The following is a 229041-nucleotide window of genomic DNA, read 5'->3' on the forward strand; positions in this document are numbered from 1 at the left end:
CGGTGACAACGAAGCCGAGTTCGTCGAGGCGGCAGAAGGCAGTCAGGTCGGGGCTGGCGAACGCATCAGCGCGCCCGCCGACGGTAGCGTCGTGCACGTCGAGGTCTTTCGGGCTGAGTGTGTAGGAGCTCTCATCCTCGGGAGACCTCGACCTCTATCCGGCCACCGACGCGCCGGCCCGCCGCGCGACGTGCGCTACACCCTCATCTGGGAAGAGCCCATGAACATCTTCACCGTCGCGTATTGACCGCGCACGCTGCTCTGGGCACGACCGCTCATCGGACCGAGCAGGACTCACAGCGTCGCCCTCATCGAGGCTGCCTTAAGCCTGGGGCCCCAGAACGTCCGCTTCTGCCGCGCGGTCCGCGGACCCTAGCCTGCGGGTCGGCCGCGCACTGATGCCGCAGGCAGGATCCAGCTGACGTAGCCAGGGCCCCTCGGAAGTGCTCGGCTACTAGACCTGATCCCTGTCGAGGCTGTCCTCCTCGAAGGTCCACGACGTGGTTACCCCCTCGATACCGCTGCTCTCAACCCAATGGAACTGTGCGTGGCCGAAGTAGTCGCGTGCCGCAGCCAGAGCCCTCGCCCGCGCTCCGTCTCCGTGAAGCCTGAAAGACACTCGCGTATCCCGAGCGTTGATGAACTCGACGACAGCGGGCGGCATTGCGAATCCCTCGGGGCCGTCTGACAGTGAAGGCCACCAAGCCGCAACGCTGTGCTGGCCTGCCCGAGCCAGAGACACATGGGTCTCCTGATCCATCAAGTGCCGCGCACTGTTCGCAATCCGCCGTGCCTGGGCTCGCTGATGGAGGGACAGTCCTTCCCACCATGCTGCGATGTCGGGGGTGTCTTCGCTCATATGTCCATGATGCCTGAACCTCAGGCACCCCCGACGTTTGAAAGCCAGGCGCTCGCGTGCCGCGCTGTGCGGGGACGCTGCCCTGAGGGTCAGCCGCGCGCTCAGCCGCGCTAGGCACGTTCTCCGACGCTTACACGCCCGACCAGCCCCGGAAACCATCGGGCCTAGAATGACCGCATGTCCCCATCGATGCGAATCACTAGCTTCATCGGAGAACAGGAGGTTCGCGCCAGCGTCCACATCGCATTCCCGTCGAATCACGAGACGGTGCGGTTCACGATCACGTCGGTGTGCGATGCCATAGCTCCGGAGCAGTGGCACGGCGAGGTGAGTTTCGCTGGAACCGTGGTCTTGAAGACGCAGTCAACCGACAGCTACGAGCGAGCGGGACGGCTGGCAGAAGCAGCGCTTGTTGCTCGCGTCGTGCGGCTGCTGGCAGAGTGACTCGGGGATTCATAAAGCGCGCTCCAATCGCCCTGATGTACCGCGACCATCGCGGCGGATCGCAGCCTTGCGCCAGTACATCCCGGGGTTGGGACCCGGCCCGAACCGTGGGAAGATCGTCGTACCCGGCGGACCGCGGTCAACGTGGGCCCAGCTAGCCGGTCGCGAGGCGGCGCCAACCTGACGCAACCCAAGGCTCGCAGGCTCGGCGCGCGAACCGGCTGTCCTTCTGTCGAGCAGGTGATGGCTTCGCGCACAGCGAGAGCCACTGCTGGACAGAATGGAACCATGAGTTCCACTCTGCTGACTGATGAGGTGGGGGCCGCTATTGCCGGGTTCTTCTTCGCCGGCGATGGCCCTCGCCATATGACACTGACGAGGTGCTTTACGAGTTGTGGCCTGTCCGACGTAGACCCGTACAACCCCGCCGAGGGAGTGCCTAACAAGGAGCAACGAGTCCTCACAGTGTGCCGCGCCGCGCGAGGGCGGCCTGGCGACGTGGGCGACACGCTGCTAGATCAGCTACTTACCGCACTACGGGTCCACGGCACGTTCACCGACACATCGCCGCAGGTCATTGAACGCGTGCAGACGTTGCGCAGGGCGCTCATGGCGCAGTCGGCGACGCTGGACGATGAGGGACGCCTCCTACGGAGCAACCCGATTGACCTGGGCACCGGGGGGCGTCCCGCCCTAGATGAACAGCTATCGCGGCTTCGGCACAACGTCGAGGACTCAAGTGTCCTGCTCGGCGGGGCGAAGGAGCTACTGGAGTCGATCTGCAAGTTGGTGTTGGAGGAGCAGTCAATGCTTCCCGATCGGCGGGCTGACTTCGACGAGTTGCTGGCACTGGCTCTTGACCGGCTTCAACTTCAGCCGCATCTCGTGGATGTAACAATCCCGGGCGGGAAGCAGGTTCGCGCGATCTACCAGTCCGCGAAGACCACCGCGTCCACCATCAACGAGTTGCGGAACTTGCAGGGCACCGGGCACGGGCGCACACTGCCCCCTGGCATCAGTCGAGAGACCGGGCGGTATGTCATCCGAGAAGCGACCCACGTTGCCGAGTTGCTGCTGTCCACTCACGACCGCCAGATGGGTCGGTCTACCTAACGCTCCGATCCCAGGGAAATCCATGGCGCTCAATCAGCTGCTCGATCATCAGCGTAATCTAGCCGCGGTGCGCAGGTGACCCGGGCCTCTGCGCGGCTGTGGGCTCGTTAGGGGCGTCTCCATTCGCCGCAGCCCTCGGCATGGAAGCTGTAGTCGGACGGCCAGATCCGGACCTCGACTCGGGTTCCTTCGTGGATGAGGTTGTTGGCCAAGATGTTGCCCTTGCGGTCGAGCCGTTCCCAGTAACAGTCGTCAGCGGTCTTCGGGATGAAGTAGGTGCCCGGCTTGATCTGCTTGACGACCCGGTAGGTGCCGTCGAAGAACCGCACGCCGTCACGGATCTCCCGATCCACCTTGGTGCTGTAGCCCAGGTTGGCGCGTACCTGCTTGGCCTTCGGGAAGTCCGGGCAAACCATCAGCATGGCGGCGGCCTCTTTGGCCTGCTCCGCGGACAGCGCGTTGTTCTTCTTCGTGTAGTAGCCCTCCACCTCAGCGCATAGCGAATAGAGCGCACCCACATCGGTGATGTCCGGCTCGTCCTCGTCGCCGAAGTCGTCGTCTTCGTCGAGCTGGTCGTAGCCGGCGCGTTTCCAGGCGGCTTCCTGCATGGCGGTGGGTTCGCCGCCGTTGTTGTCGACGTCCTCGCACAGGGAAAGGTCGAGCTCCTTCGTCAGGGACCAAAACTCGTGGTAGTCGTCCGGCTCGGTTCCGTCGCACTCGACGGTGAAGGTGAGCGGCTGGGCTGTCTCGGCGGGGGACGGGGTGGAGCTGGCCGACGGGGTTGCGGAGGTCGTCCGCGCCGACACGGTCGTCGGGGCCTCTGCGGCCGATGGCGCCGGCGATGGTGAGGAGCGGCCGACCAGCAGGACTGCAGCGGACAGTGCGGCCCCGAACACCCTCGACGGTTGGCCCGATGCGGTTTGCGTGCCACGGTGGCGCAAGTTCATGACGGACACTCTCCTCCTTCGGGCCCGCTGCCGGCAGCAGCTCGGCCAGGTTCGTTCACCGGCCGCCGACCCGTCCCCAGCTCGCGCCTCAGGCCCTCGAAACAGACAAGGTCGCAGGGTCTCCTCGGTCTCTACAGGACACCGAACCCCCTGGGTCCGCACACCCACCACCGAGCAGACCCGGCAGCCGCCAAGACCGCGATCGAGACCGTCCCAGGACGATGTCACCAGTCACCCACGGAACACCCCGAAATCCGCCGACTAGAAGTACCACACACCTCTGGCATGCACTTCGTCATTTCGTTAGAATGAAATGCAACACTCCTCCCACTAAGAGCTTCGCATGCGAGAGGTGATCCGCGATCCCGCGAAGACGTTCAGGTGCCCGCGGTGCGGCGCGCCGGTGACGTACAAGGGGCGCGGCCGGCGTCCGGTGTGGTGCTCGGCACGGTGCCGGGTCGAGGCGTCCATTGAGCGCCGCGGGAACGCGATCGTCGGGGTCAAACCCGAGGTCGTGAAGGTCGTTTCACCGACCGCTCGACTCAGCGATTGGGAGAAGGAACGGCGCCAGGAGATCGAGCGAAACCTTGATCGCGACGCGGTCGTCGACATGGTCGCGAGCCGGCCCGAATTGCTCATGGACGTGCTCGCCCGCGTCAAAGAACAACGGTTGAGCGCCGACGCTCGAGACCGCCAGATCCTCTCGGACGCGATGATGCGGACGGCACACACAGTCTCCCCCGAGATCGTGGAGCAGGCCGTCACGTCGCCACGCCCCTCGCACAAACGGGACGTCTCTGAGTGGGTCACCCTCCTCAACGAGCTGACCATGCAGCTCGCCACCGGATTGCTCTACAACCGCGATCTGCCGACCATCGACGATCCCATGCGGAACCTGGTCGACCACTACCTCCAGCGCGTGGACAGCTCGAAGCACTGAGCGCGCTCCCCCAACGCGAGTCGCTCAGTTGCCACCGAAGCGCTGCTGCGCCGCCTGACGGGTCGTGTCCAGCGCGGACGCGATCACCGTCCATGAGTCGCCGGCATCCCGCGCGGCCTTCACCGCGTCGCGCAACTCCTGCTCCCCAGCCGCGATTCCCCGAAGTGCCGCGAGGATGCGTCGGAAGTGCTCGGCATCGCGCGCCGGATTCACCGCCGGGTCGAGCTGATCAAGCCCGGTGACGTGAGATTGGTCTCTATCCATCCGCAGCCTCAGCTCTGAGCAGAGCTTTCGCCGAGCGCTTCGAGTTGGGTTACCGGCCTCGAACCACGCGATCGACTTCTCGGCATCGCCGGCGAACGCGGCGTCCGCCTCGGCAAGCTCATCCAGGGGCTCCTTGTCGGGGATCTCGGCCTCGAGCGCAGCCCAGAACTCGGCCTTGCGCCGGTGGTCGAGCATCTCCTCGATGAGCTGGCCATCCGTCAGGTGTGCCGCTTTGGCGGCATCGCGCAGGCGATCACGGACCACGCGGGGAACCCTGATCGTCGCCATCTCAGTCATGTCCGGACGATAACTCGGAGGAGCGAACCAGGGGTCGCCTGTCAGCTGAGCCAGAACGGACGCAGCATCGCGTCGACGTCCTCGGGACGGACGCGCAGGATGCGCCGTCCACTGGAGAAGACCGGTAGCTGGCCGGACGCGATCCGGCGTCGCAGGGTCTTCCGGCTGATCCCCGTCCGCTCCGCCGCGTGGGCCAGGGACTCGTAGCGCTGCAGTTCCATCGTGATCTCCTTCCGCAGCCTTAAGCCTCAGAAGGGGCCCGATCCGGACACCCGGGGACCAGGCGATGTGAAGATCTGCCACCTCGTGCCGCCTACTCGGGGCCGGATGCCCTGGCTTCAACCAAGGCCCGCATCCTGCATTATCCGGGTGATATACTCCGCTTTATGAAGGTTTCCGCGCCGGCGCTGCTACCCCTGCTGCGGTCCCAGGCTCAGGGCGAGATCCTCGCCTGGGTCTTCCTCACCCCCGGCGAGCACAGCATCGTCGACATCGCCCGAGCCATCAACATCCCCGAAACCACTGTGCTTCGCGAGATCGACCGGCTCACCGCCACCGGCTTCGTCCTCGAACGCCGCCAAGGCCGGTCACGACTCATCACACCAAACCCCGACAACCCCGCCACCCAGCCACTCACAGCGCTTCTGGCCATCACCTTCGGACCGGCACACGTGCTGCGTCAACACCTGGCGACTCTCGACGGCGTGGACTACGCCGCGATCTACGGCTCCTGGGCCGCGCGGGCCACCGGCGCACCCGGGCAACCCCCCGCCGACATCGACCTCCTCGTGGTCGGGGAACCGTCCCGCACGGACCTCTACGAACTCGCCGAAGACGCCTCGACAACCCTGCGCCGGCCGGTCAACGCCACTGTGGTCGACCGCGCAACCTGGCTCGCTGGCACCGATCCCTTCGTCGCCACCGTCCGGGAACGTCCCCTCATCACGCTCATCGACAACCTCCACCAAGCCAGAGGAGCCTGACCCATGTCCGTCACCCGATGGGAGCAAGGCCGCGCCGACATCGATCGGCTCATCACGCAAGGCCGGCTCGAACGCGTCGCCCCCAACCAGCAGCATGCCCAAGTCCTTCTCGAACAAGCGCGAAAGGCCGTCCAGTCCGCCGCCGTCCTGGCGACAACTGACGACACCATCACCGCGTTCACCGCCGCCTACGACGCCGCCCGCAAGGCCCTCACCGCCATCCTGGTCAATCAGGGGCTGCGGCCGGGCAGCGGTGAAGGCGGCCACGCTGTGCTCCGGGAGGCGGTCCTCGCCCAACTCGAGCCACCGAACCAACCCGCCGTACGCGCCTTCGGCTGGATGCGGCAGATCCGCAACAGCTCCGCCTACCCCGAACCGGACGGAGCAACCGCCACCGGTCGCGAAGTCAGCGACGCCATCGAGGCAGCGCAAGCGATCATCCAGGTCGCCGCGAAGGTCATCCCCGTCATGCCTGTCTACGGACGTTGATGGGCCGAGCGTAGTGTCCGCGGTGCCATCTACGGTCGCCAAGGCCACCTGGTGAATCGAGGAGTCACATGGACCTGAATGAGTTTCGCCGGAACTCCGCCGAGCCGGTGCGACGCGCCGAGGCCGGGGAGGAGTTCACCATCACGGTCTCGGGACGGCCGAGCGCGCGTCTGCTGCCGGCGGGATCCACCCATTGGAGGCGCTGGGACGAGATCGCCGATCTGTTCAGTGGCCCTACCGATCCGGACTGGCAGCACGACCGCGAACGGATCGGGGACGACCTGCGCGACCCGTCGGACGTGCAATAGGCCTCAGATCTCGGCGAGCTTGCTCATGTTCTCGGCTAGCCGCGACCGGGACGCCCGCGTGGCGTGCTGATAGCGCTCGACCATCCCGGCGGTGGCGTGGCCCATCATCGCCTTCAGTTCGGCGGTCGTGGCGCCGGTCATGCCGGCCAGGGACGCCGCGGAGTGGCGCATGTCGTGGAAGGTCAGATCCTCCCGGCCGATGACCTTGCGGGCCTTGCCGTACGCGTAGCGCAGCGCCTTCTCCGACATCGGCGAGACGCCGTCGCCGCCAGGGAAGAGGAAGCCGTCACGCGCGGCCACCGGGAGCGCGGCCACGTACTTCGCCAGGTACGGGATCAGGTGCGGCGGAATGCCCACGTCCCGCGTGCCGGCCGCCGTCTTCGGGGCCCCTACGTGCACCTGGCCCTTCGTCCGCGTCACCGCCTGTCGGACGCGCACCACGCCCTCGGTCAGGTCGAGGTCGCGACGCCGCAGCCCGCGCACCTCCCCCGATCTCAAACTGCACCAACCGGCCAGCACCACCGGCAGCCCTTGCTTTGGCGGCAGCTCCAGCAGCTTGTTGAGTTCGGCGGGCGTGGCCGGCTCGATGTCGCGCGTGCGGCGCACCTTGCCGGCGTTGCGGACGCGGCACGGGTTGCGGTCGATCAGCCCCTCGTCCTCGGCCTCGCGCAGGATCGAGCGCAGCAGCGAGTAGGCGTGCTTGCGCTGCACTGGACGGTCCGCCGAGAGCACAGTGGAGTACCAGCGCCGGATGCGATCGGGCTCGAGGTGCTTGAGCTGGATCATCCCGAGCGTCGGCGCGATCAGCTTCTCCAGCAGCCGGCCGTACTCCTCACGCGTCCGCGGCGTCAGCTCGCGCTCGGCCAGGCAGTGCCGCGCGTAGCCGGCCAGGGTGTCCAGGTCGTCCGGCCTACCCTTCACCTTCACCGGCGGACGCCACTCCTGCCGCTCGATCGAGCGGTGCACCTCGCCCAGCCAGAACTCGGCGTCGATCCGCTCCGAGAGCAGGTGTGGCGCGTCGTAGCGCTGCCGATCCGGGCCGACGTAACGCGGACGGAAGTACCCACTCCGGCGTTCGATGCTGCCGAAGGCCCGGCTCCCCTGACCCATGGGGGACCTCCTGATCGGCAGGAATCCCGAAATGCAGAATATCGCTCTGACTAGGATTTTCGCTTGCCCCAAGTTTGCCCCAATTGGGGCTTAGCTGGGGCGCCAGAGGTCTTGGCATGGCCTCTTCGGGGTGCAGGTCGCCTGTCGCCCCTGCGGCGTTTTGCCTAGTCAGCCAGGCATAATGCCTAGTCGGGGTGGGGGGGCACAAATGGTCGGGGCGACAGGACTCGAACCTGCGGTCTCCTGCTCCCAAAGCAGGCGCGCTAGCCACTACGCTACGCCCCGGTGACCGAAGGGATTCTACGGGCTGCAGGGTGTCCGCGGCCAACTCGGTGATTTTGCGGTGTGCCGCAGGGAGGGCTGACGTGGGGGATCGTGTGCAGGTGGGCGTCGATCTTGACGCCGCCGACGGTGCCCGTGTGCGGCTGTGGGTGCGGCAACTCGGCGGTGATCCGGTGCCTGGCGTGGAGGCCCGGGAGCGTGGTCTCCCGATGGTGCCCCAGCATCCCGGCGTGCAGCGTGCGGAGGTGGCCGCGTTCGTCCATTCGCTGAGGGGCGTCGCCGGTTCGCGTGGTGAACGTTTCGACGATCACGGTTCGGGTCAGAGTTGGCCCCGCGGCAGCTACTAACCCCCGCGGCAGCCATGGGGCGGGCCCGGGCCTGAGTTGCCCCGCGACAGCCGCTCAAGGGGGCAGAGCTAGCCCGAGGTGGTCGTGAGAGGTTGACGCCGTGGATCAGGGGTGCTGGGTGCGGGCGGTGTGTTGAGCCAAGACGGTGGGCAGGAACTGTTGGCGATCGCTGAAGGCGGCCTGCACGTGGGCCAGCATGTCTGCAATGACTTCGGGGGGCTCGGTCATTCCCTGGGTCACCCACTCCATGACTACTGCTGATGTGCCACCGCTTTGATAGGCGATCACCACGTCGCCGTGCTCCGATTCGCCCTCTTTGCGCGCATACCCCTGCAGCCGCGTCTGATAGGCCCACAGGGCCCCGAAGAGCCGGGGGCGCAGCCGTTCGCTGGCGAAGCCCAACAGTTCTGCGCGGTGATGGTGCAAGGTCCGAAACAGCGCCAGGTAAGGGCTGAGCCCTTGCGCTGGATCGAGTTCGCTCGCAGCGTCCTCAAACTCGTCGAAGATGCGCTCGAAGTAGGCCTCGGTGAGGGCGTCGAGGTCGCCGAAGTGTCGGTAGAAGCTCTGACGAGACACTTCCGCGGCATCGCTCACCTGGGCGACGGTGATCGCATCGAACGCCGTGCTCGCCAAGAGCTGAGCGAACGCATCTAGGAGGGATCGTCGGGTCCGATCGACCTGGCGCGACGGTCGGGGCATGGCCTGTCCTCCTCGGGTTGTCCTGATCACGCTACTCGTCCCCAATCCATCAATGTGACACATGTCATGGATGGAACACATGTAACATTTGGGAGGCGTCGCGTCCGACACCGCGACCCCAGACGAAGGGGTCCCGGGCGCGACGAACATCGCAGGGGGCAAGGATGAAGATCGAATGTGACGGCCGGGTACTCGCAGCGGCCGCCATCGCGGCGCCGGTCGGCGTGGTGGCTGCGTTCAACCGGTACCAAAAGCAGTACGTGATCCCAGAAAGTGAGGTTCACGAGCCGTTCCCCGGCGACGACCTGGTCACCGAGGAGGGGGCGTCCACGACGACCATGGCCATCGAGATCGATGCGCCGCCCAGTGCCGTGTGGCCCCATCTCAACCAACTCGGCCAGGACAAGGCGGGCTTCTACAGTTTCTCGATCTTCGAGCGCGCCGTGCACTTCCTGATCCACAACACCTACGTGCCGCAAGCCCGTTGGCAGCACACGAAGGTGGGGGACTGGTGCTTCTACGGGCAGCAAGGCATCGGGCACGAGATCGTCATGCACGAACCCGGTCGCTACATCGTCGGGGTCTCCGATTCCCGCAAGCCGCCGACACAGGAAGGTGCCATCGCGTGGGTGCCTGCAGGCATGAGCGACTTCGCCTGGTCGTGGGGTTGGTCCTCTGGGGTCATGCAGACCCGGCTCCTGCAAGTCATCAAGGCCTGCGCCGAAGGGCGCTGGTTCCTCAAGCTCTGATCGCCCTACCACTCGCAAGGAGAAGAACATGACATCATCGCGACCCGTTGGGTACGCCTGCACCGCAACATCCAGGGGGCACCCCTCGTGTTCGGGCGTCCGCGGCGGTGGGGACGCCGTCCCGCGCTAATCTGTCAGGGAAGCGTGCCGTGGTTCGCACATCGTGCTGCTAGGCTGGATCGGCGTTGCGCGGATGTAGCTCAATGGTAGAGCCCCAGTCTTCCAAACTGGCTACGCGGGTTCGATTCCCGTCATCCGCTCCGAGGTTCGACCAGACCATCGATCAACAGGAGTAACCCAGTGCCCAGCACCGTCGAGAAGCTCGGCCCCACTCGGGCCAAGCTGACCATCGAAATCCCCTTCGCAGACCTCAAGCCTCACCTGGACAAGGCCTACGCCGACATCGCCGGTCAGGTGAACATTCCCGGGTTCCGCAAGGGCAAGGTGCCGGCCGCCATCATCGACCAGCGCTTCGGGCGCGGCGCCGTCCTGCAGGAGGCCATCAACGCGGCCCTGCCGACCGCCTACTCCGCCGCTGTCACCGAGAGCGACATCGTCCCGCTGGGCCAGCCCGAGATCGAGGTGACCAAGCTCGAAGACGGCGACGTCGTCGAGTTCACCGCCGAGCTTGATGTGCGCCCCGACTTCGACCTGCCCGCCTTCGCCGAACTGGTGGGGGAGGTCGCGCCCGTTTCCGAGGATCAGACCGAGGTCGACCAGCGCATCGAACTCATGCGTCAGCGCTTCGCGACCCGCGAGGACAAGGACGGGGCCGCCGAAGACGGCGACGTCGTCACCATTGACCTGGAGGCCTCCCAAGACGGCAAGCCCGTGCTGGAAGGCTCCGCGACCGGGCTGGCCTACAAGGTGGGTTCCGGCGGCATGATCGAGGGCCTCGACGCCGCTGTCACCGGTCTCAAGGCCGGCGAGAAGGCCGACTTCACCGCCGAACTGCTGGGCGGGCCCGCCAAGGGCGAGAACGCCGACGTCACCGTGACCGTCGAGAAGGTGCAGACCGAGACGCTGCCCGAGGTCGATGACGAGTTCGCGCAGATGATCTCCGAGTTCGACACCGTCGAGGAGATGCGTGCCGACCTCGCCGACGCCGTCGTGCGCATGGCCCGCGTCGATCAGCTCAACGCAGCCCGGGACGCCGTCGTCGCCGACCTGGTCTCCAAGACCCCGTTCGACCTCCCCGAGGCCATGCTGAACGCAGAGATCGAGGGCCGCAAGCAGCAGATCACCGAGCAGTTGGCGCGCGCTGGCTACTCCGTTGAGGATTACCTCGCCGAGTCCGAAGACGAGACCGCCACCACCGAGGAAGAGTTCTGGGCCCAGGTCGCCGAGAACGCCGAAACCTCGCTGAAGGCGCAGATCATCCTGGACCGCCTCGCCGACGAGCAGGAAGTTGGCGTCGAGCAGGCTGAGCTGACCGAGATGCTGTTCCGTCGCGCGCAGCAGTCCGGCTCCTCCCCGGAGCAGGAAATGCAGCACATGATCGAGCACAACCACGCTCCTGAGTGGATGGCTGAGATTCGCCGCAGCAAGGTCCTGGGTTCCATCGTCTCCGAGGCGACGGTGACCGACACCGACGGCAACGTCGTCGACGTGACCGCGATCCGCCCCGACGGCACGCTGGCCGAGCCGGAAGCCGAGACCGAGGAGGCCGCCGAGGCTCCTGCCGAGAAGCCCAAGAAGGCCCCGGCGAAGAAGCCCGCCGCTAAGGACGCCGACGCCCCGGCCAAGAAGCCGGCTGCGAAGAAGCCCGCCGCCAAGAAGGCTCCCGCAGCTAAGGACGCCGACGCCGCGGAGTGATCCTCGACGCACCAACCTGACGACGCCCCGGCCACACGGCCGGGGCGTCGTCGCGTCTCCGCCGTCAGCGAACAGGGGCGTGGAACGCTCCGAAATGTCCCCCGATCCAGGTAGTTTCAAGGATGTGAACGAGAAACTTCCTGGCCTGCAGGCCGCCGTCGGTGCCGGTGGCGTCGGCATGAGCGACTCCGTCTACCAGGCCCTTTTGGCCAACCGCATCGTGTTCCTCGGATCGGAGGTGCGCGACGACAACGCAAACGCGATTTGTGCGCAACTCCTGCTGCTGAACGCCGAGGATCCGCACAAGGACATCTACCTCTACATCAACTCCCCGGGTGGCTCGGTGACCGCCGGCATGGCGATCTTCGACACCATGCAGTGGATCAGCAACGACGTGGCTACCGTCGCGATGGGGCTGGCGGCGTCCATGGGGCAGTTCCTGCTCAGTGCGGGCACCAAGGGCAAGCGCTACGCCCTCCCGCACACCCGCATCATGATGCACCAGCCTTCCGGCGGCCTCGGCGGTACCGCCTCCGACATCAAGATCTTGGCCGAGCAGATCCTCGCGACCAAGAAGGAGATGGCCGAGTTGATCGCGCAACACACCGGCCGTTCGGTCGAGCAGATCGAATCCGACTCCGACCGTGACCGCTGGTTCACCGCAGCCGAAGCGCTCGAGTACGGGTTCATCGACCACGTGTACGAGAACGCCGCCCAGATCACCAGCGACAACGCTCCGAACCAGTGAGGACTCCCATGGACTTCAATGCGATGCCCGGCGGGGTTGCCCCGCGAGGTGCTTCGATGGACTACTACATTCCGCAGTGGGAGGAACGCACCAGCTACGGCGTCCGGCGCGTCGACCCCTACACGAAGCTGTTCGAGGACCGCATCATCTTCCTCGGCACCCCCATCAGCGACGACATCGCCAACGCGGTCATGGCGCAACTGTTGTGCCTGCAGTCGATGGACCCGGAGCGTCCCATCAGCATGTACATCAACTCGCCCGGCGGCTCCTTCACGGCGCTGACGGCGATCTACGACACGATCCAGTACATCAAGCCGGACGTGTCCACCGTGTGTCTGGGGCAGGCCGCCTCGGCCGCCGCCGTCCTGCTGGCGTCCGGCACGAAGGGCAAGCGGTTCGCCCTGCCCAACAGCCGGATCCTGATCCACCAGCCGGCCACCGAGGGCGGCTACGGGCAGGGTTCCGACCTGGAAATCCAGGCGCGGGAGATCCTGCGGATCCGGTCGCTGATGGAGCACATGCTGGCCAAGGACACCGGCCAGGACGTCGAGCGCATCAGCCGCGACATCGAGCGGGACAAGTTCCTGACCGCCGAAGAGGCCAAGGAGTACGGCATCATCGACGAGATCTTCACCTCGCTCAAGGACGTCGCCTGACGCGTCAGCGTCAGGAGAAACAGAAGGGGAGTGGCATGGCTCGCATCGGTGAGACCTCCGACCTGCTGAAGTGCTCGTTTTGTGGCAAGAGCCAAAAGCAGGTGAAGAAGCTCATCGCTGGTCCAGGTGTCTATATCTGCGACGAGTGCATCGAGTTGTGCAACGAAATCATTGAGGAGGAGTTCTCCGAGGGGACCGATGTGGGCCTCTTGGAGGACCTCCCCAAGCCCCGCGACATCGTCGCGCACCTCGACCAGTACGTCATCGGTCAGGAGACCGCCAAGAAGGCCCTCGCCGTGGCGGTCTACAACCACTACAAGCGGGTGCAGGCGCAAGCCAACAGCCCTCGGCGAGCCGCCGAGGACGAACTGGTCGAACTGGGCAAGTCCAACATCTTGCTGATCGGCCCCACCGGCTGCGGGAAGACCTACCTCGCCCAGACCCTCGCGCGCATGCTGAACGTCCCGTTCGCGATGGCCGATGCGACGGCGCTGACCGAGGCGGGCTACGTTGGCGAAGACGTCGAGAACATTTTGTTGAAGCTCCTGCAGGCAGCCGACTTCGATGTGAAGAAGGCCGAGACGGGCATCATCTACATCGACGAGATCGACAAGGTGGCCCGCAAGTCGGAGAACCCCTCCATCACCCGCGATGTCTCCGGTGAGGGCGTCCAGCAGGCCCTGTTGAAGATCCTGGAGGGGACGACGGCGTCGGTTCCCCCGCAGGGCGGGCGCAAGCATCCGCACCAAGAGTTCATCCAGATCGACACCACGAACATCTTGTTCATCGTGGGCGGCGCGTTCGCGGGCCTGGAAGACATCATCAACGCCCGCGTCGGGAAGCGCCCCCTGGGCTTCAATAACGACATGGGCGTGCGGCGAGCCCAGGATCGCAACCCGTTCGAAGAGGTGCGTCCCGAGGATCTGCACCTGTTCGGGCTCATCCCCGAGTTCATCGGCCGCCTGCCGATGATCTCCACGGTCAAGCCGCTCGACCTGTCGGCCATGGTGCGGATCCTCGTCCAGCCGCGTAATGCGCTCACCAAACAGTTCCGCAAACTGTTCGAATTGGACGGCGTCGATCTGGACTTCACCGACGACGCGATCACCGCGATCGCCGAACTTGCGCTCGAGCGGGGGATCGGTGCCCGAGGGTTGCGTTCGATCCTGGAAGAGATCCTGCTCAACGTGATGTACCACGTGCCCTCTGATGACACGATCGGTCAGGTCGTCGTGACCGCCGAGACCGTGCGCGAAGGGGCCGAGCCACGGATCCTGCCGCGTGCGCCCCGCAACTCCCGGCGTTCACGCTCCGCCTAGGACGCTCCTGGCTCGCCTACGCCACGCCGTTTCACCATGAAGCCCGCCCCTCGTCAGATGACGGGGGCGGGCTTCATGTGGCTGATACCAGGGTGGTTACTTCTTTGTGCCCTTCAGCGATCCGACGACGTCGTTGCTGGAGGCCCCTACCAGGCAGGTGATGGTGCGGTCGTTCAGCGAGGTCCACGTGTCCTTAGTGGGGTAGAGGTACTGCAAGTCCATGTCTGAGGTGTCGTAATCGACCCCCATGAACCCTTCGAACTCACCCGCGCAGTAGTCGCCAGCTTCCTTCTCGACCGCCGATACGCCGGGGAACGCCGCGTCGAGGGGATAGTCCTTCTCCGCGTAGGCCTCCCAGCCGTGGGGCTGGGCGCAGTCCGTCTTGGGGATGGACGTCACTTGGCTTCCCTGCTCGCCCTCGGGCATATCCAGGTTGGTGCACTCGCCCAGCGCGATCGAGGGGAGCATGGCTTTGCCCGCCTGCTGCTTGACCTCCTCGACCCGCTGGAGGGCATCCGTGGCGGAACAACCCGCGAGAAGGAGTGCGGCGGCCAGGGCAAGGCCAGCCGTACGGATAGTGATCATGCATTCTCCTGAAGAGGCTCGACGACGGCGGTTACCGTCAAGTGGTCTCCACCGGGAACCCAGTTGGTCGCCGACGCGATCCGGCCCACAGCGCGAAGGTCGTCCTCCGCGGTGCGCAGCCGCGCGATCTGGTCGGCAGGGCCTTCCACGGTGACCGAAGCCAGCGGGGTCTTCATAGACACCTTGGCGGCGGACTTGGCGCCACGCAGACCGATGAGCATCGCCGAGATGTCCTCCAGCAGGGCTGCATCACCACCGGTGGGCAGGGAGGAGGCGAGCGGCCAGGCAGCATGATGCACCGACGTGGAATGCCCCCACGACCACACCTCCTCGGTGACGAACGGCATGAAGGGTGCGAACAGGCGCAACTGGACGTCCAGCGCAGTCAGCAGGGCGGCTCGCGCCGAGGCTGCGGAGGCGTCCCCTTGGGCACCGTAGGCGCGTTCCTTCACCAGTTCGAGGTAGTCGTCGCAGAACGTCCAAAAGAACTTCTCGGCGGCTTCCAGGGCGGTGGTGTAATCGAAGCTCTCGAATGCGGCGGTGGCGCGGTCCACGACCTGAGCCAAGGAGGCCAGCATCGCCAGGTCGACAGGCTGGTCGATCTGGGCGGCGTCCGGGACGGCCCCACCCTCGGCGGCAATTCCCAAGACGAACTTGGACGCGTTGAGGATCTTCATGGCCAGGCGTCGGCCGACCTTCATCTGGGTCTCATCGAACGGCGAGTCCAGCCCGGGGCGCGCCATCGCGGCACGCCAGCGCACCGCGTCGGCGCCGAACTTGTCCAGGATCTCGGTCGGCACGACCACATTGCCCTTGGACTTCGACATCTTCTTGCGGTCGGGATCGACCACGAAGCCGGAGATGGCGGCACGACGCCACGGCAGGGAGTGGCTTTCCAACTGCGCCCGCACCACACGGCTGAACAGCCACGTGCGGATGATGTCGTGGGCCTGAGGAGCCAGGTCCATCGGGAAGGTCAGGTTCCACAAGGCCTCGTCGCGCTCCCAGCCGCAGGCAATCTGGGGGGTGAGCGACGAGGTCGCCCACGTGTCCATGACGTCCGGGTCGCCCACGAAGCCGCCCGGCACGCCGCGCTGAGCTTCCTCGTAACCGGGGGCAGCCTGGGACGCAGGATCCACGGGCAGCGATGCGGGGTCGGCCACGATCGGGTGGGCGTGGTCAGGCTCGCCTTCGGCGTCGAGCGGGTACCAAACCGGGAACGGGACGCCGAAGAAGCGCTGGCGGCTGATCAGCCAATCGCCGTTAAGGCCGTCGACCCAGTTCGTGTAGCGGTGCCGCATGTACTCCGGCACCCACTCCAGTTCGTTGCCGCGCTCCAGCAACGTGGCGCGCAGGCTCGCGTCGCGGCCGCCGTTGCTGAGATACCACTGGCGTGTGGACACGATCTCGAGCGGCTTGTCGCCCTTCTCGTAGAAGTTCGCCATGCGCTGCGTGGGGCGCGGCTCACCGTCCAGGTCACCGGAGGAGCGCAGCAGACCGACCATCGCTTCGCGGGCACTGAAGGTGGTCTTGTTGGCCAGTTCGGCGTACGGCTCGGCGTTCACCAGCCAGTCAGGGGCGTCGGCCTGCAGGCGGCCGTTGCGTTGCAGGACCACACGGGTGGGCAGTCGCAGTTCGCGCCACCAGATGACGTCGGTGAGGTCACCGAACGTGCAGCACATCGCGATGCCCGCGCCCTTGTCCTTCTCTGCGGCGGGGTGAGCCAAGACGGGGATTTCGACGCCGAAGACGGGCGAGGTGACGGTCGTCCCGAACAGGTGGGCGTAGCGCTCGTCGTCGGGGTGGGCGATGAGCGCGCACACGCTCGGCAAGAGTTCTGGGCGCGTCGTCTCGATGTAGACGGGGCCTTGTGCGCCGTGGAAGGCCACACGGTAGTAGTTGCCCGGGTACTCCCGGGCCTCCAGTTCGGCCTGAGCGACCGCCGTTTGGAACGTGACATCCCACATGGTCGGAGCCTCGGAAAGGTACGCCTCGCCGCGCTCCAAGTTACGCAGGAAGGCGAGCTGCGCGACGCGCTGGGCCTCATCGGAAATCGTGGTGTAGAGGGCGTTCCAGTCCACCGACAACCCCAGGCGGCGCCACAGATCCTCGAAGACCTGCTCGTCCACCTGGGTGAGTTCGTGGCACAACTCGATGAAGTTGCGACGGCTGATCGCCACCTGACGCTTGGGATCCGGCTTGGCCGGCGGCACGAAGTCAGGGTCATAGGGGATCGACGGATCGCAGCGGACGCCGTAGTAGTTCTGAACGCGCCGCTCGGTGGGCAGGCCATTGTCGTCCCAGCCCATCGGGTAAAACACCTGCTTGCCTTGCATGCGCTGGTACCGCGCCACCAGGTCGGTGTGGGTGTAGCTGAACACGTGACCCACGTGCAACGAGCCCGAGACGGTGGGCGGCGGGGTGTCGATGCTGAACACCTGCTCGCGGCGCTCGGGTCGGTGGAACGTGTATGTCCCCTCCTCGCGCCAGCTGGCCGACCAGCGACCCTCCAAGCCCTCCAAGGCCGGACGCTCCGGTACGGCCCACGATGATGGGGCGGCGGCAGAGGCATCACCAGGATTTGTGCGCATGATTCCGATCATAGAGTGATTTCCAGTGGAGCGGCTCGGCTAGATCACCTCATGGCAAAGGCCTTGTTGCCGTCCATGGACGCGTAGTGGTCGGACCGTGGCAGAGCAGGTCGCCGCGGTGGCCGACCGCGTTGCGGAGATCCGCATCCATGAAGGTCATCGTCTTGGGGACCAGGGTCCACGTGCCCGCGGACGCCTCACGCTGGAGCATGTCCCGCGTAGGTGTGCTCAAACTGGCGGCACAGCGGGCATCAGGGCTCCTCGTCGCAGGGGGTGAGCCCGTGACTCAGGTGGGGTGGTCGGCCGGGTGCGCTGGGGGCTTAGGCCGACGCGAGGATCAACGACTTCAGCTGGGCTGCCGAGGAGATCTTGCTGAGGTCGACATCCTTGCCGTTCACGCGCAAGGTCGGGGTGCCGGTGACACCGTCGGTGTAGGCGCCCTTGTCCACGGCAGCCACAAAATCCTTCGTCGCGCGGCCGTCGTAGCAGGCCTGGAACTGGGTGAGTTGGTCGGGGGTGAACCCGAGCTTGGTGGGGATGGTGACACGCAGCAGTTCGTCCGTGAAGCCGACGGAACCACGGACTTCCTGAGCGGCCTGGTTGTTGTAGATCTCCAGACCGTAGTCGGCGTAGTGGCCGACAGTGGCGGCGCAGGAGGCAGCGAGGGCGGCGCGAGTGGAGGCGGTGTTGTTCAGGTTGGAGTCCATGAAGGTCATGGTCTTGTTGACCAGGGTCCACGTGCCTGCTTGCGCCTCTTGATCCAGCATCTGACCGAAGTTCATCTCAAAGATGCGGCAGTTGGGGCACTGGTAGTCCAGGTAGAGGGTGACGGTGGGGGATCCTGCGGCGCCTTGGGCGACGACGAGACCGTTCTTGTCGGCGTTGGCGTTCGGGGGAACGATCTGGGCCATGGCTGGGGTGGCGTCGGGCTTGTTTTGTTGTGACGTCACTAAGACGGCGGCGAAGACGCCGATCAAGACCAGAGCCAGGACGCCTGCGATGACGCCCACGATCCGTGTGGTGCGGCGCTGCTTGGCGGCGGCTTCTTGTTGCCGACGCAACTGCTCGCGACGGTTCGTGGCGTTGGTAGGCATTCAGGACTCCTCGTGGTCGTTCAAGTCGGGCTCAAGTAGTGCGTCCTGTGACGCGGTGGCGTGCGAAGCGCCGAAAATCCAGGTGTCGAGGGCGAAAGCGGTGCGAGGGAAGATCGCCAACCAGATGCCGCAGGCCATCAGCCCCAGATCACGCGCGATCTCCCAGGGGTAGGCGGCGAAAGCCTCTTCCGCGGAGATTACGCCACCGCCGCCGAAGCAGCCGCAATCCAGCGTCAGGCCGCGCGCCCAGGCGCTGCCGATCGCAATCGTGAAGGCGAGCATGAGGAGGGCGCCGAGGATGCCAGTGATCCGGGTGAAGACGCCTGCCATGATCAGGAGCCCCAAGATGATCTCGCCGAAGGGCAGGAGGGTCCCCACCACGCTGGTCAGTTCGTAGGGCAGGAGGCGGTACGCGCGGACGGCGAGAATCGACTCGCCGATCGTGCCGACCTTGAGGGCACCAGCAACGAAGATCACCCCGCCCAAGATGAGTCGGGCGGCCAAGCCCACCCACGCGGTCCACGGTCGACCTGCCCAGAGGCGACGGGCCGAGGCATGCGCAGCGGTCATGGGGACAGGATACAAGGCGTTCAAGTCTTCAATTGCCCCGGCGGGCGTATTGAGGGGGGCCGCGGCTAGGCTGGTGCGATCATGAGCACGCATGCCGAGATCGTCGCCTCTCTTCAAAGCCGCTGGCCCGAACATCGCGTCGCGCCTAGCCTCGCGCGGGTCGCCGCGTTGACCGAACTGCTGGGCGATCCGCAGCGGGCCTACCCCGTGATTCAGATCGCCGGGACCAACGGCAAGGGCAGCACCGCGATCATGATCGAGTCGCTGCTGTTGGCCCTCGGGCTGCGGGTGGGGCGCATCAGTTCACCGCACCTCAGCGACGTCACCGAACGCGTCAGCATCGACGGCGTCCCCATCGGGATCGATGCCTTCGACGAGCTTGTGTCCGACGTGGCACCCCTGGTGGCCATGGTGGACGACCAACTCCTCGACGGGGTGCCGATGACCTTCTTCGAGGTGATCACCGCCTTGTCGTTCGAGGCGTTCGCGCAGGCGCCAGTGGATGTCGCCGTCGTGGAGGTGGGCCTGGGCGGCACCTGGGATGCCACCTCGGTGGCGGACGCCCAGGTCGCCGTGATCGCACCGATTGACCTCGACCACACGCACCTGTTGGGTGACACCGTCGCGCAGATCGCCACGGAGAAGGCTGGGATCATCAAGGAGGGCGCCGTGGCCGTCATGGCCGAGCAGCACCCCGATGCTGCGCGCGTCCTCGCTGAGCGCTGCCGCGAGGTGGGCGCCCAGATGGTTCGCGAGGGCGTCGAGTTTGGGCTGATCGGCCGGGTCCCCGCGGTGGGCGGTCAAGTGATTCGGCTCGAAACGTCCGGGGGGCCCTCGGAGGAGGTGCTGCTCCCCGCGTTCGGTGAACATATGGCGCACAACGCGGCGCTGGCGGTGGCTGCCGTGGAGGCATTCCTGGGAGGCAAGCCGCTGCCTGCTGACGTTGTGCGCGACGGCTTGGGGGCCGTTCGGCTCCCCGCGCGGCTCGAGGTCGTGCGCTCGGGGCCCACGCTCATCCTGGACACCGCGCACAACGTGCACGGGGTGACAGCCACCATGGCCGGGGTTCAGGAGGCGTTCGGCTTCCAACCGCTGATCGCGGTCGTGGGCATGATGCGCGACAAGGACGTCGAGGGCGTCCTGCGGATCTTGGAGGAGAGCGTCGCCACCATCGTGTGCACGCAGGTCGCCTCCACCGACCGGGGCATGCCTGCCGATGAACTCGGAGAACTGGCCGCAGACATTTTCGGTCCCGATCGCGTCGAGGTGCGTGCCCTGCTGCCGGACGCACTGGAAACGGCCGTCACGCTCGCCGACGGGGCAGGGCTTGGCGCTGGCATCCTCGTGGTCGGCTCGGTGATCCTCGCCGGGGAGGCCCGCACGCTCCTCGTCTCCGCGCACGAGGAGGAGCAGGAGGATTCCTCGCAGGACGCCGAGGTGTGGTCCGTGGGGGAGGAGAGCTGATGCTGCGCCAAGGCAACCCGATGATCAAGACGGTTTCCCTCACGCTGATCTTCGAGGTCATCGTGTGCATCCTGGCCATGCCGGGCATGATCCAGGTCAGCGATGTCGCTATCCCCTTGGCGCTTGGAGCGGGCGGAGTGGCCGCCTTGCTGCCTCTCATCGCCGCAGCGACCCTGCGCACACCGCTGGGCTGGGTGCTGGCCTGGGTTTCTCAGATCGCCTGCCTTGCCCTGGGGCTCCTGACGCCCTGGATGTACGTCGTGGGCGGCGCGTTCGCAGCTCTGTTCGTCGTCGAGTTCGTTCTTGGACGCCGGATCGAATCCGATACTGCGGCACGGTAACGCCGCACCGCTAGGGTGACGGGCATGACGCAACGCACCCTCGTCCTGCTCAAGCCGGACGCCGTCGCCCGGGGTTTGGTCGGGACCATCCTGGCTCGTTATGAGGCCAAGGGGCTCTCCTTCGCCGCCGTGGACCTGCGGACGATCGATGGCGAACTGGCCGATCAGCACTACGCGGAACACCGCGAACAGCCCTTCTATCCTGGCCTGCGGGCCTTCATTACCTCCGGGCCGCTGCTCGCCGTGGTGGTTGAGGGCGAGTCGGCGATCGCGGCCGTGCGGGCACTCAACGGCGCCACGGACGGCATCAAGGCCGCACCGGGAACGATCCGTGGGGACCTGACCACGTCGGGGTCGCGCAATCTCGTGCACGCGTCCGACTCACCCCAGTCAGCCGCCCGCGAGATCGCCTTGTGGTTCCCAGAGCTTGCCTAGGATCCCTTCATGACCAGCAACGCACAGCCACCTCAGGCGGGCCTTCCCGGGCAGGCCGCCTCGTCCGGCGTTCCCGCGGGGGCGATGCCTGCCTGGACGCTCGATATGGCGTCCCTCCCGGCCCACCTCCGACCGGCACTGCCGGTCATGGAGCGTGACTACTTCGCGTTCTGGCGTGCGCCCCGGTTCCGGTGGTGGAAATCGCTCCTGGCCATCGTGCTGGGGGGTGTGGTGTTCCTCTTCCTCAGCGGCATCCTCGGCACCATCGGGATGCTGATGGATGGGACCGATCCGCTCGCGGTCGTGCAGGGACGCTCAGGCATCGGGCCCGCGTTCTTTATCGCGAACAACATCAGCTTGGCCCTGTGCGTCCCGCTGGCCATGGTCACCGCCTGGGTGTGCGTGCAGCAGCGACCCCGCTGGCTCACGTCTGTCGCGGGTCGGATGCGCTGGCGTTGGTTCTTCGTGGTCGTAGCGGCGATCCTGCCGTTGTGGATCTTGCTCATCGGGATCGGCCTGCTGGTGGCGCCACCGTCAGGGGTGGGTCTGTGGCCCCACACCACGCTCATGGTTGTCGGCATCCTGCTGACGACCCCTTTGCAGGCCGCGGGGGAGGAGTACCTCGTTCGGGGGCTGCTCGGACGCGCCGTGGCCGCCTGGCTGCCCAACCCCGTCGTCGGTTTCGGTCTGTCCACCATCGTCACTGCCGGGGTATTCATGCTTCTGCATGGAGCCGGTGATCCCTGGCTGAACGTCTTCTACGTCGCTTTCGGGGTGGTGGGGAGTTGGCTGACCTGGCGCACCGGGGGCCTGGAGGCCGCCGTGGCCATCCACGTCGTCAACAACATGCTCAGCGAAGCGATCCTGCCGTTCGTCGACATGTCCGGCATGTTCAACCGGACCGCAGGTGCGGGTGACCCGTCCATCCTGATCAACATCGGTGTCTTGGTTCTCGCTGCCCTGATCGTCGAGTTCCTGGCCCGCCGGGCTGATTTGGTCACGCGAGCCAGACCGGGTGCTTTCGAACTGGAAGCGACCCTGACAAGCATGGCCGGGTACGGCCTCCCGCCCGGAGGGCCTGCTGCCGGATACGGGCCCCCACCCGGAGGGACTGCCCGGGCTTGATAGACTGACCCGACCTTGTAAGCCACGACCCTGGAAGGGGTAACCGCGTGCTGATCGGCCTCATCGCTCTTCACTTCGTTGTGGGAGCGATGGCGTCCTTATGGGCACGCTGGCTTGGTCGCAACGCTTTCCTCCTGGCGGCACTCCTGCCGTTGGGTGGTCTGGTGGGGCTCGTCGTGGAGGCAGGCCCCATCCTCGCCGGGGCCACCTACGTCGAAACGTTCTCCTGGATCCCAGCGCTGGGAGTTTCCCTCACGTTCCGTATCGGCCTACTGCAGTGGCTTCTGGGCTTGCTGGTAACGGGGATCGGCACCATCGTGCTGATCTACTGCCGGTGGTACTTTTCACGACCGCCCGCCAGAACACTCGGCCTTCTCGTCGCGTTCGCCGGCGCCATGCTGGGGCTCGTGAGCGCCGACGACTTGGTCGTTCTCTACGTTTTTTGGGAGCTGACCACGGTCTTCTCCTACCTCATGATCGGCCACGACTCCTCGCGGCGGGCCAACCGTGCGGCGGCGACCACAGCCCTCATCGTGACCACGACCGGCGGCCTGGCGATGCTGGTCGGCATCGTGACCTTCGGCATCCTGGCGGGCACCTACAGTCTCAGTGGGATCCTCGCCGCACCGCCCCATGGCCTAGCGGCCACTGCTGCAGCGCTCCTCATGCTCGCGGGGGCCTTGAGCAAGTCAGCGCTGGCGCCGTTCCACTTCTGGCTTCCCGGTGCGATGGCCGCCCCCACCCCCGTGTCTGCCTACCTGCACGCGGCGACGATGGTGAAGGCCGGCGTCTACCTCGCCGCAGCGATGGCACCCGCGTTCGCGTCCGTGCCGCTGTGGCGCCCCGTGATCGCGATCCTGGGCGCCGCCACCATGATCCTCGGTGGCTGGCGGGCGCTGCGCCAAGACGATCTGAAGCTATTGCTGGCCTACGGCACGGTCAGCCAACTCGGCTTCATCATGCTGCTCGTCGGGCTCGGCACCCAGGCCGCTGCCCAGGCGGGGCTGGCGATGCTTCTTGCGCACGCGCTGTTCAAAGCCACGCTGTTCCTCAGCGTCGGGGTGATCGATCACTCCACCGGGACGCGCGACCTCACCAAGCTGTCCGGTCTGGCCAGGCGGATGCCCGTTCTGGCGGTGATCGCGGGTCTGGCCGCTGCCTCGATGGCGGGCATCCCGCCGCTGTTCGGTTTCTTGTCGAAGGAAGCCGCGCTGGACACCTTGATCAAGCTCATCGGCTCCGGCGGTGACGGAACCGGGTTCCTCCCGGCCGCCGCAGTGCTCCTCGTGGCGGCCGTCGTGGTCGGATCCATGCTCACCGTCGCCTATTCGCTGCGCTGGTGGTGGGGAGCTTTCGGGACCCGTCGACGCGTCGAACCGACGCCGGTGGCGCACACGCCCACGGTCGGGTTCTTGGCGGGGCCAGCCCTGCTGGGGCTCGGCTGCCTCGTGATGGGGTTCTCGGGGGCGCCACTCACCGACGCCCTGAGCGCCTACGTCGCTACCGTCCACACGGGGGAGCACCCCCACGCGCTGGCCTTGTGGCACGGCTTCACCCCACCGCTGGCCCTCTCGGCGCTGGCGCTGCTGGGCGGTGCCGTTTTGTTCTGGCAGCGCGATGGCGTAGCCCGCGTGCAGGGAACCTTCCCGCACATGCCTGCCGCCAACGACTTCTACCGCACCACGATGCGCCTCCTCGACGCCGTCGCCGTCGAGGTCACCGCCCGTGTCCAGCGGGGCTCCTTGGCGTCCTCGATCGGCATGATCCTGAGCGTGTTCATCGTCCTGGTTGGCGGCACCTTGATACTGATGCCGACCTGGCCTGTCCTTCCCGTCGCCTACGACAACCTCGCCCAAGTCGCCGTCGCGGTCGTTACCTGCCTGGCCGCCATCAGCCTGGTCACGGTGCGTGGCCGCATCCGGGCGATCTTGACGGTCGGTGTCACCGGCTACGGGACTGCGCTGCTGTTCCTGCTGCACGGCGCCCCCGATCTGGCGCTGACTCAGGTCCTCATCGAGACCGCGAGCCTGCTGGTGTTCCTGATGGTGATGCGGACCCTCCCCAAGTACTTCACCGACCGCCCGCTGCACAGTTCCCGCTGGTGGCGGATGCTCTTGGCCATCGGCGTCGGCGTCACCGTCACGGCGTCCATCCTGGTCAGCGCGGGCTCCCGGGAGGCCACGCCCGCCTCGGCCGGGCTGGAGACCGCCGCCTACGAGTTCGGCTACGGCAAGAACATCGTCAACGTGATCCTCGTTGACACCCGGGCGTGGGACACCCTCGGCGAGATCTCCGTTCTGGTCATCGCCGCGACAGGCGTGGCGAGCCTCATCTTCCTGCGGTCACGTGTCCCCGGACGCCGTCCGACGCGGGCCACGACGACGAACCAAAGCAACGGTGCCTGGCTGCGGGCCAGTCAAAGCCTCCACCCGGCGGCCCGCTCGTTGATCTTCGAGGTCGTGACCCGCCTGCTCTTCGGAGTCATGATCCTCGTGTCGATCTACCTGCTCATTGCAGGCCACAACCTGCCTGGTGGCGGGTTCGCTGGGGGGCTGGTTGCGGGCCTCGCACTGGTGGTGCGTTACCTGGCCGCGGGCGCCAAAGAACTCGACGAGGCCGCGCCGATCGATGCCGGACGAGTCCTGGGCATCGGCCTGTTCATCGGGGCGGGGAGTGCGATGCTGCCCTGGGCCTTCGGCGGACGGATCTTCCAGAGCTTCGACATCCACCTGAGCATCCCCGCACTCACCGCGGTCGAGACGCCCTGGGGTGTGGTGAACCTCTTCGGTGATCTCCACCTGGTGAGCTCAACGGTGTTCGACATCGGCGTGTATCTGGTGGTGCTCGGGATGATGCTCGACCTGGTGCGCAGCCTGGGGGCGGGGATCGACCAGCAGGCCGAAGAGGAACGCACACCGATGCCACGCCCCGAATCCACCACAGCGCTGCCCGCTACCGCACGACGATCAGGAGGTGCCCGATGACCGGAAACGTCACGCTCGCGATCGTCGCAGGCGTCCTGATCGCAGCCGGGGTCTACCTCCTCACCGAGCGGTCACTGACGCGCATCTTGGTCGGCGTTCTCGTGATGAGCAACGGCGTCAACATCTTGTTCCTGATCGCGGCGGGCCGCGCGGGGGATCCCCCCTTGCTGGGCTTGTTCAACCCGGACACCATGGCCGACCCGCTCCCCATGGCCATGGTGCTGACCGCGATCGTCATCACCATGGCGGTGTCGGCCTTCGTCGTCACCGTCGCCTATCGCAGCTTCCAACTCAACGGACATGACGAGGTCTCCGACGACATCGAAGATCGCCGCATCCGCGAACTCGCCGAACGCGACGACGTGTCGGACTCCTTCGAAGACATCAGCTTCAGCGACACGGGCGAGGATCGGGTGAGCGAATGAACAACCTGCTCCCCGTTCCCGTGCTGCTCCCGATGCTGGGGGCGGCCCTCACGCTCATCCTGGGTCGCCGCCCCCGGGTGCAGCGACTCGTCTCCATCGGCGTCCTCGCAGGAGTCGTGGCGGTAGCGGCGACCCTGGCGCTCCAAGCCAACGCTTTTGGACCCCAGACGCTGTGGGTGGGTGCCTGGCCGCGCGGGTTCGGCATCGTGTTGGTGGCGGATCGGTTGTCAGGGCTCATGCTGACAGTCGCCGCCTTGGTGACACTCGCGGTCTTGCTGTACTCGGCTGGACAAGAAGACGACGAGGTGAAGAAGGAGACCCCCGTCTCGATCTTCCACCCCACCTTCCTGCTGATGTGCGCGGGTGTGTCCAACGCCTTCTTGGCAGGTGATCTGTTCAACCTCTTCGTGGGGTTCGAGATCTTGCTGTTCGCGTCGTATGTCTTGTTGACGATGGGCGGCACCGGATCGCGTATCCGGGCTGGCTCCATCTACGTCGTGGTGAACCTGCTGAGTTCAAGCCTGTTCCTCATCGCCTTGGCCAACGTGTACGCCGCAGTAGGAACGGTGAACCTCGCACAGATCGCCCAACGGATCCCTGCCCTGCCCGAGGCGACGCAGACGCAACTCCAGTTCATGCTGCTGGTGGTCTTCGCCATCAAGGCCGCCGTGTTCCCGCTGTCGGCCTGGCTCCCCGACTCCTACCCGACGGCTCCGGCCCCGGTGACGGCGGTGTTCGCCGGTTTGCTCACCAAGGTAGGGGTGTATGCGATCTTGCGAACGCAGACGCTGCTGTTCCCGCACCGCCCCCTCACCGAACTGTTGTTGTGCGTGGCGGGGGCGACCATGGTCGTCGGCATCCTGGGCGCCATCGCGCAGTCGGAGATCAAGCGCATGCTGTCCTTCACCTTGGTGAGCCACATCGGCTACATGGTGATGGGGATCGCGTTGGCCACGGAGGCAGGTATCGCGGGGGCCATCTTCTATACCGCCCACCACATCACGATTCAGGCGACGCTCTTCTTGGTGGTGGGCTTGATCCAGCGGGTCGGCGGGAGTAGTTCGTTGGATCGGTTGTCCGGGCTGCTCGTGACGTCACCGCTGCTGGCTGTGCTGTTCATCATCCCCGGGATGAACCTGGCCGGAATCCCGCCGCTGTCGGGCTTCATCGGCAAGTTGGGGCTCCTGGAGGCTGGCGTCCAGGTGGGGACGCCCCTGGCGTTCGTCCTCGTCGCAACCAGCGTGATCACCAGCCTGCTCACCCTGTACGCGATCGCGAAAGTCTGGAACCGTGCGTTCTGGGGGACCCCGGTCGCCTACACCAAGCCGACCCCCGAAGACGAGGACGAACTCCCCATCAATCCCTCCGGGGGCCCCATGCCGCGGATCATGGTCGCGGCTACCTTCGCCCTCATTGGTTTGAGTATCGCCTTGACCGTCTTCGCTGGCCCCCTGTACGAGTACGCCACACAAGCGGCGCGAGCCCTCCTCAACGCCGACTATGTCACCGCCGTTTTGGGAGAGGTGGCGCCATGAGCGAGCAAGCACCGACGCGGGATCACGAGACGAAGGCTGGCAAGAAGGAACGACGCAGGGTGCCGTTCCAGCCCCGCCAGATCCTGATGCTGGCCCTCATCTGGCTGGTGCTCGTGGGAGAGGTGAACGTTGTCACTGTCGTGGGTGGGCTGCTGTTGGGTTGGCTGATCATGCTGGTCTTCCCGTTGCCGCCGGTCGACCATTCCGGGCGCATCCATCCCTGGCGCCTCCTCGTCTTGGTGACCCATCTGGTGCGCGACCTGGCCGTGTCCTCGGTGCGCCTCATGATCTATGCGTTCAGCACCCGCGTGCCGCATCCTGGCATCGTCCGGGTCCCGCTTCACGCCAAAGCAGACCTCTACGAGGTCAACACTGCCGAGTTGGCGTCCGTGGTTCCGGGCACCATCGCCGTGGACGTCCGCCGCAAGCCGCGACTGCTGTACTTGCACGTCTTCGATCTACCCGATCCCGCCACTCGCCAGGAGACGATCGACGACACCTGGGCCCTGGAACGGCGCGTGGTCGCCGCGTTCGGGAGCGCCAAAGAACTCGCCGATCTGGACGCCGCGCAGGTTCCGAGCGCCAGGCCGTCTGGCACCGACACCCCGAAGGGGGACGCATGACACCGAGCCAGGTCATTGTGGCCATCGCCGCTGTCATTCTTGTGATTGCGGCCGTCTTGGCGTTCGTTCGCCTGGCCAAAGGGCCGACCGGGTTGGATCGTGGCATCGCCTCCGACGTGTTGATCGCGGTGCTGATCGCCTCCATCTGCGCCCACGCGGTGTGGTTCCGCACCTCGGTCGCCCTCATCATCATCTTGGTGCTGTCCCTGGTGGGGTTCACGACGGCGGTGGGGTTGGCCCGCCTCATCACGGGTGCCACCGCCCGCGAGCGCAGCTTCTTGGAAGCGGAGGCCCGCGCAGCCTACGAACGACACGGAGGCGCGCAGTCCCCGGTCGGGGAGCCAACCCCGCCCCCTGGCGGGCCCGGCAAGGGGGGAGCAGGCCATGACTAACGAGATCTTGGATATCGTGGGGGCGCTGTTCCTGCTGGCCGGGTCGATCTTCTGCCTGGCAGCAGCACTGGGGGTGCTGCGCTTCCATGACGTCATGACGCGCCTCCATGCCGCCACCAAGACCCAAGTGTTCGGGCTGCTGCTCATCCTCACGGGCGTCGCGGTCACGTTGCGCACCTGGCATGTGGTGTTGTTGGCCCTGCTGACCATCGTGTTGCAAATCATGACGGCACCCGTCTCCGGTCACATGCTCGCGCGGACGGCTTACCGCACCGATCAGTGGGACGACGAACACGCCACCATCGACGAGTTGGGTGAGGACCTCGAGGCGGCCGGTTTCCGGAACCGTACCGACGAGACGGTGCCCGGACGCACCCGGGGACCACTGGGGTAGGCGTCTGGGCGTCGGTTAGCATGGGCGACCTATGACTGCCGAAACTCACGCGCCGCACGATTCGGTGTTCGACCGGTTGGAGCCGTTGCTCGCCCGGGTCGCCAAGCCCATCCAGTACGTGGGTGGGGAGGTCAACTCCGTCTCCAAGGCCTGGGAGACCACCGAGGTGCGTTGGGCGCTCATGTACCCCGACGCCTACGAGGTCGGGCAACCCAACCAGGGTTTGGCGATCTTGTATGAACTCCTCAATGAGCGGGACTGGATCCTCGCCGAACGCACCTATGCGGTGTGGCCTGACCTGGCCGAACTCATGCGAGGCGCGGGGATCGGTCAGTTCACGTTGGACAACCATCGCCCCGTTGCGGCCTTCGACGTCTTGGGCATCAGCTTCTCCACCGAGTTGTGTTACACCAACATGCTCGGTGCGATCGACCTTGCGGGCATCGCCCTTCATGCGGGTGACCGCGCCGAGACCGATCCCCTCGTGGTGGTGGGCGGACACGCCGCCTTCAACCCGGAACCCATCGCCGACTTCATCGATGCGGCGATCGTGGGCGACGGCGAGGAAGCCTCGCTGCATCTGAGCGAACTCATCCGCGCCTGGAAGGCTGAGGGGCAGCCCGGTGGCCGTGAAGGCCTCCTGGTCCGCATCGCCGTCAGCGGGGTCGCGTATGTGCCGCGCTTCTACGACGTCGCCTACGAGCCCGATGGGGGGATCGCCGCGGTCACCCCGACGCGGCCTGAGATCCCTGCACGGGTGGCCAAGCACACCTTGATGGATCTGGACGCCTGGCCGTATCCGAAGGCGCCCATCGTTCCTATCGCGGAAACCGTCCACGAGCGCTATTCCGTGGAGATCTTCCGCGGCTGCACGCGGGGCTGCCGGTTCTGTCAGGCAGGCATGATCACCCGCCCGGTCCGGGAGCGGTCCATTGAGACGATCGGCGCGATGGTCGAGGCGGGCCTCCAGGCGACCGGGCTCGAAGAGGTGGGGCTGCTGTCGTTGTCCAGCGCCGACCACACCGAGATCGGCGATGTCACCCGAGAACTGGCCGACCGTTACGAGGGCACCAACGTCTCCTTGTCGTTGCCCAGTACGCGGGTGGACGCGTTCAACATCGACCTGGCCAACGAACTGTCGCGCAACGGACGCCGCAGCGGGCTGACGTTCGCCCCCGAGGGCGGCTCGGAGCGGATGCGTAAGGTGATCAACAAGATGGTCACCGAGGACGACCTGATCGACACCGTGGCGACGGCCTTCGGCAATGGATGGCGCACGGTCAAGCTGTATTTCATGTGCGGGCTCCCTACCGAGACCGACGAGGATGTCCTCGCCATCGCCGACATGGCGGCGCGCGTCATCGAAACCGGGCGTCAGGCGGCGGGAACGCGTGACATCCGCTGCACGGTTTCGATTGGCGGGTTCGTGCCCAAGGCGCACACCCCGTTCCAGTGGGCGGCTCAGGCGTCCGCCGACACGATTGATCACCGACTGCAGGCGCTCCGGGAGAAGATTCGGGCCGATAAGAAGTACGGTCGCGCGATCGGCATGCGCTACCACGACGGCCGCCCCGGCATCATCGAAGGGTTGCTGTCGCGCGGCGATCGGCGTGTGGGTGCCGTCATCGAGGCGTGCTGGCGTGCCGGAGGCATGTTCGATGGCTGGAGCGAGCACTTCGACTACGACCGTTGGGTGAGCGCCTGTGAGACGGGCCTGGCCGGAACGGGTGTCGACCTGGACTGGTACACCACGCGTGAGCGTCCCCGCGATGAAGTGTTGCCGTGGGATCACCTCGACGCTGGGCTGGATCGCGACTGGCTGTGGGAAGACTGGCAAGAGGCGCTCGATGAGCGTCCGGTTGAGGATTGCCGCTGGACGCCGTGCTACGACTGCGGCGTGTGCCCGCAACTCGGTACCGAGACACAGATTGGTCCGACCGGGCGACACCTGCTCCCGATCACCCCCGTGGGGCGCTGACGTCGGGCAGGATGCCGGGCATGGCGAAGAACTTTTGGAAGACCGACCCCCGCGACGCGTTGAAGGCGGGGCTCACGTTTGATCTCAGCACGCTGGATCGCAATGGCCGTCCGGGGTGGGCCGGTAACAAGTCCCGTGGCGAGGCGTACATGGCGGCCCGCGGTGAGGAGCTTTCCGACCTGCAGGAGAAGCTGTTCGCTGAGGGCCGCAGCGGCGGCGAGCGCTCGGTTTTGTTGGTCCTGCAGGGCCTCGATACCGCAGGCAAGGGTGGCATCGTGCGTCACGTGATGGGCATGGTGGATCCTCAAGGCGTCAAGCTGGCGAGCTTCGGTGTGCCGACGGCGGAAGAGCGTGCTCACCACTACCTATGGCGTATCGAGAAGCAGTTGCCTCCCGCAGGCCGCATCGGGGTGTTCGATCGCAGCCACTACGAAGATGTGCTGGTCGTCCGGGTTGATGAGCTGGTGCCGGAGGCCGAATGGCAGGGGCGCTACGACGAAATCAACGCGTGGGAAGAGAAGCTGATTGCGGGCGGGACCACGATCGTGAAGGTGGCGCTCATGGTCTCCTACGACGAGCAGGGCGCCCGACTCGCCGAACGGCTGGATCGGCCTGACAAGTACTGGAAGTTCAGCCCGAGCGACATCACCACGCGCAGCAAGTGGCCCGCCTACCAGCAGGCGTATGCGGATGTGTTCGCCAGGACCAGCACCGAGAAGGCGCCGTGGTACGTGGTTCCCGCGGATCGCAAGTGGTACGCACGCCTCGCCGTCACGGAGATCCTCACCCAGACGCTGGAGTCGTTGGATCTGGGGTGGCCTGCCGCGACGTTCGATGTGGCTGAGATGCAGGCGGCGCTGGCCAAGACGAACCAGGCAAGCGTCTAGCGGCCTAGGAGGGGCCCAGGCTCCGGGCGCTCATCCGGGCCCAGGCAGGGCCCACTTCTGGGCCCGCCGACCCTGGGGGTAGGCCCCGCACGGGTGACAAGATCGTGATCGCCAAGGAAACCTACCCCAAGGAGACCCCCGAGGTGCTCATCAGGAGCTCGCCCTCCCGAGCGGACCGTCACCGTCCGCAGCGAGAGACCTCGGGTCCCCGGCCGGATCGCTTCGTGCGATCCGGCCGGGGAGAACGCACCCTCCGGTTCGGTAGTGGCACGGTGGCGGTGAGTCTCGTCGCGGCGATGCTTGCGGGGTGCACGGTCGATCCGCGTACACGAACCGACGGCAGCAGCGTCGCAGCCGAACGCCGCGAAGGCATCACCCGCAGCACAGTCGTCTTGTCGCCCTTTGAGGGGGTGGGTTCCGTGGTCGCCGCCCGACGCTCTGACTGGTGCGATGCAGGCCAACGACAGTCCCCTTGGGATCCAGGGCGCCTCCTGTGTGCGGTGGAACGCCGAGTCCTCATCGACCCCAACTCCGACGATCTGCCAAGCGCGGCGGCGGCCATGCGCCGGGCGCTGGACGAACGCGACTGCGCGGGCGCCCCGCTCAGCGACGACCAACTCGCCCGCGATGTATCCACCGCCGGGGGAGGCGTCTTCAGTTCCAGCGGATGCTCCGGTGTGACCGTCACGGTGCGCTGGTACTCCGATCCGGCCGCGGCTCAAAAGCTCAACGCGGACATCCCCTTCTCCGACTCCGGATTCTGGCTGCGCGAGGGAGACTTCGACGCCTCAGATCTGGGCCGGGCGGCCACGTCGAAGCCCTTCGTGTGGTGGGTGGACGCCGAGTACACCTACCTCAAAGAGCGGGCCTGATCCATGGCGTGGGCGCGAGGATCGGGTGTAGACCTCGGGCAGCGGTCCGGCTGCTCGGGTCGCCGGAGCTTCGTGCGGGGGACCGGGCGCGTATCACTGTCGGCGGCACAGCGGCGATGGTCTGTCCCCGCGCTCGCGACGGCGCTGGTGATGCTGGCTGGCTGTTCAGCCGAGCACACCAAAACCCCGCCCACACCGGATCCGCAGGCTCAGTCGCTCCAGCATGCCGCCGTACCCATCGGGCTGCGTCGGGTCAGCGGTGCAGGCTTTTCTCTTGGCGTCCCGGGATCCTATGAGGAATCCCTGGCCACCTATCCCGAGGGTGTCACGGTCAGCCAATGGAGCGAGCCGCACCCCCAAGCGCCCCTCTCCACCGCGATCACCGTCGTGCGGGAGGATGCGCCGAAGCAGAGGCTCCCAGAGCAGGCGAACCTTCTGGAGGAGCGACTCCGCGACGACGGGATCACGCCGGTCCGGGAGGGACTCACCTGGCCGGGCTCTCGGGCCGCGCAGGTGATCAGGTGGGGCGAGCGTCGAGGTGGTGAGACCGACGTGCGTTACATTGCTCAGCTCATGGTCGAGACCTCGCGAGGGACGATCTTCAGTGTGGTCACGTTCGGACCGTTATCGACCGCAGAACCTGAGGCGCTACCCCGTCTCATGTCGACGTTCACGGTGGAGGAGTGAGGCGCATGGCGCGAGAGGGCGGCGCTGCGGCGCTCCAGGCCGTGGGGGTGGTGATCGTCGCCGCAGGGCTCATCGTGGGAGTCCTGGCCGCCGTCTCGGAAGGCCGCATCGGCGCCTCGATCGCTTATGCCAGTTGCTCCGTCACGGGCGGCTCCTGCGTCGACCCTCACGTGCTGGTCGGCCTGGGGACCCACAGCGAAGGGTGCGCTGTGCCCCCCGCGGGCCCGGCCGGAGCCACGAGGCTCGCCTACCGGGTTGACGTGGGTGCCGGCGAACCGGTGAACGTGGAAGAGTCCGCCGGTGGCGCGTTCACCGTGACGCGTTCAGCCGGACGCGACTCGACCGTCGGGTTCCACGGACGCTCCTGGTCGCAGGACGCCGCCGCGGTCCTTTACACCGCCGGTTCCCCAGCTCAACTCGGCGGCGTCCTCACCGGGCTACGAAGGCAGCAACGCCAAGAGTCGTGGTTCGGCTCCGGAGGATCGGTCGTCGCCGACGCGTGGGCGGGAGTGGGCGCAGGCGTCTTCACCGCAGCAGGCGAGCCCTCGGCCCCCGAGCCGAGCGGACGCTACACCCCCACGGGGGTGGGGCTGGCGCCGTCCGCGCACGCCTACGAGTTGGCGAACGCCATGGGTGAGGCTGGAGGGGCCGTGCCGATAGGGACCGCACGCTGGCAAGGCGGGGGAACGACGGAGGCCTTTGCAGGGGGAACGGCCACGACGCCGCTGGGTCTGGAGATCGATCGTGACGCCGCCAGCTACATCACCCAGGTGCGAACCACGGTTCCCGCCGGGCGCGGCACCCGGGTCTCTGCCCTGCGGGTCGACTCCGTGGCGCAGGCAAGCCAGGCCGGAGGCCTATTCCGCGGGTTGGGTGTGACGTCGGCACGTCGCTACGCCCAGGCGGTGCAGTCCGCGCCGGAACCATCCACGAGGGACGTCATCGGTGCCTTCACCGAAGCGGCATCGCGGAGCGGCTACGTGTCGCGCTCCACCGCCGACCCCACGGCGGGCCTCCCGGCAGTCGTCCCGCTGGACGACCTGGCGGCAGAGATGGAGCGTGCCCGCGTCCGCACGCCCGCCGCGGAGCACTGGGACGGCTCGTCGTGGCAGGCGTGGACACCATGCCGGTGATCTGGGCGCCCCTGCCGGGGGGCCTCGTGGTCGGGCTCATCGCGGCGGTGACGGCGACGCGTTGGCTGCGGCGCCGGTCCTACCGCTATGAGGATGAGGCGGATGCGCCCGTACGCGATCCGCGCTGGCTGTGGGGCGTCCTCCCGGTCGCGATGGGCCTCGTCGCTGTCGGCTGGTGGCCGTCCTCGCCATCCCTGGCCGTGCTCTGGGGAGTCATGACGATCGGGCTGGGCGTCCTCTCGGCCATCGACCTGGACGTGCATCGGTTGCCCGACCGGCTCACCTTTCCCCTGGCGGGGGTCGTCGTGGCCGGCGTCGTCGTGGTGGGGCTCATCGACGGCACCCCCCACGCCATCGTCCGGGCGCTGGCTGGTGGCGCAGCCCTGGGCGCCTTCTACCTCCTCCAAGTGATCATCGGCGGGGCGCGCGGCATGGGCCTAGGAGACGCGAAACTGGCGGTCAGCCTCGGGATGATCCTGGGCTTCTCGTCCTGGTGGCACGTCTTTGTGGCGACGCTGGCCGCCTACCTCATCGCGCTGGTGTGGGGGATCGGGCTCATCCTGTTCCGGGGAGCGGGGCGCCGAACCGAGATCGCGTTTGGGCCGCACATGGCACTGGGGGCCGTCCTGGTTGCCGCCGCGCCCGGGGTCGTTGCGCTGGTGGGGCTGCTGTGAGCGCCCTAGCGACGGCTTCCGCGGGCGCGCGGGTTGACCAGGAGACCCACACCGAGGCATCCGACGCCGCCGATCACGACCGACAGGGGAGTCGAAGACGTGGAGGGAAGCGTCGGGAGCAACCACACCTCGCGGTTGGCCAGGTAGGCGCCCGTACACGTGATCTCCGCGCCTGGCCCGGTGGGGCCCACGACGACGACGGGGACGACCGATGAGCCGGCTTGCACGCGTGACCCCAACTGATCGGCGTCCGCCCGCTGCTGCAGCGGCCGTTCCTGGGTGCCCTCACGCACGGTGCAATCCAGGCGTTCCGGCTGCGGAATACTCCCATCCGGGAGGGGAATGGTGAAGATCGTCGCGCCCGGATCGAACCATGGTGTGGCTTGCACAGAATGTTCCACGCCCCGTTGTAACAACACCGGTGATTGCCGGGGTGAAGCCCACGCGATCGTCCCGATTGCCACCAGCATGACACCGCTTACCGCCAAGAAGGCTGACGCAGTATTCTGTGCTCGGCGAACGACGCGGTGGTCACGACGCGGTCGTCGCCTGGGGGATTTTCGCGCACGCACGGGCACTATGTTCTCACGCGGCAAGCGCTGCGGTGAGACCGCTGGTGCGTTGGTGAATGGCCCGCGCGAAACAACGCAACGGCTGCCCCGGCAGCGCGTTCTGTCCCCGCGTGAAGGTAACGTGACCTGCACCCCCGTCCACCCCCTGACAGGAGCTCGCCCGTGAAATTCGCCGTCGCCTGGGTGGATCCTGGCCTCGACGCGGACGCCGTGACGCCTTGGCCCGCGGACGCGTCCGAGACGGCGACCCTGGCTGTCGGCTTCCACGCTGGTCCCGGTTTGCTTCGCTGGCTGGCCCAGGCCCGGATCGGCTCGCTCCTGCTCGTGGCACGTCCTGCCCACCACCGGGCGTTGGGCTATGTCGCCAACGTCGTGACGGGTGCGCGGCGCGAGGTGCTGGTGGCCACTCGGACCACCTCGTCCGGTGCCGTCGCAGCGCTCACCCATGGCGTCCTGTTGGCAGGCTTGGACGCCGAGCCGTCGACGAAGATCGCCGTGTTCGATGCGATGATGGCGGCCCCGTGGTCCGGGGCATGGCTCCGTTCGGTGACGGCCGTGGATCGTCCCGCTCCGCGGATGCGCCAGTACCTGCGGTCGCTGTTTCCTGGTGGGCCGCGCTTCCTCGTCCTCAACGGGCCCGAGCCTGCCATCCATGCGGCAGGGGCCCCCGCGCCTGGGGCGCCAACTCGGGGCGACCTCCTCGTCGCCTGTGATGATCCGGAGGTGCCGGAACCGCTGACGGCTGCCTTCCCGGGGCTTCAGGTGGTGAGGCTTCCTGTTCCTGCGCCCATCAAGCCCATCTATGGTTCGCACGGCTACGAATTCGTCATTGTGGATCGTTCTTTGCCGGCTCCTCCGCCCGCTGGGATGGCATGCCGGGTTTGTGGGCAGCCGCGCTATCACCGAGCTTGCCCCTTTTGTCATGTCGTGTCCCCAAGGAGTGATCTGCAGTGAATCCGCGTCAACGCCGAGGGCTGCTCTTCATGGCCGTCGCACTTTTGGTCGCCGTGGGCACGTTCGTGGCCGTGTCGACGTTTGTGGCGAATGTGAACAGCCAGGTCGGTCAGCGCGTGACCGTTTATCAGGCACGCCAACCGATCGATCCCTATACCCCGTTGTCGGCCGACGTTGTGGAGCCCGTGGAGGTGCCTCGGCGATGGGTTTCGGAGTCGTCCATCCTGGCGCTGAGCGAACTGAATGGTCGGCGGATCGGCTTTCGTGTCAACGCGGGAACCACCATTAGTTCCGACATGCTGATTCCCAACTCGTCGCTCTCCTCGACCGAGCGCGAACTGGCCATCAACGTCAACCCGGTGACCGGTGTGGCGGGCCGGGTCCGGCCCGGCGATCGGGTGGATGTGTACGCGGTCTTCGGTGATGTCCCCGGACTGCCCAAGCAGGTCAGGATCCTGCAACGCAACGTCCGTATCGTGTCGATCGCCGGACAGCAAACGGTGACCCAGCAGAACGCGCAGGGGACCCGGGAGAGCGAAGTGATCCCCGTCACGCTCGCGGTGGAGCCTGAAGCGGCCCTCTCCATCACCTACGCCTCGGCCTTCGCACAGGAGGTGCGGCTGGTGGCGCTGCCCTCCGATGTCGGGGTGAACCGCACGAACGAATCCGACACTTTCGATGCCAGCAAACTGGGTGGCCAGGCGATCCCGGAGGGACGACGATGAGCAAAGTCGTGATCGGGATGGCGAACGAGAACCTGGAGTCAGATCTCCGCTCGCTGTTGGAGGAACTCACCGGATTCGACGTCGAGGCCGTGGCAACCGACACCGCTCGCCTGGTGGAGTACGTCTCCCGCTTCGAGCCGGACGTGGTGCTTTTGCACGACGCCCTGGGGCCTGAGCCCGCCGTCGCCGTGATCAGGGACCTGACAGGTCGGTTCCCGGCGGCGGCCGTCGTCCAGATCTCCCCGGAGCGTTCCACGAGCACGGTGATCCGCGCCTTGGAGGCCGGGGCTCGCGGGGTGGTCGCGTTCCCGTTCGCGTTCGAGGACTTCTCCTCGCGCATCCAAGACGCCGTCGATTGGTCGCGTCAGATGCGCCGCATTCTCGAGGGCGCCGCTCAGGCCGCGCAGCGCGATCGGGGCCACGTGGTCGCTTTCGTTGGTGCGAAGGGGGGAGTGGGCACCACGACGCTCGCTGTGCATCTGGCCATCGATCACCACAGCAGGCACCCGGAGGAGCGGGTGTGCGTCGTCGACCTCGACGTCGAGAAGGGCGACGTGAGTGCTCTGTTGGACGTGCGGCAGTCGGTCTCGGTGGCGGATCTGGCCAAGGTGTATCAGGATCTGTCCGCGACGACGGTGAGCGACGCCGTGATCGAGCACGAGAGCGGCATCTCCTTGTTGTTGGCGCCCATCGACGTCCGACAGTCCGAGTCCGTCACCCCGGAGGCGCTGCGGGCGATCATTGCCTTGCTGCGCCGGGAGTTCGACCTGATCGTCTTGGACGCGGGCGGCTACGTGTCGCCCGCCCAGGGGGCGGCCATCGAACTCTCAGACGAGACCGTGGTGGTCACCACCCCCGATGTGTTGACGCTGCGGGCCATGCGCAAACGCATCCTTGCCTGGGAGTCGCTGGGCGTGCGCCACGAGGCAGACCTGCGGGTTTTGGTGAACAAGGTGGACCGCAGTTCGATCTTTCCCGCCGACGCCGTCCCGAAGCTCACGACGGCCACGGTCTTGGCCACTTCGGTCCCGTTGTCGACCCGCGTTCTCGAACCCGCCGTCAACGAACGGGATCCCCAAGCCGTCACCGACACGAACTGGTGGAAGCTCATGGCGTCATTGAGCGAAGAACTCAGCAAGATCGGTTCTCGGCCCGCCCGCCGGGCCTTGACCGAGCCCGTGACCTCCGATGTAGGAGAGCGCCGACGGCGGCGATGGTGGCCACGCGGGCGCGAGCGGGGCGCGACTGCCCTGGAGAACGTCGGGATCCTGCCGTTGGCCCTCGGATTGGGCCTGGTGATGTGGCACGTGGCCGTCTTGGGGCTGGGGTGGGCGTTTCTTGGGCAGGCCACGAGTGAGGCGGCTCGTGAATATGCGATCACCGGCAACGCAAACAAGGCGCAGGTCGCGGCCCGAGCCACCCTGCCGGAGGCCTTCGCGAAAGGCATCGTGGTGACCGGAAAGGACGGCGTCGTGCGGGTCAGCCTGGACCTCCCCGCCGGGACATCCCTCATCCCCCAGATCAGTTCCAGCGTAAACGTCGTGGAGGAACCATCATGAGCAGGTCGTCCAAGCGTGAACGTGGCACCGCAGCCCTGGAGTTCGTGGGGGCGTTCCCCTGCCTGCTGCTGGCGGGCATGATCGCCCTGCAGTTCGGGCTCGTGGGCTGGGCGACCGTGTCCACCAACGATGCTGCCAAGGCAGCGGCACGCGCAGCATCGCTGGGCCGAAACCCCACCACCGCGGCCAAGGAGGCTCTCCCGGGCAGCCTGGCACCGCTGTCGGTGACGGGGAGCAAGCTCTCGGGGGGCTACTCCTACACGGTGGAAGTCAAGGTTCCCTCGGTTCTTCCGATGATCGATTTTGGTTCGATTCGACGCACCGTCGACATGCCCACCGCGCCATGAGCACGCGGAGCTATGCCTCCTTCGTCGGGGCGGGGCCAGGGCTCACGCCCGTCCAGCCCGAGGACGACAGCCTGATCATGACCTTCCGGCGGTTGCTGCTGGAAGAAGTCGACCTGAACGAACTCAGCAAGCTCGACGCCAATCAGCGGCGTGCCCGCCTGGAACGCGTCATCGCGCACCTTGTCTCACGCGAGGGCGTCATCTTGTCCACGGCCGAGCGTAATCAGTTGATCCGCCGGGTCGTTGACGAGGCGGTCGGGCTCGGCGTGCTGGAACCCATTCTCGCCGACCCCACCGTCAGCGAGATCATGATCAACGGCTATCAGACGATCTACGTCGAACGAGCGGGGGTCCTGGAGCGCTGGCATGGTGCGTTCAGCAGCGAGGAACAACTCATGCAGACGATCGATCGCATCGTGTCGACCGTCAACCGCCGCGTGGACGAGTCAAGCCCGATGGCCGATGCCCGCCTGCCCGCCGACGCGCGCATGCCTCGGGGTGCCCGCGTCAACGTGGTGCTTCCCCCGCTGGCGCTGGATGGGCCGAGCGTCACGATCCGACTCTTCCCTCAAGACATTTCGCTGGCCAAACTCATCGAATGGGGCAGCATCACCGAGCAGGTTGCGGCGCTTCTGCGGGTCTGCGTGGAGTGCCGTTTCAACATCGTGGTCTCCGGCGGGACGGGCTCGGGGAAGACGACCATGCTGAATGCCTTGTCCTCGTTCATTGGGGTGGGGGAGCGGATCGTCACCATTGAGGACGCCGCCGAGTTGAGTCTCGCTCAACCCCACACCGTGCGGCTCGAAACGCGCCCCCCGAACGCCGAAGGGCGCGGGCAGGTGACGATCCGCGATCTGGTGCGCAACGCGTTGCGCATGCGCCCGGATCGGATCGTGGTGGGGGAATGCCGCGGGGGTGAGGCGCTCGACATGCTGCAGGCGATGAACACAGGGCATGAGGGATCCCTCACCACGGTGCACGCCAACAGCGCTGAGGACGCCTTGAGCCGGCTGGAGACGCTGGCGACGATGTCGGATGTTCAGATCCCCTTCCAAGCGGTGCGCGATCAGGTCAACTCCGCGGTCGATCTCATCGTCCAACTCGGACGCGGTGCGGATGGGTCGCGTCGCGTGACCGAAGTGGCCTTCGTCGCCTCGCGTCGGCATGAGGCATTTCGGCTGGAGTCGGTCGCCACGTGGCGAAGCTCGCATCGGGGTTCGGGTGCGTTCGTGCACCACCCCTTGCCCGCCGACCTCGCCGCGCGTCTGGCCGAGGTGCTCCCCGAGTTGCCGGAGTGGACGGTGTGAGGTGAACGTCTGGTCCCTGATCCCGCTCGCAGCAGGCGCGGCGGTGCTGTTGCTCTTGGTGGGGGCGCGCGAGTTGCTTGCCCTGGCCAATGACCGCCGCAGATTCGTCGCGGGCGCGGAGATGGAGAGCGGGAGCGGGCCTGCCGCGTCCACTGTCAAGGCGTGGGATGCGCGGTTTCGCCATACGCGGATGGGGCGCTGGTTCGGCCGGGAACTCGACCTGGCTGGCATGTCTTTGTCCCCCCTCGCGGTAGCGCTCGGGACACTGCTCACCGGCGTCGCCGCGACCTGGATCATCTGGGTTTACCTCTCCCCGATCCTGGCGGCCTTGGGGCTGGTCCTGGCCTTCTTCGTGATGCGTGCTTATCTGCAGCAGGCGCAGCAGCGCAGGCAAGAAGCTATCGTCGCGCAGATGCCTGAACTGGCACGCGTGCTCGCCAACGCGTCCTATGCCGGGCTCTCCCTCCCCACAGCGCTGGGGGTCGCAAGCCGTGAACTGACCGAACCGGTGCGAACCGAACTGGTCCGCATCAACGACCGGCTCCGCTTCGGCGCCTCGGTGGAGGCTGCGTTGCAGGAGTTCCGCGGTCGCGTCCGTTCCCGCGAAGCGGGCGTGTTGATCTCGACGCTGGTCGTGTCGACCCGCAGCGGAGGATCGTTGGTGACCGCGTTGCGAGGCATCGCCGAGAGCCTGGAACAGCGCAAGGAAACGCGCCGTCAGATTCAGACGACGCTCAGCGGTCCCATGGTCACGGCCAATGCGATCCTCATCATCGGCTTCGGCCTTCTCTTCCTCCTCAACGCCATCCAGCCGGGCACGGTGGATGCGATGACCCGCTCACCCTTAGGTATCGCGGCGCTGATTGTGGCGGGAGTGCTCTTTGGAGGCGGCTATCTCGCTATCCGGGCGATCGCGCGGGTAGAGCCATGATCAATCTCCTCATCGGGGCGATCCCCGGGTTCGTCGCAGGCTTGGCCGTGTGGTTGGCCGCGGTCGGCATCCGCGCCTGGCGCTACGACCCCGTCCAGGACGTCAACCCACAAGAACTGGTGGACGCCTCGGAACTGGAACCCACCCCTCACAAGAAGGCCAGCATCATCTCCCGGCTTGGGGTGCGGTTCGTCCCGCTGATCAAGGGATCCTTGCCCGCATCGTTCCCGCGGCGCTTACAGCGGCAGATTGACCTCGCGGGCCGTCCGCCCGGGATGACCGTCGACGGGGTGATGGCGCAGCAAGCCGGGTTGTTGATTGTGGCGATCCCGGTCAGCTTCTTGTATATCCGGTCGGGGTTCGTTTTCTGGATCATCCCGTTGGCCGGGCTCGCCATCATGTGGCCGTTGATCCGGCTCACGACGCTCGCGCGCCGACGCCGTGAGCGCATCGACAGAGATCTGCCGGACTTCTTGGATGTGCTCGCGGTGACCGTGAGCGCCGGTACGGGTTTCCGTGCGGCGCTGGCGACCGTGGCGCGCCGCTTCGGCGGGCCCTTAGGCGATGAGGTCACGACCTCGCTGCGTCAGATTGAGAACGGTGCGAGCTTGCGCTCGGCCTTCAAGAATCTGCGTGAACGCTGCGGTTCCGAGGCGATGAATGAGTTCGTGACGGCGTATCTGCAAGCCGAAGAACTCGGGGCGCCCTTGGTGGCAACGCTCAATCAGATCGCGCTTGACATGCGGCGCTCCGCTGCGCAGCGGGCGGTGCAGCGCGCTGTGCGGGTAACGCCGCGGATCACGCTCATCACCACCATGGCGATGGTTCCTGCCACGTTGATCCTCGTGGTGGTGGGCCTGATCCTGGGCACGGGAGTGGATTTCGGGGCGATCCTCGGTGGCTAAGGGAACCTCCGGAGGGGTCGCTTTGCAGGTGACCCGCGTGGCGCTCGTGGTCCGGTTGGTGTCGTTGCTGCTGGTCGTGTTGACGCTGACCGTCATTTCCCCGGCGGCCCTCATTGGTCAGATCGTGATCGCCGTCTCGGCTTGGTGGTTGTTGGTCTCCCGGCGCGGGGAGGATCTGGTCGCGCGTCGTCCATGGCTGGTGTTCATGGACACTTTGATCTTGACCGTTGTCACCGTCTTGTCCGGCGGGGACAGTCCGTTCGTCTTGACGTTCATGACGTCGGCCCTGCTGGTGGGGCTCTGGGCGCCGGCCTGGGTCGGATTCAGCACCGTCGCAGTGTTGGTGTTGCTCCATCAGGTGTTTTGGGCGACAACCTCAAGCGTCACCAGCCTCGCCGTCCCGTTCGGGTTCGTCGTGTTGTGGTGGCTGGGCTTTGCGATCTCAGAGGCGGCGCGCTCCGAGGAGCGGGCGCGGGATGCTTTGCAGCAGGCGGTGACCGTGGCCGCCGCAGGAGAAGAGCGGACGCGCCTGGCCCGCGACATGCACGACACGGTGGCCAAGTCGTTGCAGGCCGTCCATCTGTCCGCCGCGGCGCTGCCGATCATGGTGGAGAGAGATCCGGGTGCGGCCGCGCAATGCGCGCGAGAGATCCGCGAACTCAGCGCCCAGGCGATTGAAGATGTCCGCGCCCTGATGTCCCATCTGCGCCGTGAGCCAGAAGGAGACTCACTCCCGGAGATGCTCACGCAGTTGTGTCTTCGCTGGGAGGCGTCCGCGGATGTCTCGGTCGTCACTGAGGTGGATGAGAACACCGAGGTGACCGACGTTCTGGTGCGCTACGAGATCTTGATGGCGATGGGGGAGGCCTTGGAGAACGTGCGGCGGCATGCCCGCGCCTCCTTGGTCCGCGTGACGCTGAAGGGGACAGAGGACTGGGTGGTGGTGTCGGTGATCGACGACGGAGTCGGCATCGATGAGGACCGGCTTCGTGAGGCCGAAGAGGGCGGCCACTACGGACGCCGCGGCATGGTCGAGCGGATGGCCAAGGTCGGGGGCCGGGCGGAGTTCCGAAGCACACCCGGGAGGGGATCCACGGTGCAACTGGTGGCTCCCCGCCATGGGTTGATCGAGGTGGATTGAGGAGGAAGTGATGGGCGACATGATCAAAGCGCTGATCGTGGACGACAGTGCCATCGTGCGTCGCGGTGTGAGGACCTTGCTGGAGTTGGACGGGTGCATCGAGATCGTGGGTGAGGCCGGCGACGGTGACGAAGGCCTGCGGCTGGCTCGGGAGACGGCACCCGACATCGTCTTGCTGGACGTGCGCATGCCCAAGCGTGACGGACTGTCGATTGTGGGCGAGCTGGCGCGTGGGTCACGGGTGTTGATGCTCACGTTTTCGGACGAGTCCCGCGTCGTCCGGGAGGCCATGGCTGCCGGGGCGACGGGATACCTGGTGCACGGCACGTTCGACGCTGACTCCTTGGCGGCGACGGTGCGGAGTGCCGCCGCCGGGATGGCGGCACTGAGCGGCCCGGCCCTCACCGCCATGATGGGCAGCGCCACTCCTGCCCCGCTGACGGCGCACGAGAAGGGGCCGCAGTGGGGGTTGAGCTTGCGTCAGGCCGAAGTGATGGAGCTGATCTCTCAGGGCCGTTCCAATCGCGAAATCGCCAAGGAGTTGTTCCTGACCGAGAAGACCGTCAAGAACCACATCAATCAGATCTTCACCAAGCTGGACGCGAGTAACCGCGGCCAGGCCATCGCTGCGTGGTTGGGAACTGCGCCCACATCGACCCCGTGAGGTTCGGGTCCGGGGATAGGCCCGGACTGGGCCCCTCGGCCCTACGGATCCCCCAGCGATCCCCGTAGGTTTTTGGTTATCAACAAACGGGCACCCCGCCCGCAAGACTTGAAGGAGACTCACATGTCGAACCTCATGCTCGCTTCCGCGGTCAAGGCGGAGCTCGCTGTCAACGCTCTGCGGAGCACCCTCGTCGCCCGCCGTGAGCGCGGCGCTGACGCCCTGGAGTACGTCGGCATGGTGGTGCTGGCCGCTTTGATCGTCGTGGGCATCGTCGGTGCGCTGAACGTGGATTCCCTGAAGCAGGCGGTCGAGAAGGCCGTCACCGACATCACCAGCTCCAAGGGCTGATCCTTCGCGGAGGGGGCGGACGCGGTTCGCGTCGCCCCCTCCGCATCGATAGAGATCGTAGGTCGGCACCAGGAGGGAAGGTCTGGCGATGAGGGGTCTATGGCGAAGCCGCGAGGCTGGGGCCGCGACAACGGCGATCGTGATCGCTGTCAGCGTGCTGCTGCTAGGGGTCGCGTTTTTCTACACCCAACGCGTGGCCAAGGCGGAGGATCAGGGCAGCACGCTCCAGGTCGGGGCGGATGCCGCTGCCCTCGCCGGCGCCTATCAGACCATCGACAATGCGCCAGGCTGGTTGGCCGATCTCGTCAATGGCGGCGCCCTGCCAGCCGGGGGGTCCGGGCAAGGCGCCGCCAGTGACTTCGCCATCCGCAACGGAGGCTCCCTGGTCGGCTACCACTATGCGGCGAGTGTGGATCGCATCGAGGTCCAGGTGAAGAGCAAGGGCGTGTTGGAGTCGGGATCGCGCGAAGTCTCCGTGGCGGCGGCCCGCATCGGCAAGCGGGTGGCGGCGTGTGTGCTTCCCGCCAATCCTGCTCCTGCTTCCACCTCGACGTCGCAGCCGGGCGAGGAGGCCGCACCGACGAAGGCACCTAGCGTGACCGGGGTAGCCACCTGCGGCGAGGTGAAGGTCCCCGTCAAGGTCGACCCAGACAGCGGCAAGGTCACGATCACCCTGACCGATACGCAGATTCGGGCGCTGTTCACCGCCTCATTGGCGGCCTAAAGGCCCGGTCGAGCGTGTGTAGGGTGGTGAACACCCCACCGACCCCCGAAGGAGCGTCGTGATTCAGCGGCCCCCGATCCTGCTAGCGATCCTCATGGCTGTGGTGCTGTCGGCCTGTAGTACCCCTGCCCCTTCTCCTGACTCCGCACCTTCGGGCGCCCCGACGCCAGCTTCGGCCAGCGAGGCGGCGTCCGCACTCGTGCGTGCCGGAGCGGCCGAGCCTGTTCCCGTTGCCGCCGCCCCGATCACGACGGGTGAGCTGGCGGGCGGGACATTCCACGTCTTTTCGGTCAGGACGACGGACTCGTCCACGCGGCTCGAATATGCGGTGACCCATCCGACGCTGACGGGGCGCCCCGCGCAGTTGTATAGCGACCAGGGGCGAGAGAACTTGCCGGTGCTGTCGGCTGGGGGACAGGAATACCGCACCGTTGAACACACCATCTTGACGGGCATCTGGGGGCGCCCGGTAGCGGCGCCGATCACCTCGGTCGTCTCGAATCCGCACCCGACCTTCGCGGTGTACGCGCCCGTGCCAGCTGACGTGAGTGAGGTGGAGGTTTCCACGCCGCTCATCGCATCCCCGCTCACGGTGAGGGTCGACCGGGGGGCTGCGCCGGTTCCCGCCGGATCGGCCGAGGTGCCCATTTTGGGGCGTGCGGTGTCGGGCGACAAGAGCGACCGCCAGCACGACCAGAGCTTGATTGTGACGATCCACGGCGTCCGTCGCGCCGACAACGCCACCGTTGTCTACTATTCGGCGGCTTTCCCGCAGGGCGTGCCGCCGGTTCGGTTCGCGAGTTGGGGTGGGGAGGGTGGCTCGTTAAGCAAGAATTCCTCCTACTTGGGTTTCCTTACCGCCACCGTCGAAGCGATCGATTGGTCGTCCATGCAGGGCATCCAACTTCTGGGAGGTGGCGGCCCTCACTTGAAGGAGTCGTGCGATCGGTTCGCCTTCACCGACGGCAAGAACCCCAACGCTCTTGTGTGCTGGGGTGTCCTGCCACCGGTGAAGGCATCCACCACGAAGGTGGATGTGATCGTCGCCAATCAGCTCATTCAAGATGTGCCGGTCACCGACGGGCTCATGACGCCGCAGTCGGATCAGCAGATCCCCGAACTGGGGACGGGGTGGCCCACCATCCCGGCTGAGTCGCTGGCCGCAGCCACGCCTGACAACGTCGATCGCAACACCGTCGACCTGCGCTACGTGGTGAAGAAAGGGGCGATCACCACCTCAGGGGAGCAACTCGATCTGGACTCCACGGTGCTGTTCGATTACAACCAGGCGACGCTGACCGCCGCGGCCCACGATGTGCTGCTGACGGCGGCGCAACAGCTGACGGCCACGGGGCGGCGCGGTACGGTGAGCGTGACGGGCCACACCGATGCCGATGGTCCCGATGCGGCCAACCTGACCCTGTCCAAGCGGCGGGCCCAAGCCGTCGCGGACGCGCTGGGTCCCTTACTCGGGCCGGGTTATTCGTTCACGGTCGAGGGCAAGGGCGAAACCGAACCGGTGGCCTCCAACGACACCGACGCGGGCAAGGCGGCTAACCGCCGCGTGACCATTCTTCCGCCCTCCTAAGAAAGGCCGCCGCGCGAGGCTTCGGCCTGATCGAAAAGTGGTGCGGACGCCGCGTCGTTGTGGTTGCATGGAGTCATGTCAGCCGTGACGTCAACCTCAGCCCCCTCCGCTCCTCAGCCTTCACGCCGGGCCAGGCGTGCCTTGGGTCACGCCCCGACGCCGCCCGCACCGGACGCGCTGGGCCCTGAGGTCCTGACGGCAGCCGAGGATCCCTTGGTGCCGCAGTTGCGACAGATTTTGGATGCTGACGACGTTCTCACGTCCACTACCGATCTGGTGCGCTACTCCTCCGATGCCAGCCCGTACCGGATGCTGCCGCGCGTCGTGGTGCGTCCGCAGAACACGCAGCAGCTCATCGCCGTGTTGGCCGCGGTGAAGGCGGCCGGGCGAGGGGTCACCTTCCGTGCCGGCGGTACGAGCTTGAACGGGCAGTCCCAAGGCGACGACGTGATGATCGACATGCGGGAGCACTTCCGCGACATCGAGGTTCTCGAGGAGGGCGCCCGGCTTCGGTCAGAGCCCGGGGTGATCCTGTTCCGCGCCAACGCCTTGTTGGCGCCGAAGGGGCGCGTTCTTGGGCCGGACCCGGCGAGCGGTTCCGCGGCCACCATCGGCGGCGTGTTCGCCAACAACGCGTCGGGAATGACGGCCGGGACGCGCTACAACAGCTACACCACGATCGATTCCGTCACGGCGGTGCTGGCCTCGGGGACCGTGGTCGACACGGCGGCCCCCGATGCGGACGATCGCCTGCGCGCGGCCGAGCCGGACCTGTATGCCGCGTTGGAGGCCATCCGCGACGACGTGCGCGCCGACGCCGACCTCACCGCGCTCATCCGCCGCAAGTTCTCCATCAAGAACACCTCCGGCTACCGGCTCGACGCTTTCCTGGACGCCGACCGGCCGGTCGACATCCTGCCGCTGCTGCTGGTCGGGTCCGAGGGCACGCTGGCTGCGGTCGTCGAGACGGTGTGGCGGACGCTGGAAACGGGCCCGCGTCGCTCTACCGCGTTCCTGCGGTTCCCGGATGTGACGTCGGCCGCGGCCGTCGTGGCCCCGCTCAACGCAGTGGAGGCGCAAGCCGTGGAACTGATGGACACTGCGTCCTTGCGTTCGCTGCAGGGCCGCGCGGGGACGCCTCAGTGGATCAACGACCTGGCCCCCGACGCCACCGATGCGGCGATCCTGACCGAGCGCCGCGCCGCCGATACGGCGACGCTGGACCAGTTTGAAGCCGACGTGGCCCGCATCGTCGGGCCGACCGTCGTCGACATGGGGGAGTCCCTCACCACTCGGGAAGCCGGGCGGGCGGCGCTGTACTGGCGCCTGCGGTCGGGCATGCTCCCCTCCATTGGTGCGTCGCGCCCAGCCGGGACCGCGTTGATCACCGAGGACGTGGTGGTTCCCCCGGAGCGGTTGCCTCAGGCGGTGGCCGAACTGCAAGCCCTCCTGGTCAAGCACGGCTTCCTGGGAGCGGTCAACGGCCACGCCTCGGCGGGCAACATGCACTTCTACCTGTACCTGGATGCGACCGACGATGAGCGACTCGGCGCTTACCGCGCCTTCATGGAGGAACTGGTCGACCTCATCGTGGACCGCTACGACGGCTCCCTGAAGGGCGAGCACGGCACCGGCCGCAACATGGCGCCGTTCATCACGCGTGAGTGGGGGGAAGCCGCGGTCGCGATGATGTGGCGGGTGAAGCGCGCCATGGATCCGGCGGGCCTGCTCGGGCCGGGGGTGTTCCTCAACGACGATCCGGAGGCGGCTTTCGACGGCTTGAAGTCGATGCCCGCGATCCACCCGCACCTCAATCCCTGCATTGAGTGCGGGTTCTGCGAGCCGGTGTGCCCGTCGCGTCACCTGACCGCGACACCACGCCAGCGCATCGTGCTGCAACGCGAACTGGCTCGCCAAGGCCATACCGGCCCCGTGGCCGAGCGCATCATTGACGAGTACGCCTACGAGGCCGTCGACACGTGCGCGGGCGATTCGTCGTGTTCGATCGCTTGCCCCGTCGACATCGACACGGGGCGGGTCATGAAGGAGCTGCGCCGCGACGGTGCCCCCGCGCTCGCTCAGCGCGTCGGCGTCACCTTGGCCAAGCATTGGGGCATTGCGGAGATCGCCGGACGCACTGCGCTGTTCGCCGCGAAGGCGATCCGCCCGGTCATCGGGGATCGTGGCCTGTCGGCGATCACGTCGCTGGGGCGCAAGATCGGGGGCGAGGAACTGGTTCCGAGTTGGATCGCCGAACTCCCCGGCCCTGCCCCTGCCTTGCCGCCCACCGAGCGTGCCGGGGCCGAGGCCGTTTTCTTCGCCGCGTGCATCAACCGGATCTTTGGTGCATCTCGGGCGGCGGCCGAACCCACGACGGTCTCTGAGGCTTTCGTGGCGCTCGCGGCCCGCGCGGGGCACGCGATCTGGATCCCCGACGATCTCGCGTCGATGTGCTGTGGCACGGTGTGGCACTCCAAGGGCCTCGAAGAGGGCAACGTCATCATGGCCGCGGAAGTGCTGGACCGCATGTGGCGATGGAGTGACGCTGGCCGTCTGCCCATCATCGTGGACGCCTCGAGTTGCACGCTCGGCCTAGCCCACGACATTGCCGAACTGCTGGATCCGGAGCGTCTAGCCAAGCACCGCAAGCTCCAGATCATCGACGTGATGAAGTACACCCGTGAGGTGCTCCTTCCTGACCTGCCGCAGGCGCAGAAGCTGGGCCTGACGGTGCTGCACCCGACGTGTTCGATGAACATGCTCGGCATCACCGATGACCTCAAGACGCTGGCCGGGGCGGTGTCGCAGGAGGTCTTCGTGCCGATCAGCGCCACCTGCTGCGCGTTCGCCGGTGACCGGGGCATGCTGCACCCGGAACTGACGGCGACCGCGACGGAAGAGGAGGTTGCTCAGGTGAAGGCGCGCCTCGCCGAGCCGGTCGAGGGTCCGGTCGGTTTCGCGTCCGGGAACCGGACGTGCGAACTGGGCATGGAGCACGCAACCGGCCAGCCGTACGAGTCCATCATCGTCACCCTGGAGCGACAGACTCGCTGACGGCTCCTGGGGCGGTCGCACGCGGCCCGGCATCCCTGGTGGGTGCCGGGCAGTGACGCGTCAGCGTCCTTCGGCGATGCGGGCGACGTGGAGGGCCAGGTAGGAGACCTCATCGGCGGTCAGCTCATCGCCCAGGCGCAGTTCGATGATGCCCGCCAGGCGCTCGGCGACAATCGTCGCGTCGGGGTAGGTGGAGCGGATCGCGTCGCTGATGGGCGAACTCTCCGAGACGAGTTGCTGATGCTGGCTGACCCGGACGAAGAGATAGCGCAGGTGCGTGATGAAGCGTCCGACGCTGACCGAGTCGTGACCAAGATCAAGCCCGTACTCGGCCTCGATGACGGAGACGAGTTGATGGATGACTCCGGTCATGCGGTAGGTGAATGTCAGGTCCCCGCTGGCCATACCCGCGTTCACCAGGTGCAACGCCAGGGCCACCTCTTCAGAGTCGGGCAGCGGCTGTTCCAGATGCTGGTTAACGGCGCTCAGCAGCGCGCGCGCCTGACGAAGCTCATCGGGGTACAGGTGGGAGACCTCGGCGCGCAGGGGGTATTCGACTGTCAGGCCGCGTGCCGCCCGATGGGTGGCGAAGTTCAAGTGGTCGGCGAGCGCGATCACCAGGGTGGCGCTGTGGGACACCTGCTCGGCGTCGTCGAGTTCGGGCAGCGTGCGCGAGACGAGTTGAATCATCTCCGGGGGGACGCCAGCCAGGAGCTGGGCGAGGTGGTCGGGGTCGCGTCCGTCGCTGGGCACGAAGACCCGGATGACTTTCGACGGGTCAACCGGCGAACCGGCCTTGGCCTGAAAGCCGAGACCGCGGCCGGTGAGGATCACTTCGTCGCCGCTGGCGTCGCGTGCCAAAACCACATTGTTGTTGAAGACGCGCAGCACGGTCATGTCTGGCGTCTCACTGGGCACACGTTCGGAAATGCTCAGCTCACCTCGTTTGGGGGATCGTGGGAGTGGGGACCGTCATCGGCGACGGTGACCACGGTAATGGGCGTGCGGGGGGTGTGTCGAAGGAACGGCGTCATGCGTGAGGGGCCCGCCCCGATGGAGGCGGGCCCCTCACGCCGTGATTCAGCGCGTGACGTCGATGATGGGGGCGCCCACCGCGACGCTGTCGCCCGTGATCGGCGTGACGTCCGTCATCGACTTGGTATTGGTGACGGTCACCACCGTGGTGGTGTCGAACCCGGCCGCCCTCACCTTGTCGAAATCGACGGTGGCGAGCAGGTCGCCCTTGTTCACCTTCTGGCCCTTGGCGACGGCGACCTCGAACCCGTCGCCCTTCATCTGGACCGTGTCGATACCGACGTGCACCAGGACCTCAACGCCAGTGTCGGTCTTGATCCCGAACGCGTGCCCGGTCTTGGTCACCGTGGCGATCGTGCCTGCCACGGGGGAGTACACCTGGTTCTCGGTGGGCTTGATGCCCACGCCGTCGCCCAGCGTCTTGGAGGCGAAGACCTTGTCCTCGACCTCGGTGACGGGGATCACCGTCCCGGCGAGCGGTGACCCGATGACCACCTGGACTCCGGTGAGGTTCTCAGCCGGAGCAGCCGATGCCACCGACGTGGTGACGGCGGCCGCGGGGGCGGACTCTGCGGCCGCAGCGGCGGGAACCGGATCCTTGTAGCCGGAGACGATGACCAGAGCCATCGCGACGAAGAAGGCGGCCGCGACGGCGATGGCGTAGATCCACATCGGAGAGAAGACCGGGATCGTCAGCAGCGAAGTGAAGGCGAACACGGACGTCTTCACGCCGCCGACGGTGGCACCCAGGATACCGATGATCAGACCGCCGGTCAGACACCCGACGAGCATGCGCGGGTAGATCCGCTTGAAGCGCAGGTGGATGCCATACAGCGACGGCTCCGAGATGCCGCCGAACAGGCCAGCGAGCAAGGCGCCGGTGGCCGTCTGACGCATCTGGGTGTCCTTGTCACGCATCGACAAGACCAGCACGCCCGCGGTGGCGCCGAAGCAGGCGAAGTTCCATGCGCCCATCGGGCCCTGGATGAAGTCATAGCCCAGCGTGTTGATGTTGACGAGCATGAGCGCATTCAGCGGCCAGTGCAGGCCCAGGGGCACCAGGAACGGGTAGATCAGCGGGATGATGATCGCGAACACGATGGGAGCGTTCGTGTTGAGCCAGGCCAGCCCGCCGCCCAGGCCGTTGCCGAGCCAGATGCCCAACGGGCCGAGCAGGAACGCGGTGACCGGGATCATGATCGCCATCGACAGGAACGGGACGAACACCATCTGAACGTTCTCGGGGAAGATCTTCTTCAGCAGGCGATACAGGGGCGCCAGCAGGGCAACCATGATCAGGGGGACGAAGACCTGGCCGCCATAGTCGTTGAGCTGCATGGGCAGACCGAAGACGCTGGCCACGCACTCGTTGGTGCCCAACGTCGCATTGACGTGGCAGACCACGCCGGGGATGCCGCTGTCCTTGGCGCTGAGGCTCATGAAGTTCGGCGTCATGAGCGCACCCATGATGGTCGCGCCAACCCAGGGGTCGACGTTGAGCTTCTTCGCCGCGTTGTAGGCGACCATGATCGGCAGGAAGTAGAACACGGCCCGCCACATGGCATCGACGAACACCCAGGTCGCCGGCTTGTCGGCGGCGCGGAAGTCGACGATGCCCAAAGCGTCGAGGACCGCGGCAAACGCGATGATCAGCGAGGCGCCCAACAGCACCCCCAGCAGGGGACGGAAAGAGTCGGAGAGGTACTCGAAGAAGGCGTCGATCCACCAGATCTTGCCGCGCGCCTTGGAGCGGGCGGCCGCCTTGATGTCGGCATCGCTGGGGGCCTGCGCGCCACCGGACATGCTGGGCAGGTTCATGATGTCGGAGTAGACGCTTTGTACTCCGCCACCAATGACGACCTGGTAGCGATCACCGCTTTGGGGGACCGCCCCCATCACGCCCGGGATCTGGTCGACCTTGGCGGAATCGACCTTGGATGCGTCGCGCAACTGGAACCGCAGTCGCGTGGCGCAGTGGGTCAGGCTCTCGATGTTCTCGGGGCCCCCCACCTCGTCGACGATCGCCTGTGCGGCTGATCGCGTGGTGTTGGTTGTCATGCCTGTGTCCTGTCCTTGTGTTTCCGTTCCCGACCCCGAACGCAAAAAAGACCTGAGACGCCGCACGGACAGTGCAGTGACTCAGGTCTTGCCCCGGGATCGGGTAGCAACCCTGCTGAGCGGAAGCTCAAGTACGACTATAGCACGACGTGAGGCGCGGTGAAAGTGGCCTTCGGTCGTACGCGCCCCACATAGCGAGGCCTGGAAAAGGTGGCGGTGCCGGGGTTTGGAAGAATGCGTAAGGCACGCGCGGCGTTTCGTTAGGGTGACGCCATGACAACGACGGAGTCGGCGATCCTGTGCGTCGGAGAAGCGCTCATCGATGTGGTGCGACGCCCGGGCTGTGAGGCGTCCGAGCATGTTGGCGGGAGCCTGCTGAACGTGGCTGCCGGGATGGCCGCCCTAGGCGTCCCCACTCATCTGGCGTCCTGGTGGGGCCAGGATGCTCGGGGGGAGAGGCTGGCGGCGTTCGCGCGCGCGGCCGGTGTAGCGATCGTTCCCGGCACCGCCGGTGCGAAGGCCACGCCGATCGCCCAGGCCGACCTGGATGCCGATGGGCAGGCGCGCTACACGTTCGACCTGACCTGGGAACTCCCCACGCTGCCCACCGAGGGGATCGAGCACATCCACACCGGAAGCCTCGCGGCCACCGTCGAGCCTGGCGGCAGTGCTGTCGCTGCCGAGATGGCTCGGCTCCGGTCGTCGGCGACCATCTCTTACGACCCGAATGCCCGCCCCGCGATCATGGGTTCCCCTGCAGCGGTGGTGGAACGCGTCGAGGCGCTGGTGGCTCTCAGCGACGTCGTCAAGGCTAGCGACGAGGATTTGATGTGGCTGTACCCCGACGTGCCGCCCGCCACGACGCTGGAGCGCTGGGGGACGCTGGGGCCCACGCTGGTGGTGATGACCCGGGGCGCGCGGGGAGCCTTGGCGCGGCTGGCTCATGTGGACACCAGCTTGGAGGTGGCCGCCCCGTCGGTGCAGGTAGGCGACACGGTCGGCGCCGGTGACTCCTTCATGGCCGGATTGTTGGCCGGATTGCGTCAGGCGGGCCTGCTGGGTGGGCCCGCAGCGCGGGAACGGTTGCGTCGGGCCCGCTGGGAAGACCTCGCCGTCCCGCTACGGCAGGCAGCGCTGACCAGTGCGGTCACCGTGGGTCGTGCGGGCGCCTACGCCCCTGGGCCTGACGAGGTCGCCGCCCTGAATGCGGCCGACACCGCTTCCTCAGTAGCGGCGCTTGAGGCTCACGATCACCGCTGACCCCGCGCGGGCCCTCGACGGTTCCGTGCGGGGCCAGCGTCTGCCTAGAAGCCGGTGAGGCTGTAGGGCGGCACCGCAGTGCGGAACAACCGGGCGAGTGCATCGATGCCGTTGGCGGGCCCCTCGATGAGCCCTGCCACGGCCAGCGTGGACGCGTCGACCAGCCCCATGTAGAGCGAGGCCAAGGCCGTCACATCGACCCGCACCGCTGCCGCGTCGAGAGGCGTCACGTCGGCTGTGTGGTCGGCGACGGTCACACGCCAGGCGCCTTCGGCGAAGCCCATCGGGTCGGTCACGCTGAACTCGACCGAACCGTCGGCCTCCCACCCGCGCGCGGTCAACGCGGCGGGGACATCCAGCACGCGCAACCAGGTGAAGTCCTCCACCCCCGTTGTGGTGACCCGTCGCGGGTCGGTCAACGCCCACTCCAACGGGCTGGTGGGGCTCAGGTTGCGCCAGATGACCTTCTTGACCAAGTCGATCGAGCCGAGGAACTGCCACAAGGCCAGTTCGGCCTCGGCGTCGACCGCTAGCAGGTCCCTCACCTGGACGGATTCGTCCGCCTCGTTCATCACGTAGCTCACGACGCCATCGGGCGCCCCCTCGGCGTCGGTGTGAACGGCCACGCGCAACCCGGCGACCGGCGCCTCCTTGTCGTCATCCCACGCTCCCGACAAGAACGTCGTGTACGTGTGGGGGCGCAGGTGCGAGCCGCGCGTCGAGGCATGGATGCGCGCGAACACTTCGTCACGGATCGTCAGCGCGTCGGCGGGGGAGACCAGTGCCATGCGGGGTTCTACCTCGCGGTGCCAGGCAGGAGCCGGGAGGGTGGTGAGGGTGACACCGCGCCGTCGGGTCGCGATGCCGAATCCGAAGCGGCCATAAATGGTGGCCTCGGACGCCGTGAGGGCCGCCAGGGGGATGCCGTCGCGATGGGCGCGCGTCAGGGCATCGGTCATGAGCCGCTTGAGCACGCCCCGGCGCCGATGCGTGGTCCGCACCGTGACGTCGAACACGTAGAGAGCAGGCACCGGTGCAGCTCCGGCGTTGATGCTGAGGCAGGCCGAGCCGAAGGTGCCGACCGGGGCGTCCCATTCCGCCGTCACGCCCGGAAGGGCCGAGGTCGCATAGGCGGCGTCCAGTCTCATGTCGATGGCGCTGATGTCGCGCACCCAGTGGGTGAGCGCATCATCGGATGCATCAGCCATGCCGAAACCCAGTCGCGTGGCGTCCTGCCAGGCCCGCATGGCAGGACTGGCCGGGTCGACGACAGGGACAGAGTCGAAACGGACGTCACTCATGCTCGCGACACTAACGCATCGCTGAAGCCCTCAGGCGGTCGCGGCTAGGCTGTCGACCCGTGACGAAAGCCGCGCGACGCCAGCCCGAGCAGCAAGCACCCCCCGTGCAAAAGCTCCAGATCCGCTACGCCAAGCGAGGGCGGGCCCGGTTCACCTCCCATCGGGACTTCGCCCGCGCCTTCGAGCGAGCGTTGCGTCGTGCCGGTGTGCCGATGGCATACAGCTCTGGTTTCAATCCGCACCCGCGTATCTCGTTCGCGAACGCCTCGCCGACCGGGGCGGCGACTGAGGCGGAGTACCTGGAGATCGGGTTGACGCGTCGGGTGGATCCACAGGCCGTCGTGGCATCGTTGGACGCCGCCTTGCCGCACGGCCTTGACGTCCTCGCTGCGGTGGAGGCCACGGGCCCGCTCGCGGACCAACTCGCTGTTTCCGCATGGCGCATCTCGGTGCCCGGCGCGGATGTGGAAGCCCTAGCCGAAGCGGTCTCTGCCCTGTGGGCAAGCGAACAAACAGAAGTTCAGCGGATGACCAAGGCGGGGCTGCGCTCCTTTGATGCCCGCGCAGCGATCATCGCGATGCATGTCGAGGGCAAGGAAGTGGAGGTCGTCCTCGCCCACGGGACGCCACTGGTGCGCCCCGATGACGTGGTGAAGGCGCTGGTTGCCGTCGGGCCTGGATTCGTCCTGGGGGATCCCCCCATCCTCACGCGACTGGCTCAAGGACGCTGGGTCGAGGGTCGGGTGCTGGGCCCCTTCGAGGGTGCCCCCGGCGCGTAAGGCTGGGGTTTGGGGCGCTCGTATGGAAGGATGGGATCCGGTCGGACGCCTTTGGTGATCGACCGGGTGCCAGGCCGCGACGAGATCGTCGACCGCGGCGGGTCGCCCCAGAAACGCTAGCTTCGTCGCGCCACGGTGCCTCTGCCCGGCGCGCGACCTACTGTACGGCGGGCTTGCCCGCCGCGTGAGGAGAGCACATGCTCGATTCGGATGCACCCTCGGGTGCCACCTCTGAATCCCCCGAGAACGCCCCCGCCCCGCGTCGTCGTCGGCGCGCCGCGACCCGCCCCGCGGGTCCGCCGGCCCCCGTCGCGCCGCCCGTCGCGATCGTGGTGACCAAGGCCAAGGCGGTCGACTCCGCTCCCGTGGAGCCCCCGGCTGAGCCTGCGCCTGTCGCGGAGCCCACCCCGGAGGAGGCCGTCGTCGAGGACGCGGCTGCCGCGGGAGAGACCCCAGAAGAGTTGGCCGCGCAGGCCGAGCCCGCCGACGTTCTTGTTCCCGAGCCCGCCGTTGACGACCAGGGCGTCACCGCGCAACCAGAACAGTCCACACCGGTCGCCGAGGTCGCCGGGCCCGAGGAGGCGTCCGCCGAGGTCGCCGCCGCTGCCCAGGAGCCTGCCGAACCGCAGCCCCGCAAGCGCGCCGCATCCCGCGGGACGCGCAGCCGCCGCAGCCGCAAGAAGGTTGAGCCCGAGGCCGACGCCGAGGCCGAAGAGTGCGCCACCTCAGCCGACGTGAGCGCCAGCCTGGCCGAACTCACGGCTGCCCGCGAACAACACGGCCACCCCGAGGAGGAGCGCGACATCGCCGAGGTGACCGCGGCGCTCGACGATTTGGCCGCCGCGATCAGCGGCGAGGCGAGCGACGTCGCCGACGCCGATACCGCCGACGCTGAGGAAGCCGAAGCCGACGCCACCGAGACCGACGACGATGATGCTGCACCGCGTCGCCGCCGTCGCCGTCGGGGTGGTCGCCGTCGTCGTCGTGGCGCCGATCAAGACGACTCCGAGGATGAGGAGAGCGAGTCCGAGGACTCCTCCGAGGACGAAGCAGACCAGACGTCCTCCGAGGACACCACCGAAGGCGACGAATCCGAGGATTCCGGGGATTCCCCATCGACCTCCTCACGTCGTCGCCGTCGTCGCCGTCGCCGCGGTGAGGACACCGGTGCGGCCGAGGAGGACGGCGTCGATGTCGTCATCAAGGTCCGCGAACCGCGCCGCGCCAAGTCCGGCAACGACGAGATCACCGGCATTGAGGGCTCCACGCGCATGGAGGCCAAGCGTCAGCGCCGCCGTGAAGGGCGTGCCGCCGGTCGCCGCCGGTCGCCGATCTTGTCCGAGGCGGAGTTCCTGGCGCGTCGGGAGGCCCTGGATCGGCAGATGCTGATTCGCCAGGCCGAGGACTACACCCAGATCGCCGTCTTGGAGGACGGGATCCTCGTCGAGCACTACGTCGACCGTGACAGTTCTGCTTCGCTGATCGGGAACATCTACCTGGGCCGCGTCCAAAACGTGCTGCCCAGCATGGAAGCCGCCTTCGTTGACATCGGCCGTGGCCGCAACGCGGTCATTTACGCCGGTGAGGTCGACTGGGACGCCTACGGTGTGACGGGCGAAGACCGGCGCATCGAGAAGGTGCTCAAGTCGGGGCAGACGATCCTGGTGCAGGTCACCAAGGACCCGATCGGCGCCAAGGGTGCCCGCTTGACGGGCCACATCTCCATTCCGGGCCGCTACGTCGTGTACTGCCCCGGCGGTCAGCTGTCCGGCATTTCCCGCAAGCTTCCTGAGCCTGAGCGGCTCCGCCTGAAGGGCATCTTGGACGCCGCCGTCGAGGAAAATGCGTCCGTCATTGTGCGCACGGCAGCCGAGGGGGCCAGCCAAGAGGAACTCGAGCGCGACGTCCACCGCCTGCAGGCGCAGTGGGACGTCATTGAGAAGAAGGTCAAGGCCGGGTCTGCGCCGCAGCAGTTGTACGCGGAGCCGGACCTCACGGTGCGGATCGTCCGGGACCTGTTCACCGAGGACTTCTCCGCGCTGGTCGTGGAGGGCAACGGCCAAGGCGAGGACGCCTGGGACACGGTCGAAGGGTATGTGACGCACGTCGCGCCGCACCTGGGCGAGCGGCTGCGCCGCTGGGATCGCGAGACCGAAGGGGATCTGTTCGACAAGTTCCGCGTCCACGAGCAGGTCGCCAAGGCGCTGGAGCGCAAGGTGCACCTGCCCTCGGGCGGGTCTCTCATCATCGACCGCACCGAAGCCATGACCGTCATCGACGTCAACACCGGCAAGTTCACCGGCACCCAGGGCAACCTGGAGGCGACCGTCACCTCCAACAACTTGGAGGCGGCCGAAGAGATCGTGCGCCAGCTTCGGCTGCGCGACATCGGCGGCATCATCGTGATCGACTTCATCGACATGGTGCTGCCCGCCAACCGTGAGTTGCTGCTGCGTCGACTCGTGGAGTCGCTGGGCCGTGACCGGACGCGCCATCAGGTCGCCGAGGTGACCTCCCTGGGACTGGTGCAAATGACGCGTAAGCGCATCGGTACCGGGCTGGCCGAGGCCTTCACCGTGCAATGCGAGACGTGCAAGGGGCGTGGCTACCACGTCCATGATGCTCCGGTCGCCTCGCAAGCCCCCGCCGACGGTGGTGATCGCGACCACGGACGCCGCGGAGGACGCTCCCGTTCGGGGCGCTCCCGCAAGAACGACGCCAAGGGCGCTGAGACGCATGAATCCGGCCACGAGTCGGACCACGGCGGCAATGATGCTGCGCCCCATGAGGCCGCCGAGAACTGACCGATGACGATCCCGTCCCCGTCTCGCGCCACCGCCTGGGCGGGGACGGTCGTTTCTGCCGTCCGCCAGGAGTACCCGTGGGCCGCGCAGCACACGGTCACCGGGCCGCACGACGTCGACGTCACACCGACGCGTCTGCATCCCGCGTTTTATGGCAGCTTCGATTGGCACAGTTGCGTTCACATGCTGTGGTCGGCAGTGACGCTGCTCGACCTGCCGGGGGAACCCGTCGAGGCGTCGAGCGCGGAGGCCTTGACCTCCCTGCTGGATGAGCGGCTCACCCCAAAGAACCTGGCCGTCGAGGTCGAGATGCTACGGCGGCGTCCCACCTTCGAGCGCCCCTACGGATGGGCTTGGGCACTCCAGTTGGTGGCCGCCGCGTCTTCCTCGCCACGGGCACGCGAGCGGGGATGGGCGGAAGCGCTGGAACCCCTGGGAGCCGTGCTACAGGAGAGGTTTCTGCACTGGTTGCCTGGCATGGTCGCGCCGGTACGTGCCGGGGTCCACAGCAACACGGCGTTCGCGTTGGGGCTCGCACGCGATGCCGCCGTCGCGTTGGAGTGGCCCGACCTGACCGGGCTGATCGACGCGCGCGCCCGTGACTGGTTCGGTGCCGACCGGGACTACCCGATCGGCTGGGAGCCCGACGGGCACGATTTCCTCTCTGGGGCGCTCAGCGAGGCAGCCCTGATGAAGCGCGTCCTGGGACCTGCTCGGGCTGCCGCGTGGCTCGCTGCTTTCCTCCCGGGCCTGGCCCGCGAACATGATCCCGTCTTCGAGGTTCCCGAGGCAGGCGACGCGAGTGATGGCCAACTCGCACACCTTCTGGGGCTGGCCTTGTCGCGGGCTTGGCACCTGCGCGAACTCGCCCCCCTCCTCGCGCCCGATGCGGCCCAGCGGATCGGCCGAACCACGCCAGCCCAGGTCGATCGCGTCGCAGATGCGATTACCGCCGGTGATTTCATGGCCACGCACTGGTTGGTCAGCTTCGCGCTGAAGGCTGAACTCGCCGCCTAGCGGGCGTGGGCTGCTGCCGGGTTCGTCTCCGGCCGTGGAGGAACCACAGGAGACCGCGTCGCAGCGATCGGCACGGTGATGGGCACAGTGCACATCCGCGGCCCATAGTGGGGCGGTCTGCACATAGTCGCCGTTGTGGATGGCGCCTTATCGTCAGGGCACTTGCACGCTTCGCAGCCACCACGAAGGACCTTCCGATGGCCACACAATCCCTCGACGACTACGCACTCTCCCGCGTCCCGCAGGACGCCCGCAAGCACTGGTTCGGCATCGCCGTTCAACGGTTCGGGCAGGTGTCGGCCCTGTCGCAGTTCCTCCTCGGCGCCACGATCGGCTACTCCATGACCTTCGGGGAGGCCGTCCTCGCCTTCCTGTTCGGATCGATCATCCTCGAAGTCATCATGTGCATCGTCGGCATCATCGGACAGCGTGAGGGGCTGAGCACGTCGTTGCTGGCCCGCTGGACCGGGTTCGGCGAAGTCGGCTCCTCGTTGGTCGGTCTGGCCATCGGGATCAGCCTGATCGGCTGGTTCGGCATCCAAAGTGGCATCTCGGCGGAGTCGCTGGAGGCGCTCATACCCGGCGTGTTGCCGGTGTGGGTCTGGAGCCTGCTGTTCGGCTTCGCGGTCACGGCCATCGTGGCCGTCGGTTTCGTGGGCATGCAATGGCTGGCCAACATCACCGTCCCGCTCTTCCTCATCCTGGTCGGCTGGTCGATCACCTCGGAACTGTCGCGCCATTCGCTGGCCGACCTGATCTCGTCCCCGGCACCCGGCCCCACGATGAGCATCTGGGCCGGGACCGGCATCGTCGCGGGTGGCCTCATCGTCGGCGCGATCATCACCTCCGACATGACGCGGTACAACCGCTCGGGGGCTGACGTCGTGAAGCAGACCGTCGTCGGTGTCAGCCTCGGCGAGTTCGTCATCGGCCTGGCCGGGGTGCTGCTGGCGCATGCTGCCCAGTCGGCCAGCATCGTGGCGATCGTGACCTCGTCGATTGGGCTGGCGGGGCTGGTCATCGTCATCACGGGCACCCTCAAGATCAACGACTGGAACCTCTATTCCTCGACTCTTGGTCTGGTGAACTTCGCCTCGACCGCCTTCGGGAAAAACCTGCACCGCGTCACGACGACGGTCGTCTTGGGCGTGGTCGGGTCCATCCTGGCCGCGGCGGGCATCCTTGGGCAGTTCACGGGGTTCCTGACGCTCCTCTCGGTCGTCTTTCCCCCGATCGCGGGCATCATGGTCGCCGAGTATTTCCTCGTGAAGAAGTGGCGACCAGAACTGGACGCCTCACGGGAAAGCGGCAACTTGCCCGATGCGGCGCCACGGTGGGTGCCTGCCACGTTGATCGTTTGGGCGATCTCCGCAGTGGTCGGCCATCTGGTCACGTGGGGTATCCCCTCGCTGTGGTCGTTGCTGCTGTCCATCGTGCTCTACACCGTGGCCGGACGCCTCGGCCTGGTTACCGGTGTGGGGACCTCCCGCACCACCGCTACCGCCGTCACGACGGCCTGAGAGGGACGCGCTATGCACATCGGAATCGACGTTGGGGGCACCAACACGGACGCCGTCCTCATGCAGGGGCGTACCCCCTTGGCGGGGGTGAAGCAGTCCACCAGCGCTGACGTCACCAGCGGCATCGTCTCGGCCTTGGCCGCGCTGGCACAGGAGCACTCCTTCGAGGGTGACCAGATCGAGGCGGTGATGATCGGGACGACCCACTTCATCAACGCCCTGATCGAGGCACGACGCCTGGCTCCCACGGCGGCCGTCAGGCTGGGGCTGCCCGCCACTCGGGCGCTTCCGCCGCTCGTGGATTGGCCGCAGACACTGCTCGAGGCGATCGATGGTCACAGCTACCTCGCTCACGGGGGATACGAGTTCGACGGACGCCCCATCGCGCCGTTGGATCCCGAGGAACTACGCGGCATCGCGGCCCAGATCGCGGCCAGTGGGGCCAGGTCCGTGGGGGTGTCGTCGGTGTTCAGCCCGGTCAACCACGACCTGGAAGTCGAAGCCGGACGCATCCTGGCCGAGGAACTCGGGGACGGGGTAGCCATCTCCCTGTCCCACGAGATCGGACGCATCGGCCTGCTGGAGCGCGAGAACGCCACGATCATCAACGCGGCCCTGCGCGAGTTGGCAGCCGAGATCGTGGACGGACTGGCGGCGGCCGTGCGGGCCCAAGGCATCGAAGCCCCCATCTTCTTGAGCCAAAACGACGGCACCCTCATGGACGAGGCGTTCGTCCGCGCCTACCCCGTGGCGACGTTCGCGTCGGGGCCCACGAACTCGATGCGCGGCGCAGCCCTGACCTCGGGGCTGAGCACCTGCGCGGTGGTGGACATTGGCGGCACCACGACCGACATCGGCCTGCTGGTTGGCGGGTTCCCCCGCGAGAGCGCCGGTGAGGTGACCGTGGCCGGAGTCCGGACGAACTTCCGGATGCCGGACGTGCTCTCCATCGGGATCGGGGGCGGCTCCCTCGTCGATCCGGTCACCGGGGAGGTGGGGCCCGCGTCGGTCGGTTACCGGCTCACCACCGAGGCGCTGGTTTTCGGCGGATCAACACTGACAGCAACGGACGTGGCCGTGGCCGCCGGACGTGCTCAGGTGGGGGATCCTGCTGCCGTGGCGCACCTGGATCCGGAGTTTGTCACGCGGGTGCTGGGGCGTATCGCGGACAGGGTCGCCGAGGCTGTGGACCAGATGCGTACGTCGGCGGATCCGATCGCGATCGTCGCGGTCGGGGGCGGCTCGATCTTGCTGCCTGATGAACTTCCCATGTTCGGGGCCGTCAACCGTCCCGGCAACTACGCGGTCGCCAACGCGATCGGCGCGTCCATCGCCCAGGTGGGCGGTGAGATCGACAAGGTGTACGCCGTCACGCCCGGAGAGCGGGGCGCGCTGATCGCCGCCGTGCGGGCTGAGGCCGTGGATAAGGCCATCGCCGCCGGTGCCGTTCCGGGGTCCGTGGAGATCATCGACTTCGACGAGGTGCCCATCCCGTACCTGCCGGGCAACGCGTCCCGCATTCGGGTGAAGGCCGTGGGTGACCTGATGGAGGCGCAGCGATGAGTTGGACGCTGAGGGCCGACATGGTGGATGACCTGGCGCGCGGTGCTGCGGTGCTGGGCACCGGGGGAGGTGGAGATCCCTACATCGGGGCGCTGTTGGCCAAGCAAGCACTCGCCGCGCATGGCCCCGTCGAGGTCGTCACCCTGGACGAGATTCCCGCTGACGCGCAGACGCTGACAGTGGCCATGATGGGTGCTCCCACCGTCATGGTGGAGAAACTGCCCAGCCTGGACGAGGTCACCGCCCCGGTCACCGCGCTGGGAACGTTCTTGGGGCGTCCCATCACGCACATCACGTGCGCCGAGGTAGGCGGAGTGAACTCGACCATCCCCGTGGCTGCCGCGGCAGTTCTGGGCCTGCCGCTCGTCGATGGCGATGGCATGGGCCGGGCCTTCCCCGAACTGCAGATGGTGTTGCCCACCCTGTACTCGGTCTCCGCCTCGCCGTTGGGCTTCGCCGACGAGAAGGGGAATGCCGGGGTGCTGAACACCACCACGAGCCATTGGGCTGAGCGCATCGCCCGGGTGGCGTGCGTGGAGATGGGGTGTTCGATCATGATCGCGGGGTTCGGGATGGACGGCGCTACCGCAGCGCGGGCCCTGGTACCCGGCTCCCTGCGTCACAGCATCGAGATTTCGGCCGCCATCACCGCCGCACGAGCCGCGAAAACGGACCCGGTGGCCGCCGCCGCTGCCCAGTTGAGAGGCCGCGTGATTGCCACAGGCAAGGTCGTGGACGTCGAGCGGGGCACCACGGGGGGATTCGCGCGAGGCCAGGCGCGGATCGAGAACAGCGACGGCACGACGACGCTGCTGTTCCAAAATGAGCACCTGATCGCGCGGCGCGAAGACGCGATCTTGACCACCACCCCGGATCTGATCATCGTGGTGGACTCCGAATCCTCCGAACCCATCACCACCGAGGCGTTGCGCTACGGCCAGCGGGTCAGCGTCCTGTCGGCGCCGAGCGATCCGCGATGGCACCAGCCCGAGGCGTTGTCGATGGTCGGGCCGCGGTACTTCGGCTACGACGTCGACTCGTGCCGCTTCGATGGCACGCCCGAGCCCCGGGAACTCCAGTGAGCTGGGTTCTGCGGGCCGAGGATCTGCCCGATCTGGCGAGGGGTGCCACGCTGCTGGGGACCGGTGGCGGGGGCGATCCGCACATCGGCACGCTGCTGGTCAGGCAGGTGCTGGGAGATGGGGCGATCACGATCCTCGACCCGGACGACCTGGCCGACGATGCGTTCGTCATCCCCACCGCCCAGATGGGTGCCCCGACCGTGATGCTGGAGAAGATCCCGGCGGGGATCGAACCCACCTTGGCGCTACGCACTCTGGAGGAACACCTGGGGCGTCGAGCGGACGCGACCATGCCGATCGAGTGCGGTGGGATCAACTCCATGATTCCGTTGGTGGTCGCAGCCGAGACGCGCCTGCCCGTGGTCGACGCCGACGGGATGGGACGCGCCTTTCCCGAACTGTCGATGGAGACCTTCGCCGTCTACGGCGTGCAAGGATCCCCGCTCGCCCTGGCCGGGGAGCGGGGGGAGCGAGTCATCATCGACACGGGGGCCGACAACCGGCAGATGGAGTGGCTTGCTCGCGGCGTGACCGTCAGGCTGGGCGGGGTCGGGCACATCGCCGAGTACGCGATGACCGGCGAGCAGGTGCGCCGCACCGCCGTACCGCGCACGATCTCGATGGCCCTGCGTTTGGGCCGGGCGATCGCGCAGGCGCGGGCTGGCCATGCTGACCCCTTTGACGCCATCGCCGAGACGCTGGCCAGCACGCTGTATCCCCACATGGTGACGCTGTTTCGCGGAAAGGTCGCCGATGTCGAACGCCGAACCGAGCACGGCTTCGCTTCTGGCCGAGCGCGGATCGTCGATGGCACTCACACGCTGGAGATCGAGTTCCACAACGAGAACCTGCTGGCCCGCAGGAACGGTTCCCTGGTGGCGATCGTGCCGGACCTGATCTGCGTGACGGCCTCCGACACTGCCGAACCGATCACCACCGAGGGGCTGCGTTATGGCCAACGTGTCACGGTCGTGGGCATCTCGACACCCGACATGATGCGCACGCCAGCGGCCTTGGACACCTTCGGACCAGCCGCCTTCGGGCTCCATGAGACGTTTGCGCCCGTGGAGCGCCTGGCTCCTTACGCTTGATCCATGCCGGCGACATTGGGGGTCGACGACCTCGCTGCCTTGGCGCGAGGTTTCTCATTGCTGGGATCCGGCGGTGGCGGACGGACCGCGATTCTGGAAAGCGTGGTGCGCCGGACAGTGTCGTGGCCGGTCGCGCTGCACGAGAGCGAGGGGCTCGACCCGAGCACACCGTGCGTTGCCGTCGGCATCGCTGGATCGACCTACCTCCTCGCCGAGCGTTTGCCACGGGTTGAGGCGTTCGAGCGTCTGCTGGCGGCTGCCCACCGCTGGACCGGGACGGCGCCCGGGGCAGTCTGTGCGATCGAGGGTGCCGGGCTGAATGGTCTGACGCCCCTGTTGCTGACCGGGGGCCTGCGGTTCGTCGATGCCGACTTCATGGGACGCGCACTGCCGGGCCTTGACCAGATGAGCCTCATCGTTGACGCCGTTCCCGGCGTGGTGTGCGCGGCATCCACGGGTGATCAAGGCATCACGCTGGTCGAGAGTCCTGTGCGGGGGGACGTGGAACAGATCGTCCGCTCGGCCTTGGTGCAGGCGGGCGGCGCCAACGAGGTTCTGGTAGCCGGGTTCACGGTGGGTGACCTGCGCGAGCACGCCATCGGCGGGACCGTCTCCCGAGCCCTGAGCCTGGGGCGTGCCTTCGAAGCTACGGGCCCCGGGGCGGCCTCGCGGCTCGCGCACGATCTGGGTGTGAGTCTCCTCGGCGTCGGGCGCGTCGTGGACGTCGCGGAGCGCTCGGCCACCTCCGCGTCCTCGATCGAGGTCGCCGGGGACGACGGGGCGATCCTGCGCCTGGTCGCCGGATCAGAGTTCGTGATGCTGCTGCGTGATGGAGCCGTGATCGCTGAGGTGCCCGACATCATCGTCGCCGTGGATTCCATCTCACGAGACATCCTGGAGGTCGATGCGTTGACGCCACCTCGGCACGTCACCCTCCTGGGGATTCCCGCCCCAGCCTGGTGGCGAGCGCGTGAGGCGCGACTCAGGGCCGTAGACACCCGGGCATTCGGGTTGACCGAGCCGAGGCGTGCATGAATCTGCTGACGCTTGCCGGTTTGCTCGCGCTGCCCGACAACGGGGGACTGGCGGTGGTGCGGCCCCGTGAGGCCGAACCGGATCAGTTGCCCAGCGTGTGGGACGGCATCGTCTGGTCTCTCGATGCGCGCGACCTCACCGCGGTACCGGGAGGGCTGGCGATCCTGGGCGTCGAACCACCGAGCGAGCCCTGGCAGCAGGATGCGCTCATCCGTCGAGTCCATGACCTGGGATTCACCGGGTTGGCGCTGCCGCGAGGGCACCGGCTGGGGGAGGGGACGCGCCGGTTGGGTCAACGCTTGGGGCTCCAACTGATGGCTGTCGAGGATTCGCTGACGCTAGCCCGGGCCTGCTGGCACCTCAGCGAAGGCAAGGACGCCCTCACCTTGGACTATGTGCGCAAGGTGGCCCGTTCGATCGCCTACCCGGCCGACAACCTGGCCGATTTGCTCCGGCACCTGAGCTCAGGTCTGGGACACGGGGTAGCGCTGGTGGATGCCGAGGGGGTGCTGGCGTCGGCAGGTGGCTATGTCGCACCTGAACTGTTGCGTGCCATGGACTTCGCACCATGGCTGGATTTCGTGACCGATCCCCCTTTCACGGCAGCATCGGTCCGGGTCGACAGCGCGAGCCGGACCGGGTTGAGGTTTGTCATCTTCGGGCAGGGGATGGAACGCGCCCACCTCGCGGCCCTGGGCGTGGCGGCGGAGGTGGCCATGCCAGCGGTGGCGGCCCGGCTCCTCATCGATGAGGTGGCAGACGTCAACGATGTCGCTGTCGCCTCGGGGCTGTTGCGGGAGTTCCTGGAGTCCCCCGGCCGCATCGAGGATGACCTCTCCCGGCGCATGATCGAGCGCGGGTGGCGCACCGGAGGGGTCCACCTGGGATTCCGCATTATCGGTCGCGGCCGCATCGATGCCTTGGCCCTGCTGCGGGTGGTGAAAGCCGAACTGTCAGGACTGGCCATCGACTCGCACGCGACGACGAGCGGAGGCGGGGTCAGCGGCTGGCTCACCTTTGGCGCCGAGCCCCCACCCCCGGAACTCGAACGCTGGGTCGCGGCCCTGCGTGGCCTCCACGCAATCCTCCAGTGCCGTTTCAACATCGCGACCGGCGTCGGAACCCTCGAAAGCGGCGGCGTCGGGCTGGCCGCCACGATTGACGAGGCGGGCGATGCCGCGCGCATCGCAGTCAACCGCTCCGCGACCGGACACTTTGTGAGGGTCGACACCCTGGGTCTGGAGCAACTACTGCTCGCATGGTCGGAAGCTGACACCTTCATTCCTGCGGCCCGGGCGCTTCTGGCTCCCCTCCTGGAGCCCGGCTCCGAACTCCTGGCCACCGTCTCGGCGTACCTCAATCACGAGTCAGCCGTCGCCCCGACCGCTCACGCGCTTGGGCTGCATCGCAACACGGTCGCGCAACGGATCGCTCGGGCCCAGGAACTCTTGGGCTTGGACCTCGCGAACCCGGAGACGAGGCTGGCGGTCCAACTCGCGTGCCGGGCCCTTTCGACTCGTGCGGAAGGAAAGGAATGAAGGCGTTGCAGTACACATCCTTTGGTGGACAGGTCGAAGTCGTCGACCTGCCACGCCCCGTTCCTGGCCCCGGCGAAGCGGTGATCGCGGTCGCCGCCTCAGGGCTGTGTCGCAGTGATTGGCACGCGTGGGCTGGGCACGACGACAGCGTCCATGTGCCGCAGGTGCCCGGTCACGAATGTGCGGGTCTCGTGGCCGCCGTCGGGCCTGGCGTTGAGTGCTGGCGCGAGGGCGACCGCGTCACGGCGCCGTTCGTGCACGGCTGCGGCACCTGTGCCTGGTGCCGGGCGGGCCAGGCCCAGGTGTGCCCTCACCAGACCCAGCCGGGGTTCACCGACCCAGGGACGCATGCGCAGTTCGTGACGGTGCGCGCTGCAGACACTAACCTCGTGGGGCTGCCCGACACCGTGAGTTTCGCCGCTGCAGCCAGCCTGGGGTGCCGATTTGCTACCGCCCACCGGGCGTTGACGCAGCGGGCCCACCTCGCCCGCGGTGAGTGGGTGGTCGTCGTGGGGGCTGGCGGCGTCGGCCTGAGTGCGGTGATGATCGCCGCTGCTCTGGGGGCTCAGCCGGTCGTGGTGGATCGCAGCGCGGACGCATTGGCTCTCGCCGGACGCCTCGGTGCACAGGTGCTCGTCGAAGCCGGCCCCGGAGCGCTGGAGGAGATCCTCCAGGTGACGGGTGGGGCACACGTGGCTCTTGACGCGGTGGGTTCAGCAGACACTGCGGCGTTGGCCATCCTGAGCTTGCGTCGGCAGGGGCGTCACGTTCAGGTGGGGCTGGTGACCGAGGATCCACCCTTGCCGCTGTCGCGGGTGATCGGCTGGGAGTTGTCGATCCTGGGCAGCCATGGCATGGCGGCGGTGGACTATCCCGCCCTGTTTGCGCTGATCGACCAGGGCCTGGATCCTGCACTGCTGGTGACGCGCGTGGTTGGTCGCCAGGAGGCGGCACGACTGATGCAGGAACCAAGTGGTGCTCTTGGGCCTGGCATTGTCGTGCTCGACCCGGGGCAAGGCTGAGGACGGAAAAGCCCGCGCGTCCCCAGCCAGCAGCTCAACTGAGAAGCTGGGTCAGGCCGTGGATGATCAGTCCCACCAATGCGCCCACCACCGTGCCGTTGATACGAATGAACTGCAGGTCGCGCCCGACATAGAGCTCGATGCGGTTCGCCGCATCGCGGCCATCCCATTGGCGGATCGTATGGCTGATGACCGAGCTCAGTTCGCGGCCATAGGTCGCGACGAGGTACCCGGCGGCGTCCGCCGCCAACTGGTCGACCCGTGCCTGTTGGGCGCCGTCCTCGGTGAGGCTCAAACCCCAGGACTTCACGGCGCTGATCACGCGCGCCCGCAGGGTCGAGCTCGGTTCATCCAAGGCGTCGTTGAGGCTGACCTGCAGGCTGCGCCACAACGAGAGCACCGTCTCACCGGTCTGCGGATGGGTGAGGAGTTTGACCTTGAGGGCCTCAGCTCGTGCCTGCACGCCCTCGTCGTGCCCCAGATCGTCGGCGATTCGTAGCAACAGGGCGTCCAGGGCTTGTCGCGTGGGATGGTCGGGATCATCGCGGAGGGCAGCCACCCAATCCAGGGCCTGCCAGTACAGCGCCGAGACGATGCGCTGATTGACGAAGTGGGGTGACCAGCGGGGGGCCCGGTCGTGCAGGGCGGTGGTGAAGTACTGCGGGTTCTTGCTCAGCCAGGCGTGCAGTTCGCGCGCCGACAGATCCACGAGGCCGGTGTGCGCCTTGTCTTCGATAATCGCTTCCAGCAAGGCCCCCGTCATGGGCGCGATGCGCTCCTTGGCTAGGCGCGGGAGCAGCACATCGTTCGCGATCGCGATCACGTCTTCGTCCTTGACCTTGCCCACCGCGCTCTTCATCAGCCGCGCTGCCTCACTGACCAGGCGTGTCGCATGGGCGTCGTCTTGAAGCCACACGCCCAACCTGCGTGCCAGGTGTGCGCTGGCCAGGCGCTCGCGCACGACGGACTCGGTGAGGAAGTTGTCGGTGAAGAAGGACTGGAGCGAGCCCGCGAGCTCATCCTTCTTGCGGGGGATGATCGCGGTGTGGGGGATCGGGATGCCCAGGGGGTGCCGGAAAAGCGCCGTGACGGCGAACCAGTCCGCCATCGCGCCGACCATGGCCGCCTCGGCCGCGGTGTTGACGTAGCCCCACACACCGGAATGATCCAGACGCAGCGTCATCACATAGATGACGGCAGCCATACCCAAGAGGGCAAGAGCAACGGACTTCATGCGCCGCAACCGGCTCAGCCGCTGGGCATCTCCTGGGGACATCGTCATGAAACCCACCGTCGTAGTTTTCCATGCGGTGGCAGGGCACCCAAGCTGGGCGTCCCTGGTCCAGCCCCCAAACGGTGTCCCGGACGGGCAGGGGAGAGCGATGTCGGCCCCCGGCGTTATAGTTCGGACGTCCAACCAGCGAAAGTAGGAGCCATGACTGACGGCGACCGTCCCCCCGCCAGCAACGACCCTGGGCCGTCGAGCTACACCAACCCCCTCGTCTCTGGGGAACCGCCGTTCCCGCAGGTGTCGAGCCCCTACGAGGAGCAACTGATGTCGGGGGCTTCCTCCCTGCCCGCCTACGACGATGGGGCCGCACCCGCCGCTGGGCCGTTCTCGCCCTATGGGCAAGGCCAGCCGGGTGCGGGGGAGCAGGAGCCCGGCAGCGCACAGCAGCCGTACAGCCCGCAGCAGTCCTACGGGGAGCAGTCCTCCTTCGGTACGTCGCAGCCTTATGCCCCCCAGCCGCCGTACTCGGCACCGCAGCCGCCCTATGGGCAACCGTTGGGGTCAACGGGCAATCAATACCCGACGCCTTCGGGTGGTTCCTACGGGTACCAGGCTCCGGGGTACGGGCTGGCCGTCGGATCGTCCTATGGGGTGGATCCGGTGAGTGGGTTGCCCTACTCCGACAAGAGCAAAATCGTCGCCGGATTGCTGGGCATCTTCCTGGGATCCCTAGGCGTGGGCCGTTTTTACATGGGCAACATCGGGATGGGGGTGATGCAGATCCTCGTGACGATCCTCACCTTCGGCGTCGGTGGGTTGTGGGGCTTCATCGACGGGATCGTCATCTTGGCCGGTAACCCGCGCGACTCCTACGGTCGGCCGCTGCGTCCCTGATCCCTGGGGCCCGCGTCCACGCTGACGCGGGCCGTTTGGGCAGGTGCCTTGGTGATGGCACAGTTGCGGGCGTGTCAACGCTCGTGTTCGTGCATGCCCATCCCGACGATGAGGCCAGCCAGACCTCCGGAACCATCGCTCGCGCTGTCGCGCGCGGCGACCGTGTGGTGATCGTTTACGCCACCGACGGTAACCAAGGCACGCTGCCCGAAGGGCAGGCGGGATCCTTGGCCGACCTGCGCCACCGCGAGGCTGAAGCGTCCGCGGAGATCACCGGGGCACAACGTCTGGTGTGGCTGCCGTACCACGACTCGGGAATGCGCGGGTGGGAGTGCAACACCGCCGAGGGTGCCTTCATGCAGGCCGACGTCGACGTGGTGGCCCGCCAGATCGCTGACGTGCTGGACGCCGAGAACGCGGACGCCGTGATCGGGTACGACTGGCACGGCGGCTACGGGCACCCCGACCACATTCAGGTTCACCGCGTGACGCGGCGGGCTGCCGATCTGGCGGCCCGGACCCCGAGGTACCTCGAAGTCAGCATGAACCGCGACCGGATGCGCAGCTTCGCTGCCGCGGCGGCTGCGGCGGGCTTCGAGGAGTGGGATGTTGACGCGCCGATGGACGATGGCAACCCCGTCGGCACGCCGCAGGCGCACCTCAATTGGGCGGTCGACATCAGCGACGAACTGCCGATCAAACGGGCAGCGTTGGCCGCCCACGCCAGCCAGCCCGATGCGGCCGGCATGCTGCAACTGCCGCCCGAGGCCTTTTCGGCGATGCTGGGCGTCGAGCACTACCTCGAACCGACCCGCGAGCCCGGCATGGTCGAGGCCTGGCCCTTCGACTGACGCCGCTACTGCGCGGCGCGGCTCTCAGCCGGAGAGCACCCCGCGGTGGACCAGCTCACGTCGCAGCCCCTCGGCATCGAGGAAGTGGTGAGTGACATACCCCACCTGCGCGGCCGCCTCGATGTTGGCCTGTGAGTCGTCCACGAAAAGGGTGGACGCAGGGGCCAGCCCGAACCGGGTCGCCGCCAACTGGAAGATCGCCGGGTCAGGCTTCGCGAGGCCGACCTCGCCGGAGACGATCACGTCGTGCAAGCGGTCGATCACGGGGGCCATAGCTCGGGGCACGGTGAAGTTCTCCGCCCACCAGTTCGACAGACCGTACACGGGCAGTCCCGCAGCCTGGAGTTCGCCAATCACTTCCGTGGTGCCAGGCATGGGGCCCGGAACGCAGCGGGCGAAGTTGCGCACATACGTGTCGAAGGCGGTGCGAACCTCCGGCATCTCCGCGTCGATCCGGACGCGCATGTCGGCGATCCGCAGCCCCGCGTCGGCCTCGGCGTTCAACGCCCAGAACCGGTCGTGGTGAGCGAAGGCGTCGACCGCTTGCTTGTCGAGTTCTCCCTGAAGGGGAAGGCGTGGATCCCACTGCACGATCACCTGGGCCACGTCGAAGATGACCGCTCGAATCGGCTGTGTCACGGGACGTTCCTTTCCAGATCATCGAGCCACAGCCGGGCGGAGGCGTCCGAGGGCATGCGCCAGTCACCGCGTGGCGACAACGAGCCACCGCGCACCACCTTCGGGCCGTTGGGCAGCGCGGAGCGCTTGAACTGGGCAAAGCCGAAGAAGCGGCTGCAAAAAACGCCGAGCCACTTCTTGATCGTGGGCAGGTCGTAGGAGACCTGCTCGCTGGCCGGGAACCCAGCCGGCCAAGCGCCGAGGGTCGCATCACCCCACGCATGCTCGGCGAGGAACGCGATCTTGCTGGGCGTCATGCCATGGCGCAAGACGTAGTACAGCGTGAAGTCCTGCAAGTTGTACGGCCCGATCGAATCCTGGGTCGACTGCGGCTTGGCGCCCTCGACCGTGGGGACCAGTTCGGGCGTGATCTCGGTGTTGAGGATCGACGTGAGGACCGCGTCGGCGCGGTCGCCGAACAGGTCCGAGGCGATCACCCAACGGATCAAGTGCTGCATCAGGGTCTTCGGCACGCCGCCGTTGACGTTGTAGTGGCTCATCTGATCCCCGACCCCGTAGGTGCACCACCCCAGGGCCAATTCCGACAGGTCCCCGGTGCCCAGCACGATGCCGCCGCGCTGGTTCGCGATCCGGAACAAGAAGTCGGTGCGCATGCCCGCTTGAACGTTCTCGAAGGTGACGTCATAGACGGGCTGACCGTCGGCGAACGGGTGCCCGATCTCCTCCAACAAGGCGCGGCAGGCGCCGGTGATATCGAGGGTTTCAAAGCTGACGCCGAGGGCTTGTGCGAGTTCGGTGGCGTTGGTGCGGGTGTGGTCGCTGGTGGCGAACCCGGGCATCGTGAACGCGAGGACGTCGGTGCGCGGACGTCCGAGGCGGTCCATCACCTGGGCGGCCACGAGCAGGGCGTGGGTCGAGTCCAACCCCCCGGACACGCCGATGACGACCTTCGGCTGGCCGATCGATCGCAGCCGCTGCTCCAGCCCGGCGACCTGAATGCTGTACGCCTCGTAGCAGTCTTGTGCCAGCCGCTGCGGGTCGGCGGGGACGAAGGGGAAGCGGGCAACGGGGCGTCGCAATCCCAGGTCGCCGCTGGGGGGCTGGAGGGCGAACTCGACCGTCCGGTAGCTGCCGGTTCGTTCACCGTGGACGCGGCGGTTGTCGTCGAAAGTGCCTTGACGCAGCCGCTCCTGACCCAAAGTGCCCAGGTCGACGTCGGCGACGGACGCGCGCGGTCCGCGCGGGAACCGCTCGGACTCGGCCAGTAGAGTCCCGCTTTCGTAGATCATCGTCTGGCCGTCCCACGCCAGGTCGGTGCTCGACTCGCCTTCCCCGCCGGCCGCGTACAGGTAGGCGGCCAGGTAGCGCGCCGATCCGGACGCACACAGCAGGTGCCGGTCGACCGATTTGGCCACGGTGATGGGCGAGCCGGAGATGTTGGCGATGACGGTGGCCCCGGCGAGGGCCGCCTCTGCGGCAGGGGGGACCGGCACCCACATGTCTTCGCAGATTTCGACGGCCAAGACGAAGCCGGGCACATCGACCGCCGAAAACAGCAGGTCGGGGCCGAAGGGGGCGTCCTGACCGGCCACGGCGATCTCTCCGGTGACGTCCTCGCCAGAGGCGAGCGTGCGGGCCTCGTAGAACTCTCGGTAGGTAGGCAAGTAGACCTTGGGCACGACCCCCAGCACCTGGCCGCGATGGATGACGACCGCGCAGTTGTAGACACGATTGAGGCTGCGCAGCGGCGCCCCGACGACGAGCACCGGGCCGAGATCGAGGGACGCGGCGACGAGGTCGGCCAACGCGGCCTGGACTCCGTCCAGTACCGCATCCTGCAAGACGAGGTCGTCGATCGAGTAGCCGACCATGCACATCTCGGGGAACACCACCAGGCGCGCACCGTCGGCGTCCAGCCGCGTCGCTTCGGCCAGCACCGCTGCCCCGTTCGCGGCGGGCTCCACGAGCTTCAATGGGAACGTCGCGGCGGCGACGCGCACGAAACCGTGGGCGTAGAGGTTGCGGAAATCCATGGCTTCAGCATGGCATGTCGGCGCTCGCGTCCGGGCGGGCGGGGTCAGTCGTTGCGGCGGACCTGCTGGAGCACGGCGCGTCGCCGGAGCGGACGCGTGGCCTCAGCTGCCAAGAGGGTGAGAACCACGGCGGCCACGACTGTGGCGAGCAGAATGATGCCGCTGGACGTGCTCCACATGAACAGGTCGGGCTTGGTGGTCAGCGCGGGCAGACCGACCAGCACTCCGAGGGTGAGCGAGATCAGTAAGGTCCCCAGGAGGGGCACAAGCACTTGATGCCTGCGGGCAGCAGCATCCACCCCCGGCTCGACACCCATGCGGTCCAGGGCAACGAGTTCGTCGCTGCGATCGACCACATCGGAGGCCTGCGCCAGGGCGGTTGAGGTGGCACCGACGAGGAGCGCGATCACCAAGGTGAGCAGGGCGCCATTGCGGATGTCGAGCATCACCATGGCGTTCACCTCGCTCATGCCCTGGAACTGGCTGCCGTCGGTCGGCACAACCGCGACGGCGCCAGCGATGATGCCGATCAAGGCGATGGAGGACACGTTGCGCCACGCCGCGCGTGGGTCCGCGACGATGCGACGCATCGCGATGAGCCGGGCCGGGTTGCCCGTGACGACGCCCATCCGGGCCAAGGTCTGCAGCAACCAGGGCGCGAACAGGTTCAACAGCCCGATTCCCAGCGCGAGGACGCCGAACAGGATCGCGCCGACCACCATCGCGCCAACCGGAATCCGGATCACGAAGGAGAGGACACCGACGGCCACGACGGCCCCCAGCAAGGCGAGGACGCGGCTGCGCGACAGGGGCGGAGCTGTGGTCTGGCGTGCTACGCCGAGAGGGGAGATGCTCACCCGGGTGAGCCCGAAGGCCGTCGAGAGCGCCGCTAACCCCAGCAACACGACCACGACGGCGAGCCACAGCCACCAGGGCATGAGGAGTTCCACGGCACCGATGTGTTGGTTCTGGAAGGACAACAGCATCAGGGCGGGGATGGTGGCCACCCAGGCCAGGGCCCCGAGCACGATCCCGGCGAGTGCCTGGACCAGGCTCTCCACGACGGACATGCCGACGATCTCTCCGCTGGTCATCCCGATGAGGCGCAGGGACGCCAAGCGCCGGGCGCGTCCGCGGGCGCCCAGCCGCGCCGCCGCGCCGCCCAGGGTCAAGATCGGGACGATGAGCAGGGCGCAGGCAACCAGCGCCAAGATCACGTAGGTGGATCCGAACATGTCGGCGAAGGAGGGCATGGTGGCGGAGCCGGTCTTTTGTGCGGCCAGCCATGCGGAGGGGAACTCGAGGCGTCGGAAGAACATCCACGTCCCCGAAGCGACGACGAAGGCCAACCAGGACGCCACCCCGTAGGCGACCAAGGCGAAGGCGTCCAGGGCGCCGGTGCCCTTGGGGTCGCGCAGCCGTGCCGTGGCGAGCCTGGTGGATAAGGCGAGCGTGTTCGCCATGGCTCAGGCCTCCTGACGCGTGTCGGAATGCACGAGGGCGTCGCGGATCTCGATCAGGCGACCGCACCAGTGCGCGACGTGCACGTCATGGGTGACGACGACCAGCGTCGAGCCCGTCGAACGTGCCGTGGTCGTGAGCACTTGCATGACCTCGTGCCCGGTGGCCTGGTCGAGCGCGCCGGTGGGTTCGTCGGCGAAGATGACCGCCGGATTATGGACCAACGCCCGGGCGATGGCCACACGCTGGGCCTGTCCGCCGGAGAGTTCCCCTGGGCGACGACCCACCATCGATTCCAGACCGAGCCGTGCGAGCCATTCGTCGGCGCGGCGTAGCGCCTCGGCCCGCGGGACGTTGTCGAGCAGGAGCGGCAACGCCACGTTCTCGCGGGCCGGCAGTTCCCCGATCAACTGACCGTCTTGGAACACGAAACCGAAGCGGTCGCGGCGCAGACGTGAGCGTTGCGCGTCCGAGAGTTGCGAGACGGGCAGATGACCCAGGGTGACCTCCCCTTCGTCGGGGGGAAGGATCCCAGACAGGCAGTGCAGCAGCGTCGACTTGCCCGACCCCGAGGGCCCCATGATCGCGACGCTCTCGCCGGGCTGCAGATCGAGCGTGACGCCCCCCAAGGCCACAACGGAGCCATAGCGCTTAACGAGGTTGCGGGCACTCAGGGTGCCGGTGACGGGAGTGACGCTGGTGGTGTTCATAGCCTCAACCCTGCCCGGACCAGTCGTCGCCCACCATGGGGCTAGAGCCCGTCGCGGGGGTGGAGTTAGCTCTACCCCCATCGGGCATCCGCAGCGCCACGCTGGCAAGATGAAAGCGTGTTCAGGCGTCGACGAGAGACCGTGGAGGAGGGGCCCGGCTATGCGGAGGCCGTGGAGCAACTCACGGCGTCACGGCGCACGATCGTGGAGGCCTTCGAGATCGAACGTGCGCGGATCGAGCGCGATCTGCACGACGGCGCTCAGCAGTTCATTGTCGCGTCGTCGATGAAGGTCGGTGAGGCGCTGTTGATGCTGGATGCGGCGCGTGCCAGCGGTGACTCGCCCGCACTGGCGGCCGTGGAGTCGCTCCTGGTTGAGGCTCAGCGCGACACCTCGGGGGCCTTGCGGACGCTGCGGGAGACCGTCCGAGGGGTGCATTCGCGGACGCTGACCGAGCGCGGTCTGGAAGCCGCCGTGCGGGAGTTAGGGGAGCGATTCTCCGGCTCGTCTGATCCGGTCGACGTGCGGGTTCCTTTTCCGCTTCCGCCGCTGCCCGACGGCGTGGTGAGCAGCGCGTGGTTCTTCGCGTCGGAGGCGCTGACCAATGCCGCCAAGCACGCGCCGGGCGCCCATGTGAGCATCCTGGTCGTGGCCGACACCGCCCTTCATGTGAGCGTCGTCGATGATGGACCTGGTGGGGCCCTCTTGACCGGTGGACATGGGCTGGTCGGGATTCGGGAGCGGCTGCGGACCTTTGGGGGCGACCTGACGCTGAGCAGCCCGGTCGGCGGACCCACGTCGGTGGTGGCGCGGATCCCGCTGCTGCTGCGGCATGGCGAGTCCGGGGTCACACCGCTGCAACCCGGGAAGGACAACCGATGAAGGTCATTGTGGCCGACGACTCCGCCCTGCTGCGCGAGGGGATCGCGGGGCTGCTGGAACGCCAAGGCCATGAGGTCGTGGGGCGGGCCAGCGATGCAGATGACCTCCTCGCCCAGGTGGAGATGCATCACGCGGACGTCAACGTCGTCATCACCGACGTGCGGATGCCGCCCACCCTCACGGACGACGGCCTGCGTGCAGCGCTCAGGATCCGCGCCACCCATCCCGAGATCGCTCTGCTGCTGGTCAGCCAATACGTGGCGCCCGAGTATGCCCGCGAATTGTTCGATCATGACCGGGGTGGCCTTCCGGATGCGGGCGCAGGCCTGGGCTACCTGTTGAAGGATCGCGTCGCTGAGGTCGCCGACTTCCTCCGTTCCCTGGCCGTGGTGGCGGCCGGTGGCGTCGTGGTGGATCCGGACGTGGCGGCCCGTCTGATGCATCGCACGCCCTCGCGGCTGGGGTCGTTGACGCCGCGTGAGTTGGAGGTCCTGGAACTCATGGCGCGGGGCAACTCCAACACGCGGATTGGCGAGGCCTTGTTCCTGTCTGCCGGTGCGGTCAGCAAACATGTGGCCAACATCTTCACCAAGCTGAATCTGGGACCGGGCCAGGACAACCGACGCGTCCGCGCGGTCTTGGCATTCCTGTCCGCCGGGGAGTAAGGGGAACCAGTGGCGCTTCGATTCAGGGGCGCCCGATTGTCCGAGGGACAATGGAAGGCGACGGGTGAATCGCGGGTAGCGCTGCCCGAGGAAAGGTGTTTATAGTGAAGCGGGCCTCCCTTCTGTGAGGCCCGTCCTATCTACCCCCCCCCCTCTCCATCACCCCTCGCAACCCCGTTGCGGATGGAAAGCGAAAGGACCACCCCATGAAGAAGCTTCGCCATGCCCTCGCCCATGAAGAAGCTTCGCCATGCCCTCGCGGCCGGAATCGCGACCGTCGCGTTGATCGGTAGCGCCGTCGTCACCGCACCGGCCGTGCAGGCCCAAATGATCGGCGACGGCGTCACCGCCCCCACGCACGACACAACCTTGGCGGTCATCCCGCTGTGCAGCCCCCTGAGCGCCCTGCGCTGGCTGAATGCCAACTTCCGGGATCACGGGCGAGACATCGCCCACTACCGGGTGACGCTGCGTACCCCCTTCGATGTCATCGAGTACGCGTATGCCGACGGGGCCTTCCATCTGCCCGCCACGGTTCGCACGCTGAGCGGGTTCACCCAGTTCCGGACCTATTGCACGCTCAGCTACAGCCCTCGCTGATCGTCATGAATCGGCGCTGAATTGCGTCGATGTCTCATGAATGGTGGGCTCGCGGGCCTTCGCGGCCGCGAGCCCACCATTGGCTTTCCCTTGCTTCCTGGCATGGGGACGCGGAGAAGCGCAAACAAGGTGATGCAGAGAATGAGGAGATTGTGACGAAAAGCGATGCACCCCACTTTTCCCGTCGCGCCGCTGTGGGTCTTGGGCTCGCCGCTGCGGCCTGGGTTCAGGTCGGGACGATCACGCGAGCGGAGGCCTCACCCGGGGAGGTGCCGCGAGGTTTCCCTGCCGCGGTCGACCTCCACCGGGCCGTCTTCGAGAACTGGGACAAGACCATCTCCACCGATCGGCTGTGGACCTCCACCGTCCGCAGTCCCGACGAGGTGGCACAGATCGCCAACTGGGCGGCCGGGGCCGGGTATCGCCTGCGCCCGCGGGGCTGCGGCCACAACTGGTCGCCCCTGGTGGCGGAGGACGACACGTCGGCATCCGCGAAGGTGGTCCTGATCGACACCAGCCAGTTGAACGCCATGCGGATGGATTCCCCGGAGCGTGTCCGGGTTCAAGGCGGCGCTCAGATGGAGGCGCTGTTGCGCTACCTGGCGCGGCAGGGGCGATCACTGATCGGGGCGCCGGCGCCGGGCGACGTGACGGTAGCAGGCGTCCTCGCTGTCAACGGTCACGGCACGAACCTGCCTCGCCGCGGAGAGGCGGTCCCCGAAGGCGCGACCTGTGGGACGCTCAGCAACACGGTGGTCGAGATCACTGCAGTGGTCTGGAACCCCGCCTCCCGGGCCTACGAGCTCAGGACGTTTCAGCGATCTGAGGCGGACGCGGGAGCCCTGCTGGTGAGCCTGGGGCGGACGGTGGTGACGGAAGTCGTCCTCCAGACCGTGCCGAACTATCACCTGCGCTGCCGCAATATCACCTCGATCCATCAAGAAGTCCTGTTCGCGGCGCCACAGGAGGCGGGGGAGCAGTCGTTGAGCGCCCTGGTGGACAAACATGGACGCGTCGGGCTCATCTGGTTCGCGATGACGTCCTACTCGTGGATCCAGGCGTGGGATGTGGAGCCGAAGCGCCCCCGCGGGAGTCGTCCGGTGTTCGGCCCCTACAACTATCCGTTCGCCGACAACCTCCCGGACACGGTCGCCTCGATCATCGCGCGGATGACGCGAGGGTCTTGGTCGTTAACCCCTACGGCCAAGGCGACCCAGTTCTCCGTTGCTGCGGCCGGACTCACGGCGTCGGGAGCGCGCGACATGTGGGGTGAGGCGCGGTGCTTCTTGAACTTCGTGAAGCCGACCACGCTGAAAGTCTCGGCGGGCAGTCACGTCGTGCTCACGTCGCGCGCCCAGGTCCAACGGGTCGTGCACGAGTTCACCCGCCACTATCTCCGCTTGATCGAGCAGTTCAAAGGCGAGGGCTTCTACCCGGCGAACAACACATGTGAGATCCGGATCACGGGCCTCGACCATCCCCAGGACACGGGGATTCCGGGCGCCCAGCAGGCCCTGTTGTCCGCGGCGGCCCCGGTTCCAGGGCGGCCCGAACTGGATACGGCGGTGTGGTTGGACGTGCTGAATCTGCCCGGCAGCCCTCGCACGGACGCCTTGTTTGCCGGATTGGAGCGGTGGTTCACCACGCTGCCCGCTGAGTGGGGTGTGGCGCGTCCGGAGTGGGCCAAGCGCTTCGCCACCTCGGCGCAGGGCCCTTGGACCGACGCGGCGACCCTGAGCACGTGGATTCCTCAACAGGTACCGGGATTCCGGCGTGCCGCCGCGACGTTCGATCGGCTCGACCCTCACGGGATCTTCCGGGCCCCGCTGCACGACCGCTTGATGCCCAAGGCCTCACCTGGCCGGTGACAGCTCGTTGGGGCGTCGAGGGCCGTGCACCTGCGACCCTCGACGCCCACCCGGACGGGGAACCGCGGCAAGAGCAAGGCCTCGGGTTTGACCCTGCCGGAGGTGCCGAGTAATCTTGATTCCCGGTGCCTGCGCGGGCGAACCCTGTGTGGTCTCTTCAGTGGGAGTTGCCTCCGGCACCAAACGGACCCGGGCCCGAGCCCGATGTTCGACCAGACGACAGATTTTCGTAGGAAAGCAGGTCAGGCGTGTACGCGATCGTGCGCAGCGGCGGACGCCAGCACAAGGTGGCTGTCGGCGATGTCCTCACCGTCGACAGGATCGTCGACGCCGAGATCGGCTCCAGCGTGCCGCTTACGCCGCTGATGCTGGTCGACGGCGACGCCGTGACCACCGAGGCTGGCAAGCTCGCCAAGGTGTCGGTGACGGCCGAGGTGCTCGCCGAGCACAAGGGCCCCAAGATCCACATCCTGAAGTACAAGAACAAGACCGGGTACAAGAAGCGCCAGGGCCATCGCCAGCGCTACACCCGCGTCAAGATCACCGGCATCGACGCCTGAGGAGGCTCCGAACATGGCACATAAGAAGGGCGCCTCTAGCTCTCGTAACGGGCGCGATTCCAATGCTCAGCGTCTTGGCGTGAAGCGCTTCGGCGGCGAGGTCGTCGGCGCGGGCGAGATCATCGTTCGCCAGCGCGGCACGCACTTCCACCCCGGCGACAACGTCGGCCGTGGCAAGGACGACACGCTGTTCGCGCTGAAGCCCGGCACGGTCGAGTTCGGCACGCGTCGCGGCCGCCGCGTCATCAACGTGGCACTGGCCGAGCAGCAGGCCTGATCTAGCTTTCCAGCGAGGGCGTCCCCATTGAGGGGGCGCCCTCGCTGCGTTATACCCGGGCTAGGTTGCGCCGGGGCCGTGGCGGGTACGCCGAGGCCCTGCGGGCCTCGGTTGTCTCGGTGCACCGCCGCATCACGCGGGTTTACACTCACGCCCAAGATCTCACCGTGACGAGAGGGGCGAGGATGGCCCGATTGGATGCATGGTTGTGGTCGGTGCGGTTGTTCAAGACCCGCTCCGCGGCCACGGCTGCCTGCCGTGGCGGTCACATCCGCGTCAACGATGCTCCCGCCAAGGCGGCGCAACTCGTCGCGACCGGCGACACCGTCCGCGTCCGGCGCTCGGGGGAGGAGACCATCGTGGAGGTGCTCAACCCGACGCTGAGCAAGCGGGTCGGAGCGCCGGTGGCCCAGCAGGCCTACCTCGATCACACACCGACCCAACCGCCCCCCATCGCCGCGATGGTGAGCAAGGTTGCGGTCCGTGACCGGGGTGCGGGGCGCCCAACGAAGAAGCAACGGCGCGACATGGACGCCTTCCTGGGGCGGGGGTGAGGAGATGACCCCTACCGTGGTGTGTGCCCCCGACTCCTTCAAACATGCCCTCTCAGCACGCCGAGCCGCCGCAGCCATGGCGGCGGGCGTGCGTGAGGCGTGGCCTGACGCGGTGACGGTCGAGCTTCCCCTCTCCGACGGCGGCGAAGGTTTCACCGACGCCCTGGCTGGCGCCCTGCAGGCGCGGCTGATCCCCGTGCCGCTCGTCGATGCCCTGGGGCGCGACGCGGTGGGGCGCATCGCCGTGGCGGGCGAACTGGCGATCATCGAGGTGGCCAGCGCCGTCGGCTTGGAGGCAGTAGCCGATGAGGAGCGCGCGATCTGGGACGCGGACACGCGCGGCGTGGGGCAGCTCATGGCGGCCGCCCTTGATGCCGGAGCCACAGATCTGCTGGTGGGCCTGGGCGGTTCAGCTACCAACGACGGCGGCGCGGGAATGCTCGCGAGCCTCGGGGTGCGGTTCCTGGACGCTCAGGGCGCCGAGGTTCCCACCACGCCACGCGGCCTCGCGCGAGTGGAACGGGTGGACGTGTCGGGGCTGGATCCTCGGCTCGGGGACGTCCGCGTGCGCGCCGCCTGCGACGTCGACACCCCGCTCACCGGGCCGCGCGGCGCCTCGGCCGTCTTCGGCCCCCAAAAGGGGGCCACGCCGCACGATGTCCCGCAACTCGACGCCGTCTTGGCGCGGCTCGCCGAGACCTGCGGGTACGAGGACCGGGCCGCATGGGCGGGCGCCGGGGCGGCGGGCGGGTTGGGGTTCGCCCTGCTCGCATTCCTGGGCGCAACGTTGGCCCCCGGGATCGCATTGGTCGCTGACCTCCTCGATCTGGACGCCCACGTCGCGGGTGCGACGGTCGTCCTCACAGGGGAGGGAGCGGTGGACGCTCAGACGCTGGCGGGCAAGGCGCCCGCAGGCGTGGTGGCCGCCGCGCGCAGGCACCACGTCCCTGTGATCATTTTCGGTGGGCGCGTCGAGCCTGAGGCCGAAGCATTGCTGGCCGACGGGGCCGTCGAGGCGCTGGTGGCCGTCTCACCCGAGGGGCAGCCGCTCGCCGAGGTGCTGGCTGCGGCGGAGCCGAACCTCCGCTCAGCCGTGGCGTCCTACCTCTCCCAGCGGGGCGACGCCGCCTAGGGGCTGGGGCGACCGGTAGAATCCGTTGCCATGGCCATTCCCTCATTCGTTGACCGCGCCACGCTGCGCGTCCAAGGCGGCAACGGCGGCCACGGCTGCACGTCGGTGCACCGAGAGAAGTTCAAGCCGCTCGGTGGCCCCGATGGCGGCAATGGCGGGCATGGCGGTTCGGTGATCGTCCGTGTCGATCCGGGCCTGACGACGCTGGTCGACTACCACCGGCAGTCGCAGCGTCGAGCCACCAACGGTCAACCCGGCGAGGGCGACCACAAGGCGGGGGCCAACGGGGCCGACGTGGTGTTGGCCGTTCCTGACGGCACGGTCATCGCCGACGCCGACACGGGAGAGATCATCGCGGACCTGATCGGCGACGGAGCCGAGGCTGTGATCGCTGCCGGAGGCCGTGGCGGGTTGGGTAACGCCGCGCTGGCCACCTCCGCGCGCAAGGCGCCCGGCTTCGCCCTGCTGGGCGAGGAGGGCGAGCAGCGGTCGGTCACCTTGGAACTCAAGGTGCTGGCCGACATCGGCCTGGTCGGCTTTCCCAGTGCAGGCAAGTCCAGCCTGATCGCAGCGATCAGCCGAGCCCGGCCCAAGATCGCCGACTACCCCTTCACGACGCTGATCCCGAACCTCGGCGTCGTGGTGGCGGGGGAGACCACCTACACCGTCGCGGACGTCCCGGGTCTGATCGAGGGAGCCTCCCTGGGTCGTGGCCTGGGGCATGAGTTCCTGCGCCACATTGAGCGCTGCCTGGCTGTGGCGCACGTCATCGACTGCGCGACCTATGAGCCCGGCCGCGATCCCCTGACCGACCTCGACATCATCGAGGGGGAGCTTGCCGCCTACGGGGGCCTGGAGGATCGCCCGCGACTCATCGTGCTGAACAAGATCGACATCCCCGATGCGCGCGACCTGGCTGAACTGGTCACCCCCGAACTCGCCGAGCGCGGCTGGCCGGTCTTTGCCGTGTCCACCAAGACAGGGGAGGGCCTGCCCGCGTTGACGTACGCGATGGCAGATCTAGTGCGCCAGCGCCGCGCTGAGATGCCCGCTCCTGCGCCGCGCGTCGTCCTGCGTCCCGAGCCGGTCGCCTCCAGCGCTCCAGCGTTCACCGTCAAGCAGATGGGCGACGGCGAAGGCGGCTTCGTGTGGCGCGTCCGTGGCGAGAAGCCGGAGCGCTGGGTGAAGCAAACCGACTTCGCCAACCCCGAGGCCGTGGGCTACCTCGCCGACCGGTTCACTCGCCTGGGGATCGAGGAGCGACTGCTGGAGTTGGGCGCCCGCGAGGGCGACGCCGTGGCCATCGGTGCAGGCGATGACCCCGTCGTGTTCGACTTTGCTCCCCAGATCTCCTCGGGGGCGGAAATCCTCGCCCGACGCGGGGACGACCAGCGCCTGCACGATCAGCGGGCCTCCGTTCGTCGACGCCGCGAACTGGACGCCGAATACCACGCGGCGAAGGCGGCCGCAGAAGGCCTGCCGCGCGATCCCAAGCAGAGCTGGCGTGTGGACGGAGATGACCTGGCGTGAGCGCGGCTATTCGGCGATCCATCGCGCAGGCGCGGCGGATCGTCATCAAGGTGGGTAGTTCCTCGATCACCGACCGGCAGGGCCGGATCGACATGCCTCAGCTGAATGCCCTCGTGGACGCGATCGCCGCAGCCCGCGCGGGAGGCACCGACGTGGTCGTGGTGTCCTCGGGCGCCGTCGCGGCGGGGCTGGAACCGCTGGGGATGCACCGGCGTCCCCGCGATCTGGCCACGCGGCAGGCGGCCGCCTCGGTCGGTCAGGGCCTCCTGCTGGCCCGCTACACCTCGCTGTTCGCCGCCCACGGTCTCACGGTCGGGCAGGTGCTGATGACCGTGGAGGACGTGACACGCCAGGCGAGCTACGCCAACGCGCAGCGCACCTTTATGCGGCTGCTGGAACTGGGCGCAGTGCCGATCGTGAACGAGAACGACACCGTCGCCACCAACGAGTTGCGCTTCGGCGACAACGACCGGCTCGCGGCGCTGGTGGCCCATCTCGTCGGCGCCGAGGTGCTGTTCCTGCTGTCGGACGTGGATGCGCTCTACACCGACCATCCCTCGCGTCCGGGAGCCAGCAAGATCACGGATGTGTCCGAGGTGGAGGATCTGGACGTCGACACCAGCCGTCACGGCTCTGCGGTGGGGACCGGCGGCATGACCACGAAGCTGGAGGCGGCCCGGATCGCGACGCATGCCGGTGTCAACACGGTGCTCGCGTCAGCCACGGCGGTGCGGGCAGCCTTGGCCGGTGAGCCGGTCGGCACCCTGTTTCGGGCCTCGGATCGGCGTCGGTCCCGCAAGATGCTGTGGTTGGCCTACGCGTCCAAGGTGGAGGGCGTTCTCACCCTCGATGAGGGCGCGGTGCGGGCCGTGGTGGAACGCAAGGCGTCCCTTCTGCCGGCCGGGGTGACGGCGTTTACGGGGAGCTTCCATGCCGGGGATCCGGTGCGGCTTGTCGGCCCCGACGGTGCTCTGGTCGGGCATGGCCTGGTCAACTACGGCGCCGAGGATCTCCCCGAGATGCTGGGGCATTCCACCCGCGAGTTGGCCGCCGCGCTGGGTGAGGGCTTCGACCGGGAGTTGGTTCACCGGGACGCGTTGATCCTGCGCAAGCGCTACCGAGGTGCTCGTCGCGCGACCGCCGACGCCTAGACTGAACGACCATGACGACCTTCACCGATCAGGCATCCGACGCGCGTCTCGCCGCCCGCGTGCTGGCGACCGCCGCCCGAGCCGAGAAGGACACGGCGTTGCACGCCATGGCCGCTGCCGTGCTGGCCGACACGGCCACCATCATGGCCGCCAATGCTGAGGATGTGGCTCGTGCGGAGGCCGCCGGTACCGACGCGCCGCTCATCGACCGCCTCCGCCTGACCCCGGAGCGGATCGAGGCCATGGCGGCCGGTCTCGTCGACCTGGCGGGGCTAGCAGACCCGGTCGGTGACGTCGTCCGCGGGTGGACGAATCCGAACGGCGTGCAGGTACGTCAGGTCCGTGTCCCGTTCGGTGTCGTCGGCATCATCTTCGAGGCCCGCCCGAATGTGACGGCCGACGCCGCCGGGATCGCTGTGAAGTCGGGCAACGCGGCACTGTTGCGGGGCTCAAGCTCGGCGCTGCATTCGAACCAGGCGATCATGGCTGCTCTACGGCTCGGGGTGGCCGAGGCGGGGCTGCCGGTGGATGCGGTGCAGTTGGTGGAGGGGGGCCGCGAGGTCACCGGCGAGATGATGACCGCGCGAGGCCTGGTCGACGTCCTCATTCCGCGCGGTGGCGCAGGCCTGATCAACGCGGTCGTCCAGGGTGCCACCGTGCCCGTCATCGAGACCGGCACCGGCAACTGTCACCTCTTCGTGGACGCGTCGGCCGACATCGAGATGGCACTCGCCATCATGCTGAACGCCAAGGTTCAGCGCCCCAGCGTGTGCAACGCCCTGGAAACCCTGCTGGTGCACGCCGATATCGCCTCCCGGTTCCTGCCGCGCGCTCTCGAGGCGCTGGCGGAGGCGGGCGTGACGGTTCATGGGACCCCCGACGTCGCGGCCTACTCCGCTGCGGTCGTTCCGGCAGGTCCGCACGAGTTCGATGCCGAGTACCTGACCCTCGACCTGGCCGCTCGCACGGTGAAGGATCTCGACGAGGCGTTGGCGCACATCGCGGCACACAGCACCGGGCACTCGGAGACGATCGTCACCGCAGATCTGGCCTCTGCCGAACGTTTCGTCGCCGAGGTGGACGCCGCCGCCGTGCTGGTCAACGCGTCCAGCCGGTTCGTCGACGGCGGGGAGTTCGGCTTCGGGTCCGAGATCGGCATCTCGACGCAGAAGCTCCACGCGCGCGGGCCGATGGCGCTTCCGGAGATGACCTCGACCAAGTACGTGCTGACCGGCCGCGGACAGACGCGTGCCTGAGGGCGCGCAGGTTAGCTAAGCTGCCGCGCATGACCGTTCTGCTCGAGGCTGCCGGAGACCACGTCGCGTCCGCGGTGGCCACCGGTGTGTCCGTGTTCTTGATCCTCATGGTGATTTTGGCGATCCTGGTCGGCTTCGGCTCCGGGCGTCCGCACACGCGTTCCGAATGAGCTCGACGGGCCTGGCCCTCAGCGGGAGCGAGAGCGGGCGTAGCTGGCGCTTGGGCGTCATGGGTGGCACGTTTGACCCCATCCATCACGGTCACCTGGTGGCCGCGAGCGAGGTGGCGGCACGGTTCGATCTTGACGAGGTGGTCTTCGTCCCGACCGGGCAGCCGTGGCAGAAGGCCGATCAGCAGGTCTCCCCGGCCGAGGACCGCTACCTCATGACCGTCATCGCGACGGCGTCCAATCCGCGGTTTTCGGTGAGTCGCGTCGATATTGACCGTCCCGGTGACACCTACACCGTGGACACGCTGCGCGACGTGAGCGCCGAGCGCGGTCCCGATACCGAACTGTTCTTCATTACCGGTGCGGACGCGCTGAGCCAGATCCTTACCTGGCGTGGCGTCGATGAACTGTTCGACTTGGCGCACTTCGTGGGGGTGTCGCGTCCTGGGGTGAACCTTCAGCCCAAGGACATCTCCCACCTTCCCGCGGACAAGGTGACCTTGCTGGAGATCCCGGCCATGGCGATCAGTTCCACGGACTGTCGGCGGCGCACCGCTGGCGGGCTCCCCATCTGGTACCTCGTCCCGGACGGTATCGTGCAGTACATCAGCAAGCGCGGGCTCTACGAGAAAGGTCCGCACGACAAGGAGTCTCATGGCGGCGAGTGAGCGAGCCATCCATCTCACACAGGTCGCGGCTCAGGCCGCGGCAGACAAACAGGCCACCGATCTGGTGGCCTTCGATGTGTCGGAGCGCCTCGCGCTGACCGACATCTTCTTGATCGCAACAGGAAGCAACGAACGCTTGATCGGCGCCGTCGTCGACGCGATCGAGGAAGCCCTGTTCGCGGAGGGCGCCACGGCGCTGCGGCGCGAGGGCGACCGCGAAGCGCGCTGGGTCCTGATCGACTTTGGCGACATCGTCGTCCACGTGCAACACCCCGAAGAGCGCCAGTTGTACTCGCTGGAACGGCTGTGGCGTGACACGCCCGCCGTCCCGCTGGCGACGGTGCAGGAGGCGACGGCGTGACCCCGCAGCCCACGCCGGGCACCGTGACCCGGCTCCTGTTGGTGCGTCACGGGGAGACCGATGCGAACGCCTCGGGGATCTTCCAGGGCCAGGCCGACATCCCTCTCAACGACACGGGCCGGGCGCAGGCACAGGCAGCCGCACAGCGCCTGGCGACGTTTTCTCCCGACCGCATCGTTGCCTCAGATCTGAGCCGGGCGCAGACGACGGCGCGCATCATCGCGGACGCCTCGGGCGCGCCGGTGTTCACTGACCCGCTCCTGCGGGAGATCAACATCGGCACCTGGGAGGGAAAGACGCCCGCCCAGGTCGCGATCGAGTTCCCCTGGTATCCCGAGGCGCTGCGTTCGGGGGAGGACTTCCGTCGGTCCCCGGCCGGGGAAACAGCGCAGGAGGCGGGGGCGCGGATCAAGACATCCCTGGAGCGGATCGCCGCCGAGTACGCCGGTGAGACCGTGATCGTCGTCGGGCACGGTTTGGCCCTGCGTGCGGGCCTGTGCCAGGCCATCGGCCTGGGCATGGAGGGCACGCAGTTGCTGGGCGGGTTGTGGAACTGCTCGTGGACCGAGGTGGAGGTCGCCAACCGTTGGCGGGTGATGTCCTACAACACGGTGGCCGGGTTGCGCCCCACCATGTCTGCCATCATGGCGCCCTGAGGGACACCCCCAGAGCACGCATGAGGGCCCCGGACGCGCACCGCACCGCGTCCGGGGCCCTCGTGCGTCAGCGTGTCAAGCCAGCAGGGCGGCCGCGCCGACCTTCACCGAGGTGGCGTACAGCGTCTCCCGCTCCTGCGCGGTCATGTCGTTGCTGCCATCGACCAGATGGTCGCTCACCGTGAGCACGGTCAGCGCCTCGGCGCCTTCCTGTGCCGCTGCGGCGTACAGTCCGGCAGCCTCCATCTCCACACCCAAGGTGCCGAGGGCCGTCAGCCCCTGCACGATGTCGGCGCGCCCCAGGTAGAACAGATCCGAGGAGTAGACCGGGCCCGCGTGAACCGGGGCGTCGGTGAGGGCCTGTGCGGCATCCATGGCGCCGCGCAACATCGGGTAGGACGCCGCCCAGGACAGATTGACCCCGGGGACCAGCAGCGTCGACAGCGACGCATTGGTGTGGGCACACGTGCCGATCACCGTGTCGCCCACCTTGACGCTGGACGCCATGCCACCGCAGGTGCCCACGCGCACGATCCGACGGACCCCGTAGAAGCGGTACAACTCGGTGGCGTAGATGGAGATGGACGGAATGCCCATGCCTGAACCCATGACGCTCATCGGCGTGCCCTCATAGGTGCCCGTCCACACGGTGATGCCGCGGACCTGCGACACCTGCTGGGCGTCAGCCAGGTAGTCCTTGGCGATGCGGTCGGCGCGTCGAGGGTCTCCCGGCATCATCACCAGCGGGGCGATCTGACCAGGTTCGGCGGCGATGTGCGGTGTGGCCATGCGGGACTCCTTGACGTGAGGTCGATGCGCGACGGCACGCCGAGGCGCGGGGAATCGAAGCTACCACGGGCACGGCTGGTTCGGGGTTGACGTGGGGGGCAGGATCGAAGCGGGGCGGTTGCCTCCTCGACGACTCCTTCGGAGGTGCCTGTGCTGGAGATGCTGGTGTGGGGCGTGGCCCTGTTCGCCCTGGTCGCGGCGGCGGGGGTGCTCGGCCCGCGCATCGGCGTGGCTGACCCCTTGCTCCTGGTGATGGCGGGCCTGCTCATTGGTGTGCTTCCGATGGTGCCCGACGTCGTCGTCCAACCCGACCTCGTCTTGGAGGTCCTCCTGCCCCCGCTGTTGTACGCAGCGGCCGTCTCGCTGCCGCCGATGGGGTTGCGACGTGAGTTCACCGCCATTTCGGGGCTATCCGTGGCGCTCGTCGTGGGGACTGCGCTGGTGCTCGGCCTCGTGTTCGCCTGGCTCATCCCGGGGGTGGGTTTCGCCTGGGGTGCGGCGTTGGGCGCCATCATCAGCCCCACCGACGCCGCAGCGACAGCGATCGTGAAGAAGGCAGGCGTCCCGCAGCGCGCGATCGTCATCTTGGAGGGTGAGGCGCTCCTCAACGACGCGACGGCCCTGGTGTTGTTGCGCACGGCGGTGGCCGCCGCGTTAGGGACGTTTTCCCTCGGCGCCGCCATCGGCACTTTCGCCTACGCGGTGGTGGTGGCCATCGTGATCGGCGGCGTCGTGGGCGTGGTGACAGTGTGGTTGCGCGCACGCATCGAAGAACCCGCACTGGCCACCATCGTGTCCTTCACCGTCCCGTTCGTCGCCTCAGTGCCCGCCGAGGCCTTGCACGCGTCCGGGCTGGTTGCTGCCGTCGTCGCCGGTCTGGTGACGAGCCTGCGGGGCGCAGGACGCCTCCCACCGTTGCACCGGTTGTCGGATCGACAGAACTGGGCGAGCGTCCAGCGGGTGCTGGAGGGGCTGGTCTTCTTGACGATGGGCCTCCAACTTCCCTCAGTGATCGGCGACGTTGCCGCGGGAGACTTCGGCGTCCGGTTCGCCTTGGCCGTTTCACTGCTCGCCTTGGCGATCGCGCTCGGCGTGCGCGCCGCCTACGTGCTGCCCCTGTTGTGGCGGCTGCAGTACCGGGTGCGCCGCGATCAGCAGCGCGCGGCGAAATTGGATCGGATCCGCGACAAGGTCGAGGTGGCCAAGGAGTCGGGCGAACCGTTGATCCTGACCCGCCACGATCGCGCGGATCCTCCTCGACGCCGACCCCGCCGCTCCGCCGCCCCAACCCAGGTGGACGGGGCAGGTCAACGTCCAGGCGGACGGGAACACCCCGGGGAACGGAGCCGACGACTGGTAGGAAAGGAAATCGCGCTCTTGGGGCGTCGTGTCCGCAGAGCCATGGCGGACCTGGACTACTTCGTGCGCCAGCCATTGGGACGCCGCGAAGGGCTCGTTGTCGTGTGGGCGGGCATGCGCGGAGCGGTCACCGTCGCCACGGCTCAGACGCTGCCCGTCGACACCCCGCATCGTCCCCTTCTGGTCTTCATCGCCTTCGCGGTTGCGACGATCTCTTTGCTGGGGCAAGGCCTCACCGTGGGCCCTCTCGCCTCCCGGCTGTACCGTGACCCGCAGGCCGAGCCGGATAGGGAAGACCAGGCCGCTGAGCGAAACGAGGTCGCTCAGGTGCTGCGCGCCGCGGCGGACGCCCATGCCGGTGAACCCGCGGTCGACATCGTGATCGCGCAACGAGCCGCCCTCCTGCGGGCCCGCAGCGAACTCGCCGTCGATGGCGACGTGCTCGATACCGCTTTACGCCGACTGGATGCGGCACAGATCGAATGGGAGGTGCGCCGCGGCAAGTCGGTGTGAGGTTCGCCCCCTGGTGCGGGCTCACCGACCTAGGCTGGGCGAACAGTGCAACGAAGGGAACGACCATGAACCGCGCACCTGCCGTGACTGCCGGAGGCAGCCTCACGGTGCCCGCCATCGGTTTTGGCACCTACGGGCTCAACGGGCTGCCCGCACTCGACGTCATCCGTCAAGCCGTCGCGTCGGGGTACCGCCTGTTCGACTCGGCATTCAACTATGAGAACGAGGGAGCCGTAGGGGCCGCCCTGCGGTCCGCCTCTGTGCCTCGTGAGGAACTGCTGATCACCTCCAAGCTCCCTGGGCGCCACCACGCCCACGACGAGGCCATCGCGACGATCGAGGAAAGCCTGCTGCGGACCGGCCTGGAGTACCTCGACCTGTACCTGATCCACTGGCCCAACCCGGGGGTGGGGCTCTACGTCGAGGCCTGGCAGGCGCTGATCGAGGCGCGGGAACGAGGGCTGGTCCGTCACATCGGAGTCAGCAACTTCCTGCCCGACCACCTCACCGCGCTCATGGAGGCGACCGGCGTCACCCCGGAGGTGAACCAGATCGAACTGCACCCCTACTTCCAGCAGGAGACCCAACGCGCCTTTGACCGCGAGCACGGAATCATCACCGAGGCCTGGAGCCCGCTGGGCCGCGCGACCGACATCCTCCAGGATCCGGTGCTCACCGGCATCGCCCACAAGCACCAGATCACCGTCCCCCAGGTGGTGCTGCGCTGGCACACCCTCATCGGCTCCGTCCCACTGCCCAAGTCCGCCGACCCGCAGCGTCAAGTGCAGAACCTCACAGTGGCTGGCATCTCCCTCGATGAGGATGACCTCGCCGCGATCGCCGCCCTGGACCGCCCTGCGGGCCGCATCTGGGATCAAGACCCGGCAACCTACGAGGAGTTCTGATCCGCGTCGCCTCAGCCCGGTAGGGCTTGACGTAGAAGACCCGTGAGGGAATCCCCTCAACCCGTATGGGTTCCGTAAGGAACCTGTACGCCGGGCCCGCCGAAGACATTGAATCCCAATGTGCGCTGAATCGCAGCGCGAAGTCGAGGGGTGATCGACCCCCTCACTGAGGGAGTGTGCAGTGTTCGATGTGGTCTACGTCGTCGGCGTCATCGCCCTCTTCGCGCTGATCGGCGCGATCGCCAAAGGGGTGGAGGGGTTGTGATCGTCTTCTCGTTACTGGCAGGCGGGCTCGGCATTGCCGCGCTGGTCTACCTGCTGGTCGCCTTGCTCCGTCCGGAGAAGTTCTGATGGCCGGATGGTACGCGGCCGCGGCCGTGCTGAGCGTGGCCGTCGTGATCGCGGCGCTGTACCGCGTCGTGGGCGACTACCTCGCATGGGTATACACCTCCCCCCGCGACGGACGCGTGGAGCGCGTCCTGTACCGGGTCATCGGGGTGGACCCGCAGGCCGAGCAGACCTGGCAGGCCTACCTGCGCGCAGTGCTTGCCTTCTCTCTTGTCTCGGTGCTCGCCCTTGATGCGCTGCAACGGCTGCAGGGGTTCCTTCCCGGATCCCTGGGGCTCCCGGCGCCCGGAGAGGCGCTGGCCTTCAACACCGCGATCTCCTACGTGACGAACACGAACTGGCAGTCCTTCTCGCCTGAGGCGACGGTGGGCTACACCGTGCAGGCTGCGGGACTGGGAGTGCAGAACTTTCTGTCCGCAGCGGTCGGGATGGCCGTCGCCATCGCCTTGGTGCGTGGCTTCGCCCGCCGGTCCTGCACCACGATCGGGCAACTTCTGGGTCGACCTCGTCCGGGGAACCATCCGCATCCTGCTGCCCCTGGCCGTGCTGGTCGCGCTCGTGCTGATCGCGGGAGGCGTCATTCAAAACTTGGCCGGTCCCACCCCGGTCACGACGCTGGCCGGTGGCTCGGCGCTCCTTCCCGGAGGGCCCGTGGCGTCCCAGGAGGCCATCAAGCTCATCGGCACCAACGGTGGCGGATTCTTCGCCGCCAACTCCGCCCATCCCTTCGAAAACCCGACGGCCTGGACGAATCTCGTCGAGATCATCGCCATGCTCCTCATTCCGTTCGCGCTCCCGCGGGCGTTGGGGCGGATCGTCGGGGACAACCGGCGGGGCTACGCGATCGCGGCCGTGATGGGCGCCCTCTTCCTGGCCTGCGTGACCGCGCTCACGGCCTGGGAACTCGCCGGAAGCGGAACCGCCCCCTCCCTGGCCGGCGCAGCCCTGGAAGGGAAAGAGACCCGCTTCGGCGTCGTCGGCTCTGCGCTGTTCGGCGCGACGGGCACCCTGACGTCCACCGGTGCGGTCGACGCGATGCACGACTCGTTCACCGCACTGGGCGGCATGATGACGATGCTGAACATGATGCTGGGAGAGATCGCGCCCGGCGGGGTCGGGGCTCTACGGCATCCTCGTCATCGCGATCATTGCGGTGTTCATCGCCGGGCTGCTGGTGGGCCGTACGCCCGAATACCTGGGTAAGAAGATTCGGCCCCGCGAGATCAAACTCGCCAGCCTCATCATCCTGGTCACCCCTGCACTGGTGCTGTTGGGTGTAGGCGCCTCCTTGGCACTGCCCGGTATCCGGGAGGACGTCACGCACGTGTCGATCCTCAACCCCGGCCCGCACGGGTTCTCCGAAGTGCTGTACGCGTTCGTGTCAGCGGCCCACAACAACGGTTCCGCCTTCGCGGGGCTCAACGCCGACACGGTGTGGCTGAACACGGCGTTGGGCGTCGTGATGCTCCTGGGCCGGTTCCTGCCCATCGTGTTCGTTCTCGCCCTGGCCGGTTCGCTGGCCCAGCAGGACGCCGTCCCCTCCACGTCGGGAACGCTTCCCACACACCGGCCGATGTTCCTTGGCCTGTTGATCGGCACGATCCTCATCGTTGCTGCGCTCACCTATGTGCCCGTTCTCGCGCTAGGCCCCCTGGCGGAAGGACTGAAGTAGCCATGTCCACCCTCCTTGAGCGTCCGGTACGCTCCAGCGCCGCCAAGGGTCGCGCCCGCAGCTTCAGCGCGGCTCAACTCCTGGCCGCCCTCCCCGGGGCCGTGCGTAAGCTCCACCCCCGCGACCAGTGGCACAACCCGGTCATGTTCCTGGTATGGGTGGGCGCGCTGTTCACCACCCTGCTCGCCCTCGCCGAACCCTTCCTGGGTGGGCCCTCGGATTCCGGCGGCGTCCCCGCCCCGCATCCTTCACTCCGCTGATCGCGGGCTGGCTCTGGCTCACCGTCCTGTTCGCCAATCTCGCCGAGTCGGTCGCCGAAGGCCGCGGCAAGGCGCAGGCCGAGACGCTGCGTAAGACACGCACTAGCACCACCGCCCATCGCGTCCTGGACTACGACGCCGACCGCGATCCCGGGGCACAGACGACCGAGACCCGCGACATTCCCTCCTCGGACCTCACGCCGGGCGACCATGTCGTTGTCGCGGCGGGGGAGCCCATCCCCGGCGATGGCGACATCGTCTGGGGGATCGCCTCCGTCGATGAATCCGCCATCACCGGCGAGTCCGCCCCCGTCATCCGGGAATCGGGCGGTGACCGGTGCGCGGTGACCGGCGGGACGCGCGTCCTCTCGGATCGGATCGTGGTGCGCATCACCTCCCAGCCCGGGGAGACCTTCGTCGATCGCATGATCGCGCTCGTCGAGGGGGCCGCCCGGCAGCGGACCCCCAACGAGATCGCGCTCAACATCTTGTTGTCGAGCTTGGCCAGGGGAGGTGACCGTCGACTTGGCCACCCACACGGTGACCCGGGGGCGCTTCGGAGAACGCGACACCATTCGCCTGACACCCACCGAATGGCATGTCTTGGAACTCCTCATCCGCAACCCGGGAAAGCTCGTGACCCGCCAAACGATGCTGACCGACATCTGGGGCTCCGACCATGTCGCCGACACCGGCTACCTGCGGCTCTACATCGCCCAGTTGCGCAAGAAACTCGAGCCCGAGCCCGGAGAGCCCCGCTACCTCCTCACCGAGGCGGGGATGGGATACCGGCTGTGCCCTGATCCTCCCCCTGACAACGCGACCGACAGCGTGTGAGAATCCCCCTATGAGTACGCCTGTTCCGGCCAGTGAGGCCGGCATCGACGCGACCGCGAAGGCCCGCCTGATCGAGACCAACGGCATCGACATCATTGAGGAATCGGAACGCACAGCGAAACCCCGCGACCTGTTTTGGCCGTGGTTCGCGGCGAACGTCTCCGTGTTCGGCATGAGCTATGCGGCGTTCGTCTACGGGTTCGGGGTCTCCTTCGGGCAGGCGGTGTTCGTCGCGCTCGTCGGCATCGTCGTCTCCTTCTTGCTGTGCGGCATCATCGCGATCGCGGGCAAGCGCGGCTCCGTTCCGACCATGGTGTTGTCGCGGGCCGCGTTCGGGGTACAGGGGCAGAAGTTGCCCGGGGTGGTGAGTTGGCTGCTCTCCATCGGCTGGGAGACCTTCTTGTCGATCATGGCCGTGATGGCTACGGCAACGGTGTTCTCCGCACTGGGGTGGGCCTCGGGGACGCCGACCAAGGTGATCGCCACCCTCGGTATTGCAGCCTTGATCGTCGTGGCGTCCGTGCTGGGCTATCACACGATTATGCGGCTGCAGTCGATCCTCACCTGGATCACGGGCGCCATCACGGTGGTCTACATGGCGCTCACGCTCCCTCGCGTGAACTGGTCCGCGGTGGCGGGCATCCCTGCGGGTGACATCGGCTCGGTGATCGGGGCGCTCACCATGGTGATGACTGGCTTTGGCCTGGGTTGGATCAACATCGCCGCTGACTGGTCGCGCTACCAGCGCCGCGACGCCTCTAACGCTCAGATCGTGTTGTGGAACACCCTTGGTGGTTCCGTCGCGCCAGTCATCCTTGTCGTCTATGGGCTCCTGCTGGCGGGCTCAGATCCGGCCCTGGTGGCGGGCATCACCGGGGATCCGATCGGCACCCTGGCGAGCATCCTTCCCTTGTGGGTGCTGATCCCGTTTTGGTTGACGGCTGTCCTCGCGCTGGTCTCGGGGGCCGTCTTGGGGATCTACTCCTCGGGGCTCACTCTGCTGAGCCTCGGCATCGCCATCCCGCGCCCGGCAGCCGCCGCCGTCGATGGGGTCATCCTCACGGCCGGGACGATCTTCGTCGTGTTCTTCGCTCAGGACTTCCTGGGTCCGTTCCAGAGTTTCCTGCTGATCCTGGGCGTGCCGATGGCCGCTTGGGCAGGCATCCTGATCGCCGACATCACTTCACGCCAACGCCCCTATGACGAGGCCGCGCTGTTCGATGCGGCCGGCCGGTACGGGGCCATCGACTGGGTGTCGGTGGGCACGCTCATCGGCGCCACCGTGCTGGGGTGGGGGTTGGTGATCAACCAGTTTGCCGGTGACGCGGCGTGGGCCAACTGGCAGGGCTACCTGCTGGAGCCGCTGGGGCTGGGGACTCGCACCGTGGTGGACGGCGTGGAGCAGTGGCAGGGCACCTGGCCGGGAGCCAACCTGGGCGTCCTGCTCGCCTTGGTCCTCGGCTTCGTGGTGACCTGGGTGGGACGCCGCAGGACCATCGCCCGGCAAGAGGGCCGCGCATGAGCGAGCCTTGGCTGGTCGTCATTGACGCCCAGCGCATCTTTGCCGACCCGAGCAGCGCCTGGGCCTCCCCGCAGTGGCCGGACGCCGCGCAGAGGATCGCCTCATTGCTCCCCGCCTTCGCGGGACGCACGATCGTGACGCGCTGGATTCCACCGCGCCCCACGCAGCGAGAGGGCTCGTGGGCCGCCTACATGGCGGCGTGGCCGTTCGCCGATCGTGACCCCGATGATCCGATGTTCGACCTCGTCGAAGCGGTCCGGCCCGCCGTGACGGCGGGGGCCTTCGTGGTGGACGCCCCCACGTTCGGCAAATGGGAAGCCATCGCTGCAGTGACAGGCCCCGCCCCCACGCTCGTCGTGGCCGGGGTGGCGACCGATTGCTGCGTCATCTCCACGGTGCTCCCGGCCGCCGACGCGGGCGCGACGATCACCGTGGTGGCGGACGCGTGCGCTGGCTCCAGCGCGGAACACCACGCTGCAGCCGTGACGGTCATGGGCCTCTACCCTCCCCAGGTGCTCGTCTCCTCCTCGGCGGAGGCGTTGACGCGCTAAGCACCACCCGAAATTCCTTGTCGCAACACAGAGGTGTTCCGGCAAGGCGTGTTTATTTCACGGGTGGGCGTGATGATGAAACAAAGAGTCACGCAGGGGAGTCGAGGTGTGGCTCCCTGAGTCGGCGCGCCGACATGGGAACGTGATTCGATCCACTGTCGATCGTGGGTTAATGTGGTTGCTGTCATGACTCGTCCGCTGGGACCGGGCGAAACAGCAATCGATATAGGTGATGTGCCCTGATGAATACCACCCCCCTCACGCTCGCCCCTCACGCGCGCCCCCTCCGCAGGCTTCCCCGCTCCGGCATTCCTGCCGGGACGGTCCTCAATCTTGGGGCGGCCTTGGTCGTCGCGTGGCTGCTGCCACTCGCGGCCGTCGGACGCCTCCCGATCAGCGTGAGCGACCTGGGCTGGCTGAGCGGAGCAGGGGCCGTGAGCCTCGCCCTCCTGTTTAGTCGATGGTTCCAGCCACACATCGACGACCGGGATCTCGACGTCATCCTCACGGTCCTCGTGGGGGTTGCAGGCCTGTGGCTGGTGGGCACGCGCGGCATCGATCTTCGAGGAGCCCACCTGATCGGGGGCCTCCTGCTGTCTGCTGGGTGGCTGTTTGCGACCATGGGGACGCGGGCGACAATGAGGTTGTGGCCAGCGGCCTGGTGGGTGGTCGCCTGCCTGGTGCCGGGTCTGGAATCGGTGGCGATCGCAGGGGTAGGCGCACTCAGTGGCCTGGTCATCGCGGTATTGCTTCTGATTCGGCGGGGTTGGGCCACTCCTGGGCAGTTGGTGCCAGCTGCCCGGACGCGCCGACTCATGGGTCTGGTCTATCTGGTTCTTGTCGTCGGAATCGCCCGGGTCCTCGCGTGAATCGGGCACCCAGGCCCAGGAACGACATCGTGACGCGCGACGAGGTTGTGGTGCCCGCATTGCCTCGCAGCGCAGCGGCCCTGGATGCCTGCGCCCGCGCCGACGTGGCAGCCAACGGTCTGGCCGAGTCTGCGCCGACCTTGTCCGCCAAGCGGGTGACGAGCCGAGGGCAGCGGATCATCCTCGTCGCGGCGCTGGGGGTTGTCCTGGCTGTGGCGGTGATCGCCCCGCTGGGGACGATCACCGCGCTGATCGGCCTGGTCACCTTCATCTACCTGGCCGCCCTGATCTACCGTGGCCTCTTGTTTTACCAGGGAATGCGTGGCGGGCGCGTCATCCGGGTCAGTGACGAGCAGGCCCATTCGCTCAGCGATGAAGAGTTGCCCGTCTATACGGTGCTCATTCCCGTCCTTCACGAGCCTTTGATCGAGACGTTGGTGGGGAATCTTCAGCGCCTGGATTATCCGGTCGACAAGTTGGATATTCGGCTGCTTATCGAGGCTGACGACGAGGTGACATGGTCAGCGCTGGAGAAGCTCGACCTGGACGCATGTTTCACCGTCGTCGCTATTGCCCCTCGTCAGCCCCGCACCAAACCGAAGGCGTGCAACGTCGGCCTGCTGGATTCGCGGGGCGATCTGGTCACGATCTACGACGCTGAGGATCGCCCCGAACCTTTGCAGTTGCGCAGGGCCGCCTACGCCCTGCTGCATGCCGACCCTCAGGTGGCCTGCATCCAGGCGCAACTGTCGTTCTACAACTCGCGGCAGAATCTGCTGACGCGCTGGTTTGCGCTCGACTATGGCGCCTGGTTCCACTATCTGCTGCCCGGGCTCGAAGCGCTCAAGTCGCCGATCCCGCTGGGGGGAACCAGCAACCACTTTCGGGCCGAGGTGCTGTACCGGATCGGGGCGTGGGATCCGTGGAACGTCACCGAGGACGCCGACCTGGGTTTGCGGCTCCATCGCCTCGGGTATCAGGTGGAGGTGCTGGAGTCGGTCACGCTGGAGGAGGCCAACTCCGATGGGATCAACTGGATCCGACAGCGTTCGCGCTGGTACAAGGGCTACCTTCAGACGTTGTTGGTCCATCTCCGCAGGGGAGGCCCGGTCGCCCAGCGTGGGGATCTCGCCACCTGGGCGGGGCTGCTGCTGTTCGTCGGAGGAACGCCGCTTCTCGCGGCACTGAACGGGTTCCAATGGTGCTTGACGCTCGCGTGGGCGCTGACGCGTAGCGATCTCATCGCAGGCTGGTTTCCCCCGGGGGTCTACTACGTCGCCATGATCAGTGCCGTCTTGGGTAACGGACTGGTCATCTACTTCAATGTGCTCACCGCACGCGCCATGGGCCGTCCCGACCTCGTGTGGGCGGCCGTGCTGAGCCCCGGCTACTGGTTCCTCATGTGGCTGGCGGCCTTGAAAGCGGCGGCGCAACTGGTCTTCAACCCCTCCTACTGGGAAAAAACCACGCACGGACTCGATGAGGGGGGCCAGCATGAGTGAGGGGGCAACCTCGACGCGACGACGGGGGGAACCATGGGTCTGGTTCGTCGTGTGCTCGATCGTTTACGGCGGCATCGGCTGGTGGCTGTTGTCGCGCGATCTGATCTTTCCCGATGCGATGTCGCGCGTCGCCAACGCCTACTACGTGCTGTTCTCCCGGGATCCGCACCTGGCGGCGATCGGCTTCGTCTGGAACCCGCTGCCGTCGCTGGCGACGCTCCCGCTGCTGGTGTTCTCGCCGTGGTTCCCCGCGCTGGCCAGCCTTGGAGCGGCAGGGACCATCGTGTCGGCGCTGTGCGGGGGCGGCTGCGTCGCGGTGATGGCGGTGATGCTGCGCGACCTAGGGGTCACCTCCGCCTGGACGCGTAACGTGCTGACCGGCCTCTTCGCGATCCAGGCGTTGGTGGTGCTGTCGTCTGCGGTGGGGGCCAGCGAGGCGATGCTCATGCTCACGTGTTCCTATACCGCCTTGTTCCTACTGCGCTGGTTGCAGCAGCGCGATCCGTGGTTCTTGGTGCATGTGGGCACAGGGCTGGGGTTGGCCTACCTCACCCGCTACGAGGCCGGGGCGTCTGCCGTCGCTGTGGTGCTGCTCGTCTTCGTGGTCGGCGTCGTCCGAGCCCCGCGGCAGCGGTGGGCATACGGGGTCAATGACGCCGCGTTAGCGGGGCTTCCCTTCGCCGCGGCAGCGCTCGGCTGGGCGGTGACGTCCAAGGTGATCGTGGGCACGTGGTTCGCCACGTTCACCTCCCAATACGGCAACTCTGCGCAGGTGACGTCAGGCCAGGCCTCCATCGAATCGGTGACCGGATCGGGCCTGGATCATCGACTCCTCTACCTGGCAGAGCAACTGGTCCACGTAGCACCCCTTGCCGTGCCGCTGACGTTGGTCACCTTGGCCATCGCGCTGGTGCGCCGCGACACGGCCCCGCTGGCGGGGGTGGCCGTCTTCGGAGCGGTCCTCGCCTTTGACGATCTGACTTTTGCCTTGGGTTCGTCGTTTGGGTGGATTCGTCTCCAGATGGCCGCCATTCCCCTGGGGCTCTTGGCGATGGGATACCTGATCGGGGTAGCGCGGCGCCGATGGTGGGCGGTGCTTCTGGTGGTTGCGCTGGCGGCCACGACCCCGCTGGGGTGGCAGGCCGAGGCCACTCCTCGTTGGGGGCGGGAGGAAGCGTTGGCCCGCGAAGTGGCGCAGGCAGGCCAGTACGCCATGCAACGCAGGGTTGCAGCCGATCTCGATGCGCTGAGCCCCACAGACGGCTCGATCATCACCGACGTCGCCTACTCGTTTCCAGTCTTCCTCGCCAGCAGTCACCCCCACAGCTACGTCGTTACGACCGATCGCGACTTTGCCGCAGCGCTGGCTGACCCGCACGCGGCCGGGGTGACCTATGCGCTCTTGGCGTCGCCCCAGAACGCACCCTCGGACGCGGTCGAGCAGGCGTATCCGGGCTTGTTCGAGAATGGCGGCGGCGTCGCCACGCTGGCGGGGCAGTGGCAGGACGCTCGCGGCACGACGTGGCGGCTCTACCGGTTCACCTAGGCGAGGAAAGGTCGGGCAGGTCAGCCAGGATGGCGTCGCGCACCTGCTTGCGCAGCACCTTGCCCAGCATGGAGGTCGGTAGTTCCTTCACCACGAAGACCCGACGCGGCACCTTGTAGGCGGCGAGACGTTCCCGGGCGGCGGCACGGACGGCGTCCGGGTCGAGGGTCACTCCCGGTGCAGCCACGACGGCCGCGACGACCTCTTCGCCCGAATGCGAGGATGGGAGCCCGACGACGGCGGCATCGGCGATCCCGTCTTCGGCGCGCAGGGCCTGCTCCACTTCGGTGGGGGAGACGTTGAAGCCCCCGGTGATGATGAGTTCTTTGAGCCGGTCCACGATCGTGGTGAAGCCGTCCGCATCGACGGTGACCAGGTCGCCTGTCCGCAGCCAGCCCCCCTCCAGCAGGCTGGCCGCCGTGTCGTCGGGATTGTGCCAGTAGCCGCTGAAGACCTGGGGGCCGTGCAGCAGCAGTTCGCCGATCTCGCCTTGGGCGACTTCGCGGGTGGGGTCCTCGGGGTCGACGACCTTCATCAGCGTGCTCGGGAACGGGACGCCGACCGTGCCGGTGCGGCGCGTGGGCCAAAACGGGTTCCCCAGGGCGACAGGCGAGCATTCAGTCAGGCCGTACCCTTCCACCAGGAGACCGCCGGAGACGGACTCCCACAAGGTGACGACCTCATCGGTGAGCGCCATCGCCCCGGAGATGCAAAAGCGAGCCGACCGCAGCGAGATGCCACGCTCTTGAGCGCGTTGCGCAGTGCGCTGATAGATCGGCGGAACCGCGCAGTACACGGTGGGCGGACGCTTCGTCGCGACATCCAAAATCATGTCGATGTCGACGTTGGGGAACAGCACGATACGGGCACGTTTGAGCACACCGAAGGTGAGGTACAGCGTCATCCCGAACGCATGGAACATGGGCAAAACCGCGTAGATGACCTCCTTGCCGTCCTCGGCGTCCTTCATCCAGGCAGCCCCCTGGAGGGCGTTGGCAAACAGGTTGCGGTGGCTGAGCATCGCACCCTTCACGCTGCCGGTGGTGCCGGAGGTGTATTGGATGACCGCCAGATCCTCGGATGCGGGTGAGGGATGGTCTTCGGCGAGGCGAGGCCCCTTCAAGACGTCACGCCAGGCATCCGCTCCGGGCATGGGCTGGTGAAGCTTGTCGCGGGTGGCGCGCAGGGAAGGAAGGGGGAGGTTCAGCGCGAGACGCTTCACCGTCGGGAAGGCGTCGAGGAGGTTGACCGCGATGAGGTGCTTCAGGCCAGCATCGGCGATCTTCGGCGCGGCGACGTCCCAGGCGATCGCGACGGTGGCGCCATGATCGGCGAACATGGCGCCCAGTTCGCTGGCCGTGTAGAGCGGATTGTGTTCGACGACGACCGCGCCGATCCGCAGTACCGCATAGAAGGCGATCACGTGCTGGGGTGAGTTTGGCAGCAGGAGCGCGACGCGGTCTCCGGGCCGGACGCCGTAGCGGTGGCGCAGTGCCTGCGCCAGCCGCGAGACCTGATCGTCGAGGGAGCGCCAACTCGTCGTGGCTCCAAAGAACTCCAGCGCGACCTCGTCGCCGCCCGCCGCGGTCGCGCGGGCCAGCAGGGCGCCCAGGGGTTCGTCGGGTACCTCGATGGTCGCCGGGACGCCGGGTTGGTACTGGGCGACCCAGGCGGGCGCGGGCTCGGACGGGCTAGTCACAGAAGAGGTCACCGGGTCATTATCGTCGGTGGCCGTCTCGATGACCATTGGACAAGGCCCTTAGAGGTCGTCGTCCCCGCCGGTGTCAGGCAGCGTGGTGGGCCGGTTGGCTTCCGCGGCCTCATCGCCGGGGCGACGGCGCAGTGGGCTGTGCTCCGGGTCGGACGGCCCTTGCGTCTCGGACACATTCTCCGCCGAGTCGTGGGCGCGGACGCCGTAGTGGCCGGCGGCGGCCCCCGTGAGATTGCCGATCAGGTCGGCCCAGGGTCCACTGTTGCTGTCGCTTGTCATGCGATCCTCCTTCTTGCTCATTGTTCCGCGTCGGAAGCCAACCGTGGCCGCCGTTAGACTTCGGGCATGACCGAAGCCGAAGCAGAGCAGGCGCTCCATCCTCCCGTACTGGTGGTCGATTTCGGTGCCCAGTACGCACAGTTGATCGCGCGCCGTGTGCGCGAGGCGAAGGTGTATTCCGAGGTGGTGCCGCACACCATGCCGGTATCCGAGATGGCGGCCAAGCAGCCAGCGGCGATCATCCTCTCGGGTGGTCCTCAGTCGGTGTACGCCCCGGGCGCCCCGCAGGTGGATCCGGCCCTCTTCGCGCTCGGCGTCCCGGTGTTCGGGATCTGCTACGGCTTCCAGGCGATGGCGGTCGCGTTGGGCGGGCGCGTGGCGCGGACCGGCCAGTCCGAGTATGGACGCACCCCCACCTCGCTGGATCAGCGTGGTGTGTTGCTGGAGAACCTTCCCGAATCCTTCTCTTGCTGGATGAGCCACGGTGATCTGGTCACCGATGCTCCGCAGGGGTTTACGACCTTGGCGCACACAGCCGCGACGCCGGTGGCGGCGTTCGAGGACACCGGGCGTCGCCTGGCGGGCGTCCAGTGGCACCCGGAGGTGCTGCATTCTGAGCACGGGCAGCAGGTTTTGGCCCAGTTCCTCTATGACATTGCTGGGCTGGCACCAGATTGGACCCCAGCCAACATCGTGGAGGAGTCGGTGGCGGCGATCCGCGAGCAGGTCGGGGACAAGCAGGTGCTGTGCGCCCTGTCCGGCGGCGTCGACTCCGCCGTGGCCGCCGCTCTCGTGCACCGCGCGATCGGAGACCAGCTCACCTGTGCCTTCGTGGATCATGGCCTGCTCCGTAAGGGGGAGCGGGAGCAAGTGAAGGACGACTTCGTCGCCATCACCGGCATCAAACTCGTGGTCGCCGACGCGGAGGAGCAGTTCCTCACCGCGTTGGCCGGGGTCAGCGAGCCGGAAGCCAAGCGCAAGATCATCGGCCGTGAGTTCATTCGAGTCTTCGAGCAGACGGTGCGTGACATTGCCGACGACGCGGACATCGAGTTCCTCGTGCAGGGGACGCTGTACCCCGACGTGGTGGAGTCCGGCGGCGGTGAGGGAGCCGCCAACATCAAGAGCCACCACAACGTCGGAGGGCTCCCCGACGACCTCCAGTTCACGCTGATCGAACCCCTGCGCTCCCTGTTCAAGGACGAGGTGCGTGCCGTGGGTGAGGAACTCGGGCTCCCGCACGAGATGGTGTGGCGTCAACCGTTCCCTGGCCCCGGGCTGGGTATCCGCATCATCGGCGCGGTGACCCGCGAACGCCTCGACCTGCTGCGTGAGGCGGACGCCATTGCCCGCGAGGAACTGGCCGCCTCCGGCTTGGAGAAAGACGTGTGGCAGTTCCCGGTGGTGCTGCTGGCCGACGTCCGTAGCGTCGGCGTCCAAGGTGATGGGCGCACGTACGGGCATCCGATCGTGCTGCGCCCGGTGACCAGTGAGGACGCCATGACCGCAGACTGGTCGCGCCTGCCGTATGACCTCATCGAACGCATCAGCACGCGCATCACCAACGAGGTGCCGGAGGTGAACCGCGTCGTCGTGGACGTGACCTCCAAGCCGCCGGGCACGATCGAGTGGGAGTGAGTCCCCGCAGCCTGAGCTGAGGGAAACTCGCGCCACGTGTGACCGCTGCTGGAGCGATCTCACGTGGCGCGAGGCTGCCGTGTCGTGCGGCAGCGTGTCGGGCTCGAAGCGGGCGGCGCAGAAGGGAAGCCCACCTCCGAGGGGCCGCCGTGGGCCGCTTAGTTCGCCCCGCCGTTGCCGGAGAACTGGCGCTTGAGGCTTTCCAGGCCCGTGGGGCCGTTGTCGCTGGGCAGGAACAGCCACAAGGCCAGGTAGATCACCCACCCGACCTGAGTGAAGAGCAGCAAGACGAAGACAACGCGGATGAGGTTGGCGTCGAGGCCAAACTGGCGCGCGAGGCCGCCGCAAACGCCCGCGACCACCTTGTCGGTGCTGCTGCGTCGTAGGTTGAGGTCAGACATGTCGGTTCCTTTCGTGGGGTACTTCAAATCCGGTGACGGGAGGCGAGGAGGCCCAGCACGCCGATGGCGACCAGGCACAGCGGTACGGCGAGGCCGACGCTGGCCCACGACACCGTCCCCCAGGCGGCCCAGAGGCCCAGGGCGGCGAGCAGCAGGCTCAACAGCCCGATGACCAGGGCAACAACGTCGGCGCGTGGCTTCATGGCTGGACCACCGTGATCTCTCCCGCCCGAAGACGGAGGTGGATCGTGAGGGTGGGTTGGGTCGGGTCGTCGATACGGCGCCACGTCTCGCTCAGGTGCATGCCTTCGTGGTCGCGGATGAGGCCGTTGATGTTCCCGGCGTCCACGGTCGAGGTCACCACCACGTTCCCGGTGCGCGGGACACGCAGGGTGATCTCTCCAGCCAGCATGTCGTAGGTCACCTCGGAGTCGGCCTCGATGGGGGTGTCGGTGAAGTCGAGTGTGTGCTCCCCGAGGGACAGATCCGTCAACCCCGAGGTCACCGCAGGTGCTGGCCCCGTGGACACCTGTGCCTTGGCGCCCCAGGCTTGGGAAGCGACGTCACTCACCAAGAGACTCGCTGTCATGAGTGCAGTGAGGACGGTGACGGTGGCCAACAGCGGGGGGCGTCCGAGCGCGGCACGCGCGGGGCGGGCCGAGTTCACCAGGGCGATGGCGAGGACTGCGAGTGTGCCGCTCGTCCACGCCAGGACAGGGACCTCTACCCCGAGCATCGTCAGGCCCGTGCACGCGAACCACACCAGGCCCACACCGATGAGGACGCCGAACCAACTGCGGCGCCCGACCCGCCGGTGCACCGGACTCCCCACCACATCGGCAGGGAGAGAAACGCTGAGGGAGGATGCGGTCGCGTCTGGATCCCATTCGGCGGGAAGGCCGGAATCCACATTGGTGAGGCGCTGGTCCCAATCCAACGACAAGCGCTCGAAAGGTGTGCGGGGTTCGGGGCGCGGTACGGGCGCTGAGGCAGTGCGGCGATAGCCGCTGCCTCGAAGCAAGGTGATGACCAATAGCACCACGATGATCGTGCCGACACCCGAGCCGGTCAGGATGCTACCGAGGATGAGGCAGGCACCCAGCACGCTCGCCACGAGCGCAAACGGTGACCACGTGCGCGTGAAGGGGAGCCACCGGCGCAAGGGGACGAGCCCGTCGGTCCTGGAGGGGGTAAGGCCCCACAGGGCGAGATAGCCGAAAACGCCCACGCCGCCAGTGAACAGGGCCAGCAAGACGAAACCGATCCGCACCAGTTGCGGATCCAGACCTGCGGAGCGGGCGACCGCTCCAGACACCCCTCCGATCACAGCGCGATCGCGATCGCGCACGAGCGGCTCCAAGGTCATGTCTTCATCCTGCCTGCTGTCAGCGGCGTCGCCGTCAGGGAAGCCCCTCGCACCACCCCGGAGAGCAGGGGAGCGCTGAGGCCTCGTCCCCTAGGCTGGGCAGCATGACCACGCAGGGCGAGCAGGGGGCGACGCCTCCCGTGGCCGCCCCGCGTCGCCTGGTGCGACCCCTGGAGCGGGCGAACGTGGCAGGCGTTGCCGCGGGACTGGCTGAGCACACAGGTGTATCCGTGTGGGTGATCCGCGGCGTCTTCGTGCTCCTGGGTGCGTGGCAACTGGTCGGTCTCGCGGCCTACCTGGCGTTGTGGCTGGTGATTCCGCCGGCGACCACCGGCCATGCGGCGCCAGGGGTGGACGCGGCCTCGCGACGGGGGATGCGGCAGGTCACCAACGCCTCGTCGGGCGTCCGGCGAGACCTGGGGCAACTGGCCGCCTTCGCCTTGGTCTGGGCGGGGCTGTTATGGCTGGTCCAACTGCTCGGGCGGGGCCTGGCGCCGCAGACCCTGGCCATCGCCTTGCTGTTGGCCACGGGGCTGGGGCTGGTGTGGTGGCAGGCCGACCGCGCGGGAGGAAGCGTGCGCGAAGCCGCGGATGGCCTGCGCGGCTGGACCCGCTCCCTGGCGCGCCACTGGTCGACGGTTGCTGCACATGGGGTCGCCGCCTGTTGCTTGGCCGGTGCCGTCGCGCTCGTCGTGTTGGAGGGGCCATCCTCGCCGCCCACGCTCTTGGGCGGGCTCGCGTTGCTCTTGGGCGGGCTTGTCCTGATGGCAGTTCCGTGGGTGCTCCGCGCGCAGCGTGCCCTCGCCCAGGTCCGTGAGGAGAAACTCCTCTCGGACGCGCGCGCCGACCTGGCCGCCCACCTCCATGACTCGGTGCTGCAGACGCTGGCTCTGATCCAGCGTCAGGCGGACCACCCGCGCGAGGTCGTCCGGCTCGCCCGCCGTCAAGAGCGTGAGCTTCGCGCATGGCTGTACGGCTCCGACGAGCAGGCGGCCACACTGCGGGCCGCACTCCAGGAGGCCGCCTCCGATGTCGAAGATCGTTTCCCGGTCAGCGTGGAGAGCGTGACCGTGGGAGACGATCCTGCGTTGACCCCGGCGCTAGGGGAACTCGTGAAGGCGGCGCGCGAAGCGATGACCAATGCGGCCAAGCACTCGGGGGCGTCGGTCATCGACGTCTACGCTGAGGTCAACGAGGATGTCGTCGAGGTGTTCGTGCGCGATCGCGGACGCGGATTCGACCTCGATAGTGTTCCCGAGGACCGCCACGGTCTGCGAGGCAGCATCGTGGAACGGATGGGTCGGCACCACGGCACGGCCCGTATCACCTCGGATCCTGACCGTGGCACAGAAGTGAGCTTGGAGATGAAGCGATGAGTGATCAGCCCACCGACGCGCCCGACGCGCCGGAATCGTCCCACCGGCAGCGCCGGGTGGTGGTCGTCGACGATCATGCGATGTTCCGCAGCGGGGTCAAGCATGACATCGGCCCCTATGTGACGATCGTGGGGGAGGGTGAGGACGTTGCGAGCGCCGTTGCTGCCATCACCCGAAGCACTCCCGATGTTGTCCTGCTCGACGTTCACCTGCCCGGGGGTGGGGGCATGGAAGTCATCAAGCAGGTGCATGCCACCCAGCCCGACGTGAAGTTCTTGGCTGTGTCGGTTTCGGATGCGGCTGAAGACGTCATCGGTGTGATCCGTGCGGGGGCTCGTGGCTACGTCACGAAGTCCATTTCGGCGCCCGAACTTGTCGAGGCCATTGGCCGTGTCGCCGACGGCGATGCCGTCTTCAGCCCGCGGCTGGCCGGTTTCGTTCTGGACGCCTTCTCGGGGGCTATCGACATCGCGTCGATCGATGAGGACCTCGACCGGCTGAGCCAGCGCGAACGCGAGGTCTTGCGCCTCATCGCTCGCGGCTACGCCTACAAGGAGGTGGCCAAGGAGTTGTTCATCTCCATCAAGACGGTGGAAACGCACGTCAGCAGCGTGCTGCGCAAGCTCCAGCTCTCCAACCGACACCAACTCACCCGGTGGGCGACCGACCGCAAACTGGTGTGATCGTGACACAGCGAAGCCCGGCCCCCGCTCAGGCGCGGGCCGGGCTTCGTCGTTGAGGGTTAGGAGCGACGCTTGGCCACAAAACCCCACACGGCCAAGACGATCAAGGCGCCGATGATGGAGGTGATCAGCCCCTGGAAGGAGAAGATCGAGTTGTAGCTGACGCCCAAGAGCGCGCCGCCGAGGAAGCCGCCCACGAGGGCGCCCAGGATTCCCAGCACCATGGTGGCCAGCCAGCCGCCACCCTGTTCGCCGGGCATGATGGCCTTGGCGATCGCGCCGCCCAGAAGGCCGATGACGATGTAAGCGATGATTGTTCCCATGTGCCCGATCATAGGAGCGCGGGCCTTTGGCCCGCTAGCCACGTAGCGGGAGTGGGGGGACTAATCAGTGGCCTGTCCGCCAAGACCAGGGAGAAACCGGGGGTTGCCCCGCAGCGTCGGCGGGCCCAGCCGCGCAGGGCGAAAGCCGTGACGCGAGGCTGAACGCTCCCCGTCACAGAATGTGACGCAGCGGAGACAAGATCGCCTCGCTCAGCTTCATCGCCAGCGAGCGCGACTGCCACTGTTGCAGCGTCAACTCGACGCAATTGGAGGCGTCCATCAAGAAGATGCCCTCCATCTCACGGGCCACATCGGCGTCGAGAACCTCGGCGTTGATCTCGTAGTTGCCCGTCAGGCTCAACCGATCCAGGTTCGCAGTACCGATGGTGGACCATTGGCCGTCCGCGGTGGCGGTCTTGGCGTGGACCATGGCGTCCTTGTAGAGGAAGAGCCGCACCCCGCGGCGCAGGAACGTCGCATAGAAGCCGCGCGAGAGCCAGTCGGCCACGATGTGGTTCGACTCGGCCGGCACGATGATGCGGACGTCGACGCCGCGGTCGGCCGCCTCCAGCAGCGCGAAGATCAGATCGTCATCGGGGATCAGGTATGCGTGCGTCAGCCAGATGCGCTCCTGAGCGCGATCGATCGCCTCAAGATAGGTGTAGCGGATCGGATAGACCCCAATGCTGGGGACGTTGCGCGTGACGCGCACCGGGGACTCCCAAGGCCGGTTGGTGGGCTGAGGCAGGGCGCGCTGGCCCCGCCTGGCCATGTTCCAGTAGTCCACGAAAGCGTTGGCAACATCCAGTGCCGCCGTGCCTCGGATACGCAGGTGGGTGTCGCGCCAGCGCGTCGCATACAGCGAGCCGATGTTGTATCCCCCCACGAAGGCGGTGATGCCATCGACCACGAGGAGCTTGCGATGGTTGAGACCTGGGCTGCGGAAAGAGAGCGGGCCACGCGCCCCCGTCCAGGGCCAATGCCGCAACACGTGGATGCGCGGATCGAACCGGAAGAACGTCTGAGGCACGACCAGGTTGGCGAACACGTCATAGACCACATGCACCTGCACCCCACGCTCTGCCGCGTCGGCGAGGGCCTGCTTGAAACGGCGTCCGACCCGGTCGCCCTTCCAGATGTAGGTCTCCAAGAAGATGGTGTGCTGGGCCGCGTCGATCGTCGCGATCATGTCGTCGAACAGATCCCGGCCCCGCGTGTAGACCGTCAGCTCGTCCTCGCCCGCCCACAGGGGGGCAGGCCGCTTGCTGGGGAACTTCACGTGCCCGCGCTGTCGTTTGCGGCGGCGATCCACGACCATCAGCGCGCCGATCGTTGCCACCTGCGCCAGGGCTAGGGCGCCCGCGCCGACCTTCACGGCGGTCTGCACCCGTCCCCACACCATGACGCCACTGTAGGGGATGGGGTGTCACGGGGGGCTGGGCCAGCAGACAATGAGGCGGGGAGGGTAACCTTGGGCGGTCATGACTGAGCTGCCCAACCTGTTCACGTTCGATGCACAACCCCCGCGTCACACGCCCGTACCGACCGCTGCCCAGGAGGGGGAGCGGCCGCGCCGCAGCGAAGGCTCCGCTCGTCGAGCGAGCCCCGAGGAACTACTCGAAGGGCTCAACCCGCCCCAGCGCGAGGCCGTCCAACACGAGGGGGCGCCGCTGCTGGTGGTCGCGGGGGCCGGCTCGGGCAAAACGCGGGTCCTGACGCGTCGCATCGCGTGGCTCATCGGTCAGCGTGGCGTCCACCCGGGATCGATCCTGGCCATCACGTTCACCAACAAGGCCGCGGCCGAAATGCGGCACCGGGTCGAGGAACTCGTCGGGAACCGGGCGCGGCTGATGTGGGTCTCCACCTTCCACTCGGCCTGTGCACGCATCCTGCGCACCGACATCGACCGGTTCGGCCTGTCCAAGACGTTCTCGATCTACGACGACACCGATTCCAAACGCCTCATGTCGCTGGTCCACCGCGACCTGGGTCTGGATTCGAAGCGCTACCCAGTGCGGGCCGTGATGAACGCGGTTTCAGACTGGAAGAACGATTTGGTCGACTACGAGACGGCTGCCCGCGAGGCCGCCGGGGTGGACGCGGTTCACGCTGAGGCGTATGCCGAATACCAGCGCCGCCTGGTGGCCGCGAACGCGCTGGACTTCGACGACCTCATCATGACCACGGTGCACCTCCTGCAGGCGTTCCCCGACATCCGGGAAAAGTACCGGCGGCGCTTCCGCCAAGTGCTGGTGGACGAGTACCAAGACACCAACCACGCCCAATACGCCCTCATCCGAGAACTCTGCGGAGATGGCCCACGCGAAGAGGGCCAGGTTGAGCCACCGGAGCTGATGGTGGTCGGCGACTCCGACCAGTCCATCTACGCGTTCCGTGGGGCGACGATCCGCAACATTCTCGACTTCGAGGCCGACTTCCCCGGCGCGGCGACCATTCTTCTGGAGCAGAACTACCGCTCCACCCAGACCATCCTGACCGCGGCCAACGCCGTCATCGAGCGCAACGAGGGGCGTCCGGCGAAGCGGCTATGGTCGGACGCGGGCGACGGCGAACTCATCGTCGGTTACGTGGCCGACACCGAGCACGAGGAAGCCCAGTTCGTCGCCTCGGAGATCGACCGGTTGGTGGACGCAGGAATGCGGTACTCCGACATGGCGGTCTTCTACCGCACCAACGCGCAGTCGCGAGCGTTCGAAGACGTGTTCATCCGCGTGGGCCTGCCCTACAAGGTGGTGGGCGGCGTCCGATTCTACGAGCGCAAGGAGATCCGTGACGCGATCGCCTACCTCCGCGCGATCGCCAACCCAGCCGACGATGTCAGCGTCCGGCGCATCCTCAACGTTCCCAAGCGTGGCATCGGCGATCGCGCCGAGTCGCTGGTGGACTCCTTCGCGGCCGCCGAACGTATCCCCTTCGGTGCCGCGCTGGATCGCATCGACGAGATCGCCGGCCTGGCACCCCGATCAGCCAAGCAACTGCGGGCCTTCGCCACGATGATGGCCGGGCACCGGGAGATGGTGGCGGAGGGGGTGAGCGCGGACCAGGTGCTCGCCTCGATCCTCAACGAATCGGGCTACCTCGATGAGTTGACCGACTCAAAGGATCCGCAGGACCAGACGCGCCTGGAAAACCTCATCGAGTTCGTCAGCGTCGCCGGTGAGTTCGTGGCCGCCGCGCACACCGAGGACATCGAACCCGGAACGTCAGGCCTGTTGCCCCCGGAGGAAAACCTCGATGAGGAGGCTGACGGCAGTGCTTTGGCGTCCGGGCTCCCCGAACCTGATGACTCGCTGGCTGCCTTCCTGGAGCGCATCGCGCTGGTCGCCGACTCCGATCAAATCCCCGAAGCCGACCAGGAGGATCGCGGGGTGGTGACGCTGATGACGCTCCACACCGCCAAAGGTCTGGAGTTCCCCGTCGTGTTCCTCACGGGGTTCGAAGACGGCATCTTCCCGCACATGCGCGCCATGACCGATCCGGCGGAACTCTCCGAAGAGCGACGGCTCGCCTACGTGGGCATTACGCGGGCCCGCGAACGCTTGTACCTCACCCGCGCGACCGTTCGCGTCATGTGGGGACAACCGCAATACAACCCGGAGAGCCGATTCGTGGGGGAGATTCCCACGCGCCTGCTGGACTGGCGCCGCGTCGGGACGCGCGTGGATTCTTGGTCCAGCCAAGCTCGTCGGCGGACGGATCAAGCGTGGAAGTCGACCGTCGGGTTCGGGTCGTCAACGCCCGCGCCGAAGGTGGTCGCCGCGCTCAGTGTGGGGGATCGCGTGCTGCACACCACCTTCGGGATGGGCACGGTCACCGAAACAGCCGGGGCGGGGGACAACCTGAAGGTCGTCGTCGATTTCGGGTCGGCCGGGACCAAGAAGCTCTCGGTCAAGCACGCACCGATGGAGAAGCTGTAGGTCAGCGGCCCTTCGCGAGCCATGGGGCGGGATCGACGTTCTCGCCATTGTCGTACACCGAGAAGTGCAGGTGGGGGGCGGTGGAAAGGCCGGTGCTCCCGACGGTTCCGATGCGCTGGCCCTTCTTGACCTTCTGGCCAACCGCCACGTCGATCGAGTTCATGTGCAGGTAGGTGGTCTCGAGATTGGTGCCGTCCAGCACGCCGTGATCGATACGCACGTTGTTGCCCGAACCGCCGTTGTAGCCGCTCGCCGCCTTGGTGACGACACCGTCGGCCACGGCATAGATCGGAGCCCCCGTGTTGCCGCCGATGTCGGCACCACCGTGCAAGCGCATGTAGTGCAGGATCGGGTGCATCCGCATGCCCCACGGCGAAACGATGCTGCCCTCGGTGGGCCAGAAAAAGACCTGCGACTTGATGCGGACGTTCTCCGCATCGATCTTGGTCGTCGTGCTGCTCAGAGACTGGCTGCGGACCTGCGCTGCCGCCTCGGTCTGCGTCTTGGCGACCTTCTCGCCGACCAACTCCATCGAGGTGGCCCGCTCAGCAACGGCGGAGGCCGTGTCGTCTCGTACCGCGCTGCGGTCAACACTCGATTCGCGTGCCTCGAAGGCGTCCAGGGTGCCCGCGCGGTCGGCGTTTCGCACCGAGGCCCCGTCCGTCGTCGTGGTCGCGTTGTTGGCGGCGATGGCGCTCGTAGCGACCCCCGGCGTCACGATGGCCAGCAAGCCGACGACGCTCGCCGCGCCGACGGCGATGCCGCCGCGCAGGAAGCGATTCGGTGCCGCTTTGCGGCGGGGGAGGGAAGCGTTGTCGAGGAAGGCTGCGTCGGGATCTTCGACGGCGCAACGCGGCTGATAAGGGCCGGGGAGCGATCGTGCCACGCGTGGTGCCTTTCCTGAGGATTTCGACGTTCCCCTGCGGGGGACATGCCCGCGGGACAACACACACCAAGGTAGCAGTTCTTGAAGGTTTCTCAGAAATCCTCTCAGGCGTTGCCTGGGGTTGTTCCCAGCACATCACCGTGGGATCGGGCAGGCCGTCCTCCGGGGAGGGGCGCGGCGGCAGCGGCATCCGGCCCTACGTCTGGCAAACCGGGCCCGGTCGGGCCGTTGGCCGCGCGGCGTAGGACCGGTAACCTCCGAACGTGCCGCAATGACGCCGCACGCTGTCAAGGACGGAGAGCATGGATCTTTACGAATACCAGGCGCGCGACCTGTTTGAGGCGCATGGGGTGCCCGTGCTCGGCGGCATCGTCGCTCGAACGCCCGCTGAAGCCAGCGCTGCTGCGCACGAGTTGGGCGGCGGTCTCGTCGTGGTCAAAGCCCAGGTCAAAGTGGGAGGACGAGGCAAGGCCGGTGGGGTCAAGCTGGCCCGAACCCCACAAGAAGCGGCTGATGCAGCCAGCCAGATCCTCGGCATGGACATCAAAGGTCACACCGTCGAGGCGGTGATGGTGGCCCAGGGTGCCGACATCGAGCAGGAGTTCTACTTCTCGATGCTGCTCGATCGCGCCCAGCGCACCTACCTGGCGCTGTGCAGCGTCGAGGGAGGCATGGAGATCGAACAACTGGCCGAGGAGCGCCCTGAAGTGCTGGTGCGTCGCACGCTCGATCCGCGCACCGGCCTCGATGCGGAGGCTGCCGCGGCCATTGTCGCCGAGGCCGGGTTCCCGGAGGACATCGCCGACGAGGTCGCTGGAGTGCTCGTCCTGCTGGGTGGTGTCTACGCCGCCGAGGATGCCACCTTGGTCGAGGTGAACCCCCTCGTGAAGACTCGGCAGGGGCGCATCGTTGCCCTGGACGGCAAAGTCTCCTTGGACGAGAACGCCGACTTCCGACACCCCTCGTGGGGGGCGCTGCGCGATGACAGCAAGGCCGACCCGCTCGAACTGCGTGCCCGCGCCAAAGGCCTCAACTACGTCAAACTCGATGGCCAGGTCGGGATCATCGGCAATGGTGCGGGTCTGGTGATGAGCACCCTCGACGTCGTCGCCTACGCGGGCGAGGACGTCCCTGGGCGTCCGCGTCCGGCGAACTTCCTCGACATTGGGGGCGGCGCCTCGGCGCAGGTGATGGCCGACGGCCTCGACATCATCTTGTCCGACCCGCAGGTCAGCGTCGTGTTCGTCAACGTCTTCGGTGGGATCACCGCCTGCTCCGAGGTCGCCAAGGGCATCCGCGAGGCGCTCACCCAATTGGGCAACCGGGCGTCCAAGCCCATCGTGGTGCGCCTGGACGGCAACGCCGTCGATGTCGGACGCGCGATCCTGGCGGAGTATGCGCACCCACTCGTGACGCAGGTGGCGACCATGGACGAAGCGGCCGCTGCGGCCGCGCAGTTGGCCAGTGCGGCCATGGAAGGAAAGTGAGTCATGGCTATCTGGCTGGACCATCGCAGCAAGGTCATCGTGCAGGGCATGACCGGGACCGAAGGGCGTAAACACACCAACCGCATGCTGATGTTCGGTACCCGGATCGTGGCCGGGGTCACGCCCGGTAAGGGCGGGCAATCGGTGACCTTCGAGGAAGACCCGATCCCCGTCTTCAACACCGTCGCCGAAGCCGCTCATGCCACCGGGGCCAACGTGTCCGTCATCTTCGTGCCACCGCCGCACGCGAAGGCTGCCGTGCTGGACGCCATCGCGGCGGGCATCGAACTCATCGTGGTGATCACCGAAGGGATCCCCGTCGCCGACACCGCACGGTCCTACGCCGCGGCGCAGGAGGCGGGCGTCCGGCTGTTGGGGCCGAACTGCCCCGGCATCATCTCTCCGGGACGGTCGAACGTCGGCATCATTCCCCCCAGCATCGCGCGGTCGGGCCACATCGGCCTGGTCTCCAAGTCGGGAACGCTGACCTACCAGATGATGTTCGAGTTGGGGGATCTGGGGTTCAGCACTGCCGTCGGCATCGGCGGCGACCCGATCATCGGGACGACCCACATCGACTGCCTCAAGGCATTCGAGGAGGATCCCGAGACCGACTGCATCGTCATGATCGGTGAGATCGGCGGGGACGCGGAGGAACGCGCCGCCGACTACATCCGCGATCACGTGACCAAGCCGGTGGTGGCCTACGTCGCAGGGTTCACCGCCCCGGAGGGGAAGACCATGGGGCACGCAGGAGCGATCGTCTCGGGTAGTTCCGGCACTGCGGAAGCCAAGAAGGCGGCCCTGGAAAAGGCCGGCGTGAAGGTCGGTCGGACCCCCAGTGGGACAGCGCAACTCGTCCGTGAGGTCATGGCCACTCGACGCTGAACGCGACACAGAACGGCCCGCCCTCGAAAACCGAGGCGGGCCGTTGTGTGTTTTCGCGCTGAACGCTAGGGCGCCTGCTGCACCCGCTGGCTGGCACGGATCGTGAGCGCATGCCAGGCGTCGTCGCTGAAGTCGAAGGTGTCGCTCGGGTTGGCGACCAGGTAAATGAGTCGGGTTCCGGACACCACGGCTGCGCTGCGGAACTTCGCCGTGGCTGACTGCTGGTCCACGCGCTGAACGACCACCCATGACGCTGCGGCGCCGGATCCACTGGGATCACGGGTCCGCGTCACCTGGGCGGTAGCCGCGCGGGCGGCGCAGCCGTCCATGTTGCCGCTCAAGGTCGCCAGCGCTGCGGCTGCCTCATCGGGCTTGGCGAAGGTGTAGACGGCCTCATCGACGCCGAAACTTTGAGGGGCGGCGGTGTCGTCGCGCAGCAGATAGGTGCGTTGCTGTCGCGTGGTCGCCGACGGGAAGTTCCCCAGGTCTACGGCCTCACACTTGGTGCCGGGGGTGGTGACCGAATCGGCGACATCGGTTGCGCGCCAGGCCCCGGAACCTGGGCTGATGCGCGGCAGGTCGATCGTTCCCAACCAGCCCGCAGGGGTCGTCACCAGGGGAATCGTCTGGCTCGCAGTGGGGGAAGCCGGGCACGTGCCACCGTCGGTGCACTGCCGCTGCCCGACCGTGGCGAGCGTGGCGACGACGGCCTCGCCCGCCACCGCGGACTTGGCCTGGGTCGCGTCCAACACCGAGACACGCGTCCCGACCCGGGTCAACGCGATGGTGTGGTACTCGTTGGTCGCATCTTGGACCTCGAGCACCTGGCCGGTGGCCTCATCTCCCAGCCCCTGAACGGCGAGGCCCTGCTTGGCCAGGGCCGTGGTGCGATCACAGTTGGCCAGTTGCGTGACGAAGGCGGCATACGCGGTATGCGCGCTTTCGTTCGTCTCGTAATGGTTGACCTGGAAGAAGGCTGCTCCCGGGGCGGAGGCGCCTGCGGAGAACGTACGCACCACGGTGTCCTTGGGCCGCTCGGCGCCCTCGGTGGCGGTGGTGAGGCACTTGGCTTGGGGGGTGGTCGCGTCGAGGGTGCTCGACGCGGTGGCGATCTGCCACTGCGCCTGCGCGTTGAGAGAACTCAGATCTTCCGGCGCGGCGACGAAGCGGGCGGCGTCCGGGCTGGGGGTGGAACTCGAGGAGGCCGCGTCGAACACTCCCAGTCGCTGGGCACCCCAGGCACCACCAAAGACCAGGGCCAAGGCGACGGCCGTGACGATTCCCAGCCGCAGACGCCGACGCCCCCAGCCTGTCGCCTCAGGGCTCGGGCCCGAGGCGGGGGCGTCGTTGGTGTCGGCAAATCGCCGACCTCGCCCCCCGCCAGCCGCGACGCCGCCCGCAGGGGAAACCGGCGCTGACTCGGCGCGTTGGCCACGTGAAGCGGCCACACCGCGACGCCCCACCGAAGCGGGGGGAGCGGTGGGGGCATCCGCGGGGTTGTCGTCGCGCGGGGGCAAAGCCCGCCGCGCTCGTTTCTCGCCCTGCTCGCTCATCGTCCTCCAGACGTTGTTGATGCAGTGAACGACTTTACCAACCGAGGCGTGTCCCGACGATTGTTACCCCTCTCAAGGGGGACCATGGGACACACCATGCGTACGCCCGGAGAACCCAGCACCGACGTCAGCTTGACCGTGGCGAGGGCCGAGGAGGCCGCGGCCCTGCGGCCTAAGCCTCGGTGGACGTACCTTCCTTGGCCCGTCGCCGCGCTGGTGTGGACGCTGGCCGCAGCGGCCGCCGTGTGGATCATCAGCGCCGCGCTCCCGGTGGCTGCCTGGGTGGCCGCTGCGCGGACGCCAGCCATGGCTGTGGTGGACGCGACTGGTCAGATGTGGCTCGCCGCCCATGGCGCGACCGCGCAGTTAGGGGGCGTCATGATCGGCCTCCCTCCGCTGGGCATGACGCTCCTCGCGATCGCCGCCTGTGGGGCGGCGGCACGGCACGCCGCCGAGCAGGTCGTCGCGCCCCCCGACATCGCGCTGACCCTTCGCTGGCGCTCTGCGGCCGCCGTCGTCGGCGTCTGCGTGGCGACGTACACGGTGGCCGCCGTGATCGCGTCACCTATCGTCGGGACGTCGGAGCAGGCGGTGGCTGCCGTCGCGGGTGCCTTCGCAGTGTCACTGCTTGGCTCTGTCATCGGGGCCATGGTGGGTCTGGAACTGGATCCGTGGCAGTTGACCCCCGCCTGGCTGGCTCGCCTGCCGCGCGCGGTGGGCGCCGGGACGGCGATGCTCGCAGCCGGAGCAACCCTCGCCCTGATCATGGCGTTCGTCTCTCACTGGACACAGGTCCAGCACCTTCACGACAGCCTCGGCGCCAACGGGGTCGGTGCCGCCGTGTTGATCGCGGTGCAACTGGCCTACGCGCCGACCGCCGTGTTGTGGGCGGGGTCCTTCGTGCTCGGCGCTGGCATTCGGCTCGGCCCGGATGGGCTGCTGGCCCCCGGACGCGCCACGGTCGGGACGTTGCCCGCGATCCCCGCGTTCGGCGCGCTCCCCACCACCTCAGGGCCTCAGGACTGGGCGTGGCTGACAGTGGGCGTCCTTGCCGGGCTCGCAGCCGGGGCGGTGATGGTGCGGCGGACGACACCGACTCTCCTGCAGGCGGCCTGGCGTGGTGCGTCGAGTGGCCTGGCTGCGGGGGCACTGTGGGCGGTGGCGTCGTGGTTCGCCACCGGAGACCTGGGCGCCCGAGCCCTGGTCGGGTTGGGTCCGCGCTTTCCTGACCTGTGGTGGTTGGCCACTCTGCCACTGGCTGCGGCCGGGGCCTGCGGCGGACTGATCGTGGTGGCGTGGCGTCGAGTACGGGCAGCGCGCGAGGGTGACGGGCAGGCTGGATAGTCTGGGTCCCATGACCTACCGGATCCTCGTCCTGGCATCGGGCTCGGGGACGCTGCTGCAATCCCTCCTGGACGCCCAGGTGACGGGTTCCCTCGATGGTCGCGTCGTCGCCGTCGGGGCGGACCGGCCCGGCATCCCCGCCCTGGAGCGGGCCGCGCACGCGGGCGTCCCGACCTTCGTCGTACGCCTACCTGACTATCGAGACGCCGACGGGGTGATCGACCGGGCAGCGTGGGACGCGGCGCTGGCCGACGCCTGCGCGGGTTACGAGCCGGACCTGATCGTCAGCGCCGGGTTCATGAAGCTGGTCGGCGAGGGATTCCTGAAGCGGTTCGGCGGACGCATGATCAACACGCACCCGGCCCTGCTGCCAAGTTTTCCGGGCGCGCATGGTGTGGCCGATGCGCTGGCGCACGGCGTCGCGGTGACCGGATGCACGGTGTTCGAGGTCGATGCCGGCGTCGACACGGGGCGGATTCTCGATCAGGCGGCGGTACGCGTCGAGCCCGGCGACACCGAAGAGAGTTTGCACGAGCGGATCAAGGTCGCCGAACGGCGGCTACTGGTGGACACCCTCAACACCCTTGCTGCTGCGGCGCAGGGGCCCGGTGCCCAAGACAACTAGGAGGAGACAACGCATGGATCGCACACCCATCAAGCGCGCCTTGATTTCGGTCTACGACAAGACGGGCCTGGTCGATCTCGGCAAGACCTTGGTCGACGCCGGGGTCAGCCTCGTTTCGACGGGCGGGTCCTACGCCGCGCTCGCGCAGGCGGGCCTTCCCGTCACGGAGGTCGCCGACCTCACGGGATTCCCCGAGTGCCTCGATGGGCGGGTCAAGACGTTGCACCCCCGCGTCCACGCAGGGATCCTCGCCGACCGGCGCAAGGCGTCCCATGTGGCGCAGTTGGCCGAACTCGGCGTCGAGCCGTTCGATCTGGTGGTCAGCAACCTGTACCCCTTTACCCAGACGGTCGCCTCGGGTGCCGACTTTGATGCCTGCATTGAGCAGATCGACATCGGCGGTCCGTCCATGGTGCGGGCGGCCGCCAAGAACCATCCCAGCGTCGCGATCATCACCTCCCCGGCCCAGTACCCGGCTTTGGAAGAGGCGCTGGTGGCGGGCGGGTTCACCGAGGCGGAGCGGCGAGTGCTGGCCGCGGAAGCCTTCCAGCACACGGCCTCCTACGACACCGCCGTGGCGAGTTGGCTGACCGAGCAGACCGATCAGGAGACCTTCCCCGTATGGCTGGGTCGTGACTGGGAGCGCGTTGGCACGCTGCGCTATGGCGAGAACAGCCATCAGCCTGCCGCGCTGTACGCCGACGCGGGGGGCGCCTCCGGCATCACCGGGGCCCAGCAACTGCACGGCAAGGAGATGAGCTACAACAACTACACCGACGCTGACGCCGCCTACCGGGCCGCCTACGACTTCGAGCAGCCCTGCGTCGCCATCATCAAGCACGCCAACCCGTGCGGCATCGCCGTGGGGGACGACATCGCCCAGGCCCACCGCCTCGCCCATGCCTGCGACCCGGTGAGCGCGTTCGGCGGGGTGATCGCCACCAACCGGCCCGTCAGCCTGGAGATGGCCCAGCAGGTCGCCGAGATCTTCACCGAGGTGATTGTGGCTCCCGGATACGAGGACGGGGCGCTGGAACTGCTGGAGCGCAAGAAGAACGTGCGCATCCTGGTGGCGCCCGCGTACACGCATGAGGCGATCGCCCTGCGACCGATCTCGGGTGGAGTGCTGGCCATGGTTCCCGACCGGGTCGACGCCGAGGGTGATGATCCGTCGACGTGGACGCTGGCCGCAGGAGAGGCCGTGGACGCCGCCACGCTGGCCGATCTCGCCTTTGCCTGGACGGCGTGCCGTTCGGTCAAGAGCAACGCGATCCTGCTGGCTCATGACGGTGCCTCGGTCGGTATCGGCATGGGTCAGGTGAACCGGGTGGACTCGTGCCGCCTCGCCGTGGACCGCGCGGGGGACCGTGCCGCCGGAAGCGTGGCCGCCTCGGACGCCTTCTTCCCCTTCGCCGATGGCCCCCAGATCCTGCTGGACGGCGGGGTTCGTGCGATCGTCGAACCGGGCGGCTCGATCCGCGACGACGAGACGATCGAGGCCTGCAAGCAGGCGGGCGTCGCGTTGTACTTCACCGGCACGCGTCACTTCTTCCACTAGGGGCTCTCATGACGGCACAACGACTCGACGGCAAGGTCGCGGCGGCGGCGATCAAATCCGAACTCGCGGCCCGCGTCGCGGCGCTGCGCGACCGTGGCGTCGTCCCTGGTTTGGCGACAGTCCTGGTGGGGGAGGATCCGGCCTCGCAGAACTACGTGCGCATGAAGCACCGGGACTGCGAGGAGGTGGGCATCGCCTCGCTCCGGGTCGACCTGCCCGCGGACGCGGACGCGGCGACCCTCCAGGCCGCCATCACCGACCTGAACGCCGACGAGGCCTGCACGGGCTACATCGTGCAGCTTCCCTTGCCACGGCACCTTGACGAGAACTGGGCGTTGAGCCTGGTCGACCCCGACAAGGACGCCGACGGGCTGCATCCCATCAATTTGGGACGCCTCGTGCTGAATGAGCCCGGGACGCTGCCCTGCACCCCGCGCGGCATCGTGGAGTTGCTGCGACGCCACGGTGTGGATCTGGCCGGAGCCGAGGTGTGTGTGGTGGGCCGGGGCATCACGGTCGGGCGCCCGCTGGGCCTCATCTTGACCCGGCGCAGCGAGAACGCGACCGTCACGCTGTGTCACACGGGGACGCGAGACCTCGCCGACCACACGCGCCGGGCCGACATCGTGGTAGCTGCTGCCGGGGTGCCCGGAATGATCACCGCCGACATGATCGCGCCCGGTGCGGTGCTGGTCGATGTGGGCGTGAGCCGGGTGGACGGCAAGACCGTCGGCGACCTGGCCCCGGACGTGTGGGAGAAGGCGTCCTGGGTGACGCCGAACCCGGGCGGGGTGGGACCCATGACGCGCGCCATGCTCTTGTCGAATGTGGTCGATCGCGCCGAGGCGTTGGCGGCGTCCCGGTCGTGACCGGGCCGACGTCAGGGTGGAGCCCCGAACAGGGGCCCCGCCCGCCACGCCCGTGGTGGGCTCAGATCGTCGGTCAGTGGCCGCTTGCCCTCGTGCTGGTGGGCGTGGCCTCCGGCGTCCTCTGGGCGGGCTTGGGGCACTGGAAGCGCGGCACCTTCGTCATCGGCGCCGCGTTTGCCCTCGGCACGGTGCTGCGCGCGGTCCTGCCGAACGAACGGGTTGGGCTGCTGGGCGTGCGCACGCGCCTGGTCGATGTTGCCTGCCTGGGCGTGCTGGCGCTCGGGATCATCATTTTGGTGCTGGTGGTGCCGCCCCAGGTGTGAAGCGCGCCCGCGACGGCACTGACCTCAGCGGAAGTCGCGGTAGAAGTACTGCCCTTGCGTGTTCCCTGTGGCGACCCGCTCGGCCTCGTCGGCGCGCAGTTCGACCCGCCGGATCTTGCTGCTCACCGTCTTGGGTAATTCCTCGGTGAACTCCACGATGCGCACCAGTTGGTAGCCGTTGAGGTGCTCTCGGCAGTGCGCGAACACGGAGCGGGCAACCTCGGGGCTCGGGTCGACACCGGCCCGGAGCACGACGTAGGCCTTCGGTACGGCGCCTCGGACGGGATCGGGGGAGGGCACGACCGCGCATTCGGCGACGGCATCGTGCAGCATCAAAGCGCTTTCGAGTTCGAACGGGGAGATCTTGTAGTCGGACGCCTTGAACACGTCGTCGGCGCGGCCCACGTAGGTGAGGTAGCCCTCCTCGTCGCGGGAGGCAATGTCGCCGGTGTGGTAGTAGCCGCCCCGGCAAGCATGCTCGGTCAACGCGGGCGCGTCGTAGTAACCGCCCATCAAGCCCGCGTTATCGGCCGATAGGTCCAGGCAGATCTCTCCCTCGCCGGGACCCTCGATCAGGCTCCCGGAAACGGGATCCAGCAACGCCACCGCATAGCCGGGCATGGGACGCCCCATAGCGCCCAGCCGGACCGGCTGGCCGGGGGAGTTCCCCACGCAACAGGTCATCTCCGTTTGGCCGAAACCATCGCGGATCGTGTTGTTCCAGGCGGCCCTGACCTTGTTGATCACCTCGGGATTGAGGGCCTCTCCGGCCCCGACGACCTCGCGGGGTGGAGTGGTCAACTGGGTGAGGTCGGCCTGAATCAGCATGCGCCACACGGTGGGCGGTGCGCAGAAGCTGGACACCTTGTGGTGCTCCATGATGTCCAGCAGGGCCCGGGCATCGAAGCGCTCGTAGTTGACGATGAAGACGGTCGCCTCGGCGAGGAAGGGCGCGAAGAAGTTGCTCCACGCGTGCTTGCCCCAGCCGGGCGAGGAGATGTTCAGGTGGACATCACCAGGGCGCACGCCTAACCAGTACATCGTGGAGAGATGCCCGATCGGGTAGCTCACCTGCGTATGACGAACGAGCTTGGGGTGAGCGGTGGTCCCGGAGGTGAAGTACAGCAGCGAGGTCGCCTCGGCGGGGGTCGCCGCGTCCGGCTCGAACGTGGCGGAGGCGGCATGGCGCTCCGACCAACCGATCCAGCCGGCGGGCACGTCATGCCCCACCCCGATCACGGTGGTCTCCGGGCGCACCAGGGCGAATCGCTCGGCGAGGGCGGTCGGCGCGATGGCCCAGCCCGCGGAAACGGTGTCGATCCGCCAAGCCAGGTCGGTCTCGCTCAGCAGCGTGGAGGTGGGGATCGCCACAGCACCGACCTTCAACAGACCCAGCAGGATCTCCCACAGATCGATGGTGTTGTTCAGCATGACGACCATCAGGTCGCCTGGGCGAACGCCGAGGTCGCGCAGCCACGACGCGACCTGATCGGAGCGCTGTGACAGTTCGCCGTACGTCCAGGAGGCGGCCTCATGGCCGGGTTCGGCAATGGTGACCGCGGGACGGTCGGGGTGCTCGGCCGCGACGACATCGAACCACTCCAAGGCGAAGTTGAAGCTCTCCGGGTGGGGCCAGCGGAACCCGGCGACGGCGGCGTCATAGTCGTGAGGATGTGCCAGCAGGAAGTCTCGAGCGGCCCGCACCGCGTGCGTCGTGGGGGTCGCCTGGCGGCCGGGGTGCGTCATGGGAGTTACCCTACGCCCCTTGGCTACGGATGCGTAGGTAGTGTCCCAGTGTGTGACGAAACGAGGCTGGCCCTCGCGATCTGGGGCGATCGCGAGGGCCAGCCTCACAAGCAAGGGTGGGTCAGATGAGGCCGAGTTCCGTCACGGCCTTCTTCTCATCGACCAGTTCGGCGACCGAGGCGTCGATCTTGGCGCGGGAGAAGTCGTTGATCGACAGGCCCTGGACGATGGAGTACACGCCCTCGGCGGACACGGTGCAGGGGAACGAGGAGATGACGCCCTCGGGAACTCCGTAGGAGCCATCCGACGGAACCGCCATCGAGACCCAGTCGCCCTCCGGCGTGCCCAGAGCCCAATCGTGCATGTGCTCGATCGTGGCGTTGGCCGCCGACGCGGCCGAGGAGGAGCCGCGCGCCGCGATGATGGCCGCACCGCGCTTGGCGACCGTCGGGATGAAGTCGTTCTCGATCCAGGCTTCATCGTTGACGGCCGCTGCCGCGTTCTTGCCGTTCACTTCGGCGTTGAACAGGTCGGGGTACTGGGTGGCGGAGTGGTTGCCCCAGATCGTCAGCTTCTTGACCTCGGTCACCGGGACGCCCAGCTTGTTCGCCACCTGCGAGATGGCGCGGTTGTGGTCCAGTCGGGTCAGCGCGTTGAAGCGCTCGGCGGGGATGTCGGGGGCATTGCTCTGCGCGATCAGTGCGTTCGTGTTGGCGGGGTTGCCGGTCACCAGCACCTTGATGTCATCGGCGGCGACCGCGTTGAGGGCCTTGCCCTGGGCGGTGAAGATCGCACCGTTGGCCGAGAGCAGATCACCGCGCTCCATGCCTGCGGTACGCGGACGCGCGCCCACCAGCATGGCCAGGTTCACACCGTCGAACACCTTGGTCGCGTCGTCGCCGATCTCGACCTTGCTCAGGAGCGGGAAGGCGCAGTCGTCGAGTTCCATGACGACGCCCTCCAGCGCCTTCAGGGCCGGCGTGATCTCGAGCAGGCGAAGCTCGATGGGCTGATCGGGCCCGAGGAGTTCGCCGCTGGCGATGCGGAACAGCAGGCTGTAGCCGATCTGCCCGGCTGCGCCGGTAACAGCGACCTTGACGGGTGCTTGGGTCATATTTCCTCCACTGTGAAGACGGCAGCGGGCAGCCTGCCCGCACGTCTTGAACCTAGCACCGAAGCAGTCTCCAGGAGGGGGCCTCGCATGGACTGGGGACCACGGTCACAGGTGGGCCGCGACGCCGGTGTACCCCTGCCGCGGCGCCTAGGCTGAGGGGCATGCGCTTGTTCTTGGTGAGACACGGACAGACCCCCGCCAACGTCGATCGGCTTTTGGATACGGCCAGTCCTGGCGCCGATCTTGATCCTTCTGGGCGCGAGCAGGCGCAAACCCTGGTCGAGCGGTTCGCCGGAGTGCCGATCGAGGCCCTCTACACCTCCGATCGGGTCCGGGCCCAGCAGACGGCCGCACCGCTGGCCGCCGAGCGAGGGCTGACGCCCACCGTCCTGCCTGGGCTCGGGGAGATCGCCGCCGGGGATCAAGAACTGTGGCCCCGATGGGACGCCTACATCGCGATGCTGTCACAGTGGGCGATGGGCGATCTGACGGCTTCGCGGCCGGGCGGAGAGTCGGGTGAGGAGTTCCTGTCCCGCTTCGACGCGGCCATTGTCGCGATCGCACGTGACGGTTCCGCATCAGCGGCCTTGGTGAGCCATGGGGCCGCGCTGCGCATGTGGATCGGGGCACGCGTCCAGGGCATCGCCCCCCGCGACATCGCGACCTGGCATCTGGGCAATACCGCCGTGATCGAAGTCGACGGCGATCCCGATCACGGCTGGCAGTTCGTGTCGTGGGATCCGGGCACGGAACTGGATGACGGGCCGCACGCCCATGCGCCGCGGGGCGAGGCCGGGAGTTTCGTGCTGGATCCCGACGAGGCGAGCGCTGCGGCACCCGAATGGCGTGTGCTCGGGGGAGCGCTGCGGATGACGACGCGTTGGCGCGACGCCTCGGCAGCGTGGCGCTTCGTGGCACTCGTGGGGGAGTTGTCCGTCGCCCTGGAGCATCCGATCGACGTCGATGTACGCGCAACGCGCGTCATGGTGGCCCTGACGAGCCCCGATGCGGGCGGCATCACGCATCGCGATACGGCCTTGGCATTCCAGATCAGCGAGGCGTTGCGTCGCGAGGGTGGGATCGTCGAGGTGCCCGCCTAGGTGTACTGACCGGAGACGTTGGTAGAGCGACTCTCTCTGGGAGCGTTGACCTTGACACTGTGTGATGCGGTCTGGTGGGGGTCGACATGTTGAGTATCGGAGAGATCGCGCATAGCACTGGTGTCTCGCGGCGCATGCTGCGGCACTGGGAAGGCGAGGGGTTGCTGACCCCAGCTACTACCGACCCTGTAACCGGCTATCGGCGCTACCAGGACAGCCAGCTTGGGCGCGTGCGTGCCATTGCGGAACTGCGCGCGCTGGGGTTCGGCTTGGCCGAGATCGGGCAGCTGCTCGATCCGCATCTTGAGCAGTCCACTCTGGAAGTGCTTCTCACTCACCAGGTAGACGCCCTGCAGCGGCAGATCACCGAGGCTTCAACACGTCTGGTCCACGTTCAGCACCGGCTGGACATCATCCAGAGCAAGTCCATGGAGATCATCATGAATCTGTCCATCACCGCACTGCCCAGCCTCAATATTTGGGGGCTGAGCACCACCGTCCTTGACGAGACCGAGATCGGTCACGCCGTCAAACAGTTGCACCGGGACCTCCCTCACACCGATGAAGAGATCGTGCTTCTGTATGACGGTACGGACGACGACCAGATCACCGTCTCAGCCGGGATTACGACGCGCCCCGAATCTGAGGCGGTCAGCAGGATCGTCGTGCCGGAGGCCTCGGAAGGCGTAACGGTCACCTTCGATGGACCGCCAGAGAGCATCGGGGATGCCTGGGTCCTGATCGATGCCGAGCTAGAGAAGCGACACCTGACCAGTTTCGGCATCTATCGGCAGGTCAACAGCGTGACGGGACACGTCACCCTGCAGGCCCCTGTTCGCGAGCGACACTGATTTGCGGACCACAGCAAGGGAGGCCAGCGGCGACGTCGAGCCCCCGCCTGGAGGTGTGTCTCAATGAAGCCATGCGAATGCGGCTCTCACCCCGCGCCACAGACTGATAGTTGCCCGGCTGGTTGTCGACCAGGGGTGGCGGATCAGTGAAGTGGCGGCCCGCTTTCAAGTGTCCTGGCCGACAGTTAAGCGCTGGGTCGATCGATACCTCGCCGGCGAATCGATGCAGGATCGCTCCTCGCGGCCACGGAGGTCTCCTGGCAAGACGTCCAAGACCGTGACTAAGAGGTGCGTCAGCCTACGAATGCGTCTGCGGGAAGGTCCGGTCCAGCTCGCTGCGAGACTCAACATCGCGCCGTCGACGGTTCATCGAATCTTGCGATCAGCCCGCTTGAACCGACTCTCTCATGTCGACCGCGAAACAGGTGAGCCCGTCCGCCGCTACGAGCACGATCATCCGGGATCAATGGTGCACGTAGACGTGAAGAAGCTCGGCAACATCCCCGACGGTGGCGGCTGGCGTTACGTTGGTCGCCACCAAGGCGAGAAGAACCGCGCCGCGACGCAGGACAAGTCACGCAACGTCTATGGCAATCCGAAGCTCGGATATGCATTCGTGCATGCCGTCATCGATGACCATTCCAGAGTCGCCTACACCGAGGTCCACGACGACGAGACCGCCTTCACCGCTGTCGCTGTCCTGCGTCGGGCCGTTGATTGGTTCGCCGACCGCGGCGTCGCGATCGAGCGAGTGCTTTCAGACAACGGTGGTGCGTACCGATCGCACCTCTGGCGCGACACCTGCGAAGCACTGTCGATCACCCCGAAGCGGACTCGTCCGTACCGGCCGCAGACCAACGGGAAGGTCGAGAGGTTCCACCGCACCATGGCCGACGGGTGGGCCTACGCCCGCTGCTACATCAGCGAGCAGGAACGCCGCGACTCTCTCGAAGCCTGGCTCCACCAATACAACCAGCATCGTCCCCACACGGCCTGCGGCAACCAGCCGCCCTTCTCACGATTGATCAACGTTCCCGATCAGTACACCTAGGCGACGGTCGAGATCGCCATCGACACCACTCGCCCCGAGTCGCTGCGTCCCGTCGGACGGGTTGGCGATGGGACGAAGGTAAGCGATCGCGTCACGGATCTCCTTGCGTTGGCCCCGGGATCGGGGGAGCGTCCGGAAAGCGGAACTCCTCCGTCAGGGGCTCATCCCGGCGGGATGGCGCATGACGGAGGAGCCGCGTGATGCTCGACCGAGTCGATCAGCTCTCGCTGCGTCGACGCCTGACCATCAGCAAAACGCCCGCACCCACGTTCAGTGCCCCGATCGTGGCATACGTCCACAAAGCCGTCGGCCCTGTGAAGGGAAGGGTCCCACCCGGCTCGTCGGGTGTCCGGGAGTTCTCCACGGCACCGAAGTCACCAGCCAGATGCGTGGCATCGATCACGACCGTGCGGGGGGTCGTGTCGCGGACGAACCCCGCGGGGGCCTCCTTCTCGGTCAGCGTGTACGTGCCCCAGGCCACATTCTTGATCGCGAACCCTCCATCGGCCGCGTTGGCGTCGATGCCCAGGTTGTCGCTGACAGTGACCGAGTAGCCGTGGGGCCCCTCCAGCGTCCACGTGGATCCGGCGAGGCGATCACCGGAGGTGGCGTCCGTCTTCTGCCACGACAACGTGCCCGGCGCACGCGTGTTCCCGATCGCTCCCAAGTCCTGCTCGAGGTGCTCGCCGTCGAACGTGAGCGTGCGAACCGGAGTGGGGTTGGGCAGTTGGTATCCCGCCGGGGCGGTGTGCTCCCACAGCTTGTACTCGCCCCACTTCACGCCGATGTTCACGCGGAACTTGCCGACGGCCGGATCGAGGTCGTAGGTACCGTTATCGATCACCTCGCGGGTCAAGCCGTCGCCTTGAAGCGCCCAGACGCTTCCCGCCAGAGGGGTGCCGTCGGTCGCGTCGGTCTTCTGCCAGGAGAGCGTGGCTTCGCGGCGGTCGTTGAAGATGTCGGGCGAGCCGATGGCATCGGTTCTGCTCGTGTGGTCGACCCCAGTCGCCACCGACACAACGTGGTCTCTGGAAACTGAACCGACCGGAGCCGGTGGCGCGCGGTCGCGCCCCCGGCCGCATGCTAGCAACGCTGACGGCTAGGGGATTCGCCGGTCACCCAGGTGGGGTACCTTAGCTGTCTGTCGCGTCGAGGGCGCGCTCGAGTCGCACCAGCTTGGCGTCGATCTCGCCCTCGTACCCGGGCCGGATGTCAGCCTTGATGACGAGCGAGACGCGGGACCCGAAGGGGAGGACAGCTTCTGTGGCCCGCCTGACCACGTCGAAGACCTCATCCCATGAGCCCTCCACCTCGGTGAACATGGAGGAGGTTCGGTTCGGCAAGCCGGAGTCGCGGACGACCTTCACCGCAGCGGCGACGGCGTCGTGGACCGAACCGTCCGCGCGACCGGTGCCGGATGGGGCAACTGAGAAAGCAAGCAGCATGCGTTCTATCTCCTTCACAGGTGTCGCGGCAGCGAATGTGCGCCGCGGTGTCTCCACGCTAGTCCGCACACAGCAGTGCCGGGGTGAGGGCGGTTCGCAGCGTCGCACCCGCCTCACCCCGGCACGCAGGTGCGGTCAGTGGTTGAGAGCCCCGGCTGCACCGGCTCCCGTCATGGAGCGAACCTCCATTTCAGCCGTCTTGACCGGATCGGACTTCTCCTTGGACAACACGGTGCCCAGCCATCCGGCGAGGAAGCCGAGAGGCACGGAGAATAAGGCCGGGTTGTCGTAGGGGAACCAGGCGAAGCTCGCCTGGGGGAACATCGCGCTAGCGAGCGGCTTCGCGGCACCCAGCGGTGTGGACACCGCCGGGGAGAAGGTGATCAGCACCAGGGCGCTGATCAGCCCCGTGTAGATCGACCACAAGGAACCGCGAGTGTTGAACCGCTTCCAGTACAAGGAGAACAGGATCGAGGGCAGGTTTGCCGACGCCGCGACCGCAAACGCCAAGGCCACGAGGAAGGCGATGTTCATGCTCTTGGCGAAGATCCCACCAAAGATCGCCAGCGCCCCGATGACGAGCACCGTGTTGCGGGCGACGACGATCTCGCGGGCGGGGTCGGCCTTCCCATCCTTCATCACGTTGTTGTAGATGTCGTGCGCGAAGGAAGCCGACGCGGTGATGGTCAAGCCCGCGACGACGGCCAGAATCGTGGCGAAGGCGACGCCGGCGATGACGGCGAGGAAGACCGTTCCCGGCGTGCCACCGCCTGGCAGGAAGAAGGCCAGGGCGGGAGCCGCGGCGTTCGCCTTGCCCGGCATGCCGCTGATGGCCTCTTGGCCACCCGGGACGAGGGCCGCAGCGCCATACCCCAACACGAGGGTGAACAGGTAGAAGGCGCCGATCAAACCGATAGCCCACGTCACCGACGTACGAGCCGCCTTGGCTGTCGGCACGGTGTAGAACCGCATCAAGACGTGAGGCAAGCCCGCGGTCCCCAGCACCAGGGCGATCGAGAGCGAGATGAACCCGACGGGATCCTTGTACTTGTCACCGGGGGCCAGCATCTGGGGATGGTTGTTTGCCTCCACCGCCTTGCCCATGAGCGCATCGAAGTTGAAGCCGAAGGTGGCCAGCACCCAGACGGTCATGATGCCTGCACCGGCGATGAGGAGCACCGCCTTGATCATCTGGACCCAGGTGGTCCCCTTCATGCCACCGATCAGCACGTAGACGATCATCAAGACGCCGACGATGATGATGACGGCGTTCTGCGCGAACTCGCCGTTGAGTCCCAGCAGGAGCGACACCAGTCCACCGGCGCCAGCCATCTGGGCCAGCAGGTAGAAGAACGACACGGCCAGCGTGGAGAGGGCCGCAGCCAGCCGAACGGGCTTTTGCCGCATGCGGAAGCTCAGCACGTCCGCCATGGTGTAGCGGCCGGTGTTGCGCAGCGGCTCGGCTACCAGCAGCAGCGCGACAAGCCAGGCGACCAGGAACCCGATCGAGTACAGCAAGCCGTCGTAGCCGTTGAAGGCGATGGCGCCCGCAATGCCGAGGAACGAGGCCGCCGAGAGGTAGTCCCCGGCGATGGCGAAACCGTTTTGCGTGCCGGAGAACTGCGCCCCGCCGGTGTAGAAGGAGGACGCCGCCTTGTTCTGGTTGGAGGTCACCTTGATGACCACCGTCAGGGTGCCGATGACGAACAGCCCGAAGATGACGATGTTGAGGATGGGGTTGCCGAGGGCTTCCAGGAGCATCATCGCGCCCCTCCTTCCAACTGCTCGCGGATCTGTTGAGCGATCGGGTCGAGGCGTCTCCGTGCTTGGCGCAGGTACAGCCAGGTGATCGCGAAGGTGGTGACGAACTGCAGCAGGCCCAAGCCGTGCCCCAGGTTGAAGTACTGCATGCCAGGCAGCGGCGTGGACATGAAGTCCCGGGCGTAGACCGACATGAGGACGTAAGCGAAGTACCAGATGAGAAAAGCAGCGGTCATGGGGAAAGCGAACGTGCGGAAGCGGCGTTGCAGTTCCTTGAACTGGGCCGTTTCCGCCATCTCGACAAAGGCCTCGGGGGGTATCTGCGCGGATGCAGAACCGGTCGCCGGGAGCTCCGGCGGATCCGAGGGCGTGTGATGCGAGGGAGTCGACATGAAACCTCCATTGGTCATGTGGATGCCAGCGAGCTGGCAGCGCAGACACTAATGGGTGCGCCTCACCCCGGCGCGACCCCTGCGGCGGGATCGTTGCCGAATCGTGTTGTTTGCTCGACGTCGAGATTCTTTTTGGTCAGGACATCTCAAAAGGGGGTATAGGTCAGGCGAAGATCACGGTGCGTGGGCCGTCCAGGAAGACCCGCCGTTCGGCGTACAGCCGGACCGCTTCGGCCAGCGTCCGTGTTTCCTGCTCCTGCCCGCGGGCGACGAGTTGGTGAACATCGAGCGTGTGATCCACCCGCGTGACGTTCTGCTCGATGATCGGCCCCTCGTCCAGGTCAGGCGTGACGAAGTGGGCGGTGGCGCCGATGAGCTTCACCCCCCGCTCGTGTGCCTGCCGATAGGGGTTTGCCCCCTTGAAGCCGGGCAGGAACGAGTGATGGATGTTGATGGCACGACCGGCCAGGGCGCGACACAACTCCGGCGACAAGATCTGCATGTAGCGAGCCAGGACGACCAACTCGACGTCGTCCTCTTCCACCCGGCGCAGAACGTCGGCCTCGAAGGCCGCCTTCGTCTCCGGAAGCACGACGAAGTCGCGGAAGTCCACACCGTAGAAGGTGGCCAGGGGGCGCAAATCCGGGTGATTGGCCATGACCCCGACCACTTCCAAGGGCAGCAGGCCAGAACGCTGCCGAAACAGCAGATCGTTGACGCAGTGGGCGGCCTTGCTGGCCAGGATCAGCGTCCGGCGACGGCGTCCGACTTCGTCGAGCGTCCACGTGGCCTGCAGGTAGGCGGCCAGCGGAGCCAGCGACTCCTCAAAGGAGGAGCGCTCGAACCCGGTCTGAACCTGGACGCGCATGAAGAAGCGTCCCGTGTCGATCGAGGAGAACTGCTGCAACTCGGTGATGTTGCCCTGCGCTGCGGCGACCGCGCCGGTGACGGCATGGACGATGCCGGGGCGATCAGGGCAATCCAGGGTCAGGACCCAGTGGGACGAAGTGGTCACGGCGTCCGACTCTACTGGCCCTGAGGCCGCCGGTCGGAGCTGTGTTGCGGTGGGATCACAGACCTGCCTCGTCCAGCACGTGCGCTGTGGTCTCTTGGCCGATCGCGATTAGTTCGGCGGCGCGATGGAAGTCGAAGGTCGAAGCCATCTCCTGGCTGAACTCAATGAGGGTGTCGGGCGGGCTCGCGGCCAGCCGGAACCGGGTGATGAGCGCTTCGGCCGTCTCCAACGACAACGACACCACATCGCCGAGCTTCAACCCCTTGGGAAGGTCGTCAAAATCGAAGTCGGGGGTGCGTTCGGAGGCAGGCGCATCGCTGAGGCTCGGCTCTAGTGCGCGCGAGGACTCGGCGGGGAAGAAGCGCTCGGTCCGCCACTCGCGCCAGGTGCGGACAGGTCCGCTGTCGAGTACCCCGCGACGGAACCAGCCCGAGAGTTCGCCCATGAACCCCTCATTGGAGGCCGTTTCGGTGACTGGCCGCCCCGTTAGGCTGCCAGCGCGGCGTCCGGCCAGGCTCACGGCGATGGTGCGATCTGCGGGGACCCCGTGCAGCGGATCGACGGGGACAGGGTTGAGGAGTCCGCCGTCAGCCAGCAGGCGCCCATCGACCATCACGGGGGTGAAGACGCTCGGGATGCCGATGGAGGCGCGAATCGCCGTGGCAACGGAGCCTCGCTGGAACCACACTTCACGCCTGTTGGTGAGGTCGGTCGCCACGGCGGTGAAGGCGACGGGGAGATTCTCGATCTGGGCGCCGTCAAGGATGTCGGCGACCCGCGTCATGACGCGCTGCCCCCAAAACACCCCAGGGCCGGTGAGGGTAGGGTCCAGCAGCATCAAGACATCGCGCTGAGTCAGGCCACTGACCCAATCGGCGTAGTCGGAAAGCCGTCCAGCAGCCTCCAAGCCTCCGACGAGGGCACCCATGGACGTACCCGCGATCGCGACCACCTCATGGCCACGGGCATGCAATTCCTGGATGACACCGATGTGGGCATAGCCACGGGCTCCGCCGGAGCCAAGAGAGAGGGCGATCCGCATGGGAGCCAGGATAGGCGGGGCCCCGCTAGAGTGGGCCGGGCCACAGCGAATGGATATCGGGTCCGTTCGCGGTCCACGTAAAGGGGCAGGACAAGGTGTCAGCAGACCTCATCGTCGTCGGGTCCGGGCTTTTCGGCCTGACGATCGCCGAACGTGCAGCCAATGACCTCGGCCTCCGGGTCGCGCTGATCGATCGGCGCAACCACATCGGCGGCAACGCGTACTCCGAGAACGATCCCGCCACGGGCATCGAAGTGCATCGGTACGGGGCCCACCTGTTCCACACCAGCAACGAGCGCGTGTGGGAATACGTGAACCGGTTCACCACGTTCACCAACTACGTGCACAAGGTCTACACCTCGCATGCGGGAGAGGTGTACCCGATGCCGGTGAACCTGGGCACGATCAACCAGTTCTTCCGGGCGGCGTACTCGCCGGCCGAAGCGCGGGCCCTCATCGCGGAACAGGCCGCCGAACTGGGGGACAAGACCCCGGAGAACTTCGTGGAGAAGGGCATCAGCCTGATCGGCCGCCCGCTGTACGAAGCCTTCATCAAGCACTACACCGCGAAGCAGTGGCAGACCGACCCCGAGCAACTCGAGGCATCGATCATCAGCCGACTGCCGGTGCGCTACACCTACGACAACAGGTACTTCAACGACACCCACGAGGGGCTGCCCACGCAGGGCTACACCGCGTGGCTGGAGCGCATGGCCGACCATCCGCTCATCGATGTGCGGTTGGGGACCGACTACTTCGACACCTCCCAGGAGATCAACCGCGACACGGTGCGCGGCAACGTTCCGGTCGTCTACACCGGTCCGGTCGACCGCTACTTCGACTACTCCGAAGGCGAACTGGGCTGGCGCACGATCGATCTGGAGGAGGAAGTTCTTCCCATCGAGGACTTCCAGGGCACGTCGGTCATGAACTATCCCGACGCGGACGTCCCCTACACGCGAATCCACGAGTTCCGGCACTTCCACCCCGAACGCGACTACACCAAGGACGCGACGATCATCATGCGGGAGTACAGCCGGTTCGCGGGGCGCGACGATGAGCCCTACTACCCGATCAACACCGACGCCGATCGCAGCGGGCTCCTGAAGTACCGCGATCAGGCCAAGGCTGAGCCGAAGGTGCTGTTCGGTGGGCGCCTGGGCACGTACAAGTACCTGGACATGCACATGGCGATCGGGTCGGCCCTGTCCATGTTCGACAACAAGATCAAGCCGCACTTCGCTGAGGGCGCACCGCTGGAAAGCGGGGGCGTCGACGCCTAAGGCGTGTGATGACACAGCAACGGCCGCCCCTCGGGGCGGCCGTTGCTGTATGTCAGCGAACCGAACGAGGCTTGTTGCGCTCCACCTTGAATGTGAGCCCTCGTGCCGCAGACTTCAAAAGGCGAAGGCGTAGCCGCACAGGGACGCCGGATCCGCGCCATTGCTTGAGCATGTTCTCCAGAAGGCTCGCGGCCAACGTGGGGGAGCGGAAGGCGACAGCCGAGGCGATCTGGTTCCGGGCGCCATGCTCGAACTTCCAGATGTTGGAACTGTTCACGTCGCCCCAGTTCACGCCGCGGTTCTGAGGGATGTAGTGGTCCACGACCGAGTCGGCGACGAAGATGCCGGGGCGGAACTTCGAGAGGCGCTGGGTGTACTCGGCGTCGTCGTACCAGATGAAGAAATTCGCCGACGGCAGGCCCACCGCATGGACACCCTCGCGTGTCACTAAGCAGGAGACGAACGACGCGCTCTTGACGAGGGGATAGGTGGCGCCCAGAGCCAGCGGACGAGCCCAATCCCACGTCGTCTCCGGAACGTTCATCTCGCAGACGGAGCCGTCCTTTTGGAAGACGACCAGCGAGCAAGCGAAGGAGGGCAGGAACCCCAGTCGCTCCTCGGCGTCCTCCAGATCGCGCAGGAGCGGAGCCAGCGCGCTCGGTCGGCACACCGAGTCGTCATCCATGACCCAGAACGCATCAAAGCCCAAGCCATAGGCCAGATCGATCCCCGCGGCAAACCCGCCCGCGCCACCGGTGTTCTCGGCGAGCCGCTTCACCGTGTGCGGCACCGTGAACGGCCGCGCGGCGAGATAGTCCGCGGTGTCATCGGTCGAGGCGTTGTCGATGATGACGATGTGGTCGAGAGGGCGCTCCTGAGCCTCGAGCCCGGCGAGTGTCTTCTCCAGCAGTTCGCGACGGTTGTACGTCACGACGACGGCGGACACCTTCATGCTGTCTCCTTCAGGATCTCTGCGTAGCGGCGGCGGATGAACGTGGTTGCGGGCTCATGAGCGCGCAGATCGTCGTGCAGGTGACGCTGCTCATCGAGCAGACGGTCAACCAGGCCCTGATCGTGGGCGAGTCGCTGCAAGACAGCGGACGACTGACGCAGGAAGGCCACGGGGGACGCTGGCATCACCAGGTCGGGAGCCACCACCGTGACCTGCGATCCAACGTCAGCGGACAACACCAAGACGCCATGCTGGGCCGCTTCGAGGGCCGTCAGCGTCAACCCCTCGTTGTCGGAGCAGACGACGAGGACGTCCACGTCCGCCAGGAAGGCGTCCACGGGGCCCCAATCGCGCCGCTCGATCACCGACTGCAGGTGTGCCCGAGCGATGTTTTGAGCCACGAAGTCGTCCAGGGGGCCGGACCCCTGCATGATGAACCGGAAGGCCGACGGATCCGCCTGGTGGAGGCGCCGAACCAGGTCAACGAACAGGAACGGACGCTTTTGGGGTGCCAGGCGTCCCAGGAACCCGAGGCGGAGGGGTTCGTCCGGCTGCCGGGGTGTGCCCGTCTGGGCGCCAGGATCTTGCCCATCGAGGCCGATGAGCGGACGGTAGGCGACGCGCTCGGCCGGGATCTGCGCGTCGAGAAGGTAGACGTCTCGCAGCCCGGGACTGATCACGTGATGCTGATCGATGAGGTTGCTGTGCTCCAGCGACTGGCGCACGAAGCCACCCGTGCGGTGCTCGGGCAGATGCGTGCTGTCCCAGACCACCAGATGCGGAGCGGTGTGCCGCAAGAGGGGGAGGAGTTGGTAGGCCGACGCCGAGTGGTGAATGTGTAGCAAGCGGATGTTGTGCTCTTCGACCAGGCGAACCCCGAACTCGCTCCAGTCTTGCCAGGGGAGCACGTTGCCTGCCAGATAGACGTGAGGGGTGATCGCGAGGGCCCGCTCCAACTGACGCTGGGGGGCACAACGATCCACCGTGATCACGACCTCATAGCCGAGGTCGGCCGCGACCTGAGCGGACTCGAACGCCCACGATTCTGCGCCACCGCTTTCGAGCCAGTGCAACGCGAACCACGCGCCCGTTCGACCCTGGTGGGGGGACGGTCGGTGCGTCGCGAGGTAGGGGTGCAGCGCCTGCGCCCCGCGAGTGTGAGTGCCTTTGAGCCACGGGCGGCGTGCGTTGCGGACCTGCTTGAACAGATCCAAGGCCAGCGGCGCGCGGCGGTACACCTCGCCATAAACCTGGCCGATGCGACGCCGTAGGCCGTGGCGGCCATCGACAAACGCGAAGGAGGATTCGCCGTCGAAAAGCGCGACGTCGGGAACCTGCGCTCGTCGGCCCACGCTCGGCTGCTGTTCGTCACCGGAGAGGCTGATAACGCCCAGAGCACCCAATTGCGTGAAGGAGTTGCCAGGAACGCCGGGGAGTACCTCGGTGGGAGGCGACATAGGTTCGCCCCTGGCGGGGATGAGGAGGAGGTCAACGCGTCGCAGGGGGTGCGCGAGGTGGGCGGCGCGAATAAGTGCCGCGAACCATGCGTCCCCGAGCCGGGCCCAGATCTGCTCACCCTCGGGCGTCAACGACACCGTTACGTCCCGGCCTGCGGCGGCCTCCTGGATTACTCCGGTTGAACCTGTCATCGTCCCTCTCTCAATCGAGCCACCGCCTCGTGAATGGCACCGTCGTGTACGACCTCTCCGCGGCGAAGGAGGACGCCTCGATCGCACAACTGCTCCACCATATCGAGATCGTGGGTGACGATGACCAAAGCCTTGCCCGACGCCTTCAGCTCGCGGATTCGCTGGAGGCACTTCTTCTGGAAGGGTTCATCGCCCACCGCCAAAATCTCGTCGATGAGGAAGATGTCAGGGTCGGTGTGGATGGCCACGGCGAAGGCCAGGCGCAAGAACATTCCGGAGGAATAGAACTTCACCTCGGTCTGAATGAACTCGCCGATCTCGCTGAAGGCGACGATATCGTCGAATCGCTCGCGAATCTGTTCCTCGGTCATGCCGAGAATGGCGCCATTGAGGTAGATGTTTTCGGCGCCGGTCAGGTCGGGGTGGAATCCTGCACCGACCTCGATCAAGCCAGCGATCCGGCCCCGGACTCCGATGCTGCCCTGGTCGGGGCTCATCACTCCGGCAATCAATTTCAACAACGTGGACTTGCCTGAACCATTGAGGCCCAGGAGGGCGACGGCCTCGCCGTCGCTGACATGCAGGTCAACGCCGCTGAGCGCGGTGAAGTGGTCCACCGAGGCCTCACGCCGGTTCAAGACCTTCGAGACCACGTACTCCTTCAAGGAGTGGGTGTGGCGGATGTTGAAGTGCTTTTCGATGTCGGAGACGATGATGCGAGTCTTGGGGTCGGCGGCCACGCGGGCCAAGGACTGAGGTTCCACCGTCACAACTCCTGAGCGAAACGGCCGTCGAGGCGGCGGAAGACGTACTCACCGAAGAACAAGAAGGCGACGGAGGTCACCGTCGCGATGAGGCTGAACATCCACAGGCCTGGCGGCTGGACGTACGTGACGACGCCAGGCGTCGGCGCCCAAAAGCACAAGTGGAACAGTTCGACGACGGGGGTGAGGGGGTTGAGCTGGTAGAGCGTCCATCCCCAGCCCTCGCCGACAGCGGCGCGGACGTTCTCCCAGTGGTAGAGCACCGGGGAGGCCCAGCTGGCCACCATGCCGACGAGGTCAACGATGTTCTCCGAGTCGCGCATCATGACATTGAGGGCGCCGAACAGAAGGCCCAAGCCGACGGACAGCGTCACCAAGATCGCGAAGCCGAGCACTCCGGCAGCGAGGTTGAGGGGGCCAGGGCGCCACCCCATGAACAGCGCAGCGATGAGGAGGACGATGAGTTGCGGGATGAAGTGGACGATGGCCACCCACACCGAGGCCAGCGAAAAGAGCTGGCGAGGCAGGTAAATCTTCTTGACGAGCGCGGCATTGCCGACGATAGCTCTCGTCGCGTTGCCGAATGCCTCGTTGAAAAGATTGATCGCGATGATGCCGGAGAAAAGGTAGACGGCGAAGTTCGGGACGCTTTGATTCATCCGAAGGAAAACGCCGACGGCAAAGTAGAACACGAAGAACTGGACGGTTGGTTTCACATAGGACCAAGCCATGCCGAGGATCGAACCCCGATACCTGACGCGTAGTTCCTTGTTGACCAGCAGTTTCAGCAGAAAACGGTTGTCGACGGCGTCCAACAAGCCGCGGCCGCGACCTGGCTTGGTGAAGCCGTCGGCGACGAGGGTGAGCTGATCCACCAGTGGTAACCCTTCCGCTAACGACAAGCGGCCGCCCTAGCTAGCGACTCGGTCCCCTAGAGTACCGCGTCGCCTCCGCCGCCGCGTCACCGCCAAGGGGCTCCGCAGCGCTGCGACGGTGTCGGTCAGGGCAGATCGAGCCGCTCGGCTAGCAGCGGAGCAAGCGAGCGTGCAAAGGTGCCGGTGATGTGGTCGGCGTCCCAGTAGACCGGCAAGCCACCCACGACGGGGTAGCAGCGCTCGGTATCGCAGTACACGTCCGAGAAGTCGAGGCGCGACACTCGCGGTCCGGCATGTGCTGCTGTCTCGTAAGCGACATCGCGGGGCAGGGCCTCGGCACGCGGTACTGCGCAGGCGTCGGTGTCGTGCGGGTGCTTGGCCAGACACTCCGGCCCCCAAACACCCCCGGTGCCGGGATAGTCGCGCACCACCACCAGTGGTGCCAGCGAGGTGATCTGACCCCACGTGTCGAGGTAGCCCTGAGCAGCGGCATCGGGGTCGCTCCAGCCGCCCCCCACGTAGGCGGAGGTGATGACCAGGCTGGGGCGCAGGTCGAGGATGTCGCGCAGCGTGCTGCGGGACCACTCGCCGCACCCCTGAGCCGGACGCGGTGTGGTGTGCCACAGGTCAGAGCCCACCGTGTTCAACGGGCAGCCGCCCTTGAGGAAGAAGGCCAACTGGTAGCCGCGCGCCTCGGCGAGGGGGAGGAGGCCCTTGTAGAGCGTTTGGGCATGGGAGTCGCCCACGACGGCGATCACGCGGGGATTACGCTGCTCCTTCTCGCAAAAAGGGTCGCAGTGCGGCATGTCCCACGGGCTGTCGGCCTCGCTCGCGGGTGCTTGGAGGGCGCGGGTGAAGGGTGACCCGCACTGGTCGGGATTCACTGTCGCCGAGGCGCCCATGCAGGGGTCGGCCTCCATGCGGAGGAGGCGCTCCTTGAGGGCCTCGCGGTCGGCGTGAACCGACCATGCGCTGTAGCCGGCGCAGGCGCCAGCGATGAGCGTCATCGCGACCAGTGCGCTGAGCAACGTGCGCCAGGGGGTCCCGGTGAGGGCCGGGAGCCCGGTGAGGAAGGGGCGCTCGACCCATCGCCGTGTCATGTCAGCCAGCAGTGCCGTCACCACCACCACGACGAGCTTGTCAGGCCACGACAGGTCCCGGCCCAAGGCGATGGGCGCCAACGCGATCAGCGGCCAGTGCCACAGGTACACGGCGTAGGAGACATCTCCGAGCCACTGGACGGGGCGCAGACTGCTGAGCCCGATCACCGGATCGCGAGGACAGCCGTCGGCGGCCAGGATCGCAGCGGCGGTACCCACGACCGGAATCAGGGCGAGCGCTCCCGGATAGGGCGTGGCCTGGGAGAGGAGGCATGCGGCCACAACGATCGCCGCGAAACCGCTCCACCGCAGGACAACGGCGAGCCAGGGGGTGGGCGTCCAACGGCGGGCGATCAGGCTGGTGAGCGCTCCGAGGGCGAACTCCCACACACGGGTGGTAGTCACGAAGTAGGCGGCTGCCGGATCTGCGCTCGTCAACATGACCGAGTGAACGAACGAAGCACCCGCCAGGATCATCAAGGCGACCCCGACTCCCACGGCGGGGTTCGAGTCGCCGAGCGCCCGGCGTGGCCGCGTCCGGCTCACCCAGCGTTGCAGGGCGACCGCCCCGAGGATGAGTGCCGGCCATAGCGCGTAGAACTGTTCCTCGGTCGACAGCGACCAGTAGTGCTGGACTGGTGAGGCCGTGTCGTTGGAGGCCGAATAGGTGACGGCCTTGGAAGCCAGCCACACGTTCTCCACGTACACGGTGCTGGCGATCACCTCACGCAGGGCAGCGCGCGCCAACTGGGCAGGGAGGATCAGCGCGGAGGCCACGGCTGAGAAGGCCAGGACCAGCAGGCTAGCGGGCAGCAAACGCCGGGCGCGGCGAGCATAGAACGTCCGCAACCGGACGCTGCCCGTGCGGTCGACCTCGCGCATGAGATGGCTCGTAATCAGGTACCCGGAGATCACAAAGAAGACATCGACCCCCACGAAGCCGCCCGACAGCCGCTGGGGCCACAGGTGGAAGAGAACGACCAAGGTGACCGCGAGCGCACGCATCCCCTGAATCTCGGGCATGAACGAGCGTGGCTGGATCCTCGCCGGTGGCGGCTCGACAACGGTGTGCAATGGTCCTACCGGCTCGGTGATGGCGGAGAATGGGCTGGCCGGGACGGGCCCGGCTACCGCATGCTAGCTGAGGGTCTGACCATGCGGCGATACATCAGTGCCCGCAGCCGCAATGGGACGAAGCGATATAACCCCCGCACCGCGATGTTGCGCGCGAACTGCGTTGTGGTGGTGAACCCTGAGCGCCACATGCGCCACTGCAGGCGCAGTTCGCTACGCAGCATGTCTGCCCCGCCGCGGCGGCGGTAGGCGCCCGCCCCGACCCGGTAGCGCACCAGCACCTGGTCGGTGTTGGCCACCCGTGCCCCATGAGCGATCATCCGCGCGAAGAGCCAGTAATCCTCCATCTTGTTCAGATGCTCGTAGCCGCCCGCGACCTCGACGGCCTCGCGCCGGTACACGACGGTTGGATGGTTGAAGGGATCGCGGAAGCGAGCCATGGCGGCGATGTCGGATGCATCGCACGGGAGGGCACGCACCATGCCGTCGGGGCCATCCTCCTCAGCGAACTCAACCAGCGCGCTGCCGACCAGGTCATATCCGGAGGCGATCATGGGCAGTTGCACAGCGAACCGTTGGGGGAGCGACAGGTCATCGGCGTCCGCGCGGGCCACGATCGAGTGGCTGCACGCCGCCAGCCCTGCTTCCAGGGCCCGCGCCAGCCCACCGTTACGCGGAAGCGCGACGAGCCGGACGGGGACGGGGCCCGTCGCCTCGCCCGCTTCAATCCGGCGCAGCACGGTGGCGATGCCCTCGGGTACTGGCCCGTCCACGACAAGAACCAGTTCGGATGGTGGCAGGGTCTGATCCACCGTCACCGAGGCTACGGCCGCAGCGAAAAACGCCGGATCATCGCCCGCGTAGACCGACATCAACACGCTGAAAGGTTCAGACACGCCCAGCACCTCGTTCCACCCTCTCCACGTCGTGCGCCACCGGCGTGTCCGCCAGCACGACCGACGTAGGGCGAGGCGCCCTCATGGCTTCCTTGACGCCCTCTCGGCCATAACCCACGAGCGCGGAACGGTGATCCGAACGGGCGAGCATACGTGCCCACCGCAGGCCCGTGGCCCCCACATACAGGGGCCATTCCAGTGGCCCGAGGGAACCCGAGCGGCCATACATCCACAGCTTGTTGCGCACCTCGTTGGTGAACCGCGGGCCGGGGTCAGCATCCGAGCTGCCAAACACTTTCGTGAGGTGATAGACCCGCGATGCGGGGACGTAGAGCCCCACGCCCGAGCGAAGCAGGCGGGTGGTGTACTCGAAGTCGTCGTTCCACAAGAAGTAGTCGGCCTGCGGCAGGCCATGGTCAGCGATCGCCTCGGCGTCGAGCAGGATCGACACGAACGATGCCGACCGGATCGGGAAGGCTCCGACGAGGCGGGCCGCTTCGCGCTCAGTGGCGGTCGTCCCGAGGCGCTCGCGGGGCAGGTTCATCGGATGTTCGCGGCCATCACGCCAGTCGGCCCGCGACGCGGCGACGGTGACCCGTCCGGGGTAGCGGACGCGGGCGCGCTGCAACTCCTCCAGGGCGGTCGGGGTCGGAACCGTGTCATCGTCCATGATCCACACGGCTTGAGCCTGGTGCGCGACTACAGCGCGGGCGATCCCCGCGGCGAAACCGCCAGCTCCGCCGGTGTTGGTCGGCAACGTGACCACCTCGGTGACGACCGGGTGCCGTGAGGCGAGTTCGGCGGTGTCGTCGGTCGAGGCATTGTCGATCACCACGACCGCGTCGGGGCGATGGGTCTGGGCCGCCAGGCCGTCCAGGTTTTGGAGGAGGAGGTCACGCCGATTCCAGGCGACCACCACGGCCACGATGCGCTGATTCACGGTCGCGTCGACACCCATGCGGGACACCCTAGACCAGCCGTTCCCGACGCGCGGACCCGGCAGCCTGTGGCGTGCAGGAACCCTCGGGCGTGGGGAGATCGGCAGCTCCCGATACGATGTCGGGGTGAACACGATTGTGTCGAACGCCCTCTTGGTGCTGCTCTTCATCATCATCGGTGGTGTGTTCGCCGCGGCAGAGATGGCCCTGGTGTCGCTCCGCGACAGCCAGGTGAAGGCCCTCAGCGGGCGAGGCAAGCGGGGCGCCACCGTGTCCCGCCTGGCCGCCGATCCCAACCTGTTCCTCTCGGCTGTCCAGATCGGCGTGACCCTGGCAGGCTTCATGGCCGCCTCGTTCGGTGCCGACAACTTCGCCCCGCTGCTGACGCCGGTGTTTCGGGACTGGGGAGTGCCCGAGGGGATCGCCGGTGGCCTCTCCACGGTCCTGATCACCATCATCATCTCCTACTTCTCCATCGTCTTGGGTGAACTCACCGCCAAACGGTTGGCGATGCAGCGCGCCGAGGCGTTCTCGCTGACGCTGGGGCCCTTGGTGAATGTGATCGCCAAGATCATGCGCCCCGTCATCTGGTTCCTCGGGGTCTCGACCAACGTCGTCGTCCGGGTCCTGGGCGGTGACCCGAACGCGTCGCGCGAAGAGGTCACCGACGAAGAACTGCGCGCGATGGTGTCCAGTTCGGTGACCCTCGGCGACGAGGAGCGGCACATCGTCGACGAGGTCTTCGCCGCGGGACAAGTGACGCTGCGCGAAGCCATGGTGCCGCGAACCGAGGTCGACTTCCTCGACGCGGACATGGCAGCCAGCAAGGCCATTCGCGTGGTGCGCGACGGGGCGCACTCGCGATACCCCGTCGTCGGGCGTGACGTGGACGATGTCATCGGCTTCCTGCACGTGCGTGACCTGTTCGATCTCGACCCCGCCACGCGTCAGGCCCCGATCCGCCAGTTGGTGCGACCGATCAACTCGCTCCCGGGCACCGTGCGCATCCTTCATGCCCTGACCGAGATGCAGGCCCACAACGATCACATGGTCATCGTGTCTGATGAGTACGGCGGCACGGCGGGCATCGTGACCATCGAGGATCTGGTGGAAGAACTCATCGGCGACATCACCGACGAGTTCGACCGTGAAGACCCCGATCCGCACGCGGCAGACCTCGACGGCCTGACCACGTTGGAGGAGTTCGAGGAGGCCTACGGATACCGGATCCCCGAGGGCCCCTATGACACGGTCGCCGGGTACCTGATGGCCGAACTCGGGCAGGTTCCGGCCGTGGGGGATCACATCACGAGCCGGTTGTTCCACCCCGAGTCCGAGGAAGACGCCGGGGAGGAGTTCCAGTTCACCGTCACCGAACTGGACGGCCGCCGCGTCGCGCGAGTGCGACTCGACAGGGCCGTGTTGACCAAGACTGAACCTGCGGCGGAATAGCTGCGTCCATGCCCACCGACGACGACGGTGCGGAACTCCTGACGGGAGCCCAGATCGGGGGGCTGCTGGAGGCCGCCGTGCAGCACGCGGGGGGTCGGCTGGTGGCGTGGGAGCTCGATCACGTCGATGCCCAGCCACACAGGTCGACGACAGCGACGTATGCGGCGAAGGTGGTCTGGCCGCACGGTGAGCGTCATGAACTCCTGGGGGTGAGCGCGAGAGCGCAGGGCCCCACCGACGCGGACGCACGCGCCGAGATCTTCGCCGATGGCGACCGCGAGGTCGCCGTGTGGCTGTACCCCAATGATCCCGAGCTGCCGGGGTTGACCCGGGCGGCGTATGCGGAGTCGATGGCCGCCATCTTGAGCGACTATCGGGTGGTGGAGCGACGGCTGACCGCCCCCGAGCTGACCCTCGACATGATGACGTACCGGCCGCGACGCAGAGCAGTCGTGCGGGACCGGGTCGCAGGTGGGGCCACTTTCTACACCAAGGTGCTACGCGAGAGTGCGGTCGGACCGGTGGCGCGGCGTCACCGGTTGCTGCAGGAGGCGGGCGTCCCGGCGCCACCGGTCCTGGCTCGTACCCCCGACCATCTCCTGGTGATGGGGGCGCTTCCCGGCGCTGCCCTGGCCCAGGCGCTCTTCCAGCCGGGACGGCCCTGTACGGCGGAGCAACTCATCGGCGTCCTGGACGCCATGCCGACCTCGGTAGCCGGTCTGGAGCGGCGCCCACCCTGGACGGATGCACTGGAGCACTACAGCGCCATGATCGCCGCCGCGCTTCCGCAGGCGAGTTCCACGCTGGACTGGATTGGCAAGGAAGTGCGGGCCGGGCTGAGTGGGCTACCGCAGGGGACCGAACCCACCCACGGCGACTTCCATGAGGGACAGGTTCACGTCGCGGGTGGCAAAGTCGTCGGGATCCTCGACATCGACACGATCGGCCCCGGACGCCGGGCAGACGATCTGGCCTGCCTCATCGCTCACATGAGCACGATCTCAGGCATGAACGCCAGCCAGGCCGCTGGCGTGCACGCGCTGCTGCGCGCGTGGGTCCCCGTGTTCGATGAACGGGTCGACCCCATCGAGTTGCGGTTACGCGCCGCCGCGGTCATCGTCTCGTTGGCCACCGGGCCGTATCGCGTCCAAGCGCCCACCTGGGTGTCGGAGACGCTCGCCATGATCGATGCTGCCGGTGCCCTCGTGCGGCAAGTTGCCTGACGTTACAAAGCGGTATCAACGCGTCATCTGAGGGCCTGAACCTCTCGCCATACGGCGCCGCGACGCTAGGATCACTCGACTGGAAGGCCGCATCGGCCCCAAGCAAATCCGTGCCAAGGAGGCATTCGTGAAGAAGTCCCTGATCGGTTCCGGCCTGGTAGCTGCGATGCTGCTCGCCGGCTGTGCGACCCCGCCCCCGGCCGCCACGTCCACCCCCGCTGCGAGCGGTGCGCAAAGCAACTTCCTCGCCTGCATGGTCTCTGACGAGGGTGGTTTCGACGACAAGTCCTTCAACGAGACGTCCTACAAGGGTCTCAAGGACGCCGAGAAGCAACTCGGGATCAAGGTTGATGAGTTGCAGAGCAAGACCGTTGCGGACTACGCGGGCAACGTGCAGAAGATGGTGGAGCGCAAGTGCAACATCATCGTGACCGTCGGCTTCGCGCTCGGGGATGCCACGGCTGCCTCCGCCAAGGCGAACCCCGACGTTGACTACGCCATCGTCGACTACTCCTACAAGGAGCCCGAGAAGAACGTGAAGGGCCTCACGTTCAACACGGCCGAGCCGTCCTTCCTCGCGGGCTACCTGGCCGCGTCGCTGTCCAAGACGGGCGTCGTGGGCACCTACGGCGGGGCCAACTACCCGACCGTGACGATCTTCATGGACGGCTACGCCCAAGGCGTCGCGCACTACAACAAGCAAAAGGGCGCCTCGGTGAAGGTCGTCGGCTGGGATCGCGCCAGCAAGACCGGTTCCTTCATCCCGGGCAACCAGTTCTCCGACGTGGCGGGTGGCAAGCAGTTGGCCACCAACCTCGTCGCTCAGGGCGCGGACGTCATCTTGCCGGTGGCTGGCCCCGCCTCGGAGGGCGGCCTGCAGGTTGCGGCTGAGTCCCAAGGCAAGGTCTCCTCGCTGTGGGTGGACTCTGACGGGTTCTTGTCGATGCCCAAGTACGCCGCTGTGATCCCGAGCTCGGTCGGCAAGGGCATGGACGCCGCGGTGCTGGAGGCTATCAAGGAGTCCAAGGAGAAGACCTTCACCAACAAGGCGTACGTCGGCACCCTCGCCAACGGGGGCGCTTACCTGGCGCCGTTCCACGACTGGGACAGCAAGGTTTCGGCGGAGACCAAGTCCGAGATCGAACAGATGAAGAAGGATATCGAGGCCGGCACCCTCAAGGTGGAAGCCTAACTACCGCACAGGTGCGGCGGGAGGCGTGCAACGGCGCACTCCTCCCGCCGCGTCGGTGTCAACGCACCACACGCCCAAAGGGGGGAATCACCACAGTGGAGCCGGACACACGCCCGAGCGGACTTGAGCTGCGGGGAATCACAAAGCGGTTCGGGTCATTCACCGCGGTAGACCACGTCGATTTGGACGTGAGACCAGGCGAGATCCACTGTCTTCTTGGCGAGAACGGCGCTGGGAAGTCCACCTTGATGAACGTGTTGTACGGGCTGCTGGAGCCCGACGACGGCGAGATCATCATTGACGGCTCCCCGCGCACCTTCGCCAATCCGCGCGAAGCGATGGCGGCCGGGATCGGCATGGTCCACCAGCACTTCATGCTGGTGGACGTCTTCACCGTGACCGAGAATCTGATGCTGGGCCGCGAAGGCGGCCCGGTGCTGAACCCTGGCGCGGCACGCAAGCGCGTCCAAGAACTCTCCTCCCGCTACGGCATGCCGGTGGAACCGGACGCTCTCGTCGAAGATCTACCCGTCGGCGTCCAGCAACGGGTGGAGATCCTCAAAGCGCTGGCCAACGACGCCCGCTTCCTCGTTTTCGACGAGCCCACCGCCGTTTTGACGCCCCAAGAGATCGACGACTTGATGCGCGTCATGCAGTCGCTGCGCGACGAGGGCAAGGGCATCGTTTTCATCACCCACAAGCTGCGGGAGGTGCGAGCGATCGCCGATCGCATCACCGTCATGCGTCGCGGGGCGATCGTCGGTCAGGCGCAGCCCCACAGTTCCGAGGCCGATCTCGCCGAACTGATGGTCGGTCGCGCTGTTGACCTGCGTGTCGGCAAGGCCCCCGCGCATCCGGCGGGGACCCGCCTGGCGGTGCGGGATCTGCGGGTCGCGAACTCGGCCGGCGGCATCGTGGTCGATGGGCTCAGCTTCGACGTGGCGGGCGGCGAGATCCTGTGCGTGGCCGGGGTCCAGGGCAACGGCCAGTCCGAGCTTGCCGACGCCCTGTTGGGGAACATCGCCCCGCTCAGCGGCGAGATCCTCATGGACGGCGTGAGCTTGGCCAAGGCGTCCCCGCACGCCACGATCACCGCCGGGATGGGATTCGTCCCCGAGGATCGCGAGACCGACGGGTTCGTCGCCTCGTTCAGCATCGCCGAAAACCTCATCCTCAACCGCTCTACCGACGCCGAGTTCGCGACGGGACTGGCGCTCAACTGGGGCGCGATCCGTGACAACGCCGAGGCCCGCAAGGAAGAGTTCGACATCCGGGCGCAATCGGTGTCGGATCCCATCTCCAGTCTGTCGGGTGGCAACAAGCAGAAGGTGATTTTGGCGCGCGAACTGAGCCGTCCACTCGCCGTGCTCGTGGCGAGCCAGCCCACCCGGGGCGTGGATGTGGGGGCGATCGAGTTCTTGCACAAGCGGATCGTCGCCGAGCGCGATCAGGGGACCGCCGTCTTGCTGGTCTCCACCGAACTGGATGAGGTCGAGGCGCTCGCTGATCGTGTTTTGGTGATGTACCGCGGGACGCTGGTGGGCATTGTGCCTCCCGACACACCGCGCGAGGTTCTGGGCCTCATGATGGCGGGCGTCCCGTTCGAGGAGGCCACCAAGGTGGAGGCGGCCACGCCGACGAAGGAGGACTTCCATGGCTGAGGCCGCGACGTCGCAGGTGTGGCGTGAGCGAGGCAGGACGGCGGCGATCACCGCGGGGTCCATCGTGCTGGCGTTGCTGGCCGGGGCGGTGCTGATGGTCGTGTCTGATCCTGACGTCATCACCCAGTACGCCTATTTGTTCACTGCACCGGCGCTGCCGCTGGGGGCCACGTGGGCCAAGGTGTCTAACGCCTATGGTGCGCTGCTGCTAGGTGCTATCGGGTCCCCCAATGCGCTCGCGGAGACGGCCTGGCAGGCCGCCCCGCTGATCTGCGCCGGGCTCGGCGTCGGACTGGGCTTCCGGGCCGGTTTGTTCAACATCGGCGCTCAAGGCCAGGCCATCTGGGGATCCATCGCTGCGGCCTATCTTGGGTTCACCCTTCACTTGCCCCCTGTCATCCACGTGATCGTCGCCGTGATCGGAGGCCTCATCGCCGGCGCCATCTGGGGCGGCATCGTGGGGTTCCTCAAGGCGCGCACCGGAGCGCATGAGGTCATCGTGACCATCATGTTGAACTACGTGGCGTTGCAGGCGCTGTCGTGGCTGCTCTCCACCCCTGCCTTCCTGCGTCCCGGACGCGTCGACCCCATCGCGCCGGTGATCGCCGAGACCGCCGCCTTCCCGATCCTGTTTCGACAACTCAACGTCGGCTTCTTCGTTGCGCTGGCGGCGGCGGGCGCCGTGTGGTGGCTGCTGGACCGTTCGACGCTGGGGTTCGCCATTCGGGCGGTGGGCGCCAACCCGGCCGCAGCGGGAACAGCTGGCATGAACGTGCCGAACGTCACCATCATCACGATGGCGTTGTCGGGGCTCCTGTGTGGGCTCGCGGGCGTGCAGTACGCACTCGGGCCGGGCGCAGACCTGGTCGCGACACCCTTGTCCATCGGGCTGGTCGGGACGGTGGGCTTCGACGCCATCACCGTGGCGCTGCTGGGCCGCAGCAAGCCGCTGGGGACCGTCTTCGCGGGTCTGCTGTTCGGTGGCCTGCATGCGGGCGGGCTCGCGATGCAAAGCATCGCCCAAACGCCCCTGACACTCTCCACGGTGCTGCAAGCACTCATCGTCTTGTTCGTTGCGGCACCCGCCCTGGTGGGTGCGCTCCTGCCGAAGGTCAAGGCGCCCGCTACTACCAGCCTCGTGGGAGGTGAAGCATGACCACGGTTGATCCGATGTCGCTGATGGACGATGCCCCGATCCATCTCGAGGTCACCGAATCCCGCGCTGCGCGGCGTGCCCGGCTCTCCACAGGCGGGCTGCTGGTCGCGCTCGGAGCTGTGTTGGCCTTGCTCGCCTTCGGCGCACGCGGGGACGCAGCTTTCGCCTTGTCGGACGCCTTCGCCACGGTCCCGCTCCCGACCATCGTGGTGCCCGGTATGGCGACGGCGCTCATGTGTGGTTTCCTCACGGCCATCGTCGGGGCCGGGTTCTTAAGTGGGAAGCTCACCGGCTCCCTGCGAACATGGGCAGCCGTGGTGGCCGGGTTCGCCGTGGCCTTTGGATTCATTGCGTGGGCGGGCTCAGGCAGCGCGTTCCCGTTCCCCGTCGCGAATCAGTTGTCGGGGACGATCGTGCTGGCCACGCCGCTGGTGTTCGGCGCGCTGGCGGGCGTCTTGTGTGAGAACGCGGGTGTGGTGAACGTGTCCATCGAGGGCGAGTTCCTCGTGGCAGCGTTCACCGCCGCGACCGTGGGGTCGATCACCGGCTCCCTGGTGGCGGCTTTGATCGCGGCTATGGCTGCGGGGGTGGCGATGGCGGCGCTGCTGGCACTGTTCTCGATCAAGTACCTCGTCGACCAGGTCGTCTTGGGCGTGGTGCTCAACCTGTTGGCCTCCGGCATCACCGGCTTCTTGTTCGATCAACTCATCCAGCCCAATAGCGCGACATTGAATGCGGCACCTCAGTTGCCGCGCGTGGCGATCCCGGGGCTTTCGGCCATCCCCTTGCTGGGGCCGGCGTTGTTCAATCAGTCACCGCTGGTCTATCTCGCCGTCCTGGCGGTCGTCGTGGTCGCGCTTCTGCTCTACCGGACCAGGTGGGGGCTTCGCGTCCGTTCTGTGGGGGAGCACCCCGAGGCCGCGGACACGGTGGGGATCAACGTTCGGCGTACCCGGTGGATGGCGGTCCTCGTGGGCGGGCTGTTCGCTGGTCTCGGCGGCGCCTACTTCACCATCGGTTCCACCGGCGGATTCATCAAGGACATCACGGTCGGTAACGGCTTCATTGCGCTCGCTGCGGTGATCATGGGCCGGTGGCATCCGGTGCGGGCCGCGTTCATGGCCCTGTTCTTCGGGTTCGTGACTCAGCTGGCTTCGCAGTTGCAATCGCTCAACGCACCCATGCCCAGTCAGTTCCTCTTGATGCTCCCGTACCTGGCCACCATCGTGGCCGTGGCCGGGCTGATCGGACGCTCGCGCGGCCCCAAGGCCGACGGCGTCCCCTACACGAAGTGATGACGATGCACGAGGGAGGCCCCGCAACGTCTCCGGTTGATTGGGAGGCGCTGCGGGCCTTGGCCCGGGCTGCTTGTGCCCGTGCCTATGCGCCGTATTCGGGGTATCCCGTCGGGGCGGCAGCCCTCGTGAGTGATGGCCGTCTGATCAGCGGATGCAACGTGGAGAACGCCGGATACGGGGTGACGTTGTGCGCCGAATGCGGTCTGATTGGTGACCTCATCAACGGTGGCGGTGGACGCCTGGTGGCCTTCACGTGCTGCAACCGGGACGGGGCGCAGATCATGCCGTGCGGTCGGTGTAGGCAACTGCTGTGGGAGCACGGGGGAGCGACGCTGCTCGTCGATACCCCTCAGGGCGTGTGGTCGATGGACCGCGTCCTGCCCCAGGCCTTCGGCGCGGAGGATCTCGCGCTCTAGGCCTGGGCCGTGCCTAGATTTTGTAGCCCAGCCCGTGGGCGACGATGACGGCGATCCCGGCGAACACGGACACCCCGACGACGGCGTAACTGGCGATCGCCCAGCCGAGCCGCCCAGAGGCGTGCGCACGAACGCCCAGGCTGAACAGGGCGGGAAGCCCCGCCCCCAGCAGCAGGCCGACGGCGACGACCTTCCACACGGCGTCCAAAGCGGCGAGAAACTGCCCCATCAGGAACCCACCTTCTGGCTGGCCGACTCCGACAAGGGGGCGGGGGAGTCGGGCACCTCCCAGGCGTCGTTGACGTTGTCGGGGTTGACGGGGGCCTGGCGGCTGTGCAGGAACATCCACAGCGCGAGGGCCGCCATCACCGCCACGGTGAACAGGGGACCCCACCAGTCGCCCAGAGCATGAGCCCCCAGCCACAGGGCTGCGCCCACGGCGGCGGATGCGGGCAGCGTGATGACCCAGGCGATGGCCATGCGTCCAGCCAGCCCCCAGCGGACCGTCGCCCCCTTGCGTCCCATGCCCGAGCCGAGGATCGACCCGGTGGCCACATGCGTGGTCGACAGCGCAAAGCCCAACTGGGAACTGGACAAGATGACGGCCGCAGAAGCCGCTTCGGCGGCCATGCCTTGGGGTGAGGAGATCTCCACCAGGCCCTTGCCCATCGTCCGGATGATGCGCCAGCCCCCGATCCAGGTGCCCGAGGCGATGGCCAGCGCGCAAGCGACCTTGACCCACAAGGGGATCTCGTGGGTGCTGGTCCACGCGCCGGACGCGATCAACGCCAAGGTGATGACGCCCATGGTTTTTTGTGCGTCATTGGCGCCGTGGGCAAGAGACACCAGCGACGCGGTCCCGATCTGTCCCCACCGGAAGCCCCGCTCCATGGTGGCTTCGGCCACGCCGCGCGAAATCCGGAACACCAACCAGGTGCCGACGGTCGCGACGAGCGCCGCGATCACCGGGGACGCGATCCCTGGAAGGATCACTTTGCCGACGACGCCGTCGAGCGTCGACCCGCTCCCGATCCACTTCACGGATTCGACGCCGAGGCCCGCAATGGTGGCGCCGACGAGACCACCGAACATGGCGTGGGAGGAGCTCGACGGGAGGCCGCGCAGCCAGGTGAACAGGTTCCAGGTGATGGCACCGGCCAGACCGGCCAACAGGACCAGCAACAGGGAGTGTCCGCCGTCGGCCAGCAGGTCGGCCCGCGGCGTCCCGTCAGGGTTTTGGATCCGGACGATCGCATTGGTGACGGTCAAGGCAACCTCGACCGACAAGAAGGCGCCCACCAGGTTCAAAGCGGCGCATAAGAGGACGGCAACGCGTGGTTTCAGGGCGCCGGTTGCGATCGAGGTCGCCATGGCGTTGGCCGTGTCATGGAAGCCGTTGGTGAAGTCGAACGCAAGGGCGGTACCCACCACCAGGATGAGAAGGACCAGCTCAGGGGTCACCCTTTGATGGTAACCATGTTGAGGTCTCCAGGTCACCTTCCGTACAGGTGCGGTCCACCGGGTTGCCACGGGCACGGACGGTGAGGGTCAGGCCATAGAATCCGGGCATGACTTCTCGGATCCTCACCTGTGCTGCGTGGCCGTACGCGAACGGCCCCCGGCACATCGGACACGTGTCCGGTTTCGCCGTTCCGGCGGACGTCTTCGCGCGGTATCAGCGCATGGTGGGCAAGGACGTGCTGATGGTGTCGGGCACCGACGAACACGGCACCGCGATCCAGGTGAAGGCGGACGGCGAAGGCCTGACCGCACGCGAGACCGCCGACAAGTACCACCGCATCATCGTGGAGGACCTTCAGGGGCTGGGGTTGTCGTATGACCTCTACACCCGGACGACGACGCTGAACCATGCCACGGTCGTGCAGGAGTTGTTCCGGGCGCTGTACGACAACGGATATGTGGTCGCGCAGCGGCAGTTGGGCGCCATTTCTCCCTCGACGGGCCGGACGCTGGCCGACCGCTACATCGAGGGCACGTGTCCGATCTGTGGCTACGAGGGCGCCCGCGGCGACCAGTGCGACAACTGCGGAAACCAACTCGACCCCATCGACCTGATCAACCCCCACAGCCGGATCAACGGCGAGGTGCCCGAGTTCATCGAGACCGAGCACTTCTTCTTGGACCTTCCCGCGTTGGCCGACGCGTTGCAGGCCTGGCTGGGGACGCGGACGGACTGGCGTCCCAACGTGATCCGGTTCTCCACCGAGTTCGCCAAGGATCTCAAGCCTCGCGCCGTGACCCGCGACCTTGACTGGGGCGTCCGGATCCCGATCGACGGTTGGCAGGACGCCGATATGAAGCGCATCTACGTGTGGTTCGACGCGGTGACGGGCTATCTGTCGGCGTCGGTGGAGTGGGCGCGTCGCGTCGGCCGTCCGGACGCGTGGAAGGACTGGTGGACCAACGAGGGCGCCGAGTCCTACTACTTCATGGGCAAGGACAACATCACCTTCCACACCGTGATCTGGCCCGGCATGCTGATCGGTGCCAACGGGGAGGGCTCGCGGGGAGGCTCGCCGAGTTCCTTCGGCGTCTTGGATCTTCCGACGGAGATCGTCAGTTCGGAGTTCTTGACCATGTCGGGGTCGAAGTTCTCCAGTTCCCGCAACAAGGTCATCTACGTGCGCGACTTCTTGGCCGAGTTTGGCCCCGACGCCCTGCGCTACTACATCGCGGTCGCGGGCCCTGAAAACCAAGACACCGACTTCACCTGGGACGAGTTCGTGCGCCGGGTGAACTTCGAGTTGGCCAACGAGTGGGGCAACCTGGTCAACCGGTCGATCTCGATGGCGCACAAGAACGTGGGCGCCATCCCGGAGGCGGGGGAACTCACCGCGGAGGATCGCGCCTTGCTGGACGCGTCCACGGCGGCGTTCGCCACGGTCGGCGCTTTGCTGGAGCGCGCGCGGTTCAAGCAGGGGATCAGCGAGGCGATGCGTGTGGTGTCCCTGGCTAACAAGTACCTCTCGGACCAGGAGCCGTGGAAGAAGAAGGACGACCCTGCTCGACGCGACACGATCCTGCACGTTGCCTTGCAGGCCGTCTCCGATTGCAACACGCTGCTGACCCCCTTCCTCCCGCACGCCGCCCAGAAGGTGTTCGAAGCGCTGGGCGGAACGGGCGTGTGGGCGGCGCAGCCGCAGATCGTGGAGGTGGACGAGGAAGGCGGCCCGTCCTACCCGGTGCTCATGGGCGATTACGCGGGTGAGGCCGCGCGGTGGCACTCCGTACCGATCCTGGCAGGCACCCCGCTGGCCAAGCCGACGCCGATTTTCGCGAAGCTGGACGAGACGTTGGGCCAGACCGGGCCTTCGTGGGCGCCGGTGGCCGAAGCCTGAGCGCTTCCCTGTGACGGTTGCGGCCGCTCAGCCTTCGGGTTGGGCGGCCGCAACGGCATTCGCCTGCCGCGCGTAGCGCGTGGCGAGCCACGAGCAGGCCATCAACTGCGCCTGATGGAAAACCATCAGGGGCAACATGATCAGCCCGATCGGGGAGGACGCGAACAAGACGGTCGCCATGGGCAGCCCCGTAGCCAGCGACTTCTTCGTCCCACAGAACTGGATCGCGATGGCGTCGCCGCGATTGAAGTGGAGGCGACGCGCGCCCCACCAGGTCAGCCACAGCATGAACACCAGCATCACCAGGCACACCCCGATCAGCGCGGCGATGTCGGTCAGCCCGACCATGTGCCAGATGCCTTCGCGGACGCCTTCGGAGAACGCCGAGTAAACGACCATGACGATGGAGGCTTGGTCGAACAGCTTCAGCTTCTTGTGCTTGGCGACGAAGTCGGCGGTCCACCGCCGCGACAGCTGACCCAGGATGAAGGGCAGCAGGATCTGCCCCATCAAATCGAGGATCGAGTCGAAGCCGACATTCGCCTGCCCGGACGTATTCATCAAGGCGATGGCCAGCAGGGGGGTCAAGAACACGCCCAGCAGGTTGGAGGCCGACGCGCTGACGATTGCTCCGGCGACGTTGCCGCGCGCGATGGAGGTGAAGTTGATGGAGCTCTGCACCGTTGAGGGGCACAGCGTGACGTAGACCAACCCGGGGATCAGCGAGGGTGAGATCACCTGGGCGGGCAACTGGGCGATCAGCAAGCCGACGACGGGAAACACCACGAAGGTGCACGTCAGGATCATCAGGTGCAGCCGCCAGTGGGTGAGCCCGGCGAGCGCCTCGCGCGGGTGGAGGCGGGCACCGTAAAGGAAGAAGAGGCAAAAAATGGCGACCTTGGTGGCCCACGACAACACGACCGCCCCGATTCCGGCCGCAGGCAGGAACGTCGCCGTGAGCGCCGCCGCCACGATCGCGAGCAGGAAGTAGTCAGGTTTGAACTTGGGGAGCGCCACTCGGCAACCCTAGCCCGGCGTCACGCCCAGCAGGGTGAGGTCCGCAGCACTGAGGTGGTGTTCCATGAGCACCACCTGGTAGGGGTTCCAGGTGGACAGCGTGTACCGCAGCGCGACGCCGTCGGCGTGCGGGCGGGAGTCGTACAGGTAAGGCGCGTAGGCGCCGCCGGGGCGTCCTGCTTGCGCGGCGAAGATGGCGTCCCCCACCGGATCGTCGTCGTGAAAAGCGCGAATGAACCGCCGGGAGGGATCATCAAAGGACAACCCTTCAGCGATCCAGTCGAACAGCACGAGACGCTCGCTCCAGGGCCCCCACGGCAGCGTCGACAGACGCAGGACGACGGCGCCTCCCGCTGCGTCTTCGGGATCGCTCATGCTCAACAAGGCGTAGGCACCCAAGGCTGCGACCCAGCGCACGCTCACCTCACCGAAGGCGCCCCGAACCAGCGGGACCGCGTCCGTCTCGGCGACCGACCAGGACGGGACGCCACGATGCACCCCCGACAGGTAGGCCAACCGCGGGGAGGTGAGGTCGGCGGAGGGATCCAGGACGGCGAACCGGAGGTCGTCGGCGCGATAGGAGCCCGACCCCCACAATCCGATGAGCCCCTGGGAGGCATCGGGGAACGGCAGATGGGGCAGCTCGGCGGGAAGCCGTTGAGCGGAGACGTTGATGAAGGACAGGTCGGAAAGCTGGGCCAGCGTCGTGAACCGAAAGGGTCGCCGCGTGCGGCCCGTGATTGCACTTGGGCGATCGTCGGCGCGGGCCAGCAGGGAGCGTCCCATCACCTGGTGGCGAGCGAAATGGTTGGACGAGGTGAACACATACCACTGGCCGGCGTGGGTGAAACCGTCGAGGGGAACGTCGTACTCGGTCATCGTGGTGCCGTGGCCGCGAAACCGCAGCGGGCCGCCGTGGAACTCAAAGCGGGGGGCGGCACCGTCGGGATCGTGGATGAGTGCCAAAGCGTCACGGGTGGCCCACCGTTTGCGCTGCCAATGCGTGTCCCCAAACAGCATCACCGACTGATCCCCGACCTCGACCCGCACCCCCAGATCGGTTCCTCGCACCCCGGAGGTGGAGTGCGAGGAACTCAGCGTGCTGCCGGTGCTGTTCCCTCCTGGTTGGGTGTCGTGTTCGCCGCTGATCTGAGCGACCTTGTGCGACGGGGCCTGGGCCCGCAGTACCGGGCCGACCGAAGGCACGCGCAGCGCCGCGGCCCGGACCCAGCGTGCGGACGCGGCCCGGGCGCGCGGCTGCTCACGGTGCCACAAGAAAAGACCGTCGTCCTCGGCGACGAGCGCCTGCACCCAGCCGCCCGGACCAGAGAAGGCCTGACGAGTGCCGCCCAAGTTCAGCGCCCCCAACCCGAGACGCGACGCATCCCATCCGCCGCTCAGTGAGGTGACGCTCAAGGCCACAGAGCGCACCTGCGCGTGCCCGGCCAAGGCAGGGAGCGCGTCGGGCATCGGCGTCCACGAGGACGCCGTGGCTGACCCACGCCACCACGACACCCCGGTGTCTGGCTGAGGAAGAGCGAGCCACGCCTGCCGAGGAGCCGCCGATACGAGCGCGGGGGAATCGGAGAGGGACGCGACGCGATGCTGAGGCGTCCACCCCGTGCGTGGCTGCCCGATCACGATCTGCACTTCCTCACCTTGAGGGAGCGCGACGACGAGGCGATCGCCAAGGATGGTGAGAGCGGGCGTCCCGTTGGTCTGGCCGAGGAACTGCCCCGCCTGCCACGACACCGCATCACGAGAGAACCAATGGCGTGCCCGTCCCGCCTGCGCGATCACGGCGTGCAGGGTCCCCGCGTGTGCAGCGAGCGCCACCGCCTCACCCGCGCCCAGGCAGGCGACGTGCTGCCAGGGCGAGGCGTCCACGCTGGGATCGTGCGTCCAGGCTGCGACCCCCTCCTGGCTGGGGATGAGCGCAACCAACGCACCGGGACGCCAGCGGGGCCCCCATCGGTCGGGGCGCTGCGCCAGCGCAGCCGGGGCGAGGCACGACGTCGTCACCGTCGCGGCGCGTACCCATCCCCGGTCGGGTCGACCCTGAGAACGGACGTAGTGGTCCACGATCGCGGCGTCCTCGCTGCGGCGCACCAGCGCTTCCAGCCGGGGCGCGCGCAGCAAGGCGCGCCAGCGTCCGGTGTCGCCGGGGACCGAGGACTGGATCAGGCTGGAGGATCCGAGAAGCAGCACCTCGACACGATAGCGAGGCGTCCCGATCGGAAGCTCGTCTGGGAGGCGGGCCGTGAGCAACTAGGGTGTCGGCCATGATCGAGGTGCAGGATGTCCGGGACATGGGGGAGGCGCTCGGCAATGCCGGTGCCGTGCTGCGCGCGAATGCCGGTAGCGCAGGGCTGAATGCCCCCGTTCCCACCTGCGCCGGCTGGAGCGTCGCTGATCTGGTGGCTCACACTGGGCAGGTGCACCGCTGGGCTGCCGCTCAGTTGGCCCACCGGCCTCTGCAGCCGGAGGCCGAGGTGCTGGCCGAGGCGGCCTTGGTGCCCGACCTGCTCGACTGGCTGGACGACGGCCTCGTCGATCTCCTCAACGTGTTGGCCACCACACCCGCCGACGCGGAGGGTCCCTTCTTCCTGCCGGGGGCGCCGCGCCTGCGGGACGCCTGGCTGCGGCGGATGGTGCACGAAACCTCCGTCCATGCGATCGATGCGATGGCGGCCCGGCTGGGCCGTGAGGTGACGGCGTCGCAGGTGTGGTTGTCCCCAAGCCTGGCCGCCGATGGGGTGGACGAGTTCCTCACCGGTTTTCTGGCGCGCGATGCGCCGCTGCGGGCCGACTCGCCCCGCCGGGTCCGCTTCGACGCCACCGATGTGCAGCGATCCTGGCTGGTCCGCTTCGACGCCGACGCGGTGGTGACCACCCGGCTCGATGCGGAGGAGCCCGCCGACGTGGTCGTCACGGGCACCGCGCGGGAGCTTTACCTGCAGGTATGGAACCGGGGCGAAGGGGGAGCCAGCACCGACCCCCAGTGGTGGGCCACCTGGCGCTCGGCCGTGCGGGTGCTCTGAGGCGCATGCGCATCACGATCACCGATCCTGGCGACCCCCGGCTGTCCGACTATGTGGCCCTGCGCGACACCAGCCTGCGTAAGGCCGTCGAGACCGAGCGCGGCCTGTTCATCGCCGAGGGGGAGAAGGTCATCCGCCGGGCGCTGGAGGCGGGTTATCAGCCTCGCTCCTTCCTGCTCGCTGAGCGTTGGCTCCCCGGGCTCGCCGACGTGCTGGCCCCGCACGAGGACGTGCCGCTCTACGTCGTGACCGAGGACATGGCCGAGGCCGTGACCGGTTTTCACGTCCACCGGGGCGCCTTGGCGTCTCTGCATCGCCGCCCGCCCACACCGATGGCGGATTTGTTGGGTGCGCGTCGCCTGGTCGTCGCCGAAGACATCGTCGATCACACCAATGTGGGGGCGCTGCTCCGTAACGCCGCCGGGCTGGGGTGGGACGGGGTGCTGCTGGCCCCCCGAGCCGCAGATCCTCTCTACCGGCGGGCGATCAAGGTCAGCATGGGCACCGTGTTCTCGTTGCCGTGGGCGCGGGTCGACGACTGGGCGAGCGCGCTGCCGCGCCTACGGGAGGCGGGCTTTACCGTGGTGGCGCTCGCTCTCACGCCCGATGCGATCAGCCTGGACGCGTTCGTGGCGGCGGGCGTCCCCGACAAGGTGGCTGTCGTGGTGGGGACCGAGGGCGACGGGCTGTCGCAACGATGGATCGATCAGGCAGATGCCGTCGTGTCGATCCCGATGCAGCACGGCGTCGACTCGCTCAATGTCGCGGCAGCGACAGCGGTCGCGTGCTGGGCCCTGCGCTGAACGATCTCACTCGTCGCCGGTGACCTTCTTGGGGTGCACGGGCCAGTCGGCGGGGTAGAGGTGCGCCAGATCGTTCTTTTGCTGCTCGAGCTTGCGGAAGGAACGCGCCGAGAGCCGGTCGCCGAACACCGTGCCATTGAGGTGATCAGTCTCGTGTTGAAGGCAGCGCGCCAGCAGGCCGGTGCCCTCAACGGTGATCTCCTCGCCCCACGGGTCCTGCCCGACGCAGGTGGACAAGTCCGGGCGGGCCAACGGCTGGTAGCCACCGGGGAAGGACAGGCAGCCTTCCTCGGTCGATTCCAGGTGTCGAGCCTTACCCGTCGGCGTGGTCACCACCGGATTGCAGAACGCCCCGGCTTGGATCCGGTCGTCCCCATCGGGGCACTCGTAGACGAACAAGGCGATGCCGCGCCCCACCTGTGTCGCGGCCAAGCCGACACCGTTGGCGGCACGCATGGTGGCGAACATGTCGCGGACGAGCGTGCGCAGGTCGTCGTCGAACTCGGTGATCGGTGCGGTCTGCTCATGCATCACCGGCTCACCCCAGCGAGTGATGGGCAGCACAGTTCCACCGGTCATCAAGTCGGTGATGGGCATTACGGGACTCCTTGCGTGGCAGCGTTTCGACAACGGGGCCATTCTGGCACGCTGACGCCATGGAGCCTGTGACGCGCCCGCCGCGTGAGGGCGAGCGACCAGACGAACCGCAAGGCCCGCAGACGCCACCGCCTGCCGAAGTCCCTCAGGGTTTGATGCAGGCCTCGACTGCCTGGGGCGAGCATCTCCATTGGGAAAGGAACTTGGCCGAGCACACCCGGCGCGCCTACGCCGGGGACCTCGACGACCTGGCCACCTGGGCGGCCCGTCACGGGGTCGGGGCATGGGGCGAGGTCGATCATCGGCTGTTGCGGGCCTGGCTGGCCGACCTGCATCGGCGAGGTGCCGAACGCGCGACGATGGCGCGGCGCGCGACCGCAGCCCGGATGTTCTTCCGTTGGGCCCAGACACGGGGATACACCCGAGCCAACCCGGCGAGCGCCTTGGAGGCGCCGCGAACCGACCGGGCGTTGCCGCCGACACTGGAGCGGGGCGCGGCCACCGATCTCTTCACGCACCTCGAGGACGCCGTGGCCCAGGCGACAGACCCCAAGACTGAAGCGATGGCCCAACGCGATCTGGCCATGATCGAAGTGCTGTATTCCTGCGGCCTGCGGGTCGCCGAGTTGTGCAGCCTGACCCCCGATCAGATCGACTGGGATCGTGATCTTCTCCACGTGGTGGGCAAGGGCGACAAGGAACGCAGCACCCCCGTGGGGCGACCCGCCGAACGCGCCTTGCAGGCCTGGCTGGGCGTCCGGCCGCGCCTGGCGGCCGCTGGCGTGGCGGAGGTCTTCGTGGGGGCACGGGGCGCTGCCATCGACCCGCGCGTCGTGCGGCGTGTGGTGCATGCCGCGCTGGCGGCGATCCCCGAGGCGCCCGACCTGGGCCCGCACGGCCTGCGTCACGCGATGGCCACGCACCTGCTGGAAGGTGGGGCCGACCTGCGTAGCGTTCAGGAGATGCTCGGGCACGCGTCGTTGGCGACGACCCAGATTTACACCCACGTCACCAACGAACGCCTGCGAGAGGCGTTCCGTCAGGCCCATCCACGAGCCTGATCGGCTCTCGCCGGTCGGCGTGATCACCCCAGCCATGGCAAGGGATCGACCTGGCGTCCGTTTGCTTTGACGCTGAAATGCAGGTGACACCCCGTCGACCACCCGGTGCTGCCCATGGTCCCGACCTGCTGACCTCGGGTGACCTGATCACCCACCCGCACGCGATAGCCCTGGGCGTGCAAGTAGACGGTCTGGAGGTTCACCCCGTTGACCCTCCCGTGATCGAGGATGAGGCGCCAACCCCCCGAAGAATCGAACCCCATGTGGCTCACCCTGCCGTCGGCAGCGGCCGACAGCGGTGTGCCGCAGGCGTTCGACAAGTCGATGCCGGCATGGAGTCGCCATTCGTGAAAGATCGGGTGAAAGCGTGGCCCAAAGCGTGAACCCAGCCGCGCGTCGGCAGGGCGTCCCAACGCTCCTTGCCCTGCGAGGAGAGCATCCGGCGTCAGTGCAGGGAGCGCCTGCGCGGCCTCGGCACGTTCCCGGACCCGGCGACCCACGGCCTCCGCCGCCGAATCAGGCAGCAAGAGGGGAGCCTCCTGGGTACCCGGAAGAGGGTCCAGATACGTGTCGCCGCGCTTGAGTCCCCAGTGCAGGCACGCCGGAGCAGGGCACGGCTGATGCCCGGCGTCCAGAACGCCGAGAGGATCGCCTTGCTTGACCCGCTGCCCGACCGGCACCGTCGCCGTGACGGGCTCCAAGGTGGTGCGAGTGTCGCCGTGGTCAAGGACCAAGACGGCTCGCCCGGCCAGTGTTTGGGCATACGTCACCACGCCGTCGCGGGGAGCCACGATGACGTCGCCTGGCTGGCCCGCCACATCGATGCCCCGGTGACCGGACCCCCAGGCCACCTCGGGAGGGTCGAATCCGCGAACGACGGCCCCAGACAAGGGCCAGCCTCCTGCCGCGTGGGCCGGTGGAACCTGGCCGAGAGCGATCAGCCCGATGAGCAGCGCCGTGGCCCACACACGGCGCGCAAACGTGGCAGCCATGAGAACTCCTTTCGCTCCCCACACAGGTATCGGGGGTGCCGGAACGTTAGGCGGCCCGCGTCACGGCCCCCGGGCATCAGTGCCGGGCCGAACGCGATCACAGGGCAGCGGTCGCAGAAGACCGGACGGAGAGTTGGAGGGATTTGGTGAGGCCCCCGGGCAGGGCCGTAAGATAGAGGCAGCGACCCGGCTGGCGCCGGATCGACTACGCGTGCAGACCACCGTCTTCTCACCATCGGTCCCCGACAGGGGGCGGCGAGGGGCGCTGCACCAGGCAGGGCCGATGGTCGGTCCTGAACAACCGAGACTGGCATCACCATGCCCGCGCCTGTGCGCGAGTGATGCCGCAGAAAGGAACGGCCATGGCCGTCGTGACCACGCGTCAACTGCTGGAAAGTGGTGTCCACTTCGGGCACCAGACCCGCCGCTGGAACCCGAAGATGAAGCGCTTCATCCTCGGCGAGCGCAACGGCGCTTACATCATCGACCTGCGCCAGTCGCTGACCTACATCGACAAGGCTTACGGCTTCGTCAAGGAGACCGTCGCGCGCGGCGGGCAGATCTTGTTCGTCGGTACCAAGAAGCAGGCTCAGGAAGCCATTGCTGAGCAGGCGACCCGCGTCGGGATGCCCTATGTCAACCAGCGCTGGCTGGGCGGCATGCTCACCAACTTCGCCACGATCTCCAAGCGGACCGCGAAGATGAAGGAGCTCGAAGCTCTCGACTTCACCAACGCGGCGGGCTCCGGCCTGACGAAGAAGGAACTCCTCCAGGAGGAGCGCAAGAAGGACAAGCTCGAGAAGACCCTGGGCGGCATCCGCGACATGCACCGCCTCCCGCAGGCCGTGTGGATCGTTGACACCAAGAAGGAGCACCTCGCCATCGACGAGGCGCGCAAGCTGCACATCCCGATCGTCGGCATCCTCGACACCAACTGCGATCCCGACGAGGTCGACTACGCGATCCCGGGCAACGACGACGCCATCCGCTCCGTCGCCCTGCTGACCCGCATCATCGCCGACGCCGCCGCCGAGGGCCTGCTGCAGCGCAGCCAGGGTGGGGCATCGGCTGGTACCACCGAAGCCGAGCCGATGGCTGAGTGGGAGCGCGAACTGCTTGGTGCAGCCGCCGTTGAGCCCACCACGTCCGAGGCTGAGGCGCTGGAGGGCAGCGACGTCCAGGGCAACGAGCTCGTCGACGAGGTCGAGGGCGGCATCGCCCAGGCCGACGCCGTCGACGCCCCCGCGTCCGACGCCAAGTGACCCTTACTCACCTGTTCAACGAAAGCGAGTTACGACGTCATGGCGATCACTGCCGCTGATGTGAAGAAGCTCCGCGACGCCACCGGCGCGGGGATGATGGACGCCAAGAAGGCCCTCACCGAGGCCAACGGCGATTTCGAGGCTGCCACCGAGATCCTGCGGGTCACCGGTGCGGCCAAGGTGAGCAGCCGCGCCGACCGTGAGGCCAGCAACGGTCTCGTGGCCGCCGCTGGTACCACGCTGGTGCAGCTGGGTGCCGAGACCGACTTCGTCGCCAAGAACGAGGAGTTCGTGTCGCTGGCTGCCGCGATCGTCGATGCGGTTCAGGCCGCAGGCGCCGCTGATCTGGAGGCCGCCAAGGCCGTCCAGTTGGGTGACGTCACCATCGAGGAGGCTGTCTCCACCCTGTCCGCGAAGATCGGCGAGAAGCTCGAACTGGCCCAGGTGGCGACGTTCGAGGCTCCCGCTGCGGTCTACCTCCACCGCCGTAGCCAGGACCTGCCCCCGCAGGTCGGCGTGATGGTCGAGTACGAGGGCACCGAGGACGACGAGTTCGTTCGCGGTATCGCGATGCAGATCGCGGCCATGAGCCCCCAGTGGCTCGACCGCGACGCGGTTCCGGCCGAGGTGATCGAGAAGGAGCGTCACGTCGCCGAACTGACGGCCAAGGAAGAGGGTAAGCCCGAGCACATCATCGGTCGCATCATCGATGGACGCCTCAACGGCTTCTTCAAGGACGTCACGTTGCTGGAGCAGCAGTCGGTGTCCGATGACAAGAAGACCGTGGGGCAGTTGCTCAAGGACAACGGTGTGACCGTGAAGCGGTTCGTCCGCTTCTCCGTCGGCGCCTGAGATCCACGCAATCCACTACAGTGGCGTGCGCCTCCGGGGAGAATCCCGGGGCGCACGCCACCGCCGCATCCGGGCCCTGTCAGCTCCCGCCTGCGGTGAGCACCCGCCGATGAAGGAGTCCCGATGGCCGCGTACGACCGCATCTTGCTGAAGCTGTCCGGGGAGGCGTTCGGGGGTGGGGCCGTCGGCGTCGATCCCGACATCATCGGCGGCATCGCCGAGGAGATCGCTGAGATCTCGCGCGGCGGCACCCAGATCGCCATCGTCACCGGTGGAGGCAACTTCTTTCGCGGCGCCCAATTGCAGCAACGTGGGATGGAACGCCGTCGCGCCGACTACATGGGCATGCTCGGCACCGTCATGAACTGCCTGGCCCTGCAGGACTTCCTGGAGCAGGCAGGCGTCGAAACGCGCGTGCAGACGGCCATCACGATGGGTCAGGTTGCCGAGCCCTACATTCCGTTGCGCGCCGTCCGTCACATGGAGAAGGGGCGCGTCGTCCTGTTTGGGGCGGGCTCGGGTATGCCGTTCTTCTCCACCGACACCGTTGCCGCGCAACGCGCCCTCGAGGTCGGGGCGCAGGTGCTGCTGATGAGTAAGAACGGCACCGATGGCGTCTACGACAGCGACCCGAAAACCAACCCTCAGGCACGTCGCTACGACGAACTGACCTACACCGATTTCCTCTCCCAGGACCTCAAGGTGGCCGACGCCACCGCGATCAGCCTCGCGCGTGACAACGGGCTTCCCATGGTCTTCTTCGACCTCGGGGTTCGCGGCAACATCGCCCGGGTGGTCAATGGTGAGAAGATCGGTACCACGGTCCACGCCTGACCACGATTCTTGACGAAGGGAACCGACGTGATCTCCGAGATCCTCTCCAGCGCCGAACAGAAGATGAAGGCCACGGTCGAGCATGCCAAGGAGGAGTTCGCCGCCATCCGCACGGGCCGCGCTCACCCGGCCATGTTCAACAAGATCATGGTGGACTACTACGGCAGCCCGACCCCGCTGCAGCAGTTGGCCACCTTCCAGGTGCCGGAGGCGCGCGTGGTGCTGATCAGCCCGTTTGATCGCGGCTCCATGAACGACATCGAGAAGGCCATCCGGGATTCCGACCTTGGCGTCAACCCGGCCAACGACGGCCAGCATGTGCGCATCGTCTTGCCGCAGCTCACCGAGGATCGCCGCAAGGAGTACGTCAAGCTCGCCAAGTCCAAGGCCGAAGAGGGGCGCGTCGCGGTTCGCGGCAACCGCCGTAACGCCGTCGATGCCGTGAAGAAGCTCGAAAAGGACAAGGAGATCGGCGAGGACGACGCCCGCGGCGCCGAGAAGCACCTCGATCAGCTCACCAAGAAGTACGAAGAGCAGATTAACGAGCTTTTCAAGGCCAAGGAAGCGGAACTGATCGAGGTCTGATGACCGACACCGCAGCCCCGCCCCCCAAGAAGCGGTCGGCGGGGCGCGACCTGCCCGCCGCGATCGCGGTCGGGGTCGGGCTGGTCGCCATCGTGGTCGCCACGCTGGCGTGGTGGCATTGGGGGTTCATTCTTCTGGTGGCGGTCGCCCTCTCGCTGGGGGCCATCGAGTTATCGAACGCGCTAGCCCGCCTCGGTATGCGCGCCGAGATCGTGCCCATCGTCATCGGTACGACCGCGATGGTGATCGGTACCTACGCTGCGGCTACCGGCGTCGGGTTCCGCCTGATGTCGTGGCATTCCGTCTTGTTGACGTTCCTCGGGGCGACTGTGTTGGCGGTCTTGATCGTGCGGTTCCCCCGTGGTCACGAGAACTTCGTGCGCGATGCTGCCGCGTCGGTGTTCATCATCGGCTACATCACGTTGCTGGGTTCCTTCACGGCGCTGATCCTCGCGGGTGAGCAGGGGGCCGCCCGCATGGTGACGTTCCTGCTGTGCGTGGTCGCGAACGACACCGGTGGGTATGTGGTGGGCGTGCTGTTTGGCCGCCGGCCGTTGGCCCCAGCCATCAGTCCGAAGAAGACCTGGGAGGGGCTGGCTGGGTCGGTGCTCTTCGCGTGCGTGGTCGGCGGTCTGCTTGCTGCGTTCGTGCTGGGGGTCGCCTGGTGGATCGGGGTGATCATCGGCGTGGTGTGCGTATTCTTCGGCACCTGCGGGGATCTCATCGAGAGCGCGGTCAAGCGCGATGTTGGCATCAAGGACATGAGTTCTTTCCTGCCTGGGCATGGTGGAGTCATGGATCGCATCGACGCGATGCTGGTGGCCGCCGCGCCCGCCTGGCTGGTCATGTACCTGTTGGTCCCCGGCGGGTAGCCTGTCTGCGCCATGACCCATGATCTGACTCCCGCCGAGCGCGCACACGCCGACGAACTGGAGGCGCACGCGCGCGCCGGACGCGTCCTGCCTCTCGTCTTCGATGCCCCCCGCCGCGGAAAGCCCCCGCGGCATTGGGCCGACCTGGACCCCGACGAACGGCGGGCGGCCGTGACCACCGCGGGACTGCCCGCCTTCCGAGCCTCACAATTCGATCGTCACTACTACGCAGACGCGAACGCGGACCCGGACACGTGGACCGACCTTCCGGCCGCCCAGCGTGACGCCATCAAGGCGACGTTCTTCCCGGATCTGCTGCACGAGGTGCGCATGCAGACCGCCGATGAGGGCACGACGCGCAAGACCTTGTGGCGGCTCCACGACGGAAACCTGGTCGAGAGCGTCCTCATGGAGTACGGCGTCCCGGGCAAGCCCGGCAGCGGAACCGGGCGTCATCGCGCGACGCTGTGCATCTCGTCGCAGGCGGGCTGCGGCATGGCGTGCCCGTTCTGCGCGACGGGCCAAGGCGGGCTGCAACGCAACCTGTCGACGGCCGAAATCGTGGCCCAGGTAGTAGCCGCCTCGGCGATTGTTCGGCTCAACAATGTGGTCTTCATGGGCATGGGCGAGCCGATGGCGAACTACGGGGCCATCACGGGGGCCATCCGCCGCATGGTGGACGACATCGGCATGTCGGCGCGCGGGATCACCGTCTCCACGGTGGGACTTGTGCCCCGCATTCGGGCGCTCAGCGATCTGGGCTTGCCCTTGACGTTGGCCGTCAGCCTTCACGCTCCCGACGATGAACTGCGCGACACCCTCGTGCCCATCAACACACGGTTCAGCGTTGGCGAGGTCGTCGGAGCCGCCCACGACTACTTTGAGGCGACGGGCCGCCGGGTCTCCATCGAGTACGCCCTCATCCGTGACGTCAACGATCAGGCCTGGCGCGCGGACGCGTTGGCGGACTTGCTGGCAGGGCAGGGGCGGGGGACCGGCTGGGTGCACGTCAATCCGATCCCGCTCAACCCGACACCCGGCTCCAAGTGGACGGCCTCGCGCAAGCGAGACGAGCACGAGTTTGTGCGGCGCCTGCAGTCGGCCGGGATCGCCGCCACGATCCGGGACACGCGTGGCCAGGAGATCGACGGCGCCTGCGGACAGTTGGCCGCCAAGGAGCGCTGAGGCGTGTGAGGCTCGCGGACGCTTTCGCGGCCCGGGCGTCGGGCCCCGGATTCGTTCTATTTGGGCGCCAGCACCTGAGCGCTGTCGCGGTGACCTCTGCGGGTCTGGCCACGTTGATGACGGTGGGGCGCCGGCTGGGCCCGCGCGGAAGGCGGAGAGTTCGGCGTGTTCTGGCGGGTGCGTTGGTGGGCCAGGAGGTGAGCTTTCACGCCTGGCGATGGGCGTGCGGGACGTGGAACGTCCGCGAGATGTTGCCGTTGCACCTGTGCTCGGTCCTGGTGTGGGGTGGTGCCGCGACGCTAATCCACCCGACACGTTTGGGCGATGAGGTGGTCTGGTTCTGGGGACTGGCGGGGGCTCCTCAGGCCCTGCTGACTCCCGATGTGGGGGAGTATGCGGCCCCTCACTACCGGTTTTTCCAGTTCTTTGTCAGCCATGGGCTGGTCTTGACCGTGCCGCTGTGGCGCGTGTGCGTGGAAGGATACCGACCCGATGCCGCCGGGGCGCGGCGTGCGTTCTTTGCGCTACTCGCGCACGCCGGTGTGGTCGGTGTGATCAACGCGCGCCTGGGGAGCAACTACCTCTTCGTCAATCGCAAGCCGGACACGGCGAGCGTGCTCGACAAGCTGCCCCCGTGGCCGAAATACCTCCCGATCCTCGCGGGCATCGCGGCAGGAGTGTTCTGGCTCGCGCAGGCCCCCTTCACGAGGCGACGGCATGCCGGTTAGGTGAGGACGGCAAAGACCTCATCGAGGCTGTCGACCAGATGGATGGAGGATTCCATCAGTCGTCCGGCGGCCAGGGCTTGCAGCAGGGGCCAGGCGGGAACCTCGGTCGTCCAGTAGTCGACACCCAGCAGGACCATGGGGCGAATCTGGTGGCCTTCGAGCGCATAGTAGTTCCGGGTGAGCGCCTGGAAGATCTCCTGCGTCGTGCCCGCACGCCCGGGTACGTACACCAGGCCAGCCCCGCACAGCCGCAACAAGATGTCCTCACGGATCGCGTTGTCGAAGTACTTGGCGATGACGGTCCCAAACACGTTGGGCGGCTCATGGCCGTAGAACCAGGTCGGGACGCCGACATTGAGCCGAGTGCAGTCGAAGCGCTCCTTAACGGACAACCCACGCGAGGCCCACGGGCTGGGGTCGGGGGAGTAGGTCGGCACGTCCGCCAGCAGGTGGCAGGCCTGCGCGAGGTCGGCGTCGGATCCCCGCAAGGACGCGCCCAGGTTGGCCGCCTCCATGGCGCCGGGGCCACCACCGGTGAGCACGAGCAGCCCGGCCTCGGCCAGCCCGCGCCCCAGGTGCGCCGCACGCGTGTAGTCCGCCGAGCCCCGCGCGACGTTGTGGCCGCCCATGATCCCGACCCCCATGCCGGGAGTGGGAACGAGATCGAGGAGGGCGTCACTGACGAAGTGGTCGTGGAGGGCTTGCGCCAAGGTGGCGTCCAGCAGGGAGGAACGTTCCCGCAATGCCCAGTTGTAAATGCGCGCGTCCGGCGTGGCGTTGTAGCCGTCCTGAAGCTCCTGGTACAGCTCGGCGGCGGTGTAAAGCGCCGGACGGTAGGCGTCGAAGGGAACCTGGGGCAGGCGCGGAAAGACGGCGGCGCCGCGAGCGGCCAGGTCAAGTGCTGAGCGGTGCTTGAGGCGGCAGCCGAGGAAGAAGGCGTTGTGGACGGGAACCCTGGCCAGCACGTCGGCGCGGCCACGCAAGTCAAGGGACTGCGCCAGGCAGCCCGCCAAGGATTGCTCGGCCCGGATTTGTGCGTCGAACTCCTCCAGAGTCTCGATCTCGCGGCGCATGGTGAGAGACTAGCGGGGTGCGTCATGTGGTGATCCTCGGCAGTACCGGCTCTATCGGCACGCAGGCCCTGGAGGTGATCGGCGCACGGCGTGACGAGTTCACCGTGGTGGCCCTCACCGCAGGGGGAAGCCAACTCGCACTGCTGGCCGAGCAGGTACGGACGTTCACCCCGCGCCTGGTCGCCGTTCCCACGGACGCCGTTGCTGACGCCTTGCGCGCGCTGGTGCCCGATGTGGCCGTCGAGATTGTGGGTGCAGGCGGCAACGAGCGCGCGGCCCGGATGCCCGCCGACGTCGTCTTGAATGCGATCACGGGGGCGGCTGGGCTGGTGGCGACGCTGGCGACGTTGGAGGCGGGCACCACGTTGGCCCTGGCGAACAAGGAGAGCCTGGTCATCGGCGGACGCCTCGTGACCGATGCTGCCGCGCCGGGGCAATTGGTGGCCGTCGACTCGGAGCACTCCGCTTTCGCGCAGGCACTGCGGGCGGGGCGAGGCGAGGAAGTGCGCCGGCTGATCCTTACCGCCTCGGGCGGGCCGTTCCGGGGTCGCTCCCGTGCCGAACTAGCCGACGTGACACCGCAGCAGGCTTTGGCGCACCCGACCTGGAACATGGGCCGCGTCATCACCATCAATTCGGCGACTCTCATCAACAAGGGCCTGGAACTCATCGAGGCGGCCTTGCTCTACGGCGTCGATCTCGATGACGTCACCGTCGTGGTTCACCCCACCAGCGACGTTCACTCGATGGTCGAGTTCGTCGACGGGGCCACCATCGCCCAAGCGAGCCCGCCCGACATGAAGCTCCCCATTGCCTTGGGCCTCACCTGGCCCGATCGGGTGCCCGGCGCTGCACGTGCGTATGACTGGAGCGTCCCGCACACCTGGTCGTTCGAGCCGCTGGATGACGTGGCTTTCCCCGCCGTGAAGCTCGCACGCACCGCAGGCAAGGCGGCAGGAACGGCCCCGGCGGTCTACAACGCCGCGAACGAGATCTGCGTGGACGCCTTTTGCGCTGGTCAGATCGGTTTCTTGGACATCGTGGATACCGTGGAGGCCGTGGTGATGGAGCATCTGGGCGACGGCCACGTCGCCGACGCGGACCTCACCGTCGACGCCGTCTTGGCCGGCGACGCGTGGGCACGCGCCCGTGCCCTGGAGCGTGTTTCGGGGGCAGCCTCCTGATGGACATGTTCGCGACGGTGGCTTTCGGGCTGCTGTTCTTCGTCTTGCTGATGGCTTCGGTGGCGCTGCACGAAGTCGGACACATGGTGCCGGCCAAGCTGTTCGGCGTCCGGGTGCCGCAATACTTCGTTGGGTTCGGCAAGACGCTGTGGTCGCGGCGGTGGGGCGACACCGAGTACGGCGTCAAACTGTTCCCGCTCGGAGGGTTCGTGCAGCTTCTTGGCATGTACCCGCCGCGCAACCCCGCAGCCAAGCAGACCTGGCTCCAGCGGTTCGCCGACGACGCGCGGAGCTACGAGTGGGAGAACATCACCCCCGCCGACGATGGTCGACTGTTCTACCAGCAGCCGGTGGGCAGGAAGCTCATCATCATGGCCGGTGGGATCGTCATGAACCTGTTCTTGGCCTTCGCGATCCTGCTGGGCGTCTACGGCTTGCACGGCACCTACCAAGACGCCCCGATCGTGGCTGGGGTGCAGCAGTGCTACCTCACCACGCCGCGCGCTGATACCACGTGCCGGGCGGGCGACCCGGCCACCCCCGCCGCGGAGGCGGGCCTGCGTCGCGGGGATCGCATCACCGCGTTCAACGGCGTGGCAGTCACCTCGTCGGCGCAACTCACGTCCCTGATTCAAGCCAACGGCGACCAAGAGATGACGTTGGTCATCGAGCGTGACGGAGCGAGCGTCACGCTGCCGACCGTCCACAGCATCACCGTGGCGGCGACGGACCCCACCGATGCGTCCAAGACGATCTCCGTGGGTTACCTGGGTTTCGTGCGCGGGCGGGAACTCGTGCGCGGCGGCCCCGTCGAGGTGGTGCGTGACATGGGCACCATGACCACGCAATCGCTCAGCGCTCTCGCCCAGTTCCCCGTCAAGGTGTGGTCGGTTGCCACCGATGTGGCGATGGGGAAGCCGCGCAGCGCCGAGGACCCGGTCAGCATTGTGGGGGCGAGCGTCACGGCCGGTCAGGCCGCCACCCTCGCCGACACGCCCGTCTCAGATCGGGTCGCCATGTTCGCCACCATCCTCGCGTCGGTGAACTTGTTCTTGGCACTGTTCAATCTCGTGCCCCTGCCGCCGCTGGACGGCGGGCACATCGTCGGGGCCCTGTGGGAGGGCCTGCGACGAGCCTTCGCTACGCTCACCAAGCGGCCCGATCCGGGCCCGGTCGACACCGCCAAGATGGTGCCGATCGCGTACGCGGTGGGAGGATTCCTCCTGTTGTGCGGCGTCGTGTTGATCGTGGCCGACATCGTCAGTCCGGTGAAGATCTTCTAAGGAGAGTCATGCCCGCCATCAACCTCGGTATGCCCGCTGCGCCCGCCCCTGTGCTGGCACCCCGCGCACCGACGCGCCGCATCAACGTCGGTCGGGTGCCCGTGGGTGGGGGTGCCCCGATTTCGGTGCAGTCGATGACCACCACGAAGACCACCGACATCAACGGCACGTTGCAGCAGATTGCGCAGTTGACCGCTGCTGGGTGCGACATCGTGCGGGTGGCCGTCCCCAGCCAAGACGACGCGGATGTGCTGCACATCATCGCGAAGAAGAGCCAGATCCCCGTCATCGCGGACATCCACTTCCAACCCAAGTATGTGTTCGCTGCCATCGACGCTGGCTGTGCTGCGGTTCGGGTCAACCCGGGCAACATCAAGCAGTTCGACGACAAGGTGGGCGAGATCGCCAAGGCCGCCACCGACGCGGGAGTCTCGTTGCGCATCGGCGTGAACGCCGGGTCGCTGGACAAGCGCCTCCTCGCCAAGCACGGTGGTCCCACCGCGGACGCGCTCGTCGAGTCGGCGCTGTGGGAGGCGTCCCTGTTCGAGGAGTACGGGTTTCGCGACTTCAAAATCTCGGTTAAGCACAACGATCCGATCGTGATGGTGCAGGCTTACCGCAAGCTCAGTGCCGCCTGCGATTACCCGCTCCACTTGGGTGTGACCGAGGCTGGCCCCGCGTTCCAGGGCACCATCAAGAGCGCCACGGCCTTCGGCATTCTGCTCGCGGAGGGCATCGGTGACACGATCCGTGTGTCGCTGTCCGCCCCGCCGGTGGAGGAGGTCAAGGTCGGCCAGAAGATCCTGGAGGCGCTGAACCTCAAACAGCGTCAGATGGAGATCGTCTCCTGCCCCGGCTGCGGGCGGGCTCAGGTGGACATCTGGGGGCTGGCCAATGACGTCACCGACGGGCTGGAGGGGCTCACCGCGCCGTTGCGCATCGCTGTGATGGGCTGCGTGGTCAACGGGCCAGGGGAGGCTCGCGAGGCCGACCTGGGTGTTGCTGCGGGCAACGGCAAGGGACAGATCTTCATCAAGGGTGAGGTCATCAAGACGGTTCCGGAGTCGGAGATCGTGGCCACGTTGATCGAGGAAGCCAACCGGCTGGCCGCCGACATGGAGCACACGGGCGAAGCCCCGCAGGTCACTGTCGTGTGAGGCGGGGGCGGCGACGCGGGTGGAGCAGGAGAAGATCCTCGCCCCGAAACGTCGTCGGCCCCTCACAGGAATGGATACCGTGAGGGCATGCATGCGCGGGTACTCGACAGCACGGACCACGCGCTCGTCTCGGCGCTCCTGGACAAGGACCCGGTGGGCAACTGCTTTGTCGCTTCCCGGGTGGATGCCGGGCTGCTGAACCTCGGCCCGGGGGAGTTGTGGGGCTACCCTGCCCACCAGCCGCGCAGTCTGCTCCACGTGGGCGCCAACCTCGTTGCGGTCAACCCCGATGAAGAAGCCCTGGACGCTTTCTCAGAGGACCTGGGCGCCTGGCGGCGATTCGTTGCGATCGTAGGCCCCCGCGACGTGGCTCTTGGGCTGCAGCGGCGCCTGACCCGGTTGTGGGGCCGCGCGTATGCCAACCCTCGCATCGTCCGCGAACGGCAGTTCCTGATGGTGCGCACCGAGCCCAGCCCGGTGAGCGTCGACCCGCTGGTGACCCGCGCCGTGTTTGACGATTTCGAGAGCTACCTGACCGGGGCGGTGGCGATGTACCGGGAGGAACTCGATGAGGATCCGCTGGCTACCAACGCGGTGGGGTACCGGCGGTATGTCCGTTCCCTGATCGATACGGGCCGGGCGTTCGCTCGGCGGGAGGATGGCGAGGTCGTGTTCAAAGCCGACCTCGGTGCGGTCACCGACCATGTGGCGCAGATTCAGGGTGTCTGGGTGGCGCCCCGGCTGCGCGGGCGTGGCCTGTCGGTGCCCGCCATGGCCGCGGTCACCAACGCCATCCTTGAGCAGGGACGGGTCGCGTCGCTGTACGTCAACGACTTCAACGCCGCCGCGGTCGCCTGCTATCTGCGCTGCGGCTACGTCGTCGTGGACGAACTGGCGTCGGTCCTCTACTGAGGCACCCCGGGGGTGCGAGGCGCTCGGCGCGCGAAGATCGGTGGGCGCTGAGCGGTAGGGTGATGAGTCGTGATCACCCGCATGACCAAGCTGTTCGTCCGTACGCTGCGCGAGGACCCCGCCGACGCCGAGTTGCCGAGCCACCGCTGGTTGGTCCGTGCCGGCTACATCCGTCGGGTGGCCCCCGGCATCTATAGCTGGCTCCCCTTGGGGCTGCGGGTGCTGCACAAGGTCGAGGCGATCGTCCGCGAGGAGATGAACGCGATCGGCGCCCAAGAGGTGCACCTGCCCGCGCTGCTGCCGCGGGAACCCTACGAGATCACCCACCGGTGGACCGAATACGGGCCCAACTTGTTCCGCCTCCAGGATCGCAAGGGCGCCGACTACCTGTTGGGGCCCACACATGAGGAGATGTTCACCTTGATGGTGAAGGATCTCTACTCCTCCTACAAGGATCTGCCGCTGTCGATCTACCAGATCCAGACCAAGTACCGGGACGAGGCACGTCCGCGAGCGGGCCTGCTGCGGGGCCGCGAGTTCGTCATGAAGGACTCCTACTCCTTCGACATCGACGATGCGGGGCTGCAGGCCTCCTATGACGCCCACCGTGCCGCTTACATCAAGATCTTTGACCGCTTGGGCTTGGACTACGTGATCGTCAAGGCCACCTCCGGCGCCATGGGTGGTTCGGCCTCGGAGGAGTTCCTCGGGATCGCCGCGAACGGTGAGGACACGTTCGTCCGGAGCCCGGGCGGGTATGCGGCCAACGTCGAGGCCGTCGTCCGGCCGCTGGCGCCCGCCCGAGACGCATCCGGCGTCCCGGCGCCGCACGTCGAGGACACCCCCGATAGCCCCACCATCGAGGCACTCGTCGCCTTGTCGAATGCGCGTTTTCCCCGCGAGGACCGGGCCTGGGAGGCGGGCGACACCCTGAAGAACGTGTTGTTCATGCTGGTGCAGCCCGATGGGACGCGGGAGCCGCTCGCCATCGGTTTGCCCGGCGACCGTGAGGTGGACACCAAGCGCCTCGAGGCGGCCATCGAGCCCGCGGAACTGGACGCCTTCACCGAGGATGACTTCCTCGCCTTCCCGGCGCTGGTGAAGGGCTACATCGGCCCCGCCGCGCTGGGCCTGGGGGAGGACGGCGCAGGGGTGCGCTACCTGACCGATCCGGCAGTGTCCGAGGGGACCCGGTGGATCACCGGGGCGAATGAGCCCGGTCACCACGTGTACGACCTGGTGATGGGCCGCGATTTCACCTCCGATGGCGTCCTCGACGTCGCCGAACTGCGTGAAGGTGATCCGGCCCCCGATGGTTCGGGTCCTTTGACGCTGGCACGGGGCATCGAGTTGGGCCACATTTTCCAACTCGGCCGCAAGTATGCCGAGGCGTTGGGCCTGAAGGTTCTGGACCCCAACGGCAAGCTCGTGACCGTCACGATGGGCTCCTACGGCGTGGGCGTCTCCCGGGCCGTGGCCGCCATCGCGGAAGAGACCAGCGACGAGAAGGGGCTGGTCTGGCCCCGCAACGTCGCCCCCTTCGACGTCCACATCGTCGCCACAGGTAAGGACGCGGCCCCGCTGGAGTTCGCTGCCACGCTCGCTGAGGCGGTCTCCGAGGCAGGCTTCGAGGTGCTGCTCGATGACCGCAAGGCTTCCCCCGGAGTGAAGTTCGCCGATGCCGAGGTGCTGGGCGTACCGACGGCGGTCGTGGTGGGGCGCGGTTTGGCCGAGGGAGTCGTGGAGATTCGCGATCGCGCCACGGGTGAGAGGACCGAGGTTCCTGCCAGCGAGGCGGCCGAACGGGTCGTGGCCATCCTGAACCGGTGACGGGCCTGGAGTTGCCGCTGCTGACGCTGGCGCTGCTGGTGTCGGCATCGTTCGTTGCCGGGTGGGTGGATTCGGTCGTGGGCGGCGGGGGGCTGATCCAGTTGCCCTCCCTCCTCATCGGGCTACCGGCGGACACGCCTGTCCCGACGATCTCGGGAACGAACAAGCTGCCGAGTTCCTTAGGGACGGCGGCGGCTGCGCTCACCTATCTGCGGCGCGTCCCCGTGAACCTGCTGCACGTGCTTCCGTTGATTGCGGGGGCGGCGTCCGGGTCGGTGCTGGGGGCGAACCTTGTGCAGTTGCTGGATCGTCGCGCCTTCAATCCGCTGGTGCTGGCGGCCATCGTCGGCGTCGGCTGGTACGTGTGGCGGCGCCCCGAGTTGGGCTTGGTGGCGCGCAGCGGCCCGGTCGGCTGGGCCGCGGTGGTCCGCTTGCTGGGGATCGGTGTGCTCGTGGGGCTGTGGGATGGCTTCATGGGGCCCGGGACGGGCACCTTTTTCCTCATCCTGCTCGTGGCGGGGATGCGGATGGAGTTTCTGCCTGCTACCGCCATGACCAAACTGGCCAACCTCACCACCAACGTGGCCGCACTCCTCGTGCTCGGGTTCTCCGGGCATGTCCTGTGGGGGCTCGGGTTGACGATGGGGGCCGCGAACCTGTGCGGGGGACTGCTGGGGGCACGCACTGCGCTCAAACACGGCAACGGTTTCGTGCGTCGGGTGTTCCTCGTCGTGGTGTGCGTGTTGGGTGCCAAGGTTGCGTGGGACACCCTGCAGGGGCTGCTGTGAGATTCCGACCTTAGGACAGGGGCAGGCCGGGCCAGCGCTGCATCAGCCCGCCCCAGCGCACCACCGCTCGCGTCGAGGCCTCGATCTGGGAGGCCAAGAACTGCTGCGCCGATGCCGGGCCGTGGGCCAGCGCACGCCCCAGGACCGGGAGCGCCGCGCCCTCCAGACGTGCCACGAGCGCACGCGCGTCCGCCGGGTCGGCAACCCGCTCGACGCCATACCAGGGTGATCCGGCGGTGGGCCGTGGTGAAGCGCTCGCGGCGTCCTCGCTGAGGGAATCGCGCAGGGTGAGCCAGGCGGCACGCTGGGAACGCAGCGCTGCGGTCTCCTCAGGCGTAAGCCCTGACGCACCTGCGGCGGTGTCGAGCCCAAACACGGCCTCGCTGGCCGCATCGAGTGCCGCTTGCACCGCCTCCTGAGGGCTCTGTGGGGCGGGTGCGACAAGGGCGCGCGCCGGTTCTAGGGAGAAAGAGGCGTCGGCCCAGTGCTCGGCCAGTGTCCCGGCCCAGGCTGACATAGACGCCCACACCAGGGGGTGCGCGGTGGTGGCACTGCGCGCCTGGACGCCGAACGCGGACGCGGCGGTGCGCAACGCCTCCCATGGCGACGGGGAACTGGTGGTCGCCGATGGTGAGGCGGTCGGACGTGCGGTCGCGGGTGGGAGCGACACGGCCATCAGGTGATCATCAGACACCGACAGCGCCCAGGCGAGAACGGAGGCGTGGGCCGCGTCCAGCGATGTTGCTGCGGCCGCATCGAGCGCTGCACGAAGCGCGATGGCGGCCACCTGACCTGGCAGGAGCACCCCGGTGGGCGACGAAGCGGGGGACGGTGTTGTGGGAGGGAGGAGGGAGCAGCCGCTCAAGGCCGCTGCGAGGACTCCGCCCAGCACTACTCGCCTGCTCACCACACGCGAAGGCTAGCCGATCCCTGCTCGGGTAGACTGCGGATCACAATTGCTCGTCACAACAGGAGGCTCCATGAACGAACACGCCCTTGCGTCCTTGGTGGAGCCGATCCTGGCCACCGCCGGTTTGGAACTCGACCGCATGGAGATCGTGCGCGCGGGCAAGCGCAGCGTCCTGCGCTTCTACCTTGATGGCGATGGCCCCCAGGGGCAAGGCCCCAGCCTGGATGAGATCGCCGAGGCGACGCGCGCCATCTCCGTGGCGCTGGACGATTCACCGGCGGTCGGCAACGCCCCCTACACGCTGGAGGTCAGCTCACGCGGGGTCAGCCGTCCCCTCACTGAGGCGAAGCACTTCCGGCGCAACACAGGACGCCTCGTGACGCTCACCGTGGCCGACGGTTCACTGTCGGGCCGGATCCTTGGCGCCGATGACGAGGCCGTCGCACTGGACGTGGACGGGACCGTGCGCAGCGTGGCCCTGGCCGACATCACCCATGCCGTCGTCACGGCTGAACTCCGTAAGGATGTTCCCGGGGACGACGACGCTGACGAAGAGGAGTGACTCGTGGACATCGACATGGCTGCCCTGCGCAGTTTGGAGCGTGACAAGGACATCCCCATGGACGTTCTCGTCAAGGCGATGGAGGAGGCCATCCGCAACGCCTACGAGAAGTCCGCACACCCGGTGAAGGGTGCCCGCGTCGAACTCGATACGAAGTCGGGCACCTTCGCCGTCATGGCGCCGGAGGTGGACGATGAGGGCGAGGTCGTCGGCTGGTACGAGGACACCCCCGACGGATTTGGTCGCGTGGCTGCGGCTACCGCACGTCAGGTGATCTTCCAGCGGCTGCGCGAGGCTGAGGACGAGCAAAAGTTCGGTCAGTTTGCCGCCAAGGAGGGCGACATCCTCACCGGCGTCATCCAGGCCGACCGGGACAGCCGGACGGTGCGCGTCGACCTGGGAGCCTTGGAGGCCATCATGCCGCCAGCCGAGCAGGTCCCCACCGAAACCTACCGTCATGGCGACCGCATCCGGGTCTACGTCGTGGCCGTTCGCCGGGAGCCGAAGGGCCCCCAGGTTGTCGTCTCCCGGACACACCCGAACCTGGTCCAGCGGCTGTTCAAGATGGAAGTGCCCGAGATCGAGTCCGGCGTGGTGGAGATCAAGGCACTGGCGCGGGAGGCGGGCTACCGCAGCAAGATCGCGGTGACCAGCCACGATCCCCACGTGTCGGCCAAGGGCGCCTGCATCGGCCCTATGGGCCAGCGGGTCCGGGCGGTCATGAACGAGTTGGGCGGGGAGAAGATCGACATCATTGACTGGTCCGAGGACGGTGCCACGTTCGTGGCGGAGGCGCTGAGCCCCGCCAAGGTGAGCTCGGTCACCGTGACCGATCAGTTCGCCAAGGCGGCACGTGTCATCGTTCCGGACTACCAACTCAGCCTCGCCATCGGCCGTGAGGGGCAGAACGCCCGTCTGGCTGCGAGGCTGACGGGCTGGCGCATCGACATTCGCCCCGATACCGCGGAGTAACCCCTCCACGGTGCCTCGGCACCCCGTTAGCGAAGGTCCCCAGCCATGCAAGGCCCCGCTAAGGAGACCCCGCGCCGCAAGGATCGTCGGGGTCTCTCCGCAGGCGGGGGCACGCTGCGGCCGGGAGCCCCGTCAGGGAGAACACTGCGAGAGTCGTAAGGTGGGATCGTGCCGATCAGGACGTGTGTAGGGTGCCGTGTCGCCGACGAGCAGTCCGTGCTGGTACGGCTGGTTCAAGGCCGCACGGGGGTCGTGGTGAGCCGGACAGCCCCCGGCCGAGGTGCCTGGCTTCACCCCGGATGCGGCGAGTTGGCCGCGCGTCGGCGCGCCGTTCCGCGGGCACTCAAGGTCGCTCCCGGCGCCCTTCTCGGGCTCGCTGAGGCCCTGGCAGAGGTGGACGCGGCCGGTTCGGCTTGGGAAAAACCGGGCCCGACGCAGTAGACTGGTACAGCGCTTCGCGCGCTGTGCGCGAACACAACCCAGAAGGTGGGCTAACGCTCATGACCACTCGATGAGTACCCAACAATGAGCAACAACGTCTAACCGGCCTGCGCTTTCGCGGGCCTGAAGGAGAGTAGTGGCCAAGGTCCGCGTCTACGAACTCGCAAAAGAGTTCGGACTCGAAAGCAAAGAGGTTCTGACGGTCCTCAAGGACATGGGCGAGTTCGTCCGGTCCGCATCGTCAACGATTGAGCCGCCCGTCGTGCGGCGACTCACCGAAAAGCTCAAGGGCGGCTCCACAGGGAGCAAGCCCACCCCAACGCCGTCGGCCCCCAAGGCCGCGGCTCATGCGCGTCCGGCTCCACGTCCCTCGGCTCCTACGCCGTCGGCGAGCGCAACGGCCGCATCCTCCCCGGCAGCAACCCCCTCGGCACCGGTGGTCCCGTCGGCACCGGTGGTTCCGGCTGCGCCGGCTCCCTCCGCGCCCGCCGCGGCCTCACCCTCGGCATCGGCAGGAAAGCCGAGCCAGGCGGCCGCTCCCGGTCCGCGCCCTGCGGCGCCGACGCCAGGTCCGCGTCCTGCCCCTCGGCCGGCCGCTCAGCAGCGCCCGGCAGCCCAGCAGCGTCCCTCCGGGGGAGCGCCGCGCCCGTCCGCGCCGGTTCCGGGGGCCCGCCCCGGCCCCGCCGCACGTCCGGGTCCGCGTCCGGCTGCTCCCGGTGGAGCCGGACAGTCGCGCTCGCCGCGTCCCAGCGGTGCCCCGCGTCCGGGTAACAACCCCTTCGCCTCAAGCCAGGGCATGGGTGTGCGGCGAGCACGTCCGGAAGCGCCCCAGGGTGGTGCACCTCGTCCGGGTGCGCCGGGTCGTCCCGGCGGCGAAGGCGGCGCGCCGCGGATGCCGCGTCCCGGCGGGACAGGCGGCATGCCGCGTCCCAACCCGGCGATGATGCCCAAGCACGCCTCGGGTCAGCTCAGCCCCGCAGGGCAGCGCCCCGCACGTGGCGGTGCAGGCGGCCCCGGTCGCGGTCGCCCCGGTGGCGGTGGCGGCGGCGGTAACCGTCCCGGTTTCGGCGGCGGCCCCTCCACGGGTCCCGTCGGCGGCGGCGGTCGCGGTCGCGGTGGTCGTGGCGGCACCCAGGGTGCCTTCGGTCGTGGTGGGCAAGCCCGTCGTGGACGCAAGAGCCGCAAGGCGCGTCGCGCCGAGTTCGACCAGATGGAGGCCCCGACGATCGGCGGCGTCCGGATCCGCTCCGGTGAAGGCCAAAAGGTCCGCCTGCGTCGCGGTGCATCCCTGACGGATCTCGCTGAGAAGATTGGCGTCGAGCCGGCATCGCTGGTGCAGGTGCTGTTCCACCTCGGTGAGATGGTCAACGCCACCCAGTCGGTGGCCGATGACACGCTGCAGGTGCTCGGCTCGGAGTTGAACTACGAGATCGAGATGGTCAGCCCCGAAGACGAGGACCGCGAACTGCTGGAGTCCTTCGACCTGGAGTTCGGCGAGAACGCTGGCGGTGAGGACGATCTGGCTCCCCGTCCGCCGGTCGTCACCGTCATGGGTCACGTCGACCACGGCAAGACGAAGCTGCTGGACGCCCTGCGTCACTCCAACGTGGTCGCCCAAGAGGCCGGTGGCATCACCCAGGCCATCGGCGCCTACCAGGTGCAAACCGAAGTGGACGACGTCGAACGGAAGATCACCTTCATCGATACCCCGGGTCACGAGGCCTTCACGGCCATGCGTGCACGGGGTGCGAAGTCGACCGACATCGCGGTGCTCGTGGTGGCAGCCGATGACGGCGTGATGCCGCAGACGATCGAGGCGCTCAACCACGCCCAGGCGGCGGACGTCCCGATCGTGGTCGCGGTCAACAAGATCGACAAGGAGGCGGCCGACCCGGTTCGCGTCCGTGGCGAACTGTCCGAGTACGGGTTGATCCCCGAGGAGTACGGCGGCGACACCATGTTCGTCGACGTGTCCGCCGTGACCCGCGAGGGCCTGGACAAGCTCCAGGAGGCGATCGTCCTCACCGCGGATGCGTCCTTGGATCTGCGTGCCAACCCCGACATGCCTGCCCAGGGCGTGGCCATCGAGGCGCACCTCGACAAGGGCCGCGGCCCCGTCGCGACCGTTTTGGTGCAGCGCGGAACGCTCCACACCGGCGATTCGATCGTCGCGGGTTCGGCTCACGGCCGTGTTCGCGCCATGATCAACGATCTGGGCGAGACGGTTGATGAGGCTCCGCCGTCGATGCCTGTTCAGGTGCTCGGTCTGACGTCCGTGCCCGGTGCTGGTGATTCGTTCCTGGTCGTGGACGACGACCGGATGGCCCGCCAGATCGCGGACAAGCGGGAGGCACGTCAGCGCGCCGCACTGCTGGCCCGCACGACGCGTCGCAAGACGCTGGATCAGCTGTTCGAGCAGTTGGAGAAGGGCGAGACCCAAGAGCTCAAGCTTATCCTCAAGGGCGATTCGGCCGGTTCGGTCGAGGCGCTGGAGGACTCGCTGGCCAAGATCGAGGTGGGCGACGAGGTGTCGCTGCGCGTCATCGACCGGGGTGTGGGTGCCATCACCGAAACCAACGTGTCGCTGGCTGCGGCGTCCGACGCCGTCATCATCGGCTACAACGTTCGTGCTCAGGGCAAGGCCACGCAGATGGCCGACGCCGAGGGTGTCGACATCCGCTACTACTCGGTCATCTACGCGGCGATCGACGACGTGGAGGCGGCGCTGAAGGGCATGCTGAAGCCCATCTTCGAAGAGAAGTCGATGGGCCAGGCCGAGATCCGTGAGATCTTCAAGAGCTCCAAGATCGGCACGATCGCGGGCTGCATGGTGACCGACGGACACATCCGCCGCAACGCCAAGGCGCGCCTGATCCGCGACGGCATCGTCGTCACGGAGTCCTCGATCGCGTCGCTGCGGCGCGAGAAGGACGACGTCACCGAAGTCCGCGAGGGCTTCGAGTGCGGCCTGACGCTGAACCACTACAGCGACATCAAGGTCGGCGACATCGTCGAAACCTACGAGATGGTGGAGAAGCCCCGCGACTGACGTCCGGCCTTCCACCAGCGGCTGGCCCGGGAAGCACCTGTGCTCACCCGGGCCAGCCGCGTCCCACACCACCGAACCGAAAGAGGAAGCGATGGGTAACCCCCGCTACATCAAGGTCGCTGAGCAGATCAAGGTCATCGTGGCCGACATGCTCGAGCGACGGATCAAGGATCCCCGGCTGGGTTTCGTCACGATCACCGACGTGCGGTTGACCGGCGATGGCCGTGAAGCGACCGTGTTTTACACGGTGCTGGGCGACGATTCGGAGCGTGTGGCAACGGCTGCGGCGCTCGCGTCGGCGAAGGGGCTGATTCGGTCCACCGTCGGTAAGCAACTGGGCATGAAGTTCACTCCCACGATCGAGTTCATCTTGGACGCCGTGCCCGAGACGGCGGCGGAGATGGACGCGTTGCTCAAGGCCGCGCGCGCCTCGGACGCCGACGTGGCAGCCCGCAGTGCCGGGGCGAGCTATGCCGGCGAGGCGGATCCGTACCGCAAGCCTGCCGACGAAGACGACGTCGACGACGAGGCCTGACCCTGTGGTGACCTCCGCGGTGCTCCTGGCGGACAAGCCAGGTGGTATCACCAGTCACCAGGTCGTGTCGCGGGCCCGCCGCGCCCTGGGCACGACGAAGGTGGGTCACGCCGGGACGCTGGATCCGATGGCGACGGGCCTGATGATTCTGGGCATCGAGAAGGGGACCCGGCTGCTGGGTCACCTCACGGGCATGGACAAGACCTACGAAGCCACCATCCGCCTGGGCGTCTCCACCACGACCGACGACGCCGAGGGGGAGGTCGCGACCGCGCGGGGCGCCCGGTTGGAAGAGCTGGGGTCGCGCTTGGCTGCCGGCGTCGCGGCCTTGACCGGGCCGCTGTCGCAGGTGCCCTCATCGGTGTCAGCGATCAAGGTCAATGGTCAGCGCGCGTACGCGATGGTGCGACGAGGCGAGGAGGTCGCCCTCGCGGCGCGCCCTGTCGTCGTGTCTCGCTTCGATGTGCTGGATGTTCGCTCGGGGGAGAGCGCCGAGGGGCAATCGGTGGTGGACCTCGATGTTGTCGTCGATTGTTCCTCGGGCACGTATATCCGTGCCCTCGCCCGCGATCTGGGCGAAGGCCTGGGTGTCGGCGGGCATCTCACCGCGTTGCGCCGTACGAGGATCGGGCCGTTTCAGTTGGCGCACGCAGGCTGGGACGCCACGTTGCCTGAGCTGGCGCGCGGCGAGTTGTTTCCCCTGCCCACCTATCCCTTGGCGGACGTCGCCCCTGTGCTGTTCGCCACGGTCGAGGCCAGCGACGAGCAGGCCCGCGACATCGGTTTTGGTCGGCCGCTCAGCCAGCCAGTTCCCGCGAATCCCACCGCGATGCTGCACGGGGGGCACCTGCTGGCGCTCTACCGCCCCGAGGGTTCGGGGTCAGTCCCGGTTGCGGTGCTGGTTTAGGCTGGGGCGCCGGTGCGGATGAACAAGCGTGTAGACGCGCGAAGGAGTGACGTGTCAGGTTCCGTGGTCGTCATTGGCAACTTCGACGGGGTGCATCCCGGGCATCGGGAGGTTCTCGCCGTCGCGCGGGCCACCGAACCGGATCTGCCGTTGATCGTCGTCACCTTCTGGCCGCACCCGGCGTCCGTGGTCCGCCCCGGTGGGGGCCCCAAGCTCCTGACTGATCTCGCCGATCGTGTGGCGTTGCTGCGCGCGGCAGGCGCCGATGAGGTCAAGGTCGTCGACTTCACTCAGGAGTTCTCCCAGCTGACTCCGGCGCAGTTCGTCGAGCAGGTGCTGCTGCCGTTGCATCCGACGCGGGTGGTGGTGGGGGAGAACTTCCGTTTCGGGCACAAGGCTGCTGGCACCCTGGCGACGTTGCGCGAACTGGGGGCGGGCGTCTTCGAGGTGACCGGGTTACCTTTGGTGAAGGTGCGCGACGAAGAGACCTGTAGTTCCGCCGTCCGGGCGGCGGTGGCCGCGGGCGATGTGAGACACGCGGCAGAACTGCTCGGGCGTCCGTTTCGCTTTCGTGGCGTCGTCCAGCATGGCGACCACCGGGGCCGCGAGTTGGGTTTCCCGACCGCGAACCTCCCCGTTCCGGCCGCGTTCGCGGCGCCTGCCGACGGGGTTTATGCGGGTTATCTCACGCGGCTGGATGGCCGTGACGGGCACGGTGTTCCCCTTCCCCCAGGCGCCCCGGCCGCATCGTGGCCCGCAGCGATCTCGGTGGGCACGAACCCCACCTTCGATGGCGAGGAGCATCGGGTAGAGAGCTTCGTGCTCGACCGTCACGATCTTGACCTCTACGGTGCCGACATCGCCGTGGACTTTGACCAGCGGATCCGCGGGCAGGTGAAGTTCGCGGGCGTGGACGCACTCATCGAGCAGATGGACGCCGACGTCTCCGCGACGCGTGAGGCCTTGCAGCACAACGCCTCACTCGATCGCTGACGCCGCTCGCTGGCGCCGCGGCGAGGCAACACGGGCACGGAGGCGCTCCCCGGCGGGTGCAGAAACGCCCCGGGTGAGGTGTCTCCCGGGGCGCTGCGTGGGCGCGAGGCCTCGCCGTGATGACGGCTCAGCGGATCCGCAACGACTTACGGAAGATGGCTTCGGTCGGGTCGTCGCCCACCGGGGCGTCCGCGTCGATCACCGACAGGTTGATGGCGCTGCGGTGATCCCCGGTGGGGGTGTAGTCGAGGCTGATGTAGAGCGGAATCGCCGCCGGGTTGTTGTCGGCAGAGACGCCGAGGAAGATCTCTTCGTAGCCCAAGGTGCGAGCCACGGCCTCCAAGTGGTGCGTCATGGCGGCGCCCAGGCCTTGACGCCGCGCGGTGGGGACGACCCACAGCAGCTTCATTTCGGGGGTCAGCACAGCGGGGTCGTCGCGCACATCCAAGATGACGCGTCCAACGATGTCGCCCTGCAGGAGGCCGACGACGACGTAGAACTCACCGCGATCCTGTGCGTCCAGGTACGTCGCCGAAAGGCCGCGCGTCCTAGCCGTCTCGAGCGCCTCCAATGAGGGCAGGTCGTCGCGCGTGGCAAGGCGGGCGGCGACGGCGGTCGTGGGGTTTTCCGTCATCACATCACTCCTGAACTGGCTTGTCTGTGACCAGTCTTGCCGATGCCCGGGAAAACACCAATCCGATTAGCCTGAGCGGACGCCCCGGAAGGTCAAGACCTTCGCGGCTCACGATAGTGCGCGGGGAGACAGCGCACTCGCGATCTCAGAAGGGAAGGCAGGCCTTGGTGCCGTGGGGGGATGACGCAGCGTGGGGAGAGCCCGCCATACTAAGGCCATGACCGAAGAACCCCGCACCGGCCTGTTGAGCCATGATGTGCTCATCGTTCAGCAAATCAACTCCTTCATGGCTAACGACTTCGACATTCTCGACACCACCGGAGGTGTGTTGGGGCGCGTCGTGGGCCAAGATTCGTTCGGCGGCCTGTTCTTCGCCGGGCCACGCCGATTCCTTCTCGTGCAAAGCGATGGGACGCCCCTGCTCGCCTTCGACGACGTCATGGATATCGGGTTCGACACCTTCGAGATGAGTTGGCCCGACGGACGCCGGTTGGCGACGCTGCGCCGTCGCCCGGCGCTGTTTTCCACGTCGATCACCGTGACAGCTGCCACCGGGGCTTCTATGGAACTGGTGGGGGATCTGGGGGGTCTCGACTACCAGGTCGTCTCCGGGGGAACCGTCCTGGGGCGGGTGGCGCGGGAGTGGGCCGGAATGGGGGCAGCCCTGCTGGGGCACAGCCGCTACGCGATGACTTTTGCCCCCGGCGCCACCGAGGAAACGCGCCTGCTGGCGTTGGGTACCGCGATCGCCCTTGACCTCATCCGCAGGAAGCGCCGCCGCCGAGCCAACAACTGATACGCAACAGCGGCGCGGCGGGCACCTCGCCCACCGCGCCGCCGTCACCGCTGAGGTGTTAGCTCAGTTCCTTGATGTGGGTGATGACTTCGGCGACCGCCTGTTGGGCGGAGCCGTACAGCATCGACGTGTTGTCGGCGAAGAACAGCGCGTTCTCAATGCCGGAGTAGCCGGCACCCTTGCCCCGCTTGATGACGATGGTTTGGCGGGCCTTGTCGGCGTCCAGGATCGGCATGCCATAGATGGGGCTGGACTTGTCCGTGCGCGCCACCGGGTTGACGACGTCGTTCGCCCCGATCACGAGTGCGACATCGGCGAGCGGGAAGTCCGCGTTGATCTCGTCGAGGTCGAAGATCTGGTCGTAGGGGACGCCCGCTTCGGCAAGCAGCACGTTCATGTGGCCGGGCATACGCCCCGCAACCGGGTGGATCGCGAACTTCACGTCGACGCCCTCGGCCTCCAGCAGCTTGGTCATCTCGTAGACCTTGTGCTGGGCGCCCGCGACGGCCATGCCGTAGCCGGGAACAATGATGACGTTCTCGGCGTAGCGCATCATCGCTGCCGCGTCCATGGCCGAGACCTCCTTCATGGTTCCCGAGGGGCCTTCGCCGCCCTGGGCCTCGCCGGTGATCGGGGCGAAGAGCACGTTGGTGAGTGGACGGTTCATGGCCTTGGCCATGAGCTGGGTCAGCAGCGTGCCAGCCGCACCGACCACGATGCCCGCGATGATGAGAGCGGGGTTACCCAGGACGTACCCCTCAAGGCCGACCGCCAAGCCCGTGAACGCATTGAGCAGCGAGATCACGACCGGCATGTCGGCGCCGCCGATCGGGCTGGTCAGCGCCAGGCCGAGAATCAGCGACATGAGGAAGAAGGCGATCACGAGGATCGGGTGAGGGCCCACGATGACGATGGCGATGCCCAGGCCGAGCGTCACCAGCGTGTGGAGCACGTTGCCGAGGTTCTGCACCGGCCACCGGACGGCCTTCTTCATGACGCCCTGGAGCTTGGCCCACGCCAGGACCGACCCGGAGAAGGCGACAGAGCCGATGAAGGCACCCATCATGGCCAGTACAGCGTGAACGCCAGTGGGCGGTTCGGCGGAGGTGAACTCGACGGCCGCGATGAGGGCGGCAGCGCCGCCACCCATGCCGTTGTAGATAGCCACCATCTGCGGCATGTCGGTCATCTTGACGACCTTGCCGAGGTAGGCCGCGGCCCCTGCGCCGATGGCGAGGGCGATCAGGCACAAGACCAGGTTGATGGTCTTGCCCGGGGCGAAGAACAGCAGCGAGCCATCCTCGGCGGGAATGAAGAACGTGGCGACGGTCGCCAGCACCATGCCCACGCCAGCCCAGGCAATGCCGCGCTTGGCCGTCTTAGGTGAACTCATGGCCTTCAGGCCGAGGATGAACAAGACCGCGACGACGAGGTACACCCCGTTGATGACCCAGGTCATGGCTCAGGCCTCCTTCGCGGCAGGCTTGGCGTCAGACTTGGCTGCGAACATGCCGAGCATTCGCTCGGTCACGACATAACCGCCCGCAGCGTTGGCTGCGCCCAACAAGACGGCCAGGAAGCCGAGCACCAGTTGGAAGGGCGTCGAGGCGTGCGCCAGGGCCCACATCGAGCCGACGAGCACGACGCCGTGGACGAAGTTCGAACCTGACATCAGCGGCGTGTGCAAGATGACGGGCACCCGGCTGATCACCTCATAGCCGACGAAGGCGGCCAGCACGAAGATGTAGATGTACAGCAGATCGATCATGCGGAGGCTTCCTCCTCGGTGGAAACGGACACGGGCTCAAGGGGAGCGACCGGCACCCCGAGCACCTTCGCGACGCCAGCGTGGACCAGGGCGCCGCCGTGGGTCAGGGCCGTGCCGACGATGACGTCGTCGCTCCAGTCGATGGACAGGACCCCATCGGCGATCATCGGCGAGGTGAAGTTCAGCAGGTTCTTCGCGAACATCTCCGAGGTGTGCACGGGCATCCGGGCGGGGAGGTTCACCGGCCCGATGACGCGGGCACCACCCACGAGCATCTCCTTGCCCGCGACGGTGCCCTCAACATTGCCGCCGCCTTCCGCGGCCATGTCCACCACGACCGACCCCGGACGCATGGCTTCGACCATGGCGCGGGTCACGATGACCGGGGCCTTCTTGCCCGGGACTGCCGCGGTGGTGATCAAGACATCGGATTCGGCGACGGCCTTGGCTAGCGCCTGTGCCTGCTGCTCCTTCTCCTCGGTGGTCAACTCGCGGGCATATCCACCGGAGCCTGCAGCGCTGACGCCCGTGTTGACGAACTTTGCCCCCAGTGATTCGACCTGCTCGCGGGTCTCGGGGCGGACGTCGTATCCGTGGACGACCGATCCCAGCCGCTTGGCGGTGGCGATCGCCTGCAAACCAGCCACGCCGGCACCGATCACCAAGACCCGGGCCGGTCGGATGGTGCCTGCCGCGTAGGTGAGCATCGGGAAGAACTTCGGGGTCCGGGACGCGGCGATGAGCACGCATTCATACCCCGACGCCGCGCCTTGGCTGGAGAGGATGTCCATGCTCTGCGCGCGAGAGATGCGGGGGAGGAGTTCCATCGCGAAGGCGGTGACCCCTGTCGCAGCCAGCGCCGTGACGTGCTCGGCACTCGCGTACGGGGTCAGCAGGCCCATGAGGAGTTGACCGGGGCGCAGGGCGGCCTGATCGGCCGCGGACAGGTTGCCGATGGACCAGACGATGTCCGCCCGCGCGATCACCTCGGTGGATGTCTCGGCCCAGTCCACATCCCCCAGCGATTCCGGGGTGGCGAACGAGGCGTCCGTCGCCCCCCGCTGGATGAGGACACGGACACCGAGCGCGGCGAGCTTCTTCACGACATCACCGTTGATCGGTGACCTCGTTTCGTGTTCGCCGCTCGCGGGAATCCCGATCACGACCGTCATGGGCTTCACTCCTTCGTGGAACGACTCTGGAGCCATTCAACTACGGTTCGTCGTAGCAGGTCGAGTTTGTGCCAAAGAGGTTGTTCCCCGTTCCCAGGAGAGGGATCGACGGCTCATCTCAGCCGTGGTGTGGGTGGCATGACGGCGTCCCGATTGGTGGGCGGAGGCGCGGTGGGGTAGCGTAGACCCTTGGCGTCACATCGCCCGCGGATAAACAGAGCCACCCAGCCGGGACCGGCGCCGCGCAACACACGAGAAGGAGAAGCCCAGATGGATGCGGCTACCAAGAAGCAGATCATCGAAGACTACGCGATCACGCCTGGCGACACGGGCTCTCCCGACGTCCAGATCGCGCTGCTCAGCAAGCGGATCTCGCACCTCACCGAGCACCTCAAGCAGCACAAGGGTGACCACCACAGCCGTCGTGGCCTCATGTTGCTGGTTGGCCAGCGTCGTCGTCTGCTGAACTACGTGGCGAAGCAGGACGTCGAGCATTACCGTGCGCTCATCGCGCGGCTCGGCCTGCGTCGTTGATCGACCATCGCACTCGTTGAGGGGGCGGCCGCCTGGCCGCTCCCTTTTCGGCATGCTCAGCCGGTACCCTGACAGAGGCTCGCTTCGTCGGTGCCGGAACAATTGAATAGCTTTGTTCACCGCTCACCTGGTCCGCGCTCGTCGGTCCTCGGTAGTGGCCTCCGGGAAGCGCCGCTGACGGCAGCCCGTGGGCCTCGATCGAAGACCGAACCACACATTCTTCGTCTGGGGCCGGAGCCGGGTGCGCACACCTGAAAGGAATGTCCCCATGGCAATGGAGGGACCTGAACTCCGCCACACCGAGGCCGTCATCGACAATGGCTCCTTCGGTAAGCACGTCGTCCGTTTCGAGTCCGGGTTGTTGGCTAAGCAGGCCAACGGCTCCGCAGCGGTGTACCTCGACGAGGACACCATGCTGCTGTCGGCCACGACCGCGCAGAAGAACCCGCGCGACGCGATCGACTTCTTCCCCCTGACCGTCGATGTGGAAGAGCGCATGTATGCCGCTGGCCGCATCCCCGGCTCCTTCTTCCGTCGCGAAGGTCGCCCCTCCGAAGGTGCGATCCTGACCGCCCGCCTCATCGACCGTCCGCTGCGTCCCTGCTTCATCAAGGGCCTGCGCAATGAGGTCCAGGTCGTGGTGACCGTGCTCGCGCTGAACCCGAACGTCCGCTACGACGTGCTGGCCATCAACGCCGCTTCCGCATCGACCACGCTGGCCGGGCTGCCGTTCAGCGGTCCCGTGGGCGGCGTCCGCGTCTCCCTCATCGGTGACCAGTGGGTCGGCTTCCCGACCGTGGAGCAGATGAAGGACTCCACCTTCGACATGGCGGTCGCCGGGCGCGTCCTGCCCGACGGCGACGTCGCGATCATGATGGTCGAGGCGGGCGGCACCGAGGGCACCGTCGAGAACGTCCGCTCCGGCAAGACGGCCCCCACCGAAGAGATCGTCGCGTCCGGCCTCGAGGCGGCAAAGCCGTTCCTCAAGGCGCTGTGCGAGGCGCAGATCGAACTGGCCAACCAGTTGCCGAAGGCGACCGAGACCTTCCCGGTCTTCTCCGACTACGCCGCGGATGCGTACGACGCCGTCGCGGCCGCCGCGAGCGACCGTCTGGCTGCTGTGATGAGCATCCCCGGCAAGCAGGACCGCGACGAGGCGACCGACGCCCTCAAGGACGCCGTCCACGCGGAACTCGACGCCCAGTTCGAGGGCCGCGAGAAGGAGATCAGCGGGGCGTTCCGTGCGCTGACCAAGAAGCTCGTGCGTCACAAGACCCTCACCGAAGGGGTCCGCATCGACGGCCGTGGGACCAGCGACATCCGGACGCTGTCCGCGGAGGTCGGCGTCCTGCCGCGCGTCCACGGTTCGGCGCTGTTCCAGCGCGGCGAGACCCAGATCCTGGGGGTGACCACGCTGAACATGCTGGACATGGAGCAGAAGCTGGACACGCTCTCGCCTGAGACGACCAAGCGCTACATGCACAACTACAACTTCCCGCCGTACTCCACCGGCGAGACGGGCCGTGTCGGTTCCCCGAAGCGGCGTGAGATCGGCCACGGTGCGCTCGCTGAGCGCGCACTGGTTCCGGTGCTGCCCACGCGCGAGGAGTTCCCCTACGCGATCCGCCAGGTGTCCGAGGCGCTGGGCTCCAACGGCTCCACGTCCATGGGCTCGGTGTGTGCGTCCACGCTGTCGCTGCTGAACGCGGGCGTCCCGCTCAAGGCGCCGGTCGCGGGTATCGCCATGGGCCTGATGAGCGAAGAGATCGACGGGACGATGCACTACGTCGCGCTCACCGACATCCTGGGCGCCGAAGACGCCCTGGGCGACATGGACTTCAAGGTCGCCGGTACGCGTGACTTCGTCACCGCGCTCCAACTCGACACCAAGCTCGACGGGATCCCCGCCGAGGTTCTGGCCGCGGCCCTGCTGCAGGCGCGCGATGCGCGTCACACGCTGCTGGACGTCATGGGCGAGGCCATCGACGCCCCCGACGAGATGAGCCTGTACGCGCCGCGCATCATCACGGTGCGCATCCCGGTCGACAAGATCGGGGAGGTCATCGGGCCCAAGGGCAAGATGATCAACCAGATCCAGGACGACACCGGCGCCAACATCTCCATCGAGGACGACGGCACCATCTTCATCGGTGCGACCAACGGCGAGTCCGCGGAGGCGGCTCGGTCCCTCATCAACGCCATCGCCAACCCGACGATGCCGGAGAAGGGCGAGCGCTACCTCGGCACCGTCGTGAAGCTGATGAACTTCGGCGCCTTCGTGTCGCTCATGCCCGGTAAGGATGGCCTGGTTCACATCTCCAAGCTGCGCCAGCTCAACGGCGGCAACCGCGTGGAGAACGTCGAGGACGTCTTGTTGGTCGGCCAGAAGATCCAGGTCGAGATCACCGAGATCGATGACCGGGGCAAGCTGTCCCTGGCTCCTGTGGTCGAGGAGGCCGCCGAGGCGGCTGCGGACACCGAGGCCGCTGAGGCCTGATCCTCGCTGTGACGCCGAACGGGCGCCGCTTCCTTCCAGGAGGCGGCGCCCGTTCGCGTGCGGGGGAGTGTCAGCGCAGGAGCGGCAAGAGGTCGGCGACCGAGTCGAGGATCCTGGAGGGTCGGTAGGGGAAGGAGTCGACCTCATCGGCGCGTGTGGATCCAGTGAGCACCAGCACGGTGTGGAGCCCGGCTTCCATGCCCGCCACGATGTCGGTCCCCATGGTGTCCCCGATCATCCCGGTGGTCTCCGAGTGCGCCTGGATCTGGTTGAGGCCTGAGCGGATCATCATCGGGTTGGGTTTGCCGACGACGTACGGCTGGCGTCCGGTGGCGGCGGTGATCATGGCGGCAAACGCCCCCGTGGCGGGGACGATCCCGTCGGCGGCGGGCCCGCTGGTGTCGGGGTTCGTCGCGATGAATCGGGCTCCGTTGAGGATCAGGCGAATGGCCCGGGTGATCTGCTCAAACGACAGCCCCCGCGTCTCCCCGAGGACGACGAACTCCGGGTCGACATCGGTCAGCACGAATCCGGCCTCGTGCAACGCCGTGGTGAGGCCCGCCTCGCCCAAGACGTAGGCGGTCCTCACGCCGTTTTGGTTTTTGAGGAACGCGGCCGTCGCCATGGCCGACGTCCAAATGTTCTCCTCGGGAACGACGAGGCCCGCGCGCCGCAACTGTGCTGCCAAGTCACGCGGAGTCTGCACGGAGTCGTTGGTGATGACGAGGTAGCGGTGGTCGTGTTCGGTCCAGAACTCGATCAGTTCCCGCGCCCCGGGGATCGGACGATCGCCGTGGACGAGAACGCCGTCCTTGTCGGTGAGCCAGCAGGTCAGGTCGTGAGGGTCGCGCATGCATCCAGCATGCTCCCTTGGGGGCGGCCAGACGAGGGGAGTGGCCCACATAGGATGGATCCCATGCTGCGAGTGGCCGTGTTGGGAGCGAAGGGGCGCATGGGCGCCGAAGTGTGCCGAGTGGTTGAAGCGGCTGATGACCTGGAGCTCGTGGCTGCCCTTGATGCCAGCGACGATCTCACCGCGGCGATCGGGGCCGATGTCGCGGTCGACTTCACCGTGCCGGACGCGGTGATGGGCAATCTGGAATGGTGCGCGGCCCACGGCGTGCACGTCGTCGTGGGGACGACAGGATTCACCGCTGAGAAGCTGGCCCGTGTCGCTGCACTGTTCGAGGGGACGTCCGCCCACGCCATCGTGGCCTCCAACTACTCCATCGGCTCGTTGCTGATGATGAAGTTCGCCGAGATCGCGGCCCCCTATTTCGAGTCTGTGGAGATCATCGAGTTGCATCACCCCAACAAGGTGGATGCGCCCTCAGGGACTGCCGTCACCACTGCGGGCAAGATCTCCGCAGCGCGAGCCGCTGCCGGGCTCGGCCCCGTTCCTGACGCCACCACGGACGACCCTGGCGGGGCGCGGGGCGCGACGGTCGACGGGATCCACATCCATGCGGTGCGCCAGCGCGGGTTGTTCGCCAATCAGGAGGTCCGCTTCGGCAATGAGGGGGAACAACTCGTGATTACGGAGAACGGCTTCGACCGCGCCAGTTACATGCCGGGGGTCCTCGCTGCGGTGCGTGCGGTGCCGAACCGGCCTGGCCTCACGGTGGGCATCGAGGAACTCTTGGGGCTGTAAACCCATGCGATTCCTGCGCAATCTTCTGGTCACCATCGTGGTGCTGCTGGTGCTCCTCGGTGTCGGCGTCGTCGCCACCGATGGGATGCTGCGCGATGAGGTCGAGCGGCGTGCGGCCGCGCAGATCCAGAAACCGGCGGGTTTCGCGCAGAAGCCGACGGTGACGGTGGAGGGCTTCCCGCTCGCCTACTTCGTGTTGATCCATGAGATCCCCGCGGTCCGGGTGCGAGGGGACTCGCTGACGGCGCAGGTCGGCTCCAACACGACGGTGCGCTTGAGCGCCGTGGACGTGACGCTGCATCAGGTCCGTGTTCAGCCTCGCACGGTCGAATCGGAGCAGGTGAGTGGAACTGCGGCGGTGAGCTATGCCGATCTGGGCGCTGGCCTTGGGCTGACGGCTTCTCCGGCCGCAGCGGGCTTGGTGACCTTTACCAGTGAGGCCACCGTGCTGGGACACAAAATCCCGATCCATGTCACGGGGCGCCTAGCGGTCGATCAGGCAGCCCAAACCGTGGCGATGGTGGACAGTGCGATCGACGTGGGAGGCGTGTCCGTCCCGTCCCAGGTCAGCAAGCAGGTGGTGGCCGCCATGCTCAAACCCGTCCACCTGCCCCTTCCCTATGGGCTCAAGCTGACCGACATCGACGCGGGTGCTGATGGGGTGACCCTCCATGTCAGCGGCGCGAACGTGAGCATTCCTCACTCGCGCTGACGACGCTGATGGGCCGCGCGCTCAGCAGGTGAGGATGCTGTGAGGCGCGCGTTCCTCGGGGCGGACCGGCTCCGGTGGTGTGCCGGCGCCGAAGGGTGCTCCGCCGAGGGCGTCGCGGCCATGCTCGCTTAGCCAGCCCGACAGGTCGGGGCCCTGAGGGACGATCTGGAGCGGGTTGAGGTCTCGATGAACGATGTAGTAGTGCTGCTTAATCTGCTCGAAGTCGACCGTGTCGCCGAACCCGGGCGTCTGGAACAGGTCTCGGGCGTAGGCCCACAGCGCTGGCATCTCGGTGAGCTTGGTGCGGTTGGTTTTGAAGTGGCCGTGGTAGACCGCGTCGAAGCGGACGAGCGTCGTGAAGAGTCGTACGTCGGCTTCGGTGATGGCGCCACCCATGAGGAAGCGACGCCCCGAGAGGCGTTCCTCGGCCCAGTCCAGGGCGGTGAACAGCCGATCGTAGGCGGCGTTGTAGGCCTCCTGGGTCCCGGCGAATCCGGCACGATAGACGCCGTTGTTGATCTCGGTATAGATGTAGCGCATCACCTGGTCCATCTCCTCGCGCTGGGCGAGGGGGTACAGGTCGGGTGCGCCCGGGCGGTGATACTCCACCCATTGGGTCGACATGTCCAACGTGATCTGGGCGAAGTCGTTGGTGACCACGGCCCCAGTCGTGGTGTCCACGATCGCGGGCACGGTGATGCCGCGCGGGTAATCCGGATCCCGGCGCAGATACGCGTCCTTGAGTTTGTGGATGCCCAACACGGGATCGACGCCGCCCGGGTCGAGATCGAAGGTCCACGAATCCGCGTCGTGGGTGGGACCAGGAAACCCGATACTCAGCGCGTCCTCCAAGCCGAGCAGGCGCCGGTCGATGATGGCGCGGTTCGCCCACGGGCAAGCGCGGGCGGCGATGAGCCGAAAACGTCCCGGCTCCACGAGGACGGCGTCCTCACCGGGAGCCACGGACCGCATGATCCGCGTCGTGAGGTAGCGGGTGTCGCGGGTGTACGCCTTGCCCTTGCTGGAGTACACGCCCCCGGGCGTGGCGTCGGCCGGCTCAGTCATGGCCCCACCGTCTCATGACACGCGCATGGCCGACCACCGGGGGCTGGGCCTCGGGAGCGGTTCGTGGGTGGTTCTCGGCGTCGCCGGTGCAGGGTCAGGCGCGGCGCAAGATGGCCTTGGCCGTGTGATCGTCGAGGACGAGGTCGGTTGCGACCCCCGCGCGAAGGGCGCCCAGGACGGCACGTGAGCGTGCCGGATCGGCGACCACGCAGATCCGTCGCGGGATCCGCGCCATCTCCGCCGGTGTGAGGCCGGTGGCGCGGGCATTGGTGGGGATGTCGGCATAGCTGCCGTCCTCCCTGAGCAGGACGGTGCAGATGTCGCCCACGACGCCGTCAGCCGCTAGCTCGGCGCGTTCTTCGGCATCGAGGTACCCGGCCGCATACACGTGCGAGGGGATGCTTCCGGTGAGGGAGCCGACGCCGAAGACCGCCACATCGAGGCGTTGCTGCAGGCCGAGCACGTACTGGATGGATCGCTCCCGCCACATGGCCCTTTTCGTCTCGGCATGGTCGAAGAACGCAGGGACGGGGAAGGGCGTGACACGCGCGTCGAAGGCGGTGGCAACGCGCTGCATCATTTCACCGACGTAGGGGACGCCCGTCGTGCGCGGGTTGGCGCCCCCGTTCATCTGCACGACCGAGACGCCCGAGAGCGGGTGTTGCGGGAGATGCCGGGCCAGCGAGGCCATCGTCACCCCCCACGCGACGCCGAGGAACTCATCGGCATGCACGGCATCGGCCAAGAGCGAGGCGGCTCTGCGGGCCACTTGCTCGAGCCGGGCGGACGCTGAGGAGGCGGCGCTCACATTGACCAAATGTGCAGCGATTCCAAAACGCTCCCGAAGAGCCCGAGCTTCCGGCGAGGCTGTGCCCAAGGCGTCCGCGATGGTGATGCGGACGAGTCCCTCGCGGCGGGCCTGGCTCAGGAGCCGGGAGACGCTGGAACGAGACAGGCCGAGGCTATGCGCGATCGAATCCATCGTGTTCCCGTGCAGGTAGTACTGCGTCGCAGCCTGGTACATGACGTCGTGACGCTCGTTCATGAGGCTTCTCCTCCCTGCACGTTTGTGCACAACAGTGACACGATCGTGCAGCGCGGGGCAACATGGAGCGATCAGCACACGGACGTGTACCAAGGAGCATGCGATGACGATCCCCGCCCTCAACCACGAGCAGCGCGAACAAGCGCTGGATGCTTTGGAGACCGACGAGTTCGACGTTTTGGTCATCGGTGGTGGAGTGACCGGTGCCGGCGCGGCCTTCGATGCGGCCACCCGCGGCCTGAAAACGGCCATCGTCGAGGCTCAGGACTGGGCCTCGGGAACGTCGAGCCGTTCCTCGCGTCTGGTGCACGGGGGGCTGCGCTACCTCTACAACCTCGACTTCGCCCTGGTCGCGGAGGCCCTGCGCGAGCGCGGCCGTCTCTTGACCACCTTGGCCCCCCACCTGGTGAAGGCGCAGCCCTTCCTGTGGCCGCTGAAGACGCCGGTCATCGAACGCGCCTACTCCGCTGTCGGGGTCGGGCTCTACGACGTGCTTGCGTTGGCAGGATCGGGCGGCAAGAAGACCGTTCCGACGCAAAAGCACCTGTCCAAGGCTGGGGCCCAGCACCTGTTCCCCGACGTGCGCTCCGACGCTTTGATCGGTGCCATCGAGTTCTACGATGCCCGGGTCGACGACGCTCGCCTGGTCATCAACCTGGTCCGCAGCGCGGTGCGCTTCGGCGCGACCGCAGCCAGCCGCACCGCGGTGGTCAAGATCCAACAGCAACCCGACGGCCGGGTCACGGGAGCGACCCTGCGTGACGCTGAGACCGGCCGCACCCTCGAGGTGAAGGCCAAGTCGATCATCATGGCGACGGGCGTGTGGACCGAGACGACCGAGTCGATGGCGAAGACGCGAGCAGGCCTGAAGGTGCTCGCGAGCAAGGGCATCCACATCGTCGTCCCGCGCGAGCGGATCAAGGCGCAGACGGGCATGTTCTTGCGCACCGAGAAGTCGGTCTTGTTCATCATCCCGTGGATGCACTACTGGGTCATCGGTACCACCGACACCGCCTGGCACGAGCAACTCGAGCACCCGGTTCCCACCTCGGCGGACATCGACTACGTGCTCGAGCATGCGAACGCCGTCCTCGCCTCCGATCTGACCCGCGACGACATCATCGGTACCTATGCGGGCCTGCGGCCCCTGCTGCAACCCATCGGCTCCGATGAGGCCAAATCGGCGAAGGTGTCGCGCGAGCACACCACCATGGAGGTCACGCCCGGCCTCGTCGCCATCGCCGGCGGCAAGCTGACCACCTACCGTGTCATGGCCGAGGACGCCGTCGATGTGGCCCTGGGCAAGCAAGCGGCGGCCGAACGGCCTTCGGTGACCAAGGACACACCGCTGCTGGGCGCCGACGGCTACCAGGCCGTCGTGAACCGTCGCGGTGAGATCGCGGCACGTTACGGCTGGACGCAGGAGCGGGTCGAGTCGCTGAGCGACCGCTACGGCTCAGAGATCGATGCCGTGTTGGCCTTGGTCGATGCCGACCCAGAACTCGGCAAGCCGCTCCAGTCCTGCGACTGGTACATCGGCGCCGAAGTGGCGTTCGCCTGCCGTTACGAGGGGGCGTTGCACCTGGAGGACATCTTCATCCAGCGTGTCCGCCTGAACTCCACCACGCCCGACCGCGGCATCGCGGCGATCGAGGAGACGGCGGCGATCGCCGCCCCGATCCTCGGATGGGATGAGGAGAAGGCCGCCCACGAGAAGGACAATTACCGTCACCGCGCCGAGGCGGAACTCGCCGCCCAGGCCGCAGGCACAGACCAGGCCGCCTCCGAGATCCGCATGGGGGCCGCCGACGTGGTAGACACCACGCTGCAGTGATTGTGTGCCGGGACCGCAACTGGGGGCGCGGTCCCGGCGTCGCTCGTCAGAAAGGTACAACCCCTTTTCCTGTCGATACAGCTTTGACACAGAGACGTGTCAGAAAGTGATTCTCGATGTCTCTCGCAACTATCTTTTTGTCCGAGACCGTGGGAACAGCGATGCTGATCCTGCTCGGCGCCGGATCTGTCGCCAACACGGCGCTGCCGCGCACCAAAGGCAACGGCACCGGATTTCTCTTCGTCAACTGGGGATGGGGCCTCGCGGTCTTCTCCGGTGTCCTGGTCTCCTACAAGTCGGGTGCGCACCTGAACCCCGCAGTCACGTTGGGGATCGTCTTTTCGGGCACCAAGGAGTTCGTCCCCGGGGTCGCCGTCTCAGCGGCGTCCATCGCCACCTACATCGCGGCCCAGTTCGTCGGCGCCTTCATCGGAGCCGTGGCCTGCTGGCTGGCCTACAAGAAGCAGTTCGACGCCGATGCTCCCGGTGCGGTCAAGCTCGGTGTGTTCTCGACCGCTCCTGAGGTGCGCAGCCCGCTGTGGAACCTCGTCACCGAGGCCATTGGCACCTTCGTCCTGGTGTTTGTCGTGCTGGGCGCCGGCCACTGGGGCGACTCGGCAACGCACACTCCTGGCGGCCTTGGCTGGCTGGGGGCCCTCGGCGTCGCCCTCCTCGTCGTCGCCATCGGTATCTCGTTGGGTGGCCCGACCGGGTACGCCATCAACCCGGCTCGTGACCTTGGCCCGCGTATCGCGTTCGCCGTTCTCCCGATCCCGGGTAAGACGGGTGCTGACTGGGGCTACTCGTGGGTGCCGGTCGTTGGCCCCCTCATCGGCGGTGTCGTGGCCGGTCTTGCCAGCGGCGTCCTGTTGCCGGCCTGAGTGTCGCCCCCATCCACAACGCAGTGAAAGGAAATTTGACCATGACTCAGAAGTACGTTCTCGCCATTGATCAGGGGACGACGAGTTCCCGCGCCATCATCTTCGACCACCAGGGCCGCATCGTGGCCACGGGGCAGAAGGAACACGAACAGATCTTCCCCCGTGCCGGATGGGTCGAGCACAACCCGGTGGAGATCTGGGACAACGTCCGCGAAGTCGTCGGCATCGCCTTGGCACAGGCCAACGTGAGCCGCGACCAGATCAGCGCCGTGGGGGTCACCAACCAGCGCGAAACGACGATGGTGTGGGACAAGCTCACCGGCGAGCCGGTGTACAACGCCATCGTGTGGCAGGACACGCGCACCGACAAGATCTGTACCCGTCTTGCCCAAGGCGACGCTGACCGGTACAAGGACCGCGTCGGGTTGCCGCTGGCGACCTACTTCGCTGGACCCAAGGTCGTGTGGATCCTCGAGAACGTCGAGGGCGCCCGCGAGCGTGCCGAGGCCGGGGAACTCCTGATGGGCACCATGGATACCTGGGTGCTGTGGAACCTCACCGGCGGTGTCGACGGAGGTATCCACGTCACCGACGTCACCAACGCCTCGCGCACGCTGCTGATGAACCTTGAGGGGCTGAGCTGGAACGAGGAGATCGCCGCGGAGATGGGCATCCCGATGTCCATGCTTCCCGAGATCAAGTCGTCCTCGGAGGTGTATGGGCACGTCCGCCCGGCGGGCTCGCTGAGCGGTGTGCCGATCTCGGGCATCCTGGGCGACCAGCAAGCCGCCACGTTCGGCCAGGCCTGCTTCGAGCGAGGCATGGCCAAGAACACCTACGGCACGGGCTGCTTCATGCTCATGAACACCGGTGAGGAGATCGTCCCCAGCAAGAACGGTCTGCTGACGACCGTCTGCTACCAGATCGCCGGACGCAAGCCCGTCTATGCGCTGGAGGGCTCCATCGCCGTCACCGGCTCGTTGGTCCAATGGCTGCGCGACAACCTCAAGATCATCGACAGCGCCCCAGAAATCGAGGAACTGGCCGCGACGGTCGAGGACAACGGCGGCGCCTACCTGGTGCCCGCGTTCTCCGGGTTGTTTGCGCCGTACTGGCGCAGTGACGCCCGTGGCGCCCTGGTGGGGCTCACCCGGTACGTGAACCGGGGCCACATCGCTCGCGCTGTGCTGGAGTCCACCGCCTACCAGACGCGTGAGGTCCTCGACGCCATGGAAGCCGACTCCGGCGTCCGCCTGGCCGAGTTGCGCGTGGATGGTGGCATGACGGCCAACCAGACCCTCATGCAGTTCCAGGCCGATCAACTCGGTGTGGACGTGGTGCGTCCCGTGGTCGCCGAGACGACAGCGCTGGGTGCTGCCTACGCGGCCGGCATCGCCGTCGGGTACTGGGAGGGCGAGAAGGACGTCATCGAGAACTGGGCCGAGGACGAGCGGTGGACCCCGTCGATGGATGAGGGCGAACGCGAGCGCCTCTTCCGCAACTGGAAGAAGGCCGTCACGAAGACCCTCGAGTGGGTTGACGAGGACGTCGTCTAGGTAGGGCGTCGCTGAGGCGCGGTAGGCGTCCGTCAGGCGAGGTCGGTGTGCACACGCACCAGCTTCAGCTCCGTGGCGGACGCCTCCGTGCCGACACTTTGATGGGCCCCGTCGGCGGCCCATCCCGCCGAATCGAGGAACGCACGCAGGGGATCATCATCGCTGCGCACCCACCAGGTCGCCCGAGTAAAGCCGTCCGCACGCAACGTGTCGGCGACGGCGTTCAGCAGGCGCGAACCGTGGCCTTGTCGTTGCTGGACGGGGTCGATGATGAACTCTCCGACGAGCGCGTCAGCGCCCGGGTCGGCGTCGGGATCATCGGAGGGGCCTACCGCGGCGAAACCGACCACGCGGGTGTCCGCCACCGCAACGAGCACGCGAAACTTCGCCAGCGGAGGGCGCTGAATCGCCTGGAGCCATGCGGCGGTCATGGTCGCCAGGTCGACCTCACCCAGGATCTCTTCTGCCACCGACGCGGGCAGTAACTGCTGCCAACTGCGCCGCTGCAAAGCGGCCAGGCGCTCGGCCTCTGAGGGGAGCGCGAGGCGGCAGGAATCGGCAAAGCGAGGCGCGTCAGTCACCGCCACATCCTAACGGCGCGGGAGCGCCCGCCCCGGCCGATAAGCTGGTCAGGTGCGAGAACCCCTGCAGACCCCACCCACACTTCGCCCCGACACCCTCCGGATCACTCCGTTGGGAGGGCTTGGCGACGTCGGGCGCAACAGCGCCAGTTTTGAGATCAACGGCCAGCGGTTGATTCTCGACTGCGGCGTCCTGTTTCCAGATGAGAACCATCCTGGAGTCGATCTGATCTTGCCGTCGCTGCATCTGCTGGGCGAAACCCTGGACGACATCTCCTGCCTGGTCCTGACCCACGGCCATGAAGATCACATTGGCGCCGTTCCCTATCTGCTGCGCCGCCGCCCCGACATCCCTGTCTTGGGTAGCCGACTCACGTTGGCCTTCCTGCGGGAGAAACTCAAGGAGCATCGCATCCGCAACGTCGACCTGCGGGAGATGGAAGCCGGATCGCGCACCACGATGGGCGAGTTCGATCTGGAGTTCCTCGCCGTCAACCACTCCATCCCTGATGCGCTCGCCGTCTTGGTGCGAACCAAGGCGGGCACCGTCTTGCACACCGGCGACTTCAAGATGGACCAGCTTCCTTTGGATGGCCGCCTCACTGACTTGCGTGGGTTCGCGAGGGCGGGGGAGGAGGGCGTGGATCTTTTCATGGTCGACTCCACCAACGCCGAGACCCCCGGCTTCACCACCCACGAGATCGACATCCAGCCGGCCATGGAGCGGGTGTTCTCCCACGCGTCTGCACGGCTCATCGTTGCCTGTTTCTCCTCGCACGTGCACCGCGTCCAGCAGGTCATGGACGAGGCGGTCAAGGCTGGCCGCAAGGTCGTCTACGTGGGGCGTTCCATGGTGAAGAACATGACGATCGCCGCCCAGCTGGGCTACTTGAAGGTGCCCGCGAACACGTTGATCGCGCTCGACGACATCGACAAGTACGCGCCCAAGGATGTCGTGATCGTCTCCACCGGATCCCAAGGCGAGCCGCTCAGCGCGCTGAGCCGCATCGCGAACCATGAGCACCCGATCATCACGGCGGGCCCCGGCGACGTGGTCCTGCTGGCCAGTTCCTTGATCCCTGGGAACGAGAACTCGGTGTCGCGCGTCATCAACGGCCTGACCAAGAACGGCGTCAAGGTCGTCCACAAGGGCAACGCGCTGGTTCACGTCTCCGGGCACGCCAGCTCGGGGGAGCTCCTGTACTGCTACAACCTGGTCAAGCCGCGCAACGTGATGCCCGTCCATGGCGAGGTGCGGCACCTGCACGCCAACGCTGAACTGGCCATCGCCACGGGCGTTCCCCGCGAGAACGCTGTGGTCGTGGAGGACGGCACCGTGGTGGACCTTCACGACGGGAAGGTCGCCGTGGTGGGACGCCTGGAGGCCGACTACGTGTTCGTTGACGGCTCGACGGTGGACGCCGTGGGCGATGCAGAACTGGATGAGCGGCGCATCCTGGGTGAGGAAGGCTTCATCTCGGCGATCGCCGTGGTGAACCTGCACACGGGCGAACTCGTGGAGGGGCCGATCATCACCGCCCGAGGTTTCATCGACGAGGAGGGGATCTTCGATTCCATCAGCGCTGAGGTGGCTGGTGGCTTGCGTGAGGCGCTGGCCGATGGAGCGGAGGACACCTACCCGCTGCAGCAGCTCATGCGTCGCAGGCTGGGTCGCTGGGTCAGCAAGCGCTATCGCGCCCGTCCGATGATCGTCCCCGTCGTCCTGGCGACCTAGATTGTTGTTTCTCGTCGAGAGCGGTTACACTGGCTTGGTTCCGAATGCGAGCCTTGTTCGTCCGCGCCTGACGCGGATGCGGTCTCGTTGCCCAGCTTTTTAGAGGAGTAGTCCCATGGCCGCCGTGTGCGACGTCTGCGCCAAGAAGCCGACCTTCGGCCACAACGTGCCTTGGTCGAAGAAGAAGACCAACCGCCGCTGGAACCCGAACATTCAGTCGATCCGGGCTGTGGTGAACGGTTCCACCAAGCGCATGAACGTCTGCGTCAGCTGCATCAAGGCTGGCAAGGTCGCGCGCTGACCGATCCTCGCGATCACGATGGACCCGCCTTCGGGCGGGTCTTTTCGCGTTGTAAGGAGTGTCGCTGCGCTTGCCTAGGATGCAGAGTGTGAGCCCACACGATCCCTGGCGAACCGAGGCCTTCCGCGCTTTAGACGCCGACGTCGGCACGCTGCTTGGTTCGAAGGCGGCGGAGTCCTTTGCTGCGCTGCGCGTCCGCACCGTGGGGGATCTGTTGCGTCACGTGCCTCGCCACTACCTTGCCGGAACAGAACTGACGGACCTGGCGACGCTGGAGGAAGGCGAACATGTCGCTGTCATGGCGCGCGTCGCCAAAACCGAGGTGTTCGAGGGGCGAGGTGGGTTCACCGGGGGAAGACGAGCCCCCAACTCTCGGCTCGAAGTGACATTGACCGATGGACACGGTCGGCTGAGCGCCACCTTCTTCGGGCGCGCCTCCATCGTCGGGTGGTGGCAGCGCCAGTTGTCGGCAGGTGTGCGCGGGATTTTCGTCGGCAAAGTGGGCAGCTTTCGCGACCAGCCCCAGATGACCCACCCGGCGTTCGTCATGCTGGATGCGGCGGGCGGCGTCGTGGGTAATTCCGAGGAGAAGGAGCGCATTGCGGAGTTGTCCCGCTCTGGTCTGGTGGGCCTCTACCCTGCGACAGCGAAGCTCAAGACGTGGACGATCGCCGAATGCGAACGCCTCGCCTTGGACGCCCTACCGGCAGAGGACCCGTGGCCCGCGTGGGTCCGTGAACGCGCCGGCGTGATCGGCCTCGCGGACGCCTTCCGTGCGGTGCACCGGCCTGAGTCACGCGAGGAGATCGATCGCGGACGGCAGCGCCTGTGGTTCGATGAGGCGTTTACCACGCAGGTGGCGATGGCCTACCGCCGGGCCGACAATGCGCGTCATGCAGCCGGGCCCCGGCCCCGGATCGCCGGCGGCCTGCTCGACGCCTTCGACGCCCGGCTTCCCTTCACGCTGACCGAGGGGCAAAGGGTGGTGTCGGAGGAGATCTTTGCCGATTTGGCACGTCAGGCTCCGATGCAGCGCCTCCTGCAGGGCGAGGTTGGCTCGGGCAAAACACTCGTAGCCCTACGCGCGATGCTGGCCGTCGTGGACGCCGGGGGCCAAGCCGTCCTCCTGGCGCCCACGGAGGTACTGGCCCAGCAGCACGCCGACACCATCACGAGGTTGCTCGGTGATCTGGGCGGCGGGCGCGTCCTGGGGGCCCCCGACGTGGCCACCGACGTCGTGTGCATCACCGGCTCCACCCCGGCACCACGCAAGCGGGCCGGATTGTTGAAGATCGCCAGTGGCGAGGCAGGCATCGTCATCGGGACGCACGCCTTGCTGGCGGACACGGTCTCGTTTGTGGATCTCGGTCTTGTCGTCATCGATGAGCAGCACCGATTCGGCGTCGAGCAGCGGGCGATCCTGACGGACCGTGCCCAGGCTCGTCCCCACGTCCTCGTGCTGACGGCGACTCCCATCCCACGGTCGGTCGCCATGACCGTGTTCGGGGACTTGAGCGTATCCACCCTCGCGCAGTTGCCGGCGGGCCGCGCCGACGTCACCACCACGGTGGTGGATGCGATCCGCAGGCCCGCCTGGGTTGAGCGGGCCTGGGAGCGGGTCGCGGAAGAGGTCGCGGCGGGCCGACAGGCCTTCGTGGTCGCCCCGCACATCGGGGGTGGCAAGGACGCCGAGGGGTTGGGTGTCGTCGAGTTGGCGGAACGTTTGGCCCAGGGGCCGCTCGCCCAGGTGCGCGTCGGGGTGCTGCATGGTCGGCTCCCGGCCGAGGAGAAGGCGTCCGTGATGGGCGCCTTCGCCGCGGGCGACGTGGACGTCTTAGTGGCGACCACCATCATCGAGGTCGGGGTGGATGTTCCGAACGCCACGATGATGGTGATCTGGGACGCCGACCGCTTCGGGATCAGCCAGTTGCATCAGCTACGGGGCCGGATCGGGCGAGGCGACCTCCCCGGCGTGTGCTTGCTGGTCAGTTCAGCGGAGCCGGATGCCACGAGTTGGGAACGCCTCGCCGCTGTCGCCGCCACGCGGGACGGCTTCGCGCTGGCCGAACTGGATCTGCTGCAGCGGCGCGAGGGTGACGTGCTGGGCGCCAGCCAGTCGGGGGGACGCTCCACGCTGCGGCTGCTGCGCGTCCTCGATCACGCCGACCTCATCGACGCCGCCCGGGTGCTCGCCGAGGAGGCCGTCGCGCGCGATCCCGAACAGTCGACCCCCGGGTTCGCGGACGCGGTCACGCAAACCAACAGGTTGGCTGGTCAGGAGTGGATCGATCGGTCGTAGGTCTCGCAGATCGCTACCCTGACGAGGTGAGCCGTATCATCGCGGGCCGTGCAGGCGGGCGACGCCTCAGCACACCCACCCATGACCGCACCCGCCCCACCTCGGACCTGGTGCGGGAGTCAGCCTTCAACCTGATCGCCGATTGGGCAGGCACCGTTGGTGAACCCGCCGAGTCGATGCTGGAGCGGTTTTCCTTGCTGGATCTGTACGGCGGAACCGGGGCGATTGCGCTCGAAGCAGCGAGCCGCGGAGCCGGGCCGGTCGTGTGCGTGGAGAAGGATCGCTCGACGGCCGCGCTGGCTCGCGGTAATGCCCGCGCCACTGACTTGCCGATCGACGTGGTCACCTCATCGGTGGAGACCTACCTGGCGGGGCGACCGCAGCCGTTCGATGTGGTGTGGTTCGATCCCCCCTACGACGTGGCCGCCGCAGTGGTGGACGCGCAGATCGGCGCCGTCGTGGATGGTTGGCTAGCCGACGACGGCCTGATTGTGGTGGAGCGCTCCAGCCGCGGGCCTGCACCGCAGTGGCCGCAGTCCCTGCCTGACCAGCGCACGCGTCGCTATGGTGAAACGACGCTGTACCTGGCCAGCAAGGAGGAAGCATGAAGGCCATCTGCCCCGGCTCGTTCGATCCGGTGACCCATGGGCACCTCGATATCGTGGCCCGCTCGGCACGACTGTTCGACGAGGTCATCGTCGCGGTGGGGCGTAACAGCGCCAAGAACTACCTGTTCACTCCCGACGAACGCGTGTCGATGCTCCGCGACGCCGTGGGGGGCCTTCCGGGTGTGACCGTCACATTGCTGGACGGGCTGCTGGTCGACTTTTGCCGCGCCCATGACGTCGACGTGATCGTGAAGGGGCTGCGCTTCGCCAGCGATTTCGATTTCGAGTTGCAGATGGCGCAGATGAATCATGCTCTGACGGGCATCGAGACGATCATGTTGCCGACGTCGGCTCAGTGGTCGCATCTGAGTTCGACGATGATCCGCGAGATCGCCAAACTCGGCGGGGATGTCAGCCAGTTCGTGACCCCTGAGGTTGCACGGCGTATCGCGGCCAAGACGTCCGAGCGCTGAGCCCCCCACGCTAGATGCGGACGGCAAAGCCGCGCCATCGACGGTGCGATGACGCGGCCTCGCGCGGGAAGAACACTCAGATCTTGCCCTTGACCTGGCTGGTGTAGATCTTCTCCAAGACGCCGCGCAGGGTCGTCATGGTGGCCTTGACGTCGGCGTCCTGGGTCAGGATCGACGCGATGGACTTGGCCATTTCCTGGTCCGCGCCGGGCAGGAAGGCCCGTGCGTAGTCCTGGGGGCGTGTGACGTCGAGTTGCTTGATGGCTTCCCCGGCCAGCGGGTTGGCTGCCAGGAGCGAGCTCGTATCGGCGGAGGTCCGCACCGGCATGTAGCCGGTCGCCCCGGCGAACTTGACGGTGTTGGCCGGGTTGGTCAGGAAGCCGATGAACTTGGCCGCAGCGAGCTGGTTCTCCTTGGAGATGTTCTTCGGGATGCCGACCCCGGCACCGCCGGTGGGGCACACCGGGGAGGTCGAGACCGGGCCGCCGGGGAGGAACCCGACGCCGAGGCTGAACTTTCCTGCGGTTGCCTTCTGCATGCCGACCAGGGATCCGGTGGAGCCCAGCGTGGCGGAGATGGCGCCCGCCGCCAGGTCGTCGGTGCCGGACTTGGAGGCGACGCCCGCCCAGCCGTTGGCATAGACCGAATCCTTGACGTAGGTCAACGCGGCGACGGCCTTCTCGTCGTCGCACGTGATGTCGAAGGAGTTCTGCTTCGACCATCCCGAGCCATAGCCCCACAGGATGTTTTGCAGCGTCCAGCCCGCGTAGTCGGCCAGAGCAGGGTGCTCGTAGACGTGCGCGATGCTGGGGTTGGCCTGCTTGATCTTGGGGGCCCAGTCGTTGAACTCGGCCCACGTCTTGGGGGCGCGGTCCTCAAGCCCGGCGGCCTTCCAGTGGTCCTTGTTGTAGTAGAACAGCGGCGTGGAGCGGGCCCACGGGACAGCCCACTGAGCGCCCGCGTACTGGTAGTCGGAGAACAAGCCGGGCCGGTAGTCGGCCGTGTCGACCTCGGCGGCCTTCAAGGCGTTGCCCAGCGGGATGATCGAGTCGGCCAGGAAGTAGCGGAACCACCACACGTCGGAGAACACGACAATGTCGGGGAGTTGGCCGCCAGCCTGGGCCGCCTGGAACTTGGTGGCCACCTCCTCGTAGTTGGAGCCAGCCGTAACGAGCTTGACCTCGATGCCTTCCTTGGCGGTGAAGGCGGCGATGATCTCCTGGGTAACCGCCTCGGAGCTTCCGGGATGGTTGGACCAGAACGTGATCGACTTGGCGGGGGTGACGCCCGTGAAGTCCGGGCCAGCCGGATTGGTGGATGGGGAACCTGATGCCGCGGGGCCGGCGACCGACGGGCCCCCGCAGCCGGCGAGGACTGCGGCGCCGAGCCCGATCCCGGCAGCGCCGAGCAGCGAGCGTCGGCTGAGCGACGAGGTGGTCAGGGATGCGAACATTTCTCTCCTCTTCGAACGGCCCCCGAGGTCGAGGGTCGAGTTGGGGGAACGGTCAACGGACCGCGCCCTGGGTGAGCCCAGCCACGATGTAGCGCTGGAGGAAGGTGAACACGATCAGCACGGGCACGATCACGACGACGGCGCCGGCCATGAGGATCGGGTAGGAACTCGGATCGCCCTCGAGGTTCTTCAAGAGGGTCAGCCCGACAGGGAGGGTCATCATCTGGTCGTCAGTGGTGATGATGAGAGGCCAGATGTAGTCGTTCCATTCATTGACGATCGTGACCAACGACACGGTGGCGATCGTGGGGGTGGAGAGGGGGATCACGATCTGGACGAGGCGGCGCAGGTGGCCCGCACCGTCGAGTTCGGCGGCCTCCAGGATCTCGGCGGGCAGCGACAAGAAGTGCTGGCGCAGCAGGAAGGTACCGAAGGCGGTGCCGAGGCCAGGCAGGATGATGCCCCAGTACGTGTTGGCCCCGCCCAATCCCGAGATGAGAATGTAGTTCGGCAAGAGGGACACCTGCGGGGGCACCATCAACGCCACGAGAATCCCCGCGAAGATGGTGCGTTTGAACGGGAACCGCACGAAGACCAGCGCATAGGCCGTGGTCAGCGCCAGCAGGACCTTGATCCCCGCTCCCACGACGGTGACGAGGGTCGAGTTGAGGAACAGTCGCGGAAAGTCGACCTTCTGCGAGGCGGTGAGATAAGCGTCGAAGGTGGGGGAGCCAGGTAGCCACACCAGGTCGCGGGATACCACCTCACCACTGGTCTTCAACGACCCCAGCATCATCCAGATCAGGGGCAGCGCGATGATCAAGGTCGCCAGGATCAACGGCACATAGCCGCGGAAGATGAGCGAGAGCGTGGACTCGTGGTCCAGTGCGGAACCGTGGCGCGGGTGCGACTTCCTGGAGGCGGCACGGGGCGCGGGCGGTGTCGGGGCGGCGGCGGGTTCGGCCGGCGTCCTCATCACGGTGTCGATCATGCGTAGTGGACCTTCCGCTCGATGAGGCGCAACTGCACGACGGTGAGGGCGAGCAGGAGCACGAACAAGATCGTGGAGACGGCCGCAGAGTACCCGGCCCTGTTGTAGCCGCCGAAGGCCTGCAGGTACGCGTCGTACATCAGCGTGGTCGTGCCGTTGCCCAGCGGCGTCATGATTCGGATCAGGTCGAACGACTGCAACGATGAGAGCAGGGTGGTCATCAGCAAGAAGAACGACGTGGGTGACAGCAGCGGCCACACGATGGTGGTGAACGTCTTCGCGCGTCCGGCGCCGTCGAGTGCGGCGGCTTCGAGGAGGTCGCGCGGGACGGCTTGCAGCGCTGCGAGGTAGATGACCGCGCAGTAGCCGAGGTTCTTCCAGATGTAGACCAGGATCACCATGGCCAGCGACAGGTTCGGCTGCAGGAACCATTCCGGGACCGGCAGGTGAAGTGAGCGCAGGATGGCTGACAGCACGCCGGTGGTCGGATCGAAGATGAACAGCCACACCAGGCCGATCCCCACACCGGAGAGGACGTAGGGAGCGAAGACGGTGGCGCGCGCGAAGCCACGGCCCACGAGGCGTCGGTTCAGCACCAGGGCCAATCCGAGACCCAGCAGGATCGAGCCCCCGACTGTGGCGACCGTGAAGATCGCCGTGGTGCGGAGCACGCCGAGCGACTCGGCATTGGTGAAGAACTCCACGTAGTTGGCCAGCCCCACCGGCGTGGCCGTGGCCGAGCCGAGAGTCCAATCAAGCGTGGAGTAGTACATGTTGGTCAGCAACGGCCGATAGGTGAAGGCCACGATGAGGGCGACGTTCGGGGCCGCGAACAAGACGAAGATCAGCCACTCGCGCAGTGTCCGCTGAGTGACCCGTGCGCCTTTGCGCGACGGGATGCGTGCTTGTGTCGTCATGTTCCCCCTGGTGTCTGCCGCGTCTGCGGCCCGACGCCGAAGCTAGGACGAGTTCTGGTCCGGCCGTCGACTCGTTGTTGAACTCCATGTGTCGCGGATATTACATCTCGGTGCGGCGGGCCTACGGTGAGCGTGAGTGCGGCTCGCGGGGCAACGGTTTGGCCACCCGCGAGGAAGCAGGTAGGCTTTCCCTTCGGTTATGACGTTGTCGTGCCAGCAGGGTGAGGGGTGGACGTGAGGGCAACTCGCTTGGTCGATCCCCGATCTGAACTCGTCTTCGACATTCGCGAATTCGGGCATCAGCCGGGTGGAAGCAAAGAGGTCGTCTGTGACGCTCCCGCACCTGAAGGTCTAGGCAATGACGTAATCGGAGTGCCGACAGGTTCCCCGATCCATCTCGATCTTCGGCTCGAGGGAGTGGGGGATGGGGTGTTGGCCACCGGCGTCGCTGAGGTTCAGCTGCGCGGGGAGTGCGCTCGGTGCCTGACCGAGATCGAGGCTTCTGCCGAGATCGACCTGCAGGAACTGTTCCTCTTCCCGAGCGTGGATCCCGACGATGCCGAGGCCAGCCGGGTTGAGGGCGAGATGATCGACCTCGAACCGGTCCTGCGAGACACCGCGGTACTCGATCTGCCGTTCATCCCGCTGTGCCGGGAGGATTGCGCCGGATTGTGCCCCGTCTGCGGGGTCAATCTGAACGACGATCCCGAGCACAGGCACGACGATGCGATTGACCCACGGTGGGCGTCGCTGGTCGGCTGGGCTGACGAGACTTTGGACTGAGAGAGGGCGTTCGCGCCCCAGGATTGAGGAGTTTGACGTGGCTGTTCCGAAGCGGAAGATGTCCCGCAGCAACACGCGTTCCCGTCGTGCGCAGTGGAAGACGTCCGCGCCCACGCTCGTGAACTGCGCCAACCCGGCCTGTGGGGGCAAGCACCTTCCCCACACGGCGTGCCCGACGTGCGGCCAGTACGGCCCGCGTGCGGCCCGCCGCCAGGTCATCGAGCAGTGATGTCCGCGGCCGGTGGCCGCGTCCAAGAGCTCTTCACGCAGCTGGGGATCACCATTGATCCCCAGCTGTATCGGCTTGCCCTGACGCATCGTTCCTGGGCCTTCGAGCACGGGGGCGCCTCCCACAATGAGCGCCTGGAATTCCTGGGCGATGCTGTGCTGGGGGTTGTCGTCACCGAACACCTGTACCGGAGCTTTCCCGATAAGCCCGAAGGGTGGCTCGCGAAGATGCGTGCCGCCGTCGTCAACACGTATGCGCTGGCCGACGTGGCCCGCGGCCTCGCCTTGGGGCAGGTGCTGTTGCTGGGTAAGGGTGAGCGGCAAACAGGCGGCGCCGACAAGGACTCCATCCTCGCCGATGCCACCGAGGCGATGATTGCTGCCGTGTTCCTTTCCTGCGGGCGCGAAGCCGCAAGCAGGTTCGTTCATGCCCTGATGGATCCCGTCGTCGAGGCAGCGTCCACCGATGGACGCGCGACCGACTGGAAGACCGCACTGCAGGAACTGGCCGCGCATCTCGGTCTGACGTCCCCCCATTACGTCCATACGGCTTCGGGCCCCGATCACAATCGTCGCTTCGAAGCGCGCGCCGTCGTCGGGGGAGATACCTTCGCCCCCTTTGTCGCGCGCTCCAAGAAGTTGGCCGAGCAAGGGGCTGCCGAACTGGCGCATCGCCAGTTGGCCTCCCAGCACCCCTGAGCGGGCACCACCATGCCGGAGATGCCTGAGGTCGAGGTTGTTCGTCGGGGGCTCGCTGACACGGTGACGCATCGCAGCGTGCTGCACGTCAGCGTTTTACACCCGCGCCCGGTCCGTGCCCACCTGACCGGTCCCGACGATTTTGCCGCCACCCTGGTGGGGCGCCGCTTCGGAGTGGCAGCCCGACGCGGAAAGTTCTTGTGGCTGCCCTTCGACGACGGGGATGCACTCCTGGCACACTTGGGGATGAGCGGACAGTTCCGCATTAACGTTCCCACCGCCCCGTTGCAGCGCCACACGCGCGTCCTGTTTGATCTCGACGACGGGGCCCAACTCCGGTTCGTGGACCAACGGATGTTTGGCGGACTCTCCTTGGCCCCCGACGGTGCCGAACTGCCCGCTGCTGTGGCCCACATCGCCCGTGACCTGTTCGACCCGGCCCTCGACCTTCCCGCTCTGGTAGCTCGCGTCCACGGCAAGCGAAGCGCGATCAAGCGCGTCCTGCTCGACCAGCGGGTCGTTTCGGGAATCGGAAACATCTACGCCGATGAGGCGCTCTGGCTGGCTCGGGTGAACCCCGAGACCCCCGCGGACGGCTTGTCGCTGGCCACCGTGCGGCGGGTGCTGGAATCGGCGCGGGAGATCATGGCTGCGGCGCTGGCCCAAGGCGGAACGTCCTTCGACGACCTCTACGTCAATGTGAATGGCGAGTCGGGCTACTTCAGCCGAGATCTCCACGTGTACAAGCGCGACGGGGAACCCTGCGAACGCTGCGGGACACCCATCAAGCGGGTGGCCTTCACCAACAGGTCCTCCCACTTCTGCCCTCACTGCCAACGCTCGCACTGAGCACTGCGGCAGACGTCGCCGCCGCGGGCGTCAGTCCTCCACCTCGATGCCGTGCTTCACGAGGGCGGTCCGGGCGCGCGGACGCAAGAAGCCGCCGATGTCCTGGACCTTCTTCAGGTTCGTGAAGGGTGCGAGGTCAGCTTCTTTCAGGCTGGTGATCGTGAACGCGTCGTCCTCGCCGTCCCACTGGGGGATGAGTTGGAGGTAGATGTCGTTGCCGCCGTCGAGCACGAGCGTTTCGACGCGTTCGGCCAGCCGAGCCGGGATCGGCAGCGTCCGGAACCAGGTGCGCACCGAGGGGATGACCTCATAGCCCACCTCGTCCGGGTCGAAGGAGCGTGCCCCTCGGTCCTGAGCGAAGTCGTAGACGTCGAAACGTGGGGTCAGCGCGTCTTGTTCATACATCAGTTCCTGAATTACGGCGAGCCGGAAGGGGAACGATGCGAGGGTGAGGAGGGCCTCATCGGAGGCCGGGTGTTTCCACTTACCGGAAGGCTTGCCTACGACCTTCGGCGCTTCGTAGCGGATGCTCACCTGTGAGAACGGATGGGTCGCTGATCGCACCACGTCGGCAAGTTCGTCGGTGTCGAGTTTGGCGAAGCGATCGAGGAATTCCATTTCCCGTAGCTCGCCGCACTCGGTGTCGTTGAGGAAGAACGTGGTCTGCCAGTTCCCGGCGTTCGTCTCGAGCATGATGTAGGCCTTGCGGAGTTCCTTCACCGGGATCGCGTCCAGGGGTTTCCGCCCTGCAACCGTGAAGGTTCCCGAGAAGATCTGGCAAGGCCGCATCGTGGCGAATCGAACTTCACCCGGGCCTCTTCGACGGGGTCGTGAGACAGGCGAACCTCGAGTTCGCTCGCCTCATCGCCCCCCTTGGTGAACGCGAAAATGCCCGCATCGTCCCAGATCGCGAGCGTGCTCGGAACGTACCCGTTCGCCTCCGGTGCGGGATCGTCCGGCGGCACGATACGCGGCTGCCCGAGCACCTCGGCCAGTGCCGAGACGCTCAGCGTCTCGAACAGCGTCTCCTCAATCTTCACCCCAGCAGGGGTGACGTCGATCGAACGCACGGGGGGTTCGACCATCGTGCGGGGCGAGGGCTGGGGAGGCTGCAGGCCAGACGCGGGAGGGTCGCGGCGGGCGGGTAGCTCTGTCATGGCGTCGAACCTAGCCGGTGAGGGCGACGAAAGAGAGAGCGGGCTGTGGGGTTCCACGGTCGAGTTCGGAACTGCTGCGGCATCGGTCGGGGAGCACTGTTGTCCCCGGCAGGTCGTGCGACATCGACGTTCTAGCGGGCCGTCGGTGCCCCTGAGGTGACGCACGCAGTAGCGTTGCCCTGTGGTGGGGATGACACGCGCTGCGGCAGGCGGAGAGGGCAACATCCTCCCGTCACGCCCCGCGACCGATAGGCTCCTGTTCCCGTGAGCGCCTTTTCGGATCTTTATGCCAGGCATGGGCACAATGTGCGCCAGTTCGTCACCTTCGGCGTAGTGGGTGGATCGGGTGTTTTGGTGAACATGGCCGTGTTTGCGCTGTGCAGCAACATCGGACACCACTTCTTCGGTGTGGACTACCGCACCGTGCTTTTTCCCCTCGTGGGCACGGGGTACAATGTCCGATTTGGGCATCTCTTTGTCTGGATCGGCTTCGCTGTCGCGGTGACGTGGAACTTCCTCCTGAATCGATACTGGACCTTCCGGGCGGAGGGTGCCCGCGCTCCCTTCTTGCGGGAGTATCTTCCCTTCTTCTTGGTCGGGTGCGTCGCGAACCTTGTGACGACGGCGCTGTTCACCGCGTTCACGAACCCCACGTCACCGGTGTTTTTGTCCGAACCGTGGATGACCGACGATGGGGTCTTCTGGACGAAACGCCCTTATTGGGCACAGGCGATCGCCATCATCTTGACCATGCCGATCAACTTCGTCATCAACAAGTTGTGGACATTCCGTGCCGTGCGGCGCAAGCACGCGGCGGGTGTGGGTGCCTAGGCGGTTGGTGTGTATCTGAAATCCCTAACCCTGCGCGGCTTTAAGTCTTTTGCGTCAGCGACGACGCTGAACTTCGAGCCGGGCATCACCTGCATCGTTGGCCCCAATGGTTCGGGGAAATCCAACGTTGTGGATGCGCTGAGTTGGGTGATGGGGGAGCAGGGGGTGAAATCCCTGCGGGGCGGCAAGATGGAGGATGTGATCTTCGCCGGCACCGCCGGACGAGCCCCGCTCGGGCGGGCCGAGGTCAGCCTCACCATCGACAACACTGATGGTGCGCTGCCGATCGAGTACACCGAGGTCACGATTAGCCGCACAATGTTCCGCTCGGGCGGGTCGGACTATGCGATCAACGGATCACCGGCACGTCTGTTGGACGTCCAAGAGCTCTTGTCGGATTCCGGAATCGGCCGGGAAATGCACGTCATCGTGGGACAGGGACAACTCGACTCGATCCTCCAGGCAACTCCTGAGGTCCGACGCGGGTTTATCGAAGAGGCCGCTGGCGTCCTCAAACACCGCAAGCGCAAGGAAAAGGCCCTGCGCAAGCTCGACTCCACCCAGGTCAACCTCGACCGCCTCGTGGACCTAGTGGGGGAGATCCGTCGTCAACTCAAGCCCTTGGGGCGGCAAGCGGAGGTGGCTCGCAAGGCGGCCGTCATCCAGGCGGAACTCCGCGACGCCAAGGCGCGGGTGCTCGCCGATGACTACGTCATGGCCACCCTGTCGCTTGAGTCCGATCTTGCGGCCGAAGCAGACCTGACTCAACGACGCCGTGCTGTGGAGTCGGCGCTAGAGAGTGCCCGTGCGGCGGAGACGGACGCCGAAGAGGCCGCTCGCGATGCGGCTCCGGCCGTGGCGGCAGCCCAGGAGACCTGGTACGCCCTGGCCGCGCTCAAGGAGCGCATCACGTCGACGCGCTCCATCGCGGCAGAGCGGGTGCGGGCTGCGGACACCTCGGGGAGAGACGAACGTCGGGGCAAAGACCCAGAAGCCACCGAGGCTGAGGCGCGGGCAATCCAGGAGTCGGAGCGGGCTCTTGCGGCCGACGTGGCAGCGCGAGCCGACGCTCTCAGCCTGGCCACCGACGTTCGCACGAAAGCGGAAGCTGCGCATGCGGCGGCGGAGAAGGAGTATTCCGGGGCCCTGCGTGCTATCGCCGACCGGCGTGAGGGGCTGGCCCGGCTGACGGGGGAGGTCAACTCGCTGCGGTCGAAGGTTGAGGCCGCGGACGCCGAAATCGCCAGGCTGACGAGCGCGGGCGAGGAGGCCCTCGCCCGTGCAGAGGCGGCGACGCGTCGCTACACGGCGCTGGAAACCGAACTCGGGGCCGTCACCGCCGGTGAATCGGGGCTCGATGATGCCTATGAGGCCGCCGAAGCTGCGCGCCTCGAGTGCGAGAGCGACGTGGAGCGGCTCAAAGTCTCGGCGCAGGACGCCGCGCAGCGCCGCGCCTCCTTGTCCGCTCGCCTGGAGGGGTTGCGCCTAGGGTTGGAGCGACGTGACGGCTCCGGCGCACTTCTGGCTGCGTCTGAGGAACTGGGCGGCGTGCTTGGCTCGATCGGAGCTCTGGTCCGGGTGGAGCCGGGTTACGAGCAGGCAGTGGCCGCCGCCCTCAGCGGGGCCGCTGCCGCCGTCGTCGTCGCAGGCTTCGATGATGCCCTCGCGGCCATGACGATGCTGAAGGCTGAGGATCTGGGTCGCGCGGGTGTCGTGATCGCAGGGGGTCCCACCCCGGACGACCGATCGACGTGGCCCGACCTACCCGGTGCGGCGAGATACGCGATCGACGTGCTGCGCGCTGCTGACGACGTCAGGCCCGCCTTGATGCACCTCTTGCAGCGCGTCGCCATCGCGCCAGACATGGACGCCGCCGTTGACCTCATCGCGCACGACCCGCGATGGCGAGTGGTCACCCGCGACGGCGACCTGGTGTCGACATGGTTTGCGTCCGGTGGGTCAACAGCCACGCCAAGCCTGATGGAGATCGAGGCAGCCGTCGAGGAGACGCAGGAGGCCTTGGAGGAGGCCCAGGCAGACGCAGAGCGGTTGACGTTCGCCCAGTCTGCTGCCACAACCCAGGTGCAAGCCGCCACAGCGAAGGCCGAGGCGGCCTTGGCGCGGCTCCACGATTCGGACGCCCAATACTCGGCCCTGGCCGAGCAACTCGGTCAACTGAACCAGGCCGCGCGCACGGCGCGTGCGGAGGCTGAACGCCAACATGCCGCCGTGCAGTCGGCGACCGTGGCGAAGCAGGCGAACGCCCAGGCCTTGGAGGCCCTGGAGGACCGGCTCGCGCGGGCCGAGGCCTCCACCGACATCCGCGAGGCAGACCCTGCCGAGCGTGACCGGCTGGCGATGGAAGCGGCTCGGGCGCGCCACAACGAGATGGACGCCCGGCTGGCGCTGCGGACCGACGAAGAGCGGGCCCGAGCCTTAGCGGGACGAGCCGAGTCGCTGCTGCGGGCGGCGCGTGCAGAGCGGGCCGCGCGGGAGCAGGCCGCTGCCCGTCGCCTGAGGCTGGTGCGGGAGGGGGACACCGCGAGGGCTGCCATGGTCGCCTGCGACTGGCTGTTGGAGCGCGTGGCTGACTCTCAGCAGCAGGCGGGAGCCGAACGCAAGCGGGCTGAGGATCGACGCATCGAGGCTGACCGCAACGTCCACGACACGCGGCAGCGCAGCCGCGATCTGAGCCGCGAGTTCGAAGGGTTGGTCGATGTGGCCCACCGCGACGAGGTGGCGCGTGCGGAACAGAGAATGCGGGTGGCGTCCCTTGCGGAGAAGGCCCTGTCCGAGTTGGGCCTGGACCCGGCGGTGCTGGCCGCCGAGTACGGCCCCGATCAGCCGGTGCCTGTTCTGAGTCGTCCCGATGGCACCGCCTGGGACAGTGAAGGCGACGCCCCTGACCCCGTGCCGTTCGTGCGCGCTGAGCAAGAGAAGCGTTTGCGCCGTGCGCAGCGCAATCTCGATCTTCTAGGACGGGTGAACCCGCTCGCCTTGGAGGAGTTCGAGGCCATGAGTGAGCGGCATCGGTTCTTGGCTGAGCAACTCGATGACCTCAAGCGCACCCGTGCTGACCTGCTCGGGATCATCGCCGACGTGGACGCGCGCGTGGAGGAGGTCTTCGCCCAGGCGTATGCCGACGTCGAAGAAGCGTTTGGGTTCACGTTCTCGCGTCTATTCCCCGGCGGTGAGGGACGGCTGATCCTCACTGAGCCGGGCAACTGGCTGACCACCGGTGTCGACGTTGAGGCCCGTCCAGCAGGGAAGAAGGTGAAACGACTCAGCCTGCTCTCGGGTGGTGAACGCTCCTTGGTGGCGGTGGCATTCCTCACCGCGTTGTTCCGCGCACGACCCAGCCCGTTCTACATCCTCGATGAGGTTGAAGCCGCGCTGGATGACACCAATCTGGGTCGCCTCCTCGGCATTTATGAGGAGTTGCGCGAGAACAGCCAGATGTTGGTCATCACGCACCAGAAACGGACGATGGAAATCGCAGATGCGCTCTACGGCGTGACGATGCGCGATGAGGGGATCTCCACGGTCATCAGCCAACGGTTGCGCGACGAGGAGCGCTGACCAGCGCAGACGGTGTCATGGCTCGCCGATGAACGTGGCGGGGAGCGACCTTTTGCGTCAGGCATACTGGAGATGTCTGGAGGTGCCCCCACATGCCGATCATGATTCTCGCGCTGCTCGTCGTCTTGGTGCTCGCCGTCATCATCATCGCTGTCGTGGTGATGGGCATGGAGGGCACGGGTAAGGAGCGTCACCCTGAAATCGCTCACGCGATGGCCCGCACTGCGCGTCATCTCAACGGTGAAGGTGAGCCGCCGAAAGCGCTGATGAACCTCATCGATGAGATGGAAGACGCACCCCGCGACCTCCCCAACAAGTTGCGTTCGCTGCGTTCGGCCCGCTCGGCGGTTTCGGCGACGTCGGCGAGCGTCCCTGAGGAGCCCGAGAGCGAGGCCACGCCAGTGCACGGGGCGTCGATGGTCGCACACTCACGAGGGCACAAGCCTTCGACCGAAGTCGCGGTGGTCTCCACTGCTGAGGATGGGGCGCGCACAACCCCGCGGGACCAGTCGACGAAGAAGGACGCCTCGCGCACCGTTGCTGCCGCAACGGTCCCCGATGGAGCAGTAGCCGTGAACCCTGCCGATGCCCCGGCGTCGATCAACCTGTCGGACGCCGACACGGACGCGTCCACCTCGCGGCCCGTGCAGCGGTCTGGGAAGCGCAGCAAGAACCGCAAGCGCACTCACGTCGGTCGGGAAACCTCGGGCGCCGAGCGTCCGCCCCTCACGGTCGTCGCCGACTCGTCTGCGGCGCCTCGGCCCACGTCGGCAGAACTGAGCGAGAGTGTTTCGGCCGCTTTGGCTTCCCCCGCCGTTGACGCGCCCGCCACCGTCGATCCGTACGGCGTGTGGGGTGCCGAAGAGCTTGATCCGGAGCAGACGCCTGCACAGCAGCGCGTCCACCTGGGGCGCGGTCGACGCGGCTAGTCCCCTGCAGTCGGGCGTTGGCCTGACCCGTCTGGGCACCCTTCTCGTGGCTGACGGCGTGAAGCTTCGGCCCATTAGGATGGCGGTGTGCCTCCCGTTGACCTGATCGTGTGGATCGTCCTTGCTGTCATTGTGCTTGCGGGGGCCGTCTCCGCGATCGTGGTCAGCCGTCGGCGTGCTTCGCTGACGCGCAGCCATCGTGTCGAGTTGCCTACCAGCAGCCCCGACACTTCGCCGGTGACGGCTTCCCCGGAAGCCGCGCCTCCAACCCCCGCTCCGGACGTCCCCGAGGAAGCCGGGACGCGGCTCACCCGATTGCGCCGCCGCCTGGCAGGCTCCAGCAACGTGCTGGCCCAGGCGTTGCTGGGCATCATTAGCAGCGACAAGCTGGACGCGGACACCTGGGACGACTTCGAAGCAACCTTGATTGGCTCCGATCTCGGTGTGGGCCCGACGAGCGAACTGGTCGAGAACGTGCGCCGCGAACTGTCGATCGATGGCGTCGCCGATCCCGAGCGGGCGCGCGGCGTCTTGCGGCGTGAACTGATCGCCCTCACCGATCCCAGCCTGGATCGCACGCTGCGCCTGGATGCGGAGCAGGGCCTTCCGGCCGTCGTGCTGGTTGTCGGCGTCAACGGCACCGGCAAGACGACCACCGTCGGCAAGTTGGCGCGCCTGCTGGTCGCCGAAGGCAAGACGGTGTTGCTCGGTGCAGCGGACACCTTCCGCGCGGCCGCAGCGGAACAACTCCAAACGTGGGGTGACCGCGTCGGCGTGGAGACCGTCCGGGGCGCCGAAGGGGCTGACCCGGCCTCGGTGGCTTATGAGGCCGTCAGCGCCGGAGTCGAGAAGGGCGTCGATGTCGTCTTGATCGACACAGCCGGACGCCTCCACAACAAGTCCAACCTGATGGACGAGTTGGGCAAGATCCGCCGGGTCATCGAGAAGCGAGCCCCGATCACCGAAACCCTGCTGCTGCTGGACGCGACGACCGGGCAGAACGGCCTCATCCAAGCCCGGGTGTTCAACGAGGTCACGCGGGTAACCGGCATCGTGTTGTCGAAGCTGGACGGATCGGCCAAGGGCGGGATCGTGGTTCAGGTGCAGCGCGAACTGGGCGTCCCGGTGAAGTTCGTGGGGCTGGGGGAAGGCGCCGACGATCTGGCGCCCTTCACTGCCGACGGGTTCGTTGACGGGCTGCTCGGTGAGTGAGGACGCCGCGACGCTACGGCCAGCGACGCCGCACGACGTCGCGTCCATCGTGGACATCTACAACCAGTCGGTCGCCGTCAACACCGCCAGTTGGGACACCGCGGCACAGACCGTTGCGGAGCGCCTGGCATGGTTTGAGGCCCGCACCAAGGCAGGGCAGGCGGTGGTCGTTGCCGAACTCCATGGGCGCGTCATCGGGTGGGGTTCCTGGGGGCCGTTCCGCGCCAAGGATGGCTACCGCATGACGATGGAGGACACCCTCTACGTGGACGACTCGGCGCGCGGGCTCGGCGTGGGCAGCCAGCTTCTGGCGGCGCTGATCGACTCGGCTCGCGACGCTGGCGTCCATGCACTGATCGCGGCGGTGAGCCACGAGAACGACGCCTCCATCGCCCTCCACAAGAAGCACGGGTTCACGCAGGTCGGCCGACTGCCGCAGGTGGGGGCCAAGTTCGCGCGCTGGTTGGATCTGGTGCTCCTGCAGCGGACGCTGGACGACCGCCCTCTCCCGTGACCTCCTCAGCCCGGGGCGGCGCGGGGACGACGACCCGGTAGGCTGGCGCGAGTTCCGCGAGCGAGAAGTAAGGCACTCATGTTCGACACCCTGCAAGACCGTCTCCAGGCGACCTTCCGTTCCTTGCGTGGCAAGGGACGGCTGACCGACGCCGATATTGACGCGACCGCCCGTGAGATTCGCCTCGCGCTCCTGGAGGCCGACGTCAACCTGGGCGTCGTCAAGGAGTTCGTGGCTGCGGTCAAGGAGCGCGCCAAGGGTGCTGAGCTGAGCCAAGCGCTCAATCCCACCCAGCAGATCATCAAGATCGTCAACGAGGAACTCATTGAGATCCTGGGCGGTCAGGCGCGCACGCTGCGTTTCGCGAAGAACCCGCCGACGGTCATCATGCTCGCGGGCCTTCAGGGCTCCGGTAAGACCACGCTCGCCGGGAAACTGGGCTTGTGGCTACGCCAGCAGGGGCACACGCCGATGCTGGTGGCGGCCGATTTGCAACGACCCAACGCTGTCAACCAGTTGCAAGTGGTCGGTGGCCGGGCTGGGGTGCCGGTGTTCGCTCCCGAACCCGGCAACGGCATCGGCGACCCGGTCTCGGTGGCCCGGGCCTCCATCGAGGAGGCCAAGCGCAAGTTCTACGACACGGTCATCGTCGACACCGCAGGGCGTCTGGGCGTTGATGCCGAACTGATGCAGCAGGCCGCTGACATCCGTGATGCGGTCAACCCTGATGAGATCCTCTTCGTCGTTGACGCGATGATCGGCCAGGACGCGGTCAACACGGCCAACGCGTTCGCCGAGGGCGTGGGCTTCGACGGCGTCGTCTTGTCGAAGCTGGACGGTGATGCCCGCGGTGGCGCCGCCTTGTCGATCGCGAAGGTCACCGGGAAGCCGGTCATGTTCGCGTCCAATGGTGAGGCGCTGGGCGATTTCGACCTGTTCCATCCCGACCGCATGGCGTCACGCATCCTCGACATGGGCGATCTGCTCACGCTGATCGAGCAGGCGGAGAAGACCTTTGATGCCGACCAGTCCCGCAAGGCCGCCGAGAAGCTCATGGCGGGCAAGGGATTCGGGCTGGACGACTTCCTTGGTCAGATGCAGGCCGTGCGCAAGATGGGCCCGATGAGCAAGATCTTGGGCATGATGCCCGGGATGGGCCAGATGAAGGACGCGATCGCGAATATCGACGAGCGTGAGATCGATCGGATCGAGGCCATCATCTACTCGATGACCCCGGCTGAACGGGCCAAGCCCGACATCCTCAACGGCAGCCGACGCTCCCGGATCGCCAACGGTTCGGGCACGAGCGTCCAAGACGTGAATGGCCTGGTCAACCGCTTCATGGAGACCCGCAAGCTCATGCAGCAGATGGGGCGCGGCGGCGGTCTCCCGGGCATGCCAGGCATGGGGGGCCTGCCGGGGATGGGTCGCCCCGCCAAGCAGCAAGCGAAGAAGGCCAAGAAGAAGGGCCGCGGTGTTTCGGGGAACCCGGCGCGACGTGCCGGTCAGGAGCCGGCGGCCAGCGGGACGCCGGTCCCCACGAACGAGACCGACCTGCAGGCGGCGATGGCGGACTTCCAACTGCCGCCCGAACTGCAAAAGATGCTCAATCAGCAGAACAAGGGATAAGGGTTCACCTGGCGCGTGATCGTGGGGCAGGCTGGGGACATGCCTCAGCATGACGCCCCGCTCGGAGCTTTGGGCCAGCCGCTCGTTTCCGTCACGCACAGCCATGGAGGTGGCGCCCACACCCATCATGTGCCTGCGGGGGCGGATCCCCATGCGCTACCGCGGCTTCATGTCACCGGTCGCATGCTGCCCGACGCTGAGCCCGTCGAATTCTGGATTGTCGAGGGCGCCGTCACCTTCGAACGTGTGAGGGGTGCCACGACGTTGGCCACCGATGCGTGGATCATGCCGGGCCTTGTCGATGCGCACTGCCATATCGGGCTCGACGCCCACGGGGCGGTCGATGCGGCGGCGGCCGAACGGCAAGCGATCACCGATCGTGACGCCGGAACGCTACTCGTCCGCGACGCTGGTTCCCCGGCCGATACGCACTGGATCGACGAGCGTGCCGACCTGCCCCGCATCATCCGAGCCGGACGTCACATTGCCCGTCCTCGGCGCTACATCCGCAACTTCGCCGTCGAGGTCGACCCCGTGGACGTGGTGGCCGAAGTTCGCACGCAGGCGCGACGCGGCGACGGGTGGGTCAAGCTGGTGGGCGACTGGATTGACCGAGACGCAGGGGACCTACGTCCGCTGTGGCCGGTCGACACGGTCCGTCAGGCGATTGCAGCCGCCCACGAAGAAGGGGCGCGGGTCACGGCTCACACCTTCGACGAGCAAGCCGTGGCCGAACTGGTGGAGGCGGGGATCGACGGGATCGAGCACGGCACCGGTCTCGACGACGCCACGATTGCCCTGATGGCGTCACGAGGCGTCGCCTTGGTGCCCACGCTCATCAACATCGAGACGTTTCCGAGCATCGCTGCGGCTGCGGACGCGAAGTTCCCCACCTACGCGGCTCATATGCGCGCCCTGCATGCCCGACGGTTCGAGACGATCGGCAAGGCCTACGACGCAGGCGTCCCCATCTATGCGGGAACCGATGCGGGAGGGACGCTGGCGCACGGGATCCTGCCCGATGAGATCGCCTTGCTAGCCCGGGTCGGTGGGGCGGAGTTTGCGCTGGGGGCCGCGTCTTGGCGGGCCCGGGCCTGGCTTGGTGCCGAGCAGCTCACCGAGGGGGCCTCAGCAGACCTGATCGTGTGCGCGCATGACCCGCGCGCCGATCTGCAGGAGGTGCGCCGCCCGCTCGCCATCGTGTTGCGGGGCAGGGTGATCACCCCTGCCGAGGAGCACCACGGCGGCGATCACCGGCATTGATGCCAGCCGGGGAGGCCGCTGGGTGGCAGACCGGGCGGGTCCTCGCGGGGCTAGGGCGGTGTCGTTCGCCCCATTCCGGGGTCGTCTGGCACAATGGACGATGCGCTGTGCGCGCAGGTGCCCTCTCACGCCCGCCTGCACAGTCCACCCGAGCGGAACCGAAGCCGTCCCACAGCGGAGATTCCACTCACCCGTCAGCCCACACAGCGTGGGCACGTTCCTACAGGAGAACCACACACGTGGCCGTCAAGATTCGTCTCAAGCGGATGGGCAAGATCCGCAACGCGCAGTACCGCATCGTCGTCATGGACTCCCGCACCAAGCGCGATGGCCGCGCGATCGAGGAGATCGGCATCTACCAGCCGAAGTCTGATCCGTCGGTGATCGAGGTCAAGTCCGAGCGCGCTCTGTACTGGCTCGGCGTCGGCGCGCAGCCGAGCGAGACCGTCGTGAAGCTGCTCACCCTCTCCGGTGACTGGCAGAAGTTCAAGGGCACCAACGAGCCCTCCGGGATCAAGCCCCAGCCCGAGAAGGCCGACAAGCTCGCCGCCTTCAACAAGGCCCTGGCCGAGGCGGACGACGAGCCCGCGTCGGGCGCGATCACCTCGCGCAAGGCCAAGGCCGCTGAGGCCGAGGCGGAGACCGAAGCCGTCGACGAGGCTGAGGCTGTCGTCGAGGCCGCGGCCGAAGAGGCCTGATCATGCTGGCGGATGCGCTGGAGCACCTCGTCCGTGGGTTGGTTACCAACCCCGACGACGTGTCGGTGGCTGACCTGGAACGTCGTCGGGTGCGCACCCTTGAGGTGCGCGTCAACCCCGAAGACATCGGGAAAGTCATCGGACGCCAGGGGCGCACCGCGGGCGCGTTGCGCACCGTGATCGGTGCGCTGGCTGGTCGCGAGCAGGTCCGCGTCGACTTCGTCGATGTCGACCGACGCCCACGTCGGCACTGATTTACTGCGCCACGGTCCCCGGATCGGACGAGGTTCGCCTCGTACGACCGGGGGCCGTTTGGCGTTATCCCACACCACACAGCAGGCGGAAGGCAGGCGATGGACGGATTTGAGGACGTCCTTATCGGGACAATCGGACGCGCGCACGGACTGCGTGGTGAGGTCAGCGTGCGGGTGCGCACCGATGATCCCGACCTGCGCTTCGTCGCCGGCGGATCGGTCCTGATCGACGGTAAGCCGCGGGAACTGGCCTCGGTGCGCTGGCATTCCGGGACGCTGCTGATCAGGTTGGCTGGCGCGGCCGACCGCACGGCGGCTGAAGCGCTGCGCGGCACCGACCTGTGGGCGCGTGTTCCCGCGGATGCTCTTCCGGCTGAGGAGGACGCCTACTACGACCGTCAGTTGGTGGGTTTGAGCGTGAAGGATGCCAACGGGGTTCGCGTGGGTGCCATCAGCGAGGTCCGTCATCTCCCCGCCCAAGACATGTTGGTGGTGAGCACCACCCAGGGCGAACGGCTGGTGCCGTTTGTAGCCGCGCTCGTCCCGGTGGTGGACGTGGCCTCCGGATTCGTCCAGGTCGCCGACCTCATTGGCTTGCTGAGCGACCCCGATGAGCCGACGCCAGTCAGCGATGCGGAGGAGAGCTGATGTACGCCGACATTGTCACGATCTTCCCGGACTACTTCGCCCCGCTCGATCTTTCGCTGGTCGGCAAGGCGCGCCGAGCCGGCTTGGTGAACTGGCAGGTGCACGACCTACGCTCATGGACCCATGACCGCCACCACACCGTCGACGACACCCCATACGGCGGGGGCGCAGGCATGGTGATGAAGCCTGAACCGTGGGGTGAAGCGCTCGACGACCTCCTTGATCGTGCCTGGTCGACGCCGACCCTGATCATCCCCACGCCAGCGGGGGAGCCGTTCTCCCAGGCGCTCGCCTATGAGTGGGCCGCCGCGTCCCATGTGGTGTTCGCTTGCGGCCGCTACGAGGGGATCGATGCACGGGTTGCGCAGTACGCGGCCACGCGGATGCCGGTGCGGGAGGTCAGCATCGGCGACTATGTGCTCAACGGGGGCGAGGTCGCCGTCTTGGCCATGATGGAGGCGATCGTGCGGCTGGTGCCCGGGGTCGTGGGCAACCCGGAGAGCCTGGTGGAGGAGTCGCACGCGGTGGGCTCTGGGCTGCTGGAGTACCCCGCCTACACCAAACCTGTCTCATGGCGGGGGTGGGATGTTCCCGAGGTGCTCTTGTCGGGGCATCACGGTCGTGTGGAGGCGTGGCGTCAGGAGCGATCGCGTGAACGGACGGCAGCCGTCCGTCCGGACCTCCTCGACGCGGACAACGCGTGATTTACGTCACTAACACAATGCGTAAATAGGCTAGCCGGACCCTGATTTGGACGTTTTCGTCCCGGTATCTGCAAAACGTCCGCGCAAGGCAACGCGGGGGGTGCAAGTTGTCTAGAGTGGGGCCCGTGGCGACAACAACACTGACTCCTCGACAGCGAGCAGTCCGGTCGACAGTGGCGCTGAAGGCCCTCATGGCCATCACCGGCCTGGTCATGATCGGCTTCCTGCTCATGCACATGTACGGAAACCTCAAAGCGTTCTTGGGCGCTGAGGTCTTCGATCACTACGCGCACTGGCTCAAGACCGACCTGCTCTACCCCTTGCTTCCCCAGGGCTGGTTCATTTGGATCTTCCGCTTCGTCCTGCTGGCGTGCATTGCCGCGCACATGTACGCGGCGGCCGTCCTCACCGGGCGTGCGCACGGTGCCCGCAGCACGAAGTACGTGACCACGGACCGCATCCAGGAGACCTACGCAGCCCGCACGATGCGGTGGGGCGGCGTGATCATCGTGGGCTTCCTGGTCTTCCACCTGCTGCAGTTCACCGTCCAGGCCGTGACCCCCGGCTTCACGCCTGGCACCTCTCCCTACGAGATGGTCGTCTTGAGCTTCCAGCAGTGGTGGCTCGTGCTGGCCTACGCCATCTGGATCGTTGCGGTGTGCATGCACGTCCGCCACGGTGTCTGGAGTGCGCTGACCACGCTCGGTGCGAACACCTCCCCGGGTGCCCGTCGATTCCTCGACGGTCTCGCGTGGGTCATTGCGGTGGTGTTGTTCGTCGGATTCATGATCATGCCGGTGGCCGTTCTCTTGGGGTGGATTAACTGATGTCGACCATTACTGATTTCTTCGAGGTGGGCGCGGATATCCGCGACACCAAGGCTCCCGCCGGTCCGATCGAGCGCAAGTGGTCTCAGCGTAAGTTCGAGGCCAAGCTCGTCAACCCGGCTAACCGTCGCAAGCTGTCCATCATCGTGGTCGGCACCGGCCTGGCTGGTGGCGCCGCCGCCGCAACACTGGGCGAGGCGGGCTACAACGTCTTGAACTTCTGCTACCAAGACAGCCCGCGCCGCGCGCACTCCATCGCAGCTCAGGGTGGCATCAACGCCGCCAAGAACTACCGCAACGACAACGATTCGACGATGCGGCTGTTCTACGACACCGTCAAGGGCGGCGA

At 67.1% G+C, this 229041-nt stretch carries 217 protein-coding genes, 2 tRNA genes and 3 pseudogenes (1 of these 222 only partly in view); 157 read left to right on the top strand and 65 right to left on the bottom strand.

Annotated elements, in window-relative coordinates; all coding sequences use genetic code 11:
• Positions 1-1036: 1036 nt before the first annotated feature.
• Positions 1037-1303, top strand: a complete 267-nt coding sequence (locus C1706_RS07920) for a hypothetical protein (protein WP_129458711.1) — start codon at positions 1037-1039, stop codon at positions 1301-1303.
• 288 nt (positions 1304-1591) lie between these two features.
• Complete coding sequence (locus tag C1706_RS07925; RefSeq protein WP_164987484.1) at positions 1592-2416, top strand: abortive infection family protein; 825 nt, start codon at positions 1592-1594, stop codon at positions 2414-2416.
• Positions 2417-2523: 107 nt separating this feature from the next.
• Here C1706_RS07925 and C1706_RS07930 read toward each other — a convergent pair whose 3' ends face one another.
• Complete coding sequence (locus C1706_RS07930) at positions 2524-3363, bottom strand: Rv1352/Rv1906c domain-containing protein (RefSeq protein ID WP_164987485.1); 840 nt, start codon at positions 3361-3363, stop codon at positions 2524-2526.
• Positions 3364-3706: 343 nt separating this feature from the next.
• Here C1706_RS07930 and C1706_RS07935 point away from each other — a divergent pair, with 343 nt between their 5' ends.
• Complete coding sequence (locus C1706_RS07935) at positions 3707-4303, top strand: DNA gyrase inhibitor YacG (RefSeq protein WP_129458714.1); 597 nt, start codon at positions 3707-3709, stop codon at positions 4301-4303.
• A 24-nt stretch (positions 4304-4327) separates the two neighbouring features.
• On the opposite strand, the gene C1706_RS14360 is transcribed toward C1706_RS07935, so the two are convergent.
• The gene (locus C1706_RS14360; protein WP_206661048.1) at positions 4328-4855 is read right to left on the bottom strand and encodes a hypothetical protein; all 528 of its coding nucleotides are present in this window, start codon (positions 4853-4855) and stop codon (positions 4328-4330) included.
• Positions 4856-4905: 50 nt separating this feature from the next.
• Positions 4906-5085, bottom strand: a complete 180-nt coding sequence (locus C1706_RS07945) for a helix-turn-helix domain-containing protein (protein WP_129458715.1) — start codon at positions 5083-5085, stop codon at positions 4906-4908.
• Between the two features lie 165 nt (positions 5086-5250).
• Between C1706_RS07945 and C1706_RS07950 the strand changes: the two genes are divergently transcribed.
• The 3 genes from C1706_RS07950 to C1706_RS07960 all read left to right on the top strand — a co-directional run bounded on the left by C1706_RS07950 (position 5251) and on the right by C1706_RS07960 (position 6644).
• Positions 5251-5847: an ArsR family transcriptional regulator gene (locus C1706_RS07950; RefSeq protein WP_129458716.1), complete on the top strand. Its 597-nt coding sequence runs from the start codon at positions 5251-5253 to the stop codon at positions 5845-5847.
• A gap of 3 nt (positions 5848-5850) precedes the next feature.
• Positions 5851-6336 carry a HEPN domain-containing protein gene (locus C1706_RS07955; protein WP_129458717.1) on the top strand — a complete coding sequence of 162 codons (486 nt, stop codon included), beginning with the start codon at positions 5851-5853 and terminating at the stop codon, positions 6334-6336.
• A gap of 68 nt (positions 6337-6404) precedes the next feature.
• The gene (locus tag C1706_RS07960; protein ID WP_129458718.1) at positions 6405-6644 is read left to right on the top strand and encodes a type II toxin-antitoxin system Phd/YefM family antitoxin; all 240 of its coding nucleotides are present in this window, start codon (positions 6405-6407) and stop codon (positions 6642-6644) included.
• Positions 6645-6647: 3 nt separating this feature from the next.
• Here C1706_RS07960 and C1706_RS07965 read toward each other — a convergent pair whose 3' ends face one another.
• Both C1706_RS07965 and C1706_RS07970 read right to left on the bottom strand, forming a co-directional pair.
• Entirely contained in the window at positions 6648-7754 is a 1107-nt protein-coding gene (locus C1706_RS07965; RefSeq protein ID WP_129458719.1) for a tyrosine-type recombinase/integrase, read from the bottom strand.
• Positions 7755-7963: 209 nt separating this feature from the next.
• Positions 7964-8039 (bottom strand) — tRNA-Pro (locus tag C1706_RS07970).
• A gap of 80 nt (positions 8040-8119) precedes the next feature.
• Between C1706_RS07970 and C1706_RS07975 the strand changes: the two genes are divergently transcribed.
• A complete protein-coding gene (locus tag C1706_RS07975; RefSeq protein ID WP_129458720.1) occupies positions 8120-8383 on the top strand; it encodes a hypothetical protein in 264 nt (87 codons plus the stop codon).
• A gap of 105 nt (positions 8384-8488) precedes the next feature.
• On the opposite strand, the gene C1706_RS07980 is transcribed toward C1706_RS07975, so the two are convergent.
• Positions 8489-9082, bottom strand: coding sequence for a TetR/AcrR family transcriptional regulator (locus C1706_RS07980; protein WP_164987486.1), 594 nt, complete (start codon positions 9080-9082; stop codon positions 8489-8491).
• Positions 9083-9246: 164 nt separating this feature from the next.
• Between C1706_RS07980 and C1706_RS07985 the strand changes: the two genes are divergently transcribed.
• The 6 genes from C1706_RS07985 (at position 9247) to clpX (ending at position 14369) form a co-directional block, all read left to right on the top strand.
• A complete protein-coding gene (locus C1706_RS07985) occupies positions 9247-9831 on the top strand; it encodes a hypothetical protein (RefSeq protein WP_129458722.1) in 585 nt (194 codons plus the stop codon).
• 189 nt (positions 9832-10020) lie between these two features.
• A tRNA-Gly gene (locus C1706_RS07990) sits at positions 10021-10091 on the top strand.
• A gap of 40 nt (positions 10092-10131) precedes the next feature.
• A complete protein-coding gene (gene tig / locus C1706_RS07995) occupies positions 10132-11646 on the top strand; it encodes a trigger factor (protein ID WP_129458723.1) in 1515 nt (504 codons plus the stop codon).
• Positions 11647-11824: 178 nt separating this feature from the next.
• Entirely contained in the window at positions 11825-12394 is a 570-nt protein-coding gene (locus tag C1706_RS08000) for an ATP-dependent Clp protease proteolytic subunit (RefSeq protein ID WP_241653505.1), read from the top strand.
• Positions 12395-12402: 8 nt separating this feature from the next.
• Positions 12403-13050 (top strand): ATP-dependent Clp protease proteolytic subunit, encoded by a 648-nt coding sequence (locus C1706_RS08005; protein ID WP_284690559.1) that lies wholly within the window; start codon positions 12403-12405, stop codon positions 13048-13050.
• 35 nt (positions 13051-13085) lie between these two features.
• The gene (gene clpX / locus C1706_RS08010) at positions 13086-14369 is read left to right on the top strand and encodes an ATP-dependent Clp protease ATP-binding subunit ClpX (RefSeq protein ID WP_129458724.1); all 1284 of its coding nucleotides are present in this window, start codon (positions 13086-13088) and stop codon (positions 14367-14369) included.
• Between the two features lie 96 nt (positions 14370-14465).
• Here the strand turns inward: clpX and C1706_RS08015 are convergent, their stop codons facing one another.
• The 4 genes from C1706_RS08015 to C1706_RS08030 form a co-directional block, all read right to left on the bottom strand.
• A complete protein-coding gene (locus tag C1706_RS08015; protein WP_129458725.1) occupies positions 14466-14954 on the bottom strand; it encodes a septum formation family protein in 489 nt (162 codons plus the stop codon).
• Positions 14951-17545: a valine--tRNA ligase gene (valS, locus tag C1706_RS08020; protein WP_129458726.1), complete on the bottom strand. Its 2595-nt coding sequence runs from the start codon at positions 17543-17545 to the stop codon at positions 14951-14953. Before valS ends, C1706_RS08015 begins: the two co-directional genes overlap by 4 nt.
• Positions 17546-17865: 320 nt before the next feature.
• Entirely contained in the window at positions 17866-18639 is a 774-nt protein-coding gene (locus tag C1706_RS08025; protein ID WP_129458727.1) for a DsbA family protein, read from the bottom strand.
• Positions 18640-19209, bottom strand: coding sequence for a MauE/DoxX family redox-associated membrane protein (locus C1706_RS08030; RefSeq protein WP_129458728.1), 570 nt, complete (start codon positions 19207-19209; stop codon positions 18640-18642).
• An 81-nt stretch (positions 19210-19290) separates the two neighbouring features.
• On the opposite strand from C1706_RS08030, the gene C1706_RS08035 reads away from it, so the two are divergent.
• The 16 genes from C1706_RS08035 to C1706_RS08110 all read left to right on the top strand — a co-directional run bounded on the left by C1706_RS08035 (position 19291) and on the right by C1706_RS08110 (position 35158).
• Positions 19291-20673: a bifunctional folylpolyglutamate synthase/dihydrofolate synthase gene (locus C1706_RS08035; RefSeq protein ID WP_129458729.1), complete on the top strand. Its 1383-nt coding sequence runs from the start codon at positions 19291-19293 to the stop codon at positions 20671-20673.
• The gene (locus C1706_RS08040) at positions 20673-21014 is read left to right on the top strand and encodes a DUF4233 domain-containing protein (protein WP_206661049.1); all 342 of its coding nucleotides are present in this window, start codon (positions 20673-20675) and stop codon (positions 21012-21014) included. Before C1706_RS08035 ends, C1706_RS08040 begins: the two co-directional genes overlap by 1 nt.
• Positions 21015-21038: 24 nt before the next feature.
• Positions 21039-21449, top strand: coding sequence for a nucleoside-diphosphate kinase (ndk, locus tag C1706_RS08045; protein WP_129458730.1), 411 nt, complete (start codon positions 21039-21041; stop codon positions 21447-21449).
• A 9-nt stretch (positions 21450-21458) separates the two neighbouring features.
• Positions 21459-22574 carry a CPBP family intramembrane glutamic endopeptidase gene (locus tag C1706_RS08050; RefSeq protein WP_129458731.1) on the top strand — a complete coding sequence of 372 codons (1116 nt, stop codon included), beginning with the start codon at positions 21459-21461 and terminating at the stop codon, positions 22572-22574.
• 47 nt (positions 22575-22621) lie between these two features.
• On the top strand, positions 22622-25558 hold the full coding sequence (locus C1706_RS08055) for a Na+/H+ antiporter subunit A (protein WP_129458732.1): 2937 nt from the start codon (positions 22622-22624) through the stop codon (positions 25556-25558).
• Positions 25555-25983 (top strand): Na(+)/H(+) antiporter subunit C, encoded by a 429-nt coding sequence (locus C1706_RS08060; RefSeq protein ID WP_129458733.1) that lies wholly within the window; start codon positions 25555-25557, stop codon positions 25981-25983. The genes C1706_RS08055 and C1706_RS08060 overlap by 4 nt, the downstream gene beginning before the upstream one ends.
• Positions 25980-27518, top strand: coding sequence for a Na+/H+ antiporter subunit D (locus tag C1706_RS08065; protein ID WP_129458734.1), 1539 nt, complete (start codon positions 25980-25982; stop codon positions 27516-27518). Before C1706_RS08060 ends, C1706_RS08065 begins: the two co-directional genes overlap by 4 nt.
• Positions 27515-28141 carry a Na+/H+ antiporter subunit E gene (locus tag C1706_RS08070; protein ID WP_129458735.1) on the top strand — a complete coding sequence of 209 codons (627 nt, stop codon included), beginning with the start codon at positions 27515-27517 and terminating at the stop codon, positions 28139-28141. Before C1706_RS08065 ends, C1706_RS08070 begins: the two co-directional genes overlap by 4 nt.
• Positions 28138-28533, top strand: coding sequence for an MrpF/PhaF family protein (locus tag C1706_RS08075; protein WP_129458736.1), 396 nt, complete (start codon positions 28138-28140; stop codon positions 28531-28533). The genes C1706_RS08070 and C1706_RS08075 overlap by 4 nt, the downstream gene beginning before the upstream one ends.
• A complete protein-coding gene (gene mnhG, locus C1706_RS08080; RefSeq protein WP_129458737.1) occupies positions 28526-28927 on the top strand; it encodes a monovalent cation/H(+) antiporter subunit G in 402 nt (133 codons plus the stop codon). The genes C1706_RS08075 and mnhG overlap by 8 nt, the downstream gene beginning before the upstream one ends.
• A gap of 31 nt (positions 28928-28958) precedes the next feature.
• Positions 28959-30905 carry a TIGR03960 family B12-binding radical SAM protein gene (locus tag C1706_RS08085; RefSeq protein ID WP_129458738.1) on the top strand — a complete coding sequence of 649 codons (1947 nt, stop codon included), beginning with the start codon at positions 28959-28961 and terminating at the stop codon, positions 30903-30905.
• A gap of 20 nt (positions 30906-30925) precedes the next feature.
• On the top strand, positions 30926-31792 hold the full coding sequence (locus tag C1706_RS08090) for a polyphosphate kinase 2 family protein (protein ID WP_180316850.1): 867 nt from the start codon (positions 30926-30928) through the stop codon (positions 31790-31792).
• 278 nt (positions 31793-32070) lie between these two features.
• A complete protein-coding gene (locus tag C1706_RS08095) occupies positions 32071-32664 on the top strand; it encodes a hypothetical protein (protein ID WP_129458740.1) in 594 nt (197 codons plus the stop codon).
• A 150-nt stretch (positions 32665-32814) separates the two neighbouring features.
• The gene (locus C1706_RS08100; protein WP_129458741.1) at positions 32815-33351 is read left to right on the top strand and encodes a hypothetical protein; all 537 of its coding nucleotides are present in this window, start codon (positions 32815-32817) and stop codon (positions 33349-33351) included.
• Between the two features lie 5 nt (positions 33352-33356).
• Positions 33357-34484 carry a hypothetical protein gene (locus tag C1706_RS08105; RefSeq protein ID WP_129458742.1) on the top strand — a complete coding sequence of 376 codons (1128 nt, stop codon included), beginning with the start codon at positions 33357-33359 and terminating at the stop codon, positions 34482-34484.
• Entirely contained in the window at positions 34475-35158 is a 684-nt protein-coding gene (locus C1706_RS08110) for a prepilin peptidase (RefSeq protein ID WP_241653506.1), read from the top strand. Before C1706_RS08105 ends, C1706_RS08110 begins: the two co-directional genes overlap by 10 nt.
• Before the next feature lie 5 nt (positions 35159-35163).
• Here C1706_RS08110 and C1706_RS08115 read toward each other — a convergent pair whose 3' ends face one another.
• Positions 35164-35559, bottom strand: coding sequence for a hypothetical protein (locus C1706_RS08115; protein WP_129458744.1), 396 nt, complete (start codon positions 35557-35559; stop codon positions 35164-35166).
• Between the two features lie 333 nt (positions 35560-35892).
• Here C1706_RS08115 and C1706_RS08120 point away from each other — a divergent pair, with 333 nt between their 5' ends.
• The 13 genes from C1706_RS08120 to C1706_RS08180 all read left to right on the top strand — a co-directional run bounded on the left by C1706_RS08120 (position 35893) and on the right by C1706_RS08180 (position 49980).
• Entirely contained in the window at positions 35893-36684 is a 792-nt protein-coding gene (locus C1706_RS08120; RefSeq protein WP_129458745.1) for a hypothetical protein, read from the top strand.
• A 29-nt stretch (positions 36685-36713) separates the two neighbouring features.
• Positions 36714-37409: a Flp pilus assembly protein CpaB gene (cpaB, locus tag C1706_RS08125; RefSeq protein ID WP_241653496.1), complete on the top strand. Its 696-nt coding sequence runs from the start codon at positions 36714-36716 to the stop codon at positions 37407-37409.
• Positions 37406-38968 (top strand): CpaE/TadZ family protein, encoded by a 1563-nt coding sequence (locus C1706_RS08130; protein WP_129458747.1) that lies wholly within the window; start codon positions 37406-37408, stop codon positions 38966-38968. Before cpaB ends, C1706_RS08130 begins: the two co-directional genes overlap by 4 nt.
• Positions 38965-39315 carry a TadE/TadG family type IV pilus assembly protein gene (locus tag C1706_RS08135; RefSeq protein ID WP_129458748.1) on the top strand — a complete coding sequence of 117 codons (351 nt, stop codon included), beginning with the start codon at positions 38965-38967 and terminating at the stop codon, positions 39313-39315. The genes C1706_RS08130 and C1706_RS08135 overlap by 4 nt, the downstream gene beginning before the upstream one ends.
• Entirely contained in the window at positions 39312-40622 is a 1311-nt protein-coding gene (locus C1706_RS08140) for a TadA family conjugal transfer-associated ATPase (RefSeq protein ID WP_129458749.1), read from the top strand. The genes C1706_RS08135 and C1706_RS08140 overlap by 4 nt, the downstream gene beginning before the upstream one ends.
• Before the next feature lies 1 nt (position 40623).
• Positions 40624-41553 carry a type II secretion system F family protein gene (locus C1706_RS08145; RefSeq protein WP_129458750.1) on the top strand — a complete coding sequence of 310 codons (930 nt, stop codon included), beginning with the start codon at positions 40624-40626 and terminating at the stop codon, positions 41551-41553.
• Positions 41550-42458: a type II secretion system F family protein gene (locus C1706_RS08150; protein ID WP_129458751.1), complete on the top strand. Its 909-nt coding sequence runs from the start codon at positions 41550-41552 to the stop codon at positions 42456-42458. The genes C1706_RS08145 and C1706_RS08150 overlap by 4 nt, the downstream gene beginning before the upstream one ends.
• A gap of 37 nt (positions 42459-42495) precedes the next feature.
• Positions 42496-43599, top strand: coding sequence for a sensor histidine kinase (locus C1706_RS08155; RefSeq protein WP_129458752.1), 1104 nt, complete (start codon positions 42496-42498; stop codon positions 43597-43599).
• Between the two features lie 10 nt (positions 43600-43609).
• Positions 43610-44263 carry a response regulator gene (locus C1706_RS08160; protein ID WP_129458753.1) on the top strand — a complete coding sequence of 218 codons (654 nt, stop codon included), beginning with the start codon at positions 43610-43612 and terminating at the stop codon, positions 44261-44263.
• A gap of 123 nt (positions 44264-44386) precedes the next feature.
• On the top strand, positions 44387-44614 hold the full coding sequence (locus C1706_RS08165; RefSeq protein ID WP_129458754.1) for a hypothetical protein: 228 nt from the start codon (positions 44387-44389) through the stop codon (positions 44612-44614).
• 139 nt (positions 44615-44753) lie between these two features.
• The gene (locus tag C1706_RS08170) at positions 44754-45338 is read left to right on the top strand and encodes a hypothetical protein (protein ID WP_129458755.1); all 585 of its coding nucleotides are present in this window, start codon (positions 44754-44756) and stop codon (positions 45336-45338) included.
• 58 nt (positions 45339-45396) lie between these two features.
• Positions 45397-46926 carry an OmpA family protein gene (locus C1706_RS08175; RefSeq protein WP_129458756.1) on the top strand — a complete coding sequence of 510 codons (1530 nt, stop codon included), beginning with the start codon at positions 45397-45399 and terminating at the stop codon, positions 46924-46926.
• 75 nt (positions 46927-47001) lie between these two features.
• Positions 47002-49980: an FAD-binding and (Fe-S)-binding domain-containing protein gene (locus C1706_RS08180; protein ID WP_129458757.1), complete on the top strand. Its 2979-nt coding sequence runs from the start codon at positions 47002-47004 to the stop codon at positions 49978-49980.
• 60 nt (positions 49981-50040) lie between these two features.
• Here the strand turns inward: C1706_RS08180 and C1706_RS08185 are convergent, their stop codons facing one another.
• Together C1706_RS08185 and C1706_RS08190 are read right to left on the bottom strand one after the other, a co-directional pair.
• Positions 50041-50877 carry a PRD domain-containing protein gene (locus C1706_RS08185; RefSeq protein ID WP_129458758.1) on the bottom strand — a complete coding sequence of 279 codons (837 nt, stop codon included), beginning with the start codon at positions 50875-50877 and terminating at the stop codon, positions 50041-50043.
• 183 nt (positions 50878-51060) lie between these two features.
• Positions 51061-53073, bottom strand: coding sequence for a glucose PTS transporter subunit IIA (locus C1706_RS08190; RefSeq protein ID WP_129458759.1), 2013 nt, complete (start codon positions 53071-53073; stop codon positions 51061-51063).
• Positions 53074-53346: 273 nt separating this feature from the next.
• Between C1706_RS08190 and C1706_RS08195 the strand changes: the two genes are divergently transcribed.
• Positions 53347-54333, top strand: a complete 987-nt coding sequence (locus C1706_RS08195; RefSeq protein ID WP_129458760.1) for a PfkB family carbohydrate kinase — start codon at positions 53347-53349, stop codon at positions 54331-54333.
• Positions 54334-54377: 44 nt separating this feature from the next.
• Here C1706_RS08195 and C1706_RS08200 read toward each other — a convergent pair whose 3' ends face one another.
• A complete protein-coding gene (locus tag C1706_RS08200) occupies positions 54378-55634 on the bottom strand; it encodes a GNAT family N-acetyltransferase (RefSeq protein WP_129458761.1) in 1257 nt (418 codons plus the stop codon).
• Between the two features lie 59 nt (positions 55635-55693).
• On the opposite strand from C1706_RS08200, the gene C1706_RS08205 reads away from it, so the two are divergent.
• The 10 genes from C1706_RS08205 to C1706_RS08250 all read left to right on the top strand — a co-directional run bounded on the left by C1706_RS08205 (position 55694) and on the right by C1706_RS08250 (position 69085).
• Complete coding sequence (locus C1706_RS08205; RefSeq protein WP_129458762.1) at positions 55694-56413, top strand: TIGR03936 family radical SAM-associated protein; 720 nt, start codon at positions 55694-55696, stop codon at positions 56411-56413.
• 197 nt (positions 56414-56610) lie between these two features.
• Entirely contained in the window at positions 56611-59217 is a 2607-nt protein-coding gene (locus C1706_RS08210) for an Rne/Rng family ribonuclease (protein WP_129458763.1), read from the top strand.
• A 3-nt stretch (positions 59218-59220) separates the two neighbouring features.
• Complete coding sequence (locus tag C1706_RS08215) at positions 59221-60234, top strand: DUF2891 family protein (RefSeq protein WP_129458764.1); 1014 nt, start codon at positions 59221-59223, stop codon at positions 60232-60234.
• 197 nt (positions 60235-60431) lie between these two features.
• On the top strand, positions 60432-61754 hold the full coding sequence (locus C1706_RS08220) for a purine-cytosine permease family protein (protein ID WP_129458765.1): 1323 nt from the start codon (positions 60432-60434) through the stop codon (positions 61752-61754).
• Between the two features lie 12 nt (positions 61755-61766).
• On the top strand, positions 61767-63317 hold the full coding sequence (locus C1706_RS08225; protein ID WP_129458766.1) for a hydantoinase/oxoprolinase N-terminal domain-containing protein: 1551 nt from the start codon (positions 61767-61769) through the stop codon (positions 63315-63317).
• Complete coding sequence (locus C1706_RS08230) at positions 63314-64399, top strand: S-methyl thiohydantoin desulfurase family protein (RefSeq protein WP_129458767.1); 1086 nt, start codon at positions 63314-63316, stop codon at positions 64397-64399. The genes C1706_RS08225 and C1706_RS08230 overlap by 4 nt, the downstream gene beginning before the upstream one ends.
• A complete protein-coding gene (locus tag C1706_RS08235) occupies positions 64396-65490 on the top strand; it encodes an S-methyl thiohydantoin desulfurase family protein (RefSeq protein ID WP_129458768.1) in 1095 nt (364 codons plus the stop codon). The genes C1706_RS08230 and C1706_RS08235 overlap by 4 nt, the downstream gene beginning before the upstream one ends.
• A 3-nt stretch (positions 65491-65493) precedes the next feature.
• The gene (locus C1706_RS08240; RefSeq protein WP_129458769.1) at positions 65494-66525 is read left to right on the top strand and encodes an S-methyl thiohydantoin desulfurase domain-containing protein; all 1032 of its coding nucleotides are present in this window, start codon (positions 65494-65496) and stop codon (positions 66523-66525) included.
• Positions 66522-68063 (top strand): PucR family transcriptional regulator, encoded by a 1542-nt coding sequence (locus tag C1706_RS08245; RefSeq protein WP_129458770.1) that lies wholly within the window; start codon positions 66522-66524, stop codon positions 68061-68063. The genes C1706_RS08240 and C1706_RS08245 overlap by 4 nt, the downstream gene beginning before the upstream one ends.
• Entirely contained in the window at positions 68060-69085 is a 1026-nt protein-coding gene (locus C1706_RS08250) for an alcohol dehydrogenase catalytic domain-containing protein (RefSeq protein ID WP_129458771.1), read from the top strand. Before C1706_RS08245 ends, C1706_RS08250 begins: the two co-directional genes overlap by 4 nt.
• A gap of 34 nt (positions 69086-69119) precedes the next feature.
• Here C1706_RS08250 and C1706_RS08255 read toward each other — a convergent pair whose 3' ends face one another.
• Positions 69120-70367 (bottom strand): DUF445 domain-containing protein, encoded by a 1248-nt coding sequence (locus C1706_RS08255; protein ID WP_206661050.1) that lies wholly within the window; start codon positions 70365-70367, stop codon positions 69120-69122.
• A 153-nt stretch (positions 70368-70520) separates the two neighbouring features.
• Here C1706_RS08255 and C1706_RS08260 point away from each other — a divergent pair, with 153 nt between their 5' ends.
• A complete protein-coding gene (locus C1706_RS08260) occupies positions 70521-71210 on the top strand; it encodes a TM2 domain-containing protein (protein ID WP_129458772.1) in 690 nt (229 codons plus the stop codon).
• Positions 71211-71281: 71 nt separating this feature from the next.
• On the top strand, positions 71282-72061 hold the full coding sequence (locus C1706_RS08265; RefSeq protein WP_129458773.1) for a PIG-L deacetylase family protein: 780 nt from the start codon (positions 71282-71284) through the stop codon (positions 72059-72061).
• A 24-nt stretch (positions 72062-72085) separates the two neighbouring features.
• Here the strand turns inward: C1706_RS08265 and C1706_RS08270 are convergent, their stop codons facing one another.
• The 4 genes from C1706_RS08270 to C1706_RS08285 are packed head-to-tail and all read right to left on the bottom strand — an operon-like array spanning position 72086 to position 76904.
• Positions 72086-72700, bottom strand: a complete 615-nt coding sequence (locus tag C1706_RS08270; protein WP_129458774.1) for an HAD family hydrolase — start codon at positions 72698-72700, stop codon at positions 72086-72088.
• Positions 72697-74733: an NAD(+) synthase gene (locus tag C1706_RS08275; RefSeq protein WP_129458775.1), complete on the bottom strand. Its 2037-nt coding sequence runs from the start codon at positions 74731-74733 to the stop codon at positions 72697-72699. Before C1706_RS08275 ends, C1706_RS08270 begins: the two co-directional genes overlap by 4 nt.
• Positions 74734-74777: 44 nt before the next feature.
• The gene (locus tag C1706_RS08280) at positions 74778-76196 is read right to left on the bottom strand and encodes an FtsX-like permease family protein (RefSeq protein WP_129458776.1); all 1419 of its coding nucleotides are present in this window, start codon (positions 76194-76196) and stop codon (positions 74778-74780) included.
• 3 nt (positions 76197-76199) lie between these two features.
• Positions 76200-76904 carry an ABC transporter ATP-binding protein gene (locus C1706_RS08285; protein ID WP_129458777.1) on the bottom strand — a complete coding sequence of 235 codons (705 nt, stop codon included), beginning with the start codon at positions 76902-76904 and terminating at the stop codon, positions 76200-76202.
• 117 nt (positions 76905-77021) lie between these two features.
• On the opposite strand from C1706_RS08285, the gene C1706_RS08290 reads away from it, so the two are divergent.
• From C1706_RS08290 to C1706_RS08355, 15 genes are all read left to right on the top strand, one after another.
• The gene (locus C1706_RS08290; RefSeq protein WP_129458778.1) at positions 77022-77786 is read left to right on the top strand and encodes a sensor histidine kinase; all 765 of its coding nucleotides are present in this window, start codon (positions 77022-77024) and stop codon (positions 77784-77786) included.
• Complete coding sequence (locus C1706_RS08295; protein WP_129458779.1) at positions 77783-78451, top strand: response regulator transcription factor; 669 nt, start codon at positions 77783-77785, stop codon at positions 78449-78451. The genes C1706_RS08290 and C1706_RS08295 overlap by 4 nt, the downstream gene beginning before the upstream one ends.
• A gap of 222 nt (positions 78452-78673) precedes the next feature.
• The gene (locus C1706_RS08300) at positions 78674-79051 is read left to right on the top strand and encodes a hypothetical protein (RefSeq protein ID WP_129458780.1); all 378 of its coding nucleotides are present in this window, start codon (positions 78674-78676) and stop codon (positions 79049-79051) included.
• Positions 79052-79203: 152 nt separating this feature from the next.
• Positions 79204-80919 (top strand): cholesterol oxidase substrate-binding domain-containing protein, encoded by a 1716-nt coding sequence (locus C1706_RS08305; protein WP_164987487.1) that lies wholly within the window; start codon positions 79204-79206, stop codon positions 80917-80919.
• Positions 80920-81167: 248 nt separating this feature from the next.
• Entirely contained in the window at positions 81168-81479 is a 312-nt protein-coding gene (gene rplU / locus C1706_RS08310) for a 50S ribosomal protein L21 (RefSeq protein WP_129458782.1), read from the top strand.
• 13 nt (positions 81480-81492) lie between these two features.
• The gene (rpmA, locus tag C1706_RS08315) at positions 81493-81756 is read left to right on the top strand and encodes a 50S ribosomal protein L27 (protein WP_129458783.1); all 264 of its coding nucleotides are present in this window, start codon (positions 81493-81495) and stop codon (positions 81754-81756) included.
• A 185-nt stretch (positions 81757-81941) separates the two neighbouring features.
• On the top strand, positions 81942-82310 hold the full coding sequence (hslR, locus tag C1706_RS08320) for an Hsp15 family ribosome-associated heat shock protein (RefSeq protein ID WP_129458784.1): 369 nt from the start codon (positions 81942-81944) through the stop codon (positions 82308-82310).
• 4 nt (positions 82311-82314) lie between these two features.
• On the top strand, positions 82315-83442 hold the full coding sequence (locus C1706_RS08325; RefSeq protein ID WP_129458785.1) for a glycerate kinase: 1128 nt from the start codon (positions 82315-82317) through the stop codon (positions 83440-83442).
• A gap of 30 nt (positions 83443-83472) precedes the next feature.
• Positions 83473-84972: a GTPase ObgE gene (obgE, locus tag C1706_RS08330; protein ID WP_129458786.1), complete on the top strand. Its 1500-nt coding sequence runs from the start codon at positions 83473-83475 to the stop codon at positions 84970-84972.
• Complete coding sequence (gene proB / locus C1706_RS08335) at positions 84969-86123, top strand: glutamate 5-kinase (protein ID WP_129458787.1); 1155 nt, start codon at positions 84969-84971, stop codon at positions 86121-86123. Before obgE ends, proB begins: the two co-directional genes overlap by 4 nt.
• An 11-nt stretch (positions 86124-86134) precedes the next feature.
• Complete coding sequence (locus C1706_RS08340) at positions 86135-87379, top strand: glutamate-5-semialdehyde dehydrogenase (protein WP_129458788.1); 1245 nt, start codon at positions 86135-86137, stop codon at positions 87377-87379.
• 29 nt (positions 87380-87408) lie between these two features.
• Positions 87409-87549, top strand: a complete 141-nt coding sequence (locus C1706_RS13990; protein WP_164987488.1) for a hypothetical protein — start codon at positions 87409-87411, stop codon at positions 87547-87549.
• The gene (nadD, locus tag C1706_RS08345) at positions 87546-88217 is read left to right on the top strand and encodes a nicotinate-nucleotide adenylyltransferase (RefSeq protein WP_129458789.1); all 672 of its coding nucleotides are present in this window, start codon (positions 87546-87548) and stop codon (positions 88215-88217) included. Before C1706_RS13990 ends, nadD begins: the two co-directional genes overlap by 4 nt.
• The gene (gene rsfS, locus C1706_RS08350; protein WP_129458790.1) at positions 88204-88578 is read left to right on the top strand and encodes a ribosome silencing factor; all 375 of its coding nucleotides are present in this window, start codon (positions 88204-88206) and stop codon (positions 88576-88578) included. The genes nadD and rsfS overlap by 14 nt, the downstream gene beginning before the upstream one ends.
• Positions 88575-89234, top strand: coding sequence for a histidine phosphatase family protein (locus C1706_RS08355; protein ID WP_129458791.1), 660 nt, complete (start codon positions 88575-88577; stop codon positions 89232-89234). The genes rsfS and C1706_RS08355 overlap by 4 nt, the downstream gene beginning before the upstream one ends.
• 75 nt (positions 89235-89309) lie before the next feature.
• On the opposite strand, the gene C1706_RS08360 is transcribed toward C1706_RS08355, so the two are convergent.
• The gene (locus tag C1706_RS08360) at positions 89310-90023 is read right to left on the bottom strand and encodes a purine-nucleoside phosphorylase (protein ID WP_129458792.1); all 714 of its coding nucleotides are present in this window, start codon (positions 90021-90023) and stop codon (positions 89310-89312) included.
• Between the two features lie 144 nt (positions 90024-90167).
• Here C1706_RS08360 and C1706_RS08365 point away from each other — a divergent pair, with 144 nt between their 5' ends.
• The 11 genes and pseudogenes from C1706_RS08365 (at position 90168) to C1706_RS08405 (ending at position 101907) form a co-directional block, all read left to right on the top strand.
• Positions 90168-91895 (top strand): cation:proton antiporter, encoded by a 1728-nt coding sequence (locus C1706_RS08365; RefSeq protein ID WP_206661051.1) that lies wholly within the window; start codon positions 90168-90170, stop codon positions 91893-91895.
• 65 nt (positions 91896-91960) lie between these two features.
• On the top strand, positions 91961-92800 hold the full coding sequence (locus C1706_RS08370; protein WP_129458793.1) for an aldo/keto reductase: 840 nt from the start codon (positions 91961-91963) through the stop codon (positions 92798-92800).
• A 261-nt stretch (positions 92801-93061) separates the two neighbouring features.
• A complete protein-coding gene (locus tag C1706_RS08375; RefSeq protein ID WP_129458794.1) occupies positions 93062-93151 on the top strand; it encodes a potassium-transporting ATPase subunit F in 90 nt (29 codons plus the stop codon).
• Positions 93151-94820: pseudogene (kdpA, locus tag C1706_RS08380) on the top strand (potassium-transporting ATPase subunit KdpA). The gene C1706_RS08375 and the pseudogene kdpA overlap by 1 nt, the downstream one beginning before the upstream one ends.
• Before the next feature lie 143 nt (positions 94821-94963).
• Positions 94964-95586 (top strand): annotated as a pseudogene (locus C1706_RS08385) (P-type ATPase actuator domain-containing protein); the annotation flags it as partial.
• 1 nt (position 95587) lies between these two features.
• Positions 95588-95917 (top strand): annotated as a pseudogene (locus C1706_RS14165) (winged helix-turn-helix domain-containing protein); the annotation flags it as partial.
• Positions 95918-95927: 10 nt separating this feature from the next.
• A complete protein-coding gene (locus tag C1706_RS08390) occupies positions 95928-97439 on the top strand; it encodes a purine-cytosine permease family protein (RefSeq protein ID WP_129458795.1) in 1512 nt (503 codons plus the stop codon).
• Positions 97436-97990 carry a cysteine hydrolase family protein gene (locus tag C1706_RS08395; RefSeq protein ID WP_129458796.1) on the top strand — a complete coding sequence of 185 codons (555 nt, stop codon included), beginning with the start codon at positions 97436-97438 and terminating at the stop codon, positions 97988-97990. Before C1706_RS08390 ends, C1706_RS08395 begins: the two co-directional genes overlap by 4 nt.
• Before the next feature lie 242 nt (positions 97991-98232).
• On the top strand, positions 98233-98859 hold the full coding sequence (locus tag C1706_RS13995; protein ID WP_164987489.1) for a hypothetical protein: 627 nt from the start codon (positions 98233-98235) through the stop codon (positions 98857-98859).
• A 29-nt stretch (positions 98860-98888) separates the two neighbouring features.
• Positions 98889-100361, top strand: a complete 1473-nt coding sequence (locus C1706_RS08400) for a glycosyltransferase family 2 protein (RefSeq protein ID WP_164987490.1) — start codon at positions 98889-98891, stop codon at positions 100359-100361.
• Positions 100354-101907 carry an ABC transporter gene (locus C1706_RS08405; RefSeq protein ID WP_129458798.1) on the top strand — a complete coding sequence of 518 codons (1554 nt, stop codon included), beginning with the start codon at positions 100354-100356 and terminating at the stop codon, positions 101905-101907. The genes C1706_RS08400 and C1706_RS08405 overlap by 8 nt, the downstream gene beginning before the upstream one ends.
• Here the strand turns inward: C1706_RS08405 and C1706_RS08410 are convergent.
• Positions 101900-103618, bottom strand: a complete 1719-nt coding sequence (locus C1706_RS08410; protein WP_241653497.1) for a long-chain-fatty-acid--CoA ligase — start codon at positions 103616-103618, stop codon at positions 101900-101902. The genes C1706_RS08405 and C1706_RS08410 overlap by 8 nt on opposite strands.
• Positions 103619-103666: 48 nt before the next feature.
• On the bottom strand, positions 103667-103897 hold the full coding sequence (locus C1706_RS08415; protein WP_129458800.1) for a hypothetical protein: 231 nt from the start codon (positions 103895-103897) through the stop codon (positions 103667-103669).
• A 66-nt stretch (positions 103898-103963) separates the two neighbouring features.
• Here C1706_RS08415 and guaA point away from each other — a divergent pair, with 66 nt between their 5' ends.
• Positions 103964-105535 (top strand): glutamine-hydrolyzing GMP synthase, encoded by a 1572-nt coding sequence (gene guaA, locus C1706_RS08420; RefSeq protein ID WP_129458801.1) that lies wholly within the window; start codon positions 103964-103966, stop codon positions 105533-105535.
• Between the two features lie 158 nt (positions 105536-105693).
• On the opposite strand, the gene C1706_RS08425 is transcribed toward guaA, so the two are convergent.
• The 3 genes from C1706_RS08425 to C1706_RS08435 are packed head-to-tail and all read right to left on the bottom strand — an operon-like array spanning position 105694 to position 107302.
• Positions 105694-105936 (bottom strand): PspC domain-containing protein, encoded by a 243-nt coding sequence (locus C1706_RS08425; RefSeq protein WP_129458802.1) that lies wholly within the window; start codon positions 105934-105936, stop codon positions 105694-105696.
• A gap of 23 nt (positions 105937-105959) precedes the next feature.
• Positions 105960-106139 (bottom strand): hypothetical protein, encoded by a 180-nt coding sequence (locus C1706_RS08430; RefSeq protein WP_129458803.1) that lies wholly within the window; start codon positions 106137-106139, stop codon positions 105960-105962.
• Positions 106136-107302 (bottom strand): PspC domain-containing protein, encoded by a 1167-nt coding sequence (locus C1706_RS08435; protein ID WP_129458804.1) that lies wholly within the window; start codon positions 107300-107302, stop codon positions 106136-106138. Before C1706_RS08435 ends, C1706_RS08430 begins: the two co-directional genes overlap by 4 nt.
• Before the next feature lie 104 nt (positions 107303-107406).
• On the opposite strand from C1706_RS08435, the gene C1706_RS08440 reads away from it, so the two are divergent.
• Positions 107407-108678, top strand: coding sequence for an ATP-binding protein (locus C1706_RS08440; protein ID WP_129458805.1), 1272 nt, complete (start codon positions 107407-107409; stop codon positions 108676-108678).
• Positions 108675-109361, top strand: coding sequence for a response regulator (locus tag C1706_RS08445; RefSeq protein ID WP_129458806.1), 687 nt, complete (start codon positions 108675-108677; stop codon positions 109359-109361). The genes C1706_RS08440 and C1706_RS08445 overlap by 4 nt, the downstream gene beginning before the upstream one ends.
• Positions 109362-109420: 59 nt before the next feature.
• Here the strand turns inward: C1706_RS08445 and C1706_RS08450 are convergent, their stop codons facing one another.
• Both C1706_RS08450 and C1706_RS08455 read right to left on the bottom strand, forming a co-directional pair.
• Positions 109421-109684, bottom strand: coding sequence for a GlsB/YeaQ/YmgE family stress response membrane protein (locus C1706_RS08450; protein WP_129458807.1), 264 nt, complete (start codon positions 109682-109684; stop codon positions 109421-109423).
• Between the two features lie 172 nt (positions 109685-109856).
• Positions 109857-111086, bottom strand: a complete 1230-nt coding sequence (locus C1706_RS08455) for a phospholipase D-like domain-containing protein (RefSeq protein ID WP_129458808.1) — start codon at positions 111084-111086, stop codon at positions 109857-109859.
• Positions 111087-111165: 79 nt separating this feature from the next.
• On the opposite strand from C1706_RS08455, the gene C1706_RS08460 reads away from it, so the two are divergent.
• Complete coding sequence (locus tag C1706_RS08460) at positions 111166-113622, top strand: UvrD-helicase domain-containing protein (protein ID WP_129458809.1); 2457 nt, start codon at positions 111166-111168, stop codon at positions 113620-113622.
• 1 nt (position 113623) lies between these two features.
• On the opposite strand, the gene C1706_RS14780 is transcribed toward C1706_RS08460, so the two are convergent.
• Positions 113624-114508 carry a M23 family metallopeptidase gene (locus C1706_RS14780; RefSeq protein WP_129458810.1) on the bottom strand — a complete coding sequence of 295 codons (885 nt, stop codon included), beginning with the start codon at positions 114506-114508 and terminating at the stop codon, positions 113624-113626.
• Positions 114509-114810: 302 nt separating this feature from the next.
• On the opposite strand from C1706_RS14780, the gene sucC reads away from it, so the two are divergent.
• Together sucC and sucD are read left to right on the top strand one after the other, a co-directional pair.
• A complete protein-coding gene (gene sucC / locus C1706_RS08470) occupies positions 114811-115995 on the top strand; it encodes an ADP-forming succinate--CoA ligase subunit beta (protein ID WP_129458811.1) in 1185 nt (394 codons plus the stop codon).
• 3 nt (positions 115996-115998) lie between these two features.
• Positions 115999-116883 carry a succinate--CoA ligase subunit alpha gene (gene sucD / locus C1706_RS08475; RefSeq protein WP_129458812.1) on the top strand — a complete coding sequence of 295 codons (885 nt, stop codon included), beginning with the start codon at positions 115999-116001 and terminating at the stop codon, positions 116881-116883.
• 65 nt (positions 116884-116948) lie between these two features.
• Here the strand turns inward: sucD and C1706_RS08480 are convergent, their stop codons facing one another.
• The gene (locus tag C1706_RS08480) at positions 116949-118436 is read right to left on the bottom strand and encodes a hypothetical protein (RefSeq protein ID WP_129458813.1); all 1488 of its coding nucleotides are present in this window, start codon (positions 118434-118436) and stop codon (positions 116949-116951) included.
• A gap of 96 nt (positions 118437-118532) precedes the next feature.
• On the opposite strand from C1706_RS08480, the gene C1706_RS08485 reads away from it, so the two are divergent.
• From C1706_RS08485 to C1706_RS08505, 5 genes are read left to right on the top strand one after another with little or no spacing between them, the layout of a single operon-like run.
• On the top strand, positions 118533-119780 hold the full coding sequence (locus tag C1706_RS08485; RefSeq protein ID WP_129458814.1) for a cell division protein PerM: 1248 nt from the start codon (positions 118533-118535) through the stop codon (positions 119778-119780).
• 10 nt (positions 119781-119790) lie between these two features.
• Positions 119791-120405 (top strand): phosphoribosylglycinamide formyltransferase, encoded by a 615-nt coding sequence (gene purN, locus C1706_RS08490; RefSeq protein ID WP_129458815.1) that lies wholly within the window; start codon positions 119791-119793, stop codon positions 120403-120405.
• A 13-nt stretch (positions 120406-120418) separates the two neighbouring features.
• Entirely contained in the window at positions 120419-121963 is a 1545-nt protein-coding gene (gene purH / locus C1706_RS08495; protein ID WP_129458816.1) for a bifunctional phosphoribosylaminoimidazolecarboxamide formyltransferase/IMP cyclohydrolase, read from the top strand.
• A gap of 8 nt (positions 121964-121971) precedes the next feature.
• Positions 121972-122832 carry a bifunctional methylenetetrahydrofolate dehydrogenase/methenyltetrahydrofolate cyclohydrolase gene (locus C1706_RS08500; RefSeq protein ID WP_129458817.1) on the top strand — a complete coding sequence of 287 codons (861 nt, stop codon included), beginning with the start codon at positions 121972-121974 and terminating at the stop codon, positions 122830-122832.
• Entirely contained in the window at positions 122829-123155 is a 327-nt protein-coding gene (locus C1706_RS08505) for a DUF3017 domain-containing protein (protein WP_164987491.1), read from the top strand. Before C1706_RS08500 ends, C1706_RS08505 begins: the two co-directional genes overlap by 4 nt.
• 24 nt (positions 123156-123179) lie before the next feature.
• Here the strand turns inward: C1706_RS08505 and C1706_RS08510 are convergent, their stop codons facing one another.
• Entirely contained in the window at positions 123180-124901 is a 1722-nt protein-coding gene (locus C1706_RS08510; protein WP_129458819.1) for an AMP-binding protein, read from the bottom strand.
• Positions 124902-125022: 121 nt separating this feature from the next.
• Positions 125023-126015 (bottom strand): malate dehydrogenase, encoded by a 993-nt coding sequence (locus tag C1706_RS08515; RefSeq protein WP_129458820.1) that lies wholly within the window; start codon positions 126013-126015, stop codon positions 125023-125025.
• Positions 126016-126176: 161 nt separating this feature from the next.
• Between C1706_RS08515 and C1706_RS14000 the strand changes: the two genes are divergently transcribed.
• From C1706_RS14000 to C1706_RS08530, 3 genes are all read left to right on the top strand, one after another.
• Complete coding sequence (locus C1706_RS14000; RefSeq protein WP_164987492.1) at positions 126177-127115, top strand: histidine phosphatase family protein; 939 nt, start codon at positions 126177-126179, stop codon at positions 127113-127115.
• Positions 127116-127201: 86 nt separating this feature from the next.
• The gene (locus C1706_RS08525; protein WP_164987493.1) at positions 127202-127966 is read left to right on the top strand and encodes a MerR family transcriptional regulator; all 765 of its coding nucleotides are present in this window, start codon (positions 127202-127204) and stop codon (positions 127964-127966) included.
• A gap of 103 nt (positions 127967-128069) precedes the next feature.
• Positions 128070-129017, top strand: a complete 948-nt coding sequence (locus tag C1706_RS08530) for an IS481 family transposase (RefSeq protein ID WP_164987501.1) — start codon at positions 128070-128072, stop codon at positions 129015-129017.
• A gap of 217 nt (positions 129018-129234) precedes the next feature.
• On the opposite strand, the gene C1706_RS08535 is transcribed toward C1706_RS08530, so the two are convergent.
• The 6 genes from C1706_RS08535 to C1706_RS08560 form a co-directional block, all read right to left on the bottom strand.
• Entirely contained in the window at positions 129235-130029 is a 795-nt protein-coding gene (locus C1706_RS08535) for an MSCRAMM family protein (protein WP_129458822.1), read from the bottom strand.
• Positions 130030-130150: 121 nt separating this feature from the next.
• Positions 130151-130462, bottom strand: a complete 312-nt coding sequence (locus C1706_RS08540; protein ID WP_129458823.1) for a thiamine-binding protein — start codon at positions 130460-130462, stop codon at positions 130151-130153.
• Between the two features lie 135 nt (positions 130463-130597).
• On the bottom strand, positions 130598-132226 hold the full coding sequence (locus tag C1706_RS08545; protein ID WP_129458824.1) for a monocarboxylic acid transporter: 1629 nt from the start codon (positions 132224-132226) through the stop codon (positions 130598-130600).
• Entirely contained in the window at positions 132223-132615 is a 393-nt protein-coding gene (locus tag C1706_RS08550) for a DUF485 domain-containing protein (RefSeq protein ID WP_129458825.1), read from the bottom strand. The genes C1706_RS08545 and C1706_RS08550 overlap by 4 nt, the downstream gene beginning before the upstream one ends.
• A 163-nt stretch (positions 132616-132778) precedes the next feature.
• Positions 132779-133630, bottom strand: coding sequence for a formyltetrahydrofolate deformylase (gene purU / locus C1706_RS08555; protein ID WP_129458826.1), 852 nt, complete (start codon positions 133628-133630; stop codon positions 132779-132781).
• A 55-nt stretch (positions 133631-133685) separates the two neighbouring features.
• Positions 133686-134672, bottom strand: a complete 987-nt coding sequence (locus C1706_RS08560; protein ID WP_129458827.1) for a patatin-like phospholipase family protein — start codon at positions 134670-134672, stop codon at positions 133686-133688.
• Between the two features lie 95 nt (positions 134673-134767).
• On the opposite strand from C1706_RS08560, the gene glf reads away from it, so the two are divergent.
• Complete coding sequence (glf, locus tag C1706_RS08565; RefSeq protein WP_129458828.1) at positions 134768-135955, top strand: UDP-galactopyranose mutase; 1188 nt, start codon at positions 134768-134770, stop codon at positions 135953-135955.
• A gap of 52 nt (positions 135956-136007) precedes the next feature.
• Here the strand turns inward: glf and C1706_RS08570 are convergent, their stop codons facing one another.
• The 7 genes from C1706_RS08570 to C1706_RS08600 form a co-directional block, all read right to left on the bottom strand.
• Positions 136008-136907 carry a glycosyltransferase gene (locus C1706_RS08570; RefSeq protein ID WP_129458829.1) on the bottom strand — a complete coding sequence of 300 codons (900 nt, stop codon included), beginning with the start codon at positions 136905-136907 and terminating at the stop codon, positions 136008-136010.
• The gene (locus C1706_RS08575) at positions 136904-138556 is read right to left on the bottom strand and encodes a glycosyltransferase (RefSeq protein ID WP_129458830.1); all 1653 of its coding nucleotides are present in this window, start codon (positions 138554-138556) and stop codon (positions 136904-136906) included. Before C1706_RS08575 ends, C1706_RS08570 begins: the two co-directional genes overlap by 4 nt.
• Positions 138553-139320 (bottom strand): ABC transporter ATP-binding protein, encoded by a 768-nt coding sequence (locus C1706_RS08580; RefSeq protein WP_241653498.1) that lies wholly within the window; start codon positions 139318-139320, stop codon positions 138553-138555. Before C1706_RS08580 ends, C1706_RS08575 begins: the two co-directional genes overlap by 4 nt.
• A gap of 2 nt (positions 139321-139322) precedes the next feature.
• Positions 139323-140195 (bottom strand): ABC transporter permease, encoded by an 873-nt coding sequence (locus tag C1706_RS08585; RefSeq protein WP_129458831.1) that lies wholly within the window; start codon positions 140193-140195, stop codon positions 139323-139325.
• A gap of 125 nt (positions 140196-140320) precedes the next feature.
• Positions 140321-142318 carry an acyltransferase family protein gene (locus C1706_RS08590; RefSeq protein WP_129458832.1) on the bottom strand — a complete coding sequence of 666 codons (1998 nt, stop codon included), beginning with the start codon at positions 142316-142318 and terminating at the stop codon, positions 140321-140323.
• Between the two features lie 104 nt (positions 142319-142422).
• On the bottom strand, positions 142423-143265 hold the full coding sequence (locus tag C1706_RS08595) for a glycosyltransferase (RefSeq protein ID WP_241653499.1): 843 nt from the start codon (positions 143263-143265) through the stop codon (positions 142423-142425).
• Positions 143258-144223, bottom strand: coding sequence for a glycosyltransferase (locus C1706_RS08600; protein ID WP_129458833.1), 966 nt, complete (start codon positions 144221-144223; stop codon positions 143258-143260). The genes C1706_RS08595 and C1706_RS08600 overlap by 8 nt, the downstream gene beginning before the upstream one ends.
• A gap of 106 nt (positions 144224-144329) precedes the next feature.
• On the opposite strand from C1706_RS08600, the gene C1706_RS08605 reads away from it, so the two are divergent.
• The 7 genes from C1706_RS08605 to C1706_RS08635 all read left to right on the top strand — a co-directional run bounded on the left by C1706_RS08605 (position 144330) and on the right by C1706_RS08635 (position 152601).
• The gene (locus C1706_RS08605; RefSeq protein WP_348981031.1) at positions 144330-145655 is read left to right on the top strand and encodes a hemolysin family protein; all 1326 of its coding nucleotides are present in this window, start codon (positions 144330-144332) and stop codon (positions 145653-145655) included.
• An 8-nt stretch (positions 145656-145663) separates the two neighbouring features.
• Complete coding sequence (locus C1706_RS08610; protein ID WP_129458835.1) at positions 145664-146878, top strand: phosphotransferase family protein; 1215 nt, start codon at positions 145664-145666, stop codon at positions 146876-146878.
• Positions 146879-147005: 127 nt separating this feature from the next.
• Positions 147006-148070 carry a BMP family ABC transporter substrate-binding protein gene (locus tag C1706_RS08615; protein WP_129458836.1) on the top strand — a complete coding sequence of 355 codons (1065 nt, stop codon included), beginning with the start codon at positions 147006-147008 and terminating at the stop codon, positions 148068-148070.
• 86 nt (positions 148071-148156) lie between these two features.
• Positions 148157-149731, top strand: coding sequence for an ABC transporter ATP-binding protein (locus C1706_RS08620; protein WP_129458949.1), 1575 nt, complete (start codon positions 148157-148159; stop codon positions 149729-149731).
• On the top strand, positions 149724-150887 hold the full coding sequence (locus C1706_RS08625; RefSeq protein WP_129458837.1) for an ABC transporter permease: 1164 nt from the start codon (positions 149724-149726) through the stop codon (positions 150885-150887). Before C1706_RS08620 ends, C1706_RS08625 begins: the two co-directional genes overlap by 8 nt.
• Entirely contained in the window at positions 150884-152182 is a 1299-nt protein-coding gene (locus C1706_RS08630) for an ABC transporter permease (RefSeq protein ID WP_129458838.1), read from the top strand. The genes C1706_RS08625 and C1706_RS08630 overlap by 4 nt, the downstream gene beginning before the upstream one ends.
• Positions 152183-152187: 5 nt before the next feature.
• Positions 152188-152601: a cytidine deaminase gene (locus C1706_RS08635; protein WP_206661052.1), complete on the top strand. Its 414-nt coding sequence runs from the start codon at positions 152188-152190 to the stop codon at positions 152599-152601.
• A 13-nt stretch (positions 152602-152614) separates the two neighbouring features.
• Here C1706_RS08635 and C1706_RS08640 read toward each other — a convergent pair whose 3' ends face one another.
• On the bottom strand, positions 152615-152830 hold the full coding sequence (locus C1706_RS08640) for a hypothetical protein (RefSeq protein ID WP_129458840.1): 216 nt from the start codon (positions 152828-152830) through the stop codon (positions 152615-152617).
• Entirely contained in the window at positions 152830-154062 is a 1233-nt protein-coding gene (locus tag C1706_RS08645) for an inorganic phosphate transporter (protein ID WP_129458841.1), read from the bottom strand. The genes C1706_RS08640 and C1706_RS08645 overlap by 1 nt, the downstream gene beginning before the upstream one ends.
• Before the next feature lie 107 nt (positions 154063-154169).
• On the opposite strand from C1706_RS08645, the gene metG reads away from it, so the two are divergent.
• Positions 154170-155960, top strand: a complete 1791-nt coding sequence (metG, locus tag C1706_RS08650) for a methionine--tRNA ligase (RefSeq protein WP_129458842.1) — start codon at positions 154170-154172, stop codon at positions 155958-155960.
• 27 nt (positions 155961-155987) lie between these two features.
• On the opposite strand, the gene C1706_RS08655 is transcribed toward metG, so the two are convergent.
• Both C1706_RS08655 and C1706_RS08660 read right to left on the bottom strand, forming a co-directional pair.
• Positions 155988-156977, bottom strand: a complete 990-nt coding sequence (locus C1706_RS08655; RefSeq protein WP_129458843.1) for a bile acid:sodium symporter family protein — start codon at positions 156975-156977, stop codon at positions 155988-155990.
• Positions 156978-156986: 9 nt separating this feature from the next.
• Positions 156987-159185, bottom strand: a complete 2199-nt coding sequence (locus C1706_RS08660; protein ID WP_129458844.1) for a DUF4185 domain-containing protein — start codon at positions 159183-159185, stop codon at positions 156987-156989.
• 74 nt (positions 159186-159259) lie between these two features.
• Here C1706_RS08660 and C1706_RS08665 point away from each other — a divergent pair, with 74 nt between their 5' ends.
• Entirely contained in the window at positions 159260-160018 is a 759-nt protein-coding gene (locus C1706_RS08665; RefSeq protein WP_129458845.1) for a maleylpyruvate isomerase N-terminal domain-containing protein, read from the top strand.
• A 5-nt stretch (positions 160019-160023) separates the two neighbouring features.
• The gene (locus C1706_RS08670) at positions 160024-160821 is read left to right on the top strand and encodes a TrmH family RNA methyltransferase (RefSeq protein ID WP_129458846.1); all 798 of its coding nucleotides are present in this window, start codon (positions 160024-160026) and stop codon (positions 160819-160821) included.
• A 6-nt stretch (positions 160822-160827) separates the two neighbouring features.
• On the opposite strand, the gene def is transcribed toward C1706_RS08670, so the two are convergent.
• The gene (def, locus tag C1706_RS08675) at positions 160828-161418 is read right to left on the bottom strand and encodes a peptide deformylase (RefSeq protein WP_129458847.1); all 591 of its coding nucleotides are present in this window, start codon (positions 161416-161418) and stop codon (positions 160828-160830) included.
• A gap of 59 nt (positions 161419-161477) precedes the next feature.
• Between def and C1706_RS08680 the strand changes: the two genes are divergently transcribed.
• Positions 161478-162479 carry a tyrosine recombinase XerC gene (locus tag C1706_RS08680; protein ID WP_284690560.1) on the top strand — a complete coding sequence of 334 codons (1002 nt, stop codon included), beginning with the start codon at positions 161478-161480 and terminating at the stop codon, positions 162477-162479.
• 23 nt (positions 162480-162502) lie between these two features.
• On the opposite strand, the gene C1706_RS08685 is transcribed toward C1706_RS08680, so the two are convergent.
• Entirely contained in the window at positions 162503-163471 is a 969-nt protein-coding gene (locus tag C1706_RS08685; RefSeq protein ID WP_129458848.1) for a M23 family metallopeptidase, read from the bottom strand.
• Between the two features lie 362 nt (positions 163472-163833).
• Here C1706_RS08685 and rpsB point away from each other — a divergent pair, with 362 nt between their 5' ends.
• The 7 genes from rpsB (at position 163834) to C1706_RS08720 (ending at position 169789) form a co-directional block, all read left to right on the top strand.
• Entirely contained in the window at positions 163834-164733 is a 900-nt protein-coding gene (gene rpsB / locus C1706_RS08690) for a 30S ribosomal protein S2 (protein ID WP_129458849.1), read from the top strand.
• A gap of 39 nt (positions 164734-164772) precedes the next feature.
• Positions 164773-165585, top strand: a complete 813-nt coding sequence (gene tsf / locus C1706_RS08695; protein ID WP_129458850.1) for a translation elongation factor Ts — start codon at positions 164773-164775, stop codon at positions 165583-165585.
• A 123-nt stretch (positions 165586-165708) separates the two neighbouring features.
• Positions 165709-166419 carry a UMP kinase gene (gene pyrH / locus C1706_RS08700; protein ID WP_129458851.1) on the top strand — a complete coding sequence of 237 codons (711 nt, stop codon included), beginning with the start codon at positions 165709-165711 and terminating at the stop codon, positions 166417-166419.
• Between the two features lie 63 nt (positions 166420-166482).
• A complete protein-coding gene (gene frr / locus C1706_RS08705) occupies positions 166483-167004 on the top strand; it encodes a ribosome recycling factor (protein WP_431830694.1) in 522 nt (173 codons plus the stop codon).
• Positions 167004-167876, top strand: a complete 873-nt coding sequence (locus tag C1706_RS08710; protein ID WP_129458852.1) for a phosphatidate cytidylyltransferase — start codon at positions 167004-167006, stop codon at positions 167874-167876. Before frr ends, C1706_RS08710 begins: the two co-directional genes overlap by 1 nt.
• A gap of 12 nt (positions 167877-167888) precedes the next feature.
• Positions 167889-169061: a dual-specificity RNA methyltransferase RlmN gene (gene rlmN / locus C1706_RS08715; RefSeq protein WP_129458853.1), complete on the top strand. Its 1173-nt coding sequence runs from the start codon at positions 167889-167891 to the stop codon at positions 169059-169061.
• A 5-nt stretch (positions 169062-169066) separates the two neighbouring features.
• Positions 169067-169789: a YwaF family protein gene (locus C1706_RS08720; RefSeq protein ID WP_164987494.1), complete on the top strand. Its 723-nt coding sequence runs from the start codon at positions 169067-169069 to the stop codon at positions 169787-169789.
• Here C1706_RS08720 and C1706_RS08725 read toward each other — a convergent pair.
• A complete protein-coding gene (locus C1706_RS08725) occupies positions 169786-170862 on the bottom strand; it encodes an LOG family protein (RefSeq protein ID WP_129458855.1) in 1077 nt (358 codons plus the stop codon). The two genes, C1706_RS08720 and C1706_RS08725, sit on opposite strands and share 4 nt — an antisense overlap.
• Positions 170863-170879: 17 nt before the next feature.
• On the opposite strand from C1706_RS08725, the gene dxr reads away from it, so the two are divergent.
• The 6 genes from dxr to C1706_RS08755 all read left to right on the top strand — a co-directional run bounded on the left by dxr (position 170880) and on the right by C1706_RS08755 (position 178016).
• The gene (dxr, locus tag C1706_RS08730) at positions 170880-172046 is read left to right on the top strand and encodes a 1-deoxy-D-xylulose-5-phosphate reductoisomerase (protein WP_129458856.1); all 1167 of its coding nucleotides are present in this window, start codon (positions 170880-170882) and stop codon (positions 172044-172046) included.
• The gene (locus C1706_RS08735) at positions 172046-173329 is read left to right on the top strand and encodes a M50 family metallopeptidase (protein ID WP_129458857.1); all 1284 of its coding nucleotides are present in this window, start codon (positions 172046-172048) and stop codon (positions 173327-173329) included. Before dxr ends, C1706_RS08735 begins: the two co-directional genes overlap by 1 nt.
• An 8-nt stretch (positions 173330-173337) precedes the next feature.
• Positions 173338-174486 carry a flavodoxin-dependent (E)-4-hydroxy-3-methylbut-2-enyl-diphosphate synthase gene (gene ispG, locus C1706_RS08740; protein WP_129458858.1) on the top strand — a complete coding sequence of 383 codons (1149 nt, stop codon included), beginning with the start codon at positions 173338-173340 and terminating at the stop codon, positions 174484-174486.
• 87 nt (positions 174487-174573) lie between these two features.
• Positions 174574-175398, top strand: a complete 825-nt coding sequence (locus tag C1706_RS08745) for a GNAT family N-acetyltransferase (protein WP_129458859.1) — start codon at positions 174574-174576, stop codon at positions 175396-175398.
• Between the two features lie 69 nt (positions 175399-175467).
• The gene (locus tag C1706_RS08750) at positions 175468-177228 is read left to right on the top strand and encodes a proline--tRNA ligase (RefSeq protein WP_129458860.1); all 1761 of its coding nucleotides are present in this window, start codon (positions 175468-175470) and stop codon (positions 177226-177228) included.
• Positions 177225-178016, top strand: coding sequence for a sulfite exporter TauE/SafE family protein (locus tag C1706_RS08755; protein ID WP_129458861.1), 792 nt, complete (start codon positions 177225-177227; stop codon positions 178014-178016). Before C1706_RS08750 ends, C1706_RS08755 begins: the two co-directional genes overlap by 4 nt.
• Positions 178017-178026: 10 nt before the next feature.
• Here the strand turns inward: C1706_RS08755 and C1706_RS08760 are convergent, their stop codons facing one another.
• Positions 178027-178923 carry a DUF4439 domain-containing protein gene (locus C1706_RS08760; RefSeq protein WP_164987495.1) on the bottom strand — a complete coding sequence of 299 codons (897 nt, stop codon included), beginning with the start codon at positions 178921-178923 and terminating at the stop codon, positions 178027-178029.
• Between the two features lie 73 nt (positions 178924-178996).
• Between C1706_RS08760 and rimP the strand changes: the two genes are divergently transcribed.
• From rimP to C1706_RS08795, 7 genes are all read left to right on the top strand, one after another.
• Entirely contained in the window at positions 178997-179488 is a 492-nt protein-coding gene (rimP, locus tag C1706_RS08765; protein WP_129458863.1) for a ribosome maturation factor RimP, read from the top strand.
• Between the two features lie 3 nt (positions 179489-179491).
• Complete coding sequence (gene nusA / locus C1706_RS08770; protein ID WP_129458864.1) at positions 179492-180460, top strand: transcription termination factor NusA; 969 nt, start codon at positions 179492-179494, stop codon at positions 180458-180460.
• Between the two features lie 168 nt (positions 180461-180628).
• Entirely contained in the window at positions 180629-180901 is a 273-nt protein-coding gene (locus C1706_RS08775; protein ID WP_241653500.1) for a YlxR family protein, read from the top strand.
• Positions 180902-181037: 136 nt separating this feature from the next.
• Positions 181038-183950, top strand: a complete 2913-nt coding sequence (gene infB, locus C1706_RS08780; protein ID WP_129458866.1) for a translation initiation factor IF-2 — start codon at positions 181038-181040, stop codon at positions 183948-183950.
• Between the two features lie 91 nt (positions 183951-184041).
• A complete protein-coding gene (gene rbfA / locus C1706_RS08785; protein ID WP_129458867.1) occupies positions 184042-184485 on the top strand; it encodes a 30S ribosome-binding factor RbfA in 444 nt (147 codons plus the stop codon).
• 4 nt (positions 184486-184489) lie between these two features.
• On the top strand, positions 184490-185392 hold the full coding sequence (gene truB, locus C1706_RS08790; protein ID WP_241653501.1) for a tRNA pseudouridine(55) synthase TruB: 903 nt from the start codon (positions 184490-184492) through the stop codon (positions 185390-185392).
• Positions 185393-185443: 51 nt separating this feature from the next.
• Positions 185444-186385 (top strand): bifunctional riboflavin kinase/FAD synthetase, encoded by a 942-nt coding sequence (locus tag C1706_RS08795; protein WP_241653502.1) that lies wholly within the window; start codon positions 185444-185446, stop codon positions 186383-186385.
• A 127-nt stretch (positions 186386-186512) separates the two neighbouring features.
• On the opposite strand, the gene C1706_RS08800 is transcribed toward C1706_RS08795, so the two are convergent.
• Positions 186513-187019: a GNAT family N-acetyltransferase gene (locus C1706_RS08800; RefSeq protein WP_129458870.1), complete on the bottom strand. Its 507-nt coding sequence runs from the start codon at positions 187017-187019 to the stop codon at positions 186513-186515.
• Positions 187020-187236: 217 nt separating this feature from the next.
• Here C1706_RS08800 and C1706_RS08805 point away from each other — a divergent pair, with 217 nt between their 5' ends.
• Positions 187237-187815 carry an LURP-one-related/scramblase family protein gene (locus C1706_RS08805; protein ID WP_129458871.1) on the top strand — a complete coding sequence of 193 codons (579 nt, stop codon included), beginning with the start codon at positions 187237-187239 and terminating at the stop codon, positions 187813-187815.
• 58 nt (positions 187816-187873) lie between these two features.
• On the opposite strand, the gene C1706_RS08810 is transcribed toward C1706_RS08805, so the two are convergent.
• The 3 genes from C1706_RS08810 to C1706_RS08820 are packed head-to-tail and all read right to left on the bottom strand — an operon-like array spanning position 187874 to position 190755.
• Positions 187874-189274: an NAD(P)(+) transhydrogenase (Re/Si-specific) subunit beta gene (locus C1706_RS08810; protein ID WP_129458872.1), complete on the bottom strand. Its 1401-nt coding sequence runs from the start codon at positions 189272-189274 to the stop codon at positions 187874-187876.
• Between the two features lie 3 nt (positions 189275-189277).
• On the bottom strand, positions 189278-189583 hold the full coding sequence (locus tag C1706_RS08815; protein ID WP_129458873.1) for an NAD(P) transhydrogenase subunit alpha part 2: 306 nt from the start codon (positions 189581-189583) through the stop codon (positions 189278-189280).
• Positions 189580-190755, bottom strand: a complete 1176-nt coding sequence (locus C1706_RS08820) for an NAD(P) transhydrogenase subunit alpha (protein ID WP_129458874.1) — start codon at positions 190753-190755, stop codon at positions 189580-189582. Before C1706_RS08820 ends, C1706_RS08815 begins: the two co-directional genes overlap by 4 nt.
• A 270-nt stretch (positions 190756-191025) precedes the next feature.
• Here C1706_RS08820 and rpsO point away from each other — a divergent pair, with 270 nt between their 5' ends.
• Both rpsO and C1706_RS08830 read left to right on the top strand, forming a co-directional pair.
• On the top strand, positions 191026-191289 hold the full coding sequence (gene rpsO / locus C1706_RS08825; RefSeq protein WP_129458875.1) for a 30S ribosomal protein S15: 264 nt from the start codon (positions 191026-191028) through the stop codon (positions 191287-191289).
• Positions 191290-191563: 274 nt separating this feature from the next.
• On the top strand, positions 191564-193786 hold the full coding sequence (locus C1706_RS08830; RefSeq protein ID WP_129458952.1) for a polyribonucleotide nucleotidyltransferase: 2223 nt from the start codon (positions 191564-191566) through the stop codon (positions 193784-193786).
• 70 nt (positions 193787-193856) lie between these two features.
• On the opposite strand, the gene C1706_RS08835 is transcribed toward C1706_RS08830, so the two are convergent.
• Entirely contained in the window at positions 193857-194639 is a 783-nt protein-coding gene (locus tag C1706_RS08835) for an HAD-IIA family hydrolase (RefSeq protein ID WP_206661053.1), read from the bottom strand.
• 63 nt (positions 194640-194702) lie between these two features.
• On the opposite strand from C1706_RS08835, the gene dapB reads away from it, so the two are divergent.
• On the top strand, positions 194703-195437 hold the full coding sequence (gene dapB, locus C1706_RS08840; protein WP_129458877.1) for a 4-hydroxy-tetrahydrodipicolinate reductase: 735 nt from the start codon (positions 194703-194705) through the stop codon (positions 195435-195437).
• Positions 195438-195441: 4 nt separating this feature from the next.
• Entirely contained in the window at positions 195442-196149 is a 708-nt protein-coding gene (locus C1706_RS08845) for an LmeA family phospholipid-binding protein (protein WP_129458878.1), read from the top strand.
• A 21-nt stretch (positions 196150-196170) separates the two neighbouring features.
• Here the strand turns inward: C1706_RS08845 and C1706_RS08850 are convergent, their stop codons facing one another.
• Positions 196171-197214, bottom strand: coding sequence for a glutathione S-transferase family protein (locus C1706_RS08850; RefSeq protein WP_129458879.1), 1044 nt, complete (start codon positions 197212-197214; stop codon positions 196171-196173).
• A 94-nt stretch (positions 197215-197308) separates the two neighbouring features.
• Complete coding sequence (locus tag C1706_RS08855; RefSeq protein ID WP_129458880.1) at positions 197309-198259, bottom strand: sugar-binding transcriptional regulator; 951 nt, start codon at positions 198257-198259, stop codon at positions 197309-197311.
• 103 nt (positions 198260-198362) lie between these two features.
• Between C1706_RS08855 and C1706_RS08860 the strand changes: the two genes are divergently transcribed.
• The 3 genes from C1706_RS08860 (at position 198363) to glpK (ending at position 202530) form a co-directional block, all read left to right on the top strand.
• A complete protein-coding gene (locus C1706_RS08860) occupies positions 198363-200093 on the top strand; it encodes a glycerol-3-phosphate dehydrogenase/oxidase (protein WP_129458881.1) in 1731 nt (576 codons plus the stop codon).
• Between the two features lie 116 nt (positions 200094-200209).
• On the top strand, positions 200210-200974 hold the full coding sequence (locus C1706_RS08865) for an MIP/aquaporin family protein (protein WP_129458882.1): 765 nt from the start codon (positions 200210-200212) through the stop codon (positions 200972-200974).
• Positions 200975-201015: 41 nt separating this feature from the next.
• Positions 201016-202530, top strand: coding sequence for a glycerol kinase GlpK (glpK, locus tag C1706_RS08870; RefSeq protein WP_129458883.1), 1515 nt, complete (start codon positions 201016-201018; stop codon positions 202528-202530).
• A gap of 32 nt (positions 202531-202562) precedes the next feature.
• Here glpK and C1706_RS08875 read toward each other — a convergent pair whose 3' ends face one another.
• Positions 202563-203111, bottom strand: a complete 549-nt coding sequence (locus tag C1706_RS08875) for a GNAT family N-acetyltransferase (protein ID WP_129458884.1) — start codon at positions 203109-203111, stop codon at positions 202563-202565.
• Positions 203112-203163: 52 nt separating this feature from the next.
• On the opposite strand from C1706_RS08875, the gene C1706_RS08880 reads away from it, so the two are divergent.
• The 5 genes from C1706_RS08880 to coaD all read left to right on the top strand — a co-directional run bounded on the left by C1706_RS08880 (position 203164) and on the right by coaD (position 208527).
• Entirely contained in the window at positions 203164-204846 is a 1683-nt protein-coding gene (locus C1706_RS08880; protein WP_206661054.1) for a ribonuclease J, read from the top strand.
• Between the two features lie 115 nt (positions 204847-204961).
• Positions 204962-205147 carry a 50S ribosomal protein L28 gene (gene rpmB / locus C1706_RS08885; protein ID WP_129458885.1) on the top strand — a complete coding sequence of 62 codons (186 nt, stop codon included), beginning with the start codon at positions 204962-204964 and terminating at the stop codon, positions 205145-205147.
• Between the two features lie 79 nt (positions 205148-205226).
• A complete protein-coding gene (locus C1706_RS08890) occupies positions 205227-207446 on the top strand; it encodes an ATP-dependent DNA helicase RecG (RefSeq protein WP_129458954.1) in 2220 nt (739 codons plus the stop codon).
• Between the two features lie 26 nt (positions 207447-207472).
• The gene (locus C1706_RS08895) at positions 207473-208054 is read left to right on the top strand and encodes an RsmD family RNA methyltransferase (RefSeq protein ID WP_129458886.1); all 582 of its coding nucleotides are present in this window, start codon (positions 207473-207475) and stop codon (positions 208052-208054) included.
• On the top strand, positions 208051-208527 hold the full coding sequence (gene coaD, locus C1706_RS08900) for a pantetheine-phosphate adenylyltransferase (protein WP_129458887.1): 477 nt from the start codon (positions 208051-208053) through the stop codon (positions 208525-208527). The genes C1706_RS08895 and coaD overlap by 4 nt, the downstream gene beginning before the upstream one ends.
• A 76-nt stretch (positions 208528-208603) precedes the next feature.
• On the opposite strand, the gene C1706_RS08905 is transcribed toward coaD, so the two are convergent.
• From C1706_RS08905 to C1706_RS08915, 3 genes are read right to left on the bottom strand one after another with little or no spacing between them, the layout of a single operon-like run.
• Entirely contained in the window at positions 208604-209980 is a 1377-nt protein-coding gene (locus tag C1706_RS08905) for an ABC transporter substrate-binding protein (protein WP_129458888.1), read from the bottom strand.
• A gap of 52 nt (positions 209981-210032) precedes the next feature.
• On the bottom strand, positions 210033-210971 hold the full coding sequence (locus C1706_RS08910; protein WP_241653504.1) for a carbohydrate ABC transporter permease: 939 nt from the start codon (positions 210969-210971) through the stop codon (positions 210033-210035).
• The gene (locus C1706_RS08915; RefSeq protein ID WP_129458889.1) at positions 210968-211888 is read right to left on the bottom strand and encodes a carbohydrate ABC transporter permease; all 921 of its coding nucleotides are present in this window, start codon (positions 211886-211888) and stop codon (positions 210968-210970) included. The genes C1706_RS08910 and C1706_RS08915 overlap by 4 nt, the downstream gene beginning before the upstream one ends.
• A gap of 234 nt (positions 211889-212122) precedes the next feature.
• On the opposite strand from C1706_RS08915, the gene C1706_RS08920 reads away from it, so the two are divergent.
• Genes C1706_RS08920 through mutM form a run of 4 tightly spaced genes read left to right on the top strand, consistent with a single transcriptional unit; the run spans position 212123 to position 214447 of the window.
• The gene (locus tag C1706_RS08920; RefSeq protein WP_129458890.1) at positions 212123-212671 is read left to right on the top strand and encodes a YceD family protein; all 549 of its coding nucleotides are present in this window, start codon (positions 212123-212125) and stop codon (positions 212669-212671) included.
• 37 nt (positions 212672-212708) lie between these two features.
• On the top strand, positions 212709-212900 hold the full coding sequence (gene rpmF, locus C1706_RS08925; protein ID WP_129458891.1) for a 50S ribosomal protein L32: 192 nt from the start codon (positions 212709-212711) through the stop codon (positions 212898-212900).
• Entirely contained in the window at positions 212900-213598 is a 699-nt protein-coding gene (gene rnc, locus C1706_RS08930) for a ribonuclease III (protein WP_129458892.1), read from the top strand. Before rpmF ends, rnc begins: the two co-directional genes overlap by 1 nt.
• A gap of 12 nt (positions 213599-213610) precedes the next feature.
• Entirely contained in the window at positions 213611-214447 is an 837-nt protein-coding gene (mutM, locus tag C1706_RS08935) for a bifunctional DNA-formamidopyrimidine glycosylase/DNA-(apurinic or apyrimidinic site) lyase (RefSeq protein WP_129458893.1), read from the top strand.
• 30 nt (positions 214448-214477) lie between these two features.
• Here mutM and C1706_RS08940 read toward each other — a convergent pair whose 3' ends face one another.
• Positions 214478-215167 carry a DUF6892 domain-containing protein gene (locus tag C1706_RS08940; RefSeq protein WP_129458894.1) on the bottom strand — a complete coding sequence of 230 codons (690 nt, stop codon included), beginning with the start codon at positions 215165-215167 and terminating at the stop codon, positions 214478-214480.
• The gene (locus C1706_RS08945; RefSeq protein WP_129458895.1) at positions 215164-215604 is read right to left on the bottom strand and encodes a DUF7738 domain-containing protein; all 441 of its coding nucleotides are present in this window, start codon (positions 215602-215604) and stop codon (positions 215164-215166) included. The genes C1706_RS08940 and C1706_RS08945 overlap by 4 nt, the downstream gene beginning before the upstream one ends.
• 264 nt (positions 215605-215868) lie before the next feature.
• Here C1706_RS08945 and C1706_RS08950 point away from each other — a divergent pair, with 264 nt between their 5' ends.
• From C1706_RS08950 to C1706_RS09010, 13 genes are all read left to right on the top strand, one after another.
• On the top strand, positions 215869-216435 hold the full coding sequence (locus C1706_RS08950) for a GtrA family protein (RefSeq protein ID WP_206661055.1): 567 nt from the start codon (positions 215869-215871) through the stop codon (positions 216433-216435).
• A 9-nt stretch (positions 216436-216444) separates the two neighbouring features.
• On the top strand, positions 216445-220014 hold the full coding sequence (gene smc / locus C1706_RS08955) for a chromosome segregation protein SMC (RefSeq protein ID WP_129458896.1): 3570 nt from the start codon (positions 216445-216447) through the stop codon (positions 220012-220014).
• Positions 220015-220106: 92 nt separating this feature from the next.
• The gene (locus C1706_RS08960) at positions 220107-220943 is read left to right on the top strand and encodes a hypothetical protein (RefSeq protein ID WP_129458897.1); all 837 of its coding nucleotides are present in this window, start codon (positions 220107-220109) and stop codon (positions 220941-220943) included.
• An 87-nt stretch (positions 220944-221030) separates the two neighbouring features.
• Entirely contained in the window at positions 221031-222155 is a 1125-nt protein-coding gene (gene ftsY, locus C1706_RS08965) for a signal recognition particle-docking protein FtsY (RefSeq protein ID WP_129458898.1), read from the top strand.
• Positions 222148-222669: a GNAT family N-acetyltransferase gene (locus tag C1706_RS08970; RefSeq protein WP_129458899.1), complete on the top strand. Its 522-nt coding sequence runs from the start codon at positions 222148-222150 to the stop codon at positions 222667-222669. Before ftsY ends, C1706_RS08970 begins: the two co-directional genes overlap by 8 nt.
• A gap of 78 nt (positions 222670-222747) precedes the next feature.
• On the top strand, positions 222748-224298 hold the full coding sequence (gene ffh / locus C1706_RS08975) for a signal recognition particle protein (RefSeq protein WP_129458900.1): 1551 nt from the start codon (positions 222748-222750) through the stop codon (positions 224296-224298).
• Positions 224299-224337: 39 nt separating this feature from the next.
• Complete coding sequence (locus C1706_RS08980; RefSeq protein WP_129458901.1) at positions 224338-225561, top strand: amidohydrolase family protein; 1224 nt, start codon at positions 224338-224340, stop codon at positions 225559-225561.
• A 239-nt stretch (positions 225562-225800) separates the two neighbouring features.
• Positions 225801-226259, top strand: a complete 459-nt coding sequence (gene rpsP, locus C1706_RS08985; RefSeq protein ID WP_129458902.1) for a 30S ribosomal protein S16 — start codon at positions 225801-225803, stop codon at positions 226257-226259.
• Positions 226260-226261: 2 nt separating this feature from the next.
• On the top strand, positions 226262-226513 hold the full coding sequence (locus C1706_RS08990; protein WP_129458903.1) for an RNA-binding protein: 252 nt from the start codon (positions 226262-226264) through the stop codon (positions 226511-226513).
• Positions 226514-226612: 99 nt separating this feature from the next.
• Complete coding sequence (gene rimM, locus C1706_RS08995) at positions 226613-227161, top strand: ribosome maturation factor RimM (protein ID WP_129458904.1); 549 nt, start codon at positions 226613-226615, stop codon at positions 227159-227161.
• On the top strand, positions 227161-227865 hold the full coding sequence (trmD, locus tag C1706_RS09000) for a tRNA (guanosine(37)-N1)-methyltransferase TrmD (RefSeq protein WP_129458905.1): 705 nt from the start codon (positions 227161-227163) through the stop codon (positions 227863-227865). Before rimM ends, trmD begins: the two co-directional genes overlap by 1 nt.
• A gap of 125 nt (positions 227866-227990) precedes the next feature.
• Entirely contained in the window at positions 227991-228692 is a 702-nt protein-coding gene (locus C1706_RS09005; RefSeq protein WP_129458906.1) for a succinate dehydrogenase cytochrome b subunit, read from the top strand.
• Positions 228692-229041 carry the 5' portion of a fumarate reductase/succinate dehydrogenase flavoprotein subunit gene (locus C1706_RS09010; RefSeq protein ID WP_129458907.1) on the top strand. The gene runs 1645 nt beyond the window's last position, so 350 of the gene's 1995 nt are visible here — the first part of the coding sequence; its start codon is at positions 228692-228694; the stop codon falls past the right edge of the window. Before C1706_RS09005 ends, C1706_RS09010 begins: the two co-directional genes overlap by 1 nt.

The sequence above is a fragment of the Propioniciclava flava genome, assembly GCF_004126535.1.
Classification (GTDB): Bacteria; Actinomycetota; Actinomycetes; order Propionibacteriales; family Propionibacteriaceae; genus Propioniciclava; species Propioniciclava flava.

Bases quoted from the DNA above. Each gene is read 5' to 3' on its own strand.
- C1706_RS07920 (WP_129458711.1), top strand. From the start codon at position 1,037: ATGTCCCCATCGATGCGAATCACTAGCTTCATCGGAGAACAGGAGGTT.
- C1706_RS07925 (WP_164987484.1), top strand. From the start codon at position 1,592: ATGAGTTCCACTCTGCTGACTGATGAGGTGGGGGCCGCTATTGCCGGG.
- C1706_RS07930 (WP_164987485.1), bottom strand. From the start codon at position 3,363: ATGAACTTGCGCCACCGTGGCACGCAAACCGCATCGGGCCAACCGTCG.
- C1706_RS07935 (WP_129458714.1), top strand. From the start codon at position 3,707: ATGCGAGAGGTGATCCGCGATCCCGCGAAGACGTTCAGGTGCCCGCGG.
- C1706_RS14360 (WP_206661048.1), bottom strand. From the start codon at position 4,855: ATGGCGACGATCAGGGTTCCCCGCGTGGTCCGTGATCGCCTGCGCGAT.
- C1706_RS07945 (WP_129458715.1), bottom strand. From the start codon at position 5,085: ATGGAACTGCAGCGCTACGAGTCCCTGGCCCACGCGGCGGAGCGGACG.
- C1706_RS07950 (WP_129458716.1), top strand. From the start codon at position 5,251: ATGAAGGTTTCCGCGCCGGCGCTGCTACCCCTGCTGCGGTCCCAGGCT.
- C1706_RS07955 (WP_129458717.1), top strand. From the start codon at position 5,851: ATGTCCGTCACCCGATGGGAGCAAGGCCGCGCCGACATCGATCGGCTC.
- C1706_RS07960 (WP_129458718.1), top strand. From the start codon at position 6,405: ATGGACCTGAATGAGTTTCGCCGGAACTCCGCCGAGCCGGTGCGACGC.
- C1706_RS07965 (WP_129458719.1), bottom strand. From the start codon at position 7,754: ATGGGTCAGGGGAGCCGGGCCTTCGGCAGCATCGAACGCCGGAGTGGG.
- C1706_RS07980 (WP_164987486.1), bottom strand. From the start codon at position 9,082: ATGCCCCGACCGTCGCGCCAGGTCGATCGGACCCGACGATCCCTCCTA.
- C1706_RS07985 (WP_129458722.1), top strand. From the start codon at position 9,247: ATGAAGATCGAATGTGACGGCCGGGTACTCGCAGCGGCCGCCATCGCG.
- C1706_RS08000 (WP_241653505.1), top strand. From the start codon at position 11,825: ATGAGCGACTCCGTCTACCAGGCCCTTTTGGCCAACCGCATCGTGTTC.
- C1706_RS08005 (WP_284690559.1), top strand. From the start codon at position 12,403: ATGGACTTCAATGCGATGCCCGGCGGGGTTGCCCCGCGAGGTGCTTCG.
- clpX (WP_129458724.1), top strand. From the start codon at position 13,086: ATGGCTCGCATCGGTGAGACCTCCGACCTGCTGAAGTGCTCGTTTTGT.
- C1706_RS08015 (WP_129458725.1), bottom strand. From the start codon at position 14,954: ATGATCACTATCCGTACGGCTGGCCTTGCCCTGGCCGCCGCACTCCTT.
- valS (WP_129458726.1), bottom strand. From the start codon at position 17,545: ATGCGCACAAATCCTGGTGATGCCTCTGCCGCCGCCCCATCATCGTGG.
- C1706_RS08025 (WP_129458727.1), bottom strand. From the start codon at position 18,639: ATGCCTACCAACGCCACGAACCGTCGCGAGCAGTTGCGTCGGCAACAA.
- C1706_RS08030 (WP_129458728.1), bottom strand. From the start codon at position 19,209: ATGACCGCTGCGCATGCCTCGGCCCGTCGCCTCTGGGCAGGTCGACCG.
- C1706_RS08035 (WP_129458729.1), top strand. From the start codon at position 19,291: ATGAGCACGCATGCCGAGATCGTCGCCTCTCTTCAAAGCCGCTGGCCC.
- C1706_RS08040 (WP_206661049.1), top strand. From the start codon at position 20,673: ATGCTGCGCCAAGGCAACCCGATGATCAAGACGGTTTCCCTCACGCTG.
- ndk (WP_129458730.1), top strand. From the start codon at position 21,039: ATGACGCAACGCACCCTCGTCCTGCTCAAGCCGGACGCCGTCGCCCGG.
- C1706_RS08050 (WP_129458731.1), top strand. From the start codon at position 21,459: ATGACCAGCAACGCACAGCCACCTCAGGCGGGCCTTCCCGGGCAGGCC.
- C1706_RS08060 (WP_129458733.1), top strand. From the start codon at position 25,555: ATGACCGGAAACGTCACGCTCGCGATCGTCGCAGGCGTCCTGATCGCA.
- C1706_RS08065 (WP_129458734.1), top strand. From the start codon at position 25,980: ATGAACAACCTGCTCCCCGTTCCCGTGCTGCTCCCGATGCTGGGGGCG.
- C1706_RS08070 (WP_129458735.1), top strand. From the start codon at position 27,515: ATGAGCGAGCAAGCACCGACGCGGGATCACGAGACGAAGGCTGGCAAG.
- C1706_RS08075 (WP_129458736.1), top strand. From the start codon at position 28,138: ATGACACCGAGCCAGGTCATTGTGGCCATCGCCGCTGTCATTCTTGTG.
- mnhG (WP_129458737.1), top strand. From the start codon at position 28,526: ATGACTAACGAGATCTTGGATATCGTGGGGGCGCTGTTCCTGCTGGCC.
- C1706_RS08085 (WP_129458738.1), top strand. From the start codon at position 28,959: ATGACTGCCGAAACTCACGCGCCGCACGATTCGGTGTTCGACCGGTTG.
- C1706_RS08090 (WP_180316850.1), top strand. From the start codon at position 30,926: ATGGCGAAGAACTTTTGGAAGACCGACCCCCGCGACGCGTTGAAGGCG.
- C1706_RS08100 (WP_129458741.1), top strand. From the start codon at position 32,815: ATGCTGGCTGGCTGTTCAGCCGAGCACACCAAAACCCCGCCCACACCG.
- C1706_RS08105 (WP_129458742.1), top strand. From the start codon at position 33,357: ATGGCGCGAGAGGGCGGCGCTGCGGCGCTCCAGGCCGTGGGGGTGGTG.
- C1706_RS08110 (WP_241653506.1), top strand. From the start codon at position 34,475: ATGCCGGTGATCTGGGCGCCCCTGCCGGGGGGCCTCGTGGTCGGGCTC.
- cpaB (WP_241653496.1), top strand. From the start codon at position 36,714: ATGGCCGTCGCACTTTTGGTCGCCGTGGGCACGTTCGTGGCCGTGTCG.
- C1706_RS08130 (WP_129458747.1), top strand. From the start codon at position 37,406: ATGAGCAAAGTCGTGATCGGGATGGCGAACGAGAACCTGGAGTCAGAT.
- C1706_RS08135 (WP_129458748.1), top strand. From the start codon at position 38,965: ATGAGCAGGTCGTCCAAGCGTGAACGTGGCACCGCAGCCCTGGAGTTC.
- C1706_RS08140 (WP_129458749.1), top strand. From the start codon at position 39,312: ATGAGCACGCGGAGCTATGCCTCCTTCGTCGGGGCGGGGCCAGGGCTC.
- C1706_RS08150 (WP_129458751.1), top strand. From the start codon at position 41,550: ATGATCAATCTCCTCATCGGGGCGATCCCCGGGTTCGTCGCAGGCTTG.
- C1706_RS08160 (WP_129458753.1), top strand. From the start codon at position 43,610: ATGGGCGACATGATCAAAGCGCTGATCGTGGACGACAGTGCCATCGTG.
- C1706_RS08165 (WP_129458754.1), top strand. From the start codon at position 44,387: ATGTCGAACCTCATGCTCGCTTCCGCGGTCAAGGCGGAGCTCGCTGTC.
- C1706_RS08180 (WP_129458757.1), top strand. From the start codon at position 47,002: ATGTCAGCCGTGACGTCAACCTCAGCCCCCTCCGCTCCTCAGCCTTCA.
- C1706_RS08185 (WP_129458758.1), bottom strand. From the start codon at position 50,877: ATGACCGTGCTGCGCGTCTTCAACAACAATGTGGTTTTGGCACGCGAC.
- C1706_RS08190 (WP_129458759.1), bottom strand. From the start codon at position 53,073: ATGACAACCAACACCACGCGATCAGCCGCACAGGCGATCGTCGACGAG.
- C1706_RS08195 (WP_129458760.1), top strand. From the start codon at position 53,347: ATGACAACGACGGAGTCGGCGATCCTGTGCGTCGGAGAAGCGCTCATC.
- C1706_RS08200 (WP_129458761.1), bottom strand. From the start codon at position 55,634: ATGAGTGACGTCCGTTTCGACTCTGTCCCTGTCGTCGACCCGGCCAGT.
- C1706_RS08210 (WP_129458763.1), top strand. From the start codon at position 56,611: ATGCTCGATTCGGATGCACCCTCGGGTGCCACCTCTGAATCCCCCGAG.
- C1706_RS08215 (WP_129458764.1), top strand. From the start codon at position 59,221: ATGACGATCCCGTCCCCGTCTCGCGCCACCGCCTGGGCGGGGACGGTC.
- C1706_RS08220 (WP_129458765.1), top strand. From the start codon at position 60,432: ATGGCCACACAATCCCTCGACGACTACGCACTCTCCCGCGTCCCGCAG.
- C1706_RS08225 (WP_129458766.1), top strand. From the start codon at position 61,767: ATGCACATCGGAATCGACGTTGGGGGCACCAACACGGACGCCGTCCTC.
- C1706_RS08230 (WP_129458767.1), top strand. From the start codon at position 63,314: ATGAGTTGGACGCTGAGGGCCGACATGGTGGATGACCTGGCGCGCGGT.
- C1706_RS08240 (WP_129458769.1), top strand. From the start codon at position 65,494: ATGCCGGCGACATTGGGGGTCGACGACCTCGCTGCCTTGGCGCGAGGT.
- C1706_RS08245 (WP_129458770.1), top strand. From the start codon at position 66,522: ATGAATCTGCTGACGCTTGCCGGTTTGCTCGCGCTGCCCGACAACGGG.
- C1706_RS08250 (WP_129458771.1), top strand. From the start codon at position 68,060: ATGAAGGCGTTGCAGTACACATCCTTTGGTGGACAGGTCGAAGTCGTC.
- C1706_RS08255 (WP_206661050.1), bottom strand. From the start codon at position 70,367: ATGACGATGTCCCCAGGAGATGCCCAGCGGCTGAGCCGGTTGCGGCGC.
- C1706_RS08260 (WP_129458772.1), top strand. From the start codon at position 70,521: ATGACTGACGGCGACCGTCCCCCCGCCAGCAACGACCCTGGGCCGTCG.
- C1706_RS08275 (WP_129458775.1), bottom strand. From the start codon at position 74,733: ATGGATTTCCGCAACCTCTACGCCCACGGTTTCGTGCGCGTCGCCGCC.
- C1706_RS08280 (WP_129458776.1), bottom strand. From the start codon at position 76,196: ATGGCGAACACGCTCGCCTTATCCACCAGGCTCGCCACGGCACGGCTG.
- C1706_RS08285 (WP_129458777.1), bottom strand. From the start codon at position 76,904: ATGAACACCACCAGCGTCACTCCCGTCACCGGCACCCTGAGTGCCCGC.
- C1706_RS08295 (WP_129458779.1), top strand. From the start codon at position 77,783: ATGAAGGTCATTGTGGCCGACGACTCCGCCCTGCTGCGCGAGGGGATC.
- C1706_RS08300 (WP_129458780.1), top strand. From the start codon at position 78,674: ATGCCCTCGCCCATGAAGAAGCTTCGCCATGCCCTCGCGGCCGGAATC.
- rpmA (WP_129458783.1), top strand. From the start codon at position 81,493: ATGGCACATAAGAAGGGCGCCTCTAGCTCTCGTAACGGGCGCGATTCC.
- hslR (WP_129458784.1), top strand. From the start codon at position 81,942: ATGGCCCGATTGGATGCATGGTTGTGGTCGGTGCGGTTGTTCAAGACC.
- C1706_RS08325 (WP_129458785.1), top strand. From the start codon at position 82,315: ATGACCCCTACCGTGGTGTGTGCCCCCGACTCCTTCAAACATGCCCTC.
- obgE (WP_129458786.1), top strand. From the start codon at position 83,473: ATGGCCATTCCCTCATTCGTTGACCGCGCCACGCTGCGCGTCCAAGGC.
- C1706_RS08340 (WP_129458788.1), top strand. From the start codon at position 86,135: ATGACGACCTTCACCGATCAGGCATCCGACGCGCGTCTCGCCGCCCGC.
- C1706_RS13990 (WP_164987488.1), top strand. From the start codon at position 87,409: ATGACCGTTCTGCTCGAGGCTGCCGGAGACCACGTCGCGTCCGCGGTG.
- nadD (WP_129458789.1), top strand. From the start codon at position 87,546: ATGAGCTCGACGGGCCTGGCCCTCAGCGGGAGCGAGAGCGGGCGTAGC.
- rsfS (WP_129458790.1), top strand. From the start codon at position 88,204: ATGGCGGCGAGTGAGCGAGCCATCCATCTCACACAGGTCGCGGCTCAG.
- C1706_RS08360 (WP_129458792.1), bottom strand. From the start codon at position 90,023: ATGGCCACACCGCACATCGCCGCCGAACCTGGTCAGATCGCCCCGCTG.
- C1706_RS08370 (WP_129458793.1), top strand. From the start codon at position 91,961: ATGAACCGCGCACCTGCCGTGACTGCCGGAGGCAGCCTCACGGTGCCC.
- C1706_RS08390 (WP_129458795.1), top strand. From the start codon at position 95,928: ATGAGTACGCCTGTTCCGGCCAGTGAGGCCGGCATCGACGCGACCGCG.
- C1706_RS08395 (WP_129458796.1), top strand. From the start codon at position 97,436: ATGAGCGAGCCTTGGCTGGTCGTCATTGACGCCCAGCGCATCTTTGCC.
- C1706_RS13995 (WP_164987489.1), top strand. From the start codon at position 98,233: ATGAATACCACCCCCCTCACGCTCGCCCCTCACGCGCGCCCCCTCCGC.
- C1706_RS08405 (WP_129458798.1), top strand. From the start codon at position 100,354: ATGAGTGAGGGGGCAACCTCGACGCGACGACGGGGGGAACCATGGGTC.
- C1706_RS08415 (WP_129458800.1), bottom strand. From the start codon at position 103,897: ATGACAAGCGACAGCAACAGTGGACCCTGGGCCGACCTGATCGGCAAT.
- guaA (WP_129458801.1), top strand. From the start codon at position 103,964: ATGACCGAAGCCGAAGCAGAGCAGGCGCTCCATCCTCCCGTACTGGTG.
- C1706_RS08425 (WP_129458802.1), bottom strand. From the start codon at position 105,936: ATGTCTGACCTCAACCTACGACGCAGCAGCACCGACAAGGTGGTCGCG.
- C1706_RS08430 (WP_129458803.1), bottom strand. From the start codon at position 106,139: ATGAAGCCACGCGCCGACGTTGTTGCCCTGGTCATCGGGCTGTTGAGC.
- C1706_RS08435 (WP_129458804.1), bottom strand. From the start codon at position 107,302: ATGACCTTGGAGCCGCTCGTGCGCGATCGCGATCGCGCTGTGATCGGA.
- C1706_RS08440 (WP_129458805.1), top strand. From the start codon at position 107,407: ATGACCACGCAGGGCGAGCAGGGGGCGACGCCTCCCGTGGCCGCCCCG.
- C1706_RS08445 (WP_129458806.1), top strand. From the start codon at position 108,675: ATGAGTGATCAGCCCACCGACGCGCCCGACGCGCCGGAATCGTCCCAC.
- C1706_RS08450 (WP_129458807.1), bottom strand. From the start codon at position 109,684: ATGGGAACAATCATCGCTTACATCGTCATCGGCCTTCTGGGCGGCGCG.
- C1706_RS08455 (WP_129458808.1), bottom strand. From the start codon at position 111,086: ATGGTGTGGGGACGGGTGCAGACCGCCGTGAAGGTCGGCGCGGGCGCC.
- C1706_RS08460 (WP_129458809.1), top strand. From the start codon at position 111,166: ATGACTGAGCTGCCCAACCTGTTCACGTTCGATGCACAACCCCCGCGT.
- sucC (WP_129458811.1), top strand. From the start codon at position 114,811: ATGGATCTTTACGAATACCAGGCGCGCGACCTGTTTGAGGCGCATGGG.
- sucD (WP_129458812.1), top strand. From the start codon at position 115,999: ATGGCTATCTGGCTGGACCATCGCAGCAAGGTCATCGTGCAGGGCATG.
- C1706_RS08480 (WP_129458813.1), bottom strand. From the start codon at position 118,436: ATGAGCGAGCAGGGCGAGAAACGAGCGCGGCGGGCTTTGCCCCCGCGC.
- C1706_RS08485 (WP_129458814.1), top strand. From the start codon at position 118,533: ATGCGTACGCCCGGAGAACCCAGCACCGACGTCAGCTTGACCGTGGCG.
- purN (WP_129458815.1), top strand. From the start codon at position 119,791: ATGACCTACCGGATCCTCGTCCTGGCATCGGGCTCGGGGACGCTGCTG.
- purH (WP_129458816.1), top strand. From the start codon at position 120,419: ATGGATCGCACACCCATCAAGCGCGCCTTGATTTCGGTCTACGACAAG.
- C1706_RS08500 (WP_129458817.1), top strand. From the start codon at position 121,972: ATGACGGCACAACGACTCGACGGCAAGGTCGCGGCGGCGGCGATCAAA.
- C1706_RS08510 (WP_129458819.1), bottom strand. From the start codon at position 124,901: ATGACGCACCCCGGCCGCCAGGCGACCCCCACGACGCACGCGGTGCGG.
- C1706_RS08515 (WP_129458820.1), bottom strand. From the start codon at position 126,015: ATGACCCAAGCACCCGTCAAGGTCGCTGTTACCGGCGCAGCCGGGCAG.
- C1706_RS14000 (WP_164987492.1), top strand. From the start codon at position 126,177: ATGCGCTTGTTCTTGGTGAGACACGGACAGACCCCCGCCAACGTCGAT.
- C1706_RS08525 (WP_164987493.1), top strand. From the start codon at position 127,202: ATGTTGAGTATCGGAGAGATCGCGCATAGCACTGGTGTCTCGCGGCGC.
- C1706_RS08540 (WP_129458823.1), bottom strand. From the start codon at position 130,462: ATGCTGCTTGCTTTCTCAGTTGCCCCATCCGGCACCGGTCGCGCGGAC.
- C1706_RS08545 (WP_129458824.1), bottom strand. From the start codon at position 132,226: ATGATGCTCCTGGAAGCCCTCGGCAACCCCATCCTCAACATCGTCATC.
- C1706_RS08550 (WP_129458825.1), bottom strand. From the start codon at position 132,615: ATGTCGACTCCCTCGCATCACACGCCCTCGGATCCGCCGGAGCTCCCG.
- C1706_RS08560 (WP_129458827.1), bottom strand. From the start codon at position 134,672: ATGCGGATCGCCCTCTCTCTTGGCTCCGGCGGAGCCCGTGGCTATGCC.
- C1706_RS08570 (WP_129458829.1), bottom strand. From the start codon at position 136,907: ATGAAGGTGTCCGCCGTCGTCGTGACGTACAACCGTCGCGAACTGCTG.
- C1706_RS08575 (WP_129458830.1), bottom strand. From the start codon at position 138,556: ATGACAGGTTCAACCGGAGTAATCCAGGAGGCCGCCGCAGGCCGGGAC.
- C1706_RS08590 (WP_129458832.1), bottom strand. From the start codon at position 142,318: ATGCCCGAGATTCAGGGGATGCGTGCGCTCGCGGTCACCTTGGTCGTT.
- C1706_RS08600 (WP_129458833.1), bottom strand. From the start codon at position 144,223: ATGGGTGTCGACGCGACCGTGAATCAGCGCATCGTGGCCGTGGTGGTC.
- C1706_RS08610 (WP_129458835.1), top strand. From the start codon at position 145,664: ATGCCCACCGACGACGACGGTGCGGAACTCCTGACGGGAGCCCAGATC.
- C1706_RS08625 (WP_129458837.1), top strand. From the start codon at position 149,724: ATGGCTGAGGCCGCGACGTCGCAGGTGTGGCGTGAGCGAGGCAGGACG.
- C1706_RS08630 (WP_129458838.1), top strand. From the start codon at position 150,884: ATGACCACGGTTGATCCGATGTCGCTGATGGACGATGCCCCGATCCAT.
- C1706_RS08635 (WP_206661052.1), top strand. From the start codon at position 152,188: ATGCACGAGGGAGGCCCCGCAACGTCTCCGGTTGATTGGGAGGCGCTG.
- C1706_RS08640 (WP_129458840.1), bottom strand. From the start codon at position 152,830: ATGGGGCAGTTTCTCGCCGCTTTGGACGCCGTGTGGAAGGTCGTCGCC.
- metG (WP_129458842.1), top strand. From the start codon at position 154,170: ATGACTTCTCGGATCCTCACCTGTGCTGCGTGGCCGTACGCGAACGGC.
- C1706_RS08665 (WP_129458845.1), top strand. From the start codon at position 159,260: ATGATCGAGGTGCAGGATGTCCGGGACATGGGGGAGGCGCTCGGCAAT.
- C1706_RS08670 (WP_129458846.1), top strand. From the start codon at position 160,024: ATGCGCATCACGATCACCGATCCTGGCGACCCCCGGCTGTCCGACTAT.
- def (WP_129458847.1), bottom strand. From the start codon at position 161,418: ATGCCCATCACCGACTTGATGACCGGTGGAACTGTGCTGCCCATCACT.
- C1706_RS08680 (WP_284690560.1), top strand. From the start codon at position 161,478: ATGGAGCCTGTGACGCGCCCGCCGCGTGAGGGCGAGCGACCAGACGAA.
- C1706_RS08685 (WP_129458848.1), bottom strand. From the start codon at position 163,471: ATGGCTGCCACGTTTGCGCGCCGTGTGTGGGCCACGGCGCTGCTCATC.
- rpsB (WP_129458849.1), top strand. From the start codon at position 163,834: ATGGCCGTCGTGACCACGCGTCAACTGCTGGAAAGTGGTGTCCACTTC.
- tsf (WP_129458850.1), top strand. From the start codon at position 164,773: ATGGCGATCACTGCCGCTGATGTGAAGAAGCTCCGCGACGCCACCGGC.
- pyrH (WP_129458851.1), top strand. From the start codon at position 165,709: ATGGCCGCGTACGACCGCATCTTGCTGAAGCTGTCCGGGGAGGCGTTC.
- frr (WP_431830694.1), top strand. From the start codon at position 166,483: ATGAAGGCCACGGTCGAGCATGCCAAGGAGGAGTTCGCCGCCATCCGC.
- C1706_RS08710 (WP_129458852.1), top strand. From the start codon at position 167,004: ATGACCGACACCGCAGCCCCGCCCCCCAAGAAGCGGTCGGCGGGGCGC.
- rlmN (WP_129458853.1), top strand. From the start codon at position 167,889: ATGACCCATGATCTGACTCCCGCCGAGCGCGCACACGCCGACGAACTG.
- C1706_RS08725 (WP_129458855.1), bottom strand. From the start codon at position 170,862: ATGCGCCGCGAGATCGAGACTCTGGAGGAGTTCGACGCACAAATCCGG.
- C1706_RS08735 (WP_129458857.1), top strand. From the start codon at position 172,046: ATGGACATGTTCGCGACGGTGGCTTTCGGGCTGCTGTTCTTCGTCTTG.
- ispG (WP_129458858.1), top strand. From the start codon at position 173,338: ATGCCCGCCATCAACCTCGGTATGCCCGCTGCGCCCGCCCCTGTGCTG.
- C1706_RS08745 (WP_129458859.1), top strand. From the start codon at position 174,574: ATGCATGCGCGGGTACTCGACAGCACGGACCACGCGCTCGTCTCGGCG.
- rimP (WP_129458863.1), top strand. From the start codon at position 178,997: ATGAACGAACACGCCCTTGCGTCCTTGGTGGAGCCGATCCTGGCCACC.
- rbfA (WP_129458867.1), top strand. From the start codon at position 184,042: ATGGGTAACCCCCGCTACATCAAGGTCGCTGAGCAGATCAAGGTCATC.
- C1706_RS08800 (WP_129458870.1), bottom strand. From the start codon at position 187,019: ATGACGGAAAACCCCACGACCGCCGTCGCCGCCCGCCTTGCCACGCGC.
- C1706_RS08805 (WP_129458871.1), top strand. From the start codon at position 187,237: ATGACCGAAGAACCCCGCACCGGCCTGTTGAGCCATGATGTGCTCATC.
- C1706_RS08810 (WP_129458872.1), bottom strand. From the start codon at position 189,274: ATGACCTGGGTCATCAACGGGGTGTACCTCGTCGTCGCGGTCTTGTTC.
- C1706_RS08815 (WP_129458873.1), bottom strand. From the start codon at position 189,583: ATGATCGATCTGCTGTACATCTACATCTTCGTGCTGGCCGCCTTCGTC.
- C1706_RS08820 (WP_129458874.1), bottom strand. From the start codon at position 190,755: ATGACGGTCGTGATCGGGATTCCCGCGAGCGGCGAACACGAAACGAGG.
- rpsO (WP_129458875.1), top strand. From the start codon at position 191,026: ATGGATGCGGCTACCAAGAAGCAGATCATCGAAGACTACGCGATCACG.
- C1706_RS08830 (WP_129458952.1), top strand. From the start codon at position 191,564: ATGGAGGGACCTGAACTCCGCCACACCGAGGCCGTCATCGACAATGGC.
- C1706_RS08835 (WP_206661053.1), bottom strand. From the start codon at position 194,639: ATGCGCGACCCTCACGACCTGACCTGCTGGCTCACCGACAAGGACGGC.
- dapB (WP_129458877.1), top strand. From the start codon at position 194,703: ATGCTGCGAGTGGCCGTGTTGGGAGCGAAGGGGCGCATGGGCGCCGAA.
- C1706_RS08845 (WP_129458878.1), top strand. From the start codon at position 195,442: ATGCGATTCCTGCGCAATCTTCTGGTCACCATCGTGGTGCTGCTGGTG.
- C1706_RS08850 (WP_129458879.1), bottom strand. From the start codon at position 197,214: ATGACTGAGCCGGCCGACGCCACGCCCGGGGGCGTGTACTCCAGCAAG.
- C1706_RS08855 (WP_129458880.1), bottom strand. From the start codon at position 198,259: ATGAACGAGCGTCACGACGTCATGTACCAGGCTGCGACGCAGTACTAC.
- C1706_RS08860 (WP_129458881.1), top strand. From the start codon at position 198,363: ATGACGATCCCCGCCCTCAACCACGAGCAGCGCGAACAAGCGCTGGAT.
- C1706_RS08865 (WP_129458882.1), top strand. From the start codon at position 200,210: ATGTCTCTCGCAACTATCTTTTTGTCCGAGACCGTGGGAACAGCGATG.
- glpK (WP_129458883.1), top strand. From the start codon at position 201,016: ATGACTCAGAAGTACGTTCTCGCCATTGATCAGGGGACGACGAGTTCC.
- rpmB (WP_129458885.1), top strand. From the start codon at position 204,962: ATGGCCGCCGTGTGCGACGTCTGCGCCAAGAAGCCGACCTTCGGCCAC.
- C1706_RS08890 (WP_129458954.1), top strand. From the start codon at position 205,227: ATGCAGAGTGTGAGCCCACACGATCCCTGGCGAACCGAGGCCTTCCGC.
- coaD (WP_129458887.1), top strand. From the start codon at position 208,051: ATGAAGGCCATCTGCCCCGGCTCGTTCGATCCGGTGACCCATGGGCAC.
- C1706_RS08905 (WP_129458888.1), bottom strand. From the start codon at position 209,980: ATGTTCGCATCCCTGACCACCTCGTCGCTCAGCCGACGCTCGCTGCTC.
- C1706_RS08910 (WP_241653504.1), bottom strand. From the start codon at position 210,971: ATGATCGACACCGTGATGAGGACGCCGGCCGAACCCGCCGCCGCCCCG.
- C1706_RS08915 (WP_129458889.1), bottom strand. From the start codon at position 211,888: ATGACGACACAAGCACGCATCCCGTCGCGCAAAGGCGCACGGGTCACT.
- rnc (WP_129458892.1), top strand. From the start codon at position 212,900: ATGTCCGCGGCCGGTGGCCGCGTCCAAGAGCTCTTCACGCAGCTGGGG.
- mutM (WP_129458893.1), top strand. From the start codon at position 213,611: ATGCCGGAGATGCCTGAGGTCGAGGTTGTTCGTCGGGGGCTCGCTGAC.
- C1706_RS08945 (WP_129458895.1), bottom strand. From the start codon at position 215,604: ATGACAGAGCTACCCGCCCGCCGCGACCCTCCCGCGTCTGGCCTGCAG.
- C1706_RS08960 (WP_129458897.1), top strand. From the start codon at position 220,107: ATGCCGATCATGATTCTCGCGCTGCTCGTCGTCTTGGTGCTCGCCGTC.
- ffh (WP_129458900.1), top strand. From the start codon at position 222,748: ATGTTCGACACCCTGCAAGACCGTCTCCAGGCGACCTTCCGTTCCTTG.
- C1706_RS08980 (WP_129458901.1), top strand. From the start codon at position 224,338: ATGCCTCAGCATGACGCCCCGCTCGGAGCTTTGGGCCAGCCGCTCGTT.
- C1706_RS08990 (WP_129458903.1), top strand. From the start codon at position 226,262: ATGCTGGCGGATGCGCTGGAGCACCTCGTCCGTGGGTTGGTTACCAAC.
- rimM (WP_129458904.1), top strand. From the start codon at position 226,613: ATGGACGGATTTGAGGACGTCCTTATCGGGACAATCGGACGCGCGCAC.
- trmD (WP_129458905.1), top strand. From the start codon at position 227,161: ATGTACGCCGACATTGTCACGATCTTCCCGGACTACTTCGCCCCGCTC.